At 44.0% G+C, this 230686-nt stretch carries 218 protein-coding genes, 1 tRNA gene and 1 riboswitch (2 of these 220 cut by a window edge); of the genes, 95 read left to right on the top strand and 124 right to left on the bottom strand.

Annotated elements, in window-relative coordinates; all coding sequences use genetic code 11:
- The 9 genes from MJ612_RS14085 to MJ612_RS14045 form a co-directional block, all read left to right on the top strand.
- Positions 1 to 735 carry the 3' portion of a putative LPS assembly protein LptD gene (locus MJ612_RS14085; RefSeq protein ID WP_187031140.1) on the top strand. Its footprint begins 1920 nt before the window's first position, so 735 of the gene's 2655 nt are visible here — the last part of the coding sequence; its start codon lies beyond the left edge, outside the window; it ends in the stop codon at positions 733 to 735.
- 75 nt (positions 736 to 810) lie between these two features.
- Positions 811 to 1632: a 3-methyl-2-oxobutanoate hydroxymethyltransferase gene (panB, locus tag MJ612_RS14080; RefSeq protein ID WP_187031141.1), complete on the top strand. Its 822-nt coding sequence runs from the start codon at positions 811 to 813 to the stop codon at positions 1630 to 1632.
- 19 nt (positions 1633 to 1651) lie between these two features.
- Entirely contained in the window at positions 1652 to 2344 is a 693-nt protein-coding gene (locus MJ612_RS14075; RefSeq protein ID WP_222619647.1) for an RluA family pseudouridine synthase, read from the top strand.
- Between the two features lie 158 nt (positions 2345 to 2502).
- Entirely contained in the window at positions 2503 to 3243 is a 741-nt protein-coding gene (locus MJ612_RS14070; RefSeq protein WP_187031143.1) for an acyl-CoA desaturase, read from the top strand.
- Positions 3244 to 3609: 366 nt separating this feature from the next.
- Entirely contained in the window at positions 3610 to 4155 is a 546-nt protein-coding gene (locus MJ612_RS14065; protein ID WP_187031145.1) for a 30S ribosomal protein S16, read from the top strand.
- Positions 4156 to 4166: 11 nt separating this feature from the next.
- The gene (gene rimM, locus MJ612_RS14060) at positions 4167 to 4736 is read left to right on the top strand and encodes a ribosome maturation factor RimM (protein ID WP_187031147.1); all 570 of its coding nucleotides are present in this window, start codon (positions 4167 to 4169) and stop codon (positions 4734 to 4736) included.
- Positions 4736 to 5413 (top strand): tRNA (guanosine(37)-N1)-methyltransferase TrmD, encoded by a 678-nt coding sequence (gene trmD / locus MJ612_RS14055; RefSeq protein ID WP_187031149.1) that lies wholly within the window; start codon positions 4736 to 4738, stop codon positions 5411 to 5413. The genes rimM and trmD overlap by 1 nt, the downstream gene beginning before the upstream one ends.
- 153 nt (positions 5414 to 5566) lie before the next feature.
- On the top strand, positions 5567 to 5920 hold the full coding sequence (rplS, locus tag MJ612_RS14050; RefSeq protein WP_187031151.1) for a 50S ribosomal protein L19: 354 nt from the start codon (positions 5567 to 5569) through the stop codon (positions 5918 to 5920).
- A gap of 148 nt (positions 5921 to 6068) precedes the next feature.
- Complete coding sequence (locus MJ612_RS14045; RefSeq protein WP_187031152.1) at positions 6069 to 6659, top strand: inorganic diphosphatase; 591 nt, start codon at positions 6069 to 6071, stop codon at positions 6657 to 6659.
- 645 nt (positions 6660 to 7304) lie between these two features.
- Here the strand turns inward: MJ612_RS14045 and MJ612_RS14040 are convergent.
- Positions 7305 to 8015: a DNA repair ATPase gene (locus MJ612_RS14040; protein WP_187031154.1), complete on the bottom strand. Its 711-nt coding sequence runs from the start codon at positions 8013 to 8015 to the stop codon at positions 7305 to 7307.
- Between the two features lie 220 nt (positions 8016 to 8235).
- Here MJ612_RS14040 and MJ612_RS14035 point away from each other — a divergent pair, with 220 nt between their 5' ends.
- The 3 genes from MJ612_RS14035 to MJ612_RS14025 all read left to right on the top strand — a co-directional run bounded on the left by MJ612_RS14035 (position 8236) and on the right by MJ612_RS14025 (position 10323).
- Entirely contained in the window at positions 8236 to 8643 is a 408-nt protein-coding gene (locus tag MJ612_RS14035; RefSeq protein ID WP_187031156.1) for a 6-pyruvoyl trahydropterin synthase family protein, read from the top strand.
- The gene (folE, locus tag MJ612_RS14030; protein ID WP_187031158.1) at positions 8606 to 9301 is read left to right on the top strand and encodes a GTP cyclohydrolase I FolE; all 696 of its coding nucleotides are present in this window, start codon (positions 8606 to 8608) and stop codon (positions 9299 to 9301) included. Before MJ612_RS14035 ends, folE begins: the two co-directional genes overlap by 38 nt.
- Positions 9302 to 9405: 104 nt before the next feature.
- On the top strand, positions 9406 to 10323 hold the full coding sequence (locus tag MJ612_RS14025) for a TIGR01777 family oxidoreductase (protein ID WP_187031160.1): 918 nt from the start codon (positions 9406 to 9408) through the stop codon (positions 10321 to 10323).
- 70 nt (positions 10324 to 10393) lie between these two features.
- Here the strand turns inward: MJ612_RS14025 and MJ612_RS14020 are convergent, their stop codons facing one another.
- Positions 10394 to 12751 carry a penicillin-binding protein 1A gene (locus tag MJ612_RS14020; protein WP_187031162.1) on the bottom strand — a complete coding sequence of 786 codons (2358 nt, stop codon included), beginning with the start codon at positions 12749 to 12751 and terminating at the stop codon, positions 10394 to 10396.
- Between the two features lie 198 nt (positions 12752 to 12949).
- Between MJ612_RS14020 and MJ612_RS14015 the strand changes: the two genes are divergently transcribed.
- The 4 genes from MJ612_RS14015 to MJ612_RS14000 all read left to right on the top strand — a co-directional run bounded on the left by MJ612_RS14015 (position 12950) and on the right by MJ612_RS14000 (position 15791).
- Positions 12950 to 13444 carry a hypothetical protein gene (locus MJ612_RS14015; protein ID WP_187031164.1) on the top strand — a complete coding sequence of 165 codons (495 nt, stop codon included), beginning with the start codon at positions 12950 to 12952 and terminating at the stop codon, positions 13442 to 13444.
- 43 nt (positions 13445 to 13487) lie between these two features.
- Complete coding sequence (locus tag MJ612_RS14010; RefSeq protein ID WP_187031166.1) at positions 13488 to 14270, top strand: class I SAM-dependent methyltransferase; 783 nt, start codon at positions 13488 to 13490, stop codon at positions 14268 to 14270.
- Between the two features lie 94 nt (positions 14271 to 14364).
- Positions 14365 to 15237: a UbiA family prenyltransferase gene (locus tag MJ612_RS14005; protein ID WP_187031168.1), complete on the top strand. Its 873-nt coding sequence runs from the start codon at positions 14365 to 14367 to the stop codon at positions 15235 to 15237.
- Positions 15238 to 15317: 80 nt separating this feature from the next.
- Positions 15318 to 15791 carry a hypothetical protein gene (locus MJ612_RS14000; RefSeq protein WP_187031170.1) on the top strand — a complete coding sequence of 158 codons (474 nt, stop codon included), beginning with the start codon at positions 15318 to 15320 and terminating at the stop codon, positions 15789 to 15791.
- 105 nt (positions 15792 to 15896) lie between these two features.
- Here the strand turns inward: MJ612_RS14000 and rho are convergent, their stop codons facing one another.
- The gene (gene rho, locus MJ612_RS13995; protein ID WP_187031172.1) at positions 15897 to 17720 is read right to left on the bottom strand and encodes a transcription termination factor Rho; all 1824 of its coding nucleotides are present in this window, start codon (positions 17718 to 17720) and stop codon (positions 15897 to 15899) included.
- A 284-nt stretch (positions 17721 to 18004) separates the two neighbouring features.
- Here rho and serS point away from each other — a divergent pair, with 284 nt between their 5' ends.
- Positions 18005 to 19279: a serine--tRNA ligase gene (gene serS, locus MJ612_RS13990; protein ID WP_187031174.1), complete on the top strand. Its 1275-nt coding sequence runs from the start codon at positions 18005 to 18007 to the stop codon at positions 19277 to 19279.
- Positions 19280 to 19542: 263 nt separating this feature from the next.
- Here the strand turns inward: serS and MJ612_RS13985 are convergent, their stop codons facing one another.
- Entirely contained in the window at positions 19543 to 19950 is a 408-nt protein-coding gene (locus MJ612_RS13985) for a hypothetical protein (RefSeq protein WP_187031176.1), read from the bottom strand.
- A gap of 135 nt (positions 19951 to 20085) precedes the next feature.
- Between MJ612_RS13985 and MJ612_RS13980 the strand changes: the two genes are divergently transcribed.
- On the top strand, positions 20086 to 20457 hold the full coding sequence (locus tag MJ612_RS13980; RefSeq protein ID WP_187031178.1) for a hypothetical protein: 372 nt from the start codon (positions 20086 to 20088) through the stop codon (positions 20455 to 20457).
- Between the two features lie 32 nt (positions 20458 to 20489).
- Here MJ612_RS13980 and MJ612_RS13975 read toward each other — a convergent pair whose 3' ends face one another.
- From MJ612_RS13975 to polX, 3 genes are all read right to left on the bottom strand, one after another.
- Positions 20490 to 21476 (bottom strand): glycosyltransferase family 9 protein, encoded by a 987-nt coding sequence (locus tag MJ612_RS13975; RefSeq protein WP_187031180.1) that lies wholly within the window; start codon positions 21474 to 21476, stop codon positions 20490 to 20492.
- Positions 21477 to 21503: 27 nt separating this feature from the next.
- Positions 21504 to 22136, bottom strand: coding sequence for a hypothetical protein (locus MJ612_RS13970; RefSeq protein ID WP_187031182.1), 633 nt, complete (start codon positions 22134 to 22136; stop codon positions 21504 to 21506).
- 180 nt (positions 22137 to 22316) lie between these two features.
- Positions 22317 to 24026 (bottom strand): DNA polymerase/3'-5' exonuclease PolX, encoded by a 1710-nt coding sequence (gene polX / locus MJ612_RS13965; RefSeq protein ID WP_187031184.1) that lies wholly within the window; start codon positions 24024 to 24026, stop codon positions 22317 to 22319.
- Positions 24027 to 24159: 133 nt separating this feature from the next.
- Here polX and MJ612_RS13960 point away from each other — a divergent pair, with 133 nt between their 5' ends.
- From MJ612_RS13960 to MJ612_RS13925, 8 genes are all read left to right on the top strand, one after another.
- On the top strand, positions 24160 to 24573 hold the full coding sequence (locus tag MJ612_RS13960; protein WP_187031185.1) for a hypothetical protein: 414 nt from the start codon (positions 24160 to 24162) through the stop codon (positions 24571 to 24573).
- Between the two features lies 1 nt (position 24574).
- Complete coding sequence (locus MJ612_RS13955) at positions 24575 to 24769, top strand: hypothetical protein (protein ID WP_187031187.1); 195 nt, start codon at positions 24575 to 24577, stop codon at positions 24767 to 24769.
- The gene (locus tag MJ612_RS13950) at positions 24766 to 25359 is read left to right on the top strand and encodes a hypothetical protein (RefSeq protein ID WP_187031189.1); all 594 of its coding nucleotides are present in this window, start codon (positions 24766 to 24768) and stop codon (positions 25357 to 25359) included. The genes MJ612_RS13955 and MJ612_RS13950 overlap by 4 nt, the downstream gene beginning before the upstream one ends.
- Positions 25360 to 25395: 36 nt before the next feature.
- On the top strand, positions 25396 to 25800 hold the full coding sequence (locus MJ612_RS13945) for an EVE domain-containing protein (RefSeq protein ID WP_187031191.1): 405 nt from the start codon (positions 25396 to 25398) through the stop codon (positions 25798 to 25800).
- Positions 25801 to 25920: 120 nt separating this feature from the next.
- Positions 25921 to 27402 carry a hypothetical protein gene (locus tag MJ612_RS13940; RefSeq protein ID WP_187031193.1) on the top strand — a complete coding sequence of 494 codons (1482 nt, stop codon included), beginning with the start codon at positions 25921 to 25923 and terminating at the stop codon, positions 27400 to 27402.
- Between the two features lie 240 nt (positions 27403 to 27642).
- Positions 27643 to 28191 carry a bifunctional pyr operon transcriptional regulator/uracil phosphoribosyltransferase PyrR gene (pyrR, locus tag MJ612_RS13935; RefSeq protein ID WP_187031195.1) on the top strand — a complete coding sequence of 183 codons (549 nt, stop codon included), beginning with the start codon at positions 27643 to 27645 and terminating at the stop codon, positions 28189 to 28191.
- A 9-nt stretch (positions 28192 to 28200) separates the two neighbouring features.
- On the top strand, positions 28201 to 29127 hold the full coding sequence (locus MJ612_RS13930) for an aspartate carbamoyltransferase catalytic subunit (RefSeq protein WP_187031197.1): 927 nt from the start codon (positions 28201 to 28203) through the stop codon (positions 29125 to 29127).
- 630 nt (positions 29128 to 29757) lie between these two features.
- Positions 29758 to 30294 (top strand): RBBP9/YdeN family alpha/beta hydrolase, encoded by a 537-nt coding sequence (locus MJ612_RS13925; RefSeq protein ID WP_187031199.1) that lies wholly within the window; start codon positions 29758 to 29760, stop codon positions 30292 to 30294.
- Between the two features lie 83 nt (positions 30295 to 30377).
- Here MJ612_RS13925 and MJ612_RS13920 read toward each other — a convergent pair whose 3' ends face one another.
- The 3 genes from MJ612_RS13920 to MJ612_RS13910 all read right to left on the bottom strand — a co-directional run bounded on the left by MJ612_RS13920 (position 30378) and on the right by MJ612_RS13910 (position 34715).
- Entirely contained in the window at positions 30378 to 31838 is a 1461-nt protein-coding gene (locus MJ612_RS13920; RefSeq protein WP_187031201.1) for an OmpA family protein, read from the bottom strand.
- A 378-nt stretch (positions 31839 to 32216) separates the two neighbouring features.
- Complete coding sequence (locus tag MJ612_RS13915; protein ID WP_187031203.1) at positions 32217 to 33506, bottom strand: aminopeptidase P family protein; 1290 nt, start codon at positions 33504 to 33506, stop codon at positions 32217 to 32219.
- Between the two features lie 195 nt (positions 33507 to 33701).
- On the bottom strand, positions 33702 to 34715 hold the full coding sequence (locus tag MJ612_RS13910; protein WP_187031205.1) for a glycosyltransferase family 9 protein: 1014 nt from the start codon (positions 34713 to 34715) through the stop codon (positions 33702 to 33704).
- Positions 34716 to 34964: 249 nt separating this feature from the next.
- Between MJ612_RS13910 and MJ612_RS13905 the strand changes: the two genes are divergently transcribed.
- The 4 genes from MJ612_RS13905 (at position 34965) to MJ612_RS13890 (ending at position 41012) form a co-directional block, all read left to right on the top strand.
- On the top strand, positions 34965 to 35714 hold the full coding sequence (locus MJ612_RS13905; RefSeq protein WP_187031207.1) for a hypothetical protein: 750 nt from the start codon (positions 34965 to 34967) through the stop codon (positions 35712 to 35714).
- A gap of 719 nt (positions 35715 to 36433) precedes the next feature.
- Positions 36434 to 37666 carry a M16 family metallopeptidase gene (locus tag MJ612_RS13900; protein WP_187031208.1) on the top strand — a complete coding sequence of 411 codons (1233 nt, stop codon included), beginning with the start codon at positions 36434 to 36436 and terminating at the stop codon, positions 37664 to 37666.
- Positions 37667 to 37744: 78 nt separating this feature from the next.
- Positions 37745 to 38389, top strand: a complete 645-nt coding sequence (locus MJ612_RS13895) for an O-methyltransferase (RefSeq protein WP_187031210.1) — start codon at positions 37745 to 37747, stop codon at positions 38387 to 38389.
- 277 nt (positions 38390 to 38666) lie between these two features.
- Positions 38667 to 41012, top strand: a complete 2346-nt coding sequence (locus tag MJ612_RS13890; protein ID WP_187031213.1) for a LysM peptidoglycan-binding domain-containing protein — start codon at positions 38667 to 38669, stop codon at positions 41010 to 41012.
- 154 nt (positions 41013 to 41166) lie between these two features.
- Here MJ612_RS13890 and MJ612_RS13885 read toward each other — a convergent pair whose 3' ends face one another.
- Positions 41167 to 42510 carry an MFS transporter gene (locus MJ612_RS13885; RefSeq protein ID WP_250419193.1) on the bottom strand — a complete coding sequence of 448 codons (1344 nt, stop codon included), beginning with the start codon at positions 42508 to 42510 and terminating at the stop codon, positions 41167 to 41169.
- Between the two features lie 193 nt (positions 42511 to 42703).
- Here MJ612_RS13885 and MJ612_RS13880 point away from each other — a divergent pair, with 193 nt between their 5' ends.
- The 3 genes from MJ612_RS13880 to trxA all read left to right on the top strand — a co-directional run bounded on the left by MJ612_RS13880 (position 42704) and on the right by trxA (position 48265).
- Positions 42704 to 43792 carry a mechanosensitive ion channel family protein gene (locus MJ612_RS13880; RefSeq protein ID WP_187031215.1) on the top strand — a complete coding sequence of 363 codons (1089 nt, stop codon included), beginning with the start codon at positions 42704 to 42706 and terminating at the stop codon, positions 43790 to 43792.
- Positions 43793 to 44018: 226 nt separating this feature from the next.
- Entirely contained in the window at positions 44019 to 47642 is a 3624-nt protein-coding gene (dnaE, locus tag MJ612_RS13875) for a DNA polymerase III subunit alpha (RefSeq protein WP_187031217.1), read from the top strand.
- Positions 47643 to 47902: 260 nt separating this feature from the next.
- Positions 47903 to 48265 carry a thioredoxin gene (gene trxA / locus MJ612_RS13870; RefSeq protein ID WP_350410446.1) on the top strand — a complete coding sequence of 121 codons (363 nt, stop codon included), beginning with the start codon at positions 47903 to 47905 and terminating at the stop codon, positions 48263 to 48265.
- Positions 48266 to 48321: 56 nt separating this feature from the next.
- On the opposite strand, the gene MJ612_RS13865 is transcribed toward trxA, so the two are convergent.
- Together MJ612_RS13865 and MJ612_RS13860 are read right to left on the bottom strand one after the other, a co-directional pair.
- Complete coding sequence (locus MJ612_RS13865; RefSeq protein ID WP_250419192.1) at positions 48322 to 48843, bottom strand: DUF421 domain-containing protein; 522 nt, start codon at positions 48841 to 48843, stop codon at positions 48322 to 48324.
- A 42-nt stretch (positions 48844 to 48885) separates the two neighbouring features.
- Positions 48886 to 50808: a hypothetical protein gene (locus MJ612_RS13860; protein WP_187031219.1), complete on the bottom strand. Its 1923-nt coding sequence runs from the start codon at positions 50806 to 50808 to the stop codon at positions 48886 to 48888.
- A gap of 160 nt (positions 50809 to 50968) precedes the next feature.
- Between MJ612_RS13860 and MJ612_RS13855 the strand changes: the two genes are divergently transcribed.
- The 3 genes from MJ612_RS13855 to MJ612_RS13845 all read left to right on the top strand — a co-directional run bounded on the left by MJ612_RS13855 (position 50969) and on the right by MJ612_RS13845 (position 52810).
- Positions 50969 to 51370 carry a DUF5329 family protein gene (locus MJ612_RS13855; RefSeq protein WP_222619648.1) on the top strand — a complete coding sequence of 134 codons (402 nt, stop codon included), beginning with the start codon at positions 50969 to 50971 and terminating at the stop codon, positions 51368 to 51370.
- Positions 51371 to 51462: 92 nt separating this feature from the next.
- Positions 51463 to 51828, top strand: a complete 366-nt coding sequence (locus MJ612_RS13850) for a SpoIIAA family protein (RefSeq protein WP_187031221.1) — start codon at positions 51463 to 51465, stop codon at positions 51826 to 51828.
- Between the two features lie 259 nt (positions 51829 to 52087).
- Positions 52088 to 52810 (top strand): OmpA/MotB family protein, encoded by a 723-nt coding sequence (locus tag MJ612_RS13845; RefSeq protein WP_187031223.1) that lies wholly within the window; start codon positions 52088 to 52090, stop codon positions 52808 to 52810.
- 161 nt (positions 52811 to 52971) lie between these two features.
- Here MJ612_RS13845 and MJ612_RS13840 read toward each other — a convergent pair whose 3' ends face one another.
- Both MJ612_RS13840 and MJ612_RS13835 read right to left on the bottom strand, forming a co-directional pair.
- Positions 52972 to 53475: a hypothetical protein gene (locus MJ612_RS13840; RefSeq protein WP_187031225.1), complete on the bottom strand. Its 504-nt coding sequence runs from the start codon at positions 53473 to 53475 to the stop codon at positions 52972 to 52974.
- A gap of 400 nt (positions 53476 to 53875) precedes the next feature.
- Entirely contained in the window at positions 53876 to 55015 is a 1140-nt protein-coding gene (locus MJ612_RS13835) for a cystathionine gamma-synthase (RefSeq protein ID WP_187031227.1), read from the bottom strand.
- A gap of 171 nt (positions 55016 to 55186) precedes the next feature.
- Here MJ612_RS13835 and MJ612_RS13830 point away from each other — a divergent pair, with 171 nt between their 5' ends.
- The 3 genes from MJ612_RS13830 to MJ612_RS13820 all read left to right on the top strand — a co-directional run bounded on the left by MJ612_RS13830 (position 55187) and on the right by MJ612_RS13820 (position 56572).
- Positions 55187 to 55906 (top strand): TVP38/TMEM64 family protein, encoded by a 720-nt coding sequence (locus MJ612_RS13830; RefSeq protein ID WP_187031229.1) that lies wholly within the window; start codon positions 55187 to 55189, stop codon positions 55904 to 55906.
- A 69-nt stretch (positions 55907 to 55975) separates the two neighbouring features.
- A tRNA-Arg gene (locus tag MJ612_RS13825) sits at positions 55976 to 56049 on the top strand.
- A gap of 106 nt (positions 56050 to 56155) precedes the next feature.
- Positions 56156 to 56572 (top strand): hypothetical protein, encoded by a 417-nt coding sequence (locus MJ612_RS13820; protein ID WP_187031231.1) that lies wholly within the window; start codon positions 56156 to 56158, stop codon positions 56570 to 56572.
- A 142-nt stretch (positions 56573 to 56714) separates the two neighbouring features.
- Here the strand turns inward: MJ612_RS13820 and MJ612_RS13815 are convergent, their stop codons facing one another.
- On the bottom strand, positions 56715 to 57977 hold the full coding sequence (locus MJ612_RS13815; protein WP_187031233.1) for a Y-family DNA polymerase: 1263 nt from the start codon (positions 57975 to 57977) through the stop codon (positions 56715 to 56717).
- 3 nt (positions 57978 to 57980) lie between these two features.
- The gene (locus MJ612_RS13810; protein ID WP_187031235.1) at positions 57981 to 58436 is read right to left on the bottom strand and encodes a LexA family protein; all 456 of its coding nucleotides are present in this window, start codon (positions 58434 to 58436) and stop codon (positions 57981 to 57983) included.
- Positions 58437 to 58847: 411 nt separating this feature from the next.
- Here MJ612_RS13810 and MJ612_RS13805 point away from each other — a divergent pair, with 411 nt between their 5' ends.
- Positions 58848 to 59063 (top strand): hypothetical protein, encoded by a 216-nt coding sequence (locus MJ612_RS13805; RefSeq protein ID WP_187031237.1) that lies wholly within the window; start codon positions 58848 to 58850, stop codon positions 59061 to 59063.
- A 92-nt stretch (positions 59064 to 59155) separates the two neighbouring features.
- On the opposite strand, the gene MJ612_RS13800 is transcribed toward MJ612_RS13805, so the two are convergent.
- Both MJ612_RS13800 and MJ612_RS13795 read right to left on the bottom strand, forming a co-directional pair.
- Complete coding sequence (locus MJ612_RS13800; protein ID WP_187031239.1) at positions 59156 to 59563, bottom strand: hypothetical protein; 408 nt, start codon at positions 59561 to 59563, stop codon at positions 59156 to 59158.
- 122 nt (positions 59564 to 59685) lie between these two features.
- The gene (locus MJ612_RS13795; RefSeq protein WP_187031240.1) at positions 59686 to 60030 is read right to left on the bottom strand and encodes a hypothetical protein; all 345 of its coding nucleotides are present in this window, start codon (positions 60028 to 60030) and stop codon (positions 59686 to 59688) included.
- Positions 60031 to 60335: 305 nt separating this feature from the next.
- Here MJ612_RS13795 and MJ612_RS13790 point away from each other — a divergent pair, with 305 nt between their 5' ends.
- Positions 60336 to 60752, top strand: a complete 417-nt coding sequence (locus tag MJ612_RS13790) for a BrxA/BrxB family bacilliredoxin (protein WP_317233056.1) — start codon at positions 60336 to 60338, stop codon at positions 60750 to 60752.
- A 78-nt stretch (positions 60753 to 60830) separates the two neighbouring features.
- Here MJ612_RS13790 and purD read toward each other — a convergent pair whose 3' ends face one another.
- On the bottom strand, positions 60831 to 62120 hold the full coding sequence (purD, locus tag MJ612_RS13785; protein WP_187031244.1) for a phosphoribosylamine--glycine ligase: 1290 nt from the start codon (positions 62118 to 62120) through the stop codon (positions 60831 to 60833).
- 176 nt (positions 62121 to 62296) lie between these two features.
- Positions 62297 to 64474 (bottom strand): DNA helicase RecQ, encoded by a 2178-nt coding sequence (gene recQ / locus MJ612_RS13780; protein ID WP_187031246.1) that lies wholly within the window; start codon positions 64472 to 64474, stop codon positions 62297 to 62299.
- Positions 64475 to 64541: 67 nt separating this feature from the next.
- Here recQ and MJ612_RS13775 point away from each other — a divergent pair, with 67 nt between their 5' ends.
- A complete protein-coding gene (locus tag MJ612_RS13775; RefSeq protein WP_187031248.1) occupies positions 64542 to 65513 on the top strand; it encodes a KpsF/GutQ family sugar-phosphate isomerase in 972 nt (323 codons plus the stop codon).
- A gap of 10 nt (positions 65514 to 65523) precedes the next feature.
- A complete protein-coding gene (locus tag MJ612_RS13770; RefSeq protein WP_187031250.1) occupies positions 65524 to 66600 on the top strand; it encodes a mannose-1-phosphate guanylyltransferase in 1077 nt (358 codons plus the stop codon).
- A gap of 175 nt (positions 66601 to 66775) precedes the next feature.
- Here the strand turns inward: MJ612_RS13770 and rlmB are convergent, their stop codons facing one another.
- From rlmB to MJ612_RS13750, 4 genes are all read right to left on the bottom strand, one after another.
- Positions 66776 to 67600 (bottom strand): 23S rRNA (guanosine(2251)-2'-O)-methyltransferase RlmB, encoded by an 825-nt coding sequence (gene rlmB, locus MJ612_RS13765; protein WP_187031252.1) that lies wholly within the window; start codon positions 67598 to 67600, stop codon positions 66776 to 66778.
- Positions 67573 to 68808, bottom strand: a complete 1236-nt coding sequence (locus tag MJ612_RS13760) for a GWxTD domain-containing protein (protein ID WP_250419191.1) — start codon at positions 68806 to 68808, stop codon at positions 67573 to 67575. The genes rlmB and MJ612_RS13760 overlap by 28 nt, the downstream gene beginning before the upstream one ends.
- Positions 68809 to 68891: 83 nt before the next feature.
- Positions 68892 to 71846, bottom strand: coding sequence for a glycosyltransferase family 117 protein (locus MJ612_RS13755; protein ID WP_187031254.1), 2955 nt, complete (start codon positions 71844 to 71846; stop codon positions 68892 to 68894).
- A 125-nt stretch (positions 71847 to 71971) separates the two neighbouring features.
- Positions 71972 to 72583, bottom strand: coding sequence for a T9SS type A sorting domain-containing protein (locus tag MJ612_RS13750; RefSeq protein WP_250419190.1), 612 nt, complete (start codon positions 72581 to 72583; stop codon positions 71972 to 71974).
- Positions 72584 to 73063: 480 nt separating this feature from the next.
- On the opposite strand from MJ612_RS13750, the gene MJ612_RS13745 reads away from it, so the two are divergent.
- Entirely contained in the window at positions 73064 to 74572 is a 1509-nt protein-coding gene (locus MJ612_RS13745) for a T9SS type A sorting domain-containing protein (RefSeq protein ID WP_187031256.1), read from the top strand.
- A gap of 77 nt (positions 74573 to 74649) precedes the next feature.
- On the opposite strand, the gene MJ612_RS13740 is transcribed toward MJ612_RS13745, so the two are convergent.
- Entirely contained in the window at positions 74650 to 75399 is a 750-nt protein-coding gene (locus tag MJ612_RS13740; protein WP_187031257.1) for a biotin--[acetyl-CoA-carboxylase] ligase, read from the bottom strand.
- A 49-nt stretch (positions 75400 to 75448) separates the two neighbouring features.
- Here MJ612_RS13740 and rsfS point away from each other — a divergent pair, with 49 nt between their 5' ends.
- From rsfS to MJ612_RS13715, 5 genes are all read left to right on the top strand, one after another.
- On the top strand, positions 75449 to 75823 hold the full coding sequence (gene rsfS, locus MJ612_RS13735; protein WP_187031259.1) for a ribosome silencing factor: 375 nt from the start codon (positions 75449 to 75451) through the stop codon (positions 75821 to 75823).
- Between the two features lie 65 nt (positions 75824 to 75888).
- Entirely contained in the window at positions 75889 to 78024 is a 2136-nt protein-coding gene (ftsH, locus tag MJ612_RS13730) for an ATP-dependent zinc metalloprotease FtsH (RefSeq protein ID WP_187031261.1), read from the top strand.
- Positions 78025 to 78035: 11 nt separating this feature from the next.
- Positions 78036 to 78686 (top strand): LutC/YkgG family protein, encoded by a 651-nt coding sequence (locus tag MJ612_RS13725; RefSeq protein WP_187031263.1) that lies wholly within the window; start codon positions 78036 to 78038, stop codon positions 78684 to 78686.
- The gene (locus tag MJ612_RS13720) at positions 78670 to 79440 is read left to right on the top strand and encodes a UDP-2,3-diacylglucosamine diphosphatase (RefSeq protein WP_187031265.1); all 771 of its coding nucleotides are present in this window, start codon (positions 78670 to 78672) and stop codon (positions 79438 to 79440) included. Before MJ612_RS13725 ends, MJ612_RS13720 begins: the two co-directional genes overlap by 17 nt.
- Positions 79430 to 80242 carry a hypothetical protein gene (locus MJ612_RS13715; protein ID WP_250419189.1) on the top strand — a complete coding sequence of 271 codons (813 nt, stop codon included), beginning with the start codon at positions 79430 to 79432 and terminating at the stop codon, positions 80240 to 80242. Before MJ612_RS13720 ends, MJ612_RS13715 begins: the two co-directional genes overlap by 11 nt.
- A gap of 1 nt (position 80243) precedes the next feature.
- Here MJ612_RS13715 and MJ612_RS13710 read toward each other — a convergent pair whose 3' ends face one another.
- From MJ612_RS13710 to MJ612_RS13700, 3 genes are read right to left on the bottom strand one after another with little or no spacing between them, the layout of a single operon-like run.
- The gene (locus MJ612_RS13710; RefSeq protein ID WP_187031267.1) at positions 80244 to 80570 is read right to left on the bottom strand and encodes a DMT family transporter; all 327 of its coding nucleotides are present in this window, start codon (positions 80568 to 80570) and stop codon (positions 80244 to 80246) included.
- A 52-nt stretch (positions 80571 to 80622) separates the two neighbouring features.
- On the bottom strand, positions 80623 to 81501 hold the full coding sequence (locus tag MJ612_RS13705) for a GNAT family N-acetyltransferase (RefSeq protein WP_187031270.1): 879 nt from the start codon (positions 81499 to 81501) through the stop codon (positions 80623 to 80625).
- A gap of 26 nt (positions 81502 to 81527) precedes the next feature.
- Positions 81528 to 82970 carry a lipopolysaccharide biosynthesis protein gene (locus MJ612_RS13700; RefSeq protein ID WP_187031272.1) on the bottom strand — a complete coding sequence of 481 codons (1443 nt, stop codon included), beginning with the start codon at positions 82968 to 82970 and terminating at the stop codon, positions 81528 to 81530.
- A gap of 192 nt (positions 82971 to 83162) precedes the next feature.
- Here MJ612_RS13700 and ricT point away from each other — a divergent pair, with 192 nt between their 5' ends.
- From ricT to MJ612_RS13685, 3 genes are all read left to right on the top strand, one after another.
- Positions 83163 to 84713, top strand: a complete 1551-nt coding sequence (ricT, locus tag MJ612_RS13695; protein WP_317233055.1) for a PSP1 domain-containing protein — start codon at positions 83163 to 83165, stop codon at positions 84711 to 84713.
- Positions 84706 to 85176, top strand: a complete 471-nt coding sequence (locus MJ612_RS13690; protein WP_187031275.1) for a gliding motility lipoprotein GldH — start codon at positions 84706 to 84708, stop codon at positions 85174 to 85176. The genes ricT and MJ612_RS13690 overlap by 8 nt, the downstream gene beginning before the upstream one ends.
- A gap of 171 nt (positions 85177 to 85347) precedes the next feature.
- Positions 85348 to 86436 carry an endonuclease/exonuclease/phosphatase family protein gene (locus MJ612_RS13685; RefSeq protein WP_187031277.1) on the top strand — a complete coding sequence of 363 codons (1089 nt, stop codon included), beginning with the start codon at positions 85348 to 85350 and terminating at the stop codon, positions 86434 to 86436.
- Between the two features lie 70 nt (positions 86437 to 86506).
- Here the strand turns inward: MJ612_RS13685 and MJ612_RS13680 are convergent, their stop codons facing one another.
- Entirely contained in the window at positions 86507 to 86698 is a 192-nt protein-coding gene (locus tag MJ612_RS13680; RefSeq protein ID WP_187031279.1) for a cold-shock protein, read from the bottom strand.
- Positions 86699 to 87051: 353 nt separating this feature from the next.
- Between MJ612_RS13680 and MJ612_RS13675 the strand changes: the two genes are divergently transcribed.
- Positions 87052 to 89058, top strand: a complete 2007-nt coding sequence (locus MJ612_RS13675; protein WP_187031281.1) for a hypothetical protein — start codon at positions 87052 to 87054, stop codon at positions 89056 to 89058.
- A 72-nt stretch (positions 89059 to 89130) separates the two neighbouring features.
- On the opposite strand, the gene MJ612_RS13670 is transcribed toward MJ612_RS13675, so the two are convergent.
- The 3 genes from MJ612_RS13670 to MJ612_RS13660 form a co-directional block, all read right to left on the bottom strand.
- Entirely contained in the window at positions 89131 to 90003 is an 873-nt protein-coding gene (locus MJ612_RS13670; protein WP_187031283.1) for an SDR family oxidoreductase, read from the bottom strand.
- 84 nt (positions 90004 to 90087) lie between these two features.
- Positions 90088 to 90957 carry a hypothetical protein gene (locus tag MJ612_RS13665; protein WP_187031285.1) on the bottom strand — a complete coding sequence of 290 codons (870 nt, stop codon included), beginning with the start codon at positions 90955 to 90957 and terminating at the stop codon, positions 90088 to 90090.
- A 53-nt stretch (positions 90958 to 91010) separates the two neighbouring features.
- On the bottom strand, positions 91011 to 94937 hold the full coding sequence (locus MJ612_RS13660; RefSeq protein WP_187031287.1) for an AAA domain-containing protein: 3927 nt from the start codon (positions 94935 to 94937) through the stop codon (positions 91011 to 91013).
- A 222-nt stretch (positions 94938 to 95159) separates the two neighbouring features.
- Between MJ612_RS13660 and MJ612_RS13655 the strand changes: the two genes are divergently transcribed.
- From MJ612_RS13655 to MJ612_RS13625, 7 genes are all read left to right on the top strand, one after another.
- Positions 95160 to 96254: an alpha/beta hydrolase family protein gene (locus MJ612_RS13655; protein WP_250419188.1), complete on the top strand. Its 1095-nt coding sequence runs from the start codon at positions 95160 to 95162 to the stop codon at positions 96252 to 96254.
- Positions 96255 to 96256: 2 nt separating this feature from the next.
- Positions 96257 to 96721 carry an NUDIX hydrolase gene (locus tag MJ612_RS13650; protein ID WP_250419187.1) on the top strand — a complete coding sequence of 155 codons (465 nt, stop codon included), beginning with the start codon at positions 96257 to 96259 and terminating at the stop codon, positions 96719 to 96721.
- A gap of 212 nt (positions 96722 to 96933) precedes the next feature.
- Complete coding sequence (locus MJ612_RS13645) at positions 96934 to 97848, top strand: hypothetical protein (RefSeq protein ID WP_187031289.1); 915 nt, start codon at positions 96934 to 96936, stop codon at positions 97846 to 97848.
- A gap of 74 nt (positions 97849 to 97922) precedes the next feature.
- Positions 97923 to 98780, top strand: coding sequence for a hypothetical protein (locus MJ612_RS13640; protein WP_187031291.1), 858 nt, complete (start codon positions 97923 to 97925; stop codon positions 98778 to 98780).
- 24 nt (positions 98781 to 98804) lie between these two features.
- Entirely contained in the window at positions 98805 to 99479 is a 675-nt protein-coding gene (locus MJ612_RS13635) for a response regulator transcription factor (protein ID WP_187031293.1), read from the top strand.
- A gap of 1 nt (position 99480) precedes the next feature.
- Complete coding sequence (locus MJ612_RS13630; protein ID WP_187031295.1) at positions 99481 to 100797, top strand: sensor histidine kinase; 1317 nt, start codon at positions 99481 to 99483, stop codon at positions 100795 to 100797.
- 629 nt (positions 100798 to 101426) lie between these two features.
- Complete coding sequence (locus tag MJ612_RS13625) at positions 101427 to 102266, top strand: class I SAM-dependent methyltransferase (RefSeq protein WP_187031296.1); 840 nt, start codon at positions 101427 to 101429, stop codon at positions 102264 to 102266.
- Positions 102267 to 102273: 7 nt separating this feature from the next.
- On the opposite strand, the gene MJ612_RS13620 is transcribed toward MJ612_RS13625, so the two are convergent.
- From MJ612_RS13620 to MJ612_RS13575, 10 genes are all read right to left on the bottom strand, one after another.
- Positions 102274 to 103218 (bottom strand): ComEA family DNA-binding protein, encoded by a 945-nt coding sequence (locus MJ612_RS13620; protein WP_187031298.1) that lies wholly within the window; start codon positions 103216 to 103218, stop codon positions 102274 to 102276.
- 5 nt (positions 103219 to 103223) lie between these two features.
- On the bottom strand, positions 103224 to 103388 hold the full coding sequence (locus tag MJ612_RS13615) for a hypothetical protein (protein WP_187031300.1): 165 nt from the start codon (positions 103386 to 103388) through the stop codon (positions 103224 to 103226).
- Positions 103389 to 103394: 6 nt separating this feature from the next.
- Positions 103395 to 105047, bottom strand: coding sequence for a sodium-dependent transporter (locus MJ612_RS13610; RefSeq protein ID WP_187031307.1), 1653 nt, complete (start codon positions 105045 to 105047; stop codon positions 103395 to 103397).
- Between the two features lie 160 nt (positions 105048 to 105207).
- Positions 105208 to 106113, bottom strand: coding sequence for an SDR family oxidoreductase (locus MJ612_RS13605; RefSeq protein ID WP_187031309.1), 906 nt, complete (start codon positions 106111 to 106113; stop codon positions 105208 to 105210).
- A gap of 2 nt (positions 106114 to 106115) precedes the next feature.
- Positions 106116 to 106763, bottom strand: a complete 648-nt coding sequence (locus MJ612_RS13600) for a peptidylprolyl isomerase (RefSeq protein WP_187031311.1) — start codon at positions 106761 to 106763, stop codon at positions 106116 to 106118.
- A gap of 258 nt (positions 106764 to 107021) precedes the next feature.
- A complete protein-coding gene (gene hemC, locus MJ612_RS13595; RefSeq protein ID WP_187031313.1) occupies positions 107022 to 107975 on the bottom strand; it encodes a hydroxymethylbilane synthase in 954 nt (317 codons plus the stop codon).
- A gap of 9 nt (positions 107976 to 107984) precedes the next feature.
- Positions 107985 to 109115: a DNA polymerase III subunit gene (locus MJ612_RS13590; protein WP_187031314.1), complete on the bottom strand. Its 1131-nt coding sequence runs from the start codon at positions 109113 to 109115 to the stop codon at positions 107985 to 107987.
- Positions 109116 to 109169: 54 nt separating this feature from the next.
- The gene (locus MJ612_RS13585) at positions 109170 to 109589 is read right to left on the bottom strand and encodes a hypothetical protein (RefSeq protein WP_187031316.1); all 420 of its coding nucleotides are present in this window, start codon (positions 109587 to 109589) and stop codon (positions 109170 to 109172) included.
- A 29-nt stretch (positions 109590 to 109618) separates the two neighbouring features.
- On the bottom strand, positions 109619 to 110833 hold the full coding sequence (locus tag MJ612_RS13580; RefSeq protein WP_187031318.1) for a GlmU family protein: 1215 nt from the start codon (positions 110831 to 110833) through the stop codon (positions 109619 to 109621).
- A 75-nt stretch (positions 110834 to 110908) separates the two neighbouring features.
- Entirely contained in the window at positions 110909 to 111154 is a 246-nt protein-coding gene (locus MJ612_RS13575; protein ID WP_162347718.1) for a type B 50S ribosomal protein L31, read from the bottom strand.
- Between the two features lie 174 nt (positions 111155 to 111328).
- On the opposite strand from MJ612_RS13575, the gene MJ612_RS13570 reads away from it, so the two are divergent.
- The 6 genes from MJ612_RS13570 to secDF all read left to right on the top strand — a co-directional run bounded on the left by MJ612_RS13570 (position 111329) and on the right by secDF (position 117816).
- On the top strand, positions 111329 to 111835 hold the full coding sequence (locus MJ612_RS13570; protein WP_187031320.1) for a phosphoribosyltransferase family protein: 507 nt from the start codon (positions 111329 to 111331) through the stop codon (positions 111833 to 111835).
- A gap of 424 nt (positions 111836 to 112259) precedes the next feature.
- Complete coding sequence (locus tag MJ612_RS13565; RefSeq protein ID WP_187031322.1) at positions 112260 to 112838, top strand: non-canonical purine NTP diphosphatase; 579 nt, start codon at positions 112260 to 112262, stop codon at positions 112836 to 112838.
- Positions 112839 to 112917: 79 nt separating this feature from the next.
- Positions 112918 to 113535, top strand: a complete 618-nt coding sequence (udk, locus tag MJ612_RS13560) for a uridine kinase (RefSeq protein ID WP_187031324.1) — start codon at positions 112918 to 112920, stop codon at positions 113533 to 113535.
- Positions 113536 to 113537: 2 nt separating this feature from the next.
- The gene (locus MJ612_RS13555) at positions 113538 to 114230 is read left to right on the top strand and encodes a potassium channel family protein (protein WP_187031326.1); all 693 of its coding nucleotides are present in this window, start codon (positions 113538 to 113540) and stop codon (positions 114228 to 114230) included.
- A gap of 43 nt (positions 114231 to 114273) precedes the next feature.
- On the top strand, positions 114274 to 114645 hold the full coding sequence (locus MJ612_RS13550) for an RNA methyltransferase (protein WP_250419186.1): 372 nt from the start codon (positions 114274 to 114276) through the stop codon (positions 114643 to 114645).
- 162 nt (positions 114646 to 114807) lie between these two features.
- The gene (gene secDF / locus MJ612_RS13545) at positions 114808 to 117816 is read left to right on the top strand and encodes a protein translocase subunit SecDF (RefSeq protein WP_187031328.1); all 3009 of its coding nucleotides are present in this window, start codon (positions 114808 to 114810) and stop codon (positions 117814 to 117816) included.
- Positions 117817 to 118016: 200 nt separating this feature from the next.
- Here secDF and MJ612_RS13540 read toward each other — a convergent pair whose 3' ends face one another.
- Positions 118017 to 118628, bottom strand: coding sequence for a NifU family protein (locus tag MJ612_RS13540; protein ID WP_187031330.1), 612 nt, complete (start codon positions 118626 to 118628; stop codon positions 118017 to 118019).
- Positions 118629 to 118848: 220 nt separating this feature from the next.
- Here MJ612_RS13540 and MJ612_RS13535 point away from each other — a divergent pair, with 220 nt between their 5' ends.
- The 3 genes from MJ612_RS13535 (at position 118849) to MJ612_RS13525 (ending at position 121325) form a co-directional block, all read left to right on the top strand.
- Positions 118849 to 120234 carry a sodium:proton antiporter gene (locus MJ612_RS13535; RefSeq protein ID WP_187031332.1) on the top strand — a complete coding sequence of 462 codons (1386 nt, stop codon included), beginning with the start codon at positions 118849 to 118851 and terminating at the stop codon, positions 120232 to 120234.
- A 103-nt stretch (positions 120235 to 120337) separates the two neighbouring features.
- Positions 120338 to 120655 (top strand): hypothetical protein, encoded by a 318-nt coding sequence (locus MJ612_RS13530; RefSeq protein ID WP_187031334.1) that lies wholly within the window; start codon positions 120338 to 120340, stop codon positions 120653 to 120655.
- Complete coding sequence (locus tag MJ612_RS13525; protein WP_187031336.1) at positions 120648 to 121325, top strand: ATP-binding cassette domain-containing protein; 678 nt, start codon at positions 120648 to 120650, stop codon at positions 121323 to 121325. Before MJ612_RS13530 ends, MJ612_RS13525 begins: the two co-directional genes overlap by 8 nt.
- A gap of 1 nt (position 121326) precedes the next feature.
- Here the strand turns inward: MJ612_RS13525 and aroC are convergent, their stop codons facing one another.
- The 3 genes from aroC to queG all read right to left on the bottom strand — a co-directional run bounded on the left by aroC (position 121327) and on the right by queG (position 125200).
- Positions 121327 to 122406: a chorismate synthase gene (gene aroC, locus MJ612_RS13520; RefSeq protein ID WP_187031339.1), complete on the bottom strand. Its 1080-nt coding sequence runs from the start codon at positions 122404 to 122406 to the stop codon at positions 121327 to 121329.
- On the bottom strand, positions 122403 to 123854 hold the full coding sequence (locus MJ612_RS13515) for a BatD family protein (protein ID WP_187031340.1): 1452 nt from the start codon (positions 123852 to 123854) through the stop codon (positions 122403 to 122405). The genes aroC and MJ612_RS13515 overlap by 4 nt, the downstream gene beginning before the upstream one ends.
- Before the next feature lie 368 nt (positions 123855 to 124222).
- Positions 124223 to 125200, bottom strand: coding sequence for a tRNA epoxyqueuosine(34) reductase QueG (gene queG, locus MJ612_RS13505; RefSeq protein ID WP_187031342.1), 978 nt, complete (start codon positions 125198 to 125200; stop codon positions 124223 to 124225).
- 151 nt (positions 125201 to 125351) lie between these two features.
- On the opposite strand from queG, the gene MJ612_RS13500 reads away from it, so the two are divergent.
- Positions 125352 to 125789, top strand: coding sequence for a RidA family protein (locus MJ612_RS13500; protein ID WP_187031343.1), 438 nt, complete (start codon positions 125352 to 125354; stop codon positions 125787 to 125789).
- Between the two features lie 52 nt (positions 125790 to 125841).
- Here the strand turns inward: MJ612_RS13500 and ruvB are convergent, their stop codons facing one another.
- Positions 125842 to 126885 (bottom strand): Holliday junction branch migration DNA helicase RuvB, encoded by a 1044-nt coding sequence (gene ruvB / locus MJ612_RS13495; protein ID WP_187031346.1) that lies wholly within the window; start codon positions 126883 to 126885, stop codon positions 125842 to 125844.
- Positions 126886 to 127094: 209 nt separating this feature from the next.
- Between ruvB and MJ612_RS13490 the strand changes: the two genes are divergently transcribed.
- Positions 127095 to 127583 (top strand): phospholipase D-like domain-containing protein, encoded by a 489-nt coding sequence (locus MJ612_RS13490; protein ID WP_187031348.1) that lies wholly within the window; start codon positions 127095 to 127097, stop codon positions 127581 to 127583.
- A gap of 285 nt (positions 127584 to 127868) precedes the next feature.
- On the opposite strand, the gene MJ612_RS13485 is transcribed toward MJ612_RS13490, so the two are convergent.
- Positions 127869 to 129047 (bottom strand): acyl-CoA dehydrogenase family protein, encoded by a 1179-nt coding sequence (locus MJ612_RS13485; RefSeq protein WP_187031350.1) that lies wholly within the window; start codon positions 129045 to 129047, stop codon positions 127869 to 127871.
- A 132-nt stretch (positions 129048 to 129179) separates the two neighbouring features.
- Entirely contained in the window at positions 129180 to 131651 is a 2472-nt protein-coding gene (locus MJ612_RS13480; RefSeq protein ID WP_187031352.1) for a TonB-dependent receptor, read from the bottom strand.
- 60 nt (positions 131652 to 131711) lie between these two features.
- Positions 131712 to 131808, bottom strand: a riboswitch (TPP riboswitch).
- Positions 131809 to 132033: 225 nt separating this feature from the next.
- Here MJ612_RS13480 and MJ612_RS13475 point away from each other — a divergent pair.
- The gene (locus MJ612_RS13475; RefSeq protein ID WP_187031354.1) at positions 132034 to 132282 is read left to right on the top strand and encodes a hypothetical protein; all 249 of its coding nucleotides are present in this window, start codon (positions 132034 to 132036) and stop codon (positions 132280 to 132282) included.
- A gap of 66 nt (positions 132283 to 132348) precedes the next feature.
- On the opposite strand, the gene MJ612_RS13470 is transcribed toward MJ612_RS13475, so the two are convergent.
- The 8 genes from MJ612_RS13470 to pnuC form a co-directional block, all read right to left on the bottom strand.
- A complete protein-coding gene (locus MJ612_RS13470; protein WP_187031356.1) occupies positions 132349 to 133224 on the bottom strand; it encodes an aldose 1-epimerase family protein in 876 nt (291 codons plus the stop codon).
- 9 nt (positions 133225 to 133233) lie between these two features.
- Entirely contained in the window at positions 133234 to 133758 is a 525-nt protein-coding gene (locus MJ612_RS13465) for an AAA family ATPase (protein ID WP_187031358.1), read from the bottom strand.
- Between the two features lie 112 nt (positions 133759 to 133870).
- A complete protein-coding gene (locus MJ612_RS13460) occupies positions 133871 to 137356 on the bottom strand; it encodes a T9SS type A sorting domain-containing protein (protein WP_187031360.1) in 3486 nt (1161 codons plus the stop codon).
- 762 nt (positions 137357 to 138118) lie between these two features.
- On the bottom strand, positions 138119 to 141214 hold the full coding sequence (locus MJ612_RS13455) for an Ig-like domain-containing protein (RefSeq protein ID WP_222619649.1): 3096 nt from the start codon (positions 141212 to 141214) through the stop codon (positions 138119 to 138121).
- 677 nt (positions 141215 to 141891) lie between these two features.
- Positions 141892 to 143358, bottom strand: coding sequence for a T9SS type A sorting domain-containing protein (locus MJ612_RS13450; RefSeq protein WP_187031361.1), 1467 nt, complete (start codon positions 143356 to 143358; stop codon positions 141892 to 141894).
- Between the two features lie 747 nt (positions 143359 to 144105).
- Positions 144106 to 146232, bottom strand: a complete 2127-nt coding sequence (locus MJ612_RS13445; RefSeq protein ID WP_187031363.1) for an Ig-like domain-containing protein — start codon at positions 146230 to 146232, stop codon at positions 144106 to 144108.
- A 578-nt stretch (positions 146233 to 146810) separates the two neighbouring features.
- Positions 146811 to 146987: a hypothetical protein gene (locus MJ612_RS13440; protein ID WP_185196758.1), complete on the bottom strand. Its 177-nt coding sequence runs from the start codon at positions 146985 to 146987 to the stop codon at positions 146811 to 146813.
- 163 nt (positions 146988 to 147150) lie between these two features.
- Positions 147151 to 147846 carry a nicotinamide riboside transporter PnuC gene (pnuC, locus tag MJ612_RS13435; protein ID WP_187031364.1) on the bottom strand — a complete coding sequence of 232 codons (696 nt, stop codon included), beginning with the start codon at positions 147844 to 147846 and terminating at the stop codon, positions 147151 to 147153.
- 107 nt (positions 147847 to 147953) lie between these two features.
- Here pnuC and MJ612_RS13430 point away from each other — a divergent pair, with 107 nt between their 5' ends.
- The 9 genes from MJ612_RS13430 (at position 147954) to MJ612_RS13390 (ending at position 158461) form a co-directional block, all read left to right on the top strand.
- Positions 147954 to 148271 carry a rhodanese-like domain-containing protein gene (locus MJ612_RS13430; protein WP_187031366.1) on the top strand — a complete coding sequence of 106 codons (318 nt, stop codon included), beginning with the start codon at positions 147954 to 147956 and terminating at the stop codon, positions 148269 to 148271.
- 137 nt (positions 148272 to 148408) lie between these two features.
- Positions 148409 to 149878, top strand: a complete 1470-nt coding sequence (gene guaB, locus MJ612_RS13425) for an IMP dehydrogenase (protein WP_187031368.1) — start codon at positions 148409 to 148411, stop codon at positions 149876 to 149878.
- A gap of 210 nt (positions 149879 to 150088) precedes the next feature.
- Positions 150089 to 152152, top strand: a complete 2064-nt coding sequence (locus MJ612_RS13420; RefSeq protein ID WP_187031370.1) for a GAF domain-containing SpoIIE family protein phosphatase — start codon at positions 150089 to 150091, stop codon at positions 152150 to 152152.
- 19 nt (positions 152153 to 152171) lie between these two features.
- Complete coding sequence (locus MJ612_RS13415) at positions 152172 to 152510, top strand: STAS domain-containing protein (protein WP_187031372.1); 339 nt, start codon at positions 152172 to 152174, stop codon at positions 152508 to 152510.
- Positions 152503 to 152913: an ATP-binding protein gene (locus MJ612_RS13410; protein WP_187031373.1), complete on the top strand. Its 411-nt coding sequence runs from the start codon at positions 152503 to 152505 to the stop codon at positions 152911 to 152913. Before MJ612_RS13415 ends, MJ612_RS13410 begins: the two co-directional genes overlap by 8 nt.
- A 159-nt stretch (positions 152914 to 153072) precedes the next feature.
- Positions 153073 to 155379 (top strand): peptidylprolyl isomerase, encoded by a 2307-nt coding sequence (locus tag MJ612_RS13405; protein WP_187031375.1) that lies wholly within the window; start codon positions 153073 to 153075, stop codon positions 155377 to 155379.
- 181 nt (positions 155380 to 155560) lie between these two features.
- Positions 155561 to 156934, top strand: a complete 1374-nt coding sequence (locus tag MJ612_RS13400; RefSeq protein ID WP_187031377.1) for a peptidylprolyl isomerase — start codon at positions 155561 to 155563, stop codon at positions 156932 to 156934.
- A gap of 6 nt (positions 156935 to 156940) precedes the next feature.
- Positions 156941 to 157909, top strand: coding sequence for an AAA family ATPase (locus MJ612_RS13395; RefSeq protein ID WP_187031379.1), 969 nt, complete (start codon positions 156941 to 156943; stop codon positions 157907 to 157909).
- Between the two features lie 123 nt (positions 157910 to 158032).
- A complete protein-coding gene (locus tag MJ612_RS13390) occupies positions 158033 to 158461 on the top strand; it encodes a hypothetical protein (RefSeq protein ID WP_187031381.1) in 429 nt (142 codons plus the stop codon).
- Between the two features lie 74 nt (positions 158462 to 158535).
- Here the strand turns inward: MJ612_RS13390 and MJ612_RS13385 are convergent, their stop codons facing one another.
- On the bottom strand, positions 158536 to 159399 hold the full coding sequence (locus MJ612_RS13385; protein ID WP_187031383.1) for an SDR family NAD(P)-dependent oxidoreductase: 864 nt from the start codon (positions 159397 to 159399) through the stop codon (positions 158536 to 158538).
- A 162-nt stretch (positions 159400 to 159561) separates the two neighbouring features.
- On the opposite strand from MJ612_RS13385, the gene MJ612_RS13380 reads away from it, so the two are divergent.
- The 6 genes from MJ612_RS13380 (at position 159562) to MJ612_RS13355 (ending at position 165528) form a co-directional block, all read left to right on the top strand.
- Positions 159562 to 160182, top strand: coding sequence for a GNAT family N-acetyltransferase (locus MJ612_RS13380; protein WP_187031385.1), 621 nt, complete (start codon positions 159562 to 159564; stop codon positions 160180 to 160182).
- Positions 160183 to 160581: 399 nt separating this feature from the next.
- On the top strand, positions 160582 to 161631 hold the full coding sequence (recA, locus tag MJ612_RS13375) for a recombinase RecA (protein ID WP_187031387.1): 1050 nt from the start codon (positions 160582 to 160584) through the stop codon (positions 161629 to 161631).
- A 276-nt stretch (positions 161632 to 161907) separates the two neighbouring features.
- The gene (locus MJ612_RS13370) at positions 161908 to 162714 is read left to right on the top strand and encodes a DUF3108 domain-containing protein (protein ID WP_187031389.1); all 807 of its coding nucleotides are present in this window, start codon (positions 161908 to 161910) and stop codon (positions 162712 to 162714) included.
- Positions 162715 to 162887: 173 nt separating this feature from the next.
- Entirely contained in the window at positions 162888 to 163577 is a 690-nt protein-coding gene (locus tag MJ612_RS13365; RefSeq protein WP_187031391.1) for a response regulator transcription factor, read from the top strand.
- A 5-nt stretch (positions 163578 to 163582) separates the two neighbouring features.
- A complete protein-coding gene (locus MJ612_RS13360; RefSeq protein WP_187031393.1) occupies positions 163583 to 164617 on the top strand; it encodes a sensor histidine kinase in 1035 nt (344 codons plus the stop codon).
- A gap of 200 nt (positions 164618 to 164817) precedes the next feature.
- Positions 164818 to 165528 carry an RluA family pseudouridine synthase gene (locus tag MJ612_RS13355; protein WP_187031394.1) on the top strand — a complete coding sequence of 237 codons (711 nt, stop codon included), beginning with the start codon at positions 164818 to 164820 and terminating at the stop codon, positions 165526 to 165528.
- Between the two features lie 149 nt (positions 165529 to 165677).
- On the opposite strand, the gene MJ612_RS13350 is transcribed toward MJ612_RS13355, so the two are convergent.
- The 3 genes from MJ612_RS13350 to MJ612_RS13340 form a co-directional block, all read right to left on the bottom strand.
- Positions 165678 to 166664, bottom strand: a complete 987-nt coding sequence (locus MJ612_RS13350; RefSeq protein ID WP_187031395.1) for an NAD(P)H-quinone oxidoreductase — start codon at positions 166662 to 166664, stop codon at positions 165678 to 165680.
- Positions 166665 to 166733: 69 nt separating this feature from the next.
- Positions 166734 to 167957, bottom strand: coding sequence for an ABC transporter permease (locus MJ612_RS13345; protein WP_187031398.1), 1224 nt, complete (start codon positions 167955 to 167957; stop codon positions 166734 to 166736).
- Positions 167958 to 168114: 157 nt separating this feature from the next.
- Positions 168115 to 168639 (bottom strand): hypothetical protein, encoded by a 525-nt coding sequence (locus MJ612_RS13340; RefSeq protein ID WP_187031400.1) that lies wholly within the window; start codon positions 168637 to 168639, stop codon positions 168115 to 168117.
- A 256-nt stretch (positions 168640 to 168895) separates the two neighbouring features.
- Here MJ612_RS13340 and rplM point away from each other — a divergent pair, with 256 nt between their 5' ends.
- From rplM to tsf, 4 genes are all read left to right on the top strand, one after another.
- A complete protein-coding gene (gene rplM, locus MJ612_RS13335) occupies positions 168896 to 169345 on the top strand; it encodes a 50S ribosomal protein L13 (protein WP_162347384.1) in 450 nt (149 codons plus the stop codon).
- Between the two features lie 6 nt (positions 169346 to 169351).
- On the top strand, positions 169352 to 169738 hold the full coding sequence (gene rpsI, locus MJ612_RS13330) for a 30S ribosomal protein S9 (protein ID WP_162427663.1): 387 nt from the start codon (positions 169352 to 169354) through the stop codon (positions 169736 to 169738).
- Positions 169739 to 169759: 21 nt separating this feature from the next.
- On the top strand, positions 169760 to 170500 hold the full coding sequence (gene rpsB, locus MJ612_RS13325) for a 30S ribosomal protein S2 (protein WP_250419184.1): 741 nt from the start codon (positions 169760 to 169762) through the stop codon (positions 170498 to 170500).
- Positions 170501 to 170703: 203 nt separating this feature from the next.
- Positions 170704 to 171540 carry a translation elongation factor Ts gene (gene tsf, locus MJ612_RS13320; RefSeq protein WP_187031403.1) on the top strand — a complete coding sequence of 279 codons (837 nt, stop codon included), beginning with the start codon at positions 170704 to 170706 and terminating at the stop codon, positions 171538 to 171540.
- A 498-nt stretch (positions 171541 to 172038) separates the two neighbouring features.
- Here tsf and MJ612_RS13315 read toward each other — a convergent pair whose 3' ends face one another.
- The 18 genes from MJ612_RS13315 to dapF form a co-directional block, all read right to left on the bottom strand.
- Positions 172039 to 172281 carry a hypothetical protein gene (locus MJ612_RS13315; protein ID WP_187031405.1) on the bottom strand — a complete coding sequence of 81 codons (243 nt, stop codon included), beginning with the start codon at positions 172279 to 172281 and terminating at the stop codon, positions 172039 to 172041.
- A 104-nt stretch (positions 172282 to 172385) separates the two neighbouring features.
- Entirely contained in the window at positions 172386 to 174194 is a 1809-nt protein-coding gene (locus tag MJ612_RS13310) for a MutS-related protein (protein WP_187031407.1), read from the bottom strand.
- A gap of 3 nt (positions 174195 to 174197) precedes the next feature.
- A complete protein-coding gene (locus tag MJ612_RS13305) occupies positions 174198 to 174620 on the bottom strand; it encodes a RidA family protein (RefSeq protein ID WP_187031409.1) in 423 nt (140 codons plus the stop codon).
- 104 nt (positions 174621 to 174724) lie between these two features.
- Entirely contained in the window at positions 174725 to 175789 is a 1065-nt protein-coding gene (locus MJ612_RS13300; RefSeq protein WP_250419183.1) for a DUF4097 family beta strand repeat-containing protein, read from the bottom strand.
- A complete protein-coding gene (locus MJ612_RS13295; RefSeq protein ID WP_187031411.1) occupies positions 175782 to 176414 on the bottom strand; it encodes a hypothetical protein in 633 nt (210 codons plus the stop codon). The genes MJ612_RS13300 and MJ612_RS13295 overlap by 8 nt, the downstream gene beginning before the upstream one ends.
- A gap of 23 nt (positions 176415 to 176437) precedes the next feature.
- Complete coding sequence (locus tag MJ612_RS13290; protein WP_187031413.1) at positions 176438 to 176998, bottom strand: RNA polymerase sigma factor; 561 nt, start codon at positions 176996 to 176998, stop codon at positions 176438 to 176440.
- Positions 176999 to 177271: 273 nt separating this feature from the next.
- A complete protein-coding gene (amaB, locus tag MJ612_RS13285) occupies positions 177272 to 178849 on the bottom strand; it encodes an L-piperidine-6-carboxylate dehydrogenase (RefSeq protein WP_187031415.1) in 1578 nt (525 codons plus the stop codon).
- A gap of 161 nt (positions 178850 to 179010) precedes the next feature.
- Entirely contained in the window at positions 179011 to 180525 is a 1515-nt protein-coding gene (locus MJ612_RS13280; RefSeq protein ID WP_187031417.1) for a Do family serine endopeptidase, read from the bottom strand.
- A 168-nt stretch (positions 180526 to 180693) separates the two neighbouring features.
- The gene (locus MJ612_RS13275) at positions 180694 to 181209 is read right to left on the bottom strand and encodes an Hsp20/alpha crystallin family protein (RefSeq protein WP_187032523.1); all 516 of its coding nucleotides are present in this window, start codon (positions 181207 to 181209) and stop codon (positions 180694 to 180696) included.
- A 154-nt stretch (positions 181210 to 181363) separates the two neighbouring features.
- Positions 181364 to 182158: a hypothetical protein gene (locus MJ612_RS13270; RefSeq protein ID WP_187031419.1), complete on the bottom strand. Its 795-nt coding sequence runs from the start codon at positions 182156 to 182158 to the stop codon at positions 181364 to 181366.
- Positions 182159 to 182183: 25 nt separating this feature from the next.
- Positions 182184 to 183371 carry a M20 metallopeptidase family protein gene (locus MJ612_RS13265; RefSeq protein WP_187031421.1) on the bottom strand — a complete coding sequence of 396 codons (1188 nt, stop codon included), beginning with the start codon at positions 183369 to 183371 and terminating at the stop codon, positions 182184 to 182186.
- Between the two features lie 28 nt (positions 183372 to 183399).
- On the bottom strand, positions 183400 to 184035 hold the full coding sequence (locus MJ612_RS13260) for a hypothetical protein (protein ID WP_187031423.1): 636 nt from the start codon (positions 184033 to 184035) through the stop codon (positions 183400 to 183402).
- A gap of 83 nt (positions 184036 to 184118) precedes the next feature.
- Positions 184119 to 184622 (bottom strand): sporulation protein, encoded by a 504-nt coding sequence (locus MJ612_RS13255; protein WP_187031426.1) that lies wholly within the window; start codon positions 184620 to 184622, stop codon positions 184119 to 184121.
- Positions 184606 to 185271, bottom strand: coding sequence for a deoxyribose-phosphate aldolase (gene deoC, locus MJ612_RS13250; RefSeq protein WP_187031428.1), 666 nt, complete (start codon positions 185269 to 185271; stop codon positions 184606 to 184608). The genes MJ612_RS13255 and deoC overlap by 17 nt, the downstream gene beginning before the upstream one ends.
- A gap of 111 nt (positions 185272 to 185382) precedes the next feature.
- On the bottom strand, positions 185383 to 188754 hold the full coding sequence (secA, locus tag MJ612_RS13245; protein WP_187031430.1) for a preprotein translocase subunit SecA: 3372 nt from the start codon (positions 188752 to 188754) through the stop codon (positions 185383 to 185385).
- A gap of 217 nt (positions 188755 to 188971) precedes the next feature.
- On the bottom strand, positions 188972 to 189436 hold the full coding sequence (locus tag MJ612_RS13240) for a GNAT family N-acetyltransferase (protein WP_187031432.1): 465 nt from the start codon (positions 189434 to 189436) through the stop codon (positions 188972 to 188974).
- A gap of 10 nt (positions 189437 to 189446) precedes the next feature.
- Positions 189447 to 189971 (bottom strand): GNAT family N-acetyltransferase, encoded by a 525-nt coding sequence (locus MJ612_RS13235; protein ID WP_187031434.1) that lies wholly within the window; start codon positions 189969 to 189971, stop codon positions 189447 to 189449.
- 101 nt (positions 189972 to 190072) lie between these two features.
- Positions 190073 to 190849, bottom strand: a complete 777-nt coding sequence (dapF, locus tag MJ612_RS13230) for a diaminopimelate epimerase (protein ID WP_187031436.1) — start codon at positions 190847 to 190849, stop codon at positions 190073 to 190075.
- Between the two features lie 108 nt (positions 190850 to 190957).
- On the opposite strand from dapF, the gene MJ612_RS13225 reads away from it, so the two are divergent.
- The 3 genes from MJ612_RS13225 to MJ612_RS13215 all read left to right on the top strand — a co-directional run bounded on the left by MJ612_RS13225 (position 190958) and on the right by MJ612_RS13215 (position 193620).
- Positions 190958 to 191851: a class I SAM-dependent methyltransferase gene (locus MJ612_RS13225; RefSeq protein WP_187031438.1), complete on the top strand. Its 894-nt coding sequence runs from the start codon at positions 190958 to 190960 to the stop codon at positions 191849 to 191851.
- 137 nt (positions 191852 to 191988) lie between these two features.
- Positions 191989 to 192528 (top strand): hypothetical protein, encoded by a 540-nt coding sequence (locus MJ612_RS13220; RefSeq protein WP_187031440.1) that lies wholly within the window; start codon positions 191989 to 191991, stop codon positions 192526 to 192528.
- A gap of 150 nt (positions 192529 to 192678) precedes the next feature.
- Positions 192679 to 193620 (top strand): Ppx/GppA phosphatase family protein, encoded by a 942-nt coding sequence (locus MJ612_RS13215; RefSeq protein ID WP_187031442.1) that lies wholly within the window; start codon positions 192679 to 192681, stop codon positions 193618 to 193620.
- Positions 193621 to 194003: 383 nt separating this feature from the next.
- Here the strand turns inward: MJ612_RS13215 and MJ612_RS13210 are convergent, their stop codons facing one another.
- A complete protein-coding gene (locus MJ612_RS13210) occupies positions 194004 to 196388 on the bottom strand; it encodes a hypothetical protein (RefSeq protein ID WP_250419182.1) in 2385 nt (794 codons plus the stop codon).
- A 205-nt stretch (positions 196389 to 196593) separates the two neighbouring features.
- Between MJ612_RS13210 and MJ612_RS13205 the strand changes: the two genes are divergently transcribed.
- A complete protein-coding gene (locus MJ612_RS13205) occupies positions 196594 to 197661 on the top strand; it encodes an Ldh family oxidoreductase (protein ID WP_187031444.1) in 1068 nt (355 codons plus the stop codon).
- A 142-nt stretch (positions 197662 to 197803) separates the two neighbouring features.
- Here the strand turns inward: MJ612_RS13205 and hscA are convergent, their stop codons facing one another.
- From hscA to rplA, 43 genes are all read right to left on the bottom strand, one after another.
- Positions 197804 to 199666, bottom strand: a complete 1863-nt coding sequence (gene hscA / locus MJ612_RS13200) for a Fe-S protein assembly chaperone HscA (RefSeq protein WP_187031446.1) — start codon at positions 199664 to 199666, stop codon at positions 197804 to 197806.
- Between the two features lie 214 nt (positions 199667 to 199880).
- Positions 199881 to 200180 (bottom strand): FtsB family cell division protein, encoded by a 300-nt coding sequence (locus MJ612_RS13195; protein ID WP_187031448.1) that lies wholly within the window; start codon positions 200178 to 200180, stop codon positions 199881 to 199883.
- A 90-nt stretch (positions 200181 to 200270) separates the two neighbouring features.
- A complete protein-coding gene (eno, locus tag MJ612_RS13190; RefSeq protein WP_187031450.1) occupies positions 200271 to 201548 on the bottom strand; it encodes a phosphopyruvate hydratase in 1278 nt (425 codons plus the stop codon).
- 14 nt (positions 201549 to 201562) lie between these two features.
- The gene (gene carA, locus MJ612_RS13185) at positions 201563 to 202684 is read right to left on the bottom strand and encodes a glutamine-hydrolyzing carbamoyl-phosphate synthase small subunit (RefSeq protein ID WP_187031452.1); all 1122 of its coding nucleotides are present in this window, start codon (positions 202682 to 202684) and stop codon (positions 201563 to 201565) included.
- 74 nt (positions 202685 to 202758) lie between these two features.
- Positions 202759 to 203271, bottom strand: a complete 513-nt coding sequence (gene rplQ / locus MJ612_RS13180; RefSeq protein WP_187031454.1) for a 50S ribosomal protein L17 — start codon at positions 203269 to 203271, stop codon at positions 202759 to 202761.
- Positions 203272 to 203339: 68 nt separating this feature from the next.
- Positions 203340 to 204329, bottom strand: a complete 990-nt coding sequence (locus MJ612_RS13175; protein ID WP_187031456.1) for a DNA-directed RNA polymerase subunit alpha — start codon at positions 204327 to 204329, stop codon at positions 203340 to 203342.
- Between the two features lie 37 nt (positions 204330 to 204366).
- Entirely contained in the window at positions 204367 to 204972 is a 606-nt protein-coding gene (gene rpsD, locus MJ612_RS13170; protein ID WP_162346231.1) for a 30S ribosomal protein S4, read from the bottom strand.
- Positions 204973 to 204994: 22 nt separating this feature from the next.
- The gene (gene rpsK / locus MJ612_RS13165; protein ID WP_137759957.1) at positions 204995 to 205387 is read right to left on the bottom strand and encodes a 30S ribosomal protein S11; all 393 of its coding nucleotides are present in this window, start codon (positions 205385 to 205387) and stop codon (positions 204995 to 204997) included.
- 10 nt (positions 205388 to 205397) lie between these two features.
- Positions 205398 to 205775, bottom strand: a complete 378-nt coding sequence (gene rpsM / locus MJ612_RS13160) for a 30S ribosomal protein S13 (RefSeq protein WP_187031458.1) — start codon at positions 205773 to 205775, stop codon at positions 205398 to 205400.
- A 10-nt stretch (positions 205776 to 205785) separates the two neighbouring features.
- Positions 205786 to 205902 carry a 50S ribosomal protein L36 gene (gene rpmJ / locus MJ612_RS13155; RefSeq protein WP_007654264.1) on the bottom strand — a complete coding sequence of 39 codons (117 nt, stop codon included), beginning with the start codon at positions 205900 to 205902 and terminating at the stop codon, positions 205786 to 205788.
- A 5-nt stretch (positions 205903 to 205907) separates the two neighbouring features.
- Positions 205908 to 206126: a translation initiation factor IF-1 gene (infA, locus tag MJ612_RS13150; protein ID WP_159585173.1), complete on the bottom strand. Its 219-nt coding sequence runs from the start codon at positions 206124 to 206126 to the stop codon at positions 205908 to 205910.
- The gene (gene map / locus MJ612_RS13145; RefSeq protein WP_187031460.1) at positions 206127 to 206900 is read right to left on the bottom strand and encodes a type I methionyl aminopeptidase; all 774 of its coding nucleotides are present in this window, start codon (positions 206898 to 206900) and stop codon (positions 206127 to 206129) included. It abuts the gene before it with no gap.
- Between the two features lie 3 nt (positions 206901 to 206903).
- Positions 206904 to 208220, bottom strand: a complete 1317-nt coding sequence (gene secY / locus MJ612_RS13140; RefSeq protein WP_187031462.1) for a preprotein translocase subunit SecY — start codon at positions 208218 to 208220, stop codon at positions 206904 to 206906.
- 5 nt (positions 208221 to 208225) lie between these two features.
- Positions 208226 to 208672, bottom strand: coding sequence for a 50S ribosomal protein L15 (rplO, locus tag MJ612_RS13135; RefSeq protein ID WP_187031464.1), 447 nt, complete (start codon positions 208670 to 208672; stop codon positions 208226 to 208228).
- Between the two features lies 1 nt (position 208673).
- Positions 208674 to 208853: a 50S ribosomal protein L30 gene (gene rpmD / locus MJ612_RS13130; RefSeq protein WP_187031466.1), complete on the bottom strand. Its 180-nt coding sequence runs from the start codon at positions 208851 to 208853 to the stop codon at positions 208674 to 208676.
- A gap of 4 nt (positions 208854 to 208857) precedes the next feature.
- A complete protein-coding gene (gene rpsE, locus MJ612_RS13125) occupies positions 208858 to 209376 on the bottom strand; it encodes a 30S ribosomal protein S5 (RefSeq protein WP_162346224.1) in 519 nt (172 codons plus the stop codon).
- A gap of 6 nt (positions 209377 to 209382) precedes the next feature.
- Entirely contained in the window at positions 209383 to 209733 is a 351-nt protein-coding gene (gene rplR / locus MJ612_RS13120) for a 50S ribosomal protein L18 (protein WP_187031468.1), read from the bottom strand.
- Between the two features lie 8 nt (positions 209734 to 209741).
- Positions 209742 to 210296, bottom strand: a complete 555-nt coding sequence (gene rplF / locus MJ612_RS13115; RefSeq protein WP_187031470.1) for a 50S ribosomal protein L6 — start codon at positions 210294 to 210296, stop codon at positions 209742 to 209744.
- A gap of 15 nt (positions 210297 to 210311) precedes the next feature.
- Entirely contained in the window at positions 210312 to 210710 is a 399-nt protein-coding gene (gene rpsH, locus MJ612_RS13110; protein ID WP_187031472.1) for a 30S ribosomal protein S8, read from the bottom strand.
- Between the two features lie 88 nt (positions 210711 to 210798).
- Positions 210799 to 211068, bottom strand: coding sequence for a 30S ribosomal protein S14 (gene rpsN, locus MJ612_RS13105; RefSeq protein ID WP_187031474.1), 270 nt, complete (start codon positions 211066 to 211068; stop codon positions 210799 to 210801).
- A 5-nt stretch (positions 211069 to 211073) separates the two neighbouring features.
- Positions 211074 to 211628 (bottom strand): 50S ribosomal protein L5, encoded by a 555-nt coding sequence (rplE, locus tag MJ612_RS13100; protein ID WP_187031477.1) that lies wholly within the window; start codon positions 211626 to 211628, stop codon positions 211074 to 211076.
- A 1-nt stretch (position 211629) separates the two neighbouring features.
- Entirely contained in the window at positions 211630 to 211953 is a 324-nt protein-coding gene (gene rplX, locus MJ612_RS13095; RefSeq protein ID WP_187031479.1) for a 50S ribosomal protein L24, read from the bottom strand.
- 19 nt (positions 211954 to 211972) lie between these two features.
- Entirely contained in the window at positions 211973 to 212341 is a 369-nt protein-coding gene (rplN, locus tag MJ612_RS13090; protein ID WP_018476849.1) for a 50S ribosomal protein L14, read from the bottom strand.
- 1 nt (position 212342) lies between these two features.
- Positions 212343 to 212600 carry a 30S ribosomal protein S17 gene (gene rpsQ, locus MJ612_RS13085; protein WP_187031481.1) on the bottom strand — a complete coding sequence of 86 codons (258 nt, stop codon included), beginning with the start codon at positions 212598 to 212600 and terminating at the stop codon, positions 212343 to 212345.
- A 12-nt stretch (positions 212601 to 212612) separates the two neighbouring features.
- Entirely contained in the window at positions 212613 to 212813 is a 201-nt protein-coding gene (gene rpmC / locus MJ612_RS13080) for a 50S ribosomal protein L29 (RefSeq protein ID WP_163912472.1), read from the bottom strand.
- A 4-nt stretch (positions 212814 to 212817) separates the two neighbouring features.
- Positions 212818 to 213240: a 50S ribosomal protein L16 gene (gene rplP, locus MJ612_RS13075; RefSeq protein ID WP_187031483.1), complete on the bottom strand. Its 423-nt coding sequence runs from the start codon at positions 213238 to 213240 to the stop codon at positions 212818 to 212820.
- Between the two features lie 30 nt (positions 213241 to 213270).
- Positions 213271 to 214041, bottom strand: a complete 771-nt coding sequence (gene rpsC / locus MJ612_RS13070) for a 30S ribosomal protein S3 (protein WP_187031485.1) — start codon at positions 214039 to 214041, stop codon at positions 213271 to 213273.
- Between the two features lie 4 nt (positions 214042 to 214045).
- A complete protein-coding gene (gene rplV, locus MJ612_RS13065) occupies positions 214046 to 214438 on the bottom strand; it encodes a 50S ribosomal protein L22 (protein ID WP_187031487.1) in 393 nt (130 codons plus the stop codon).
- Between the two features lie 2 nt (positions 214439 to 214440).
- Positions 214441 to 214719, bottom strand: coding sequence for a 30S ribosomal protein S19 (rpsS, locus tag MJ612_RS13060; RefSeq protein ID WP_187031489.1), 279 nt, complete (start codon positions 214717 to 214719; stop codon positions 214441 to 214443).
- A 3-nt stretch (positions 214720 to 214722) separates the two neighbouring features.
- A complete protein-coding gene (gene rplB / locus MJ612_RS13055; RefSeq protein ID WP_187031491.1) occupies positions 214723 to 215547 on the bottom strand; it encodes a 50S ribosomal protein L2 in 825 nt (274 codons plus the stop codon).
- 10 nt (positions 215548 to 215557) lie between these two features.
- On the bottom strand, positions 215558 to 215845 hold the full coding sequence (rplW, locus tag MJ612_RS13050; protein ID WP_187031493.1) for a 50S ribosomal protein L23: 288 nt from the start codon (positions 215843 to 215845) through the stop codon (positions 215558 to 215560).
- On the bottom strand, positions 215845 to 216474 hold the full coding sequence (rplD, locus tag MJ612_RS13045; protein WP_187031495.1) for a 50S ribosomal protein L4: 630 nt from the start codon (positions 216472 to 216474) through the stop codon (positions 215845 to 215847). Before rplD ends, rplW begins: the two co-directional genes overlap by 1 nt.
- A 1-nt stretch (position 216475) precedes the next feature.
- Entirely contained in the window at positions 216476 to 217093 is a 618-nt protein-coding gene (gene rplC, locus MJ612_RS13040) for a 50S ribosomal protein L3 (protein WP_187031497.1), read from the bottom strand.
- A 177-nt stretch (positions 217094 to 217270) separates the two neighbouring features.
- Entirely contained in the window at positions 217271 to 217576 is a 306-nt protein-coding gene (gene rpsJ / locus MJ612_RS13035; RefSeq protein WP_007654312.1) for a 30S ribosomal protein S10, read from the bottom strand.
- 11 nt (positions 217577 to 217587) lie between these two features.
- Entirely contained in the window at positions 217588 to 219690 is a 2103-nt protein-coding gene (fusA, locus tag MJ612_RS13030) for an elongation factor G (RefSeq protein WP_187031499.1), read from the bottom strand.
- A 2-nt stretch (positions 219691 to 219692) separates the two neighbouring features.
- Positions 219693 to 220160 carry a 30S ribosomal protein S7 gene (gene rpsG / locus MJ612_RS13025; RefSeq protein WP_162346206.1) on the bottom strand — a complete coding sequence of 156 codons (468 nt, stop codon included), beginning with the start codon at positions 220158 to 220160 and terminating at the stop codon, positions 219693 to 219695.
- Positions 220161 to 220178: 18 nt separating this feature from the next.
- Positions 220179 to 220592, bottom strand: a complete 414-nt coding sequence (rpsL, locus tag MJ612_RS13020) for a 30S ribosomal protein S12 (protein ID WP_187031501.1) — start codon at positions 220590 to 220592, stop codon at positions 220179 to 220181.
- A gap of 104 nt (positions 220593 to 220696) precedes the next feature.
- Positions 220697 to 221014 (bottom strand): DUF3467 domain-containing protein, encoded by a 318-nt coding sequence (locus MJ612_RS13015; RefSeq protein ID WP_187031503.1) that lies wholly within the window; start codon positions 221012 to 221014, stop codon positions 220697 to 220699.
- 5 nt (positions 221015 to 221019) lie between these two features.
- Positions 221020 to 225336 (bottom strand): DNA-directed RNA polymerase subunit beta', encoded by a 4317-nt coding sequence (gene rpoC, locus MJ612_RS13010; RefSeq protein ID WP_187031505.1) that lies wholly within the window; start codon positions 225334 to 225336, stop codon positions 221020 to 221022.
- A 110-nt stretch (positions 225337 to 225446) separates the two neighbouring features.
- A complete protein-coding gene (gene rpoB / locus MJ612_RS13005) occupies positions 225447 to 229325 on the bottom strand; it encodes a DNA-directed RNA polymerase subunit beta (RefSeq protein WP_187031508.1) in 3879 nt (1292 codons plus the stop codon).
- Positions 229326 to 229477: 152 nt separating this feature from the next.
- Positions 229478 to 229858, bottom strand: coding sequence for a 50S ribosomal protein L7/L12 (gene rplL, locus MJ612_RS13000; RefSeq protein WP_187031510.1), 381 nt, complete (start codon positions 229856 to 229858; stop codon positions 229478 to 229480).
- Positions 229859 to 229903: 45 nt separating this feature from the next.
- Positions 229904 to 230428 (bottom strand): 50S ribosomal protein L10, encoded by a 525-nt coding sequence (gene rplJ / locus MJ612_RS12995; protein ID WP_187031512.1) that lies wholly within the window; start codon positions 230426 to 230428, stop codon positions 229904 to 229906.
- Between the two features lie 4 nt (positions 230429 to 230432).
- Positions 230433 to 230686: the end of a 50S ribosomal protein L1 gene (gene rplA / locus MJ612_RS12990; protein ID WP_187031514.1), read on the bottom strand. Its footprint extends 439 nt past the window's final position; 254 of the gene's 693 nt are visible here — the last part of the coding sequence; the start codon falls outside the window, past its right edge; it ends in the stop codon at positions 230433 to 230435.

Below are 230686 nucleotides of genomic sequence, written 5' to 3'. Positions count from 1 at the left end.
ATGAAAGTTAAATCGAAAGCAGATACGACAGGTAAGAAATTTGAGAAAGTAAGCATCATCGACAACTTTGGTATTCGCGGGGGCTACAACTTTGCAGCAGACTCTTTAAAGCTGAGCCAGATATCGATGAACATGAACACTCGCCTGTTTAAAGTGGTGAGTATTAACTTCAACTCATCGTTTAACCCATACGAAACCGACTCTCTGGGCCGGAACATTGACCGTTACCTGCTAAGCGGACCTGGATTTAAACCGGCTCGTTTAACCAATGCCAGCCTTAACCTGAGTGCTAACCTCAACCCACAGGCCCGGCGCACCCAGACATCTACCCCGGATAACCTGCCTGTACTGGAGCAGAACCTGAACCCGTTTGAGCCAAACTATGTGGATTTTAAAATTCCGTGGTCGTTAAGCTTTGACTATACCTTGAACTTTAACAGAGGCATTGGGAACCAGCCAAATACTATAAACAATACTGTAGGCTTAGATGGCGATGTAAACCTGACTGATAAATGGAAAGTAGGCTACTATGCCAGCTACGACATCATGGATCAGAAAATATCGAGTGCCCGACTGGATATTTACCGCGACCTGCACTGCTGGGAAATGAGCGTAAGCTGGATCCCGTTTGGTTTTCAGCGGGGGTATAACATTACAATTAATGCCAGATCATCCCTGCTGCGCGACCTCCGACTCACAAAGAGATCTTATACTTCAGGTATAAACTTCAGATAAAACTTAACAGCTACCCCCGGGTGGCTGTTATTGTTTAGGAAGTTTTATAGTTTTACAAAAAATACCGGTTTGCTTATGTCTGTTCAGAAAAAAAGCGATGTAAAAGTGATCACCACGCACCAGTTGCAAAACATGAAGGAGCGCGGCGAAAAAATATCCATGCTCACAGCCTACGATTTTTCAATGGCTTCTATCCTGGATGCGGCAGGTGTAGATGTGCTGCTGGTTGGTGATTCGGCATCAAATGTAATGGCAGGGCATGAAACCACCCTACCAATTACACTGGACCAGATGATATATCATGCACAATCGGTGGTTAGGGCAGTAAAGCGGGCTTTCGTAGTGGTTGATATGCCGTTTGGTTCTTACCAAGGCAATTCTTCAGAGGCGCTTCGCTCTGCTATTCGTATCATGAAGGAGTCTGGCGGACATGGTGTAAAGCTGGAAGGCGGCGCCGAGATAAAAGAATCTATTACCCGCATTCTGAGTGCAGGCGTACCAGTAATGGGCCACCTAGGATTAACACCACAGTCTATCTATAAATTTGGCACCTATACAGTACGTGCTAAAGAAGAGGCCGAAGCACAAAAACTGATAGAAGACGCGCAGTTGCTACAGGAGCTGGGTTGCTTTGCTATTGTGCTGGAGAAGATTCCTTCTGAGCTGGCTAAGCGTGTTGCCGAAACCTTACACATCCCGATTATTGGTATTGGTGCTGGCCCGCATGTAGATGGCCAGGTACTGGTAGTTCATGATATGTTGGGCATTACAAAAGAGTTTAAGCCACGTTTCCTGCGCCGCTACGCTGACCTGCACAGTATAATGACCGATGCTGTTCAGAACTATGTGAAGGATGTAAAAAACCGGGATTTCCCTTCCGAAGAAGAAGCGTACTAGAGTTTAGGAGTTAGAGAGTTTGGGAGTTAAAGAATTAGAAATCCTGTTTGAGGATAACCATGTGCTGGTGGTAAATAAACCTGCGGGCTTGCTGGTACACGGCGACGAAACAGGCGACATTACCTTGGCAGACCTGGCAAAAGATTATATTAAACAGAAGTATAACAAGCCAGGCAATGTGTTTATAGGTGTGGTACACCGCCTCGACAGGCCTGTTAGCGGAGTAGTGCTGTTGGCTAAAACGTCTAAGGCCCTAACCCGACTCAACGAACTTTTCAGGAGCAAGAAAACCAGAAAAATTTATTGGGCTGTTGTGCTTAACCGACCACCACAGGAAAGCAATACACTGGTGCACTGGCTTGTAAAAGATGCATCTAAAAACGTAACAAAAGCCTATGCTAAAGAAAACCAGGCAGGCGCACGTTCAGAGTTAAACTATAAATTACTGGGAACACAGCAAGGCAAATACTTACTGGAGGTAAACCCGATCACTGGTCGCCCGCACCAGATACGCGTACAACTGGCCAGCATGCGTTGCCCTATTGCCGGTGACCTGAAATATGGCGCACCCCAGCCACTGCCCGATAAAAGTATAGCGCTGCACGCCCGTCAGTTACAGTTCGAGCATCCTACTCTGAAAACAACTATAACTGTGAGTGCTCCTTTACCGAACACTGCCATCTGGGCACCTTTTGCCAAGTATAAATTATAATTACACTTCCCTATAAGGATGATTCTTATCACCTTTCTGAACTTTTATACCGCTTTGGCTATTTTGATAGAAATTCCTGTCGTAATTTTGCAGGCAAGTGGCAGAACTATATTTTATACTTGCCCAACAACTAATTAAATACCAATTCAACCGCTTTAATGGCTATCCTGATTTTCTTTTTAGTACATTGGTACTTGTCACTATTTGTGCAGACATTTTTCCTGCATCGCTATGCTGCACATAAAATGTTTACCATGAACCCATTTTGGGAGAAAGCATTTTACCTGCTTACTTACATTGCACAAGGCTCTTCTTTCCTGTCGCCGCGCGCCTATGCTATTTTGCACCGCATGCACCACGCCTTCTCAGATACAGAACGTGACCCGCACTCGCCGCATTATTCTAATAATGCGTTTACCATGATGTGGAAGACCAAAAATATCTACAACGATGTACTGAATAACCGTGTGGAGCCGGAGCGACGTTTTGACGGCAACTATCCGGTATGGAATTTTATTGAAAAAGTAGGTGATTCATACTTCTCCAGAATTGGCTGGGGTGTGTTGTATGTATTGTTCTATATCCAGTTTGCGGAGTTCTGGTGGATGTACCTGTTGTTGCCAATCCACTTCTTAATGGGCCCCGTACATGGTGCTATTGTAAACTGGAGCGGCCACAAGTATGGTTACCAGAACTTTGATAACAACGACAAGTCAAGAAACTCCTTGTTCTTCGACTTTTTAACTGGCGGAGAACTTTTCCAGAACAACCATCATAAACTGCCTAACCGTGTTAACTTTGGCGTAAAATGGTGGGAGTTTGATCCAACCTGGCCAATGATCTGGACGCTGGATAAGCTGAGAATTATAAAACTGAAGCCTGTAAAGGTGAAAGCATAAAAAAAGCCCTTCGGAAACGGAGGGCTTTTTTTATTTTAACCCTGACCTAAAAACGTAGAAAGGGGATTTTGAAACAAGATGTCCGAAAACGAGGCCCCACGGCCATGAGCGCACCAATGCAAAAGATGAAACTATAGGTAAGTAGAGCTCTCAGGAATAGAGGAGGCTATGGAAGTATAGCTTACATGCAGAAAGTATTAACCTCTCTTATTTTCAAACAAAACCAACTATAAATCTGACGCTTACAGACTCTGATATCTCAAAACATACACCTTAACTATAGTTTGAAATCACAGAAACTATACTTACCTTTGCGGTTCTAAAAAACTGGCGGACGGGTTCCGCCGACTTTAAAATTTATAAAAAATGGCTGTTAAAATCAGACTGGCCCGCAGAGGCCGCAAAAAAGCCGCTATCTACGATATCGTAGTAGCTGACGCTCGTGCACCACGTGATGGTAAATTCATCGAGAAACTGGGTACTTACAACCCTAACACTAACCCTGCTTCTATCGATTTCAGCGATGAGAAGGCATTCCAGTGGTTGATGAACGGAGCGCAACCAACTGATACTGTAAAAGCAATGCTTTCTTACAGAGGTATCCTTTTCAAAAAACACCTGCAAATTGGTGTAAACAAAGGTGCTATCACTCAGGAAACTGCTGATGCTCGTTTCGAAGAGTGGAAGAACGCAAAAGATGCTAAGATTGCAGGTAAAGTTGAATCTTTAGGCTCTGCTAAAGAAGCTGCTCGTAAAGCTGCTCTTGAGGCTGAAACTAAGAAGAAAGAAGCTCGTGCAGAAGCTATCCGTCAGCGTGATGCTGAGAAGGCTGCTGCTAACGCACCTGCTACTGAAGAAGAAGCTCCTGAAGCACCAGCTGCTGAAGGCGAATCTACTGAAGAGCAAGCATAAATTACTGTGCCATGAATATTGATGCTTGTTTTCAGCTTGGATACATCGTTAAGACGCATGGCATAAAGGGGCAGGTTGTCGCGTTTTTTGACGTGGACTACCCTGAGGATTATGAAGATCTGGAATCAGTCTTTCTCGACCAAGGAGGAAGGCTGGTTCCATTTTTTATTGATGCCATGGAGCCGCAGCAAAAAGGCCGCTTCATTATCAAGTTTGAAGACATCAAAACCCTGGAGCAGGCTGAAAAGCTTCGCAATACTGCTTTATACTTACCACTGGATGAATTACCTGAGCTTGAAGAAGACCAGTTCTACTTTCATGAAGTGATAGGCTATACCGTAGTAGATGAAAACCACGGGGAGCTGGGCATTGTAAAGGAATTTTACGACCTGCCGCAACAGCAGCTGATGTCCATGGAGTACCAGAACCAGGAAATGCTTATACCTGTTATAGATGAGATCTTCCTGCATGCCGACCATGAAGCTAAAAAGCTGCATATAAACTTGCCGGAGGGATTACTTGAAGTTTATACTCAACCCAGCACTCCGGATGATGCCGATGACGCAGATGAGGAAAAGTAATGCGTATTGATATTATCAGCTGCCAGCCAGACCTGCTGGAAAGCCCCTTTAGCCATTCTATACTTAAACGTGCGCAGCAAAAAGGCCTTGTAGAAGTACATGTGCACGACCTGCGTAAGTATGCCATAAACAAGTATGGCCAAATAGATGATTATGCTTTTGGTGGCGGGGCCGGCATGGTGATGATGATCGAACCGATTGACAAATGCATTTCTGAGTTACAAGCTGACCGCACGTACGATGCCATTATTTATATGACACCTGATGGGCAGACACTGAACCAGAATATAGTGAACAAGTTCTCGCTGCTGCACAACATTATTATACTTTGCGGACACTATAAAGGCGTAGATGAGCGCGTGCGTCAGCGGTTTATAACGCATGAGATCAGCATCGGGGATTATGTATTATCGGGCGGGGAACTTGGCGCTGCTGTATTGGCTGATGCCATTATCCGGATTATACCTGGCGTTCTGAACGATGAATCATCAGCACTGACAGATTCTTTCCAGGATGGATTGCTTGCGCCTCCGGTGTTTACCAGGCCTGCAGAATATAAAGGCATGAAGGTTCCTGATATACTTTTATCTGGTGATGGGCCTAAGATTGAGCAGTGGCGTTTTGAGCAAGCCATAGAACGCACCAGGCAGCGAAGGCCAGACCTGCTTAATGACTAAAATTTATATTTTGCAACTGTAGCAGCAGGAGTTGCTAACAGTTTATAACACAACAAAAATAATTTTTCGGGCAAGTATTCCTATGTAAAAAATAATTACATATCTTTGCAGTCCGAATTTTGAAGAAGACACTTTAGCTTTAACAACATAGCCATGAGCGAATTAATTAAATTAATAGAGCAGGAATCTACTGACATACGTGCAGCTTTCCCTGCTTTCCAGGCGGGTGATACTATAAACATCCACGTTAAAATCCGTGAAGGTAACAAAGAGCGTATTCAGCAGTTCCAAGGCGTTGTTATTCAGCGTAAGAACGTTAATACAAACGGCGAAACTTTCACTGTAAGAAAAATATCTAACCAAATTGGTTTAGAGCGTATTTTCCCGCTTCTTTCTCCTTCTATTGAGAAAATTGAGCTTGTTAGAAAAGGTAAAGTAAGAAGAGCTAGATTGTACTATCTGAGAGGCTTGTCTGGTAAGGCAGCAAGAATCAAGGAGAAAAGATAATACCTGTTTTCACAAATTTTCCATAGTTAAAAAGGAGCCGTTAAACCAACGGCTCCTTTTTTATTTGTCCCTGTTTACTAAAAGAGCTGTATTGGATAGACCTCCATCTGTTATTATATTTGGATTAGCCTCAACGCAGCTTATACATATGAATACATACCGTTATACTTTATTTCTGCTCCTTTTAACACTATGCCTGTACAGCTGCCAGACAGACTACGCAGCATTGCCTACTTATTCAGGAGCCAGGCAATTACAGGCTGTGGTAGAAACTCCGGCTGGTTCCAGCCATACTATGAAGTATAACCCTCAGCTAAAAGAATTTGAAAATGATAAAGAGGCAGGAAAAGACAGAGTCATAAACTCTTTGCCTTATCCGGGTAATTATGGGTTTATACCATCTACTGAAGTAGGGTCTAATGGCAGAGGACTTAGCACGTTTATAATTGCTGATCGCACAGAAACAGGCACCGTAATGGAAGTTATACCTATTGCAACCTTAATGTTAGAAAAGGCAAACGGTGACCTATATCCAGTTATCATTTCCGTACCATCTCGCCCAAGCGAACGCCTTATCACAGCCACCGATTACGCTAGTTTAAGTAAAGAATACACGTCAGTTAAAAGCATACTACAGCAGTGGTTTGTAAGTGATGCAAAGCCAAGCCGGCACAAGTTTATTAGCTGGAAAGATGAGCAGTTTGCAGAAAAGGAAATACAGCGCTGGATGAAGTTATAGTTAAATCAATCGGTAAGGTACAGCCTAAAGTATAGTTTTATAGTTTTCGTTTATCCAACCACCCCCAACCCCTCCTTTAAGGTGGGGAGCTTTTCTGCTGCTGCTATAATTGAAGACATTGTCTTATAGTTGCTGTTTCAACACCCCTGTAGTCCCCTCAAGGGGACAGTTCTGCTATTGCTATAGCATAAGCAGTAGTTCTATAGTTACAGATCAAGAAAGGACAGGTCGCGACTTGTCCCTACGGAGTTACAACCACGAAAAGGCTATACAACTATAACCGATCAATTAGCTACACCATCAGCTATCGAACTAATCACAGTCTTTGGGTGGAGCGCCTCGAGAGGTTCTGGTGCCGCCAGGCATTGCGAGGCACGAGCAAAGGAAGCGAAAGCAGCGCGATGCCCGAAGACGGGGCCTCCCGGCCGTAAGGGCACCAAAGTAAACTATAAGACTGTAGGCTAGTAAAGCTCCCAGGATGAAAAGTAGCTATGAAAGTATAGCTTGGTTCGAGTTAGAAAACACTTCAACTATGAGCCGGGATAGATTTCTCGCTCAGGCTCGAAATGACAAAGAAACGAGTACTATAAAAGCAAAAAGCCAGTTGCATCGCTGCAACTGGCTTTCAAAACCATGTATAAACTGCTACTTCACTTGCAATAATTTTGCACGAACAGCTTCAACAGCTTTCTCCATTTCCTGTACTTGCAGCTTACTAGCTTCCTGTTGTTTTAAGTTATTCTGCACATTCTGCTCCAGTTGCTTTAGCTCATCGGCATTCTTTACCAGTTCAGCTTCCAGTTGCTGTTTGCGCATTTTGTTTTTCTCTATACCAGCCTGTATATCGTTTGCCTGCTTCACCACGCGGTCCTGCTCCAGTTTCGTAGCTTTCAGAACATCTTCTGCCTGATTAATTTGTCTGAAGATATCTTCGCGGTATGCTTTGCGAGCAAAAGCCATCATAAAGCCTTCTGCCGCCGCATACTCTTTAGGCGTGGCATTCTTGTCTACATAGGCTACACCCATATCCAGCGACCACCACACCTGGCTCCCTTCAGGCCCGCTTGCTACTGTGGAAATAATACGCATCGGGGTGCTTGCAATTGTATCCAGCACTACACCATCCAAAGAGTAAACACCTTTGGTATACTTTACTTTCACTTTGCCGGCTTTTTCTGTTAGCTGGTTTTTCCAGAGCTTCTCCACAAACGCAGGATCTAACTGCACAGTCAGCTGCTGGCCTCGTCTGTTCATACCGTTCACGGTTTGCTCACTCTCTTCTACCTTACCCGATTGGGCATTACACAAACCAGCTGCCATACACAGCAGCCCCAGTAGTAAAGCTTTCAGTTTCATAAATCTGGAATTGGAATAATAAATTGGATGATTACGAAATGTAACGTTACGAAAATAAGTAAATCAAATGAAAAACATCCTGTTCAGTCAGACTAATTTAGCCAAAAAATTGCTTACCCTTTCCGCAGGACTGGCTACCTTTGCAAACTTAAAGTAATGGATAATAAATCTGTATATTTATAAGTATAACATTTGTGTATCAAGGGTTGTTGGTGATACTATGACAGTAACTGTTTGCCGAAAAGAACATTTTAACGCAGCGCATCGCTTGTACAACGCCAGTTGGAGCGACGAACAGAACGCAGCTGTATTTGACAAATGCAGCAATCCGAACTACCACGGCCACAACTATGAACTAATTGTGAAGCTGACCGGGCCTGTAAATGCAGAGACCGGCTATGTATATGATCTGAAACAGCTAAGCGAACTTCTGAAGCAGGAAGTGATAGCACGTTTTGATCATAAGAACCTGAACCTGGATACCGAAGAATTTAAAGACTTAAACCCTACCGCTGAAAATATAGCTATTGTGATCTGGAACATACTCCGGCCACAGATTAGCGAGAACTATGCGTTAGGTATTACGCTATATGAAACCGAAAGAAACTTTGTTGAATATAATGGATAACCAGGACCTGGAGAACGACAAAGAAGCCATGGACGATCACGTGATGAGCTCGTTGGAGACACCACTCCGACCTGATGCTTTTAACCTGACAGATCAGGAGAAGATAACTATCATTGAAGAGCATTTTAGAGAGATCATGCACACGTTAGGCCTGGACCTGACCGATGATAGCCTGAAAGGTACACCACGCCGTGTAGCGAAAATGTATGTAAAAGAGATTTTCCACGGCTTAAACCCAGACAATAAACCGGATATCCGTAGGTTCGAGAATAAATACAAGTACAACCGCATGCTGGTTGAGCGCGACATTACACTTTATTCTTCCTGCGAACACCACTTTGTACCTATTATTGGCAAAGCGCATGTGGCCTACATACCCGGTGAGCATGTTATCGGCCTATCTAAACTGAACCGAATTGTGCAGTACTATGCCCGTCGCCCGCAGGTGCAGGAGCGTATGACAATGCAGATAGCTAACGAACTGAAACAGGCTTTGCAAACAGAAGACGTAGCTGTACTGATTGAAGCTGACCACCTTTGTGTAATGAGCCGTGGAGTAAATGATGTTACCAGCAGCACAATTACAGCAGAGTATAGTGGCCTGTTTCAGGAAGAACAGTTTCGCAGTGAGTTTCTCTCCCACATCCGTAAAAAGTAAACATCAGCTGTTAAAAACTGTTATTCACTAAGTTAGCACAACGAAAATATACGTTAATTACGTATAGGCTACCTTCTATATATAGCTATTTCTAATAACGACTTATGCCCGAAAAAATACTTATTACTGGTGGCTCCGGCTTGATTGGCACACGCCTTTCTGAGATGCTCATCGATCAGGGCTATGAAGTGGCGCACTTAAGCAGAAACTCAAGCAAATTCTCGAAGTATAAAACCTTCCGCTGGGATATCAAAGAAGGATACATTGATGATAATGCTATCACTTATGCTGACTATATCATTCATTTGGCAGGAGCTGGCGTAGCCGATGAAAAATGGACCGAAGAGCGCAAACGTGAGATACTGAAAAGCCGTGTTGATAGCGCCAACCTGTTGTACGCCTGCCTCCAGAAAACAGAGCATCATGTTAAAGGGCTTATCTCTGCATCTGCTATTGGTATTTATGGCGACACAGGCGACCACTTGGTGTCTGAAGAGAGTATTTTAGGAGATGATTTTCTGGCTGAAGTATGTAAAGCCTGGGAAGCATCTGCGTGGCAGGTAAAGAATGCCGGCCTCAGAACGGTGATACTGCGCTTAGGTATTGTACTGAGCGATAAAGGAGGTGCACTACCACAACTGGCCAGGCCGATAAAAATGATGGCTGGTGCTCCGCTGGGTACTGGCAATCAGTACATGTCCTGGATACATATTGACGATGCCTGTCGGCTTTTTATAAGAGCTGTAGAAGACTACCAGTTTGAAGGTGTTTATAATGCTGTGGCGCCGCATCCGGTTACCAATAAAGAGTTTACCAAAGAGTTGGCAGAAGTAATGCACAAGCCGCTTGTTTTGCCTAAGGTGCCGGAGTTTGCGCTGAACCTTGTATTGGGTCAGAAGAGCGAAGTTATACTTGCCAGCCAGCGCGTGAGTGCAAATAAAGTGATCCAGACGGGCTTTACCTTTGAGTACAATTACCTCGATGAAGCTCTTGACTCTTTTTACGACAAGGAATTAAAGTAATTTATACTTACATAAAACAGAAAAGCCGGCTATACTTGTAGCCGGCCTTTCTGTTTTATAAGTTTTATACTTACTGCGATGTATCACCAGTACCGGAATTCAGCTGCTCCAGTATATCGAATAGCTCCAGGTCAGCATCAAGCGCGGTAGAGTCTGGTTCTACTTTGCGCGGCAATACGGTGGTACAGCTATACTTCTTGTTGATCTTAACTGTAGGCCCCGGGAAGCGGCCCATGGTATAGCCTAAATCTTTATCCTGGTAGATCTTCTCCATGTATAAACCAAACACCGGGAGCGCTGTTTTAGAGCCTTCGCCATAACTGGATGTACGGAAGTGGATGCTTCGGTCCTCACCACCAACCCAGACACCTGTCACCAAGTCTTTGGTAACACCCATAAACCAGCCGTCAGAGTGGTTTGAGGTAGTTCCTGTTTTACCGCCAATTTCGTTTCCTCTCCAGAGGTCGTATTCCCAAAGCGCCTGCGATGTTCCGCCTGGCTCTTCGATACCGCCTTTCAGCATGTGCATCATCAGGAAGGCAGTTTCTTCGCTAAGCACCTTTTTCTGCTTCGGTACAAACTGGTGTATCAGGTTACCGTTGCGGTCTTCGATGCGGGTAATAAACATAGGCTTGGTATGGAAACCATTGTTCGGGAAGGTACTGTAAGCGCCTACCATCTCGTAAATCGATACATCACTTGGACCAAGACCAATAGAAGGCACAGATTCCAACGGACTAGTTATACCTAAACGGTGTGCATACTTTACTACCGTTTCCCAGCCAATTTTTTCAGTAAGCTGCGCGGTAACTGAGTTTACAGATTTACCCATCGCACGTCGTAAAGTCATTGGGGCACCGGTATATTGCCAGTCGGCATTCGTCGGCGACCAGTCTTTCTTCTGCCCTTTCTCTACGTAGTTTATAGTGATGCGCTGATCCACAATTTTATCGCACGGCGAATACCCATTATCGATAGCAGCTACATACACAAATGGTTTAAACGTGGAGCCAGGCTGACGACGCGCCTGTTTCACGTGGTCATACTTAAAGTATTTAAAGTTGATACCCCCTACCCAGGCTTTGATGTGGCCTGTAAACGGGTCCATCGTCATCATACCGCCATGCAGGAAACGCTTATAGTAAGCCAGCGAATCCAGCGGTGTCATGGTCACCTTCTTCTCCAGTGAATCATTTTCCCAGGTAAACACCATCATTTCGCGCGGCGTGTTCAGTTCACGGTTTATAGCGGCTACATCGTTGCCATACTTCTTTTTCAGGCGCTGGTAATAGTCGGTGCGTTTTATAGTTTCTTCTATAAAGCCCGGTATTTCATTGTTCTGCTCATCCACCCACGGGTTTTTACCCTGCCAGTGGCTGTTAAAGCGGCGCTGTAAGGTACGCATGTGCTTCTCCATGGCTTCCTCGGCATGTTTCTGCATCCGCGAATCTATAGTTGTATAGATCTTAAGTCCATCGCGGTACAGGTCGTAGCCGTTCTGCTTACACCATTCTTTCAGGTAATCGGCGACAGCACCCCTGAAATAAGTAGCCGGACCATCGTAGTGGTTTTCTACACTATAATCCAGCACAAGCGGAATCTTGCTTAATGAGTCGGCAGCAGCTTTTGAGATGTAGTTATACTTAGCCATCTGCTCCAGCACCGTGTTACGGCGGCGGGTGGCATTTTCTGGATTAAACTTAGGGCTATAGTATGTCGGGGCTTTTAACAACCCAACCAGCACAGCGGCCTGCTCTGTTTTCAGACTATCCGCCGAAACATTAAAGAATGTTTTGGAAGCTACCTTTATACCGAAGGAGTTACTACCAAAATCAACTGTGTTCAGGTACATAGCCAGAATCTCTTCTTTAGTGTAGCGCTGCTCCAGTTTTATAGCGGTAAGCCACTCCTTGGTTTTGGCAATTACTACATTAAGACCCGGAATGTGGCCCAATACACCTTTCGAGTCGTCGGTACGGGTTTTATACAGGTTTTTGGCAAGCTGCTGGGTAATGGTACTGGCACCACGGGCATCGCCGGTAAAGCTGCCATATGCCGCAGAAAGTATAGCTTGTGGGTCTATACCTGAGTGCTCGTAAAAGCGCACATCTTCAGTAGCGATCAAGGCCTTCAGCAGCATTGGCGACATTTTCTCGTACCCGATCGGGCTGCGGTTCTCCTTAAAGTACTTTCCTATCAGTTGCCCGTCAGAAGTATAAAGCTCAGAGGCCTGGTCGCTGCGTGGGTTCTCCAGCCTGTCGAGGCTTGGCGATGAACCGAACAGGAACAGCAGGTTAAACTCTACACTCAGCAGGTAAATAACCAGTACTCCAAAGCCTATAATAAAGCTTTTCCAGGTAAACCGGATAACACGGCCGTACACCGAAACTGGTTTTGATTCTTTGATTTCTTCTTGCTCTTTCAGCATTGTATGCAAACAGGGTACAGGCCCTAAAAATTCCAGATGGCATTTCTTTCGAAACTGGTGCAAATATACTTTAAGTGGATAACAAACCTGTTAAATAAAGACAAAACTTAGTAAAGTGACTTTTATACACTATTTAATAGCAAAGCACTGCCTATCTTTGCCTTAATTCTCTATTCCCGGAAACTATACTTTTAGAGTATGTCTATACAAGAGGCTTTAGCTAAAACAATTAACCTGCCGCTTACCAAAACTACCCGCTCTGAGGTGGTACAATATTTCCACTTCGGTAAAACACATTATACTACCCCGCAAGGCCTTATTCTGGATGTAGGTGCTGTTACACTTGCCATAAATTGCCCGTGGCAGTTGCTGTTACCTAATGGCGAAAGTATAAAGCACAACGAAGTTTTTATGCGCAGGCGTGAAGCTGGTATGCCTGTTATTAAATTTGACTGGAAAGTACCGGGTGCTAACCTCCGTGACCAGCGCCTGATGGAGCTTATAAATGCAGGCAGTCCGTTAACGCCACAACGTTTTGAGCCTACCGAGAACAACGGGTTTATACTTTACTTCGATTATGGCGTGCAGCTTATAGTTGCCCCTGATACTACAAAAGAGCAGGATGTTTACTGGCAGGTCTTCAGCAATACCGGCGATGGCTATAGTTTCAGCACTGGCTCAGACAATATCTAAAAACTAAATAGGCGGATGTGCAGTATGCGGAAGAAAAAAGCAGTTGAACATCCGCCTCCAACTTTTTGAACTGGAAGACCAGCATTGGTTTCCGCATGTGATCCGGCAAGGTATGCTGGATTTTTTGCGTTTTATGATAACCAAACTGGATGCTTACGAAGCCGCTATACCCCTGCTGCAGGAATTGCTTACCCGAACCAACCAACACCACATTACAGACCTTTGCTCCGGAGCCGGGGGCGGAATAGAAAGTATACAACAAGCTCTGAGCCAACAGATGGGCCAAACTATAACTGTTACCCTCTCCGATCTTTACCCCAACATTTCTGCTTACCAATACCTGCAACACCAATCCGGAGGAAGTATAAATTTTATACCTGCTCCAGTAGATGCCACTGCTGTACCTGAAAGTATAACCGGCGTACGTACAATCTTCTCATCGTTCCATCATTTTCCGCCAACTATAGCGCAACGCATTTTGCAGGATGCCACCGAAAAACGTGCAGCCATCGGCATATTTGAAGGAGCACGGAAAAGCTGGCTGGAGATGCTGTTGCTATGGTTAGTCTTCCCGGTAATTATACTTGCAGTTACTCCTTTTATCCGGCCGTTCAAGCTCAGCAGGTTATTCTTTACATACCTTTTTCCGCTTATACCTTTAGGCATTATCTGGGATGGCTCAGTATCCTTGCTGCGTATTTATACTCCTGAGCACCTGCAGCGTATCCTACAAAAGGTTAATGCCCCAAACTATACCTGGCACACCGGCCGAGCAGGTAATAAACCCGGCAAGCACGTTATCTACCTGATCGGATATCCGAATTAATTTTGAATAACTGAATTTTGAATGAGTAAATTAAAGTCACCTTACTAACTTATAATTCTTAACTGTTTACTGATAACTGCTTACTGTTAACTAAATGACTGCCTACCGCGATGCCATAACCCTAATGCGAATACCTTTTTCGGTGTACCTGATGCCGGTATTCTGGTTTGCGCTGAGCGTGTTGGAGCAGGTAAGTATAAGCCGGGCTATAGTTGTTTTCCTGATACTGCATTTGCTTGTATACCCGGCCAGCAACGGCTACAACTCTTATTACGACCGCGACGAAGGAAGTATAGGTGGTCTCAAAAATCCACCAAAAGTAAACAGGCAACTGATGCACCTGGTGCTGCTCTTTGACGTGACGGCTGTGCTGCTGGCCATACTTGTAGCGCCATTATTTGGTGCATTAGTGGCTTTATACCTGCTCATCTCCAAGGCTTACAGTTATGAAGGCATCCGGCTAAAAAAATACCCGATCATTAGTACCATTATAGTTACCTTTTTTCAGGGGGCATTCACATTTGCTATGGTACAGGTTGGCGTTGGACTGCAAGTGCAGGAAGTGCTGCAATTTCCGAATCTAGGGTTTGCTATAGTTAGTACATTATTTCTGTGTGGCTCCTACCCTCTTACACAAATCTATCAGCATGATGAAGACAGTCGTCGCGGGGATAGAACACTAAGTCTTATACTTGGCATTACCGGCACCTATGTTTTTGCGGCTATCAGTTTATTTATCGGAACAGCTGTATTGCTTTGGTTATACTTCACATCAAGGCAATATCAGAACATCATCATCTTTATAGTAGCGACAGCGCCAATTGTATACTTCTTTACCAGTTGGGTTATAAATGCATCTAAAAACAAAGCTGCCGTAAATTATGAGAATACTATGTGGATGAACAAGATTTCTTCTGTCTGTATCAGCCTGGCATTTGTTTGTATACTTATCTATAAATCTATGTAACGCGTGTGCAAGTATACTTTATGTTACAAGCCAAACTATATAATGCAGATGCGTATAACGACTAAAATTAGAAAGATTACGTGAAACTAGTTTACACAATATTGGCAGGGCTTGCCGGCACCGCCGTAATGAATTTGGTACTATACCTGCTCACCAGAGTAACAAACCGGGTAATGCAAGCACCACTAATACTGGGCACTATGCTACTCGGTAAAACACACCCTGACGGTGGCATTTCCAGGTCTGTTAGTGCAAAAGTAGTAGGTACAGTAGCTCACTACCTGGTAGGTATTTTATATGCAATCGGTTACCTGGCACTATGGGAATCCGGGGTTGGCACCGTAACCCTCTCCTGGAGCTTGCTTATGGGGTTTGCAAACGGTATTTTTGCCATGATCATCTGGTATTTCTTTTTTATGATACATCCGAAACCTCCTTTGGTTGAACTAAACAAATACCTGATCGCTCTGATCTTCGGACATATTATTTTTGGACTGGTATTAACGTACGTGTTTTACCAGCTCTCTCACCTGGAGTATTCTTTCTGGCAATGATTTATAGTTTAGGAGTTAGCGAAGAATCCTGATTCAGACAAAAACGAAACCGCCTGCTACACAAAGTATAGCAGGCGGTTTTTATAGTTGGTACTAAGTTTATACTTAGCCGTTCATCGAGATCAGGAATTCCTCGTTGCTCTTTGTTCCTACCATTCTGTCTTTCAGGAACTCCATCGCTTCTACAGAGTTCATATCTGACATAAACTTGCGCAGGATCCAGACGCGGTTCAGTTCGTCTCTGTCCATCAGCAGGTCTTCGCGACGTGTACCAGATGCAGGAACATCAATAGCCGGATAGATACGCTTGTTAGCCAGTTTACGATCCAGCTGAAGCTCCATGTTACCAGTACCTTTAAATTCTTCGAAGATAACTTCGTCCATTTTAGAACCGGTATCGATCAGGGCAGTAGCGATGATGGTAAGTGAACCACCATTCTCCACGTTACGGGCAGCACCAAAGAAGCGCTTCGGCTTGTGCAGCGCGTTTGCATCCACACCACCCGATAAGATCTTACCAGATGACGGAACAACGGTGTTATAAGCACGGGCCAGACGCGTAATAGAGTCCAGAAGTATAACCACATCGTGGCCGCACTCTACCATACGTTTCGCCTTATCCAGTACAATGCTTGATACCTTTACGTGGCGCTCTGCTGTTTCATCAAACGTTGATGCAATAACCTCAGCTTTTACGCTACGAGCCATATCTGTCACCTCTTCCGGACGTTCGTCAATCAGAAGGATCATCAGGTATACTTCCGGGTGATTTTCAGAAATAGCGTTGGCTATCTCTTTCAGTAACACGGTTTTACCTGTTTTTGGCTGAGCCACGATCATACCACGCTGGCCTTTACCGATTGGGGCAAATAGGTCAAGTATACGGGTAGAAAGCTGGCTTGGCTTGGTAGTTAGTTTAAGGCGCTCTTCAGGGAAAAGCGGCGTAAGGTGCTGGAACGGAATACGGTCACGAATTTCTTCGGTTGTACGGCCGTTTACAGAATCTACTTTAAGTAGTGCAAAATACTTTTCGCCTTCTTTCGGCGGACGGATCTGGCCTTTTACAGTATCACCCGTTTTCAGTCCAAATAATTTGATTTGCGACGGCGATACATAAATATCATCCGGAGATGCTAAGTAATTATAGTGCGTAGAACGCAGGAAACCATACCCATCCTGCATTAATTCCAGCACACCTTCGTTTAGGATAATACCGTCGAACTCTTTAAAGTTGCTGCTAGATGCATTAACCTGCTGCTGTTGCGGGTTGTTACGGCGTTGGTTATCGTAGCGGTTATCTGGTCTGTTTGTCTGCTGGTCGCTACGCTGCTCACGGTTGTCCTGGCGCGGTTCACGCTCCGGACGTTGCTCACGGTTATCGTTACGGTTTTCCTGACGTGGTTCGCGGTTATCGTTGCGCTCAAAGCGTTGTTCACGAACCTGAGCTTCAGCGCGCTCCGGTCTTGCTTCACGAGGCTGATTATCTACACGTTCCGGTCTTGGTTCACGGTTATCAATGCGCTGCTCGTTACCTTGTTCCCTGTTATCGCGACGTGGTTGCATACGCTCGCGGTGTTGCTGCGGACCATGATCTTTGGCAGGTGCTGCGGCAGGTCTTGGTGCGCGCTCAGGCTGGTTGGTACGAACTATAGGTCTTCTTTCTTCTAAGGCAGGTGCTTCAGATACTACAGGTATTTCAGCTACTTCAGTTGTAATTTCCGGGGTCGATTCGTTTACTGGGGCAGCAATGCTGGCAGCTGATTTGATCTTTTTTGGTAATTTTTCAGGAGGGGTGATGGCTTGTTGATCTAGGATCTTGTAGATGATGTCCTGTTTGCTCAGTTTTTTAAAGTTCTGAACGCCCAGATGCTCTGCAATTTCCTTGAGTTCTGAAAGAAGCCTATCTTTCAATTCTTCAATATTATACATAAATGTGGTATGGTGTTAATGTAATGCCGGAACCGTGTTGATACGCGAACGCAGCGAGAGTCTAAAATTATAAATCAGGAAACAGAATAGATAGCGTAGAAATAGTGAGGCTCAGGAAAGGGCCTTCTTAATAAATGCACTGCAATGTTATTGCAATAGCACCTAATTAACAAATATTACGCGTGATTTTATTGAAAATGTTTCAGAAAACAGTTAAAAGATTTCGGAATTGCCACGTACTACGCAAAAAAGTATATTTTTGCACCTATACACAACACTAAATTATGCTACAGCTATCCGTTTTAAGAGAGCAGACTGACCTGGTAGTGGCAGGCTTGACCAAGAAAAACTACAAAAATGCAGCCGAAGAAGTTGCCGCGTTGCTGGACTTAGATCAGCGCCGCAGACAAGTACAAAGCGAGCACGATGAGTTACAGGCCCGGTCAAACAGCATCTCTAAAGAGATCGGAATTCTGATGAAAAACGGCGAACGTGAGAAAGCCGAATCCTATAAAGCACAAACTACAGAGTTAAAACAGCAGGCTAAAACGCTTGCCGACCAGCTAGCTACCCTGGAAGATGAATTGCAGGCTGCTTTGTACAAGCTGCCTAACCTTCCGCACGAGAGTGTTCCTGTTGGTAGAACAGCAGAAGACAACGAAGTAGTTCTACAACATGGTGAAATTCCTGAACTGCATGCCGGCGCACAACCGCATTGGGAGCTAATCCAGAAGTATGACATTATTGATTTTGACCTGGGCAATAAAATAACCGGTGCTGGTTTCCCGGTTTATAAAAAGCAGGGCGCCCGTTTGCAGCGTGCGCTTATTAACTTCTTTTTAGACGAAGCCATAAAAGCTGGTTATGTAGAAGTACAGCCGCCTATATTGGTAAATGAAGCATCAGGCTACGGAACCGGCCAGCTACCGGATAAGGATGGCCAGATGTACCATGCCACCGAAGATAATTATTACCTGATACCAACTGCGGAGGTGCCAATTACAAACATTTACCGCGATGTAATTGTACCAGTTGAGCAGCTTCCTATTAAAAACGCAGGACATACACCGTGTTTCAGAAGAGAGGCTGGCTCGTGGGGCGCTGATGTACGCGGATTGAACCGTTTGCACCAGTTTGATAAGGTAGAAATTGTACAGATATCGCTGCCTGAGAAGTCTTACGACGTGCTGGAAGAAATGAGCAGCTACATTCAGAGCCTGTTGCAGAAACTAGAATTGCCATACCGTGTGCTGCGCCTTTGCGGTGGTGACATGAGCTTTACCTCTGCCCTTACTTATGATATGGAAGTATACTCTGCTGCACAGGGTCGCTGGCTGGAAGTAAGTTCTGCCTCCAACTTCGAAACATACCAAGCCAACCGTCTGAAACTGCGTTACAAAACAGAATCTGGTAAAACCCAGCTACTGCATACACTTAATGGTAGCGCTCTTGCCCTGCCACGTATAGTTGCTGCTATACTGGAGAACAACCAGACACCAGAAGGTATAAACATGCCAAAAGTACTACATTCATACTTAGGCTTTGAGAAGATTTCTTAAAATTTGGAGATTTGAAGATGTGGAGATTTCTCCGCTGAAGCACAAAAGCCGCTGATGATCTCAGCGGCTTTTGTTTTATAGGGGACTGAGACGCTCACTGGTCTGGAAGACGCTGTGAGGTCAGTGCTGCTCTTTCGGACTTCCTTATCCGAAAGTTCTCTGCTGGGGACATCCTTATCCCCGTATTACAAACAACACGGACGTGGACGTCCGCAGCAGATGAGTTTCGGACACAGATGTCCGAAACAGCACAAAAATCTAAATCAACCAAACTGCTCCTGGTACTGCTTGTAATAATTTTTGAGTTTATACTTCTTCAACTCCACATCTTTAGCAGTCTTTATACTTTCTTCAGTTATAGTTTGCTGTTGCAGCAGGTTCATCAGAAGATTGCCATTCTCAGTCAGACCTTCCTGCAAGGTCAGGGCTTCGTATTTCTGCAGGAATTCCGGATTAAGACCAATTTTATTCTTAGCTATAGTTACCACGTTAGCCGCTACAAGCTTTATCAGGGCTTCTTCCACTTCTTTTAGCTCAAAAACGGTTCCGTCTACAGCATCAGCCATTAATAGCACTTCCTGTAACAGTGCGCCACCTTCCCCGCTAGTGGCTAAAAGTATAGCTTCTAAAAATTGGGTATCGGTTTGCTGCCAGTTGTTCTTTTTAGACATATTAATTATATGAGTCTATAAAATTACAAACACTTTCTGTCTTATATATTTTTACTATTTTATATCTTAAAATTATATATTTATTAATACCTTCATCCCAACGTGCTATTTTAGTCATCCTTTAGGGTTTAATCTGTGAAATCGATAAACTTATTAATCTTCATTTTATCAGGCTTATTGCTTCTTAGCTGTAAGAAGAATGATGAGTCACCATTGATGATTAAAACTATAAATATTGCCTACGATAATGATGGGGCTATTGTAACAGGAGAAATACTGAATCCTGAAAAAGACCCTATTGTAGAATATGGATTTGTATGTCTCCCAAGAGCAAATGGTAACCGTAACGCAATAAAGTTTATTATTGTCGGTACTACTGCTAAACTAGGAACTTTTCAAGGAAGGCTTTCAAACGAATTATTAAATGGTAATTATTGGGCGGCCTCAGCATATTATAGAACCGAAAACAATATTATTTTTGGTAATGAAATTACAATACAAGAATAAAAGTAAGTATAAAAAATAAGGACGTTACCTTATTATACTTCTCTGTTCACAAAATCTACAATAGCTTTCTCGTCTATATCGCGCATGCATTTAAAGTGGCCAAGCGGGCACTCTGATCTTCCGAATTTAGTACACGGGCGGCATGGTAACTCTACTCCTGCTTCGTAGTGTTTGGTAACCTGGTAAGGCTGTACGCCCAGTAGTTCTGGCACGGTACTCCCCCAGATGGTAACCAGTTCTTTGTTAAAAGCTTCGGAAATGTGCGTTAGTCCGGTATCAAAACCAATTACTTTTGCAGCTTGTTTTACCACGTACACCGATTCGTTCATATTCAGTTTACCGCAGGCATTGTATACTTTCTCGCCGGCAACTTGCGCTATAATTGCACCGTTTTCTTCTACATCTTTTCCGCCCAGCAACACAACAGGCTTATCTAAGGACTGGCAAATGCTAACTACCTGCTCGTTTGGCATACGCTTGGTAAAATGCGTCGCACCAATAATAAAAGCTACATAGTCCTGCTGGTGCGTTTCCGGTAGAAGTATACTAAGATCATAGTCGCCGGGCAGGAAATAATCAACCGGTTTCTGGTCGTTTACTACGCCTAAGAACTTTACTGTTTCGAGGTAGCGGTCTACTAAATGCGTTGGCTTTACTGTATTCAGCTTAAACTTGAGAGCCAGTATTTTCCGGATGCGCTGCTTTTTGAACGTAGAGGATTTAACACCAAGTTTATACTTTACCAGCACCGAGCGCAGGCTGTTGTGCAGGTCAATCACATAATCAAACTTCTCTGCTTTTAGCTCCTGTATCGTATCGTTCAGGTGGTTCTGCAGCAGGTGCAGTTTATCAACATACGGGTTGTTTTCAAGTATAAACCTGAAACCGGGCTTGGTCAGGAAATGGATCTCCACGCCCGGCACCTGCTGCTTCAGGCAACGGACTACCGGTGTAGTATAAATTATATCCCCGATCGAACTGAACCGGATAATCAATATTTTAAGCTTCTCTTTTTGCAATGGAGATGTTTGGTTAAGTAATAATCGTTACTGACTATCACCATGATAAAACACTTCTTCTTTCATAAATCTTTCCAATGTCGGCAGATTATTACTTAAAGGCTTATGGTTCTTGTTAAACCACGCATTGATTTTCTGAACTTCTTTGTTCTCAGGTCCCTGATTAATCATATGCTGCACCAGAAAATATGCATCATCAGTTATACCATTTTCATATCGTAACTTAGCAAGTAGAAAAATAGCAGCAAGATTAGTTGAATCCATATTTACACTTCCTCTCAAAAGCATATCATATACTCCATCATATGCTCTGTATTTATTTTCTAAGAAGACTGCTAAAGCCATGTTAGAATATGACGTAGTATAATCAACTATAAACTCTCCTGCATAACCTAAATAAGGTTCATAGCCAGGGCCTTCGTTCATGTAAGGAGATACATCAATCTTAAACATGTCCGGATACAGCTTTTCTGCTTCCATATAGTTATTATCAAGAATATAGTTGACAAAAACTATAGCTGAATCCTTTTCAGTTTTTGGTGCTCCTGTTATAGTTTTATAGTTCTTAAAGTTGAACAGGTTTGGTTCTTTTTTCTGAGCATTACTGGTACAGCTAAAGCATATCATTAGCAGTGCGAACAGGGTGAGCTTGACTTTCATAAGAGGGTTTAGTTTTATAGTTATAGTTGTCTCTCCCTTCACACAAGATTCTTCCAGAATGACAGAAGCGAATTTAGTGTATAAACTTTGTCACCTCGAACTAAGTGAGAGATCTATCTGGAATTCTACTTAGATTTCTCGCTACACTCGAAATGACATCTTACTAATAACTAATAACTATCAACCACCAACTATACCCGCCTTCCGCTTGTTAAAATAAGCTTCCACTTCTTCTATCGGCTTGGCATTAAAGGTCATTTCTTTGGTAAGCCTGCCCTTTCGGCCAACTAATACGCCATATTTCATGTCGTCGTAGCCGCTGGTGTGGTGTGCGTCGGGGTTTATGCTTAGCATTACACCGCGTTCCAAGGCATATTGTACGTGGCGCCAGTCCAGGTCTAGGCGCCAGGGGTTAGCGTTTATTTCGATGATGACGTTGTTGGCAGCGCAGGCGTCTATCACCATTTTATGGTTTATCGGGTAACCTTCGCGGCGCAACAACAGCCTGCCGGTCGGGTGGCCAAGCATGGTAGTGTATGGGTTTTCTATAGCTGTGATCAGGCGTTGTGTGGCCTTTTTCTCATCCATGTTCAGCACACTGTGGATGCTGGCAACTATAAAATCGAAGGTTTTCAGGATGTCTTCCTCATAATCTAAGGAGCCATCAGTCAGAATATCCGATTCAATGCCTTTGAAAATTTTGAACGGAGCCAGTTTCTGGTTCAGCTCATCTATCTCTTTTTGCTGGCGCAGCACATCACCTTCGCGCAAACCACCTGCATACGATGCCGTTTTACTGTGATCCGAAATACCTAAATATTGGTAACCCATGTCGCGGCAAAAAGTGGCCATATGCTCTAAAGTATGAGCGCCATCAGAATAAGTGCTATGGTTATGAAGTATACCTTTCAGGTCGGAGAGTTCGAGCAGTTTAGGCAGTTTATTGTCCATGGCCAGTTGCAGCTCGTTGGTTCCTTCACGCAGTTCCGGAACTACGTAGGCCATACCTGCTGCATGGTACACATCCTCTTCGGTTTTGTGGTTCTCTTCGCGCAACACATTCAGCATAGTTTTACCGGCAGCAAAAACCTGAGTTAAGTGTGCTTCTAAAGCAGACCGTAACACCACTTCATTGGCAAAGCAGGCATCATCAACCAATCTTATTTCAACAGCCAGGCCATTTAAACTATAGTTGCCGCGCCAGATGCGTGGACCAGAGTTACGCACATCCTGTTCCAGCACATCAATCTTGCTAAGCTTTTCACAGGCATCTTTATACTTATCAGTAGCCACTACAAACTGCAGGCTTTCCACAATTTCCATGCGGCGGCGCACGTCCCCTACTACTTCTACTTTGGCATCTGGCAGGGCTTGTTTTATAGTTTGCAGCAGTTCTTCAGCGCTTGGTTCAGCTTCGGCATACAGTAGTTTGCCACGATTTTGCTGGGTAAAGAGCAGCGCCTGTTTTATGTTTTCCTGGGTTTTGGTGCCAAAGCCTTTCAGTTTGCTCAGTTTGTCTTGCTCGCAGGCATCCAGCAATTCTTCCACGGTTTCGGTGCCCAGTTCTTTCCAAATGGTGCGCACTTTTTTAGGACCGATGCCTTTAATGCGCAGCATCTCTACAACGCCCGGAGGTGTGGCAGCCAGCATTTGATCCAGTTCAGCAAAAGAACCTGTCTGGTTTATCTCAATTATTTTGGCGGCAATGCCTTTGCCCACACCCTGTATACTTTCCAACGTGGCCTGGCTCATGCCTGCCAGTGGTTCTTCAACTAATTCCAAAGTGGCGGCGCCATTCACGTAAGAGCGTATCTTAAACGGGTTCTCGTCGTGCAGCTCCATTAGCTCGGCAGCCAGCTTAAACAGTCGTATGATTTTTTTATTTTCCACGGCCTATATCGTATAGTTACAAAGATAGGAAAACCACTTGAACCATACTTTATATTAAGGTGCTTCTATATAAGTGCAGAAATCCCTATCTTGGCTTACAAAATATGCTGCAATTAGCAGCTAACTTATACTTATGAGATACGCATCGTTGCTTTGCCTGGTGTGCCTGCTGCTGCTGGCCAATACCTGTAAGAAAACCAATAAACTGGAAACTCAACTAATTGGCAAAACTTGGCTACATGCTTTTGAGGAAGACCAGGGAGATATAACCACATACCGCCCTAACACCTACGACTTTGCTCCGTCGCGTGGCAGAACCGGCTTTATGCTGGAGAAAGGCGGCATTCTAAAGAACTACTCCATTGCCCCTGCCGATGGCCTGGAAGAACAACCGGGCACCTGGCAGTTTTTAGACGACGACAAGATACTGGTAACTATTAAACCGGAAGGTCAGCCGCAGCAGCGTTACCAGATAGAAATTGTATCTCTGGAAAATGAGGTGCTTAAAGTGAAACGTGAAGAAGTAACCGGAGACCCTCTTAAATAACATGTTCAGTTACCGAAAACTTAGCGCCCGAACCCGTACCATTATTTTGTTCTCACTACTGGCAGTGCTGGCTATACTTATAGTTGCCGAACCTAAAGGCGATTTCTTCAATTTCCTGCGGGGCTTCCTGAATGGTATACTTATCGTGATGTTCCTGGGCGAAGTAGGTTTATACTTTATGAACCGGAAGAAGTGAGAAAATGCAGGGCTATACTTTTTGCATTTAGCTTTGTTGCTTTATTTGCCTGCGATAAGAAAGAGTCTGAATTTTACTGGCAGGTTATAAGAACTGATCTTCAGGAAGTATCTTATATACCATTAGAGATCGAAAAACACGAAACGGATAGTGCAATTGTTATAAAATACTTCAGCCCATTCGACTCTCTTAACTATTTTTTTGATCCTAAAGCTCCTGATCAAGCCAATAATATATTCCCATATGTTGGTCATAAAGGAGTATTTAAGTTTGTTAAAAAGCATTCAATAAAAGTTGATGACAAAGCATACTCTATATACCAGTATTCAACTAAAGATGGGACTATAGATGCTGGAAGTGAACATTACTGGACTAAAGAACTTGGTTTCTTTTTCATACGAGCTACATATTGGTACAATTATCATATTCTACAATCTACTGACGAAGAGAAAAGTCAGAAAATCTGGAGAATTATTAAAGAAGTACATCCTGAAATTAAAGAAAGTTTTAATCTACTTAAATTCGAGGAAGGAAAAGAACATATCATTCAAAAGCATCATAGGGTAATTCCTAAAGACTATAAACTATAATTCAATCAACCATACTTTTATACTTACAAAAATCAAATGCATTACTGGTTAGTAAAATCGGAGCCTGAAACGTATTCGTGGGCAGACTTAGTGAGAGACGGGCGCATCTGTTGGGATGGCGTTAGGAATTACCAAGCACGTAACAACCTGCAGCAAATGCAACCCGGCGAAATGGTTTTGTTCTACCACAGTGTATCTGAGAAGGCTATAGTTGGCATTGCCAAAGTAGACAAAGCCGCTTACCCTGACCCAACTTCTGACGACCCACGCTGGATGGCTGTGGACCTGGTTCCGTTCCGCGATTTTAAAGACCCGGTTACTTTAGAGCAGATAAAAAAAGACAAGCGCTTAGAGAATATTGCCCTGTTGCGCCAGTCGCGCCTGTCAGTTATGCCGCTTACCGCCGAAGAATTTGATGTGCTACTAGCATTAGGCAACTAATTCAGTGGCAATACTTTAAATTTACGGGCAGCAGAACAACGATTGGCGGCTAAAACAAGTACAAAGCTTTAGCCGCCAATTTATACTATCCCTGTACTAATCTATATTATACTTAGCGATATGTACAAAGTATGCTTACTGCCCTTATTTATACTTGTGCTTGCTGTTACGCCCCTGCTTGCACAAGAACCTGCCCAGCCTGCCCGCATAGAACTGGACCTCGACTTCTATAAAACCAATGTGGAAGTAATGGCCACACCCGACAGCAGCCTTTTGGTACTTACCAGAACAGAGGGTAACTGGTCCACTCCTCCTACTTACGAATTCACGAAGTATAACCCGCAGCTCCAGTCAGTGTGGAGTAAAAAAGTTGAGCTTTACCAGCTCAGCAAGTATATGAATCATTATTATACTTCGCCATTTACTTATGTTGCGCTTAGCGGCGAAACCGACGATGATTTCCAGTTTGTGAAACTAGACATGAACACTGGAGCTGTTACAAAACATGAATACAACATCAGTACCATCGATTCCATTTATGTTTTTAAGGTAATCGGTGATAACTATTTTATGGTTTGCCGCTCAAAAAAAGACAGCACACCTATACTGCTGCACCTCAACGAGCAATCAGGAGAAGTAAAACCATTGCCTGCCACTTATGGAGCTGAGTCTTCTTTTTCTGATATTCTTGCCCATGCTCCGCAGCAGCAATTAAGTGTGGTCATGTCAGAGTCTAACGGCAGAGTTTCGCGGATACAGACAAAGTTCTTCGATGCTGATGGGAAGCTCCTTAAAAATTACTTTATACATGCAAGGTCGGATAAAAGGCCATTAGCAGCAGAGATAACACCAGGCAACACGGAATCCGGGTTACTGATTGGCAACTACGCCAACCGGAACCTGCGCTATGCCACAGGCTTTTTTACTGCTCCAGTTTCTGCTGAGCCTGACGACATGCGCTACTATAGTTTTCTGCAGCTCAAGAACTTTTTCAGGTACATGAAACCGAAGCGGGAAGAACGGACCCGGGAACGGGAAAAAACCCGTCTTGAATTAGGTAAAGAACCAGGCATACAGTATCGCGTATTGCTGCACGATATTTACCCGACAAACAATGGCTACATTCTGAGCGCCGAAATATACTTTTCCGAATCTCAGAATGGTGGCTTTACCCGCACTTATGGTTCAAATGGCTACTTAAACCATAATGTTAAAACGTACCGTCGTACACAAGCCATTGCACTAGGATTCGACAAAAACGGAATATTACTCTGGGATAATAGTTTTCCGCTAAAAGACATGGAGAGCTATGAGCTAAAGCCAACCGTAGAAGTTGCGTATGACCCGAAAGGCAAAGTTGTGATTGCTTATCCTGATGACGATGAAATTCATTACAAAATAATGAATGAGGACACCTACATCGACAAAGAAACCGAGTTGAAGTTACTACCTAAAAATACAGATGATAAGATTTTATCGACAAGTGTATCTGGGGTAATAAGCTGGTATAATTTAAACTTTGCAGCTTTCGGGTGGCATCAGGTAAAGAGCAGCAGCTCCGGAAGCCGCACGGTTTTCTATATCAATAAGGTTTCGTTTTGATGGTTGAATGGCTAAATGGTTAAATTGTTGAAGGCTTAATTGTTAAACTATAGTTGATTTCCTTCATTGATCAGATAATTGGTGTGTTTATAGATTTAACAGAGTCATAATTAACTGTATCATATAACAATCAAGCCATTTAACCACTCAACAATTAACAACCATCAATCAACAATTAAACTCTCCAACCATTTAGCAATTAACTATAACTCTTCTATATTTGCAGCTATACTTCCGGTTATGCAGAAAAGACTCATTGTAAACCAACAGTTGCTCGATATTATGGTGATGCGCCTGTGCCATCAGCTGATCGAGAACCACGGCGACTTTTCTGATTCTGTTATACTTGGGCTGCAGCCACGCGGCAAGTACGTAGCAGAGCGCATACAGCAAACACTGGCCACTATACTTGGCAAACAAGTACCGACCGGCTACCTCGACACAACGTTCCACCGCGACGACTTCCGCAGACGCGAAACACCATTAACTGCCAACGCCACTAAGATCGATTTCCTGATTGAAGGCAAAAAAGTAATTCTGGTTGATGATGTGCTGTATACGGGTCGTTCAGTAAGGGCTGCCATGGATGCCATGATCGCTTATGGTCGTCCGGCAAACGTGGAACTGCTGGTGCTGATAGACCGCCTCTACACCCGCCATTTACCAATTGAGGCAACTTATGTAGGCCGACAGGTAAATTCGCTGCAAAGCCAACGGGTACTGGTTGAGTGGAAAGCGCAGCAAGCCCCGGAAGACAATATCTGGCTGATCACTAAAACCGAAGACTAATTTCTTACCATGCAAGAGCTCAGCGTCCGGCACCTGTTAGGCATCAAAGACATCACCCCGCAAGATATTCAGCTCATTTTTGAGACCGCGGATAATTTTAAAGATGTACTGAACAGGCCGATCAAGAAAGTACCTTCGCTGCGCGACATTACCATTGCCAACGTCTTCTTCGAGAACTCAACCCGTACCCGTCTTTCGTTTGAACTGGCTGAGAAACGTCTTTCTGCGGATGTAATCAACTTCAGCAGCAGCAGTAGCTCCGTTAAAAAAGGCGAGACGTTACTGGATACGGTAAACAACATCCTGGCCATGAAAGTGGATATGATCGTAATGCGCCACAGCAGCCCGGGAGCCCCACATTTTCTGAGCCGCCACATAAATGCCAATATCGTAAACGCAGGCGACGGTACCCACGAGCACCCAACCCAAGCCTTACTTGACTCCTTTTCTATCCGTGAGAAGTATGGCGAAGTAGCTGGTAAAAGAATAGTCATCATCGGTGACATCCTGCATTCACGTGTAGCCTTATCCAACATCTTTGCCTTGCAGAAATTAGGGGCTGAAGTAATGGTTTGTGGCCCGATAACGCTGCTGCCAAAATATATAAAAGAGTTAGGCGTGAAAGTAGAACTGGATGTACGGAAAGCTTTGGAGTGGTGCGATGTAGCCAATGTGCTTCGTATTCAGTTAGAGCGCCAACAAATGAAGTATTTCCCATCACTTCGGGAGTATACGTTATACTATGGCATCGACAAAAAAATGCTCGACAGCCTGGATAAAGAGATCACGCTCATGCACCCTGGCCCGATAAACCGTGGTGTAGAACTAAGCTCCGATGCTGCCGATTCCCATCATTCAATAATCCTAAATCAGGTTGAAAATGGTGTTGCGATTAGAATGGCAGTGTTATACTTGCTTGCCTCTAAAACAGCGTAGATCTTAATTACTTTCTTTTTCTTGTTATACAGAGCATTAGCCGAGGGATCTTAATTGTCCTATAGTTGAAGCTTATATTTTTCAAACCAAATTTATCCTTCCATAGCTTCTCCCAACCCTGGGAGCTTTACTTATCTACAGTTATCATAGTTAGCTTTGGTGCCCTCAAGGCCGGGAGGCTTCGTCTTCGGGCATCGCGCGGTGTACATTTCCTTTGCTCGTGCCTCGCAATGCCTTTCGGCACCGGAAATCTACAAGGCGCTCAACCCGAAGACTGTGATCAGTATGATAGTAGCTGCCTTAGTTAATAGAGAAGTAGAAGCTTTTAGTTTTTCCTTCAATGTAGATCCGTAGGGACAGGTCGCAACCTGTCCGCTCATGGTCTGTACCTATAGTACTATAGCTTCTAATAACTCTGTATAAGATAGGGGGATTGTTCCCTTGAGGAGACTACAGGGGTGTTGAAACGGCAACAATAGAGCTATAATTTAAGAACTATAACTTATAGATAGAGCTAAAGGCAGCAATTCCCTCTTAAGAGGGGCTGGGGCGGGTAAACACCAACTATAAAAACCATACTTCCACCATTCTAAATTATTCTTACTTTGCATCGCAAACTATAAAATATACATGGCAGAAGTGCAGATAATACATATACCGGGCTTAGGCAACTCTGGGCCGGAACACTGGCAAACTTATTGGCAGGAAAAAGACCCTGAAAGTATACGGGTGCAACAAGCCGACTGGGATAACCCGGTTTGTAAGGATTGGGTGGAAGAACTACAGAAAGTAATATCAGAAGTACAGGGTAAAGAGATTGTGCTGGTGGCACATAGCCTGGGTTGCATGACTGTAGCACACTGGGCTCAGAAGTATAAGGCTAATATAAAAGCTGCTTTCTTGGTGGCTCCGCCCGAAGTAGAAGTTGATGTAGAGTTAATGGAAGTGCTGGACTTTGCACCTTTCCCAAAAACCAAATTGCCTTTTAGATCTATGCTAGTGGCAAGCTCCGATGATGAGTACCTGACAATTGAAAGGGCAGAATATTTGGCAAACCTGTGGGGAAGCGAATTTGTGAACGTTGGTGCCAAAGGCCACATCAACTCTTACTCCAACATTGGCGATTGGCCGGAAGGACAGGAACTACTGGCTAGATTGTTACTTTGATCTAAAGTATAGATCTATACCTGAAACATAAAAAAAGCGCCCCGAAGCGGGGCGCTTTTGAATTGACGCTAATCTATTCTAATTTATTCCATGTCAAGTTTCATGTCCGGCGTATTGAGTTCGAAGCCTACCCTTCTGTTTTTAGCTCTTGCGCTTTCAGTTCTGCGTTTAGACAGTCGCTCATTTACTTTTACAAGTGGCTGAGTTTCGCCGTAACCACGGGTTACTAATCTGTCTGGGTTCTGAACACCACGCTCTACTAAGTAATCCTTAACAGCTTGTGCTCTGCGCTCAGATAATGCCTGGTTGTATTCTGCAGAACCAATGTGGTCAGCATGACCTTTGATCAACAATACATGGTCAGGATATTTCTCAAGTGTAGTTACAATGCTATCCAGTAGTTGTTTGTAACCTTCCTGTACACGAGCCTGATCAAATTCGAAGCGAACTTTTTCTTCCATCAGTTTCAATGTAGCAGCATCCAGTTCAGGGCAACCACCTTTTTCAGCAGGGCCGGCAGAATTAGGGCAAATGTCTTTGTCATCAGCAACACCGTCGCCATCTGAGTCAGTAGCACAACCATCCGGACCTACTTGCTGGCCAGCTGGAGTGTCAGGGCATTTGTCGTCTTTGTCAGCTACGCCATCACCGTCAGCATCAGGGCAACCTTGTGTAGCAGTAGTACCTGCTTCGTCTGGGCACTGGTCATCTTTGTCAGCTACGCCATCACCGTCTTTATCAGGGCAACCTTGCAGGTTCTGTACGCCAGCTTCTGTAGGACACTGATCCTGGTAGTCAGCTACGCCGTCACCATCAGAGTCAATAGGGCAACCTTCTTTGTCAACCTGTACGCCGGTTGGAGTATCAGGGCATTTATCACGTCTGTCACCAACACCGTCTGCATCAGTATCTACAGCTTTACCTAAGTTAAAGCCAAGACCAAAATTGTGTTGCATAAAGCGATCGTTATCGCCGTCGTCTTCAGTACCATCAAAACCATCGTTACCGGTTAGCATATAACCAGACTGCACAAAAGCACTTACACCATCGCTAAAACGGATACGAATACCTGCACCACCTAATAAAGCAGTTGTTGTAAAGTTATCGTCGTAAGCGCTACCATCGGCTAATGAACCATCGGCTGAGGCAAATGCGGCACCACCTGCAACTGTCAGGTATGGTCCAATCAGGGCATCTTCTTTAAGAATATTGCCATACATTTTCAGACGAAGACCAAGCATAGCTGTACCAATGTTAGCATCCATTTTTGCTAATCCATTTGTGGCATCAGCGCCGCCATAAGTGAGGTGTAAGCCTGCATCAAAAGATGGGCTCAAATAACGGTTAAGCGAGATTCCCCCGCCCCACTCCATATCTTTTTCAAAAATCTGGTTTGCTAACTCCCCTTTGTATTGAAGAGCACTACCATATATCTGGAGGTTTGTCCGTCTGTCAGCATTTTGTGCAAATAAGGCTGTATTGGCTGATAACAGAAATACAAGCACAAAAGCTATTGTACTTAATTTTGTTAATTGTGTTCGCATAGTTTTATTAAGTATATGTTGATATGTCAATACGTACATATTTACAGCAGGTTTATACGTACGCCAATAATTAATTGTACAGCAGAAATAAAGATTCTTTATTACGGAGAGAGGATTATTCAGATTGTAAAGTTTATTCATAAGCAAAAGGTTTAAGGTCAAACTTTTATCACGTTTTAAACAAGCTTTGGCAACTATAGTGCATTTTCCTTGGGCTTAGAATTGTATCCTATTAATCAAACTCATACTACAGTACAAGGTTTTGTTTTTCGCTATATATTTAAGGTATACGTATTTTTAGCGGGTAAAAGACAGTAAAAAAGGCTGCCGATACTTGACCGGCAGCCTTTAAAAAGTTGGCTATATCTCTATAGTTTATTATCGTTTCATTAAGCGTTCAATGTCGTCGGCTTCCAGCGGAATGTCCTTCATCAGGTCTATAGGTCCGTTTTTGGTTACCAGTATATCGTTCTCTAAACGTACGCCTATACCTTCATCCCAGATGTAAATGCCCGGCTCGCAGGTAAACACCATGCCCTCTTCAAACGGGCGGTATTTGTTACCTACATCGTGCACATCCAATCCAAGGAAGTGCGACGTTCCGTGCATAAAATATTTCTTGTAAAGTGGTGCAGCAGGATCCTGGTTACGCACATCGTTCTCGTTCAGCAGGCCAAGTCGGATCAGCTCGTTTTCCATAACGGTACCTACGAATGCATGATACTGATCCAGTGTATTGCCCGGCACCAGCATGGCAGTGGCAGCTTTCATTACACGCAACACAGCTTCATAAACATCGCGTTGGCGAGACGTAAACGTACCATTTACTGGTATGGTACGGCTCAGGTCAGAGGCATAATTGGCGTACTCGGCACCAAAGTCCATCAGCAACATGTCGCCATTTTTACACTCCTGGTTGTTATCTACATAATGCAGGATGCAGGCATTTGCCCCCGATGCAATAATAGAACCATAGGCTGGTCCGCGCGAACGGTTGCGTAAAAACTCGTGGTATAGTTCTGCTTCAATCTCATACTCCATTACGCCCGGCTTAATAAAGTTCAATAGTCTTCTAAAGCCTAGTTCGGTAATGTGGCAGGCCTTGCGGATAAGGGCTATTTCGTGCTCTGATTTAATGGCACGCAGATAATGCATAATTGGTGTGCTGCGCTCATACTTGTGCAGTGGGTAGCGCTCTTTCACCCATTTAATGAAACGGGCATCACGGGTTTCTACTTCCACTACGGCACGCAGGTGCTCGTTGCTGTTCAGGTACACGTGCTCTGCTTCGGCCATCAGCGTGTTCAGCACCGATTTAAACTCGTGCGTCCAAAGTATAGTTTTGATGCCCGATACTTCCTGTGCCTGCTGCTTGGTTAGTTTGTAGCCTTCCCAAGTTAGAATGTGGTCGTTGGTTTCGCGCACAAACAGTACTTCTTTCATGCGCTGGTCCTTCGCATCCGGGAAAATTAAAAGTATACTTTCTTCCTGGTCCACACCCGACAGATAGAACAGGTCGTTGTTCTGACGGAACGGCATGCTGCCATCCGCGTTAGTTGGCATTACATCATTGGAGTTGAAGATGGCGATGGAAGATGGTTTCAGCTCTTTTACAAAGTTGCGGCGGTTATGCACAAACAATTCGTTGCTGATCGGCAGGTATCTCATAGTTCAGTTTATCTGGTTTTATGAAAGCACAGGAGTATATCCTGTAGTCTTGATGTACGAAGTTAAAACTTATCTCTAAAAGATGAAGTGATAGGCTGTATTTTATAGTTCGTGTGTCGTGTTTGGTGTTTCGTATTCCGATTTTAAATGTACATTTTTACCCGGTTAAAGATTTTCGAAACACGAAAAACTACATTATACTTTTGCCAATTCAAGCACATGCAGCAATTGCTCATTACGGATATCGTGGGCGCATTTAAAATGGCCTTCGGGACAAGCTTTGTAACCATGTAGACCACATGGGCGGCAGTAAAGCGGCTCTTCTTTCTCTACTATCTTTGCAAAATCAGCCAGCGGCCCATAACCAAAACGCGGAACTGTAGAGCAATATATGGCGCAGGTTGGCGCGTTAACTGAAGTGGCCAGATGCATCGGCCCGGAGTCGTTTACATAGTTAAGCACGGCATTACGCATCAACGCCGCCGATTGCAGCAAGTTTAGCTGTCCGCACAGGTTTTCCATATTTGGGTGCAGTGCTTTTTGCATTATCTGTTCAGCGTGGACTTTATCTGCAGGAGAGCCCAGCAAGTATACTTTATAGTTAGTCGGCAGGCTATTCAGCAAATCAACCCATTTCTCGGCTGGGTACTGCTTCGTGAACCACACCGATGTTGGCGCTATACATATATAAGGTATGGTTTTGTGCGGCTGTACTTTCTCGTAATCCTGCTCCGACGGGTAAAGCTTTGGTTTGGCTGCCGGGCCTGTAGTTATACTGCTAATAAGTAACTGGTTACGCTCTACTTCATGGGCGCCACTTTCCATATCGTGGGAGTAACGGCGGGTAAAGAAACGTGAGAATGGATTTTTATCGAAGCCAAAAGTCCGTTCAGCTCCTGAGAAAGCGGTTAGCATGCCGGTAGCGCCATAACGCTGCACATTCACTACCACATCATACTTTTCGGAGCGGATCTGGCGCAACAGTTTCCAGAGGCTTTTATACTTGCCTTCCAGCTTGTTCCAGATCAGTACCTGGTGCAGCAGCGGGTGGTCTTTCAGCAGTCCTTCGTTTCCTTTTCTTAATAAGAAATCAAGCTGCGCATTTGGGTAAGTAGCATGTAGCTTCTCAATTAATGCGGTAGCCAGCACCACATCTCCCAGAAAAGCGGTTTGGATGACAAGTATTTTTTTAATCTCGGATGGCTGCATTTGGCAAAGCTACGGCTTAATGCCAATACTTGAAAACCGCTTAAGTATACTTTAACCGGGATGAACTATAACTCCGGTTTCCGTTCACTAAATTTCTTAAAAATGAAGTATAGCTATACTTAATATTTTGTAAAATGCATCGTTGTGTGTCTTAACTCCGGCGCTGCAACGTATAGTGCTACGCTTTGCTCTGGCAGGGAAATTAATTTAAAGAAGGACAAGCGGGACGATACCTGCTAATACAAGTACATGAAAAAATCTATACTACTCTTAAGTTTCGGAATTGCTTTTTTGTTATCCGGTTGTGTATCAACATATATGCCCAACGTGCCAAACGTGCCCATGTTTACCGAGAAAGGTGAGTTGAGTGCCGGCGGGCATGTTACCCCCAAAGGAAATATTACTTTTAATACAGCCTATGCCGTTTCTGATCACTTTGCTGTAGTGCTCAACGGTTCCATGCTAAACAGCGAGCGCCGCAAGCGCGATTTCAGGCATAACCTATTGGAAGCCGGCGGCGGTTACTTTACTACTTTCGGACCTGAAGGCAGACGCATACTTGAAGTTTATGGAGGCATTGGCACTGGCTCCAGCGACCGTACCGAAAAAGATGAAGATGATGAAACCGGCGAAATGATTTACACCCGCCACGAGGCCAACTTCAGCAAATACTTTGTACAGGTAAATTTCACTTCTAAAAAGAAGAAGTCGTTGCGCCTGCTCAGCCGCGAGTTCCCACTGAACTATGGCACTGCCCTGCGCGCCAGCTACGTAAACATGCACAACTATAAACTTAATGGTGTAGCTGGTAAAGAGGAAGATAACATTTTCCTGGAGCCAATCTTCTATACCCGCCTTACCCTGAACCCTTCGGTGCAATTGCAATACACCAGCGGCAGTAACTTCGGCCTGAAGAACCGTAAAACGCTCACAGCCGGCTATTCTGTTTTCTCGCTCGGGTTTGTAATTAATGTTGGTGGCAGGAATTTGGGGAGATAGGGATAAGGAGTTCTGAGTTTAGTCCAGAGATAAAATTCTGTTGCTGCTATAGTTGACTTTATTGTTTTATAGTTACTGTGATCCAACCACCCCTTTATCCCCTCCTTGTCTAAGGCGGGGAGCTTTTGTGCTACTGCTATAGTTTCGGTTATAGTTTCATAGCTGCTGCTTTAACACCCTGTAGTCCCCTCAAGGGGACAGTGCTGACACTGCTATAGTTTGCAGTTATTGTTTTATAGCTATAGACCACGAGTGGACAGGTCGCGACCTGTCCCTACAGAACTACAACCACGAGAAAAGTCGAAGCTTATCTGTCCAACTATAGCTCAGGCAGTAACTATCGAAACTATATCAGTCTTTGGGTTGAGCGCCTTGTGAATATCTGGTGCCGCAGGCATTGCGACCGCAGGAGCAAAAGAGATTCGCGCAGCGCGATGCCCGAAGACGGGGCCTCCCGGCCGTGAGGGCACCAAAGTATAAAATGAAACGATAGGCTTGTTGAGCTCCCAGGGTTGGAAGCAGCTATGGAAGTATAGCTTCGGTTCAGGTTAGGTAAAGCTTCAACTATAGAACATATAAGATTTCTCCTGCTAGTCGAAATGAGAGTTAGAAACTATACTATACACTACAAACATTACTCCTGATAGTCAAAACAATAGAAATTGCAATTTTCAACTAACCTCACTTTCCCGTACCTTTGCAGGCTAATTCAGAACTGAATGCTTGATTACCATCTTCATACATTACCAAACGGCATCCGCATCATCCATAAGCAGGTAAGCCACACCAAGATAGCCCACAGCGGGTTTATCATGGATATTGGCAGCCGCGACGAGCTTCCGCAGGAACAAGGGCTGGCCCACTTCTGGGAGCATATGGCTTTTAAAGGAACTGCCAAACGTAAATCTTTTCACATCATTAACAGTCTGGAATCGGTAGGTGGCGAACTGAACGCTTATACTACTAAGGAAAAGATCTGTTTTTATAGTTCGGTGCTGGATAAACACTTTGAGCGCTCTTTTGAGCTGCTGACCGATATTACTTTCCAGTCCATTTTCCCAGAGAAAGAGATAGAGAAAGAGCGTGGCGTAATACTGGAAGAAATGGCCATGTACCTCGATACGCCCGAAGAAGCTATAGTTGATGAGTTTGACAATGTGATATTTAGCGGTCACCCGCTGGGTAATAATATCCTTGGCTCTAAAGAAAGCGTTTCCGGTTTCCAGAAGCAGGATTTCCTAAACTTTATAGAACGTAACCTGAGTACCAACACATTGGCTTTCTGCTCGGTTAGTAACTGGCCATTCGAAAAAGTGGTGAAGCTGGCAGAAAAATACCTGAGCAACATACCAACTATAACCAAGCAACTTAAGCGTAGCCCGTTCCTGAAGTATGAGCCCAAGGCAATAACGCTGGAAAAATCGATTTCGCAGGCCCATTGTGTAATTGGCTGCCCGGCCTATGCCTTGGCTGATGACCGCCGTATTCCGTTCTTTATGCTGGTAAATATTTTGGGTGGCCCGGGGATGAACTCACGCCTGAACCTGGCCGTGCGCGAAAAACATGGACTGGTTTATACCATCGATGCCAATTACTCCACATACATCGACACTGGTCTGTTCTCAATATACTTTGGCACAGAAAAGAAGCAGCTGAAACGCACCACTTCGCTGGTACTGAAGGAGATGAAAAAGCTGCGCGAAAAGCCACTGGGTTCTTTGCAGTTGCACACGGCTAAGGAGCAGCTGATGGGCCAGTTAGCTATGGCTGAGGAAAGCAACATGGGCCTGATGATGATGATGGGCAAAAGTATACTCGACCAGAACAAAGTCGAACCCCTGAACGAGATCTTCGACAAGATCAAAAGTATAAAAGCTGGCGATCTGGTTGACATTGCCAATGACGTGCTCCGCGAAGACCAACTCAGCTTCCTGAACTACGTGCCTAATTAATGGCTGCATTGCTAAATGGTTAAATTGTTAATTCCAAAACCAACAATTTAACCATCCAACCATTTAACAATTAAACAGATGGAATTCATTGACGAAGAACTACAGCAATACGCCGAAGAACATACATCGCCGGAGAGTGAGCTGCTGCGCAAGGTAAACCGGCAGACCCACCTGAGCGTAATGAAGCCGCGCATGCTTTCGGGGCACTTGCAGGGGCGTTTGCTGGCTATGTTCTCGCAGATGATCCAGCCAAAGCAGATTCTGGAAATCGGTACTTACACTGGTTATTCGGCACTTTGCCTGGCAGAAGGCCTGCAACCCGGCGGCACATTGCATACTATTGATATTAACGAAGAACTGGAAGACCGGGTGCGCGGCTATTTTGAAGAAGCCGGCTTGACGCAAAGTATAAAATATTACATTGGAAACGCCCTCGACATCATCCCAACGATAGATGCCACCCTCGACCTGGTTTTTATAGATGCCGATAAAATTAACAACGCTGCTTACTACGACCTGGTAATTGACAAAGTACGGCCGGGTGGTTACATTATTGCTGACAATGTGCTCTGGAGCGGTAAGGTACTGGCAAAGTATAGAAAGAAGCTTGACGAAGACACCGCTGCTTTACTGGCCTTCAACAAAAAGGTGCACGACGATGAACGTGTGGAAAATATCCTGCTGCCGGTGCGGGATGGGTTATTGATTGCCCGGAAGAAGTAAAGCCCAGCACGTAGCAGATTATATCTGGAAATGGTCAGGGAAGTGACAGCTTTTCTGACCATTTCTGCTTTTCAATAGGTTCAATCCAAAATATTATACTTAGCAATTATTTTATATTAAAAACTTAGTCTACAGTTTCATAATGCCAGCCTTTTTGCGTTATTTTTGCAAATGGGTATTTCTATATAGAACAAACTATAACTTAGCCTATTACTCCCGGTTGCCTCAACAGCAACTATAGCCCGAATACCATTAGCCAAAGTATAATTACCTTTTTATGAGACAAATCTCTACCCTTCTTATTTTATTGTTTTTGCCCCTGCTTGTTTGGGCACAGCAAACTGTAACAGTGCCTAAAAATGTATACTTCGCAGATATACATTTAACCATCTCGGATGGCGCCCAACAGGAACTACAGAAAAAAGTAGATGCCCTGCACAAGCACCCGGCCTATTTTCAGGCAAAAGTGGAATTAGCTGATGCTTATTTTCCGCTGATAGACCAGATCTTTAAAGAAGAAGGCGTACCTGTTGACCTGAAATTCCTGTCGTTGCAGGAAAGCGGTTTAATAGGCGATGCTGTTTCGACTTCTAATGCTGTGGGTTACTGGCAGTTTAAGCGCGAAGCCGCTTCTGATTTTAACCTGCGCGTGGATAATGTAATTGATGAGCGCAAGCATATTATGGAAGCCAGCCGTGGCGCCGCCAAGTATTTTAAGCGTAGCAACAACTATTACAATAACTGGTTTAACTCTATACTTTCATATTACCTGGGCTATAGTGGTGCCAAAGCGGAGACAAAAACTTCCGATATCGGTGCTAAAAAAATGGAAATCACAGAGAAGACACATCCTTACCTGCTGACTTTTCTGGCACATAAAATTGCTTATGAAAACTTTGTAGGTAAAACCACCAAACCAGCTATTGCGCTGCGTCCGTTACGCGCTACTCCGGGTCAGAGCCTTGCCGAGATTGCTCTTGATCATAAAGCAGATTTTACGGAGCTTGAGAAGTATAACAGATGGCTATTGGGCAGCACCATTCCTTCGGATAAGGATTATTATGTAATGCTTCCGGTACGTGGCGAAGAGCGCGTGCTGATCGCTTCAAACGAAAATACATCGAAACTACCTGCTACAACCAGCAAGCAAAATTCGAGCAATGCGGCAGCCGTAATGGTAACACGTAATGGCCTTAATGCATTGGTTGCCCGCGCTGGCGATACTAAAGATAAGCTGGCATTACAGGCTGGTATCTCCACCCGTAAATTCCTGAAGTATAACGACCTGCGCAGCTTCGATAACATTGAGGCAGGAGCAGCTTATTACACCGAGAAAAAGCACACAAGTGCTACTGCTGAGTTCCACGTGGTGCAGCCTGGCGAAACGATGCAGATGATCTCACAGCATTATGGTATACAGCTTAAGCAACTGGTATTTAAAAACCGCATGAGCCGTAACGAAGTGCCGGTACCGGGTCGTGTGCTATGGCTACAGAAGCGTCGTCCGTTTACCAAAGAGGTAGAAGTGCGCTCTCTTGACAAACAAACCGCCGCCAAGCAGGAAATGGCCGCCAACGAAGTAAAACCGGTTAGTAAAACCACTGCTGCCAGCCAGAAGTCGAACGAAAACTTCTTTGCCCGTTTCATCAACAGCTTCAAGAAAAATAAAAAGCAGCCTGCGCCAGTTAAAACTGAAACACCTGCTGCAGAAGAAGAACTGATTAAAGTTGATGTAGTGGAAGCTGTGCAAGACATTGAGCCTGTTACCGAAACAGCTGTAGTTGAAGAGCAGCTAGCCCAGCCAGTAGCCCGTGAGGCTATTTACCCGGGTCGTAGAACACCTGCAAAACCTGCTGCAACTACACCTAACCAGGAAACCGCTCCTTCTAAAGAAACTGTTCCGGTTAAGTCTACGCCTGCAGCTACGCCAAAACCACAGGCTACACCTGCTAAAACAGAGACCGTAAAAGAAGTACCGGTTAAGAATGTACCTCAGGAAGAACCTGTTAGCACTACTGAAGCAGCAGCCCCGGCTACAAAATCTGCAAAGCACGTGGTTGCCAAAGGCGAGACACTTTATAGTATCTCTAAAACTTATAATGTAACAGTTGCTGAGCTTACTAAATGGAACAAGTTAACAGAAGGACCACTGAAACTTGGCCAGGAACTGATCATTGCAGAGCCATTAACAGCTACCGAAATACAGGAAGTTGATGTTACTGCAGTTGAAGTTGAAGAAGTACAGGAAGCGAAAGTTGAGTTCCATACGGTAGCAGCTGGCGAAACTCTTTACCAGATCTCCAAGAAGTATAATGTAACGCTCGATGAACTGAAGCAGTGGAACAACCTTAACGAAGGAGTACTTTCTATAGGCCAGCAATTACGTGTAGCAGCTCCTAAAGGCGAACCAGCAGACACAACCAAAGAAACTGCACCGGTTACTGAAGAAGCTCCAACTCAAACATTAACTGCTGATACCTATCACACCGTAGCTGCCGGCGAAAGTATGTACCAGATCTCCCGCAAGTATGGTGTAACTATAAAAGACATCATGGAGTGGAACAAGAAATCTGACTTCAACGTGAAGCCGGGTGAGAAACTCCTGATCAAGAAGAAGAACTAGTAATTCGTTGTTTGTTACTCGTTATCCGGTTCAACAAGCAAGTATATAGTAACTATAAAAGCCAGCGCTATTGCTGGCTTTTATAGTTTATAGGGCTTATATCTGTAGCTTCTGTTCACGCTATTAATGAGTAACGACAGCCATTAACGAGTTTCTATCTCTCTTCAGGCGGCGCTGTTAAGTTTGAGGCCGTTTGCAGGCCGGTAGCTATAGTTGGCACAATACCCAGGCGCTGGTAAATGGGTTCTACCATTTGCCGTAAGCGGCTTAGGTTCAAGGCAAACGGAATTATACTTATGGCGCAAAGCAATCCGCAGCCTGCCAAGGTATAGCTCACCCCAATGATCTCGGCAACTGCACCGGCCAGCATACTTCCGATGGGTGCCATTCCCATAAACGCTGTCGCGTATAGGCTCATCACGCGGCCCCGTTTGTCGTCTTCCACTATAGTTTGCAGCAGCGTATTGCACGAAGCCATCGTCACGATCATCCCGAACCCAGTAAGTAACATCAATAACAACGAAACAACCAGCACTTTAGAGAAAGAGAAGGCAATCAGCGCAAAACCAAAAAGCAGCATAGTAAACACGATCACTTTGCCCAAGCCTACAACTGACTTGCGTTGCGCCAGGAACAAGGCGCCGGCTAATGCACCTACTCCCGAAGCTCCCATCAGGAAACCCAGCGTATTAGCACCACCATGCAGAATATCGCGCGCAAAAACAGGCAGCAGCACACTAAACGGCATCCCAAATAAACTGATCAAACCCACGATAAGTATAAGCGCCTTAATCGGGGCGAAATTGTAACTATAAGCAAAACCTTCCTGCAACGACTGCCATACTTTGTGTTCTTTCTGTTCCCGCACAAAAGGTTTTAGCTGCATCAGCAACAGCGAGGCGATAACAGCAATATAGCTTACCGCATTGATCAGAATACAGACCCCTTCCCCAACGGCCGCAATCAGCAAACCGGCAACGGATGGCCCGACAAGCCGCGCCATATTAAACATAGAGGAATTGAGCGCAATGGCATTGCTGATGTCTTCGCGTTGGTCCACCATCTGTACTACAAAAGCCTGCCGGGTAGCAATATCAAACGCATTTATAGTTCCGAGCAGCGCGCTCAGCGTAAGCACATGCCAGATTTGTATCGTATCGGTAAGCACCAGGGCAGCCAGTGTAGAGGCCTGCAACATTGATAGCGCCTGCGTTACGACCAGCACCTTGCGCCGCTCAAACTTATCGGCAATAACACCGGCAAAAGGTCCAAGTATAAATGAAGGAATCTGGCTGGAGAAGGTAACAGCACCCAACAGGAAGACAGAATCAGTGAGGCGGTACACGAGCCAGCTCAGCGCGATCTGCTGCATCCAGGTACCGATAAGCGAAATACCCTGCCCCACAAAAAAGAGCCTGTAGTTACGGTACCGCAACGCCCTGAACATGCCACCCAAGTTTTTAGATTTATTCTCTGCTCCCATTCTTGTCTGCTGCACCACTTACATATGAACTTAAGCTTACGCGCTCTAGCCTGTCCTGAGTTATAAAATTGTACAATGCGGTTTTATCTATTTTTTACCTGATCAAAATTACACCTAGTAATTTTCGTTAAGAGAAAGTACCATTCAATAATGGTAACCCATACTTTTTAAGCAGGTATAATGTACAGCAAATGAAAATGTATACTTCATGAATGAATTCTTAAATCGCATATACTTTAACAACACTGTTGAAAACTACCTTATTTCTCTTGGAATCATCCTGATAGGGTCTTTAATCATTACTGTTTTTAGGAAATCCGTTCTGTCCAGGATTAAGCGATGGACTGAAAATACCCACACCAAGTTCGACAACTTTGTAGTCAGCAGCTTTGCCCGTTTTGGCATTCCTGTTCTGCATTTTATAGTTATCTACCTCGGGATCAATTACCTGAAGCTTACACCCAGTGCTACAAGGATCGTTACGATAGCCGCAACTGTAGCCATCACGTTCATGATCATCCGGTTCGTAACGTCTACACTGGTGCTGCTGATCCGGTCATACTTTAAAAGGAAGTACCAGGACAAGAGCCACCTGAACGAAATGGGGGCAATAAGCCTCATCATTAACATTGTGGTTTGGGGACTTGGGCTTGGCTTTCTGTTTGATAACATGGGCTATGACCTGACCGCCATCATTGCAGGGTTGGGTATTGGTGGTATAGCCGTGGCACTGGCAGCCCAAAACATCCTAGGTGACCTTTTCAACTACTTTGTTATCTTCCTGGACCGTCCTTTTGAAGTAGGCGATTCCATTGCAGTAGGCGATAAAAACGGTACCATCGAGCACATTGGAGTAAAAACAACGCGCCTCAGAAGCCTTACCGGAGAGCAGCTTATTATCTCAAACAGTGATTTGACAGGGTCCCGTATTCATAACTACAAGCGTCTGGAACAACGCCGGGTAGAGTTTACCCTTGGTGTAGCTTACGAGACTTCAGTGGATAATTTGAAAGCTATTCCGGACCTGCTGAAAAAGATTATAACAGAGCAGAAACAGGTGGCGTTTGATCGTGCTCACTTTTCTACCTACGGCGATTCTTCCCTTGATTTTGTGGTGGTTTACAACGCGCTTACATCGGACTACAACACCCACATGGACATAAAGCAAACAATCAATCTGCGCATTTTCCAGGAGTTTCAGCAGAGGGGCATTGAGTTTGCCTACCCTACCCGCAAGCTTTTTGTGGTAAACGAACAGGTTGATGAGGAAGAAAAAGAAGCCCAGCGGTATAGATAAACCTAGGTTATACTTCAAAACTATTCAGGAGCAGCGGGACTATTTTCGCTGCTTTTTTGTTGGTAAGTGTGTTGGTAAATGAACTGCTTATAGTTTGGGTTGCCACCCGATTTTGCGTAATTTTAACATCCCAAAATGACTCACGAAACAGTTTATACTTTCTTCAAGGAGTCATTCATAATTCTTAATTCATAATTCTTAATTCATAATTCGTAATTCCTCATAAATGCCTGTTTTTTCGCATTTACACACCCATACACAGTACTCGCTGCTCGACGGCCAGGCAAGCATCAGCGCGCTCATGAAAAAAGCGCAGGCCGATGGCATGCCCGCCGTAGCCATGACCGACCACGGAAACATGTTTGCTGCTTTCAACTTCGTGAACGAGGCCAACAAGTATAACGTGAAGCCTATTGTGGGTTGCGAGTTTTACCTGGTAAAAGACCGCCACCTGAAAACTTTTACCAAAGAGCAGAAAGATGTGCGCCACCACCAGTTGCTGCTGGCTAAAGACCAGGAAGGTTACCAGAACCTGGCCAAGCTTTGCTCGCTGTCTTACATTGAGGGTGTATACAGTAAGTGGCCGCGCATTGATAAAGAGTTGCTCTTAAAGTATAGCAAAGGCCTTATTGCGACCAGCTGCTGCATTGGTGCCGAGGTACCGCAGGCTATACTTTGGAAAAGCGAGGAAGAAGCAGAAGAAATATTTAAGTGGTGGCTCGACGTTTTCGGTGAAGACTACTACATCGAAATACAGCGCCACGGCTTGCAGAACATAGACGGTACCGGCAAAAGCCAGGAAGACATTAACCAGGTATTGCTGAAATGGGCGAAGAAGTATAACGTAAAGGTAATCTGCACCAACGATTCTCATTACGTAGACCAGGACGACTGGAATGCACACGACATCCTGCTTTGCGTGAATACCGGTGAGGACCAAAGCACCCCGGTTGGTGACTTCCAGACACGCTACTACCGTTTCCTGACGGATGACCAAAAGGTGATCTATGATACGGTAGATAACGTACGCAATAAGTATAGCAGCAGTGCCAACATCCGCCAGATGCTGCAGCGCATTGACGAGGCTGGCCCGAAAACCCGTTTCGGTTTCCCGAACGACCAGTTCTACTTCAAGACGCAGGCTGAGATGAACGAGCTGTTCAAGGATGTGCCGCAGGCGGTAGATAATACCAACGAGATTGTAGACAAGATAACGCCTCCGGTGCTGAAGCGCGATATCCTGCTGCCAAACTTCCCGATTCCGCCGCAGCACGCCGACGCCGATGATTTTCTGCGCCACCTGACTTACGAGGGAGCTGCTAAACGCTATTCTGAGATAACAGCAGAAGTAACCGAACGCTTGGATTTTGAGCTGCACGTGATCAAGACGATGGGATTTGCCGGTTACTTCCTTATCGTGCAGGACTTCATTAACAAAGGCCGTGATATGGGCGTGTTCGTGGGGCCTGGTCGTGGATCAGCGGCTGGCTCGGCGGTGGCTTATTGCGTCGGCATCACCAACATCGACCCGATAAAGTATAACCTGCTGTTCGAGCGATTCCTGAATCCGGAGCGTGTGTCCATGCCCGATATTGATATTGACTTCGACGACGTCAACCGTCAGCGCGTGATCGACTACGTGGTGGACAAGTATGGTAAAACACAGGTAGCGCAGATCATTACCTTCGGTACCATGGCTGCTAAATCGTCTATTAAAGATGTGGCCCGTTCTACCTCTCTGCCGCTGGCCGAAGCCAACGAACTGGCGAAAATGGTACCTGAAACTCCAGGCACGACATTGGCGAAAGCCTTTATGGAAAACCTGGAGCTGGCTGCCATAAGAGAAGGAAATGATGCCCGTGCTGCCGTACTTAAACTGGCTGAAAAGCTGGAGGGTTCGGTTCGTAACACAGGTATCCACGCGGCCGGTGTGATCATTGCTCCGGACGATATCACCAATTATATCCCCGTCTCGACTTCCAAAGACTCTGACCTGCTGGTAACGCAGTTTGATGGCAAGGTGATTGAGAGTGCGGGCATGCTGAAGATGGACTTCCTTGGTCTGAAGACCTTAACCATCATTAAAGATGCCCTCGAACTCATCAAGAAAAACCACGGTGTAGAAATTAACATAGACACTATTCCGATAGACGACGAAAAGACCTACCAGCTGTACCAGCGCGGTGATACCATTGGTACGTTCCAGTTCGAGTCGGAAGGTATGCGCATGTACTTAAAAGACCTGCAGCCTACCAACATTGAAGATTTGATCGCCATGAACGCCCTTTACCGTCCGGGTCCGATGCAGTTCATCCCGAACTTCATTAACCGTAAGCATGGCAAAGAGGAAGTAGAATACCCGCACGAGCTACTGGAGCCGATCCTGAATTACTCCTACGGGATCATGGTGTACCAGGAGCAGATCATGCAGACGGCCCAGATCCTGGCCGGCTACTCACTGGGTGGTGCCGACTTGCTGCGCCGCGCCATGGGTAAAAAAGACATGAAAAAGATGGCCGAGGAGCGCGAGAAGTTCATTGCCGGAGCTGCAGAAATGCATAAAATCCCGGCAAAGAAGGCTTCGGAGGTTTTCGACGTAATGGAGAAGTTCGCCCAATACGGCTTTAACCGCTCTCACTCCGCTGCTTACTCTGTGGTTGCTTACCAGACAGGTTACCTCAAAGCCCACTACCCTGCCGAGTACATGGCGGCAGTGCTTACCAACAACATGAACGACATCAAAAAGGTGACGTTCTTTATCGAGGAAGCCCGCAAACAGGGTGTACCGGTATTAGGTCCGGACGTGAACGAATCGCTTTTGAAGTTTAACGTGAACGAGCAGGGCCACATTCGTTTTGGTCTGGCTGCCATAAAAGGAACCGGTGAAGCCGCGGTTGATGCCATCATCTCAGAGCGTGAGAAAAACGGCATGTACCAGGATATCTTCGATTTCTCGAAGCGCGTGAACCTGCGCGCGGTGAATAAAAAGACGTTTGAAAGTATGGCTTTGGCCGGAGCTTTCGATTCGTTTGGTTTATACCACCGCGCCCAGTTAATGGATATACCGGAAGGTGAAAACATTAGCTTGCTGGAAAAGGCTGTTCGTTACGGTAACAACTACCAGGCAGAGTTACAGGCTGCACAGCAATCGCTGTTTGGTGGTAGTGCGGCCGTAGCCGCTCCTATGCCGAAGATTCCGGAAGTACAGCAATGGACACAGGCCGAAATGCTGCGCCGCGAGAAAGAAGTAGTAGGTTTCTACATCTCAGGTCACCCATTAGACCAGTTTAAACTGGAAATAGATTCTTACTGTACTTCGGCTTTAGCTGACATTGCCAACCACAAGAACAAGGATATTAACGTGGCCGGCATGGTATCTGAAGTGGTAATTCGTACAGCCAAGAACGGCAACCCGTTTGCGCTGTTCTCTATCGAAGATTATGATTCTACGATGCAGATGGCGCTGTTCGGGGAAGATTACGTGAAGTTCTCGCCTTACCTGAAGACCGGTTTATACTTGTTCATCCGAGGTAAAGTGCAGCTGCGTTACAAAACTGAAGATCAGTGGGAATTGAAACCGATTAACATTCAGCTGCTGGGCGATGTGATGGATAAAATGGCACAGGGTGTTCAGGTAAACATTAATTTGCAACACTTTACACCTAATGTTGCTGAAGCCCTGGAAGAAGCTATAGTTGCCAGCGCCGGCCAAAAACGACTGGAGATTACTTTGCATGTGCCGGATGAAAAACTGGCCCTGCCAACTTATTCCCGCAAGTATAGAATCGATCCGAAGCTGTTCCTGACATCAATTAAGGATCTGGGATTGGGTGAATGTAAGCTGATCTAGTATATTTGAAAATTTGAAGATGAGGAGATTTGAAGAAAATCTTCTCCTCTAAAAGTATAAAAGAAGTATGCTACTGCGGTGGCGTGCTTCTTTTTGTTTCAAGGTCAAAACAATTTCACTACTCGCCTGTTATGGCTTACAATTTATACTTTTAGGCTCTATAGCCGTAGGTATAAGCTGAAAAGTAGAAAACGCGACACCTTGTCAGGCAGGTATAGTTTGGGTTGATATTTGCCGAAGCTATAATTGTTACTATATTTATAACACAGAATTTAACCAACAAAAACGCTAAAGTTATGGCTAACAAAGCAATAGAAATCACAGACGCGAACTTTAATGAGATAATCAATTCAGATAAGCCGGTGCTGGTAGACTTTTGGGCAGAGTGGTGCGGACCGTGCCGCATGGTAGGCCCGATCGTAGAAGAACTGGCCGGCGATTACGAAGGTAAAGCTGTTATCGGTAAAGTAGACGTAGATGCAAACCCACAGACTTCTGCTAAATTCGGTATCCGCAGTATTCCTACGCTTCTGGTTTTCAAGAACGGTGAAGTTGTAGACAAGCAGGTTGGCGCTGTTCCGAAAAACGTACTGGCTCAGAAGCTGGATGCGCAAATGGCGTAAACTAAATGTATAAAGTATAAAAAAAGCCCCTCCTGAAGATTCAGGAGGGGCTTTTTTTATGTGTTCTGCGTATTTTTAGGAACAATACTGATCGCTCCACTACGTTCTAAACATGCCGTCTCGACAGATTTCACATCTGTAACTCCACCTTTTATCCGCATCGCTTCCAACAGGTCGTTTTCGGTAATGCTGTATTTCTGAAGCGCTTTCTTCTGCATCTCTCCATCCTTAATCAGCATAATTGGCTGGCCTTTTATGAGGTTACTTATTGTGCCTGATGAATGATAAGCTAAGGTTGCCAGTCCGCGGTGCAGCAATACCAGAACCAGGGCGGCTATCAGTGTAGGCCAGAAGGGCGCATTACCAGTTATGGCCCGGCTCATAACAGAGCCATAGATAATACCCAGTGCGATATCAAAAATTGAGTGGTTGCCGAATACCCGCTGATTTCCAAGCCGGATGATCAGCAGCGATGCAAAAAAGACCACAATCGCTCTCACCGACATCTGCCACCAAGTGAGTGTTTGCATTAGTGGCTCTGCCTCTATACCTAAAATATGATTAATATACTCTTCCATGTGCTACTGCCAAACGCAACGCACAAGTATAAAGTTATGCTCTTACTGGCATTCGCAAAGTTTCGCATCAATGCTGCAGAGGGTGGTATAATTCAGCTTCGCTTCCTCCATAAGGCGCTGTAGCTGTTTGGTATAATCCTGTACTTTTTGCAGCTGCACCATTTCGGGTTCCTGTTTGGTATGAGCATCCAGTGCTTTTATTGAAGCAGCAAAGGCATCGCTTTTCTCAGCTATACGGGCATAATAACTATCCATACCATTTTCAGAAGTAGCAACCGCCGTGGCTTGCAGGTTATTCTCGAAGCACAGTTGCCAGCGCAAATAGGTAAATACTTGTTGTTCGGCATCGTTGCGCAACATTGTCATGGCATGCACGGCTTCGCGTAACTTATAGCTTTCGTAGCGTTTATTGTAGGCTGTTACGGCATCACGTACTTTATCGCGGCAGCTGAGGCAGTTGCTGGCATTTGCTTTATCCTGCAGGCCATTGCGTACTGCCAGTGTTTCATCTGAAGCCGGTGTGTCGTTCAGCTTCTTAATTTCTTTTTCAAATACTGCAGTATACTGCTGCTCTTCCAGTTTTGCCTTCAGCCGAACTATAGCTTCCCCTTCTACTGACGCTGATAGCAGGTCCGGGCGCGGCAGTTCTACGGCATAAAGTTTAGCTAAAGCAGTTTCGCGTTTTTCAGGAGTATTATAGTTTGTAGGATCATTCTCAAGATCGCGCAATGTGTTTACCAGCAGTTTTCCGCTCTTCAGGTTATGGTCTGCTTCTAAATAAAGATCTGCGTTGGTAAGTATAGACAGGTATTCCTGCTTAAAGATGTTCTTATAAGTACTGTTTGTTTTAAATTCCTGCTCACGGGAATCCAGTGTAGTTTTCAGGCGCTTATACTCCTGTATAATGGCAAACAGGTTTTTGGCATTAATTTCGGGGCTGTTGTTGCGATAGTTTAACCTGTAAATGTTCAGGTGCTGCTTCATTTCGGCAAACACTCTTAAAAATTCTACAAACAGTTTTTCCTGGCGGTAGGTCTCGTCGTTTACAAGTTGCTGCTCGTAGGCTGTCTGTATTTTTTGCTTGCGCTTCTCTATCAGGTCCAGAGTTACTTCGTCGCCGGTCAGCACATCCATTTTGTACAACGACTTATAGTTGGCCACTACCATATAAGGATAGTCCTTATAGTTGGTCATCTCCTCCAGCATACGACGCTCCAGCTTGTTCGGGTTTTTTGCCAGGTAATCTGCTAACCGGGCAGACTTTATAGTTACCGTTTTAATTTCGCCGGGCACAAACACATATACTTTAACGGAGTGCAGGCGCGTGTCAAAATCCTGGCCTTCGTACAATCTTATAGTTGAACTGAAGCGGTATTCACGTTTACGCGTGCGTGTGCTGAGCAAATTACCAAACTCCCCTACCAGTGAAAGCACTGCCCCCGTTGGCGTTGTAATCTTAGATAAGTTAACCAGTTGATTAGCCACTAAATTAAATACCTGGTCGCCCTCATCGTTGGTTATGGCTTTGGCATTTATGGTGGCGTCAATGTTATGCTGGGTAGAAGACAACGGCATTTTATCGATGATGCGCACTACTTCTAGGTTGTCGCTTACCTGCGTTTTATAGTTGTCTTTTTCCTGGTCTACATAAAAATTATAAAGCGGGTATACGATCTCGTCGTTACCGAAGAGCTTCATGTTCTTCAGCTGCGCCGTTATAAAAAGGTACTCCAGTTTATTGCGGTAACGCTTCTTCGGTTTTTTTACGCCACTTTCCAGCTCATTTAGCACACGCGTAAACTTGCTGCCGTTAAACAAATAAATGTCAGTAGAGAGATATTGCCACTCATCCGAGAACTCAAATTTATCGGTGTAACTATAGCCCAGCCTGGTTTCGATGTTCTTCTGTGCAAACACCGGTACACTCAGCAACAATAAAAAAAAGGCAAGTATAAAATTTCTCATGTATCAGTACTTATCTGTGGCAGGGTTTGCGTATACACCCCTGTAAGCACATAGCATAAAGTATAGCCAACATAACGCTTACACCTATACTATAGTGCTTTAAAATTGCTAATAAAATCTTAAGCATCACAGACCAAAGCTGTAAAACAAACTACAAAATATGATGAAAACATTAACACTAATTGCATTATTTATACTTTGCCTTGTAGCAGTACAACCCGTCTTGGCACAACAGGACAGCCTATCTAAAAATACTGTTGCTGCTACTACCAAAACCTATTCCGAATCCGAAAAGATAACTTACCTGATCCAGTGTATCCGTACCATGAAGGGAGCCACATTTATCAGGAACGGGAGTGAACACTCCTGCCAGGAAGCAGCCGACCACCTGAAAGCAAAATGGGAGAAGCATGCCAGCAAAATTAAATCAGCCGAAGACTTTATTACACATCTGGCCAGCAAGTCATCATCAAGTGGTGAGGCTTATAAAATCCGCTACCCGGACGGCCGCGAAGAACCAACCGCTGAGGTACTGTATCAGGCGCTCGAACAATTAAAGTAAAAACATCGCGTTAATCTCATATAAGATTAGATTAATATTTACTAACGTGTACCTGTTGGTTGCGTAAACTGCTTTATATAATGTCAACTTCCATGCTACAACTCTTAGAAGAATCTAAAGGTGATCTGGTGGCTTTCCGGATATCTGGCCATGTAGATAAAAACGATTACGATGTAATGCTGCCAATTCTTGAAGAAAAGATAAAACAGTACGGCAAAATAAATGTGTACGCCGAAATGCAGGAAGTGGAAGATTTTACTTTACAGGCGCTGTGGGAGGATTTGAAATTCGATTTCAGACATGCGGCAGACTTTCATAAAGCCGCCTTGGTAGGCGAACAAAAGTGGCTGGATTGGCTAACTATTGCAGCATCGCCGTTTACTACTGCCAAAGTAAAGCACTTTACGCTAGAGCAACGCCAGCAGGCCCTTGACTGGATACAGACTCCTGAAGCTTAGCTTTAACTTATACTTTAAAAGCAGCGGGGCTATACTTACACAAGTATAGCCCCGCTGCTTTTATTCATGATAGTTTGGCTTATACTTAACTACCAAACAATTACATTTAATATCCAATTGTCACAATATTACACCAGATTTATATTTAAAATCAGGTGTTTAGTTAATTTACCTTTGGTTTAGAACCTGTTTTTTACATCTTTGCAGGTATACAGTTTTATTTTTTTACGATCTATAAACCATAATTAAAGTAAAACCCATGAAATTTAACTTTGTAAAAGCATCCTTCTCAGTATTGGTTTGCACTACTATGCTGGCATCTTGTGTATCTTCCAAGAAGTACGAAGACCTGAAAGCAAGCAATGAAGCATTACAAGCTGAACAGGCTGCCTCTAAACAAAAAGTAGATGAACTTACTGCCAGCCTGAAAGAGCGTGAGCAAAAGCTTGCTGATATGGAGCGTTCTATGAACGAGCAGCAGAAGACATTAGATAACCTGAAAAATGAAGTAAACACTGCGCTTCAGGGCTTTAACCAGGGCGACCTGAGCGTTGATGTAAGAGACGGTAAAGTATACGTTTCTATGTCTGATAAACTGCTTTTTGCAACCGGTAGTACTAAAGTAAACGCTGGTGGCCAGAAAGCACTTGACCAACTGGTATCTGTTCTGAAGAAGAATAATGAAGTTGGTGTAATGGTAGAAGGCCACACAGATGATGTTGAAGTTCTGCCAGGCACTAAAAAAATAGCTGACAACTGGGATCTAAGCGTGCTGCGTGCAACTGAGATTACGCGTCTGTTAACGCAGAAAGGCTTGTCTCCTGACAGAGTAACTCCTGCCGGCCGTGCTTACTACCAGCCAGCTGATACAGGACGTACTGCTACTGCTAAAGCAAAGAACCGTCGTACTGAGATCATCTTAACTCCTGACCTGACTGAAGTTTATAAGGTGCTGGGTATTGATGCACAGGCTAAAAAGTAGACATTAGATATTAGTAGTCAGATATTAGTCTACAGATAATAAAGAAGCTGCCAGCTTTATAGTTGGCAGCCTTTTTTATGGGCCAGTGATTAAAGGAATTTTTAGGATTACATAGCTATCTATACTTATAGTTCAGACAATTAACATCCGTGCATCAACAATCAAGCTTTCTGATGTTTAGCTATAGTTATGGCATCAAATAATTCATCGGCCTGCTGTGAGCCAATAAGCAATGGCTTTTTGTTGTAGAAGTATAGCTTCACCCCTTTGTTGCCATACACATTGTAGGCCTTTCCGTTAAATGTCCACCGGATTCCCCAGCCACCATACTCCATGATCGGGTTATAAGTAACTTTTTTATAATCCCGGAGCTCGTGCAGTTTTATAGTTACCGGTTTTAAATGGAATGGCCAGAAATGTATCCGCAGTTCTCCCGGTACCACCTCCGTCGTCAGCGACATTCTGTAAAAGAAGAACGGCAACCCCACTCCTATTAAGCCTGCCAATATAGCCAGTTGTATATCTGATGCTGGCCTGTTTCCAAACTCTCCTCCAAGTATAACCTGGTATATAAATCCTGCCCAGAACATACCAGCTACTCCAAGTATAACTACCCACAGCCATACCTGCCTGAACCGTTGCCGCTCCCTGAAAAGGACTTCCATAGTTTATGAGTTTAGGAGTTTGTGAGTTTAAGAGTTAATGAAAGATAAGGAATTTAGAGTTATAGTTCCAGTTAGACCTGGCAGTGTGCGCAGCTCCTGCTAGCGTCCGACTGGAACGCTGAACAACAGCTATAAAAACTACAACCGCAATTGTAGTAAAGCTCCAAAAACTCCCCGCCTTAGACAAGGAGGGGTTGGGGGTGGTTGGAAGCGGTAACTATAAAACAATAAGTCAGACACTAGCAGGAGCTGCGCACACTGCCAGGTCTAAAATCCTGTTCATCCACTAAACCTGAAAATCCTGATTCAGACAAATAAAAAAGCCGTCAACTATAAAGCTGACGGCTCTTGTAACTATAAATAAGTCTAGCGTCTAAAATCTAATATCTAACGCCTAAACTTATCCTATCGCCTGCTCCAGGTCCGCAATCAGGTCTTCAGCATCTTCTACGCCAACGCTTAGTCTGATCAGTGAGTCGCTAAGGCCGGCTTTCATGCGCTCTTCTCTTGGTATACTGGCGTGGGTCATCGTAGCCGGGTGGCCGCAAAGCGATTCCACACCGCCCAGCGATTCTGCCAAAGCAAAGAATTTAAAACGCTCCAGTACGCGGGTAGCATCTTCTACCTTATCGCCTTTCAGCACAAACGAGATCATACCACCAAAGTCATTCATCTGCTCTTTAGCTACGTTGTGGTTGTTATGGTCTTCAAAGCCAGGCCAGAAAACTTTCTCTACTTTCGGGTGATTCTTCAGGTATTCGGCAATTTTACGGCCGTTCTGGCAATGGCGCTCCATGCGCAGGTGCAGCGTTTTTAAGCCGCGTAGCAGCAGGAAGCAGTCCTGCGGGCCCGGTGTGCCGCCACAGGCATTCTGTATAAACGCCAGACGTTCATGCAGCTCATCATTTTTAACTATAAGCGCGCCCATTACTACATCCGAGTGGCCGCCCATATACTTGGTAAGCGAGTGCATCACAATGTCAGCGCCTAAATCCAGTGGGGTTTGCAGGTATGGCGTGGCAAAAGTGTTATCAGCAACCAGTAGCAGGTTATGCTTCTTTGCAATTTCAGCACAGCCTTTAATATCAATAATGTTCAGCAGCGGGTTAGTTGGTGTCTCAACCCAGATCATTTTTGTGTTCTCATTTACCAGCGCCTCTACCTTGCTCAGGTCCGCCATGTTGGTAAAGTGGAACTTGATGCCATAGTTCTGGAAGATCTTCGTAAAAATGCGGTAGCTGCCACCGTACAAATCATTCGTCGAGATCACCTCATCGCCGGGAGATAATAGTTTTATAACCGCATCAATAGCAGCCATACCTGAAGCAAAGCACAAACCATGTTTACCGTTCTCTAAGGCTGCTAATGCGTTCTGTAGTTGCGTGCGGGTTGGGTTATGCGTACGTGAGTACTCGTAGCCTTTGTGGTCGCCGGGCGAGCGCTGCACGTAGGTTGATGTCTGGTAAATGGGCGTCATGATGGCGCCTGTGGTTGGGTCTGGTTCTACACCAGCATGTATAGCTTTTGTTCCGAATTTCATGTGTTATAGTTTAAAGTATAAACGATACGGTGCAAGTTAGTAAAATAAGCAGGATTGATAAAAGCAGTGCCGGGCTATAGTTGTTTAGGTGGGGTTATACTTTGTTGTTAGCTAAAATCTTTTCTCCTTTGTCATTCGTCTAATGCTAATATTACCAAACCCCGTAAGCTGATGAAGCTGATACCACTGCTGAAAAACCTTGTCCGCGAAAATGCATCTACGTTCGTATCGATGCTGTTGTTGGTGGTGGTGCCTGTTACGGTAAGCTCTACGGTGGCGGTTTACCTGTACCAGTACCAGGACATTTTCCGGGACCTTACGCTCTGGCAGCTGCTTTTATACTTTGTAGTGATTTCGGTAACGATGGCTCTGGCCCTTACTCCTACTACTTTTGTGGCACTGGTAAGCGGGTTTTACCTTGGCTGGCAGGGATTTCCGGGGGTGGTAGTGGCGTATGGCATCGCGGCGTTGGTAGGTTATAGTTTGGCCCGGCTCATAGACCATGGTAAGATGATGAGCTTTCTGAACCGTTTTGAGAAAGCCCGTAACCTGATGCAGGAGCTGCGCAACCAAAGCTGGAGCCTCATCTTCCTGACACGTATTTCGCCGGTGCTGCCTTTTGCTCTGATGAATTTTGTACTGTCGTTGTTGCAGGTGAGCCGCACCCGTTTTTTTGTGGCAAGTATAGTTGGGATGCTTCCTCGCACGCTTTTCTTTTATTGGATAGGCACCCAAGCCCGCGATATCATTTCTTTATTACAAAACCCCGACAGTGGCCGTACCGGTCAGTTGCTCATGATAGGCCTGATAATCATTTCGATAGGTGGTTTATACTTTGTTTTTGACCGCGCTCTGAAGAAAGCTTTGAAGAACGCAAGCGTTAAAAATTAAAAAAATGTGCGAATAGGGGTTGCGTTGTAAGAAAAATTGGCGTTACTTTGCATCACCATAACGGAAAATGGTCACGTAGCTCAACTGGATAGAGCATCTGACTACGAATCAGAAGGTTAGGGGTTCGACTCCCTTCGCGACCACCGAAAAAAGCCTGTTTACAAAAGTAGACAGGCTTTTTTGTTATTTACGAACAATAGGTAGAATTAACTATATTAAGAACTATTCTTATAATTTGTTAAAAGTGCTATGAAGCAATTAATCCTACTTTGTCTTTTTATAGTTAGTATTCTGCTAGTGGCCTGCGATAAAAAAGACTCATTGCCACCACTAACAGATAAAGAAATGCTTGTCGGCCATTGGGAGCGAGACTATTTCAGATGGGAAGTATATGATAAGAATGGAGCATTTAGCTACGAAGGAGGCCCCTTTGATACCGAGTTCACTATGATATATACAGAAGGTGAGTACACTTTAAGTAGCCTAGGACATATTGAAAGAGGTACATATGATTTTATAGTTGATCAAGACACCCGTTACTTACAATTAGAAGCAGTAACAGATATTTTGAGCAGGACATATTATATTGATAGTATTTCACGGTCAAACCTTGATATTCATTATCGAATAGATAAATATATATGGGACTGGAGAACCTATTTATGATGAGTATACTATGTACTATGAGTTTTATAAGAAGCGAAGATAAATAGGCCCTATGTCTATTGGTGAATTGATAGCTGTTGGTTTATACTAAATCCATCAAAGACTAATAATCTGAACAATACAACTAAGAGCAATAAACTTTCTACCCTACTCGCAGCACTTTCTCCACATCCGTAGTATAGCACGCCGAGATATGCTCTTCTTTTAGCTGCCATTTTTTGCCGGTGCCCTGCACACCATACTTTACGAACTTGTTGCCATATTTTTCGCGCAGGTCGTCGAGCACGTGCATTAGTTTGGTGTCGCGTTCAGTGTTGTGGCTGCTTAGCAACGAGAGTTGCACCTGGTTGGCCGGCACTATGTCGGAAACTATAACGCCTGCTTTTTTATACTGCAGGCCGGGGCGGTACATTTGTTTCAGGGCTTTGGTGGCGTGGTGGAGCAGTTCCAGTTCGCTGCTGGTGGGGCTGTCGAGTTTTACAGTTCGGCTATAGTAGTAATGCTGCTCGGTAAAGCGGTTCGTCATCAAAAACACGTTCATCACGCCGGCACATGATTTCTGTTTGCGCAGTTTCATAGCACAGCGCACCGTATGGGTGGAGAGGGCTTCTTCCAGGTCGGTGAGTTCAGTTAATGTTTCGCCAAAGCTGCGGGAGGTGCAGATGTTCTGCTTGGCAGGCGGCATGTGCTCCAGTTCCATACACGATTCGCCACGCAGTTCTTTTACCGTGCGCAGGCCTACTATAGTCAGGTGCTTTTTAGCGAAGGCATTGGTTACGTTGCGTAGGTCCCAGGCGGTGTGTATGCCTAAGGTAGCCAGTTTGTTGGCATAGCGCCGGCCAATGCCCCACACATCGCCAGCTTCGGTTCGTTTTAAGGCAGCTTCAATATGCCGCTCATCCGTAAGCACTAGCACGCCATTTGCCTTTGAAGATTTTTTAGAAATGCGGTTTGCTACTTTTGCCAGAGTTTTGGTAGTGGCCACGCCCACGGCAACGGGTATGCCTGTCCATTGCTTCACGGTCTCTTTTATGGTTCGGGCGTAACTTTGCAGGTCTACTTTATAAAAATCACCCAGGTCCAGGAAGCTTTCATCTATAGAGTATACTTCCAGGTTCGGGGTAAACTGCTGCAACGTCTCCACTACTCTCCGCGACATATCGCCATATAGCTCGTAGTTAGAACTGAACACGGCTACGCCATCCTGCTCGAGCTGCGGACGCGCCTGGAAATATGGCGTACCCATTTTTATACCTAAGGCTTTGGCTTCGTTGCTGAGCGCTATAATGCAGCCGTCGTTGTTCGAGAGCACTACTACCGGCTTACCTTCCAGGGCAGGATTAAACACGCGCTCGCAGCTCGCATAAAAGTTGTTACAGTCCACTATAGCAAACAGCGACGTCATAGCTTACTTAAACTTTTTGATCACACCTACCACTACACCCCAAATCTGTCCGCCATCGGGTCTGTCTATTTTTATGGTTTTATAGTTGAGGTTTTCGGCCTGCAGGTAAGCACCCTCTTTGCTGAGCAACAGTCGCTTAATCGTAAACTCCCCGTCTACAAAGGCCAGTACAATTTTGCCACTGGTTGCCTTCATAGATCGGTCTATCACGGCCAGGTCGCCGGGCTCTATGTGCGCTCCTATCATCGAGTCGCCTTCTACACGTGCCAGAAAAGTAGCGGTTGGGTTTTCGGCAATGTACCTGTTCAGATCTATCGGGTCGGCAGAGTAGTCGGCCGCCGGACTCGGGAAACCTGCCCGCACGGTAGCTCCAAACAATAGTAATTTTTCATCAGTCTCTTCTGCGATGCTGTACAGCCCCGGCTGCCACTGGCTTATAGGTATAACTTTAGCTTCCATATGCTTCTACTTTACGAACAAAATTAGCAAAAGCTATATATAAAGCTAAAATATTTAGCATTATTAATAAGATTGTGTTACTAAGCGTGTAGTTGTAAGGTGGTTATAATTCTATAGTCACTGTTATCTCCCCAGCTCCTGCTTGTCTAAGGTGAGGAGTCTTCTGACTTTGCTATAGTTGCAGCTATAGTTCTATAGTTGCCGTTTTAACACCCCTGTGACCTGCGGTCGCAAGTTTCGAACTCCCGTTCTCACTTGTCCTCAAGGGGACAGTTCTGCTATTACCAATTCAAGAGCTAAAGTTCTATAGTTACAGACCCTAATCGGACAGGTCGCGACCTGTCCCTACGGAAATACAACCACGAGAGAAGCTATGCAACTATAGATTCCAGAGCAGGCAGAACTATAGCTATGGAAAGATCACAGTCTTTGGGTGGAGCGCCTCGAGAGGTTCTGGTGCCGCAGGCATTGCGAGGTACGAGCAAAGGAAGCGAAAGCAGCGCGAAACCCAAAGACGGGGCCCCGCTAAAAGAGGGCCCCTACCCCCGCCGTGAGCGCACCAAAGGAAACTATGATAACTGTGGGCAAGTAGAGCTCCCAGAATTAGAAACAGCTATGAAAGGATAACTTTGGGTTGAGTAAGTATAGCCTCAACTATAGGACAAATAAAATTTCTCGGCTAGCGCTCGAAATGGCAGGAGAAGCAAAGCAACTATAACCTATACAGGTATCTCCCCTACCCAATCGGCGGCTTCTTTGTAGGTTGTGAACTGCCTTACCTGTATGTTACCTATATAAATAGGATCAGCGCGTTTTACAAATTGTTCAAATTTAGCATGGCTGCCTGTATCTTCTCCGCCTATACGTGCCAACTTTAGCAGGTTAGTATTTGCCAGCTTAGGTACAAGTTCCTTAAGTGTCCACTTCTCATCTTCCTTGGATATATCTCCTAATTTAGATGAATCTGCAATCCAATTCTCTACTTCTTTCTCGCGCAATTGCTGTAGCAGTATCTTATTTCCTTCTTTGTATTCTTCGCTGGTTACCGGGCGCAGCCAATCACTGTACATTAAATGAATAGTTTTATCTACCCACAGAAGGAGGTAATTATTTTCGAATTCAAACATGCAGTGGCCGGTTATTTAAGGCCTAATATAGCAATAATACTATTATAGTAAAGCCCTATTATGCAATACGAAAACAAGTATACAAAGTACAGTGCCGGGTGCAGGTAAAATAAGGCAAGAATTTATGCTACTGCGAAATGTTCCTGCAGCGGCTTACCATCCTGAGCAAGCAGGAGCATAAGCATAGTGGCAGGATCTACATTATATTTTCGGTGATCTGCTTCCAGATCAGACCAGGAGGTAAAAATGCGCCAGGTAGGTTCTTCCCCAAAGCGCCTGGCTTCGGCAGCTGTAAGGCTACGCTGAAAAAACGCATGCAATTCTATATCTTCTTCTGGTATCGGGATGTGGATGGTGTCGGTAGAGCTGTTGAGCACAACTATCACTTCAGCTGACTTGTCGTTTAGCGGAGGCAGGTAAAAATAGCATACCTGTTGCTGACTTGGGTTAGGGTGATGTTGTGGCATAGTCAGGAGTATAAGTGGCACATATAATTCAAGGCTTCCGGAACAGGAAATTCTTACACTTTTAGTTAAAAAACCTGCAGTCGGCCCGGGACGTTAGCTCCATCGTACCATATACTTACATCTCTAAAAAGGGTTTTACATTCTGTTAAACTTCCAAAAACAATGCAATTTTATACAATTAGCGTAATACTATATTTCAGGTTATAGTAAATGCAAACTGGTGATATACATCATCTTCGCCTTCTGCTAATTATTTTGTAAATTTGCAGTTCAAGTTTTACTCTTAATTAAGAACGATTATGGGAATGTATCCTGAATATATGGTTGCCCCTATCCGCGAGGATCTTACTTCTGTGGGTTTTGAGCAACTAATGACTCCTGAGGAAGTAGAGCAAGTATTATCTTCTAAAGAAGGAACAGTATTAGTAGCTGTAAACTCTGTATGCGGATGCGCGGCATCTAAGGCACGCCCTGCCCTTAAAATGGCTGTAGCAGCTTCTGACCAGAAGCCTGATAAAATGATCACGGTATTTGCAGGTATGGAAACTGAAGCGGTTGCCAAAGCTCGTGAGTACATGCTGCCTTATCCTCCATCATCACCATCTATTGCTTTGTTTAAGAACGGTGAGCTGGTGCACATGATAGAGCGTTACCACATTGAGGGCAACGAGCTTAACCGCATCGTGGATAACCTGAAAGGTGCTTTTGAGGCTTACTGCTAAGTATAAATGCTTCTTAAAAATAGAAAAGGCCGGTTACATAACCGGCCTTTTCTATTTTATACTTCTAAGCTATAGTTGCTATACAGTTTCCTGGCGCAGGTCAAAACCGATATCGTGGCGGTAGTAGCGGTCCTGCCAGGTTATAGTTTCGGCGGCGGCGTTTGCTTTTGCCAGTGCTTCATCCATCGTATCACCAAGGGCAGTTACAGCTATTACGCGTCCACCGCTATTCACTAATTTCTCATTTACCAGTTTGGTACCTGCATGGAACACCAGCACATCCGGGCTTACTTTATCCAAGCCAAAAATTTCTTTTCCTTTCTCAAAGCCTTCCGGATACCCACCTGATACTAAGAAAACCGTAGCTGCCGTACGCGGATCTACTTCCAGTTTATAACTACCTAAGGTATGGTCGTGTAGTGCTTTAAACAGCTCAAACAGGTCTGATTTAATGCGCGGAAGTATAGCTTCGGTTTCAGGGTCGCCAAGGCGTACATTGTACTCAATTACAAAGGGCTCATTGTTAACTTTTATCAGGCCAATAAACAGGAAACCGGTGTATTCTATACCTTCCTGCTGCAGGCCTTTTATAGTTGGCTCAATTACGCGTTCCTTTACCTTTTGCATAAATACTTCGTCGGCAAATGGTACCGGTGAGATTGCTCCCATACCGCCGGTGTTCAGGCCGGCATCTCCCTCACCTATGCGCTTATAATCTTTGGCTTCGGGTAGCAGCACATATTCTTTGCCATCGGTAAGTATAAACACCGACACTTCTATACCTTCCAGAAACTCCTCGATCACTACCTTGGTACCAGCTTTACCAAAACGCTTGTTACGAAGCATTCCTTCCAGGGCATCCAGGGCATGCTCAAAATCAGGAGAAATGATAACACCTTTACCGGCAGCCAAGCCATCGGCTTTTAACACTACCGGGTAGCTATGGGTACGCAAATATTCTACAGCATCACGGTAATTATCTTCTGTGAAAGTCTGGTAACGGGCAGTCGGGATGTTATACTTCTGCAGGAAAGCTTTACAAAAGTCTTTACTGCCTTCCAGCATAGCACCAACCTTTTTAGGACCAATAACCAGGATGTGGCGCAGGTATTCTTTCTCCTGAAAATAGTCGTGTATACCTTCTACCAGCGAGTTCTCCTGGCCTACTATCAGCATCATAATATTAAAGTCAGTGGCAAATTTGGCTACTTCTTCAAAATTATGGATATCTACAGTGGCGTGGGTTCCAAATTTCATTGTTCCGGCGTTGCCAGGGGCCACAAAAACTTTATCACAATACTCGCTCTGGCTCAGTTTCCAGGCAATAGTGTGCTCGCGGGCTCCGGATCCAATTATCAGTACATTCATAGTTCGGTTGCTAATTGCTGATTGTTAATTATTACTGCCAGCGTTGTAAAAGCGCTGCTGCGAAGTTATAAATTTATACTTGGCTATACTGTGCAAACTATAGTTTATACTTAGCAAGTATAGCTATAAAACAAAAGAGACTGGCACATATTGCCAGTCTCTTTTATACTTATTCGTTAGTTCGCGTATTCCGACAGGAACTTGATACGCATCAGGCGCAGGTCTTCTTCTGTGTAATCATCTGTACCTAGTTCTTTTAGCGCCACACCAATGTTATCGGTACTGGCTTGCATAAAATAATCGTAGATCTCTTCCTGTCGCTCATCATCTAAAACACTGTTGATGTAGTAGTTCAGGTTAAGCTTGGTACCAGAGTAGCAGATGTGCTCTATCTCCTCGATCAGTTCCTGCATGGTCAGGTCTTTAGACGCTGCTATCTCTTCCAGGTCTACTTTTTTATCTATCTGCTGGATGATGTAAATCTTGATCTTGGATTTGTTGACAGTTGTTTTCACCACCACATCGGCAGCTGTTACAATGTCGTTCTCTTCCACATACTTCGTGATCATATCCAGGAACGGCTTGCCGAACTTTTGTACCTTACCCATACCTACACCGGCAATATGCGCCAGGTCTTCTTTGGTAGTAGGGTAAACAGTAGCCATTTCTTTCAGCGACGGGTCCTGGAACAATACGTATGGAGGCAGGCCTTTTTCTTTTGCCAGTTTCTTACGCAGGTTCTTCAGTAAGTCGAAAAGCACTTCATCATGGCCAGCTTGTGCCTGCGTTTCTTCCTTCTCTTCGTCTTCTTTTACTTCCTGCTCATAGTTATGGTCTTTGGTTAGCTCGATCGGGTGCGGGTTCGCTATAAAGCTTTTGCCCTTATCTGTAAGCTTCACTACACCAAAGTTCTCAATATCCTTCTCCAGGTACTCAGACAGCAACACCTGGCGTAGTACCGAACTCCAGAACTGTACATCCTGCTCTTTGCCTGCCCCAAACACTTCCAATTTATCGTGGTCGTAGCTGGTAGTGTATTGGTTACGCAAACCGGTAAGTACAGCCGTAATATGATCTATACCAAAACGCTCGCCTGTTTGCTGCACAGCCTGCAACGCCAGCTTAACCTCTTCCTGTGCCTGGTAACGCTCTTTCGGGTGCAGACAGTTATCGCAGAAACCACAGTCTTTCTCATAAGCTTCACCAAAATAATGCAGTAGCTGCTTACGGCGGCACACAGCAGAATCGGCATAAGCGGCCATTTCCTGCAGCAACAGCTTCGAGTTGTCGCGCTCGGTTACCGGCTTGTCTTTATTAAATTTCTCCAGCTTAATAATATCATCGTAGCTGTAGAACATCAGGCAGTTACCTTCCAGCCCATCACGACCGGCACGACCTGTTTCCTGGTAATAGCCTTCTATTGATTTAGGTGTATCGTAATGGATCACAAAGCGTACATCCGGCTTATCGATACCCATACCAAAGGCTATAGTTGCCACAATTACGTCACAATCTTCGTTCAGGAAAGCATCCTGGTTAGCCATGCGCACATTAGCATCGAGGCCGGCATGGTAAGGCAATGCTTTTACATCGTTTACGCGCAGCAGTTCTGCTATCTCTTCTACTTTTTTGCGGCTCAGGCAGTATACCACACCGCTCTTGCCTTTATTTTTCTTTACGTACTGGATCAGCTGCTTCTTGGTCTTGTGCTTAGGGCGTACCTCGTAGTATAAGTTGGTACGGTTAAACGACGACTTGAAAACAGAAGCCTCATCCATTTGCAGGTTACGCTGAATATCCAGCTGTACTTTTGGTGTGGCTGTTGCTGTAAGGGCAATAATTGGTAAGTTCCCGATCTGGTCTATGATGCCACGGATGCGGCGATACTCTGGTCGGAAATCATGGCCCCACTCCGAAATACAGTGTGCTTCGTCGATAGCTACAAACGAAATATTGGAGCTACGCAGAAACTCAACTGTTTCTTCTTTGGTAAGCGACTCCGGCGCTACATACAACAGCTTTACCTCCCCGGCCAGTGTTTCTTTCTTTACCTTGTTTATCTCAGACTTCGAAAGTGTAGAGTTTAAGAACTGCGCATTTACACCAAATGCATTCAACTGATCTACCTGGTTTTTCATCAGGGCGATAAGCGGCGAGATAACAATGGCAGTACCCGGAAGCGATAAAGCAGGTAGTTGATAGCACAACGACTTGCCGGCGCCTGTAGGCATAATCACAAAGGTGTTCTTCCCGTTGATAATATTGTTAATTATCAGCTCCTGATTTCCTCTGAATTGACTATACCCAAAAACTTCCTTTAATTTGTTCTTGAGATTAACCTCTTTAATAGACATGTAATTCCTGCAAAAATTAGTAAGATTGTAACGTACTCAAATAAATGTACATTAACACAAATTTAACTTGAATCTACTTAATAATATAACTCAAATAGCAAAAAAAGTCTTACTATCTGAAGCGGAAGCTATCGCCAGGCTGGCAGATTTTATCGACGAAGACTTTCAGAATTGCGTCGAAGCTATTTTGAACATGAAAGGGCGCGTAGTGGTAACCGGTATCGGAAAGAGTGCAAACATCGCTTCTAAGATCGTAGCCACACTTAATTCTACGGGTACGCCTGCTATCTTTATGCATGCCGCCGATGCTATTCATGGCGACCTGGGCATGATCCAGCCCGAAGACTTTGTGATCTGCATCTCTAAAAGTGGTAATACTCCCGAGATAAAAGTGCTGGTTCCGTTGCTTAAGCGTAAAGGTTCTAAGCTTGCCGCCATGGTTTCGAGCACAGACTCTTACCTTGCCGAAAGTGCTGATTTTGTACTGAATGCTAATGTAGAACGCGAGGCCTGCCCTAACAACCTGGCTCCTACAACCAGTACTACAGCGGCCCTTGCTCTTGGCGATGCACTGGCTGTTTGCTTACTGGAAGCACGCGGGTTCAGCAGCGCTGATTTTGCGCGCCTGCATCCGGGCGGCTCGCTGGGTAAACGCTTATACTTGAAAGTAGAAGATATTTACAAGCAGAACCAGGCACCTAAGGTTACAGAGAACGCCACACTACGCCAGATTATTATTGAAATATCTTCTAAAAGACTGGGTGCTACGGCTGTAGTAAAAGAAAATTCAGATGAACTCGTTGGAATCATAACCGATGGCGACCTTCGCCGTATGTTGGACAAATATGAATCAACAGAAGGTATAATAGCTACAGATATTATGACCGCCTCCCCGCTAACTATAGAACCGGACCACTACGCCGCCGAAGCTATGGCCATTATGCAGGAGAAAAACATAACACAATTAATCGTAACCGACTCCGGAAAATTTGAAGGTTTTGTGCACCTGCACGACCTCCTGAAAGAAGGACTTGTATAAACAAACACCCATGAACAACAACACCTATGTGGTGATAATGGCTGGCGGTATTGGCAGCCGCTTCTGGCCATTCAGCCGTACTAATTACCCTAAGCAGTTCCATGATGTGCTGGGTATAGGCGAAACTATGCTTCAGATGACCATGAAGCGTTTTGAGCAGATCTGCCCTACTCAGAACATTTTTATAGTTACCAACAGAGACTATGAACACCTGGTAAAAGAACAGCTTCCTCAGCTAAGCGATAACCAGATACTACTCGAACCGATCGGCAGGAATACGGCACCGTGTATAGCTTATGCCTCTTATAAGATATCGCAGATCAACCCTGATGCCAATCTTATAGTTGCACCATCAGACCACGTAGTGCTGAAGCAGGAAGCATTTAATCAGGTTATAAACACAGCATTGCATGCTGCTGCTCAGGATGATGTACTGATTACCTTAGGCATCACACCTAGCCGCCCTGATACTGGATATGGTTATATCCAGTTTATTGCTGATGGCGATCAACCTATTAAAAAAGTAAAAACCTTTACTGAAAAGCCAAACCTGGAGCTTGCCCAGATGTTTCTGAACAGCGGCGACTTTGTCTGGAACTCCGGAATCTTTATCTGGAATGTGCAAAGTATACTTCGTGCTTTCCGCCAGTACCTGCCCGAGGTATCAGAAATATTTGAGGAAGGCAGCACCAAGTATAACACTGAAGAAGAACCAAACTTTATAGTTAAGGCCTACTCGCATTGCCGTAACATCTCCATTGACTATGGTATTATGGAGAAAGTTGATAATGTGTATGTGGTACTCAGCGATATTGGCTGGTCTGATCTGGGCACCTGGAACTCGCTTTACACGATAAGTGACAAGGATGAACAGGCTAACGTAGTAGACGGTGACGTAATGTTGTATGATACCAAAAACTGCATCATTAAAACGCCGAAGAACCGCCTGGTAGTGCTACAAGGTTTAGAAGGCTACATTGTTGCTGAACACGACAATGTACTGATGATCTGCAAGCTGGAAGAAGAACAGAAGGTAAAGGATTTTACTGCTGACGCAAAGTATAAAAAAGGCCAGAGCTATATTTAGAAGTATAGTTCTCGAAAGTATAAAAAGAGCTGAGGCAAGTATTGTTTCGACTCTTTTTGTTTTAGATGGTAGTCATGTATAGCTCTTTAAAAACGTAGTTGCGAAATCTTGATATACCCAAACAAAAAGGCTACTCTCTGGAGTAGCCTTTTTTATACTGTATGTAAAAGCTTTCTTATTTGGAACGGCCACTTTCACGGAAACGCTGACTCATGGCTTCATAAAGGATGATACCGGTAGCTACAGACACGTTTAAAGAGCCAATCTGGCCCATTAACGGAATGCGCAGTTTCACATCAGCACGCTTCAGGTACTCCGGCGAAATACCGTCTTCTTCGCTACCCATGATAATGGCAGTAGGTCCTGAAAAATCTACCGGGTAATCTGTTATGTTATCTTCTGTTTTCTCGGTACAGGCTACTATCTGCACACCGTAATCCTTCAGGTAGTTTATCGTATCTTTCAAATTTGGTTCGCGGCATACTGGTACCAGGTTTAGCGCGCCAGCCGATGTTTTCATGGCATCCGCATTGATCTGCGCACCACCACGGCTTGGAATTACAATAGCATCCACTCCCATACATTCTGCATTACGGGCGATAGAACCAAAGTTGCGCACATCGGTAATCCTGTCAAGTATAAGTAACAGCGGGCTTTTACCTTGTTCAAACAAAGACGTTACAATCTCATCCAGCGGCATATACCTGATCGGTGAAATAAAAGCAACAGCTCCCTGATGGTTTTTTCGTGTGAGGTTATTCAGTTTTTCGATAGGCACTGTTACCACAGGCACATCAAACTTTTTGGCCTCGGCCATTATTTCGTCTGTCGTCGGGTTTTTGGTGCCGCGCAGCAGGAATATCTTTTCCAGTGTTTTGCCGGCCAGCATGGCCTCTAATATCGGGCGGGAGCCGAATATCATTTCCAACTTATCTTCTTTCGGAGCTCTGGGCCTGCTATAGCTGCCACCGCTCACATATCTGTTATTCCTGCTCTCCATTTTGCAACTGCGCTGTACCAGCTTTCTTCGTACTCACGATGCCGTATCAGCTCATAATGATTTCCGGTAAAGTTATTCTGTTTTTTCGTAAAAACGAACTTGATGTAGGGATGCATTTCCGATTCACGATAAATCCAGGTTTCTGTGTCAGCTACCCGGCTAATGTCACTTGGTGGCCCATATACCAGGTAAATCATGCCACGATCGGTAGCCCAGCCAGGTTTGTGCGAAGTATAAAGTTTATTGGCATGCTCTACACGGCCATAATAAGTGCGTATCAGTTCCCGGGCCAAGTGCTTCTCTCCTGCTACCTGTATCCAAAATTCGTCTACAGCTTTTTTGGGATCCGTGGCTTTAAATAATCTTTCGCGCTCAGTAGATGTAGTTAAATAAATAAGTGGCTGCAACATCTCTTTTGCCATTGTAATCCGTGGGAAACTCCATTGCTCTACCAGCAAACCCGTTGAGAAACTTTTATCGGGCCATAGCAGGTATAGCCCATCCTGCGGCAAAGCAAATGTATTGTTCGGATCAATTGTAAGCGAATCTGATGGCTGTAGTGTACGGGCCGCAGCCTCCTTACGCTCAGACATAGGTGGTAACGCCGGGGTAAATTCTGATTTAAAATAATATACTAACATCGCAGCAGTGGTATCTGCGTTTTCTAAAAGCATAGAATCTGCGGTAGTAGTATAGGTTCGGATGAGCGGTATCTTTGATTTTGCCTGCACAAGCAGTCCCATTTTTTCCAGCATTCCAGGATCCAGCGCGATATTGAAAGCAGAGTGCATTCTGGCTTCGCCTGCAAACTTCTGCCATAACTTCAGGTTTACTGAATTGTCAGCTATTACTATTTCCCGCGGAATACTCATCTTAAAAATGACACCTTCCTCCTGCTCCGGAACATTTATTTCTGCCACCCGCACCGTATCCCTCAGAACTACAGCATTTTGAACTCCTGTTACGTCGTAAGACAGATTAATAACTGTGCGCTTAAGGTCCATTATGCGGCTTACATCAAAGAACAGCAGATGCAGATGCAAACTATCGGGAGAGGCATTCCAGGTATATTGCATGTTAACTTCCGGTTCGGCAACGTTTTCTGCAGGCCTTGATGCTACAGTTTGCTGGGTTAGTTCCGGCTTTTGGCTACACGATGTAGCTATACTTAACAAAAGCCAACTATAAACTACTACTATACGAGCCATACCTGATGCTTTAGAAGGTATAAATAAAAAGGCCGGACTGTGTATCAGCCCGGCCTTTTTTACTGTGTATTACAGTATTTTGTTTAACGACGCATGCCTTGTAAATACTGCGTAAACTGTTGCTCCAGTTCGGCTGCACGTTCCTGCATACCAAGGTTTTGAGCTGCCATTACCAGCTGTTGCATTACATACAGATTACTCTGGATTTCCATATCAAACAAAGCGCCTTTTGACAAGTAATAATTCAGTGCTTCGCGCGATTTATTGGTCATGCCATCCAGCAATTCTTTTGCTTTCTGCTCTTCGCCTAACGCAGCATAAATAGTAATGAACTGTGGCGTATGGAAATCATAAGGTACAGTTTCAAGCGGCATTACTTTAAAGCAGTAGTCTACCAGTTCTTTAGCACGGGCTTTATTACCCTCTGCCAGATAGGCCGCTGCCAGTTTGCCAAATTTATCGCGGGCGTTTGCAGTAAAGCGGTAGTAGTTCTCATCGTAGAAGATACTCGGATCATCGAAATTACGGAACTCAAACTCCTTCATCAGGTTGTTATACATCACCTCCTTGTTCAGGTAGCCAGGCATATCTGAGTTCTGTGTTTTAACCGGAACTATACGGTAAGCTAAACCATCCAGCTGAAAGTATTCTGATAACCCGATAAAATCTGCACTGTTAACAGTAGTAGAGAAATATACAGGTCTTTCCCAGTTGTTGGTAGCAAGCAGGTCTAGCATTACCAGGTGCTTTTTCTCCAGCATTCCTTTATTTACCACCCACTTCATCTGGTCCACAATCTCACCTTCCTTCTCGTCAGGTATAAAGTTCATTTGCTTTACCTTCTCCTTGTCTACATCCAGCACAAATGTTTTGGTCGGGAAAGTCATTAAAGTAGTACCTGCACCATATTGTACCTGTAGTGCCGGATGGTTTTGCTTTACCAGCGAAACGAATTGACGAAGATCTATACCTGCAGCTACTTGCGGTTTTTCATCATATGGCAGATAATCGTTCGTGCCCTGGCGGTAGTTCTCTATACCGAGTGTTAATGGCCAAGGTGCTGATTTGTATGCTGGACGCATCATTTGCTCTACATACCAGTCAGTGTTCAGGTAACTAAGTACAGCTACACGCACATCGGTACGGTACCCTTCCACTTCCTGTGCATACCACAGCGGGAATGTATCGTTATCACCGTTCGTGAAAAGTATACCATTCGGAGCAACTGAATCCAACAGGTTACGGGCAGAGTCTACTGACTGGTAACGCTTTGAACGGTCATGATCATCCCAGCCTTCAGCAGCCATAATACCCGGTACTAGCAAACAAACAAGGGTTGCGACTGCAGCACGGGCACGGTCGTTGCGAAGCACTTTTTCCAACAGCCCTGCTACAGCTATAACTCCAAGGCCTATCCAGATACTGAAGGCGTAGTAAGAACCTGCAAAAGTATAATCACGCTCACGTGGCTCAGTTGGTGGCTGGTTCAGGTACAGTGCAATAGCTAAGCCTGTAAAAACAAACAGCAACCCAACTACAAAGGCATTCTTTTCATCTTTACGCACCTGCCATATCAAACCAAGTATACCTATAATAAGCGGCAGTGCGAAGAAGTTGTTACGAGCTTTGCTGTTGACAACCTGTTGTGGCAGACCAGGCTCATCACCGGTAAACCATACAACACCTGCATTCTGTACATCGCTTTCGCGGCCCACAAAATTCCACAGGAAGTAGCGCCAGTACATATGCCCTAACTGGTAACGGAACATAAAGCTCAGGTTCTGCCCAAACGTAGGCATCTGGCCCTCACGCAGGTCTACCCATTTTTTATATTCGTCTATATGCTGCGGTGCATCGCTGTAAATACGTGGCAGCAGTGTCAGGTCTTTATCATCGTAAACAGGCTCAATCTTTCTACCGGCCTCTACATACTTATCTTTGCCTTTTACATAGCGCATAGCACCTTCTTCCTGGCCAACTGGCTGTGCATTATACTGTGGCCCGTAAAGCAAAGGTCGGTCGCCATATTGCTCACGCTTCAGGTAAGATACCACGCTCATAATATCATCCGGGTCGTTCTCGTCTATAGTTGGGTCATAAGAGGAGCGAATAGGGATGATCATGTAAGAAGAGTAACCAATCAGCACAAACACCAGGCTAAGCAAAGCAGTGTTCAACACACGCATGTTGCGTTTAATGGAGAACATAATGCCGTAGGCAATAGCACCCACTACCAGCAGCACGAAAATTACCAGCCCTGAGCCAAATGGTAAACCAAGTGAGTTAACAAAGAACACTTCCACGGCTCCAGCAATAGATGGCAGGCCAGGTATAATACCCCAAAGTATAGTTACAACTATAACCGCACTAATGGCAAAGGCAATAATCCCCCCCGTTAAGGTTGGTTTATACAAGCGATAGTAGTAGATAAATGCAAGCGCAGGTATAGTTACCAGGTTTAGCAAGTGAGCTCCTATTGAAAGGCCCACCAGGTACGCGATCAGCACAAGCCATTTATCAGAATGCGCTTCACCTACTTTAGCCTCCCAGCGAAGAATGGCCCAGAATACAATAGCCGTAAAGAAAGATGACATAGCGTATACTTCGGCTTCTACAGCTGAGAACCAGGCAGAATCAGAGAAAGTATAGGCTAAGGCACCTACCACGCCAGCACCCATTACCAGCAGAATATTGCCCGGAGTTGGAGCTTCGCCCTCTTTTATAAGGAGCTTTTTAGCGAATATGGTTATTGTCCAGAACAGGAACAGAACAGTAAAAGAACTACATAGGGCAGAAAGCAGGTTAACCCACCACGCCACCTGCGACGGATCGCCGGCAAACATAGAGAAGATGCGGCCAACCAACAAGTAAAACGGAGCTCCCGGAGGGTGCGGCACCAACAGTTTGTAAGAGCAGGCGATAAATTCACCGGCATCCCAGAAACTGGCTGTTGGCTCCAGGGTTAGCACATACACAACGGTCGCTATAAAGAATACGACCCAACCTACAAGGTTATTTATCTTTCGATAGTCTGTCATGGTAATTGTTAGGATTGCGCCCCGAAAATACTAAAATATGTGAAGCGAATATTTAAAAATATCTGGTATTACATATAAAAAGCCGACCATGGGTCGGCTTCGTATTAAATATTGCTACTTAGAGTTTATTTCTGAAGTACTAGTCGCTTGGTTTCTACAGTCTTATCATTTACCAGCAAACTATAAAAGTATACTCCTGACGGATATGGACTCATATCCAGCGTAATTTCTTTTGCTTCAGTGGCAGCCAGGTCTTTTGTAAAGATCACCCGCCCGATTGTATTCGATATCCTTATCTTATAGTTGTTATCGCCGCCAGATTGTGAAAGCGTTAAGCGGGTATACCCTCTCGATGGGTTCGGATAGGCATTGATCGTAGGTATAGTCTTTACATCACGGCCCGGCATAAACGACGCCAGAACAACAGATGCATAAAGACTTTTATCCGCTTTAGGCACTTCCACATGAAAAGATGGCGCTACGGCAGCCGCATAAATCTGCGAACAAGTATGATCTGCATCACTGGATACAAACACAGGGCGTGCATTATGAGCAGAAACAACTAATCCGCCTTGCTTTTCCTGCTTCATCTTCCAAAGCGTGGTACCACCTTTAGAGGTAGGCAAAACACCTTCAACAGCTTCACTCTTTACAGTATTCTCTGCCATGGCTGTTACGCCAAACAGATGTGAACCTATAAGTGTGGATATAAATAAAAGTTTAGTAAAAGTCTTCATAAGAGTGATATGGTTTAGTAAGCTATACTTCTACCAGAAATTCAAATATAATGTAAATGCCTGAATATATAAATTTTATATAAGAAAATTCTGGCAAGATTATCCGGAACCCGGCAAAACAGCGCTCCTATATCCTCTTTGGCAAAAACAATGCCTGTTCTATATACTTGATCTTCCATTAATAAAAAATCATTCTTTTCACTTGGCTTATTTAGTCAAAATAATATAACTATACCAAGACAAAAATTAAAACAAATAAAATAGACAATATTGCTAAAATACAAGCAATTACAACACAGGATAGCTAGTAAAATATAGTCATATATCTATACAATTCGATATCATCAAAAATAATTACATTTTATCAAGAATATGATTGCACTCCATCCATAACTATATAATATAGTGCAACTAGCAAAAAACAGCACCGTTATAGTAATTATTAAACTTATTTTATATTACCATATGCGATAGATCTACATGAAATCCTATATTATTATTTTGCTTATGATTTTCGTGGCGCTGCAAACAGCCGTAGCCCAGGGAAATCCGCAACCTGCCGGATGCAGCATCACAGACGGTTGCCTTACTTACAAACTCAACGGTGCCACACAACACGACGACGACACTTACATCTTATCTTATACAATTACAGTAAACTGCGCCACCCGATTAGAATACATTGCTTTTCAGTTGCCGGAAGGTGCTGATGCAGATGAACCCTCCAGCTATTTCGCCTCACAAAATGATTTTAATGTCCAGGATGGTAAAAAAGGAGGCGACAAGATAGAGACCAGTTACAATGCCATACAGTTTACTGCAAAGAACCAGACCAACATCAGCAATGGAGCAAGCTATACTTTCGAATACCCGATCTCAGTTACTAACTACAATGCTTTAAGCAACATACAGGTACAGGCCAAAGTGGAGGGTGCTTCGCCAAGCCAGATATCTTTTGACCACAAAACCTGCGCTCCTTTGGCTGCAACGCCAGGTCCGCGCCCTATGCCGGACTGTAGAGTAGACTTAGGCACTGCAGTTTTCGGGTTTTTAGAAGCTACTGAAAATGGTGACGGCACTACAACTGTCAGTTTTATGGTACAGAACAACATGGCTGAGGATGTAGAATCTTTTGCAATAGAAGTACCAGGTGCACCAGAAACAGTAACAGCCGTAACCGATAACAATGGCGGAGCTTATCACTTAAATTACAAGTTTAAAGCTACTTACGAGGCTGGCATCATGACTTTCTCAGCACAAAACACGAAAGACTATGCCGATGGCGCTATGGAAGTATTCATAATTAATATGCCATCAGATGCTTATGCAGCAAACCAGGACTTTACACTTTCTCTCGCTGCAGGTGGTACTACTGTTACAACGGGCTTAAATACAGTAACCTGCGAAGACGGCGGCATTACCCCACTGCCTGTAGAACTGTTATCATTTGAAGGAAAAGCAACTCAAAGCGGTATTGAACTGGAGTGGGAAACAGCTTCTGAAAGCAACAACGACCATTTTGAGATTGAACGCAGCTCTGATGGCAAAAACTTTGCAAGTATAGGTATAGTAGATGGTGCAGGCAATTCTAACACAAAACGCAGCTACAACTACCTGGATGATGTAAACTACAATGGCATGTATTATTACCGCCTTCGTCAGGTTGATTTTGACGGGGAGAAAACCTTCAGCAATGTAATAGCTGTTCAGTTAAAAGCGACACCAGACAGTGGTCAGATGGCAGTTTATCCTAACCCGGCTCCGGGCAATATAATTACTGTTTCGGTTTCAGGTACAGGAGCAGACATTAATGGTGGCACGCTGCAAATAGTAGATATGAGCGGAAAAGTAAGGCATGCGTACCAGGTAGCTGCCGGCAGCCGCAAGGTAGAGGTATCGCTTCCGGAGCTCCGTTTGCAAAAAGGTATGTACTTTGTTAATTTATTGCAGGGCAACAGCAAACAAACTCAGAAACTTATAGTACAATAACCGCAAATACTTTAGTCATAGAATCAGAAAAGGGAAGTAACCAATATACTTCCCTTTTTTATGGTTCAAAGTATAAATCAAATAATATAAGTAATCTCTTTAAAGCTAAAAAACCGTAATTCACCCGCTATGTCCACACCTAATCTTCCATCTTCGTCAATACCAATTATATTTCCTGATATGCGTTTGCCATCAACTATAAACTGGTGTTGTTCCTGATAACGGTAGAGCGCCTGCAGGTACTCGTATTTTAGCTTTGCAAGCTTGCCGTTACGTAGCTCAAGATAACGTTTTTCCAGTAGCTCCAGCAATCGGGCAGTTACATGCTCCAGGTTAAGTTCTGTGCCTGTAACAAAAGCTAAGGAAGTAGCGGTATCTATCCCGAAACCCAATTGATTTATATTTAAACCAATCCCTACGATACTGTGTTGTAAAGAATGACTGTTTATGGTATTTTCGATTAAAATCCCGCCAAGCTTTTTATCTTTAACATACAGGTCGTTAGGCCATTTAACCTGAGCTTCGGCAGCACCTTGTTCGCGCAGTAAGTCAAGCACCGCCAGCGATATGGCCATATTCAGGTAAAACTGCTGCCTGACAGGAAGGAAAACAGGTGACAGAATAACAGAGAGCGTAACGTTTTTACCGGGTTCAGCTTCCCAATTATTGCCCCGCTGCCCGCGTCCTTTTGTTTGTTCTGATGTTAGTACCGTACACCCTTCTGTGGCTTTATTTTTGTTAAGAAGCTGTTGGGCCTCTGAGTTAGTAGATTCACAAACCGGCAGATAGTGTAGCTGCTGGCCTATAAACAGCGTATTAGGCAACATAATTTTGGCAAAATTTAATATTTTTGTATTTCAAATTTAACAAGCACAAATGAAAGATAGTAAGATTGAGGCTAATTCAGACATATTGGCAGAACTTGTAGTAAAAGGTATGCAGGAGAAAAAGGCTACCGATATTGTCGTAATGAACCTTAAATCACTTAAGAACGCCGTTTCAGACTACTTTATCATAGCATCCGCAAACTCTGATACACAACTAGACGCTATTGCCAATGCAATAGAAGAGGAGGTATTTAAAGCAACAAAACAAAATCCGTGGCAGAGCGAAGGCCGAACAAATAAAGAGTGGGTACTGCTTGACTACGTAGATGTAGTTGCACACATTTTCCTGAAAGATAAGCGCGAGTTCTACGCGTTGGAAGAACTATGGGGTGATGCCCGTATTCAGCATGTAGAATCAGTTTAACTAACTCCGGTCTGGTAAAACAATTTGCACAGGTCGGTGTTCTTCAAACATCTGATAATTAAATCATGGCAGAAAAAAATAATAAAGGCAATAATAACAAAAAGAAGAAGCCTCTGATCCCTACTACACCGCCGCGCCCTACCATGCAATTGTGGATGCTGGCCGTGCTGATTCTGGTGATCTTCGGGCTAACCTACCTTAACAGAAGCAATTCCTCGGTAGAGACCTCACAGCAGGACTTTGAAGAAATGGTTCTAAGTGGCGATGTTAGTAAAGTAACCATCGTTAACAACAAAACAGTAGAAGTATACCTTAAAGATGAGGCCCTGCAGAACGACAAGTATAAGCAGGAGCTTTCTGACCGTGGTTCTTTAACTATAGACAAAGGACCGCAGTACCACTTCCAGATCATTTCAACTGAAATATTTGACGAAGACCTGGATGAGTTACAGAAGGATATACCACGTGAGCAGCAAATTCCGGTTTATCCTGAAGAGCGTACCGGCTTCATGGACTTTTTTGCTACATGGGGCTTCCTGATCCTGTTACTTTTCGGTTTCTGGTTCCTGATGCGCCGTGTTACAGCAGGCGGCTCAGGCGGACAGATATTTAATATCGGTAAATCTAAAGCAGCGCTGTTTGATGCAGAGAACAAGGTAAAGATCACATTTAAAGATGTGGCTGGCCTTGAAGAAGCGAAAGAAGAAGTACAGGAGATCGTTGAATTCCTGAAGAACCCTTCTAAGTTTACTGTATTAGGTGGTAAGATACCAAAAGGTGCATTGCTGGTTGGCCCTCCGGGTACTGGTAAAACTTTATTAGCAAAAGCCGTTGCCGGCGAAGCTGATGTTCCGTTCTTCTCTCTGTCTGGTTCTGACTTTGTGGAGATGTTCGTGGGTGTGGGTGCTGCCCGTGTGCGTGACCTTTTCAAACAAGCTAAAGCAAAAGCGCCTTGTATCATCTTTATAGATGAAATTGATGCGATTGGCCGTCACCGTAGCCGTGGACAGGTGCCTGGTGGTAACGATGAGCGCGAGAATACGCTGAACTCCCTGCTTGTGGAGATGGATGGTTTCGCAACTGACTCAGGTGTAATTATACTTGCAGCAACCAACCGACCTGATACACTAGATTCTGCCCTGCTTCGTCCGGGCCGTTTCGACCGCCAGATAAGTATAGACAAGCCGGATATAGTTGGCCGTACCGAAATATTTAAAGTACACCTTGGCCCACTTACCCTGGCACCAGATGTGGATGCTAAGAAACTGGCAGCCCAGACACCAGGCTTTGCTGGTGCCGAGATAGCTAACGTATGTAACGAAGCTGCCCTGATAGCTGCTCGCCGTAACAAAAAGGCTGTAGATCAGCAGGATTTTAACGACGCTGTAGACCGTGTGATTGGTGGTCTGGAGAAGAAAAACAAGATCATCTCTCCAGAAGAGAAGAAAATTGTAGCTTACCACGAGGCTGGTCACGCTATCGCAGGCTGGTTCCTGGAGCACGCCGATCCGTTGGTAAAAGTAAGTATAGTTCCGCGTGGTGTGGCTGCGCTGGGTTATGCACAATACTTACCAAAAGAGCAGTTCCTGTATACTACTGAGCAGTTGATCGACGAGATGTGCATGGCACTTGGTGGCCGTGCTGCTGAAGAGATCGTGTTTGGCAAAATTTCTACAGGCGCGCTAAGTGACCTGGAGCGTATTACTAAAATGGCGTACAGCATTGTAACCATGTATGGCATGAACGCTAAAATCGGTAATGTTTCGTTCTACGATTCAAAGCAGTCTGATATGGCATTTAACAAACCTTATTCAGAAGCTACCGCCGAAACCATAGATAACGAAGTACGCGCTATTATCGAATCAGCTTACCAGCGCACGATACAATTGCTGACGGAGAAGAGAGACAAGCTTGAAATAATAGCCCAGGAGCTTCTGGAGAAAGAGATTCTTTTCCAAAGCGATCTGGAACGTTTAGTTGGACCTCGTCCGTTTGAAGCACTTACTACGTATCAGGCACATACAGCAGGTACAGACAGAAGCCAGACCAAAAGCGAAGTTGAGCAAACACATCCGGTTGAATTTGGAAACACTGAGCATCCTGAACAGCAGGAAGGACAGGTACCAGGCACTCCGTTAGAAAATGGAAATGGCCATTCTACTGCTGAACAAGAAGATAATATCAATACAAGAACAGCTTGACACTAGCAGGCATGTACGAAGCAAAAACAAAAGAAATAGTTTTAAGAAAAGTAAGAGAGGCGCTGGCTAAGCCAGCGCCTTTTCTGCCTCCTACCCCTGATTTCACATCACCGCTCCACCACGCAAATACCGATGATATGTCGGTACTGTTTGTAGAGAGCTTCCTGAAGAACAGCGGCGTCTTTTTTTACTGCGAAAAAGAAGAAGATTTCTTCGATCAGCTTTACACGTTTAAGCAGGAGCAAAACATACAGCATCTATATGTATGGGAGGCTAACCTGCAAAAAGCGCTGTACCATGCAGGTATAGAGTATACTGATTCGGAGCAGGATTTTATACGTAACGCTGAAGCCAGCTTAACTACCTGCGAAGCTCTTATAACCCGAACAGGCAGTATGTTAGTAAGCTCGGCTAATGCCGGAGGCAGGCGACTAAGCGTTTATCCGGAAATACATATGGTAGTGGCGAAGGCCAGTCAGTTGGTACCGGATATCAAAGACGGTTTGCAACACGTGCGCAACAAGTATAAAGAAAACTTCCCGTCGATGGTGAGTTTGGTAAGTGGGCCGAGCCGTACTGCCGATATTGAAAAAACACTGGTAATGGGTGCTCATGGTCCTAAACAGCTCGTACTTTTCCTGATAGATGACCTTCCGCATTGATCAATTAGCACCGGGTAAGAAAGTATACTTTGCGTCTGATTTCCATTTGGGTGTGCCCGATGCAGCTACCAGCAAAGCACGTGAGCATAAAATCGTGCGCTGGCTCGACCAGGTAAAACACGATGCTGCAGCTATACTTCTGTTAGGCGATATTTTTGATTTCTGGTTTGAGTATCGCCATACGATTCCCAAAGGTTTTATCAGGTTACAGGGCAAACTGGCTGAAATAACCGATGCCGGTATACCTGTGCTGTTTTTCACGGGGAATCATGATATGTGGATGTTCGATTACTTTCCGACAGAACTGAACATACCTGTACTGCGCGACCCTATCTCGACAACTATAAATGGCCAGACTTTTTATATTGGTCATGGAGATGGCTTAGGCCCCGGCGACCATACCTACAAAATCATCAAGAAGGTGTTTGCAAATAAAGCCTGCCAATGGGCTTTTGCACGTATCCACCCGAACTTAGGTATAGGTATAGCCAATATGTGGTCACGAAAGAGCCGCATCAGCAATGTTAAAAAAGATGAGAAGTTCTTAGGCGAAGACGAGTGGCTGGTGCAGTATTGCCGTGAGGTAGAAAAAGAACAGCATCATGATTATTATATCTTCGGGCACCGACACCTGCCTTTAGATCTGCATATCGGCGACCGCAGCCGTTATGTAAATCTTGGAGAATGGGTCAATTTTTGCTCTTATGGTGTTTACGATGGCCAGAATCTAACTTTAGAGCATTTTGAAGCTTAACAAAACTATAGCTATATTTTGCCTGCTGATGCTTTCAGTAGTAACTGTGTTTGCGCAGCAGCAACCGCAGTTTATGCAAACTATAGCTGTAAGCTCACCAACTGCCATTTCTACGGACCGCAACAACGCTGTTTACCTGCTAAACCCAAGGCGCAACCTGGTACAACTCGATTCTCTGGGACGCTTAATCACGGTTTACTCTCCTGCTACAAATAACAGGGCAACATTTATAGATGCCTGGAACCCAATGAAGGTACTGGCCTTTTATGCCGACCAACAAGAGATACTTTTACTGGATAGATTTTTAGCTCCGCTTACGAGCGTGCACCTCTCTGATTTTGATATCAATAACACCGTAAAAGCCGCAGCACTCGCTTCTGATGACGGTCTCTGGCTTTTTGATGAAACTGATTTTAAGCTAAGCAAATTGGATCTGAACCAGCGCAGGGTAACTATAGAAACTCCGCTTAACCTTGTACTGGACAGAGCAAAGTTCGACATCCGTATGCTGCGGGAGTATCAGAACCTGATTTACCTGCTGGATTACAACAGTGGTATTTATGTATTTGATAACCTGGGTAACTATAAACAGAAGCTGCCTGTAACCGGTGTTTCTTATATCGGGTTTCTGAATAATGAGCTATACTTTGTAAAAGAAGGCAATCTGCATTTTCTGAACATCTATAAGCAACAGGAGCGTACTATACCTTTCCCAAAAGATAAAAATTATACTACTGCGCTTGCCACTCAAAACCGCTTATACCTGTTCACACGCAATGCGGCCGATGTTTATAGCTGGTAAATTATTTCGCCTCCCCTGAAAAAATCTTCAAGCCAACAACGCCTGCAATAATCATCAGGATACAGAGAATTCTGATCAGGTCGCGGGGCTCGTTCAGGAACACAATACCAAGTATAGCCGTGCCGGCTGCGCCAATTCCTGTCCAGATACCATAAGCAGTACCCAGCGGCAATTCTTTCATGGCCTGCGACAGCAGCACAAAACTCAGGATCATTACCACTACTGTTACTACGCTCACACCTATTTTGGTAAAGCCTTCGCTATACTTTAGCCCGAAAGCCCAGCCAATTTCACATATCCCTGCCAGAATAAGGTACACCCACGCCATAAGTTATATTTATAGTTTTAACAAAGGTACTAAATTAGTGTTGGCTGAAGGTTTATACTTGTACCAGCGGCATTATCATTTCATATTGCCCCAAAAATCTTGTGAAGTTTCGCCGCTTCAGGAAAGATGTAAAAGCTACAGCATCTGCATCAACATTTATCAGCATCAGTGCCGGAGCAGTAGTCTGGTTTAATACTTCTCTTAACAGGGCTTTACCTGTCCCCTGCCCTCTTTTGCCCGGCAGTACAGCTAACTGAGCAATGGCACCTGTCTTCGGGAAGAATGCAGCGAACCCCATTACCTCACCATCTTCAGCTCTTGCTTCCAAATAAATCTTATCATCAGGACTATGAGAAATGGCTGTAGCAGTATTCTGCCAGGTCGGCTCTGCATCACAGCAATGTTGGTAAACACTCCAGGTTGGCTTTGTTACAGTAGTAATGGTAACTCCTTCCGGCTCGTCGCCAGCTAACAGCAGCTCATTTTTCAACCCTCTGAAGCAGTCAAGTGACCGCGTTATTTCAAATCCGGTATCCTTATAAGATTTCAGAGCAGCGGCATTTTCCTGTATCACTTCCAGCACACATTGCTCAACCCCGCTTTCGCGCAACTTAGGTATAAGGTAAGTATACATTTCGCTGGTAAGATTGTGCCCTCGGTGGGCCGGCAGCACACCAGTACCTGCATTGTAAGCAGTTGGTATGCCTTTGTATTCGCCAAGGCCTGTAAGTATAAACCCTACCATCTTACTGCCAGCATAAGCTCCCACACAAAAACCAGGGTTTATACTTTCCCGCTTCAGCTTGGCTTGAAACTGTTGTTCCGTAAGTTGTATGGGTACAAAATAGTCGGCAAAAGCTTCCAGGAATACCTGGCGCAGTTCCGGCATTTCCTGTGCTGTAAGTAGAGAGAATCTATAGTTTCCAGTCATAACTTCTAAAGTACATCTTCTTAAACCTAGCTTATATTTTCTTTGCTATCTTGTACCTGCAGCCTTCTCTGGTAAACTATAGCTGCTACAATTCCCAGGGTACCTGCCACTGCTGTAAGTATAACCTTAACCATAATGGCAACAGCTGCTATGTTGTAAACTATAAACAACATCGAAACCGTAAGGCTAAGCCATAATACAGGGTAATACGAAACCTGCGTGGAAGCTTTAAACGCCTTCATGTAGAATCCGGCATAGCCCATGTACATAAGTGCGGCAAAAGTAGTATAAGCCGCTGCCTGGTAGCCAAAAATCGGCACAAGTATAAAATTAAGCAGTACGTTACCTGCACCTGCCGCTACCGATATACGCCAGAGTTTATTTGTGTGCTCCCGGTAGGTAAGGGTATTGTACACCACAGAATACATCGGCCTGAAGTTATACCCCATTAAAATAATTATGGCTAACGGGTAAGCCTGCTGCAGCGCTTCGTTTTTAATTAATAAGATAAATATCTCGCGCATCCAGAGGCATCCCAGTGAAGTAGCCAATAGGAAAAGTACCTGCAATGCGAAGGTCAGGCGCCGAACCTGCAACGCAGCCGCTTTGTCTTGCTGTTGTGCCAGGTACTTTAGGTAAAAAGGTGATGCCGCCTGCGAAATAGCCATAGACGTGATCAGGAAATAGGTACCAAAGCTGGCTGCAACATTGTACAAACCAATCTTCTGTACAGGCACACGCAGCACATCCAGCACCAGCCTGTCGGAGGTATCCAGCATAAAATTAGCCAGGTTGTGCGGCACTACCGGCAACGACACACCAAGCGAATGTTTAATGCGATGCCATTTAAAATTAAAAATCGGCCATAGTTGTTGCTGTATGTAGATACTATAACTGTTAAGTATAAACCCGACTGCAGCAGAGATAAAAGCAGCATAAAACCACCCCATATACCCAAGGCGCAGGTAAGCAATAGTATACACATTTAAACCAACACCCAACACACCCACTATAAACGACCTAATTGCTACAGGTAAAGGTTTTTGTTTTAGTTGATAATACAGATTGCACTGCATATCCGTCATCGCGAAAAGTATAATGGGGAGACCGTTCAGCAGCGTTATCTCCAAGCGATGTGCAGCACCTTCGGCGGGAACAAGAAAGTATAAGGCCAGCAACACCAGTAAACCATAAACCAGCGACCAGAGAGTTACAAAGCCATTGAGTTGGCGCCAGATCCAGGTATAACGTTGTGGTTGCCTGGCGTAACTGTTTACCAGCACTACCGACAACCCCAGACTTTGCAGCATGGCAAATACTGCCGCATAAGCTGTAATAATGCCTGCCACACCATAATCAGCGGGGGTTAAATACCGCGTTACGACCGGAAGCGCCAGTACGCCTGCTAAACGAGGGCCCTGGGCTGCCAAACCATAAATAGCCGCATGTGACAGTAATTTCCGAAGCATTGCTTAAAATTATAGTTTAAATTTCAGCATCGTGCATGTAGCCGGAATTTTTATAGCACGTATCAGGTTGCTGATAAGGCCGATGCCTGTACATTTAGAAAGGTGCTACAGCATTAGCACAAAAAATTAGTATATTTGTTAATTACCAGAATAGAAAACAAGGATTCACATAGCTATATAAGGAGATTAAAAGTGGGTTGTAATTCATGTTCCAGTGGCGGATGCGGCACCAGCGATAAACCGGGTGGCTGCAAAAGCAACGGCGGCTGCAGCACAGGAGGCTGTAACCGTTTGAATGTGTTCGACTGGCTCAGCGATATGGAAATTCCCGTTTCGTTTGAGGAGTTCGATATTGTAGAAGTAAGATTTAAAGGAGGCCGCAAGGACTTCTATCGCAATAATAACAGATTAGATTTAACAACCGGCGATGCCGTGGTAGTAGATGTTCCTAACGGACATCATATTGGCTTTGTATCATTGAAAGGTGAATTAGTGCGCCTGCAAATGATGAAGAAGAAAGTAGATAATAACGAGGAAATCCGAAGCATCTACCGCATTGCCACCGAGCAGGACATGGAGAAATTCAATGAAGTCCGTGACCTGGAAGGTGGAGCCATGTACCGCTCACGTGAGATCATACAGCAGCTGAGCCTGCGCATGAAGCTTTCGGATGTAGAGTACCAGGCTGATAAAAGCAAAGCCACGTTTTATTATTCTGCCGACGATCGCGTAGACTTTCGTGACCTGATCAAAAAGTTGGCGGAGGAGTTTAAGGTACGCATTGAAATGCGCCAGATAAGCCTTCGCCATGAAGCCGGCCGCCTGGGTGGTATCGGCTCATGTGGTCGTGAGTTATGCTGCTCTACCTGGCTCACTGATTTTAAGAGTGTATCTACTACAGCGGCCCGTTACCAGAACCTTTCGCTTAACCCAAGTAAACTTTCCGGACAGTGTGGCCGCCTGAAGTGCTGCCTGAACTATGAGCTGGAAACATACATGGAAGCGCTTAAAGATATACCAACAGTAAACCGCCCGCTGCAGACACAGAACGGAGATGCGTTTCTGCAAAAAACTGACATCTTTAAAAAGATGATGTGGTTTGGCTTTAAGGGCGACAATAACTGGTATCCTGTGCCGGTAGAGCGTGTACAGGAAATACTGGAGCTGAACAGCAAAGGTATAGCCGTAGATTCTTTACTGAAAGAAGCTCCGGAAGAGCCGAAGCAGAACGAATTTGTAGCGCAGGTAGAAGGTAACCTGGAACGTCTTGATGACAAGTATAAGGCCAAGAAGAAAAAGAAGAAGAAAAAGAAAAAGCCACAGGATGGTGAAATAGCTGTAGCTGAAGCCGCGCCTGCTCAGGTAAAGGAAAGAAGGTCGGAAACGGAACCACGTGAAGGCGAGCAACGCCGAAATCGTAGCCCAAGACCTGATAACAGAAACCGTAACCGCGAAGGTGGCCAGGAAAATCGTGAGTCGCGTGGCGAACGTGATAATCGTGGCAACAGAGAGCAACGGGAAGGTGGACGACCTGAACAGGAGAACCGAGGCAATCGGGAGCGCAGAGAACGTGAGGGTGGCCGTGGCGAACGCGAGAACCGTGAGCGTGGTAACCGTGAGCCTAGAGCACAGGCACAGCCCGCCACAGATGGCCAGCAGGCACAACAACCTAAAAAGCAAAAGTCGAGAAAACCGTTCCGAAACAAAAAGCCGGATCAGAATAAACCGAATACAAATGTATAAGACTCTTGTATGCTGGGCAGCTGCCTTATTGTTGCTGCTTTCATCCTGCGACCCGGCTCGTGTTTACGAACAGAACATAGATTTGCCGGAGAACAGCTGGGCTATAGATAACGCACCTGTTTTTGAGCTTGAGATAAAGGATCAGGCACAGAAGCATGCGGTTTTCGTGAACGTGCGGTATAACCTGGAGTACGATTTTTATAACCTGTACCTGCAGCACGAACTTATAGGGCCAGACGGAAAACAGGTATCCAAAAAGCTGCATGAAGTGTTGCTGATGGATTCTAAAACAGGTAAGCCGCTTGGCAAAGGTTCTTCTGATACTTTTGACCTGCAACAGCTTATCTTAGATGATGTTACGTTCCCTAAGGCAGGCAAGTATAAGCTTAAAATCACGCAGTACATGCGTCGCGATCCATTGCCACACATTCAGGCTATAGGTATCAGAATAGCGACTAAATAGCCGTATTTACACTACATAAAGGAGCCCCTGCACAGAAGTAAACTGTACAGGGGCTTTTATTTTTATCACTTAATCGAAATTATAACGGCTGCGTAGTATAGGTAATTTATATGTTTAGCTTAAATGAGCCTGAATTACCTATAAAGAAATAGAAAAAGCCTGCAAAGCAACATGGAGCTTACCCTTATTATACTTGGATTTACATTCACCCTATTTTCTTTTCTGCCTTTCCTGAAAGTTCCGTGGTGGTGGGTAAGAGTACTGGACTTCCCGAGACTGCATGTGGCAGTTATACTTGCCGCTATTCTACTGGCTTATAGTACACGCTATGCCCAATGGTCTGCCTCCGAGATTGGGATGCTGGCGTTATGGGCAATTGCTATACTCAACGAAATAAGATATGTCTACCATTTTACCCCACTGGCACGCGTAGAGGCACTTCGGTCAGTAAAACCAAAGCCGGCTAATGCCTTTACCATGATGATCGCCAATGTGCGCATGGTAAACAAAAAGCATAAAAAATTTCTGAAGCTTGTTTTAAAGGAGCACCCGGATATTCTGGTAATGAACGAGCCGGATGAGGCCTGGCACGAGAGCGTGAGACATGAACTGGATAAGCGGTATCCTTATAGTATAAAAAAGCCATTGGATAACACGTATGGTATGATGCTCTTTAGCAAGCTTAAGTTATCGAACAGCGAAATACGTTTTTTGGTAGAAGATGAGATTCCCTCGTTTTATACTGTGGTAGAGTTGCCAAGCGGAGAAAAATTTGATCTGTACACGGTGCATCCACAACCTCCGCGCCTGATGAAAGATACTGAGACCCGGGAGGCCGAGCTACTGTTGGTTGCTAAAATGGTCAAGAAAACTCGTATTCCTTCGGTAGTTGCCGGCGACCTGAACGATGTGGCCTGGTCCAGAACTACAAAGTTGTTTAAGCAGATAAGCGGTCTGCTTGACCCACGTGTGGGCCGGGGCTTCTTTAATACCTACAATGCACATATCCCCTTGTTCCGTTACCCCTTAGACCATGTGTTCTATGATCCTGCTTTCAGGTTGCTGCGCCTGCACCGCCTGGATAAATTTGGCTCTGACCACTTTCCTATCAGTATAACGCTTAACTATGAGCCGGAGCGGGAAGAAGAGCAGGACGTACCGGTAGCTAAACCTGAAGATCACCAGGAGGCCAACGAACTGATACAGGAAGGGCTAGAGAAGGGCGAAGAGTTGAACCACGAAAAAAAGAGCGGGAAATAAAAAACCCGCTCAGTTTCCTGAGCGGGTTAAAATAGATGAATGAGCCCGAAGGCTTATTATATTTTTTAACTTAGATTCTCTCTACGTTAATAGCATTCAATCCTTTTTTTCCGTCTTTAACTTCATAAGACACACGGTCGTTCTCACGGATCTCGTGAGTAAGGCCTGTCTGATGAACGAAGATCTCCTGGTTTGTATCGTCAGAAATGATGAATCCGAAACCTTTAGATACGTTAAAGAATTTTACTTTACCTGTTTGCATGATAATGAATTTAATTAATTGGCGTAAAGGTAACAAACACTGGCAAATACACGCACTTTAGCATTCATTTATTTTTAAAAAAGTTTCATAGTTGCCGTTTCTCATTTCCGTAAATACCTCTCCGGCTCCTGTTCCAGGGCATATTTTTTAAGGCTGCATTCCCATATAGCAATAACCATGTTTCACTAGGTTCGTATAGCTAAAACGTTCTGTTACACTAAAATGAGTAGTTAAGGCAACTTATTTTAAGGTAAATAACACAACAAAAGCTGATGCTGGTATATCACCATTTACCCTGCATCTGCTTACATCGCTCTTATTTTTTAACTATATAAATCCAGGAGATTTTAACTATGAAAGACAACGAGAAAAACCAAAGCTCCGGCAGCATGTCGGGTAGCACATCAGGATCTCAGAGCTCATCCTCATCGATGGGTAGCAATACAGGAATGAGCGGCAGCTCCGGAACAAGCTCAAAATCAGGTTCAGGCACATCAGGCTCTAACCTTCCGGCTGCAACATCATCTACAACAACAGGCAAAAGCAATAAATCATCAACAACCGGCACCGGTTCCACATCTGCTAAAGCAAAAGGAAGCACAATTGGCACAAAAGCCAAAACTTCTACTTCATCTAAATCAGGAAAAAGCGCAACTTCAGGTTCAACTTCCGGCATGGGTCAAACATCCGGCGGCGAATCTGGTATGGGTGGCTATGGCTCTATGAGCACTGGCAGCTCACAGCAACAGCAGGGTAACTATGGATCAATGTCACAAGGTGGCCAGAGCAACTATGGCTACGAAGGCGATTTCGGATCTTCTCAGGGAGGCCAAGATAGCTATGGATCACAAGGTGGTCAGCAGAGTGGTTATGGTTCACAGGGAGGTTATGGCTATGGTTCGCAGCACAGCAGCTACGGTGGCCAGAGCGGCTATGGTTATCAGGGGGACTATGGTTCATCACAGCGTGGCAGTAGTTCACAGCAGGGTGGTTATGGCTCATCTCAGGGTGGCTATGGCGGTCAGAGCAGCTACGGTGGCCAGGGTTCTTCCGGCATGAGCGGCCAGGGCGGTTATGGTTCTTCTCAGAGCGGTCAGGGTTCTTCAGGTAGTGACTGGGGTAGCCAGGGTGGTTATAACTATGGTAACCAGGGTGGCATGGAAGGTAACCGCGTTCGCAGCCAGGACAGCTATAACCAAGGCACATATGGTAGCTATGGTGGTATGCAGGGCGGCTACGCTGATAGAGAAGGCGACGAGCAAGGTAGCTATGGCGTAATGAACGACCAGGGCGGTATGGGAAGATATAATCAGACCAGTGGTGAGAGCCGTTCCAGCTATGGCTCATCTCAGGGTGGTTATGGTTCTTCTTCTCAAGGACGTAGTGGCGGATATGGTTCCTCTCAGGGTGGCTATGGCGGTCAGAGCAGCTACGGTGGCCAGGGTTCTTCCGGCATGAGTGGCCAGGGCGGTTATGGCTCTTCTCAGAGCAGAGGCAGCCAGGGCTATGGTTCATCTCAGAGCGGTTACGGATCACAAGGCGGATCAGGATATGGTTCACAAAGTGGTTCTGGTTATGGCAGTGGCCAGCAAGGCTATGGTTCCAGCATGACAGGTTCAGGTTCGACCAGAACAGGTATGCAAGGTGGCTATGGCTCATCATCTCAGGGAGGTTATGGCAGTCAGGGCCGCGACTCAGATCGCTATGGTTCTATGGGCTATGGCTCATCCAGAGGTATGAGCGAGTATGACCGCGATGACTATGGTTCATCAAGAGGTTATAGTTCACAAGGCTCTATGCAAGGTGGCTATGGCAGCCAGGGTGGTTACGGCTCAAGAGGCGGTTCTTATAACGATGAGTATCGTTCATCCCGTTATGGTTCTCAGGGCAGCGACTATGGTCAGGGTGGCTATGGCTCTTCACGTGGTGGCTCTTATGGCAGCGATTACGGTTCACAGGGTGGTCATGGTTCATCACGCGGTGGCAGCTCACAAGGCAGCTATGGTAGCCAGGGTGGTTACGGCGACAGCAACTATAGCCGGGGCATGAGCGGTGGTTATGGCTATGGTTCAGGCAGCTCAAGCCAGGGAGGATATGGTTCTTCTCAGGGCAGAGGCAGCCAGGGCGGTTACAGCCAGGGTGGCTATGAGCAAGGAGGCCGTGGCGGCGATCAGAGCCGTTATGGATCTATGGATAGCAGCACTTCGTACTACAGCGACAACCGTGGCTCTAATTCGCGCGAGAACTTTAGCGGGTATGGCAGCAGTGGTCAGCAAGGTAGCCGTAGCCAGGATCAAGACAGCGATCGTTACCAGACACACCGTAGCGAGCGTTACCGTCATCCGGAAAGTGATTATTAATAGAACTCACTTATTATAAAAAAGCCACTCCTACTCGGAGTGGCTTTTTTATTTTCCAGCTTTAGTTTGTCTCTACACAAAGCATTCTTTATAGTCCTGCAGAAACTGCCTGAAGGTATGTGGTTTCCTGCCTGTTATTTCTTCTACTCTGGAGGTAACGCCACTTGAGTAACCAGCACGATGCACACTGTATAACTCTAACAGGGAGTTTGCCATCCAGTCAGGTACATGTTGCTGTTGCATGGCCTGCCGGGCTGCATCTTCGGGCACATTTACAAAATCTACCTGATTGCCGGTTACATAGCTTATGGTCTCTGCAACCTCATCCACCGACATAGCCTCAGGCCCTGTAAGGTCGTATATCTGCCCTTCATGTCCCTCTCCTGTCAATACAGCAACAGCTACAGCAGCAATATCACGGGCATCTACATAAGATACTTTCCCATCGCCTGTAGGCATGTATATCTTACCTTCCTGTTTAATGGTAGCAGCATTATAGTTCTCGAAGTTCTGCATAAAGCTGGCGGGCCGCAAGAAGGTATAAGGTATACCACTTTCTTCTATGTAACGCTCTATCTCGCGATGCCAGCGGCCTAATTGTATGCCTGGTTCTGCGCCTGCACCGAGTGCCGAAAGTTTTACAATATGCTTTACGCCGCATCTTTTGGCCTCGTCAACCAGCTTTTTCGCCATTTCTACCTGTTCATTCGCAAGCGGTGTTACCAGAAAAACTTTATCGGCATGTGTAAAAGCTGCGTGCAGGGATTCCGGATCATTGAACTCCATTTCTACTACTTCCACATCGGGCAATCGTCTGAGGTTCTCCCCTTTAATTAAAGAGTGTACTCCTGCCCTAACCCTAATGCCATCCAGCATAGAAAGTTGCTTTACCACTTCTCTGCCTACTGTACCTGTAGCTCCGGTAACTAGTATTGTCTGCTGCATAATAATCTGCTTTTAGTCTGTAGCTATAGGTACGGCATAGCAGCCTTTCAGGATGAAAAGAACAGTAGTGCATAGTAGTTACAACTACCTGGCTCCAGATTTTTTAGGCATGATAGTTACCTGGTATAGTTTGCCTTTCTCGTTGGTTATGAGCAGTTGTTGGGGCGACAGGAAAAGTATAGCCTCGGCCTGCCCGGTTCTTCCTAATGGTAAGCAGTAGCGTTTGCCATTAAAGCTGATCGTGCTTCCGCTGGGCTGGAACAAGTATAAACGGCCATACCCCAGCAATACAAACATATCCGAATCTGGAGCAATATCAGCAGCCGTTACAGGAGATTTAACTCGAAGCTTTTCAGCCGGAACTATCGCTTTATCTGTCCCGGAGACAGGCAATTTATATAGCTGCGTAATGCTCTTAAAGGCCCTGCTTTTGGTGAACAGGTATAATGAATCGTTTTGATAAAAAAAGGCTTCCAGGTCGTAATGCTGCCGGCTGCGGGGCGGCGGAAATTCTTCTTGGTCTGCAAAGCTGAACGCAATTGTATCAGTTAGCTGCATATTCTCTCCATTTACCTTATAAACTTTCAGATCACGGCGCTGATTGCCATTGTTTCCGAAGGCACCAATGTACAGATGCTCCGCTTTATCCTGGGCCAGGTCTTCCCAGTCGGTGTTATTAGGCACAGGTAGTGGTTGCGTATGTAGCAAATCGCCTTTTAAATTAAACAAGTATAAATCAGGTGCACCGCTATCCGCATGCGTCCAGAAAGTGGAGTCGGTAGCACGGGCAAGTCCGGAGCTTTCTTGTATACCTTTATCCAGTTTCCCAACCTTATCTATAGTTACAGTATAGTCTTTCCGGAGCCGCTCAAAATTGCTGTTCCGTTTATCTGGTCCGCAGCCACACAGCGCAGTTTGCAGGTAAACGTAAAGGGTAAAGAGTTTAATAAGCATTCCGGATCAGGAGTTATAAGATTGGCAGATGGTGTATTGAGTTATACTTCCGGTTACAGTTTTTGCAGCTTGGTTATCACCTTTTCTTTTTCAGCCCAATATTGCCTGCTGTATACTTTGCGATAAGGCCAGTGGCGTTGCTTCAATAGCTCTGGCACATCAGCATGCGAATGCCTTACCGATAGATGACTATAGTATAAATCGTCGTCGGTGAGGATGGCGGCTTTATAGGTATGATTATCTGTTAACGTAAGGTCCGCGAATGGCACTTGTGGCTGTAGTGCAGAGATTTGCTTTGCCAGGTGTTCTTTAAGCAGCGGGATATGAGTTGGCATTGGCTGTAGTTTTGGCTGATACCTGAAGTTGCCATTGCTTACCTGCTGCGCATATTGCAGATAAGATTTCAAGCGCTTCGGCCCATTATGCTGTGTATTTTCGACGTGCAGTTGTTCCGGATTTATACTTGCTACCACTATAATTTTACGCTTGGCACGAGTAACAGCTACATTCAATCTGTTCTCGCCGCCTGCCTGGTTCAAGCTACCAAACTGCATCGCAAATTTCCCTTTTTCATCCGGCGCGTACCCCACCGAAAGTATAATCACGTCTTTTTCATCGCCCTGCATGTTTTCAATATTTTTCACCAGAACGGTTGCAGGTATAACTATAGCCTGCTGTTGTGCACGTTCTTCCAGCAAATCCTGCACTACCATCTGCTGGTTATAGTTAAACGTGATAACGCCCACCTCCTGCTGCCCTTGATTTAGCAGATCAATTACCAACTCCACTACTTTTTCAGCTTCGGGCAGGTTGCTGTTATCCTGCCACAAACCATTTACATGCAGATATTCGATGGCAGCTCTGGATGTGTTTATTTCCTGCAGATTAGGTATAAGCTCGAGTTTGCTGTGGTAAAAGTGCTGGTTTGAGAATTCTATCAATTCCGGGAAATGGCTGCGGTAATGCTGCATGAGCATGGTTTGTGGCAAGTATAAACTACACAGTTGCAGCAGCGATTCGGCTGATAATTCTTCTATCTCTTCGTCGGTGGCATCGCTCCAGCGGGCACGGTACAGATCCGACGGTTTCAGCTGCTGCTCATCACCGGCCACTACCACCTGTGTCCCGCGCAGCATAGCAGGTATGCCTGTTTCAGCAAAGCATTGAGAGGCTTCATCAAAGATCACAACATCAAAACAACGTTCCAGCGGCAGCACCGCCGATACCGTTTCAGGAGAAGCCAGCCAGCACGGCACCAGGTTTAGAATCTCATCAGAGAACAAAGAAAACAACTTCCTGATCGGGTAAAGGCTACGTTTTTTACTGACCTGCGCCTGCAGCCTGCGGTAGGTTACAACATTTCCCAAACGGTTAAATTCCATATCAGCATAGGTCTGCTCCCGCAACTTCGACAGCACAATTTCCTGGCTCAGGCGCTGCTTTTCAGATAGAGATTGCTGCAGTTCCTGTTCCAGGTTTTCCAGGACACCGCTCGATGCCATACGCAGTTCCGGGTACTGATTTTCCAGCTCATGAAGCCAGGCCAGGTATAAACTGTTCAGAAAAAATTGTTCCCCTTCGGCAGCTGAGGTTATACTTTGCGACAGGAGTTGCTGGGTTACTTCTATTTCAGCATCGGTAAAAGAAGCGATAAGTAAATCGTGCGCTACCAACTGCTCAAAATTTTCTGACAGGTCTTTTAGTAAAGCAGTTTTACAGTTCTTGTTTGTGAGTAGTTGCTTTACCTGAGCTTCGGTTAGCCAATGCAGCCAATGGCTATAGTTTGCCTGTAGCTCAGTGGTAGCCTGCGTTAGCGTTTGCAGGTGCTGTGGCAGGTTTATAGTTGAGACCAGCTTCTCGTGTAGTACTTTTTCGCGGTGCAGTTTTTTCAGGAGCTTATGTACCTGCAATGCTTTTTCTATAGTTGTTACCTGCTGTAAAACCTGGTTCGGGTAAGCTTCAATTCTCAGGTTACCGTTTATCGTTTTATTGATGATCTGCATCAGACGCTCGGACTGTTCACGCAGCTCGACTCTACGTTGCAACTCGCTTACACCCACTTCGCTCAAGTCTAACCTATACTTCGCCAGCGCCTGCTTCAGTATTTTTTTATCTGATGAGAAAGCCCAGCCAATGCCTTTGAATAAGTTGTTCTTCTGTTGTTCAAAAGAAAGTATAGCTTGTTTTAGAGTGGGTAGTTCGCTGGCAGGTATAGCGGCGTCCGGAGCCGGACAAACCAGGTATAGCTCTTTTAATTGCTGTAACTGGTTTGCCAATTCTTTGCTATCACATTTTAGAAGTTGTTGAAGCGTTTCCGGCACATCTTCCTGCTCCAGCAATACCTGTATTTCCGTAATACCAGGCAGCACCAGCTTATACTTTTCCAGTTCATTCAGCTCAAAAGTAAAGCCGCTCAGGTTACTTATATTTTGCTGAAGTTGCGTGTACAGCTCCGGTAACTGATTTATAGTTTTCTCAAGCTCCTGGCGTTGCGGCCATCCATAATCCTTAAAGCTGTGCCGTTCTTTCCACGTGAAATCAGGTTGTGTATAAACGGCAGCTTGCTGCAGATACTGGCGCAGGCGCGGCAAAAACTCGGCAACTATAGTTGCAGTAAAGTTTTTATAGTTGGATGAAAGGGAAATGTGTGGCTCCTGCAGGTTACTGCGCAGGTATAATTCTTTGGCTGTCCACCCACATATAGTATCGTCAAAAAGAGCAGACTTAAATTGCTCCAGTTTCTCAATACAACGGTTTATGCCACGGCTTACTTCCAGAAAAGTACGGTCGGTGTAGATGCTGTTCAGCGCCAGGTTCTGCTTTTTATACTCCGGCAGTTGTTCTATCTGTGATTGCAGCTGCTGAAAAACGCTTTTTCGATCTGCGTTAATATCGTGCACTAATGCTGCAAAAGCGCCCAACCCAGCTTCAGATAAACGCTTATGCACCACATCTAAAGCGGCGCGTTTCTGGCTAACAACCAATACCTTCTTACCACGGGCCGTAAAATCTGAGACCAGGTTACATATGAGCTGCGATTTACCTGTTCCCGGCGGACCTTGTACAACTATAGATCTGCCTTGCTTAACCTGCTGCAAAGCTGCTTCCTGCGAGGCATCCATCTTAAAAACTGTGAACGTATGCTGTGCCTGTACTGCCTGTGTAGTTGTATCAGGAGTTGCAAACAAGTCTTCCATAGTCTGCAGGTCGTCGCGCTCCAACAGTGCATCGTAATCGGCTAACAGATAAGAGGCTGCTTGTGGGTAAATGCCCAGCACCGCTTCCTGCTCCAGATATAGTTGCCCGGGCTTAAGGTCAGCTTCATAGTCAGCTTTTTTATAGTCACGAAAAGGTCTGAGTTTGTCCCCAAAAAAGTCTCGGCCAGCATACAGTGCCAATTGCTCCTGTTTCAGCAATTCATAAACCTGCGTACGAAATTCCAGGGCATGTGCTGGAAGTGTACTTACATCCAACTCCAGTAAATTTTCGGCTAAGGGTGTACCAGTATAGTGGGCGTAGGCAAGCAAAAAGCTCTGATTAAACCGTGGTGGCTGATTTATACTTGGCTCTACTTCCCATTCCTGCGCAGCATTTACCTGCAACTGCACCGGGTATAAAAATAACGGGCATCGCACTACCGTACCATCAGCAAACATGCCATGCACAAAAGGCCAGCCAATGTACAGTTCTTCACTGCCGCGCTCTTCCAGTAACATATCGGTACGGCGTTTTATGTAGCGCAGGCGCTTACTGATAGGTGCTATAGGAGCATACCGGCTATCAGCGACCGGGCATAAGCTAATGCGTTTAGCTCCCGATATCAGCTTCTCAACTATAGAAAAAGCGGACGCACCAAGTATAAAATCCAGCGACTCAACATCCAGGTGCAACTCCTTTTGCAGGCGCAGCAACAGCAGGGCTTTGTTGCCGGTGCTCAGGTTCAAAAGCCTGCGTCGGTAGTTCTTCAGGATGTTTTTCATCAATGGTAAATACTATAGTTGTGGGCTAAGGTTCAGGAGCAAGTTAGCAGCTTTTAACTTTACTTGGAAGCAGAGTTCTTTTAGCTTATGCCTCAGAAAATCGGAATTAAGAAAAGGAAGTATAGCTTTGCAGAAGATTTGAGACTTGCTTTCGTTTTGATGCAACAAATCATCACAAAATCAGTTTTAAATTAATCTCTTTATATAGTTACTGCCTGATTAATGCACACCCTGTTTTTACAAAAAATTATTTTACGGAAAGGCCTGTATGGTTTACTGATACTGCTTTTGGTAACCGCCTGCCATAATTCCGACGGCCAGAAAAAATACGTACCGGGTGAGCGCCTTGAAGCATTTACTACCACCAAACAATATCCTGGCAAGGTAGCTGACGAAAGTATAAAAGACTGGAAAAAGAAAATACCTGAAATAGAACAGGTTAACATTACCTCAACTGTTGATGGTAAAATGCAGCCCGCCTTATTTTATACTTCCAACTCAGCTAAAAAGAAGCCCTTGCTGGTAGTTTTGCATAGCTGGAGCAGCGAGTACCTGCAGGTGGTAAGTATACCGTATGCACTCTGGGCTAAATTAAACGATTGGGTTTTTATACAGCCTAACTACCGCGGCGCCTTTAAAACCCCCGAAGCCATGGCCTCCGACCTTGCGATACAGGACATAATGGATGCTGTAAACTATGCGAAAGGTAGCGCCGACATCGATCCCTCACGCATTTATATTGTAGGTTCGTCGGGTGGCGCCATGACTGCCCTGGTTACAGCCAGCAAGCACCCTGATGTTTGGGCTGGTGTGGTGGCCTGGGTGCCGGTTTTCGATTTAGTAGATTGGTACAAGTTCAGCCAGAATTACCCGCACCGCGACTATAACCGCCATATTGTGGCAGCCTGTGGTGGCGAGCCTATACCCGGCACAGCCGCCGCCGAAGAATGCAAACGCCGCAGCCCAAGCACATACCTACAGAACTTAAAAGGAGTGCCGGTATTTTTAGCACATGGCACCATCGACGTACTCGTTCCTCCAGACCATTCTATCCGGGCTTATAATATGCTGGTTGATTCTGCAGCGCAGATACCACAGTGGCAAATGGACTCCTTAGTGATAAACCAGGAAGTACCGAAAGAAATGGTTAGCGATGGCCCCAGTAAATATTTCGGACCGAAAGACCCGAAAGTGCTTTACACCAAGAAATCCGGGGTAGTAGACCTGTTCTTATACTATGGTGTGCACGACATGGCCTACAACCCAAGCCTGCAGTGGCTAAGCGAGCAGCAAAAAAGTTTAACCAGTAAGCTATAGTTGTGGAAGAAGAGAAGCCCGCAAAACCCAAATTACCAGTCGTAGACCAGGTATCTTCGGGTGGGGTGGCTTTTCGTAAATCAGGCACAACTATAGAAGTGGCTTTGATAGCAGTGGGTAAAGATAACCGCTGGCAATTGCCAAAAGGTATTGTAGACCCCGGCGAAACTCCTGAAGTAACTGCTGTGCGCGAAGTACGGGAAGAAGCCGGCCTACAAACAGAACTGCTGGAGCAGCTCGATAAGATAGAATATTGGTACGTGGGCAACAAAGGTAGCCAGCGCGTGCGCTTTCATAAGTTTGTATACTTCTACCTGCTCCGTTATACTTCCGGCAACATACAAGACCACGACTGGGAAGTGAACGAAGCCCGCTGGGTGGAGATAAAAGAGGCACAGAAACTGCTCGCTTTTAAATCTGAAAAATTGGTGGTAGCCAAAGCCGCCGAAAAAATTTCTCAACTATAATTTACTTTCCTACTTTTAATTTTGTGGTCATCAACTATAAAAGAATGGCCCTTACAGCTATATTTCGGAATGTTTATGCCCAGATTTTGTTAGGGATTGAGCCAGTTCAAAAAAATATTTGAAAATTTTTTCAAAAAAAGTATTTCTTCATTTTGTCTTCATCTTGACATTATAGTTTTGACACATAATCTAATTAAAACGACAAAACGAAAATGAAAAAACTAACACTAGTAGCTATAGCTGTCCTAAGCGCAGCAACTACATTCGCCCAGACTTCTTCTTCAACTGATGTTAAATCTGCTACAAAAGCTAACGGTAAAGTAAAAGCCGATACGCACGGTGCTACTGTAAGCGGAACAGCAACTTCTGCTACAACTGCTGAGTCAACTACTAAAGGTGCTCTTGTAAGCGATGTGGCCACTAAAGCAGATGCCACTGCAAAAGCAGAAGCGAAAGCCGAAGCCAAGGCAAAGAAAGACTTGAAGAAAGCTGAGCGCGAAGCCAAGAAAGAAGCAAAAGAGAAAAAGGCCAAAGCAAAAGCGAAAGGTGAAGCAACTGTAGAAACCACTGTTGAAGCAGGCGCCGAAGCTAAAACCAAAACTGAAAACCACGGCCAGGCTGTATCAGAATTTGCTCAGACAGTAGTTGCAGGTGGTAAAGCAAAAGGCGAAGCCATCAGCGAAGTAGCAGCAGCCAACGCAAAAGCAACAACCGAAACATCTGTAGATGCCGCTGTTGAAACAGAAGCAAATGTTGCCACTACCGTAGACGCACAAACGGAGCAGGGCGACAAAAAAGCAAAGCAGACAAAAGAGAAAGCTGCCAAAGAAGTTAAAACTAAAAAAGAAACTCATGGCAGAACAGTATCTGAAACTGCTAAAGGTGTAGATGCAACAGTAACAACTACAGGCGAGGTAGTAAAAGAAGTAGCTACTGCCAAGCGCCAAGAAAAGCCAACTAAAGTAGAAGCTGGTTCTGAAGTTAAAGGTGCAGCACGTGTAACTGCTGGTCGCCCGACAAGCGCTGGCCGCCCTGTGAAAGTGCTTAAAAAAGGTGGTGTAGCTGCCCCTGTAAAAGTTAGCACTGGTGCTAAAGTTGGTGCCGGCCTTAAAGTAGGTAAAAACTAAAAAATACTGATCTCAAAGCAGGGCTTCCGGTTGTGCCGGGAGTCCTGCTTTTATACTTAACCCTCTACCCTCTCATGAAAAACCAACTATACTTGTGGATAATGCTGGCGTGGGCGCTTGTTGGTTCTGCTCATGCCCAGACAACAGAAGATTCTGTTACCCGCAAAGCCTCCTGGAGTGTTGCACTCGAAGCTGCCAATAATTCATCCTTTTATGGACGTAACACTGTTACTAAGTACCCTTATGCAGCTGCAACCTTAACCTATGCACACAATTCCGGTTTTTGGGCCTCTACTACAACTTACCAGCTCTTTGAAACTGTAGATTACATTGATGAGACTGATGTTTCAGTTGGCTATAGTTTCCCGATAAGCAAGCGCCTGAGTGCTAACCTGAGCTATTCTCATTTCTTTTTCAGCGAGAATGCACCGATGGTAAAATCTGTTACAGAAAATGCTGTAACGGCAAGCACCACCCTCGACTGGAAATACCTATATACTTCCCTGAACACCAGCTACTTTTTTGGAGAAAGCAGCGACGTAATTGTGCAGTTCGAAAACTCTCGCTACATTGGTCTTAACCCGATCTGGAACGGCAGGAATCCTGTTGGTCTTGATCCTAAAATTGGTGTAACAGGCGGTACCCAGGAGTTTTCTGAAACTTATACTGTAGAGCGTAAAAAGGAGCTTGACGATTGGTTTGAAGATGTACTTAAGCCAGGAAAGGACAAAGAACCAGAAACAACTACCACTACTACAACCAAACATAAATTCCAGGTGCTGAGCTACGATTTTTATGTGCCACTTGTGGTAATGTTAGGTAACTTTGAACTGGAGCCGACCTACCGTTATTCGGTACCGGTAAATAAGCTGGAAGGCGATGAATCGAAAGCGCAGTCTTTCTTCTCGGTTAAAGCGAGTTATACTTTCTAAAACTGTATCTTAAACTTATAGATCATGCATGTACTGGTTGTAGAAGATGAAGCCGGCCTTGCCGCTGAGTTAGTGCACTTCCTGAAGCAGGAACACTATAAGTGCGACTGGGCCTGCAACGGCGAAGATGCCTCGGAGCGCATTGCTGTAAATCGTTATGATTTTATTTTGCTGGACCTTGGCCTGCCTGATTACGATGGACTGGACCTGTTGCAGGAAGCCCGCGAAACCGACTACGAACCAGCTGTAATTATACTTACTGCCCGCGGTGAACTGGAAGACCGTGTAAAAGGCTTAGGTCTAGGAGCCGATGATTACCTGCCAAAACCTTTCTCGCTACTGGAACTGAAGGCACGTATGCAGGCGGTATCACGCCGTAAATTCAATGTAAAGTCGTCGGTGCACGAGTTTCATGGTTTTGAGCTCGATAGCACCGCTCGCACCGTAAGTTACAACGGGCAGAACATCTCGCTTACCAAAAAGGAGTTCGACCTGCTGCACTACATGCTGTTGCACAAAAACCGTATTCTTACCCGCTTGCAGCTTACAGAGCATATCTGGGGCAACATCCTGGAGGACGATTACGACTCCAACTACATAGACGTTCATATTAAAAACCTGCGCAAAAAGCTCTCGGCCCACGCCCCTACCGACTGGATTGAAACAGTTCGTGGTGTTGGCTACAGGCTAACTTTATAGTATGCGGCTACAATCCAAGCTTACCCTTTTTAGTGCTATTTCCAAGATCGTGGTGGTATTGCTGCTCATAGCTATACTTCCACCGCTCATTCACCGTGTAGCTATACTTAACACAGATAAGCGCCTGAACGAGAAAAAGGACAATGTACTGGAAATTATAAGTGAGCAGGGCATTGAGAATTTTATTGCCGAAGGCGATGAAGGAGCCTACGGTAGCTATAACCTGCTGAAGGAAGAATTTATATCTATGGAGCAGATTGCAGAGCCTGTAGCCATTGACACTGTAGAAAATTCGCTGCGAAAAGTAGATGAAGAAATTGTAGAGTACCGCGTACTCAGCCTGACCTTTGAAGTGGACGGCAAATACTACCTGCTGGAGATAGGGCGAAGTATAGATACCATCCTGGAAAGTATAGACACCATGCAAAAGTATGCTTTATACTTCCTGGCTGCTGTTATTTTGCTTACCGTTTTTATAGATCTGGCCTTTAGTAAAATACTGCTGCAACCATTGCTGGTTATAGTTAAGCGCCTGAAACGGATCGGCCACCCCAGCACCTTCACACCTAAAACTATAAATACCACCACTTCCGATTTCCTGTACCTGAACAATGCCATTAATGATATGATGGGTCAGATTCAGGATGCTTTCCTGAAGGAGAAGGAATTTATCGGCAATGTGTCGCATGAGCTGTTAACACCAATCTCTATACTTCAGACGCGAACGGAGAACCTGCTAACCGACCCTGAAGTGCCTGAGCATCTGCTGGTGAAGTTAGTCGACAATCAGAAAACCCTGCACCGGTTAAAAAGTATCATTCAGGCGTTGTTGCTTATCTCGCGCATCGAGAACGAGCAATACCTGAAGAATGAAGAAGTAAGTTTAACCATACTGGCCAACGAGGTAGCCGAAGAAATTGCCGACCGCGCCGAAGTAAAAGATATAAAACTGAACGTTAAACTGGAAGATGACTGGACACTGCCACAGGCCAATTACTCTTTGCTGTTTACGATGCTATTTAACGTGGTTAGCAATGCCATTAAGTATAATAAACCAAACGGAAGCATAACTATAAGCGGTGCTCCTAAAGGCAAAGGCTACGAACTCTGCGTTACTGATACCGGCGTAGGTATAGCCGAAGAGCATATCCCCAATATCTTTAACCGCTTTAAGCGCCTGCACGGCCCGGATAACGAAAGTCATGGCCTGGGCCTGCCAATTGTGCAGACAGTAGCCCGCTTCCATAATATCAAGCTAACAGTAAATTCTACTGTAGATGTTGGTACTACCTTCTGCTTTAAATTCAGTAAGAGCTAAGCTATAATTTTATAGCTGCTGTTTATCATCCCCCTGCCCCCTTCAAAGGGAGACTTTCTGCAATTACTATAGTTAATAAGTATAGTTCTATTGTTACAGCCTGTGAGCGGACAGGTCAAGACCTGTCCCTACGGAACTATAACTACGTTAATGCAATGCGACTAAAACATCTCCTCTAACTATAAGTTAGCTATCGAAAGATATCAGTCTTCGGGTTGAGCGCCTTGTAAATATCTGGTGCCGTTAAGGCATTGCGAGGCACGAGCAAAAGAGATTTGCACCGCGCGATGCCCGAAGCCGGGGCCTCCCGGCCGTGAGGGCACCAAAGCTGGAAATGAAACGATAGGCAAGTAGAGCTCCCAGGATAACAGGTAATCTGAAAGGATAGCTTAACTAACTTAAACCTCAACTTTAGGACGTATAAGATCCCTCGACTATCGCTCGGGATGACAAATAGGAGAAAGACATTCATAGGAGCTACACACACTACGAGGTCTTCACCAATCTTTGGCATTCCAGATAGTAATTGTAACTCTTACTTGTCTTTAGGCATTCAGCAACTATAGTTTTACCCGTAAGTATACTTTTAAAGTATAAATTAGCAGCACACTTCAAATACCAATAAAACTATGACTGAAAAACTGCACGAGCCATCCGAAGAAAAATACCTGCACGGCTACTCCTCCGAAGAACAGACGCGCCTCTACAAGCAGGCTCGCTTTATGGAGAACAAAATCTATTCAGACTTAGACTTTTCTACAGTAACCAATTTACTCGAAGTAGGCTGCGGTGTTGGTGCACAATCCGAGATTTTGCTACGCCGTTTCCCGAATATTTTCCTGACTGGTATAGACTACTCTGATAAGCAGATAGAACAGGCTCAGAAGTTCCTGTCGTCGGTGCCATATGCTACCAATCGTTTTAAGATGATGCAGGAAAATGCTATGGACATGAGCTTTACGTCGCAGGCTGATTTTGATGGAGCCTTTCTTTGTTGGGTTTTAGAGCACATTCCTGATCCGGCACGTGTTTTATCAGAGGTGCGCCGTGTGCTGAAACCAGGTAGCCCTATCGTGATAACTGAAGTGCTTAACTCCAGCTTTTTCGTAGAGCCTTATTCGCCAAGTGTGCTGCAATACTGGATGCGGTTTAATGACCTGCAATACGATATGAGCGGCGATCCCTTTGTAGGTGCCAAGCTAGGTAACCTGTTGCAATCGGTAGGCTATCAGCGTATCACAACAGAACCTAAAACCTTCCATTTAGATAGTCGCAACCCTGCAAAGCGCGCCGAAATGATTGCCTACTGGACCGAACTATTATTAAGCGGACTACCACAACTTTTAGAAGCAGGCTATGTAGATGCTGACCTGGCTGAAAAGGTAAAAGAAGAAATGCACATAGTTGCCAAAAGCCCGAATGCGGTATTCTTTTATACTTTTATTCAGGCAAAAGCATTTACGGCATAGGTTATACTTATAGATCAAGGTAAGGCCTTAGCTTCTCGTACTGCTCAGGCTTTACTATTTTTATCTTCTTCAGTTCCTCCACAGTTTCAAAACGACCGTGCTGCTCGCGGTAAGCAACTATAGCTCTTGCTAAATTGGATGTCATGTAAGGGTGCGTGCGCAACTCTTCAACGGTAGCCATATTCAGGTTAATTTGCTTGGGAGTATGTGCTTTAGCCACAAACGTATACTTCTCAAGGCTATCAACTACCTCAGGTTGCAGGCCATAAACTTCCTTAACCTGGTTCATACTATAAAAGCCGCCTAACCTGTCTCTATACTTTACAATCCGTGCGGATAACTTACTACCAATGCCCCGAATCTGTTTAAGTTGTGTGGTATCGGCGGTGTTAATGTTAAATGGTGCAAGTATAAAGCGCTCACGTGGTCTGGTTTCCCAGTCTGGTTTAGGGTAGGTCCGGTTGCTGGCTATTTTATTATTACGATTATACTTGTCAGGTCTTGTCTCAGGCAGATCAATATAGGGGTATAAACGCTGAAATACAGAATCCGGTAAGCCGTAGATCTTCCCCAGTTCTGCTTTATAGGTAAAATCACCTACCTTGTTCCGATAGTTGATAATTCGTTGTGAGAGGTACTTCGGCAACCCAAAAGCCTGCCATTGCTCCAGCGTTAAATTGTTGGGGTTGAAGGTGCGCAGCGGAACAAGCGGCACTGTGTTACGCTCACGTTTATACTTGTCAGGTACCAACTCCAGTTGTGCCACCAGGCTATCGAGCAGTTGCTGATCTGCTAAAGTGCGGGAAGTATCAGAACTGGGTGTATAAATCTTACTAAAAAGAAATGGTGCTACCGTAAGCAGCACCATTATACTTATCAACCACATAAAACCGTTTACCTCACCTTGCGAAAAGCCAAAGTAGTTACGGATCCAGTGCTTTAGTTTATTCATTCCTATCAGGTATGGTTCGGTTCAATACGTTCAGGGTCGTCGTCGTTGAACAGATACGAATCCGGCTCAGGTTTTGGTGGTGTTCTAAGCACCAGTGAGAAAAAATATATTGTTATGCCTGTTACCGAAAAAAGGGTTATCAGCATTATAATTAAAGCAGATGTATTCATGGTTTCTTAAATTCTCCCTTCTCTAACTCTTTTTTTGTAAGCAATGTACACCAGCAATGCAATGCCGATAAATACTGTAACTAATAATATACGTGATGCATTTACGAAGAACAATGTTTCTTCGAGGTGTGCTATCTGAGCAGGATCTGTAGCTGCAGCTAGTTGTTCTTTCAGGCTGGTGTTCATTATTTTATTAATGATAGAGCTGTTATCCAGTACCCATTCGCCACTAAATGCTTTACCCCAGTCACCACCTTTTGGTGTTACCAGCGAGCCTATAAATACCCATAGCAACAACAACGGTGTAATAAATTTGATGATGAACTTATAGATGCCGGGTACTTTGATATCTGCCCCTGCTGTGATCTCTCTCCAGCCTTTGTCCATCCCAAATACCCATGCAAAAAGTATAGATTCCATTAAGGCAAATACTACCAACGATATTGTTCCGGCCCAGTAGTCGTACTCATCAAATACGCCATAGTTAAAGAACAATACTGTAGGCATACCAAGTAAAAATACGATCAGACCGAATGACCATGCAGCAGATTTACGGCGCCAGTTAAACTCATCCTGCAGGAAGCCCATCCAAGGTGTACCCATTGCCAGCGACGACGTGATACCTGCAAAGAACAACAGGCCAAACCACATAACACCTGCAACTGCACCCAACACATCTCCCCATTGGTAGAACAGGTATGGCAATGTACGGAAACCTAGTCCCAGACCACCACTCTGAACCAGTTCGGTCACACGATCTATACCTAAATATCCAATTGAGATTGGGATAAGAATAGCACCACCCAGTACAACTTCCACAAACTCGTTCATCCAGCCAGCTGACATGGCGTTTAGTGCTATATCATCTTTAGAGCGAACATAAGAAGCATAACATTGCACCGTACCCATACCTACCGATAAGGTAAAGAAGATCTGGCCGGCAGCTGCCAACCATACACTCGGCGACCAAAGCTGGTCGTATCTTGGAGTCCACAAAAAGTTAAGACCAACAGAGCTATCGTTAATAGCGCCATTCTCGCCGGCAGTAATAGTAAAGCCTTTGTAAGCCAGGAAAGCACCAAACAGAATCAATAAAGGCATACCAATCTTGGCCACGCGCTCCACACCAGAGGCTAATCCTTGCGATAAGATCCAGGTATTAAGCAGCAAACAGATCACAAAGAATACGATTGGCTCGTAAGGGATACCGGTTGTAGAAGTGCTCAGGCTAACATAATCGTTAAAGAAGTTAGAGATAGCATTCTGGTCCATGCCGCTGAACGAACCGATGATAGAGTGGTACATGTAAGAGAGCGTCCAGGACTCCAGGTAGCAGTAGTAAGCCGCTACTGCTATATTTGTCCAGATACCAAACACACCGATATATTTCCAGAAACGTCTTTTATCCATCGAGTCCAGGATAAATGGCGTAGAGTGGTGACCAAATTTACCACCGAATCGACCCATAGACCACTCGATCCATAGAAGGGGAATACCCATTACCAGGAAACATACTATATAAGGGATGATAAACGCGCCACCGCCATTCTGCACGGCCTGAACCGGAAACCTCAGGAAGTTACCAAGACCAACTGCATTACCGGCCATAGCCAGAATGAGACCCACACGTGAGCCCCACGATTCTTTGTTAGCACTCATAAAAAAGGTAGAAGTTGATTAGTTTAGTTAGGTTGTAATAGGTACTGTATTATGTGTTTAAGCTTACAATTTAGGAATTGAAGCTGAGAGCACCATATTAAATTCCATATTTCTAATATTTTTCCGACCAACTCCATCATTATTTAGACTAAAAGAATGCTTATTGTGCGGCTTGTTCAGCTACAATCCGTATTCCTTCAGCAAAAGTGTGGGGTATGTAGCCTAGTTCTTTTTCTGCTTTTGAGATATTAAACCCGGTTTTAGGTGGGCGTTTGGCAGGCTGTGTAAAGGTGCTGCCATCAGCTTTATCAATCAATGATTTGTCGAGGTGAAAGTAATCGGCTACCTGCAGGGCCATGTCATAGGGCGTCAGCATTTCGGAACCGGAGATGTGGTAGATACCTTCGGCATCGTGCTTGGCAGCAAGCCAGCAACCCTGGGCAAGGTCTTCTGCTAACGTCGGGGTCCTGAATTGATCTTCCACAACTTTAATTACTTTGCCAGCCTGCAGGTTATCGCGTACCCAAAGCACAATGTTGGTACGGCCATAATCATGCGCCACACCATAAACCAGCACCGTCCGAAGTATAGCCCAATTGCATTTGGCATCTTTCACGATCTCTTCGGCCAGGCGTTTGGTTTCGCCATAAAAGTTTACCGGGTTGGCTTCGGCATCTTCGCTATACGGTCCGTCTTCTCCGTCAAATATAAAATCTGTGGACACATGGATCAGATGCACGTTATACTTCTCACAGACATCTACCAGGTATTGTACAGCATCGCGGTTTAAAAGCAGCGCACCTTCGCGGTCGGTTTCGCACTGGTCTACGTTGGTCATGGCAGCTGTATGGATGATGTGCGTTGGCAGGAACTGGCTTACCACTTCTTCTACCTGCGCTTTATCGGTTACGTCCATTGAGGCAAAAGGCACCTGCGGAAGTATAGCTGCAAGTTTATTTTCACCGCGGCTGGTGGCCAGTATTTCTACATCAGGTTGGGTTAGCAACAGCTCTGCCAGTTTTTGCCCTAAAAGTCCGTTAGAGCCTGTAATCAGTATTTTCTTCATAGTCATTTGCCGACCATATTGGTGTTATAGTTGTAGTTATACTTCTTGGCGATCTTCTTTTTCTTCACGCTCTCTACGGTCACTTTCATTTTAATATCTGTAAGCGGACGGTTGCGCGGGTTAGTTGGTTGTTCGGCAATTTTATCGATCACATCCAACCCATCAATTACCTGACCAAAAACTGTATAAGCTTCATCCAGCATCGGGGTGCCATCATGGTTCTCTACAATATAAAACTGCGATCCACTGGATTCCTTCATTGGATTTACCTGGTCGCCAAGGCGGGCAGCTGCTACTGCGCCACGCACATGCTTATACTTCGGCAGTATCTCAGCAGGCAATGTGTAGCCAGGGTTACCAGATCCGTCGTTGTTAGGGTTATCATCTTTGCTGTTCGGGTCGCCGCCCTGTATCATAAAGCCATCCATTACTCTATGGAACGTGGTACCATCGTAAAAGCCTTCTTTCGCCAGCTTCAGGAAGTTCTCTTTGTGTTTCGGCGTGTCATCAAAAAGCACCAGCTTTATCTCACCTTGGGGCGTGCTTATAGTTACAAGTTGGTCCTTGCCTTTTAACTTCTGAGCAGATGCAGCAAGTGGTGTTAAAAACAGCAGCGCTATTACAGCACAAAAGATATTTCGCAGTTTCATAGTTGGTATAGTTTTTCCGAAGCCTGAAGTTTCCCATTTTTTAGCTGTAATCCAAATCAGGACCAGTGATTAAACGCGATTACGGGGATTTAACAGGATTTTTAGCCTGAACTAAGGTTAAGAGAGATTAGATGGATTGGTAGGATTTATACTTTGTAACCATACTATGGCGCGAGCGTCATAAATAAAAAGAGACGCAATTTCTTACGTCTCTTTAAATCTTATTAATTTATTAAATCCTATTAATCCGGGTTCAGACTATTCCCCTCTCTCGGCTCTTATCTCTTTCAAAATTTCTATACCACCCTGGCCAAGTATAGTTTCAGCAAGTTTTACACCTATAGTTTCTGCTTCTGAAATGGGGGCCTCAAAGGTTTCTACTAAATGTTTCTGTCCGTCCAGGCTTACCAAGCCGCCCTGAATTTGCAGGATGTTTTCATTTTTAAGCGTAGCCAGCGCAAAGGACGGGATGCTGCAACCACCTTCCATGGTTCTCAGGAAAGCACGCTCAGCCAAAAGGCAATGATGCGTTTGCTCGTGGTCTAACGCCGCTCTTATACCTTCTTTTAAGTCAGCATCCATGTTACGCGCACACTCTACGGCCACACTTCCCTGCCCTGCTGCGGGTATAAATTCATCTGCCGGGAAAGTATGTACAATTAGGTTATCATAACCCATACGGTACACACCAGCATAAGCCAGCATCAGCGCATCAAACTGCCCGTCTTCCAGTTTCTTCAGGCGTGTCTGCAGGTTACCTCTCGATTCGGCAGTTGTAACATTTGGATAGTATTTCTTCAAAAGCGCTTTGCGACGAGTTGATGATGTGCCGATCATTACCTTGCTGTCACGCTCCAGTTTAAAATCCGGGTTAAAGCTCAGAATCACATCATTTACCACTTCACGTTCCATAAAAGCGATCAGCTCCAAGTCGGCAGGTATAGTTGATTGCACATCTTTGGCACTGTGCACGGCAATATCTATACTTCCGTCACGCAGCTGGTCTTCCAGTTCTTCGGTAAACACCCCTTTAGAGCCGATCTTATCCAGCGAGCGATCCAGCACCTGGTCGCCTTTAGTACTGATGATGACGATTTCCGTAGCAAAACCGGCACCCTGCAACTTATCGGCTACGGCATTTGCCTGCCACAAAGCCAGTTTGCTGCCACGCGTACCAATGTTTATAGTTTTTATATCTGTAGCTGTCTGCATGATTCTTCTTTAGTAGTTGCCACGCAAATAATGCGCGATCTGTATAGAGCTGTCTACGAAAACAATTTTAGGGTTGGCGTTCCGCTCGATGTGGTAATGTGCCTGGTTCAGTTCTTCGGCCATGCGCGTACCGTTATCTGCGTTCATCAGTTTCGAGAAATCCTGCACGAATTTCATCTCATCGGCTGGCAGGTAAGTTATCAGACTGGCATCTACACCATAAAGCATCACTTTCCGGAACAGGTTAAGCGCATACAGCAAAAAGTTCTTCTGGTTCTCGCGGCCCAGCTTCTGAAAATCTTCGCTCATATCAATCAACTCCCCGAACTTATAGCCAAAGCAGCTACGCATCCAACTTAAAAAAAAGCTAAAATAATCTGAGCTAACTTCTGATAACAGGTTTGATGCGGCATTTAGATTACCTTCTGCCAGTTGTGCTACCTGGTAAGCAGTGGTTTGGTCAGTGTTATACTTTTGCTGGAGCCAGGTTATTACTTCTTCTTCGGTAAAGTTACGCACCTGCACTATCTGCGTACGCGAGGTTATAGTTGCCAGCAGTTTCTCCGCCGACTGTGATACCAGCAGGAACAATGTTTTGGCAGGCGGTTCTTCCAGTAACTTAAGTAGCGCGTTGGCCGCAAAAGGGTGCATTAGTTCCGGCAGCCAGATCAGCACGATTTTATAGTCGCCTTCGAATGCTTTTAATGACACTAGTTTTACCAGTTGCCGGCTTTCTTCTTTCGAGATGGCGCCTTGTTTGTTTTCAGCGCCGATGTGCTGCATCCACTCGTTCAGGCCCTGGTAGGGGCTGGCAAGTATAAACTCACGCCACTGCGTCAGGAAATTCTGGCTCAGCACATCTTTACCGGTTATACTTTTGGTGGCTGTAACCGGCATCACGAAATTAAAGTCCGGGTGCACCAGCTTGTTCATTTTGGTACAGCTGCTACATGTTCCACATGAATCATCGGCCTGCTTATTTTCGCAGTTGATGTACGTGGCATAAGCCAGCGCAAGTGCCAGGTTCGCACTTCCCTCCTTGCCCAGAAACAGCTGCGCATGCGCCACATGGTTGCGTTGCACAGAGTTTACAAGCATCTGCTTCGTTTCCTGATGTCCTAAAATCTGAGAGAATTGCACTGGGTTGAATTACGAATTAAGAATTATGAATTATGAATGAGGTTTTATTTAAAGTTAGGCATCTATCTTATCTATTTTGAAAACCTCAATGATTAGCATTAAAACTACTGCACAAAAAGCCACAACTGCTACCGTTGAAAAAATAAGAAAACCAACTATCAGGTTTTCTGAATAAAACATTTGCAAAAGCTTAAATGATAGAAAAAGACTAATACCTAATAGCCCAATTGATAAAAACCGAAGTATAGTCTTAAGTGTCGTTAAATCACTTTTTAGCTTCGGAAAAATGATTAAAGCGGCAATCGTAATTATAAAATAAATTGGTAGTAAGAAATCCTTTATAGTAAACTCATACTTATGGCCGCTTGCCCCAATTAACATAAGAGAAAAGAGCATGTAAAATATTAGCATAAAGCTGAATATTACTAAGCCAGCCACATATTTCTTACTCATTTGCCCTTTATCTTTTGTCAAGTATTCCTTTTAGCCCTTAGTCTCAAAAGTTACGCTTTTGCGTCCCACACCCGGTATTGCTGGGTTTGATTGAAGACTTCGGTAAGGATTGCTTTTTCGGTGTCGTCTAAAGCTTTGTGACGGCGCTCCATTACCTTTTCGGCTACTTCGTATACTTTGCGCAACTGGAAAGTCTCGAAGCCCTGAGCACCACCCCAACTGAATGAAGGTATAAAGTTACGCGGGAAGCCTGTTCCAAAAACGTTGGCACTTACACCTACCACCGTACCAGTATTAAACATGGTATTGATGCCGCACTTGCTGTGGTCGCCCATAATCAAGCCGCAAAACTGCTGCCCGGTATTTTTAAAGCCGCCACGCGCATAGTTCCAAAGTTTAACCTGCGCATAGTTGTTCTTCAGATTAGATGTATTGGTATCGGCGCCTAAATTACACCACTCGCCCAGCACAGAATTACCCAGGAAACCATCATGGCCTTTGTTTGAATAACCAAGTATAACCGAAGCACTGATCTCGCCGCCAACTTTTGACTGTGGGCCAACCGTTACATCGCCGCGCATTTTAGCGCCCATGTTCACGTGGCTTCCTTCGCAAAGCGCAAATGGTCCTTTTATCAGCGCGCCTTCCTGCACCTGCGTGTTTTTGCCTATGTAGATCGGGCCATCTTCAGCATTCAGAACGGCTGCTCTTATTTTGGCCCCTTCTTCTATAAATATGTTCTCTTCACCATAAACAGCTGTAAACTTATCGTTCACAGGCTGGCTTTTGCGGTCTTTGGTAAGCAGTTTAAAGTCGCTTCTGATCTCTCGGCCGTTATGCACAAAAATCTCCCATACTTCGCGTAGTATCAGCACTTCGCCTTCAAAATTCAGCTTTTTGCTCTGCTGCGCTTTCTCCAGTAACTCCTCTAAACTATCTGTCTGTTCTCCACCTCCGTGGTAAGCCAGCAACGTATCGCCCTGCCAGTACGACTCGCCGTAGTTCATACTTTTCAGCTGCTCAATCATCTCCACGGTAGGTATAACCGCACCGTTTATGTAGCAGTTATGCGAGCTGTCAAAGTAGGGCATAAACTTGGCTTTCAGGTAGTCCTGGGTAAGCGAAGAAACAACCTGCCTGGTAAGCTCCTGCCATTTTTCGGCTATAGTTAATATACCAGTTCGGATTTCTGCTACCGGGCGCGTAAATGTAAGCGGTAACAGGTTCTGCCGGATAACCGGATCGTCGAAGAGAATGATGTTCATAGGACAAAAATAAAAAAGTCTTCCCGAATTTTACGGAAAGACTCTTTAAGAAACGTTTTAACCGGGTAGAACCGCTTATTTTTTCTTGTAACGCGTGTTGAATTTCTCCACACGACCAGCAGTATCCACGAAAATGTTTTTACCAGTGTAGAAAGGGTGTGATGCAGAAGAAACTTCCACTTTAACTACTGGATATGTTTTACCGTCTTCCATAGTGACAGTCTCATCAGAGTTCATTGTAGAACGCGTGATGAATTTGAAATCACTAGTCATATCGTGGAAAACAACCTCTCTGTATTCTGGGTGAATGCCTTTTTTCATTATTATAAACGTTAATTAACCTTAATTTCTCAATCGGGACTGCAAATTTAACAACAATTTCTAAATTTAAAACGCAACTAACCAAATTATTTTGAACCTAGCCTAATTTATTATGCTACTGTAATTTATCTTATAACTTTGCCTTAGCCACAGTGCAACCTACAACTATAAACTATGACACATCCGCACCAACACCTGATTCTGGACAAAGCGCAGATTGAGCAGAAAATTAAGCGCATGGCCTTTGAGATTTACGAGCACAATTTTGAAGAGCAGGAACTGGTACTGGCCGGCATCTACGAGAAAGGAACTATACTTGCCGACATGCTGGCAACACAACTACGCAGCATCTCGCCGATAAACGTGCAGCTGCTAACGGTTAAGCTCAACAAGGTAAGCCCTCTGGAAGCACCTGTAAAGCTAGAGCCTGAAAGTATAAGCATAGCAGACAAGGTTGTGATTATAGTTGATGATGTACTGAACACCGGCAAAACACTGGCTTATACGTTGAATTCTTTCCTGCCCCAAAACCCTAAAAAGGTGGAAATCGCCACACTCGTAAACCGCCATCATACTTTATACCCGGTTGCCTCAACTTATACCGGCTTCTCGCTGGCTACTACCCTGCGCGAGCATGTAGAAGTTGTGCTGCAGGACGAAGTAGCGGCATATTTGCATTAAGGCGTACTATTCTGATTAATACTTTTTTGCCCTGTTCTATTTTGTCTTAACTATAAAACCCTATCAACCATATGACTTTAAATAAGGAAGAAGAACGGTTTGTCCAGAGATGGTCGAAGCATGAGAAGAGGGGCAAATATTTTTACATTATCGCTTTTGGACTTATTTGGGGAACGGCTGTAGCAGTTGGCTCCAAAATAATCAGCTCATATGGAGAACAGGATTTCTGGACATCCTTCCAGTCATCAGGTTTCCTTTTAAAGCTGCTTATTTATAATATAATAGGTATGGGAATTTATACTTATCACTGGTATTTATTCAAAGTCCAAAAGGTATAAGCAGTTAAAAAACATTCAGGATAAAAATCTGAGCGTACAGGCATAATCAACGAACTATAAATTCTACCAACCATAAAACCTGAACTATGAAAGAGCTTTGCTTTGCCACCAACAACCGGAACAAAATTGCAGAAGTTAGCCAGATGCTGGAAGGCAAGTATAAGCTGCTGAGCCTGGAAGATATTGGCTGCCACGAAGAATTGGCCGAAGATCAGGATACACTGGAAGGAAATTCGCGCCAGAAAGCGCAATTCGTGTGGGAAAAGTATAACGTAAACTGCTTTGCCGACGACACCGGCCTGGAAGTTGATGCCATTTGCGGCGAGCCCGGTGTTTACTCTGCCCGCTATGCCGGCCCGCAACGTTCCGATTCCGACAACATAAACAAACTGCTTCATGTGTTGGATGGCCAGGATAACCGAAAAGCCCGCTTCCGCACAAGTATAACTTTATACTTAGACAATAAGGAGTACCAGTTTGAAGGCATCGTGAACGGAAAAATAGCCACTGAACGGAAAGGAGATAAAGGCTTTGGCTACGACCCGGTTTTTATACCTGAAGGCCACGAGCAGACCTTTGCAGAGATGAACCCCGCCGAGAAAAATGCGATCAGTCACCGCGGCAGGGCCATGCAAAAGCTCATACAATTTCTGCAGGCACAATAGAAACTATAAATTTATTGGTGCAGTTATGGTCTTGTGCCTTTTATTCTCTTAATTTTGTATTCTGAAACCATAGCTTCCAATGCAAAAGCCATTTATCGTCGGGATTACAGGAGGTAGTGCTTCAGGAAAAACAACTTTTTTGAACAAACTACTTACTTCGTTCTCACCGGAAAATATCTGCCTGATCTCTCAGGATAATTATTACAAATCACGCGAGCACCAGACCTGTGACGCGAACGGAGTAACCAATTTCGACCTTCCTTCCTGCATAGATCACGTTGCTTACGCACACGACGTACTAAAAGTGAGCCAGGGCGAAACCGTTTACCGCACCGAGTATACATTTAACAACCCTACTATAGTACCAAAGCAACTGGAGTTTAGGCCAGCCCCGATTGTGGTTGTAGAAGGCATTTTTGTGTTTTACTTTGAGGAGATTGCCAAACTGCTGGACCTGAAAGTATACATCGATGCAAAGGAGTATATTAAACTGCAGCGCCGTATAGTTCGTGATAAGGTAGAGCGCGGCTACGACCTGGATGATGTGCTTTACCGTTACACACACCATGTAGCGCCAACCTACGAAAAGTATATCAAGCCTTACAAAAACGATGCAGACATCATCATCCCGAACAACCAAAACTTTGAAAAAGGGCTGAATGTGTTGACCACTTTCCTTAACGCTAAGATACAATAAGCATGACGCACAGGTTCGCAGTTATAGGACTAGGTATTTTCGGAAACTCTATTGCCAGAACACTGGCAGAGCGTGGTGCCGAAGTACTTGCCATCGATAATGATGAAGACCATGTGGAAGACATCAAAGATGATGTAGCCTATGCTGTGGCCCTTGATGCAACCGACATCCGTGCCCTGGAATCACAAAACATCCAGGACATGGAAGCGGTAATTGTAGCCATCGGCGAAGATTTCGAGGCTTTGCTTATCACCACCGCCAACCTGCAGGAACTGAACGTGAAGCGCGTAATTACACGTGCATCCAACAAACAACAGCGCCGCATTCTCGAGAAAATGGGAGTGCAGGAAATTCTGTCGCCGGAGGGTGAAGTTGGTAAAACAGTAGCTGAGCGCTTGTTGCAGCCAAGTATACGTACTTTCCTTCCTTTACCCGATAATTACGAGATTGTGGAGATCAACACGCCGCGTGGTATTGCCAACAAAAGTTTGTCTAAAATATCGCTCCGCGAGAAGTATAACCTTAATATGATCACGATAAAGCGGTTTTTTGAGGAGATACAGGATGGAAAGCCAACACAGGTAGAGCATATCATTGGTGTACCGAAAGCTGATACCATCATTTACCCTTCCGATATCCTGATCCTGATCGGGAAAAAGCACGATGTAAAGCGATTTATAGAAGTAAACCGCTAACGATTTTATTTTTACAGGAAAGCAGTTACATTTGTAACTACACATGCCGAAAATTAAACCGATAGCACAACACTTCAGGCATCTTTTGATGTCGGTAACCCTGCTTTGGGCACTTATGCTCAATGGCCAGGAAGTGGTGGCATATAGTTTACCGGCCGATCATGCTGCACAGCAGGCAACTTCTAAAGTAGCTGATGCGCCAGCTGAGAAAAAAACAGTTGTAAAACAGAAGGTATCGTTAGAGGCTACTACCTCTTTTGTAACCTTAAACCTGCAGCAGGCTACCCTGCCTGCACCGCTACCTGCTTTTGCAGCACCTACTGATGAAATACTTCCAGCCCATACTGCCTTACCTATAGGCAATGGCTTTGTGGCACAACTCTTCCCGACAACCATACAGCCCAACGCTCCTTAGGCTGTACATACTCCCTCTTTTCTTTTAAAAAGAACTGTGCTCCCAAGGGTTTACCCCTGAACGGAACCCGTTGCACATGCACTCAGTTATTTAATCATACTGGTATGCAGGCATTTATACTTAAGTAATCTAACAATCTATTCCATAATTTTTATTTAACCAATGCGTAACAAATCGTTAATTATCGCGCTGACAGTTATAGTATCGGCTTTGTGCCTTTTCTTCCTGTCATTCACGTTTATTGCCAATAATGTGCAGAAGGATGCAGAAGCATTTGCTACTGATGCACAAGGCAACGTAGATCTTGCGAAAAAGCAGACCTACCTGGACTCTATCTGGAAAGAGCCTGTATTTATGGGCTTCACTTACCAGGAAATTAAAGAAAAAGAGCTTGGCCTTGGCCTTGACCTTAAAGGTGGTATGCACGTGGTACTGGAAGTATCGCCTGTAGAGATCATCAAGTCAATGTCTGGTAACAGCAAAGACCCGAAATTCCTGCAAGCACTTGCGCGTGCACAGGAGCTACAAAAAACAAGTCAGGCGAGCTTTACCAACCTGTTTGCTGAAGCTTACCGGGAAGTAGAGCCTAATGGTCGCCTAAGCCGTATTTTCTCTAACACTGCTAACCGTGGCAGGATCAGCTACGAATCTACTAACGAGCAGGTAATTGATGTGATTGACCAGGAAGTGGAAGATGCAATTGACCGTTCTTTTAACATCCTGCGCACCCGTATCGATAAATTTGGTGTAAACCAGCCTAACATCCAGCGCCTGAAAGGTACTGGCCGAATCCAGATTGAGCTACCAGGTATAGATAATCCTGAGCGTGTACGTAAACTGTTATCAGGTATGGCTAACCTGGAGTTCTGGGAAGTATGGACTCCGCAGGAATTCAGCCCATACTTTATGCAGCTGAACGAATACCTGACACAGCAGGAAAAAGCAGGTAAGTTTAACCTGAAAGAAACTGAAACCAAAAAGGATGCTTTAGCATCTGCTGCTGCTAAAACTGACACTGCTGCCGAAGGCGATGTATTAGCACAGGCTGCTGCATCTGACTCAAACGCAGTTGCTGCTACAAAAACTGATACTACTAAGAAAGATTCTGCTGCCGCTGCTCTAGCTGCTGCCGACTCACTTGCTAACCAGGCTGGCCCACTGGCTCGTCTGTTTACACAGTTACCTAACGGCCTTGGTGCTAACGTTCGCGATACAGCCAAGATAAACGACATCTTTGCAAGACCTGAAGTTCGTGCTATCTTCCCTCCTAACATGAAGTTTTTATGGGATGTGAAGCCAATTGCCGGTGACAACCGCCAGGAGTTTGTTGAGCTTTATGCCGTTAAAAAAGGTCGTGATGGCAAAGCGCCACTTGCAGGTGATGCTATCAACGATGCCCGCCAGGACTTCGATCAGCAGGGTCAGCCGGAAATCAACATGTCTATGAACCCAACAGGTGCCAAGAAATGGGCTCGCCTGACAGGTAACAACGTTGGTCGCCAGATCGCAATCGTACTTGATAATTATGTATACTCTGCACCAGTTGTACAAGGTGAGATCACAGGTGGTAGCTCTTCTATCTCTGGTAACTTCACAATCGAAGAAGCACAGGACTTAGCTAACATCCTGAAAGCCGGTAAAATGCCTGCTCCAACCCGTATCGTGGAAGAAGCTATCGTAGGTCCGTCACTTGGTCAGGAAGCTATCAACCAGGGATTGCTGTCTACACTGGCAGGTCTTGTGATTGTGGTTGTGTTCATGATCGCTTACTACAGCCGTGGTGGTTTTATTGCTGACTTAGCACTTATCTTCAACGTATTCTTTATACTTGGTATACTTGCCCAGTTCAGCGCTGCACTTACATTGCCTGGTATTGCCGGTATCGTACTTACCCTGGGTATGGCCGTGGATGCGAACGTACTGATTTTTGAGCGTATGCGTGAAGAAGCCCGCAAAGGCCTGAGCATGCGCGAAGTGATCAACAAAGGATACGACAAAGCGTTCATGACCATTATGGATGCCAACGTAACTACCTTCCTGGCTGGTTTTATACTTTACTTCTTCGGTTCTGGCCCGGTTAAAGGGTTCGCTATCACCCTGATGCTGGGTATCGCAACGTCATTCTTTACATCGGTATATATTTCTCGCCTGTTCATCGAGGCTTCTTTCCAGAAAGCTGGTAAACTATCATTCTCTAATGCATTTGCTGAGAGATTATTCCAGAACGTGAAGTTTGATGTAATGAAGTGGAAAAAGCCTGCTTACGCTTTCTCGCTTGGCCTGATCATCTTCGGTTTTGTAGCGATGGCTATTAAAGGACCAAACCTGGGTGTAGACTTTAAAGGAGGCCGTTCTTATGTAGTAGAATTTGATCAGGCAGTGCCTGCTTCAGATGTACGTGCTGCTTTATCTGATGACTTCCAGGAGGCCGGTACTGAAGTAAAAACATTTGGTGCTTCTAATCGTGTGAAAGTAATTACCAGCTGGTTAGCTGATGACGAAAGTATACAGGCAGATGAGCAGGTAAAAACAGCGCTGGATGCAGGTCTGAAAGAGTACAGCCAGCTAAACCCTAAAGTACTTAGCTCATCAAAAGTAGGCGCAACCATGGCTGATGATATTCAGAACACGGCTATTATTGCCCTTGTGCTGTCATTGATCGGTATCTTTATCTACGTAATGTTCCGCTTCAGCAAGTGGCAGTTCTCACTGGGTGGTGTGGTTGCATTGCTTCACGATGCCCTGATGATCATTGCTATCTTCGCTATACTTGACCTGTTCGGTATTTCTTATGAAATGGACCAGGTATTTATTGCAGCGGTACTTACCATTATTGGTTTCTCTATTAACGATACCGTAGTAATCTTTGACCGTGTACGTGAGTATATGGTGGATAACCCACGCTCTCATATCAGAGACATCGTAAACCCTGCCCTAATCAACACATTCAGCCGTACCATCATTACTTCGGCTACGGTGTTTATGGTGGTGTTGGTACTGTTTATTTTTGGTGGCGAAGTACTGCGTGGCTTCTCGCTTGCCATGATGATCGGTATCCTGTTCGGTGTTTACTCATCACTTTTCATTGCAGCCCCAATTGTGGTAGATACCATGAAGGATGAGAAAAAACCAACTCCGGCTCCACAGCCAGTTGCAAAAAAAGTTAGCTAATTATAGTTAGCATATAAACAAAAAAGCCCGGTGCAAATGCGCCGGGCTTTTTTGTTTACTATTTATACTGCTAAAGAGAATCTTCCTGTATCAGGTAAGCAACTTTATACCTGAGCCTAGGAGATAGCTTCTTAATTCAGGTAAACAAAAAAGCCGGTTGCTTTCACAACCGGCCTTTTTTATACTCTATACTTCAGGTATTAGATAGATACGCCGTCAGCAACTACTTCTTTTACTTCAGGCACCATACGCTTCAGCAGGTTCTCAATACCAGCCTTTAAGGTTACCGTAGCAGACGGGCAGCCACTGCAAGACCCCTGCAAGTATACAGTTACCACACCATCGTTATAAGATTTGAATGTAATGTTACCACCATCCTGCTCTACAGCCGGACGCACATAATTATCCAGCAAGTCAATCACTTTTTTAACTATAGCCGCATCACCTTCTGATGTTTCGCCGTTAGCAGCAGCTTCGGTTTTAGGTGCAGCCGAGAAGCCTTCGTTAAAGATCGGGCCACCAGCCTCTACATAAGACTTCAGGAACGTGCGCAGCTCAGGTATAAGCTTCACCCACTCCAGGCTCGAATTTTTAGTTACAGTTACAAAATTGCTTGCAATAAATACACGGCCTACATAATCAAAATTAAATAGCTCCTGTGCCAACGGCGATTCTACTGCACTCTCCAGATCCGGGTAATCCACGCTCTGGCCATCAGGCAGCAACTGCACGTTCATCACAAACTTCATTGATTCAGGGTTCGGGTTTGCCTCAGCATATACCGACACCATCTTTTCTTTATTTTCTGTCATGGAAATCTATGTTTTAAGTAAAACTTTGGACCAAGCCTTAAAGTTTCCAAAATTAGGCATTATTTCTTAGAAGTAAAGAGGTATAAGCTGGCTCTGGAACGAGACATAACTAACAATAGGTTATAAAAATTAAACTTGAAATAGCATATAAGTTCAGATGCTCTATCTTTGCCCTGCAACCAAATACATCAGCACTGTCTGATAAATTCACTAAACAACTATGCTAACCAATTTTATCCTGCTTGCCCAAAATATGCATTCGCCGCCAGGCTTTCTGATTATCCCGTTTTTATTGCTGATAGGTATGATTGCAGCTGGCCCTATCTTCTTTGGCCATTTCTGGGAACACAATTATAAAAAAGTAGCCGTAGTGCTAGGTTTAACAGTACTAGGGTACTACCTGTTTGCCCTGCAGGATGTGCACATGCCGATCCATACTTTTTTTGAATACGCTTCTTTTGCTATACTTTTAAGCTCGTTGTACATTGCAGCAGGTGGTATCTATATAAACATTAATGCCAACGCTACACCGGCTATGAACGTAGCCTTGGTAGCCATAGGTGCAGTATTGGCCAATATAGTTGGTACCACTGGTGCATCGCTATTGCTTATCCGTCCGTTCATCCGCCTGAATGTACACCGCATAAAGCCTTACCAGATCGTATTCTTTATTTTTATAGTTAGTAATGCTGGTGGCTTGCTTACGCCGCTAGGTGACCCTCCGCTGTTCATCGGTTTCCTGAAAGGTGTTCCGTTCTTCTGGACACTGCAGCACTTGTTTATGCCATGGATACTGGCAATAGCTATACTTTGCTTTGTATTTTACCTGGTAGACAGACGTAACAAAGTAGCCTATACACCACGCCCTGAAATAGTAGCCAAAAACGAGGAACGTACCGAATTCTATATTAGTGGTAAGCGAAACCTGTTCTGGCTGGCCATTATCATTGGCGCTATCTTTCTTGACCCGAATGTGATAGAAGGGCTGCCACACATAGCTTACGATGGCAACAAATTTTCTTTCCTGCGCGAAATCATTCAACTAACTGCAGCTTTCTTCTGCTTCCGTTTCTCAAGCAAGACAGCTTTGGCCGGTAACCAGTTTAACTTTCACCCAATTCTGGAAGTAATATTCCTGTTTTTTGGTATCTTCTTTACCATGATGCCTGCCCTGCAGCTTTCCGCAGAAATCGCTTCGGCTCCGCAATACGCAAAGTATATTACACCTAACTTCCTGTACTGGGCTACCGGCTCACTTTCCGGTTTTTTGGATAACGCACCAACTTATGCCAATTTCCTTTCTTTAGGTATGGCAAAGTATGATATGGCACAAAACAGTGTGGTAGAGGTACGCCAGTTTGCTACAGGCACAGGCACTGACCCAATTACACTTATACTTTTAGAGGCGATCTCGCTTGCTTCCGTGTTATTTGGTGCATTCACCTATATTGGTAATGGTCCTAACTTTATGGTGAAAGCAATTGCAGAAAGCGCCGGTATTAAAATGCCATCATTCTTTGGCTATGTAATTCGTTACTCTATACCGTTCCTGTTACCGGTTCTTATCCTGATCTGGTTCCTGGTTGTGCAGCTGAGGTTGTTCTAATACAACTGGTATATAAATACAAAAGCGCCGCTTCTGAGATTCAGGAGCGGCGCTTTTGTTTATAATCATTTCTGACTATATTCCATAAAACAAGTTATTACTAATGCACCGCTACAAGCCTTACCTGATATATTACAGAAGCCTGATGAGCTTTGCCCTGCCATTTTCGCTGCTGTCAGGTATAGTTAGCCTGGCTTTTAGTGCAAATAAGCTAATCGGCTTTATCAATGCATTTAGTGTAAGTATTCTGACGGGCAGCTTTTTGCTTGCATTGTTCTTTTATGAACAGCGTTATCAGAACCAGTATTATTTTTACCATAACTTAGGCATCAGCAAAGTTGGGCTTATAGTTGGCTCTTGCTTGCTTAATATAACTATAGTGGTCTTACTGTTCATCCTGAAACTATACTTGTATGCCTGAGAACAAATTGGAAGCGGACAGCATATTTTGCAGCTTCGGACACAGGCAATTGCTTACTGACATATATGTTAGCTGTAAAACCGGCGAGATTGTAGGATTACTGGGCAGGAACGGATGCGGAAAAACAACATTGCTAAAGATTATTTTCGGGACATTGTCTACACACAACAAGCACATCCGGATAAATGGCAAAGTATATCATGAGCCTTATAAAAGTCCTGATTTACTCGCTTATTTGCCACAACACGACTTTTTACCTGTAAATACCAAACTGCACCGAATAATAGATCTGTATCATACAGATCCGGAGAAAAGAGAAGCTATAAAACTGGACGGACGTATACAAAAGCACCTCACAAAATATGCCGATGAGCTCTCGAAAGGAGAACTGCGGTATTTTGAGTTACAACTCTTACTTCAGAAAGATGTAAAGTTCCTGTTATTGGATGAACCCTTTTCAGGAATTGAACCGCTTTATGTAGAATATATTGAAGAACTGCTGCGGTCGCATTTAGGTGATAAAGGCTTTATTATAACCGATCATGATTATCAGTCTGTACTACGCGTGAGCAACAGAATTATATTGCTTTCGGAAGGTTATTGCAGACCCATTACTTACATGAAAGAACTTTACCAATGGGGTTATATTCCAGCAAACGCCCTAAATTAACCTATACTTTATTCGCTTTCTGCCGAAGTATAAAATCAGCTAACACCAATGCGGCCATGGCATCTACAATAGGCACAGCACGTGGCAATACGCATGGGTCGTGGCGGCCTTTGCCTTGTAGCGTTACTTCTTCGCCGGCATCGTTTATAGTTATTTGAGGCTGAAGTATAGTGGCTACCGGTTTAAAAGCGACATTAAAATATATATCCTGCCCGTTACTGATGCCGCCCTGTATACCTCCCGAGTGGTTGGTACGGGTTTTCACATTGCCCTGCGCATCGGTATAAAACTCATCGTTATGTTGTGATCCACGCAGTTTCACGCCTTCAAAACCGCTGCCATACTCAAAGCCTTTTACCGCATTTATACTTAGCATAGCTTTGCCTAACTCAGCATGCAGCTTATCGAAAACAGGTTCGCCCAAACCCGCAGGCACGCCCTGCACTACACAAGTTACAACACCACCAATGGTATCCAAACTGTTACGCGCATCTTCAATCAGGCCAATCATGCGGGCAGCGATAGCTCCATCCGGGCAGCGCACTTTGTTCGAATCTATCTTTCCAAAATCAAGCTTAGAATAATGTTTGCGCAATTTTATACTTCCTACCTGCGACACATAGCCGTTTATAGTGATCCCGTATTGCTGTAACAACTTGGCTGCCAGCGCTCCGGCTGCTACCCGAGCCACGGTTTCGCGGGCGGAACTTCGGCCACCGCCACGGTAATCGCGGGTGCCATACTTGGCGGTATAAGTATAATCTGCATGAGACGGACGGAACGCATGCTCAATATGGCTGTAATCGTGGCTATGCTGATCTTTGTTGTTTACTACCAGCGCAATAGGTGTACCAGTAGTTCTGCCTTCAAAAATCCCTGAAAGTATAGTTACTTTATCTTCTTCCTTGCGGGGCGTTGTAATATCTGATTGGCCGGGACGACGGCGATCCAAAGCAGCCTGAATCTCATCTATACTTATCTCCAGGCCTGCAGGGCAACCATCAATTACAACGCCAACTGCCGGACCATGCGACTCGCCAAAAGTGGTTATCCGGAAAAGCGTACCATAGGTATTGCTCATAGTTTTCTTTTCTTAATAAAAATAAAGCCCGACACTACCAATAGCACCACCAAGATAATGTTGGTATACCGCCTGATATCATCGAACTGGTGCAGACTCACCAGCGTATCGTCTTCGTTGCCGATAATTCTGTAAAAAGGCCCCAGATCGCGTGAGAGTACCAGTGCATCTGTATCGCGGGTACCGGTTATACTTACCGTAAGTTTTGGCCGAAGTGTATCGTAGCGGGCAGTAATGGGATCGAAATAGATCCACTGCATCACATCCTGTAACTTATACTTACCTGGCTCGCGTGGCAGCACGGTGTAGGTAAAGCTTTTGGAACCCAGCACACGACCAGCACGGCGAGTAACATCCTGGCGCACATCAGGGGGGTAAAAGTCTAACCCGGAAGGCGCTTCGGGTACAGGCGGCATAATAGCTGCCAGGTTTCCTTCTCCTTCCACCTGAAACAGGTATGTCAGGCTCTTGTTTACCTGTCCTTTTTGTTGGGATAATTGCTCGCGTAATCTGTAATTACCTACCGGCACAGCATCGCGCAGCGGGTGCGGCGGCAACTGTTTTACTTTTATTTCCCGCTCACGGGCAAAGTATGTCTTATAACCTTCCTGCCTTTCATTATTCAACAGGTTCGGTTTTTTTGCTACTTTATACTTCAGCATTTTAAGCGAGAGCTGCGGAAAACGTATCGGCTGAAGGTTTATAGGGTACAGAACAGATTCGTATAGTTTAAAACGCAGGTAAGGCTTGCCTTCCACCAGCACATTTTCCGGGGTGATCTCTGTAACTTCAAACGCCTCTTCCCAAACGTTTGGCTGCTTCAGTTGTCGAAGTATACCTGTGATCTGGTTCGTGAAATCATAGAACTCCAGCAATTGCTGGTCTTCAGCGGCCAGGTAAAAGTATAACGCTGCTGTAAATCCTTCGCCCACATATACTTCGTTCTTGTTAGTATATAACGTCAGGAAAGCATTATCGTCTTTTTCAATATATTCCGGCTGCGCATCTATGGTTGTTTCAGGCTCCTCCTCTGGTGCGATCAGGTCTGGAACATTGGTACCCGGCGTTACAGTTGCAGTCATTGGTTTTACCACGATAGTAGTACCCGGCGACTGAACTGTCTGGCCGTTTACTTTCATGCTAAAAGGCTTCAGCACAAATTCACCTTCTGCAAGTGGCGCGTAGTTCTGGTAGATCGTCAGAATTTTGGTGGTAGAACCGCCGGTAATTATTGTTTCGGTAGATGAATACTTGGTGCTTTTCTTGAAACCTTCTATTTCGGGGAAGGGGCTGTACTCTTTAAGTGCCTGATCCTGTAGCTTTATGCCGATAGTATAGTACTGGTTAAGCGGCAGCGGGCTTTTTCCTAACGCAATACTGATCTGCTGCGCCAGCAAAGCGCCGGGCAATAAAAGCAGGAACAATAAGGTTAAGAAGATATAACGCATATAAATTAAGTAGAGCGGGGTAACGCTTAATAGCAAATTTAGTAATTTCTGGCAGCACTGTTTCTCAACATTCCAGTCATTTTGCCTTTCCCTACTAAAATGAATTAGTTTACCAAGGATTGCCACTTTTACAACACCTTTATGCAGTGTCTGCGTACTTGTGAAAAGAACGTGATTCTATTACTTTACTGACATGTTGGAATATGTAAAAACCATTTTGCTGAAGGTTAGCTTCGACAAAATGCTGTTTGAAAAGGAACTCAGAAAAGCCTTTAAATTTCTTGTCGCAGACGAGTTGCTGCAATTAAAACAGTGGTGCTACGACCAATTTTCGAGCAGGTACCTGCTAATTATAAACCGCGTTTTCGCTAAGCTTCAGCCATAGGATCAGGCCATTGTTGCTCGCTTTCCTGAACAAATTTAATGTTGCGCAACAACCCGTTGTAGCCGGTGCGCTTCACAGCTGATTTTTTGAACAGCTGTGCAAACACTTCCTGTGTAATCTCCTGCCAGTCGGAAGTTTTCAGGTCCTTTAGCTGCGGATGCGGCGCAAAGGCCGGCTCGTTATGCGGTTTGCTGAAACGGTTCCAAGGGCACACGTCCTGGCAGATATCGCAGCCGAAGATCCAGTTACCGAACTTACCATTCATTTCCTGTGGCAGCTGGTCTTTCAGCTCAATGGTAAAGTAGGAAATGCATTTGCTGCCGTCGACCACGTAAGGCGCAACTATAGCATCTGTCGGGCAGGCATCCAGGCATTTGGTGCAGGAACCGCAATAATCTTTTATAGGTCCGTCATAGTCCAGCTCCAGGTCGATGATGAGTTCGGCAATAAAGTAAAAGCTGCCTACCTGCGGCGTGATCAGATTTGAGTTTTTGCCCACCCAGCCGAGTCCGCTTTTTTTTGCCCAGGCTTTATCGAGTACCGGCGCAGAATCTACGAAGCAACGGCCGCCCACTTCACCTATACTTTCATTTATAAAATCGAGCAGCGTTTTCAGCTTATCCTTTATTACGAAATGGTAATCGGTGCCGTACGCGTACTTCGATATCTTGTAAGTATCCTCGTCAGGTTGTTTTTCTTCGGGATAATAATTGAGAAGCAGCGACACCACAGATTTGGCGCCATCAACCAGCAGGCGTGGGTCCAGGCGCTTATCAAAGTGGTTTTCCATGTAATGCATCTGTCCGTGCATGTTCTGCTTCAGCCAATTCTCCAGACGTGGCGCTTCCTCTTCCAGGAAATCCGCTTTAGAGATACCGCAATACATAAAGCCCAGCTCCTGCGCCTTTTGCTTAATAAGATATGTGTGCTGTGCTTTATTCAATTTTATAATTGCCACCATTTAAACTTTGGTAGCTATACTTCGCAACAAAATTACATCAAAATAAATCCGCATTAAAGTATAGTTCTTCGCAACCCTGCTTAGCTAAAGTATATAGCTGATTGTAAGACTTTTATTAACTTTCGACATCAAACCAAATAATCCTATAACTATGAAAGAATTATTCCCACTATTCATCTTCCTATTACTAGGATGTAGCGCTTTTGCGCAGGGCGTAATGGAGAAAAATGGCAAAGTTTTCCATCTGCACCCCGGCGAAAAAGAGTGGAATTATGCACAGGCTTACTGTAGCGGCAACATGCTTTATATTTCGGGCACAGTTGGCAACGGCGACATGGACAAAGCCATGGAACGTGTTTACAAAACGTTGGAACTGACGCTAAAAAAGTATAACCTGGATTTTACACACGTGGTAAAGGAAAACCTGTATGCGAAAGATATGGAAGCAGTAAAGAAAAACCAGGCTATCCGAAAGAAATATTACGGAACTCATAATCCGGCTGCCACCTGGGTAGAAATCTCCCGGCTTTTTGATGCTGAATCGGTACTGGAAGTAGAATTGATAGCAGAGATCAAGAAAACAGAATAAACAAAAAGAGCAGGCTCATCACCTGCTCTTCTGCTATACTATAATTTATACTTTATTCCTGGTCAAACAAACCACCTGAGGCTTGTGCATGCTGTGGCGGAATTTTACCTAAGTGCCTGTAAGCTGCTTCGGTAGCTTCGCGGCCACGGGCAGTACGTTTAATGTAACCTTCCTGGATCAGGAACGGCTCGTACACTTCCTCAATGGTTTCTGCTTCTTCGCCGCAGGCAGTTGCTATAGTTGAGATACCAACCGGGCCACCTTTATACTTGTCAATAATGCAGGAAAGAATACGTTTGTCCATGTCATCCAACCCGTTATGATCCACATCCAGGGCGTTCAGGGCGAAACGTGCAATCTCTACATCAATGGTACCGTTACTCTTTACCTGGGCAAAGTCGCGGGTACGGCGCAGCAGGTTGTTGGCAATACGCGGTGTACCACGGCTACGGCGGGCAATCTCGAAAGCTGCATCCTCATGTATTGGCGCACCCAGCAAGGCAGATGAACGCTTTACGATAGAAGTCAGCAACTCCGCATCGTAATACTCCAGTCGGCTGTTAATACTGAAACGGGCACGCAACGGCGCAGTAAGCAAACCGGAACGTGTGGTAGCACCAATCAGCGTGAACGGGTTCAGGCTGATCTGTACAGATCGCGCATTCGGACCAGAATCGAGCATGATGTCGATCTTATAGTCTTCCATGGCCGAGTACAGGTACTCTTCCACGATCGGGTTCAGACGGTGGATCTCATCGATAAAAAGTACATCGTTCGGGTCGAGGTTGGTAAGCAAACCAGCTAAGTCGCTTGGCTTGTCCAGTACCGGCCCGGAAGTCATTTTTATGCCTGAATCCAGCTCTGAGGCAATTATATGTGATAAGGTCGTTTTACCAAGTCCCGGAGGTCCGTGCAGTAACACGTGGTCCAGGGCTTCGCCACGGCGACGAGCTGCCATCACAAATATTTTCAGGTTCTCCACCACCTTTGCCTGCCCGGTAAAATCCGAGAAACTAAGCGGACGGAGTGCCTTGTCAATATCGCGTTCGGCTGGCGTCATGTGCTCTTTTTCGCCAGTGAGATAATCTTCTCTCATTCTTTTATTCTCTACTTTACAATCAGCTTTTGCTATACCTAAAGGTAACAGTTCAGGCGTTGCTTTCGCTCCATTTACACCTACGAATTTACGAAATTTTGCTAATTATTTTATAGTATTTTACCATAAATCTAATCTCATTAGCATTACCTGGTTTCTATATCTAAACTAAAGCTGCAAACGTACCTTTCGCTGACTAATTTAACTTTATGCAGCCAAGCATCCAACATATTACCAGCCACGCTTTCTTCAGTCCCGGAGAAGATTGCCTGAACGCCATTATCAGCGCCATAGACGCAGCAACCAGAACAATGAAAATCTGTGTGTTTACAATTAGTGATGACCGGATTACAGAGGCCATAATGCGTGCACACCAGCGCGGGATAAGTATAAAGATTATTACAGATAACGATAAACTACACGACCTGGGATCGGATGTTATTGAAATGGCTGCTCAGGGACTGGAGATCTGGGTGGATAAAACGCGTAACCACATGCACCACAAGTTCGCTATTTTTGATGAACAGCGGGTGCTAACCGGCAGCTACAACTGGACACGCAGCGCCGCTCTTTACAACCACGAGAACATACTTATAACAGACAACGCAAGTATAGTTCAGGACTACAGCCGCGAGTTCGATAAGCTTTGGGATGACATGGTAAAGTATGATCCTGAGGGCGAAAGTAAATTAGTCTGAATCAGGATTTACAGGATTTTAGGATGAGCAGGATTTATACTTGTTGACTGCTCATGGCGCGAGCGTCCTCGCTCATGACTTGCTATAGTTGGGCCTCCGGCCAAGTTGAGTTACAAACTCAACATCATTGAAAGGCACGAGTTACAAACTCGCGCCAGCATTTAAAAAGCTAATAGGCAATAATAATCCTGTCCATCCAAATCAATCCTGCAAATCCTGATTCAGACAAACAAAAAAGGCAGCTACTTTCGCAGCTGCCTTTTATACTTTATACTTCTAGAATCACTATTTAAACGCCTGAATACCGGTAATATCAGCGCCGGTTATTAGCAGATGAATGTCGTGGGTTCCTTCGTAAGTGATCACTGACTCCAGGTTCATCATGTGGCGCATGATCGGGTACTCGCCTGTAATACCCATACCACCATGTATCTGGCGTGCCTCACGGGCAATATGCAGGGCCATGTCCACGCTATTACGCTTCGCCATCGATATCTGCTGGGTAGTTGCCTTGCCTTCGTTCATCAAAGTACCTAAACGCCAAACCATCAGCTGTGCTTTCGTAATTTCAGTCAGCATTTCAGCTAGTTTTTTCTGTGTCAGCTGGAAACCGCCGATCGGCTTATCGAACTGGATACGCTCTTTGCTATACTTTAATGCCGACTCGTAGCAATCGATAGCCGCTCCAATAGCTCCCCACGAAATACCGTAACGCGCAGAATCTAGGCAACCCAACGGGCCACGCAGACCATCAACATTTGGCAACAGATTTTCTTTCGGCACTTTCACGTTATCGAATACCAATTCGCCGGTACAGCTGGCGCGTAAGCTCCATTTGTTATGGATCTCCGGCGTCGTAAAGCCTTCCATGCCACGCTCTACAATCAGACCTTTAATGCGGCCTTCTTCGTTCTTTGCCCAAACTACTGCAACCTGGCACTCCGGAGAATTCGATATCCACATCTTAGAACCGTTAAGCAGGTAATGATCGCCCATGTCTTTGATGTTGGTTACCATGCCGCCCGGGTTAGAACCGAAATCCGGCTCTGTTAAGCCAAAGCAACCCAGCCACTCGCCGCTTGCTAGCTTTGGCAGGTATTTTTTGCGTTGTTCTTCAGACCCATATTTATAGATCGGGTACATTACCAAAGAACCTTGCACCGAAGCCGTAGAACGCATACCAGAATCGCCCCGCTCAATTTCCTGCATAATAATGCCGTAGCTGATATAATCGAGGCCGCCACCGCCATACTCGGTTGGTATAGTCGGGCCGAAAGCACCTACATCACCAAACTTCTTCACGATCTCTGAAGGAAAATGCGCATCCTGAGCCCACCTCTCGATGTTCGGAGATATCTCGCGCTTCACAAAGTCGCGCATCGTCTGGCGGATTAATATATGTTCTTCTGTAAGTAGATCGTCTATGTTAAAGTAGTCAGGTGCTCCTGCTGGTTCGTAAGCCATAGTTTTGGTTTAAAAGGGTTTGAGAAAGGGTAATACGCAAAGTTAAAATTTTAAGTATAACCTGCATGATTTGCACAAACAAAAAAGCCCTGCCAAATGACAGGGCTCCTTTAGCAAAGTATAAACTTTCGTTTAAAATTTCAGGCCAACAGATAACAGGAAGTTGCGCGTAGCTTGCGGGTAATAAAAGTTCTCGGTTACCTGGCTGCCATAAATGTAGCTGTAGGTATAGCCGTTGGCTGCGTATTTCTCATTAAATACATTGTTTACCAACAGCCCAAGCTCCAGCTCTTTCAGCAGGTTTTTGAAACCAACATTGTACCGGAAACGCAGATCTCCAACCCGGTAAGCAGGTATAATGCGGCTCTCATTTTGGGTGTTATCCAGGTATTGTTTGCTTACGGTTTTATAGATAAAGGCAGCCTTTAAACCTTTCAGCACCTCCACCTCCAGCTGGCTGCTCGAGATAAAATCAGGAGAAAAAGCGATTGTTGACTCGGCGTAATAATTCTCATATTGATCGCCTGTATCATAATTATCAATGTACTCCTTAAAGTCATTGATCTTGTTTTCGCTGTAAGTCAAATTTGAACTTAACGTAGCTATACTTCCCAGGCGCAGGCTTCCCGATAATTCGGCACCCTGACGGTAGCTGTCTTTGATATTGGTACGAGTATAAGCTCCCACATCGTTTATCTGCCCGGTTACTACCAACTGATTTTTATAATCCATAAAGAAATAATTCAGCTCCAAGTCAGCAGCAAGCGCTTTATCAGCTATAGTACCCAAACTTAGCTGGCCACGGTAGCCGGCTTCCAGGTTACGTAATGTTTCGTGTTTCGGGCGGCTGTCTGGGGTAGATTCGGTGAAGTCGTCGCGTACAGGCTCGCGGTTGGCAACTGCTACTGAGGCATACAACTGGTGTTCCGGTTCCAGGTTATAAGCTATACCTGCTTTCGGGTTCAGGAAAGTATAATCCACGTCCTGTTCTATACTTTCGAGGTCGTTATCGTAGCCGGTAAATTTATAGTTTATAGTTCGCACCTGCATATCACCAAACACGCTCAGTTTGTCTGTAACGCCGTAAGTGGCTTTGGCAAACATATTGAAGTCGGTTTTCTGCGCATCGTTCTCATAATACCTATCTCGGATGTTGGAAGTAGAAGCATATCGTGCCCAGATAACTTCACCGAAGTGGCGGCCATCGTACCTGTTCCAGGCTCCGCCCAATGTGGCATTCAGCCTAGAATTCGGGTTATACTGCAGCGCATAGGTAGCGCCATAAAAATCGTTATCCAGCCAGCGGCGACGGATGATATCGGAAGTAGTTATCGTTTCATCACCGATCTCTACGTTTGGTAAGCCATAATCTGCCAGGTCGTCTTCAGCCTTAAATTGCTCGTAGTAGCCACGACCATTGGTATAATGCAGTGCTCCAGAAAAAATCAGGCCAGGCATCAGGTCATGCGACAGGTGTAACTGGTAATGGTCCTGCTGGTAGTTATCGGTTTCGTTGTCGTAAGTATAATAGTTATAGGTTCTGCCGGATCTCAGCAAATTTTCCTTGTCTGCACCTTCTATCCAGTTACGGTCAATATAGTCCTGCAGGTCCTGAGCATTGCCGTAAACCAGCGCCTCGGGGGTACCATACCATGCCTGGTAGGTTTGCTCTTTACCAGAAAAAGTAACGAATTTAACGGTAGTTTTATCGCCGTAGTAGCCTCCCGAAAAGTATAGCGACTTCAGGTCAGAAAAAGCACGGTCGATATAGCCATCCGACTTAATGCGTGACAAACGTCCATCAAAAGCGAGTTTTCCATTTATCAAACCAGTACCGAAGCGTACGTTGTTCTTCCAGGTGTCGAAAGAGCCATAGCTGTTATCGGTTTCGGCGTAGGCTTCGCGGCGCACCTGCTGGGTTTGTATGTTTATACTTGCTCCAAAAGCACCGGCTCCGTTCGTTGATGTACCCACACCGCGCTGCACCTGAATATCCTCTACAGATGAGGCAAAATCCGGCATGTTCACGAAAAAGGTACCGTGGCTTTCGGAGTCGTTTATCGGGATGCCGTTTACAGTCACATTTATGCGGGTAATATCAGAGCCACGGATACGGATACCGGTATAACCCACACCCGCACCGGCATCAGAGTTTACTACTACCGATGGCACCTGCTCCAGCAGGTATGGCATGTCCTGACCAAAGTTGCGCTCGGCTATCTGCTCGTGGGTTACGTTAGTAAAAGTGGTTCCTGTTCTTTCGTCGGCGCGGGTAGCCTGAACTATAACTTCGCCAGATTGAAATGTCTGGGCACGTAAAGACAATGTTACATACTCATTTTGCTGCAGGTTTATAGTTGCCTTCTTCTGCTCAAAGCCCAGGAAGCTTACTTTTAAAGTATAGGTACCGACAGGCAAGTTTGTAAACTCAAAGACTCCGTCAGGCCCTGTAGTTGTACCTGTATTGGTGTTATCAAGTACCACACTGGCGCCAGGCAAGGCATTACCGGTGGCACCATCGGTTACGCGCCCGCTCAGATTAAACTGCGCAAGCAATTGCAGTGGCAATAAACACACCGCCAGTGCAAAAAAGAAATTCTTCATTAATAGTTAAAAAGATAAAGTGACACATACAGGTATGCCAGGGGTTAGCATCCTGCTTAATTGTGTTTCCCTTTTGTTTCCCTACGACGGCATTACCCGTACAGGTTCAATGGGTATGATCTCAGCCCGTTATTATAAGGCACCCCTACTACCGGCAAATTTATGGCTTTATTCGGTATTTAAAAAGCCAGTTCTACTCTATCAGAATATATTTATATAATAAAATTCAGATTTATAGGAATTTTTTTAGCCAATAGACAAACCCTTGCAATAAAAGTACGTTTTAAAAGGAACAGGCACATTTTCCTGCAGCTGCTCTTAACTATAGCCAAATCAAGAAGATATGCCAGCTGAACTGATAAATAATTAAGTCGAAAACGTGATGATGATCAGCTTACTGTATACTCTAGCATTGCTTACAATACTGGCATACTATGCTTTTTCGCCTCGCACTAAGTTTAATCACCCGCCATCACAGGACAACGACGATGACGGTGGCGAACCACTTGGCGACGGCTTGCCAGATCTGGATCTCCCACCCGGTATTTCACTTCCGATAAATGATTTTGAACCAAGATATGATTTCAGAACCATAAAATTACCGAAGCTACCGGAACCGTCTTTGCATTAGAATTTAATAGAAAAGCCCCTGCTAAACAAAATTAGCAGGGGCTTTTTGTATAGTTATACTTGTATGTTAAAGTATGGTGATGCTGAAGGTGCGCTCAAAAGCTTGTTTAGGCGCCAGTTCGTGAATACCTTCTTTATCCTGCAACTCTCCTGACTCCCCTACCCGGCTGGCTATACCACACCAGGGCTCAATACACACATACTTTGAGGGACCTGGTTTAGCCCATATACCCAGGTAAGGAAAGCCTTTAAATTCTATTTCTACCGATCGTGGGTTTGTGGTGCTGGATAGCGTTACTTTCTCAGAATTAAGATTTTTGAACACCAGTGCGTCTTTCTCGAAATAGGAATGGTTTAAATGCAAAACACGCTCCTGTTGCAGCACGCGTTCAGTATCGCCGTTTTGCAGGCCTTGTCCGTTCAGCAGGTGGCGGCTTAACGTTTCTTCCTGCTCAAACTCAAGAAAGTAATTCGTGTATTGTTCGTTAGGATAAAAAGGTACATTAAATCCCGGATGCCCGCCTACAGAAAAATACATGGTATGATCATCTTCGCTACGCACCAGGTATGTTACCGACAGCTTGTTCCACTCCAGTTTATATGCAATTAACAGCGTAAATTTAAACGGATATTGCTCCAGTGTTTCGTAGTCGTGGGTTAGCTCAAACACCAGTTTATCATGATGCTTATCTACCAGTTTAAATTCCTTATGACGTGCAAAGCCATGGCGCTTCATGTGGTAGGTCTTACCCTGAAAAGTATACTGAAAATCTGGCACCTCGCCAATGATCGGAAATAAATTAGGAGCATGGCTGGCCCATACATTAGGGTCTGCCTGCCAGATAAACTCCAACTGCTCATCCAGTTTAATAAAATGCTGCAGTTCAGCACCCCGGCTCTCGACACCAACTTTATAGTTTTCGTTCTGTAAGAAGTATAGCATGTTTTAGGTTTATAGTTTGTACTGCCGTAACAAGGCATCAATGTGCTCTACTGCATTTTTAAAACGCTCGTGCTGCTGTCCTGATATCTCGGCAAAAGGAACATTGAGCGCTGCCAGCTCCCGCTTATACCAATCGTAAAAGAACTGGCGAAGGTGCGGATGCTCGCGTTGCGGATCAGGTTCCCAGGGCAAATCAACGCCCATCAGCAGGTAAAGGTTGTAGTCCTGTTGCTGTAAATTTTCAAGTATAAATTCAGGGCAATGGCCAAAGGCGTGTTCGCTCCAGATCTTAAGCACCAGCAGGTCGGTATCAGACACCAGTATTGTACTTGCGTTGGTCTGTGCCTGCTGTTCCAGCTCCAGTTGCCCGCGTGCTATGGCTTCAATATCTTCTAACGTATAATCGCGGTTCAGGCTGCCAATGTAAGTACGGGCGTATTCGGGCACCCACACCGTCTGGTAATGCGTTGCTAACTGCTCTGATAATGTAGATTTACCTGTAGACTCAGGCCCTGTGATTGCGATCTTCAGCATATAACAAAGTACGCTAAAAAATTGCAGCTGCTTATACCTATGCAGGTATAAAAAAACTGCCCTGCAGCTAATAGCAGCAGGGCAGTTTAAGTATAAAACCACTATGGCTTATCTATTTCCGGTTTATCAGTTTAACTGTTTTCTTGATTCCGGCTTTACCTATAATGTGAGCCATGTACATACCGTTTGGCAGATTTGTACCATCTACATCTATAGTAATTACTTCCCCGGCTCTTACAGTACCTGCTTTCAGCTCTCTTAGCATGCGACCTCTGGAGTCGAACAGCTGCACTACATATTCCTGTGTTTCGTTTGATGTAAATTCTACTGTTGTTCTGTCAGAGAAGGGCATCGGGAAGGCAGTTGCTTTAATTTCTGTTTGTACCGGCTTGGTGCACGGATCTTCTGTTGCTTCTTCCACACAGAACTTAATTCCATCAATGGCACCAGAACCTGCCAGCATACCAGCCGAATTAAAGCCATCCATCACCACTTTCATCTTCATCACACCTTTGGTATTGCCCAGATCAATCTCCTGCTTGCTGTTGTTGCCCATGCTATGAATCTGCACTTTATACAGCTCATTGCCAGCCCCGTCGTACAGGTATACCCACGAATTGTCTTCGTACACATCAAAGTCTAAGGCCTTCAGTGAGGTCATCTTTACTGGTCCGAAAGCAGAGAAGTCTAATGTCATTTCACCGCCCCACGGGTTATCGTTTGGCTCTGGGTTCAGATCTTGGTTGATGATAAGCACATGTCCCCAGTCTTCGGTATACAAGTCTGAATCATCTCCTGTAGGCATCAGCGTGTTGAAGATAGCAGCATGGTTCTCGGTTTCATAAGTACCATCCACATTGCGTTTTCTGTTAAAGATATTTACCACACCTGCACCTGTGGTTGTAGATGTTACAAATCCGGTATTGTTGTTCTCGAAATTAATTTCATAACATGTTACCACCGGCTCCGGAACTACAGGCTGCGGATGTACAGTTACCGTCATCATTGTGTGGCAACCATTTCCTCCATCAGTTACCGTTAGAGTATATTCACCGGCCAAGGTTACAGTAGGATTTTGCTCGCTGGAAGTATAACCCATTGGGCCTGACCAGCTATAAGCAACACCTTCGGTAGTAGACGATCCCATCAGCTGCAGTGTGCCTGTATTGCAATCTAAAGTACCGCCTTGTGCCATGATGTGTGGTAACTCTTTATCCTCCGTCACTACAACTGTATCAGTTACACCTCCACAGCCAAATTCAATATCAAGGCCTCTTAATATATAAGTACCTGGCTTATCTACAACTATGTTCCTAGTAAAACGGCTAGAAACTATATGGCCATCTTCTGTAGTCCATTCATAATTAAGTGTATTAACTGAGCCTTCTAATGTTACTGTTGTGTTAGTACAGGTTAATACTTTATCAGGGCCAGCATTTGCTACATAATCCGGATAAAATTCTGAAACTACTGTAGTAGCAGTTGCACTACAACCATTTTCAGGATTTGTAACTGTTAAAGTATAAGTACCAGGAACTGTAGCATAAACAGGTCCAATATTAGCAGTAAACCCATTTGGTCCAGTCCATAGGAAAATTCCTCCTTCTATATTAGTGGCAGAATAAAGAACTACTGCTTTAATGTTACACGTTAAGAAAGGAGTATAAGGATCTTTATTAATTGAAACCTCAGGTAGTGTTTCATCCTTAGTTACCTCAACCATGTCAGAAGCAGCGCAGCCTGTAGCCGAATTTGTAACCGTCAAAGTATAAGTACCTGCTGCATTTACTGTTGGTGTAGCACTATTAGAAGTATAGCCATTTGGTCCGTTCCATGAGTAAGTAACACCTTCAGTAGTTGAAGAACCTGAAAGCATAACTTCGGTTGTTATACAGGTAAGTTGCATGTCAGGGCCAGCGCTAACGTTTGGTGTAGTATTATCTACTGTCACCAGGGCAACATCAGTATTTGTACAGCCAGTAGCGGTGGTTGTAACTGTTAATGTATATGTACCGGCTGCATCTACCAATGGAGTTGCTGAATCTGCACCAGATACAATATTTCCGCCATCGCTAGCCACCCAGGTATAGGTTACACCTTCTGTAGCTGATGAACCACTTAAATTTATACTTGTTGTGGTACAGGTCAGTACTTTGTCTGCTCCGGCTTTTGCATCCGGCAATGGATTTTCTGTTACGTTCACTGGTATAGTCTGGCTTTGGCAGTTGCTAGGCTCTGCTCCGGTAGCCACAACGTAATAACCTGTGCCAGCGGCAATACCAGTCCAGATCAAAGGTTCGCCGGTTCCTGATTTCGCAACCTGCACGTTGGCGTTTGTAGCATCTTTTAATTGATAACTTACCCCTGTTTCAGAATTGCTGAGTGTAAGACTTCCGAGAGCAGCATCACCAGCACAATAACTTGTGCTGCTTAAAGTATAAACCTCAGGTATGGCATTAACAACAACAGTTACACTACAACTCTGATCGCCATAACCTTGCTTACTGATTACGACTGATAAAGTATAAGTGCCTGCTCCGCCAGCTACCACATCTACACCGGTAGATAATTCCCCCTGTGCTGCGGTTGTTGTTTTTGTAGTTCCGCCACCAACAAAAGTTGTACCGGTGCTGGAGCCTGAAATTGTCCAGGTATAGGTTGCTGCATCTACATCGCTGGTAGCAGTGTGGGCAGTGGTTGCTCCGGCACACACAGGCCCGGCCGCGGCTAAAACACAATCAGGAAACTGAATCTGATCTACATTTTTGAAAGGCACCGTTTGATTTCCAACACTGATGTTATCCTCTTCGGGATCAATCACCAAACCGGCTGTTATCGCACCCTGTAAGTTTCCCGTCGGGCTGCTGCCTGGGTCACAAGCAATCAGGACATCCATACGCACTATAACAGTTTCGCCGGCCTCCAGGTCTGTTACTGTTACTGTACCAACCAGGTCGTTACCATTATAAAGGGTACCGTCACCGGTAATGTGTTCATTAGTAAGCGTTGCTACACTTCCACCATCGTCACTTATTCCTGAATCTGTGTTACCAGGACCATCTCCGCCTGATACAGCCCCGTAGTTTACTTTTACTGTAAGAATATCGGAAAGAGCTACACCTGGCTGGCCCGTTGCATCTGCCAGAAAAGAATAATCCAGATCTATAGTTTGTGCACCTGTTGCGCCGGCATCAACTTTTATCTCTGTTAAAAAGGTTACTATATCACCGCAGGTAAAGTCTCCGCCTTCCAGAGATTCTACAATATCAGTGTTTGTTGTTGCATCATCGAACGCTCCGCCACCAGTAGTATGGTCGTAAGAATCAGGGGCAGAAGCAACAAAGTTCAGGCTGAAGTCGCCACCACCATACATCGCTTTACCAGCTTCGTTAGTGGCTGTTGATAAACCCATTGCGTTCCATAATGTAGCACGCATACTGGCCTGAGTAGTAATAATTTTGTTAGCCTGTTTTGCTATACTTACTATACTTACATAATTAGCTTGTATAGTTAGTGGCAGGGCCATTATTACCAGAACGAGCCAGAGTTTTTGCAGCATATGCTTCGAGCTGCGCTTGTTATTGTCAAAGTGTTTCATAAATAATTATTTCTCATAGTTTTTAAAATGCAATAGCAGGACCTCACGCTATAAAAGAGTGCAGTGGAAGAGTAGAGGGAAGTATAAACCAGCACCTTTTACATGGTTTCAGGCTATTGAGCTTATACTTTAGGGTGGCTGTAAAATGGAGGCAATAAGATACCTGCCTCCCTTTTTGAGGAGGAATTTTATCATATCAGTTCTTGTATAATGATTAGCTAAAAGACAAACAGCGACTATACATAAATAGCTACCAGCTACTTATGGCCCCTGCCGAAGAACGAAATGCCACATGAATACATTAAAAAGAAAGGAAACCCTATAGTAGAACTTCATCATCTTGTTATCATTAAACAATTAAGTTTTACCCGATACAGTTCTGCATCGGTGCCTATCAGGGTTTAGGAGTAGAGGGAAAGGGCGCGGGTTCTGGTTCAGTTTCTACAGTAATACTTTACCATATAGCTTTACCAGAGACTGTTAATATAGTGTTTATTTAAGCAATACCTTTATACGCAATTTATATAATTAAATTTATATTAATCTGGATAGCCTATCATTTGGAGTATCTATATATAGTTAATGCATATATAGTGCTAGTAAACAGCATAATAATCTGAGTATAAGTCAGAAGTTACATAAAAGAAAATAGTTGCACGAAGGTTAAAAGCCAACTACTAAAGGTGTAACTATAGCTGCAATAAAAAACAGGGACCAAGAAATTAATCCCGGCCCCTGTTTTTATAATAGCCTCCTTACTGCTTATTCTTTCTTAAGTAACAATTTCACAGATCTTGCATCAGAGTCACTGATCATTCGGGCAATGTATAAGCCTTCAGACAGATCAGTACCATCTACTTCAACGCGTTGCAACTCTCCTGCTTTGGCTGTACCGGCTTTCAGCTGTTTTACCAAACCACCTTTCATGTCGTACAGGTTCACCACAAAGTTTTCGTCCTTGCTTATCGTAAACTCTATAGTTGCCTTGTCAGAGAACGGTGTTGGGTAAGCCGAAATACGATCAGATAAAGCCCCTTCCAGTTTACTAGTAGTGGATGATGTAAGTGTAGCTCTTCCGAGTGGACAACCCATTTCGTTGGCTGCTGCCAGGTTGTTATGAGCTGAGGTAGGATTACCTGAAGTAAACGCAGCCTGAACCATAGTTTTAATCTGGGCTGTGGTATACTTGTAATCAACATCAACTCCACTGCAGGCATTCAAGATTGCCGCTGCTGCATGACGGGCCAGCGCATAGTATTTACCACCATTCAGGTTAAGCGCCTGAAGTAATGTCAGGTTAGTAGGCAAGCCTCTTAGCGTCATTTGGGCAGAAGTTAAACCTAGTGCAGTAGAGAACAATGTGGCATTATTACCTGTCGGAATATAACCGCAACTCCAGTTACCAAAGTGCTGCGACTGCTTCCAGTAACCAGGAGTACAGCCTTCAAGATTACAAACCTGGAATGTTACTATGGCTATATCACTTACTGCCCCGCAAGGTCCGGTTGGGTCATTGGTTATAAATGTTAAGTTTACAGGAGTACCGGCAGCAAGAGCTTCTGCACTAGGAGTATAAACATTACCAGTAACACTACCCTTACCAGCAGGTACAATCCAGGTTCCGCTGGTAGCGCCGCCACCAAATATGCTGCTTAATGTTACTGTTCTTGGAGTGGTACAGGTAACAACGTAAGGGCCGCCGGCATCAACAGTAGCAGCAGGGTAAATAGTTACTGTTCTGGTATCTTCCATGGCTCCGCAAGGTCCGGTTGGGTCTGCACTTGTCAGTTTCAAGGTAATTGTACCTGTATAACCTGCAGCCACTGTAAGGCTTCCGCTGGCATATGTATTATTGCTTAGTACGTTACCTGCATTAGCCGGACTTGAAGAAACAATCTGCCAGGTACCACTATTTGTTCCCCCTGTTATACTTGCACCGGTCAGGGCAATGGCTTGCATAGTTGCAGACTGGCAACGAGTATCAGGTCCGCCGGCATCAACTACAACAGCTTTGTAAATTGTTATTGTCATGGCGTCGTTAGCAGCCGCACAAGGGCCAGCCGGATCATCTGACTGCAGTGTCAGGGTAACTGTACCGGCAGAAATTTCTGCTGCGGATGGCGTATAAACTGCATTTAAAGTTTGTCTGTTCGGGTTAAATGTACCTGTACCACCAACCCAATCGCCAGTGCTTATACCTCCCGAAATAGAACCTGCCAACGTTACAGCCGGGCTGGAAGAACATATACTTGCATTAGAACCGGCATTAACAGAAACTTCATCATTTATGGTTATAGTCATGGCATCACTCACTGCAGGACATGGTCCATCAGGGTTTGCTGATAACAAAGTAAGTGTTACTGTACCTGCACTTATCTCGGCAGCAGAAGGTGTATAAGTCGGGTTAAGCACATTTCTGCTTGGGTTAAAAGTACCTGTACCACCTGTCCAGCTTCCGGTAGTAGCTCCGCCAGTAACAGAGCCATTTAACTGCACAGGGTTAGCTGCGCAAGATGTAACATTTATACCTGCATTAACTGTAACCGGCGTAAATATGATAGCTTTAAACTCTGATCGGGTACTTTCACAACCGTTAGCACCTGTAGCAGTTACCCAGAAGGAAGTAGTCTGGGTAAGTGAGCCGGTGGTATACGATGGACCTGTGAATAGTAAAGTACCGTTTGTTGCAGCACTATACCATTTATAGGTTACTCCACCAAGTGGGTTTGCTACTGCCAGCGTTACCGTGCCAGTACCACATCTTTCTACATCCGGACCACCGGGTGCTCCTAACGGTGCAATATCTACATCTACTGTAATCTGATCTGTATCTGTACAGCCAGTTACTTTATTAGTTTTGGTTACAGTATAGGTGGTGGTACCAGTTGGGTTGGCAATCGGGTTACTTATGTTGGTAGCACTCAGGCCTGCTGAAGGTACCCACGAATACGTAAAAGCTGCATCCGAAGCCTCACCTATTTGTTTACCATCAGGATTGGTAACACACGTTTTTGTAAAGTCTTCTCCGGCATAAGCAGTTACAGCGGCATTGTTAACAGTTACAGTTACCTGATCTGTATCTGTACAGCCCGACTCTGTATTGGTTTTAGTAACAGTATAAGTAGTGGTTTGAGTTGGGTTAGCAACAGGATTGGCAATGTTAGTTGCACTTAAGCCCGCAGCAGGAGACCATGAATAAGTATGACCGGCCTGTGGAGTTTCACCTATCTGTTTACCATTCGGGTTAAGTATACAGGTAATGGTAAAATCTTCTCCGGCATTAACTACTACCGGCGTTGTAATTGGCAACACCGGTATCACATCGCATTTAGGATTGATAGTAGAAGGATCCAGTGGGCAAACTCTATTGTCATTGTCAGATGCATCTGTCCAGGCTCCGTAAAAATTGATAACTTCTACGCGGTCTCCACAATTATAATTGATAACTGTTTCTTCAACTATAGTTCTGGTTTCCCCGCCCGGGAAGCCCTGGCTATTACAGCCATCGATTTTAATTGGAGTCCCTTTTATATTACCCTGAGCGTCTTTTATAACTACTGTTCCCCAGTAAGCATAGGAGGTACGAAGGGATTGTGTAGTGTTCTCAATAGTAAATGTGATTGTGGAAGATAGTGGCTCACCAAACTCACAGGAAACGCAACCTGTGCCTGTTAATGTAGCGCCTATTACTTGCAGGTCTTCAGAAGTACATCTTTCCGCAGGCGGAAGGTCCTGCGCAAAGGTATTAGCTGAAAAAGCAAAAGCAGCTACCAGTACCATAGCACATCGCCATAACAACTGCAGCTGCTTTGGTAGAACGGAGCCCGTTCTCCAAGTGTAATCATTAAGTTTTTTCATAAGTGTATGTAATAAACTTTCATAGTGTTGAATTTTAATTGCATATCAATATGACACTCTGCTTTACCAGAGCCTTTGGCAAAGGCGGGTTTGTATGATCAGAGAGTCTGTTAAAAATGTGCTGCTTTGGTCGCAGCGTATCCGGCTGGATCAGGGAGGTACTCTTAAAATTTTGGCAAAAGAGTAACTGTTACCCTTTTGGTAGAGGTAGAGTGATTTCATAGAAGAACTAAGGTAAAGTCGGTTAAGACCTTTAATGGCTTCTCAGGAAGCAGATTTATCAGCTCTGTTATTTCGTAAAATGGTGTAAATCTCAACTCACGGAATCAGCCATAACAAAAGCATGTAAAGGAGGGTGACTGCTTTTATTAAAGCCCTACAAAGTATAATAGCTATACCAGCAGTATAAGGTGCCAGGTAGAGGTAGCACCGGGTAAGAATATATAAATAACTCTAATCTATTTCTCCAATTGCTTTAACGCAGCCTAAAATTGTTTGTATTATATAAGTAAATATTTAAAGTAAACAGACTATTTATGATGGGGTAAATGCATAAATAATAAGCAAATAAAAATACACAAAGTACAATAATCTCATATATTAATAGGGTTAAGTCTAAAACAGAAAGGGGCCGGAAATAGCTTTCCGGCCCCTTTCTGTTTTATAACCTCTTACTACTATTCTTTTTTCAGCAACTTAACTGTACGTGAGCCTGCATTATCAACAACTCTTATAAAGTACATACCATCTGGCAGACTTCTGCCATCTACTTCTATACTTTGTAACTGACCAGATTTTGACTTACCAGCCTTTAATTCTTTAATAAGTTTTCCTTTACTATCATACAGGTTAATAGTATAGTTACCACTGCGTTCCGCTTTGAACTCGACATTTACTCTGTCCCGGAATGGAACCGGGTAGGCAGTTAATGTATTTCTGTCAGCATCCCTTATAGATTTTATTGAGCTGGTTGTTCTGGACGGAGACAAAGATTGTATAGAGCTTGATGAAGATTTCTGTAAACTTGCAGCAGCTGCAGCTGTACATTCCTCCTCTGTAGCTATATCATCACAGTCAGCAATTTCTGAATTACATTCACCCAGTGTAGCATATATTTCAAAATCTTTTCCTGCTACCAAACCTCCAATAACTAACGCTCCTGATACATAAGCAGCAGTTGTAATTGTATCCTCATCTGGTTGCACAACGGTGTAGACAGCATCCACAATTGGGTTACAAACAGTTATAGTTGGTGTAGAAGGTCCTTCGCATAAAGTAGCGGCCTGTACTGTAATAATTGGTGTTGCTACTGGATCTGGGGCTTCCAATGTTACACTTAGTGTATCTGTACAATCAGCGTCATCAGTTACAAGCAAACTATAAGTTCCAGGCCCTAGGCCGGTAAGATCCTGATCATCAGCCTGACCAGTAGGAATTACCCCACCATTACTTGCTGTCCACTCATAAGTATATGGAGGTGCACCTCCTGTAACAGAAACGTCGATAGCTCCATCATTACCTTCACAAGAAATTTGTGTTATCTCATCTACTTCAGCATTTAAACCTGTTGCAACTTCAATTTCAGGTAGGGTACCACATTTAGGTGCTATTTTGGCTGGATTTAATGGACAAACCCTATTTGTATTATCGGCAGCATCTGTCCAAGCTAGGAATAGGCCTGTTAGTTTTAAAGTCTGACCGCACTCTATCACGATTTGACCTGAATTATTGATGTAGTCTGAAGGTTCATCGGTCTCTATTACAGAGAAAGGTAATGTCGTTATAGTATCTGCAACAATAGGACCATTACAACCTGTTAGAGAAACGCTTTCATCAAGTTCACCATCACTATTATATACTTCTAATGTGCCCCAAAAAGCAAATGAAGTTCTTGTTGACCCAGTCTTATTATCAATAGATAAGTTTAAACTCTGTGGATCTAATAGTTCACCTTCCTCACAAGCAACGCATTCATCGCTACCTGATAAAAACGCTTCAACAAGCTCTAGGTCTTTTGATGTACACCTTTCCGCTGGTGGTAAATTAACCTGAGCATAGGTATTAGTAGTAGCTATTAATGTAAGTAGTAAAATAGTAGCCGTATAACATAGCTTCTTGGTCAGATAATTGTTAATACTTTTCATGTATAAATACTTTCATAGTGTTTGGTGTTATAGGTCAATTCAGAATATAATCTGCAATCGCAGTCCGCAGTTTATTTAATAAGTTTGAGCAGTCGCTAAACCCATATTGTTCAGATTAGTCTGATTATATTATGGTGGCTGAGCTAATGATTGGGCAATAGTATAGCTATTGCCTATTTGGAGTAGGCAGTTCTTTTTCATAGATAATATGTTTTGTTATTGCTTGTTGCTGCTCTGGAAGGGGGGCCTGTAAAGAGCAGGATGATATCAAAGTATATTTACTTCTATAATTGGTTATAATCTGTTTTAGTAATTATTTATTCCAATGCAGAACAGCCTGGAGAGGGAAAAGCTGTGTAATAAACCGACCAGCTTAAGGTCTATCGATGGTGTAAAACACAAAATGATGCAGCGCTTTTATCTAAGGAGTATTTGTTACTATCTATGTTGCTGCTGCAAATTAAAAAGCTAGTTAAGTAAAAGTACGTATCCTTGATTAAGTTGAACTTTATTTTCAAGCACAACCTAGTGAGGTTATAAAATTCTATGGGGAAAAGTAGTTAACATTGGGTTAATTAACATACATAGATTTATATTACTCTCAACTTTTTATGATAATTATCTTATATCCTGCTCCAAATACTTTTGTTTTTTATAATTCAAACTGTTTTGGTATCTACTAAATAAAGTCAGGCCGGCAACAACCTATATTTACTGCCGGCCTGACTAGATCTTATTATTTTATGTTTACCTTCTCTTTAAAAGTTTAACAGTTTTAGAGCCAGAATCGCTTACGATACGAGCCAGGTACATTCCTTCAGCAAGGTCTTTACCATCCACTTCTATACTTTTAGTTTCACCAGCTTTAACAGTTCCGGATTTCAGTTCACGTACCAGCTTGCCTTTCATATCATACAGGTTGATCACATACTTACCACTTCTCTCTGATTTAAAGTCTATAGTTGTTTTGTCATAGAAAGGTATTGGGTAAACGGTAACCTGATCTTCAGCAAGCTTTTCTGCTTTTTCAATTGTATTCATAGATTTTGTTGATACTCCGGTTATTGCAGTTTCGCCCTCACAGCTTGCGGCCCCAGACACACAAGTCGGATCACTTATTCTTCTGGCAGTAATACTATAGCCTTCTCCAGCTTTAATGGTAAATTCGTTAGATGTCTGCCAACTACCATTGCCATTTTTAAACTCATATTCTGCTAATGGAGTAGGTCCGGTAACCTCTAAAATAATGCTTGACGAAGAACAACTGGCATTCTGTTTTACACCAACCGTTGGAGCTGCCGGTGCACTTGGCACTGCATTTATTGTTGCTGACGCACTTGCTGCTGATGTACAATTACCCAGTGTAGCAGTTACAGTATAGTTACCTGGTGCCAGGCCGGTAAATATGCCGGTATTGTTAGGATCCTTTGTTGTTGGACCGGATAAGGCGTAAGTATAATTAGAATTAGGACTACTTACAGCTATTGATCCGGTCGGAACTCCGCAGGTTGGCTGTTGTGTAGCTGTAATTGCAGGGGCTGAAGGTGTTAAATTTATAGTTAGCGTTACAGCTGTACGGGTAAGGCTATAACACAGCGTCGTGTTATTTTGCGAGGCTGCATAGTAAGTAACAGTACCAACTGAGCTTAGCGTAGGGCTTGATACAACACTACCATTGGTAGCTGCACTATACCACACCACGCTAGAGCCGGCTGGTGCAGTAGCCGTGGCCGTAAGCGTCTGAACCGGATTTGTCGAACAAACAGTCTGATCGCCACCACTTGTAGGGGCGTTAGGCGCACCGTTTATGGTTAATACAACTGCAGTTCTGGTCAGGCTATAACATTGGGTTGTAGTATTTTGTGAGGCTGCATAATAGGTAATTGTTCCTACCGAGTTTAATGTTGGGCTCGAAACTACATTACCACCACTTGATGCATCATACCATACTACACTTGAGCCATTTGGCGCAGTAGCTGTTGCTGTCAGAGTTTGGATCGGACTCTGCTGGCAGGCTGTTTGATTACCACCACTGGTTGGGGCAGCCGGAGCTCCGTTTATAGTTAAAGTTACCGGGGTTCGGGTTGTACTGCGGCACGCACCATTAACTGCCTCGGCATAGTAAGTAACAGTACCAACTGTACTTAATGTAGGGTTTGATACTTCACTACCATTGGTAGCTGCACTATACCACACCACGCTTGAGCCAGCTGGCGCAGTAGCTGTGGCAGTTAAAGTTTGTATTGGGCTCTGCTGGCAAGCGGTTTGGTTACCACCGCTGGTTGGCGCATTTGGTACTGCACATGTTACAACTACAAAAGGATCAGGATAGTAAAAACACTTTGGAGTTACTGCAGTACAGTTTATATCGCCTGTACCAGCATTATAGTAAGTACAGACTGTGGTATTAGGGGTTTGATGACTCCAGGCTGTAAAGGTATCCCGCAGTTCAAGGGATGAACCACAAGTATAGGTATAAGGTATAAAAAATGAACCTTCTCCTTTAGGCAGGTCCTGTGTAAGGCAGGCGGATATTTGTTTGGTCACACCACCTTCAACCGCAGTAGCTGTTATCAGGAAGCCATAGCGGGTCTGGGATTCAACTTTATAGTATACCTTCAACTGAGCAGCAACTGTTGTAGATCCGACCGGGCATGCTTCTAATAAGTTTAGCGGATTACCATTTAAATCCACCAGTTCAACACGTTGTACTTTTATATCTTTAGAAGTACAGTTCGCTCCAGGGCAAGGGCTTTGTGCCAATGCGATGTTTGAAATCGAAAAAAGCCCGACAGAGCAGATAAAAAGAAACAGCCTTATAAGCCAAGGATTTTTACAGGCATGTGTATTCGTATTAAAGTTAAAGTTTTTCATAAGTAAATACTTTCATAGTGTTGTGTGTGAAATAGATTCAGGAAATTCCCTATGCGCAATCAGAGCTACTGAGTTTAAAACATTATAAACTGCTATAATGCAGGTAATACACTGCTTAAGAGCAAGTGCATCTAATCAAATATGTCATGGAGGTTTTCTAAAAAAATGGACACAGCAGTAACTGTTGCCCTTTTGGTAGAGGCAGAGAATGGTCATACAGGATATGTTTAGTTTTTTAAATTCTCTAATTGGGCTCTTTAGAGAACAGGAATTAAAAGGGAGCGGTATCTTATCTGCAATAAATTAATGCACATACCTGAGCTAAAGCAAGTAGAGGTAGGATGCTGCTTTTGCTATACATGAACAGTTATACTTCCTATGCTAACACTCGAAATACTTGGCAAAGGAAGCACAAGAAATTTACTATATGCACAAAAAAATATTGTAGCTGTCATATGGTTAACGACAACTACAATATTTTGTACTATTGTAATAAAAAATTAAAGTAAAAGAAGCTATTTAGAATGTTAACACAACTTAATAAAGGGCAAAATAAAATTAAAATTATACAAGGGTTTTTAACATTCTGAAAAGCTGTACCCGTAGAAGTTATATACTTCTAATTGTTTTGGTTTTTTATCGCCGTACTGTCTGTAATAAATATACTTTGGACTTTCATCCGGGGATTCATATCCCCATTTTAACCTGTTTTTATACTTTAGTTCTTCCGGCAATTCTAGTTTACGTTGTTTCATGTTGCTGCACTTTTAGTGATTAAACATTACTTACTAAACCGGTCTTACATTTATATAAAACAGCCAGTTACCTGCATGTACGTATCCACCTGCTACTCGGATGGTACAAAACAAGTATAAAATGATGATGTAATAATTAAGTTTACAAAACCGACTACATAGCTTAGGCTGGAACTATAGCCTTATATTTGGCTAGCTTGGCTCTGCGCTTCCATTCGGCCAAACCCCAAAAAGCCATTAGTAACAGTACAAAATAGAAAACAGAAGTAAATACAAGCCCTTTTACAAAGTATAAAGGTATAGAGGCCACATTGGTTGCAATCCACCAGTACCAGCTTTCTACTTTTTTGCGGGCCATCAGCCACATACCGGTATAGGCTGTAGCACTGGCGAATGCATCTCCCCAGGGTATAACTCCCGGGTAAAAGGCGCTTTGCAGGTACACCAGGCAGAAATAGATTATCACATAAAGTCCTGCGAAAAAAACCAGCTGCCAGCCCCACATTTTTGGTGTAGAGAAAGTTATATGCAAAATATGCTCATGCTGATTGTTTCTGAGTGCCCACAAATACCAGCCATAGATACTGAGTATAGAATAATATAAGTTTACACTTGCCTCCCCGATTAGATGGTATTTAAAGCTCAGGTATACATAGATAACAGTACTGATCAGACCGGTTGGGTAAACCCAAATGTTTTCTTTTCGGGAGAACCACACACTTACAATACCAGCTATTACAGCAACATATTCCAGCGGCGATGTTTGTTTCATGCCCGTTAAAAACTGTGCCCATACTTCATATAAGTCTATTTGAGCAGCTATACTTAAAATCAAGGGCAGATTATTTATAGTTTCCATACAGTTTTTTCCGGCCAATAGTAGCTTTCTGGTGCAATTGGTTGCTAAGTTTGCAAAATCAGAACTAAATAGCCAACCAAACGCTAAAACAAAATAAAGCTTTACCTATGGATGAAATAACTGCCCCAGAATTAAAAAAGCGACTCGCACACGGTCATAAGTTACAGTTGCTGGACGTGCGTGAGCCTTCGGAGTACGCCATCTGTAACCTGGGCGGTGAACTAATTCCGTTAGGCGAATTACCAAAACAAACCGACCGTATACGCCGCGATGTGCCTGTTGTGGTAATTTGCCACCATGGCTTTAGAAGTGCACAAGCTATTAACTTCCTGAGCCAGCGTTATGGTTTTGAGAACCTGCTTAACCTGAAAGGCGGCATCCACGCCTGGGCAATAGAGGTTGATCCTGAAATGGCTGTTTATTAACAAAGATAATGTTAATCAAAGCTGTTGTTCTCGCGCTTTAACTACGGGTTAATAAAATATTATAAAGCAGTTGCAAATTAATCCGGGAAATTTTTCGTAGTTTTACGCGGCAAATAAGGACCCCTAAATTATTTGCCATGCTCTCTGATCAGAACAAGATTGCCTTCGAAGCACTAACCTACGACGATGTGCTTCTGCTCCCGGCCTACTCCGAGGTGCTACCAAATAACACAGATACTTCTTCCTGGCTTACACGGAACATACGCATTAACGTGCCGCTTATTTCTGCCGCCATGGATACTGTTACCGAGGCTGACCTGGCTATTGCGATGGCACAGGAAGGCGGTATCGGCTTTATCCACAAAAACATGTCGATAAAGAAACAGGCGGAGCAGGTACGCAAAGTAAAGCGCTCTGAAAGCGGCATGATTCTGGACCCGATCACGCTACAGGAAACAGCCACACTAGGCGATGCTGTACAAATTATGACCGATCATAAAATTGGTGGCATCCCGATTATAAATTCAGAAGGAAAACTTACGGGCATCATTACCAACCGCGACCTTCGTTTCGAGAAAGACCTGACACAGTCTGTAATGTCGGTGATGACCAGCAAAAACCTGATCACAGCAGCGCGTGGCACAGACCTTTCAAAAGCTGAAGACATCCTGCAACAGTATAAAATCGAAAAGCTACCTGTAGTGGATGAAGAAGGTAAGCTGGTAGGTCTGATTACTTATAAAGACATCCTGAAGAAAAAAGACCGGCCTTATGCCTGTAAAGATGAATATGGCCGCCTTCGTGTAGGTGCTGCCGTTGGTGTAACTCCGGATGTGCTGGATCGTGTAAAGGCGCTGGTAGAAGCTGGCGTAGATGTAATCAGTATAGATACAGCACACGGCCACTCCAAAGGAGTACTTGATGAAGTTAGAAAGATAAAACAGCAGTTCCCGAACGTAGACCTTATAGCTGGCAACATTGCTACTGCCGAAGGCGCCAGAGCGCTGGCTGATGCTGGTGCCGATGCTGTAAAAGTAGGTGTTGGTCCGGGCAGTATCTGTACCACGCGTGTAATTGCAGGTATAGGTGTACCACAGTTAACAGCCGTAATGGAAGCAGCCAGAGGCCTAGAAGGTACAGGAGTTCCTGTAGTTGCCGATGGTGGTATCAAGTTTTCCGGTGATATTGTAAAAGCGTTGGGTGGTGGTGCAAGCACTGTAATGATCGGTTCGTTGCTGGCCGGTACTGAAGAAGCTCCCGGCGAAATGGTTATTTACGAAGGCCGTAAGTTTAAAACATACCGTGGTATGGGCTCTATAGAAGCAATGGAAGAAGGCTCAAAAGACCGTTATTTCCAGGGCAACGAAAAAGACTCACGTAAACTGGTACCGGAAGGTATAGTGGGCCGGGTGCCGTACAAAGGTTTGGTAAGCGAAGTAATTTATCAGCTGGTGGGTGGTATCAGGGCAGGTATGGGTTATTGCGGTACGCCAACTATACCCGACCTGCAAAAAGCCCGTATGGTAAAAATAACAGGTGCCGGCTTAAGAGAGAGCCATCCGCACGATGTACAGATTACGAGCGAAGCACCAAACTATAGCCGCTAAGGTGTGGACACTGCTTTATAGTTGGTTGGTTTTATAGGAAGTAAAATAAGGCCAACCAACTATATATTTTATACGTTATGCAAGGTGTTTTTCTAAACACGACAAAACACCTTGTTTAAAGAGAGAAATTTTTTATTACCTTTCACTAAAGAAAACACGATTCACAGCCAGAAAAAGTCGCTGCCAAAACTTAGCACGGTTTTCCGTTTTATGCTATACAAGACTAACGTAAAATCTTTGTTGGTTACTTCTGCTATAGTTAGCTGGGCACTGCTTTTAGGTAATGTACTGCTAATGGCGGAAAGCGCACGGCAGCCCGGTGCTATTAAACTGGCACTTCCCTACATTAACAACCTGCTGATCATTGTTTTTATACTTTCCGTTTTCTTTTTTCAGCGGTTAAGTGCCAACAATTTAAAAGGGATAGATTTCAGCAGTTACTTATGGAATCTGTTTTCCAAAGCGGCAATTGCAGCTTATCTCAGCATTGCTTTATACTTTGCCTACAAGCTTTCCACGGGGTATGCACGGCTTCAATCGCCGCTGCTGCTGCATATTGTGTACCAGGTAAACTTTGGGTTGCTGGTATACTTCCTTGCTAAAGCATTTTACATATGGCGGCAGTTGTTATTATATCACAAAAACAAATTTCTGCAGGTAGCCTGGGAGTGGTTTGAGTTGTTACTGTTCAGTACACTTATACTTACACTGCTTAACTTTAACTATACCAACTACATTTTCTTGCCGTTACTGGGGCTATTCGGGTGCTATATCCTGTTCCTGTGCACCAACCTGAAGTGGGTAGCTTATCTTTCCTTCAATAAAAAGAGCCGGTCGCTGGTACTGTTAGGAGCTATACTTGTCAGCTGTTATATTTTCACAAAGTTTTTCCAGGAGTTTGCCGATAGCCCGGAGTTGGTAATTGACTACTCTGATGTAGGTTTCCTGTTGCTGGCAATGCTTTTTGTAGGATGCTATACTTTAGCTGCTTTTCTTGTTTCACTTTTCAGCTTACCTACATCCAGTGTATTTGAACAGAAAAGCGAGGACCTTCTTAATTTCCAGCGTTTAAGCCAGTCTATACAGCAGGGGCAGACCGAAACACAGGTATATGATACTTTGTTTGAGAGTACCATTAAGGCATCGGATGCTACAGCGGCATGGTTCGAAATGGTGCGTGGCAGCAACCTTCATATTTCTCACCTGCTCAACATTAATAACGAGCAGATAGAGCGTATCCGTCACCTGCTGATGGCCTACAACATTCAAAACATCGATTACATCAACAATAATCTGGACCGCAACACCGGTTTCCGAGATCTGGCATTACCATGGAAGTCCCTGATCATACTCCCTATAAAGTCTAAAAAGCATGTGTTTGGCACGTTATACTTGCTGCGCGATATTGAACAGGGATTTGACCGTGAAACTGTAAATGTGTTGCGCACCTTTACCAGCCAGACCATTCTGACTATCGAGAACCTGCGCCTTGTTGCCGAATCGTTGCAGAATGAACGTTATAAAGAAGAGCTTAAAATTGCGACGCAGGTACAGGAAAGCCTTATACCAAAAACCTTCCCAACGGATAGTTGGTTTGAAATAGCAACGCACGCCGTGGCGGCCAAAGAAGTAGGTGGTGACTTTTACGATTTCCTGCAGCTTAGTGAATCCAGAATAGCGATTATTATTGGCGACGTATCGGGTAAAGGTATTTCGGCTGCGTTCCATATGGCCCAAATGAAAGGTATTTTCCATGGGCTGATGCAGCAGGACATGCCACCAAGCGAGTTTATGAAACAGGCAAATAGTGCCCTTAGCCGATGCCTTGAGAAAACTTCTTTCATTACTTCTTCGCTATATATTATCGATTACCGTATGCAAGGCTTTATGTTTGCGCGCGCCGGGCACTGCCACACGCTCTACTATAACGCCATGATGGAAGATGTTTTCTACTTCCAGACAGATGGTTTAGGGCTAGGAATTGTGCGCGACAAGAGCTACAACAACCACGTGCGCGAGATGTATTATGACTATAACCCTGGCGACGTAATGGTAATATATACAGATGGTATAGTAGAAGCACGTAATGCAAACCAGGATGAATATGGTGAAGACAGGCTGAAGTTTATGCTTACCCAAACCTACCACCTGGAAGCGGAAGATATTAAATGTGCTATTATAAATGATCTGGAAGATTTTACAGGTCCTGGCAATCTGTACGACGACCAGACATTGCTTGTGATTAAGTTTAAACCCGTTCAACCTAAGACATAAATATAACGTAAAGTAGCCGATGAAAATAACTCAAGATATCAAAGACTCTACCATCATCATGACCCTTGATGGTGAACTCGATGCAAGCTCATCCGTGATACTGGACGAGGAACTATCGGACCCGGAAATAATGAAGTATAACAAAATACTTGTAGACTGCAGAAACCTGAATTATATTTCTTCTGCCGGTCTTGGGGTATTTATATCTCATTTGCAGCGTTTTGAAGATGCGCAGATAAAGCTCATTTTCTTTAACATGCAGGACAAAGTGCGCAATGTATTTGAAATACTTGGCCTTGACCTCCTGATGACCATCGTAACTAATTACGAGGAAGCCATTACCATTGCAGATGAATAATTCCATCCGGGTAAACTGTACTAAAAAGAACCTTAAGCTAATACGGGATTTCGTTACGCAGTATCTGCAGGAGCTTTCGCTCTCAGATGTGCTGATGAATCAGATGGTATTGGCCGTGGATGAGATATGCGCAAACCTCATCATACACGCCAATAACGAAGACCCGACCAAATATATTTACCTCACCATTACCGAGCCTAAAAACGCTGTTCAGTTTGAGATAAACGATAATGGCGTTGCCTTCCAACACCACAACTACAAAGAGCCGGATATCCTGGAGCACGTCAGGATCGGAAAAAAAGGTGGTGTAGGAATAGCGCTCGTAAAACGAATAATGGATAAAGTAGAGTTTACCACCAGAAACGGATCAAACGCCTGCCTGCTTTACAAAAAGATTAAATAAGCCTGAAGCACACACTTTTACCAACCTTTGTCCGTTATCCGGAACAAAAACCCATGCAATAGGATTATAGTTATGTTTTTTGGCTTATCTGTCAGAAAAAATAATTAAAATTGCATATCCTGATACTAATCAGCAAAACAAGTTTTGTTTAATCAACTTATGCGCAGCAATCACCTACTTGTTGCGGTAGCCGCCTTGGCTCTTGCCGGATGCACAGCATCCAAAAAGAACGACAGCAAAGAACCGGCTATCGCTACGCTTGGCTCCGAGCCGCTTTCTACCACAGAGTTTAAATACGTGTATGAGAAAAACAACGGGGGTAACCAGGACGCCTATACCCAACAGAGCGTTACCGATTACCTGGAGCTATACACTAACTTTAAACTAAAGGTACTGGAAGCCGAAAGCCGCGGTTTGGATACAACTACCGCCTTTAAACGTGAACTGGAAGGCTACAAAGAACAACTGGCCCTGCCTTACCTTACTGAGAATAGTGTAACAGACCAGCTGGTGCGCGAAGCCTATGATCGCCTGAAACAGGAGGTAAATGCTTCCCATATCCTTATTACCTTAGACCCGGATGCAGCTCCGCAGGATACGCTGGCTGCTTACAACCGTGTAATGGAATTACGCAAGCGTGCACAGGCAGGTGAAGACTTTGCAAAACTGGCCAAAGAACATTCACAGGACCCTTCTGCAGCAGAAAATGGCGGTAATTTAGGTTACTTCACTGCCATGCAGATGGTGTACCCGTTCGAGAACGCTGCTTACAAAACAGAACCTGGTCAGCTCTCGATGCCGGTGCGTACCCGTTTCGGATACCACCTGATAAAAGTTCATGATAAGCGTAATGCACGTGGTGAAGTTAAAGTAGCACACATTATGGTTCGTGCCACACCAGGTATGCCTAAAGCAGACTCATTGGCTGCTAAACAACGTGTTGATGCTATTTATAAACGTGTGCAGCGTAACGAGAACTGGGATAAACTAACCGCAGAATTCTCAGAAGACGATAATACAGCCAGCAATGGCGGTGAATTGCCTTGGTTCGGTACCGGCCGTATGATCCCTTCTTTTGAGGAAGCTGCTTTTGCCCTGCAAAAAGAAGGCGAAACAGCTAAGCCTGTACTTACACCATATGGCTGGCACATAATCAAGTTACTCGAAAAGCGTGGACTTCCTCCGTATGAAGACATGGAGCAGAATCTGCGCAACAAAGTAGCCAAAGACTCCCGCTCTGAGCTAAACAAGACTTTATTCCTTAAGCGCATTCGCCAGGAAAATAACTTTGCTGAAGTTACTGCAGCTAAAACAACTGCTTTCAGCAAAGCAACTGATGAGCTACTGAAAGGCACCTGGACTTATAACGAAAATGATAAGGCCTTAAAAACTACTCTGTTTACCATACAGGGCAAGCCTTATACCATAGCTGACTTTTATACTTACGCCAAAGAAAACCAGCGCCCACGCACCACCGGCACAGCTGAATATGCGATGACGTTGCTTTACGATAACTTTGTAAATAAAAGCCTGCTGGATTACGAACGTGCCAACCTGGAGAACAAGCACGCCGACTACCGCATGCTGGTGCGCGAGTACCACGATGGTATTCTGCTGTTCCAGTTAATGGATGAGAAAGTATGGTCTAAAGCTGTAGAAGACAGCGTTGGGCTTAAAGCTTACTTCGAGGCAAACAAAGAGAAATATAAGTGGGGCGAGCGTGCCGATGCCATAGTGATCAGTGCGGCAAACAAGGATTTGCTGAAGGCAGCGCAGGAGCAGCTGGAAAAGCGCCGTTACCCTGTAAAAACGGCTAAGATACCAGATGTGATGTTTGAGAATGGCAAAGCTACGCTTACAAAAGATGGAATAGCCCAGCTTAACGAACTGGCAGAACTACTGAACGAGATGCCAAACACCAGCCTTGATATTAATGGTCATGCTGATGCACGCGAAGATGCAGCATCTAAGGAGTTAGCTCAAAAACGTGCTCAGGCAGTAGCTGCTTACCTGCAGCAGGAAGGTATCTCTGAAGATCAGCTAAAGATTAACAGCTTAGGCAAAACCAAACAAGCTGGCCCTGATAAAACAGAAACCGGCCGCCGACGCAACCGTCGTGTATCATTTACGCTTTACTCTTCGGATTTGAGCACCCTTGCTGATAACCTGAATGCCGGCAACCCACTGGCAGTACAGATCTCTGAAAAGAAATTCCAGAAAGGTGAGAACAAGGCTGTAGATGCTGTAGAATGGAAAATCGGAACATACACCACACAACTGAACGGCCGCGAATATCTTGTAATCATAAACAAAGTGCTGCAGCCGGGTTATAAACAACTGAACGAAGTGCGTGGCGTTGCCATCTCTGATTACCAGAACTATCTGGAAGAGCAATGGGTAAAGCAGCTTCGTGAAAAATACCCTGTAACTGTTAACAAAGAAGAAGTAGAGAGGCTGATAAAATAAAAGCTTCTGCAAAAAAAGCTGCACTTTTATAGTGGAGCTTTTTTTGCTAAAAAAATCTTTGGAGATTGCAGGTTGCAAACTTAAAGAAACGGTTTCAGCAAAGTATAATTACCCGAACAACAAGGCTTCGGTACAACATTAGCAAGTATAGCGCCACAACAGCAAGAGCGCAAACATCATTATGCATAACCAACCGATAACAACAACCCGAGTATTTTCTGTGGTAGCAGCCATTATAGTAAGTATAATGTCGGCTTTCCAGGCTACAGCGCAGGCACCCGTGCAGCGCCAGGTAGATGGCATTATTGCCAAAATAGATAACCAGATCGTGCTCAAATCAGAGCTGGAGTTCAGCTACCTGCAGTACCTGGCCCAGTCGAAACAGCAGCCAAGCGCTGATCTTAAATGCCAGGTGTTCAAGTCGCTTGTTCAGGATAAACTTTTACTGGCCCGTGCAGAGATAGACTCTGTAACAGTGGAAGAAGATCGTGTAACAGGTGAACTTAACAGAAGAATTGATTACTTATCTGCACAGGTAGGTGGTGTAGAGCGCCTGGAGCAATACTATAACAAAAGCATCCGTCAGCTGAAAGATGATCTTCGCAAAACCATACAGGACCAGTTGGTGATGCAGAAAATGCAGGAAGAAATTGCCGGCAAAGTTCGTGTTACACCAAAAGAAGTAGCCGCTTATTTCAGCCGTATTCCTGCAGACAGCCTCCCATACTTCTCAAGCGAAGTAGAATTAGGCCAGATTGTAAAGTATGCAGAAGTAAGCAAGCAGCAGAAGCAGGAAGCGCGTCAGCAATTAGAAGAACTACGCAAGCGTATACTTGCCGGCGAGGACTTTGCTACACTGGCTAAACAATACTCACAAGATCCTGGATCGGCAGCTGCTGGTGGTGAACTGGGCTTCTTTAAGAAGAAAGAACTGGTACCGGAATACGAAGCAGCGGCATTGCGCCTGGAGCCAGGTGGCATTTCAGGTATAGTAGAATCCCAATTTGGTTTCCACCTGATTCAGCTGATTGAGCGTAAAGGCCAGGAGTTTAATACACGTCACATCCTGATTAAGCCTGCTACCGCTACTGTGAATATCGAGGAATCGATAGCTGAACTGGATAGCATCCGTACGCTGATCCAGAACGACAGCATCTCTTTTGCGAAAGCTGCTAAAGATTTTTCTGATGACTTTGCCACAAAAGATAACGGTGGTATGATGACCAGCCGCAACGGCTCTACTTACATCCCGATGGACCAGGTTGATCCAAATATCTTCTTCGTGATCGATACAATGCAGGTAGGCGAAATATCAGAGCCAATTCCGTTCCGTACCGAAGATGGCAAAGAAGCCGTGCGCATCATTCAGTTAAAAGGTAAGTCTACTCCACACCAGGCAAACCTACAAGACGATTATCCGAAAATTGCTGCAGCGGCACTCAACGATAAAAAGAGCAAAGCCGTAGATGAGTGGTTCAGGAAGAATATTGACTCTGTATATATAGAGATCGATCCGGAATACCAGGACTGTAAAGCACTACAACTCACGCAATAAAACTATATGGTACAACAGTATACCTCTGACAAAGAAGCAGCCGACGCGCTACACCACGCCTACCGCAACCTGACCAACGAAATTTCGAAGGTAATTGTGGGGCAGGACGAAGTGGTAAGATTAGTACTAACGGCGGTTTTTTGTCAGGGGCACTGTTTGTTGGTAGGCGTACCGGGCCTTGCCAAAACGCTGCTTATTCAAACTATAGCCTCTGCACTGGACATGTCGTTCAATAGGGTGCAGTTCACCCCGGACCTGATGCCATCGGATATTGTGGGTGCCGAAACGCTGGACAAGGACAGAAACTTTAAATTTATTACCGGCCCGATCTTCGCCAACATTGTACTGGCAGATGAGATAAACCGAACCCCACCTAAAACACAGGCAGCCCTGCTGGAAGCTATGCAGGAACACGCTGTAACGGTAGCAGGCAAACGCTACAGATTACCAGAGCCTTTCTTTGTACTGGCTACGCAAAACCCGATAGAGCAGGAAGGTACTTATCCCCTACCCGAAGCACAGCTCGACCGCTTCATGTTCAACATTACACTGGGCTACCCAAGCTACGAATCGGAACTACAGATTGTAAAGAATACTACGGGAGCTTTTACCCAGCAACTTAACAAGATACTGCATGCCGATGACATACTGGCTTTTCAGCAGTTGGTACGCCGTGTGCCGGTAGTTGATAACGTGGTGGAGTATGCGGTGCAGTTGGTGCATAAAACCCGGCCAGGCTCGTCTATGGCCTCTAAAGCAGCAGATAACTACCTGGAGTGGGGAGCAGGCCCGCGTGCTTCGCAGCACCTTATAGTTGGTGCCAAATGCAATGCCATCCTGAATGGCAAGTATAGCCCTGACATTGAAGATGTACAAGCTGTAGCCTTACCTATACTTCGCCACCGCATCGTGCGCAACTTTAAAGCAGAAGCCGAAGGCATTACCGAAGAGAAGCTAATCCTGGATCTGCTTTAATTGTCAATTGCTGATTGTTAATTGTTGGATCCTGATTTAACAATTTAACCATTAAACAATGTAGCAATCGAATCAAATTCGTGTAATTTTGCGGCGGATTTATACTTACTAATACTTATACCTATGGAGGCGGCTGCTTTATACTTTCGCTTTAAAGAGAACCTGGCAACTATAGTTGGTGCACTTAACAGCAGACTGGAAGTGCGCACCATGCCATATAACGTGTCTATTCCACTGGAAATAGATCTGCTGAGCGATATTCTTCGCATTTATGGCCTTAACTTTACTTCGGCAACTACAGGCGCTGCCAGGATTTTTGATTTCCAGCAATGGTACCTGCAGAACGAAGAAGCAGTAAATGATGTAATGCACCGTGTATTAGAAGATAAACGTGCGTACATGAAAACAGCTACCGGCGTAGTGTTACAGAAAGAAATGCTGTACAGAAGGCTGGAGTACTTTAAAGAGACTGCTCATACCCTAGAAGTGATGATGATACAGCAGAACCTGGGTAGCCCGAAACACCACAACTACCCTTTCCTGAATCAGTAACGGAGACGATACGAAAAAGTAAAGGCCGGCAACGCGAAAGTTGCTGGCCTTTATAGTTTAAATCAGCTTATAGTTTACTTACGGATAGAAGTATGGCCTTCTTTGGAGTGCTCCAGTTCCAGTTCTCCTTTCGGCTCTTTCTTCATTTCTGAATCTGCCTGACTGCCTACCCCACCTTTGGCGATAGTTATACCTCCATCAACCATATAAGTAGCACCAGTAACATAAGAAGCCTCGTCCGATGCCAGGAACAGGTATACATTAGCCACTTCCTCAGGGGTACCACGCCGCCCCATAGGCGTAGCTTCTTTTATCATCTTCACCATCTTGCTGTCCATAGGGCCAGTACTTTCGTGCGTCCAGGCGGTATCTATAGGTCCGGGTCCAACTATATTGCAACGCACGCCAAACTGCGCCTGCTCTACGGCCAAACCACGCATAAAGGCATGTATAAACCCTTTAGTGCCGCCATAAGGTGTATTTTGTGCTATACCCAACACGCCAGCCTCAGAGCCCGCAGACACAATGTTTCCTTTGGTTTTATGCAATTCCGGAAGCGCCGCCTTGCTCATCACAAATGCTGTTTTCACATTGTTCTTCAGCATGTATTCAAACGCTTCTTCAGAGTAGTCCTGCAACATGTTTACCTCCGGAAATACGCCAGCATTGTTAACTAAAATATCCAGCTTACCATATTGGCTCACGGCCGTCTCAACACAACGTTTAGCATTAGCTTCTGTAGAAAGATCAGCAGTAAATGGCAAGGCTGTACCTCCTTCTTTCTGAATTTCTTTCACTACTTCTTCTACAGGGTCTTCCGGGAAGCCTGCCACCACGACACTGGCACCTTCGCGGGCAAACTTTTTACATATTGCTTCGCCTATACCTGACCCGCCACCTGTTACAATAGCTACTTTACCTTTAAGTCTGTCTCCCATAGTTTATAACTTATAGATTATTTAATATAACATGTTCAGTAATAACGGATTGAAGCCTTGGTAGTTTAAAGATTTATACTTTCGGAATTGCTATACTAATTCAACTTTAAAGCGTAAGAAGATACAAGCATCTACTTAAACCCTACATTTAGTGCAATTTACATGAGTCTATTATTTAATATTTTACCCGATTCTCTGGATGAAAAGCTGGAGACAGATCACCTTATACTCAGACCTTACCAGGAGGGAGATGAAAATGATTTTATGCGGGTGCTGCAGGAAAACTCCCATACTTTATACCCGGCTTTTAGTGGCCGTATAGCGCGCGTAAAGGCGCTGGAAGATGCCCGTATACAAATGCAGCAACTCAGAACCGATTGGGATAACCGCAAAACCTTTGACTTTGGTGTATGGGCCAAAGCAGACAATAATTACTTAGGTGACATTGCCTTAAAGAATGTAGATCATAAAATACCAAAAGCAGAAATCGGTCTATACTTTAGCGGCTGGCCTGAAACCAAAGAACTGGTACAGGAAGCGCTGCAAAGTATCATCAGGTTTGCTTTTGATGCGCTGCACCTGAACAAAGTATACATCCGGTGTACAACTAATAATAAGTTTTATGGGGAATTGGCGCTGGAGAACGGTTTTGTAGAAGAGGGTACGTTACGTAGCGATTTCAGAGGGTTGGATTCTAATGAACTACATGACTTAACCTACTTTGGCATGACCCGCAAAGATTTTGAAAGTATACGCCAACAACACTCTACAGAACTTGTGTAGGTAATGAAGACACTAGTCCAGATTAAGATGACGCTGGAAGTATAGCTGCCAGAAGTATAAATTCCAGCAGCTATAATTCAGTTCAAGCTTTTTATCTAAGCCGAACACACATTCCAATATTTTTAGCAATTTAGCTTTAAAGCTTCTCAAACAACTGCTGCTATTTGCTAAAACACCTGAATATTAACCTGCTGCGGAATAGGATAGTTACCTTAAAAAAACTTTATAAAAATAGTAGAAAAAAGCAGCAAAAATGGCACAAAAGCAGTGCGGCAGATGTTAAGAAAAGACAGCAGTAATCAGCTAAAATAATTAGCAAAATATAGGTTAACTTTTTTGCATATTGGATCTGAATGTTGTAATTTCACAATCAAATTAAGCTAAACAAGAAAAGAACACATGAGTGTAAGCAACGAAAAACTTAAAGCCCTGCAGCTGACTATCGACAAGCTCGACAAGACTTACGGTAAAGGCACTGTAATGAAGCTTAGCGACAACAAGGTAGAAGACATTCCTGCTATTTCTACAGGGTCTCTTGGGTTGGACATAGCTTTGGGTATTGGCGGTTTGCCACGTGGCCGTGTCATTGAGATCTACGGTCCTGAATCTTCTGGTAAAACCACGCTTACCATGCATGCTATCGCCGAAGCACAGCGCAATGGTGGCCTAGCTGCATTTATCGACGCAGAGCACGCTTTTGATAAAGTATATGCCGAGAAATTAGGTATCGATACAGAAAACTTACTTATCTCTCAGCCAGACAATGGTGAGCAGGCACTTGAGATCGCTGATCACCTGATCCGTTCAGGCGCTATCGATATTATAGTTATTGACTCAGTTGCTGCTCTTGTACCGAAAGGCGAACTGGAAGGCGACATGGGTGACAGCAAAATGGGTCTTCAGGCTCGTTTGATGTCTCAGGCACTTCGTAAGTTAACAGGTACGATCAACAAAACAGGATGCTGCTGTATCTTCATCAACCAGCTTCGTGAGAAGATTGGTGTGATGTTCGGTAACCCTGAAACTACAACCGGTGGTAATGCCCTTAAATTCTACGCATCCGTACGTCTGGATATCCGTCGTATTGGCCAGATCAAAGAAGGTGCTGATAACATTACCGGTAACCGTACCCGCGTTAAAGTTGTGAAGAACAAAGTAGCGCCTCCGTTCAAAGTAGTTGAGTTCGACATCATGTACGGTGAGGGTATCTCTAAAGTAGGTGAGATCCTTGACCTGGGCGTAGAACTGAACATTGTACAAAAATCAGGTTCATGGTTCTCTTACGATGGCAACAAGCTAGGCCAGGGCCGCGATGGTGTAAAACAGATCCTGCTGGATAACCCGGAACTGATGGATGAGATCGAGCAGAAGATCAGAGCTATTGTAAAAGGCGAACCGGAAAAAGTAGCTGAAGTATTGGAAGATAAATCAGCTGATAGAGGTGAGTGAACATTATTCTCTGAACTAAAATAACAAAAAAGGTGCTATAGCAATGGCACCTTTTTTTATTTAAGGCCGTCTGCTAAAAAATGCGATAAAGTGCTAACTTGCAATTAATAACAAAGTATAAATTACTATAAACAAGCTTATACTTGTGGGTATAAGCATAAAATATAACTGGTAAGTGCGTTGCCACAGCAGCTTAAAATCCGTATCGCCCGGATGGAGTTGGTATGATAGTTGAATAAAACCTACTATTAACACTGACACTTATTGATGAAGAATATGAAGAAGTTTACTCCCATCATCCTTCTACTCGTGATTATACTCTCTGCCTTTGCAACCAAAGACAGAATGCGAACCATACGTAACGAAAGTTTTTCGACTGGCGAGATACTGAAGTATAAAATACACTATGGCCCTATTACAGCAGCCGAAGCAACTATAGATATATCTAATCAGCTGTACACTATAAACGGACGGCCAAACTACCGCGCTACTGTATATGGCCGCACAAGCAGCTCTTTCGACCTCTTTATAAAAATACGTGATACCTGGCAATCTTATATTGATACGGCTGCTATAGTACCACATCGTTTTTACCGCAGTATAGAGGAAGGTAGCTACCGCAAAAAAGAAACAATAGACTTTAATCATTACAGCAATACGGCTGCGGTTAAATCTAAAAAGAAAAAAGACCCAGAAAAGACCAGCACCCATAAAGTATCTGATAACGTGCAGGATATTGTAAGTGGGTTTTACTATTTGCGTACCCTGAACTATGATAATATGCGCAAGGGAGACAAATTCAATATCAAAGGCTTCTTTGATGAAGAAAACTTCGATATGGAGATTACTTACAAAGGTAGAGAAACAGTAAGCACCAAATCAGGTAAGATAAAAGCTATAAAACTGGTACCTAAAATGCCGAAGAACGAGATGTTTAAAGGCGAAAATGCCATCATAGTATATTTATCTGATGACGATAACAAGATACCGGTACTGATTGAAGCTGAAATGTTTGTAGGATCGCTGAAGGTAGACCTTTACGAGTTTAAGAACCTAAAGCACAAGCTCATCGCCAAAAAGTAAGACAGAAAGCCAGCTGAACAGCTGGCTTTTTTGTTATATCATAGCCCACGCACCTATGTTAAGAATATATTATCATTTAGTAGTAACTGAGCAGATTACCTAAATCATACTACCTTTACAATAGCTAAAGAAAACAGCTTGGTAGCAATCAGTTAACCTAACCCGTTACACTCGTGCAAACTACACCTAAATACAAGATACTGATCGTGGACGATGAGCCCGATATTGTGGAACTGCTGCACTACAACCTTACCCGTGAAGGATACGAAGTGGCGCAGGCCGATAATGGTAAAAGAGCTATTGAAGTAGCGAAGGCTTTTAAACCGGATGTTATCCTGATGGATGTAATGATGCCGGTACTGGATGGTATTGCTGCCTGCCGCCAGTTACGCGAAACAAACGACTTTAAACAAACGCATATTATCTTCCTGACTGCCCGTGCCGAAGAATTCTCTGAAGTAGCTGCTTTTGATGCCGGAGCCGATGACTTTATAACCAAACCTATAAAGCCCCGCGCACTGCTAAGCCGACTGGCAGCCTTTGCCCGTCGCGATGCCCAGCAGGACGAACAGGAACAGGTAATAGACATAGCAGGTCTTAAAATTGACCGCACCAGCTTTGCCGTTTATAAAGGAGAGCAAAAAATTATACTTCCGAAAAAAGAATTTGAACTGCTGGCTTTCCTGGCATCAACACCTAACAAAGTGTTTACCCGCGAAGAACTACTGAACAGCATCTGGGGCAGCGACGTGTATGTAATTCCAAGAACCGTAGATGTACACATCCGGAAGGTGCGTGAAAAAGTTGGTGAAGACCATATTCGTACTATAAAAGGAGTCGGTTATAAGTTTAATACCGACTGAATTGTATGAATTTAAATTCCCGAACGCTTACTATACTTATCTCGCTGGCGGTGGCTTTGGTGCTTACCGCCTTTCTTGCATTAGCGACTTACTTCTCTTCTAAGGGGCTTATAGTTGCGCTGGTGGTGGTGTTTATCAGTTGCTTTTTACTAGTATACTTCTCTTACGAGGCCTTAATACTACGCGAAATAAAGAATGTATATTCCAGCCTGGAGCGCATTAAACGCCAGGACAGCAGAAAAGCTGAAGGTAGATCTTTTTTTACTGCCGACCCTCTACTCAAAATCAAGAATGAAATTTATGAGATAGCGGCCAAAAAGCAGTTAGAAATTGATGAACTGAAGCGACTGCAAACCATGCGGAGTGAATTTCTGGCGGATGTATCACATGAGTTGAAGACACCTATTTTTGCGGCTCAGGGCTTTATACATACCTTACTGGATGGAGCTGTAGATGATGTAGCTGTTCGGGATAAATTCCTGCAGAAAGCAGCCAACAGCCTGGACGGATTGGATACCCTGGTACAGGACCTGATCAGTATTTCGCAGCTGGAGAAGGGTGTTATTAAAATGCAGAAGCGGAACTTTGATGTAGTACCACTGGTAAAAGAAGTTTTTGAGCAACTGGAGCAGAAAGCAGCTGAACGCCACATTACACTTCATTTAGAGGCCCAGCCAGGTGAACACGTAAACTTACATGCCGACCCGAATCGCATACGTCAGGTATTCATCAACCTGATTGATAACGCGATCAAGTATGGCCGGAATGGGGGCAACATCTGGGTATCTTTTAACGAGGGCAAAAAGAAGTTTACAATAACCGTAGCTGATGATGGCAAAGGAATAGCAGAAGAGCACATTAACCGCATTTTTGAGCGCTTTTACAGAATAGATAAGAGCCGCGCCCGCACCGAAGGCGGCTCCGGTTTAGGACTTGCCATTTCCAAGCACATCATTGAAGCACACCGCTCTTTTATAGCTATAAGCAGTGTAGTTGGCAAAGGCTCTACACTCAGGTTTAAATTACCAAAAGCCAAATAATAGCTGATTACTGATTGCAAGTTGGTGTCCACAAACGGTTATATTTTAGCTAACTATAAACATCTGCCAAATACCTGCTAAGGTAGCAAGCAATTAACCCTCACAACAATCAACAATAAACAATCAGCAATTATTATCAGTATCTTTGCAGGATGCGCAGCTTAAAGTTTAGCTATGCCTGATAAAGTATAAGCACACACATGAAGTACCCGGTTTTTAAGGACCTGATCATATTTGAGAACGAAGACTATATAGTAGTTAACAAACCACCTTTTCTGGCTACGCTGGAAGATAGAACACCTAATACCACCAACCTGCTTAAAATTGCCCGTCAGTATAACCCGAACCTGCAGGCCTGCCACCGCTTAGATAAAGACACATCGGGGTGCCTGATATTTGCTAAAAACCCGGAAGCTTACCGTAATGTGGCGATACAGTTCGAGCACCGCGAAGTATATAAGGTTTACCATGCCGTAGTTTGGGGTATCCATAAGTTCGAAGACCAATTAGTAAACAAAGCTATACTTCCAAGTGCCAAAGGTGTGGCTAAGCTAACACCACAGGGTAAGTCTGCTGAAACGTTCTTTACGACGCTGGAAAACTATAACCGCCATACTTTGGTAGAGTGTTTACCTGTAACGGGTCGTTTGCACCAGATACGCGTGCACCTGGCATCGCTGAAGGCACCTATTGTGGGCGATGAACTATATGGAGGCGAGAATTTATACCTGAGCAGCCTGAAGCGCGGCTACAACCTGAAAAAGCTAACAGAAGAACAGCCACTAATTAAGCGATTTGCGCTACACTCGCATACCATCGGTTTCAGGTTAATGGACGGAGAGCCGGTAAAAATTGAAGCTCCATACCCGAAGGATTTTGCTGTGCTTGTTAAGCAACTGAGAGCGCAGTAAGCTTTTACCAGACAAAGGATATTTTGAAAAAGGACAGAAGAGATTTTATACTTTCTTCTGTCCTTTCTGTTTTTATAGTTGGCCAATTTATGTCGCAAGGTTAACGGCTTGTATTTACTGTTTCTTTTGCCAATACCTACTTTTTCAGGCTAACTTACCCGCAGTACAATCTTCCCGATGTTCTTATTGCTTTCTATGTAATGGTGCGCCTCGGCTACGTCTTCCCAATCATATACGGAATCAACCACAGGTTTTAGCTTACCTTCTTTAAAAAGAGGCAAGGCAAACCGGCTTAGGTCTTCGGTAAGCTTTATCTGGTATTCTTTGGTACGGGAGCGCAGCGTGGAGCCTATTACCTGCAGTCGCTTCGTCAGAATTTTTCGCAGATCCACATTATCTACTTTTCCACCACCTAAACTGGCAAGTATAACCAGCCTTCCATCCAGGCGCAGGCAATCGAGGTTCTGGTTAAAGTATGGGCCTGCTATAAAATCTATGATCACATCCACACCTTCGTTATTGGTATAGGCCAGCACTTCATCTTCAAAAGGCACATCAGGATCCTGGTAGTTTATCAGTTTATGCGCACCCAGTTCTTTACAGGCATGCAGTTTTCCTTCTGAGGCTGTAACCAGTACTTCGGCTTTCAGGGTGCGGGCCAGTTGTATGGCAGCCGTACCTACGCCACTGGCCCCGGCATGTATTAGTACACGTTCGCCGGCCTGCAATTTACCTAACCATACAAGTGCCTGCCATGCCGTTAAAAAAACTTCAGGTATAGCAGCAGCCTCTTCAAAACTTAAGTTGTCAGGTATAGGCATGGCCATTTCTTCATGTATCAAAGCATACTCGGCATAACCACCACCGGGCAGCAATCCAAAAACCTTATCGCCTTTTTTATACTTGGTGCAGTTTATACCTGCTTCTTCAACCACACCGGCAATCTCTAAACCAAGTATAGGGCTGGCACCTTTAGGAGGCGGGTACTTGCCCTGGCGCTGCAGTGTGTCGGCGCGGTTAAGGGCGGTGGCGTGCACTTTTACCAGCAATTCATAAGGTCCGGGCAAAGGCTGTTCGTATTCTCCAAGTATAAGTTGTTCGGGTCCACCGGGCTGTTTTACAAGTATGGCTTTCATAGTTCTGATGGCAGGTATAGTTTACAAATAAAATATAAACTTAGATACTAAAGTTACAGACAGCTTGTTCTACTCTCTTCGGATGGCATCTACGGGGTTAAGCCTGGCGGCACGTGTAGCAGGGTAAGTACCAAATACAATACCTACCACGATAGCGATGATGGTAATAACTATAAGCGTATTTAGTGTAAATGCGGCCTGAAAAGGCACATCTGCAAATGCTTTGATAACCGGAACCGCTCCCATCGCAAATAATACTCCCAGCACCAAACCAAGTAAGCTGCCAAACAACGATACCGTTACCGACTCGGCAAGGAACTGTAGCAGGATGTCGTGCTTTTTAGCTCCCATAGCTTTGCGCACACCAATTTCCACGGTTCGTTCAGTTACCGAAATCAGCAGCACGTTCATTACGCCTATGCCACCTACTACCACCGAAAGTCCCACGATCATGCCCATCACGATCCGGAACAGTAAGAAACCTTTAGCTGCCTGCTCTAACCTGCCTTCGTTGGTAATTACCCTAAAATCTGTAGTGTCCTTGGCTACATTAGTTTTCAGCCACTGCTCTGCATCTTTCTTAAAAGTCTGCACCTGCTCTACATCATCCACTTCAAATACTACTCCTGGAGGGTCAGCTTTCAGTTCAGTTTCAGTAAACAAACTAATGGGCAAGTATAGCTGTGGTCTTTCGTGCTTTGTGGGTTTAAGGATGCCAATTACTTTTACCGGTTTGTTATGGTAGGTTACCGTTTGCCCAAGTATAGTTTGAACAGAATCTTTGCCAGCTACCTGTTTTGCAAAACTATAATTTGCAAAGGCAACAGGAGCTTTAGCTGTTAGTTCTTTAGATGTAAATAACCGGCCAGCTTTCAGGTTTATAGTTTTAGGGTGTAGCGTATTTACACCGTGCACACTTGCCCCGACCCTACTGCTATCCGCTAATAATATTTCGCTGTTTTTCTTAAACTCGATGTAGCCGGTAGCAGGTATAGCCATCTTTTCTGAGAATTTCTCAAACCGCTCGAAGTTCAAGTAACCATAGTCTTCTTTCTGCAGACTAACATCATTTACACGTTTATAGGTGTTGGTTTCTATCATTACAGCCTTCAGCGATGTAGTAGTAGTTATCTGCTCTTTAGCAAACTTCTCCAAGCCATCTATCAGCGAGAGCACCGTTACCAACGCCCCTACCCCAATCACAATACCAAGTATAGACAGCAAGGTATGGAACAACCTGGTGCGGATGTTATGCAGGGCCAGCGCGAAAGAGTTGAGTAGTTTTTTGAGCATCGATTTAATACAGTGTATAGTTCTCAGGGCTTATTTACAGTGGGAGGCGTGTAATTTACTGTTTTTCTTATAGGTGGAGGCGGTGACATAGGCGCTGGTGGAGGACCGAATACAATATCATTTCCTTTTACAATAGGCACAATAATACTATCTGACTTTACAAAGTAGTTACAGGTCTTACTTTTGGGCTTAAATAAGAATTCATGAACATATCTACAGCCTGCCTAAACCTTCTGTCCAGGTTATGATGTGTGTAGAACTGATATTTTACCTTGTCTCCATCTTTATACCTGCTATAATAATAGTAACTACAGTATAGTGTCAACTCAGGTATCTTGGTATCCGCGATGAATCCATTTGGCATTTCTCTGCTAACATTAATAAAGTCTTGTAATTTATTATCTTCTGAAATACCTTTTATAGTTCCTGTCCAGGCAAGTGTTTCAGGGGCTTCAATCGGGTTTATTTTCTTTTGGATAAATACTGAGTCATTATCAAGATTTAAGTAGAAATAATAAGCTACTCCAAAGCCCTTGTTCTCTTCTGTAGGGTTCTCTGCAAATCCAAAAGCAACTAATTCTATGGTATGTTTATCAGAATCAAGCACGTTGCTTACAACATCTTCACTGCACGATGAGAGGCAGAAACAAATCATCAACAAGTAAATTACAGATCGGTGCATAGTTAGGCAGGAGTAGTTAGGTAGATAAGGTACAGATTTTTCTGATATAAACACAGTTACTAATTTATAGTTAGAAGTATATCTGAATCATCCCAACCTTCATTTTAAGGTATGAGTCTACTGCTATTACACTGATTTCCGGGAATTTATAAAACTGTATTGCATATAAAATAAAGACTCGCTATCTTTGTGACCATTTTCGAAGAACCGAAAGAAAAATAGTTAACATTAAATAAATCGCTTACTACCACCAAAAATGGATCATTTAAGTTATAAGACCCTAAATGTCAGCAAGAAGACAGCCAACAAAGGCTGGGTGATTGTTGATGCAGGGCAAGGAAACTTGGGTCGCGTGGCGTCTGAAATCGCCAAGATCCTGAAAGGCAAGAACAAGCCTTCGTACACGCCAAACGCTGACTGCGGTGACAACGTGATCGTTATCAACTCTGATAATGTACGTTTCTCAGGTCGCAAGTGGGATCAGAAGTACTACCTGACACACACTGGTTACCCAGGTGGTCAGAAGAGAACTTCTCCACGTGAGCTAAAGGCTAAATCATCAACGCTGCTCGTAGAGCGCGCAGTTCGTGGCATGTTGCCTAAAGGCCCACTAGGTCGCGAGCTATTCCGTAATCTTCATGTTTTTGCAGGAAGCGAGCATCCATTTGCAGCTCAGCAGCCTAAAGAATTAACCTTCAACTTATAATAATTAATGGAAGTTATCAATACATCCGGTAGAAGAAAAACCTCGGTGGCACGTATCTATATGACGGCCGGGCAAGGGAATATCACTATTAACGGTAAAGATATCAAGGCATACTTCCCTAACGAAGTATTGCAGACTATAGTAAATCAGCCGTTTCAAACCTTAGATCTGATTGGCAAGTACGATGTTACTGCTAATTTAAAAGGTGGTGGTGTAAGCGGCCAGGCTGAGGCACTAAGACTTGCTATCTCTAAAGCCCTGGTAGTTGAGAACGCCGAGACTAAATCAGTTCTTCGTAAAGAAGGTTTCGTTACACGTGACCCTCGTATGGTAGAGCGTAAGAAGTTCGGTAAGCGTAAAGCGCGTCGTTCATTCCAGTTCAGCAAACGTTAATATTAAAGGTGTATCAACAACATGGCAAGTACTAATTATAAAGAATTACTGGAAGCTGGTGTACACTTTGGCCACCTTACCAGAAAGTGGGATCCGAAAATGGCTCCATACATCTTCATGGAGAAGAACGGTATCCACATCATTGACTTAAATAAGACACTGGTTGCGCTTGATGAGGCTACTTCAGCTATCAAGAACATCGCTAAGTCTGGCCGTAAGATCATGTTCGTAGCTACTAAAAAGCAAGCTCAGGACATCGTTGCGGAAGAAGCGAAGCGTCTTAAAATGCCTTACGTTACCGATCGTTGGTTAGGCGGTATGCTTACTAACTTCGCTACTGTGCGTAAGTCTCTTAAGAAAATGTCTACCATCGATAAAATGATGAAAGATAACACTGCTTATGCAGCTATCGCGAAGCGTGAGAAACTGGAGCGTGTACTTGGTGGTATCGCAGATCTTTCAAGACTGCCTGCAGCCCTTTTCATCGTTGACGTGAAGCGTGAGCACATTGCAGTTAAAGAAGCACACAAGCTTAACCTGCCTGTTTTCGCTATCTGCGATACTAACTCGAACCCTGAGCTGGTTGACTTCCCAATCCCTGCGAATGACGATGCTTCTAAATCTATTTCCCTGATCGTTTCTATCATGGGTAAAGCGATTGAAGAAGGTCTGTCTGAGCGTAAGGTTGACAAAGAAGAAACTGAGCGTAAGCGTTCTGAAGAGGAAGGCATCAAGGCTAAACAAGAAGCTGACGAGCAATAAGAACTTGTTCATATTGCAACATATCAAACTGAACATTGGGCAAGCTGCTTCAATGTTCAGTTTGTTTTAGGGGCTTTTTAAAGATGCAAGAATTTAGACGTTAGACTATAGACTCTCTGCTAACTATAAAGTCATCTTTAATCAAAACCCTTACCAATACAGAATTCATAATTTATAATTCATAATTCTTAATTATAAAGATCATGGCTATTACAGCACAAGACGTTAACAGACTTCGCCAGGAAACTGGTGCAGGTATGATGGACTGCAAAAAAGCGCTTACTGAAGCAAACGGCGACTTTGAAGCGGCTAAAGATATTCTGCGTAAGCAGGGACAGAAGATTGCGAGCAAGCGTGCTGAAAACGTAACTTCAGAAGGTATTGTATTAACGCAGGTTACTGCTGATGGCTCAACTGGTAAAGTTGTTGCTATCGCTTGTGAAACTGAGCCGGTATCTAAAGTTGAAGACTTCAGAAACCTTGCACAGGCAGTATTGAACGCAGCTGTTACTACTAACGCTGCTACTAAAGAAGAATTACTTGCTACGCCTCAGGCTGATGGCCGTTCGCTACAGGATCATATCACTGACCTGATGGGTAAAATTGGTGAGAAGATCGATGTAGTATCTTACGAAACTGTTACTGCTGATAAAGTTGTAGCTTACAACCACTCTAATGGTAAATTAGGTGTACTTGTTGGCCTTAACAACACAAACGGTACTGATGTAACTGAAGTTGGTAAAGATATCGCGATGCAGATCGCGGCTATGAAGCCAATCGCTCTTGATAAAGACGGCGTTGATGCAGCTACTATCGAGCGTGAGATCGAGATCGGTAAGGAGCAGGCTCGTGCTGAAGGTAAGCCAGAGAACATGCTGGAGAAAATTGCTCAGGGTAAACTGAACAAGTTCTACAAAGAAAGCACTCTGTTAAACCAGGAGTTCGTTAAAGATTCTTCTTTAACTATCTCTCAGCTTCTTGAGAAGACAAGCAAAGGCTTAACAGTAACTGATTTCAAGCGTGTAGCTATCGGTGCTTAATTAGTCTTAAGCTTACAAAGTAAAAAAAGCCCGCTGATGAAGCGGGCTTTTTTATGTTTATTGCTTTTAGCGGTTAGGCTAAATTACTGCAAGGCCGTCGGCCGAAAACAGACGTTTATGTGAAGTTGGACTCTGTTGTTTTCCACTACTTGTTTATGTTTTCTGATTTGTATTTACTCAAAACAAACAGCAAACTAACTTAGAACAGGCGTTCCCTATTTCTTCTACTTCTTAAAAATCTTAATTATACCGCTAATTGTCAAAATAGCTCCAATTATCCCTATTATAAAGGTATTTTGAAAATATCCTCTTACTCTAATATTTTCACTTAATTCAGTCGGATTACTAAGTAAAGTATAAATAAAGATAAAAGTTAAGATTGGTCCAATAACATAAAGTGTAAGGATAGTTATAAGGCTGCCTTCGTATTTTCTAAAGAATTTTATCATCAATTATTTTTATTCAATAGCGTACAAAACTGTTCTAAAGTGAGAAACCTTACCCATTCCTCCTAATTGTACTTACAAAAGCATCGCGCATATCAACAAAACGATTTACTACGGCTTCAATAAACTCTTCGTCCAGTAAAGCAATAGCACCTTCATCACCGTTCACTTCTGTTTCTTCAATTTTATAGATCTGCTCCAAGTTGGCTTTCTCCAGTTTCAGGATATACTTGCCGTTATAGGAATGCAGGGTAATTTTAACATGTGGATTTGGTATGTCTGCTACAACTCTCATAGTTTATAGTTTAATGTTTAGTTTGTTAATATTTATCAGGTGAAGTATAAACTCACCCTTACCCCTCCGAGGAGGAGAATTAAATATTGTCCATTGTCTAATATTTACTCCTCAATGGCGATACCCATCAGCTGCATGAGCTTGCTGGCGTTAAAGCTACCGCAAATGCCACGCTGTAACTTGTAATCAAACAGGATCCTATCGCCTTCTATGGTACTGTTAAAACTATAGTTCTCAACGCTGCCAGCCAGTTCTTCTTCCATTGCGCCCAGTTCCAGGTCGTGTGTAGATATCATGCCAGAACTATAACGCTGGTGCAGCTGCCTGATCAACGCCATAGCTCCTAAATGCCTGTCGCGGGAGTTGGTACCTTTCAGTATCTCATCGAGTAAATAGAACACCGGCTCGCCATGTTCTGTCATATTCAGCAGTATACGCAGGCGTTTCAGTTCGGCATAAAAAGACGAAGTGCTTTCGGCAAGGTTATCTACGGTGCGCATGGCAGTGTATACCTGCACCGGGGCAACGCGCAGCTTACGGGCACAAACAGGCGCACCAGCAAAGGCCAGCACCATATTTATACCCACCGTACGCAGGAAAGTAGTTTTACCCGACATGTTTGAGCCGGTAACTATAATGGTATGCCCCACGCCCTGCATTGAAAAATCGTTGGCAATGCGTTCCGAAGCAAAAATAAGCGGGTGGGCCAGTTGCTCAGCACTAAACTCAAACGGTACATCACTTATTTCCGGAACAGTATGAGCAGGATTGGCAAACTGGTGCGCAGCTATACTTGCTATACTTTCGAAACTGGCCAGCACATCTAAAGAACCTTTCACCTGGTCCAGATATTTTTCGCGCCACTTTTCCAGACGATATACCCAAATAAAATCCCACATCAGTATCGTGTTCAGGAAAAAGGCCATCAACGTACTCAGCCGGTAAGAGAAGAAATCAATAATGAGTGCCAGCTTACCCAGCGCTACAGATGCCTTTACATTTCCTGCGTGCAGTTTATGTTGCAGTTCTTTCAGGTAATATGCCTTAAACTGATGTTGCTCTATATGTTGTAATTGCCGGGTATAACTTTGCATAGACTCATAAATGCCTATACTGTTCTCATAAAACTCATCCCGCTCTACCCTGAAGCGGTAAGAGAGCAGCGATTGCACCACCAATAACCCAACAGCTGGGTAACCCGAGTAGCCATAAAACCAGGCAACTATAGCAGCAAGCGTACCAACAGGAAGTATAAAAATAAGTGGCTGCAGGTAAGTATGCTTGCTGAAAAAGTGATTCTCCTGTAGCCACACAAAGAAATCTGTTTTAGAATCTTCTGTATGCTTGTAGTGCCTTGGTGTTGCCAGCAAGTTCTGAAGCCATTCTATAGCATTTTTATTGCCTAGCTCAGCTACTGCTTCCTGGCGGTGTAGTACCTCGTGTTTGGCGGCTCTGTGTTGTAACCAACCTGCCAGTTTTGCTTTTCCTATACTTGTAACCGACCGGTTAATTAACTGAAAAAGAGAATTAGGCCCAAAAATATCGAGGTCGGAAGTATAGGGATGATGGTCGTCTGTAAACTGATGTCCGCTATCTAGTTTGCTGATGTTGCCTTTTAGCCGATCAAGCTCTTCCAGGTTAAGTTCGTGCAACAGCTTTAAATGTTGGCGCTGGTATTCCAGTCGGGTATGCCATCGCATTACAAGTATAAACAAAGTATAGCCTATACCTATCGTTAGTGCGCCCCAGACACTGTTACCAGTGTTAAAGAAATGGTAAGCCGCCGCTACGCCTGCCACAAAAATAAACACGCGCAACCACGACACACGCGATGCTTTACCTGCTGCTAATTGCTCCTGTTGCTTAAAAGTTGTCGCCCTGGAAGTATAAATCTCCGTTGGATTATGCTGCATGAGTTAGATGGTAGCGATGCACTTTAATTCGATAGCAATAGGTGTAGGCAAGCTATTTATTTCTACCGTGGTGCGGCAAGGCTGGTTATCTTTAAAGTACTCTGCATATATGCGGTTATAGGTTGCAAAGTCAGCTTTCATGTTCGTCAGGAACACGGTTACATCTACCAGTTTATCCCAGCTCGATCCGGCATCTTCTAAAACATACTTCACATTCTGGAACACAGACCTGCACTGAGTTTCAATATCATAAGAAGTAATATTGCCAGCTTCATCCAGTTCTACACCAGGTATTTTCTTAGTGCCTCGCTCACGGGGCCCAACCCCAGATAAAAACAACAGATTGCCAACTTTGCGGGCATGCGGGTATAGCCCAACCGGCTCGGGGGCTTTAGAAGAATTAAGAATCTCGTTTTGATTTGCCATAGTCAAATATAAGCAATGCGCCATAATAAACCCTAGTAAATGCAAAGAGCCGGCACCAGGCCGGCTCTAAACTATAACAAAACAACTTACAACACAGGATCGGTTTATTGTGTGAACCTTACGTCGCCATACTTAGAGGTAATAGATACCGCAGCTTTTGATGATGCAGACCCAAACTTACCTTTATAGTCAGCAGAAGTATAATCTTTTTCGATGGAGGTAATATTTACCAGGTCCTTGTTCACTTTAAAATCGCCATACTGCACATTTACATTAAAATTGAAGGCAGAATTATCGGCAAAATTAAGAGAGATCGGAATGTAGGTACTGGCCAGCCTGATATTACGGACGTTGTTACTGATGTTATTTATCCTGAAAGAACCGTATTTCATATCCATGCTCAGTTCCTCGTTCAGCTTGCCTATGGTTAACTCGCTATACTTACTAAAGCCTTTCAGTTCCTGTGCCTCAGCTACATTCATGTCAAAATAAGCGATCTGCACATTACCACCATTGATGTAACCACAGCTACCGGAGCCATAAGTAAGCTTTAGGTTATTATCTGAGTTGCTTAAACGATCGCATTTCAGGTTACCATACTTCAGAGATAAATCTGCTTTGCCTTTCCGGGCAGCCAGGTAAACATCGCCGTAGGTGTTCTTTATAGTAACAGCATTTGCCTCTGGCATGTAAACCGTATAGTTGATCTCAGAAGAGCTTACACCCGACATGCGCGAAGGTTCATATACCGTTCTTAACGATATTGTTTTGTCTTCCCTGCTCTCCGCAATGCTCATTCTGTTCAGCATATCGCTTGCCTTACCTTCAGAACCGGCTCTGGCTATCATGTCTACCTTTACTTTAATCTCGTTCTTGTTCCAGGTATTTACATGCACTCTACCATACCGGTTCTCAATATTAAGTATATCAGCGCTGGTAACTTTATAAGTTTTCTCAAAGGTTTTGCGCTTTTCAGCATCGTAAACAGCCGCCGACGGTTGCTTTTTATAGTTCCAGTTACCATGCGGGTCTACGCTGGCAACAGCTGTATTAGGGCAGGGTGCAGGTTGTGGTGTAGGTTGGGATGGTCCGTCAGCCGCTTGGCGACCGAAGACCATAGCAGGTGCCATCACAAGTATAATGGCCAAGTAGCGTAAAGATCTATACATTGGTTTCATTGCTTAAGGATTCTTCTGTTGTTTGTTTCTGGAGTTTCTCTATTTTCTGAAGTACTTCCAATTGGCGATTTAGCACTTCGATCCGTATCTGCAGGTTCTGGATCATGGCATTCATCACTTTTTCGGTATTAGGGGCAGTTAGTAATTGTTTCTTAAGTTGGATGTAGCTGCTGTCCAGCCGGGCTATTTCACTGTCGATTTCTCTCTTTTCGTCCAGTCCAAGCACCTTCAGGTCGTATTCGCTCAGCTGTTCTTTTTTATCTTTAAGCTGGCTGGTATAGTATGCTTCTACTTCTACCAGTTCAGGAGCTATTTTTTGTATAGCCGGTTGGCTAACAGCAGCCATCGTATAGTTACCATCTGCAGCATTCTGCTTGGTTAGCCATAAAGTAAGGCCACAACCTAAAAGCAGTATAACAGCTGCAGCTACGCGCATAAAGAGCATATCGCCACTAAAACTGAAGCTATCCCCGAAGCTGAACTTAATTACTTTGGTAGTTTCTTTAGGCTCGGCCGACAACTCCTGACAGATCTCCTGCCAAAGCTCTGGCCGCGGCTCGTACACATCGAAATCATCCCGATGCTCGCTTACAAAATCTTTCAGTCTATCTTTCATGTCTGTTGTTGTTTGTTTGATTCTCAGGCCGCAAAATGTGGCTCTTTCATTATGTCCAGAAGCTTTTTCCGGGCCCTGCTGTACTGCGATTTAGAAGTAGACTCCGATACTCCCAGTATCTCTCCTATTTCGGCGTGGTCGTAACCTTCCAGCAAGTATAAGCTAAGCACTACCCGGTAGCCATCTGGCAATTTTTGTATAGCGCGGCGGATATTTTCCACCTGCCATTCCGTATCATTATCGTCAGTTACTTCGTCTGCTACTTCGGTGGCAACCCGCTCATCCATCGGCACCAGTTCAGAGCGCCGCTTCCGGATTGCGTTTATTGCTGCATTTACCACAATCTTTTTGAGCCAGCTGCCAAAAGAAGCTTCAGACTTATAGTTGTGTAGATTTTTGAATGCGCTGATGAAAGCCTCCTGCAGTACATCTTCTGCTTCGGCATAATCGTTGGTGATGCGCATGCTCACGTTAAACATGGCCTTGGAGTATAGCTTGTATAGTTCATACTGTGCCCGGTTGTCGCCACCCTTGCACCGTTCCACTACATGCTGGTTTACGTCCTGATAAGTAGATGTCTCCAAGTTACTCCAGTTTAGCAATTACGTTTCTGTTACTTCACCACCGGCTTTGCCGTTTTCTCTTTTTCATCGCTCTCCTCCCTACTTCCACACTAAAGACAAGAGCGATCATGCAAGGTTGCATCAAGTTGCAAAATTTTTCCTGATTTTTTCTGTGGCTACCTGCCAGTAGCTGCTCTTCCCCATCGGCTAGCTATAGTTCACAAAAAAAGCCAGCCTTTATACAAGACTGGCTAAATTTTTAAAGCCTGAAATTCGTTACCAAAACTCCAGAGATTAATCCATTATATCAAACTTGATGCCTTGGGCCAGAGGTAGCTCACGGCTATAGTTGATCGTGTTGGTCTGGCGGCGCATGTAAATCTTCCAGGCATCGGACCCTGATTCGCGGCCACCCCCTGTTTCTTTTTCACCACCAAAAGCACCACCAATCTCAGCACCGGATGTACCAATGTTTACGTTAGCTATACCACAGTCAGAACCATAATGGCTTAGGAATGCCTCTGTTTCCAGCAGGTTAGTTGAGAAAATAGCAGAAGACAATCCCTGTTTTACCCCATTCTGTATATCAATAGCATTTTCGATATCACCGCTATACTTGATCAGGTATAAAATTGGGGCAAAGGTTTCTTCCTGTACCATTTCGTAATGGTTCTCAGCCTCTACTATGGCCGGCTTCACATAGGTTCCGGTCTCATAGCCATCACCAGATAATATCTCACCGCCTGTTAGTATATTTCCACCTTCCTGCCGCACATGTTCCAGCGCATTTGTGAAAGCAGTTACAGCATCTTTATCAATCAGTGGCCCTACCAGCGTAGTGCTATCGAGTGGATGACCGATAGGCAGGCTTGGGTATACTTTAAGCAGGCGCTCTTTTACCTGTTCGTAAATATTTTCATGGATGATCAGGCGGCGCGTGGAAGTACATCGTTGCCCGCAGGTTCCAACCGCCCCGAATACAATCGCGATCAGCGCCATATCCAGATCAGCGTTTTCGGTAAGTATAATTGCGTTATTACCGCCTAGCTCCAGTAAGGATTTACCTAAACGGGCACCAACCGCTTCACCAACCTTTTTACCCATACGCGTAGAGCCGGTTGCAGAAATCAAAGGAACTCGGGTATCATTTGCCATCAGGCTACCGATCTCTGCATCTCCGATGATTACGTTAAAAATACCTTCCGGCAGCTCGTTATCTGCTAACACATCTCTTATAATGTGCTGGCACGCTATTGCCGTTAATGGTGTCTTTTCTGATGGCTTCCAGATAATCACGTCGCCGCATACACCGGCCAGCATGGCATTCCAGCTCCAGACCGCCACCGGGAAGTTAAATGCAGAGATTACTCCAACAATGCCTAATGGATGATATTGCTCATACATGCGGTGCTGCGGGCGCTCTGAGTGCATAGTTAAGCCATGCAACTGGCGCGACAGCCCTACTGCGAAATCGCAGATATCGATCATTTCCTGTACTTCACCAAGGCCTTCCTGCAGAATTTTGCCCATTTCATAGCTAACCAGTTTACCCAGTGCCTCTTTATGCTGACGCAGCTTGTCGCCTATCTGGCGCACAATTTCGCCGCGCTTAGGGGATGGCATTTTACGCCATTCTTTAAAAGCTTCCTGGGCAGTTGCCACTACCTGGTCGTAATCTTCAGCAGTAGCCATGTTCACTGTAGCAATCAGGTTGCCATCAGCAGGCGAATGAATCTTGCGGGTTGCTCTGCCAGACTGCCCGCCCCAGTTAAGGCCGGTACTGTAAGAAGGATTAGTATCTTTTATACCTAGCTGCTTTAACACATTGTTTATATCCTGTATCAATGGCAGTTCATCTATGGTCTGTTTCATGAGTTTTATACTTTATGGTGTGAGCCCTGCAGTAGCAGCACGATTCGCGATATTGCCATTACAAGGGTTATAGTTATACTTTCGGATGTTTTACAAATCTAAAAAATAAAAAAGCTTCTGCAAGGCTGCAGAAGCTTTCTGTATGTATTGTTTATAGTTGATTAGCTTTTACCAATTGGATAATATGCTTTCAGTCCATCAGGGTAAACACCTTCGATGTAAACTACGCCACCTTCAAATCCTTTCAGGTGCTTCTGAACATCGGCTGGCTCATTAACGGAGTATTTATCTATTCTGGTTATGATAAAACCGTCTTTTATACCTGTTTCCCGGAATTTACTGTTACGAACTCCAGATATCTTGGCACCGCCATCTATACCTAGTTTATTCATTTCCTGTTTACTTACCGGCTCAAAAGTAGCCCCATCAAATGTTATTGCTTTCGCTACGGCACGTTTGGTTATCTCGGTGCTATAGTTGGTATTCTTCAGTGTTACATTAGCTGTTTTATCTTTACCACCTCGCAGGTATTCTACTTTAACCTTATCGCCTGGGCGGTAACGGGCAATCTGCTCCAGCAACTGCGATGATTTGTTTACAGATACACCATTGATCGCTGTAATAACATCACCTTCCTGTAAACCAGCCTCTTTAGCACCACTGTTCTCTGTAACACGGGCAATGTAAACACCATTCAGGCTTTTCAGGCCTTTCTCTTTTGCAAGCGCTGCATCAATTTCCTGGATGTTAGCACCAAGCAATGCGCGCTGCACTTCGCCATACTTCAGCAGGTCATCAACTACTTTACTAACTATAGCAGATGGCACAGCAAAAGAATAACCTGCAAATGAACCGGTCTGAGAAGCAATTGCAGTGTTTATACCTACCAGGTCACCATTTAAGTTTACCAGTGCACCACCGGAGTTACCAGGGTTTACAGCAGCATCTGTCTGGATAAATGATTCGATGGTCATATCACCTACCTGACCATTGCTACGCTGGCTTGCACTAAGTATGTTAATGTTACGTCCTTTGGCACTTACAATACCGGCAGTAACGGTAGAAGTCAGATTCATAGGGTTACCTACGGCAAGCACCCACTCACCTACCTGCAGCTCATCGGAGTTACCGTAACGGATAACAGGTAATTTATCGGCATTTATTTTAAGCAGGGCCAGGTCTGTATTCGGGTCTTTACCTACCAGGGTAGCTTCAAACTTGCGCTTGTCATCCAGCACAACTTCTATTTTATCTGCCCTGTCTATAACGTGGTTATTTGTTACAATATAGCCATTAGATGCAATGATCACACCTGAACCGGACCCCATTTGCGGGCCACGCGGTACACGCTCTCCAAAGCCATCGCCAAAGAACTCACGCAAAAACGGATCCATCGGGCTGTTGTACTGATCCGAGGAACGGATGCTATACTCTGTCATGACGTGTACTACGGCTGGCGTAGATACCTGCGCTGCTTTAACAAAGTTCAGTCCTTCGGGTACTGCGGTTGTGCTGCTACGCATATCACTGGTGTAGCGCACCGTCGGATACTGTTCCTGTTCCTGTGTGGATGTTTCCTGATTGTCGTTTTCCAGCAGCTTATAGCTACCTACCGCAACACCGCCACCCAATAAGGCTGAAAGCGTGAGGCCAACGATAAACTGTTTAGTCTTCATGTATAGAATAAGGTTATTAAGTTAATATATTATAAAGGCTATATTTAGAAGTATAACGCTATTATGTATACGTTAGTATGCTGCACATGGCGGAGCAACTAACCTAAGATATAAACAAACAAAAAAGAGGCCAAAATTTTTCAGCCTCTTTTTTGTTTGTTGCTTGCTTTAGGCCTCTACAATTTTGCCGTCTTCAGAAGCTTTTTCCTTTTTAGTTTTAACTGCTTTATTTTCTTTTGACTCTTCTTCAGACGATATGCTGATCTGGCGCTTCATGGTTTTCTGCTCATCTTTTGGTACTGTTACCAGCAGCATACCATTTTCCATTCTGGCCTTGATCTTATCAGGATTTACATTGTCAGGAAGATAGAAGGTGCGGTTAAAAGAACCATATTGTGTTTCCAGCATCTGGTAGCGTCTGCCGTCGCCTTCACGCTTCTCAAACTTACGCTCTCCTGAAATAGACAATCTGCCTTCCTGGAAATCAATAGAAACATCTTCTTTTCTAATACCTGGTAAAGCTACTTCAATTTCATAGCCGTTTTGCGTTTCGCAGGCATCTACATAAGGTGTAAAGCTGCTTAAGCCTTTGGTATTAACAGACTCATTAAAAAATCTGTCTAACATAGAACTGAACGATTGTGGCATGTTACCTTCCATGCCTGAATATCTGCTAAGTGCCATAGTTACCTCCTTTTTATAGTTCTGAAATCTGTTCACAACTATACTTCTGTAAAAACTATGCCACCCAAATTATCCTTATATTTCCTGAAATATTGTCATTAAGTATTAGTAGTATACTTCCTAAAGGACTGACGCTTTTGCAGTTGCAATAACATCAATAAGTAATACTGGCAGTTTCAGGTGTTCGGCCAAAGCTATACTTCAGTTCAAGGCCTATAACAGGAGTAATGCGGTTGCGCTTAGTAGTATAACCTTCTTTCAGTAACTGCCCGTCCTCATTGTACTCAGGTGGGATTAACACATAGTACCGGTCAGTCTGGCGCATAAAATATGGGGTAATGCGTAAGCTTTCGGTGAGTTCATATGTCAGGTTAAGACGCAGGCGGGTTAGGTCTACAACACGTTTTTCCTGGTTCTCATCTTCGTCTTTACCAAATTCAGATAAAAGCATGGCCTCGTAACTTATACCCGGTGTAATAAATTTGTTCTTTACTGGTAACCGTTTACCTAACTCCGCTGACAGGTTATAGCGACCAAAGTTTTCCCGACCTTCCTGCACTACATAATCAAAAAGCAGTTGCTTGTTAAAGTATAAGCCCGCCAGGTTACCATTGTGGCGCACAAACGGCGAAACGAAAAAGGACTTTGGGTAATCTTCTGCTGCAAAGCGTGTGATAAGCCCCCCTCGCCAGTGCTCCGAAAATGTATGCTCGTAGCCTAAACTTACTTCTATGCGCTCGAAACTGCTCAGTATGCCGGATTTCTTCAGGTCGTTGAAGCGGCTGTCGGTGTTAATGCGGTACTGGTTCTGTATAAACAATATACCTTCACCACTTAAATTGGCACTTAGTTGTAGCTCTGGCCATATAGCTGTTGGCGCCGATAGTTTACTTTGCGCCAATGCACATAGCGGTGAAATCAGCAACAGCAGGAAGTATAGTTTCTTCATAATAGATTAAAGTGTACCGGTATATTTAAGAATTCACTTCCTGCAAAGCGATAAAAGCCATCAGTCCTATACTTGTTTCCAGTGCTGTTTCGTCAATATCAAACGTAGGGGTATGTACTCCTGATGTGATGCCTCGTGCTTCATTTCTTGTACCTAAACGGTAAAAGCAAGCCGGAACTTCCTGAGAGTAATAAGCAAAGTCCTCAGCACCCATCCACAGGTCCAGGTCTACAACATTTTCTGCGCCTAAGTATAGCTCAGCTGCTGCGCGGGCCCTTCCGGTTAATTCAGGGTCGTTTTGCAGGAATGGATAACCATTTTTGATATCGATGTCGCAGCTACCACCCATACTTTCACAAAGGCCTTCAGCAAGCTTTTTAATTTTCTGGTGGGCTTCCCGACGCCATACTTCATTCATTGTCCGGAAAGTACCCTCGATCTTTACCTCGTTCGGGATAACATTGGTAGCGCCTTTGGCCTCTATCTTACCAAACGATAAAACAGTCGGAATTTTAGGGCTGGCATGGCGGCTCACGATTTGTTGTAAGGCAACTATAAGATGCGCAGAAATAAGCACCGGGTCGATGTTCATCTCAGGTAATGCCGCATGACCACCCTTTCCTTTTACCGTAATGTAGATCTCATCGGCACTGGCCATATACATACCTGTCTTAAAACCTACTTTACCTGCCGACAACAACGGGAACACATGCTGGCCAATTATACCTTCCGGAGCCGGATTCTGTAACACACCTTCTTTTATCATAATAGAAGCGCCACCCGGAAACTTCTCCTCGCCCGGCTGAAACACCAGTTTTATAGTTCCTTCAAACTTATCGCGCATTTCCTGAAGTATGCGGGCAGCTCCCAGCAATGAAGCTGTATGCACATCGTGCCCACAGGCATGCATCACACCCTGGTTCTTCGATCTATATTCTACTTCATTGGCCTCAACTATAGGCAAAGCATCCAGGTCGGCGCGTAGGGCTATAGTTTTCTTCTCCGGGTTACGGCCTTTTATCAATGCTACCAAACCAGTTTCGGCCATACTTTCCGAAGCAATACCGTACTGCTCCAGCGTCTGCTTTACATAGGCTGCTGTGTTATATTCTTCGAAGCTTAGCTCGGGATTTGCATGTATGTGGCGGCGCACCTGCACTGTTTCAGGAGCATATGCTTTCGCCAGCTCTTTTATTTTATCTGTTGTGTTCAAAATTTTAAGTAATTCAGAAGTATAGCGACTACTTCTCCGTTTTAATATTTCTACTTGTTATGTATGCTTGCAAGCTATAAAACCCAATGTTATCACTTCTCACTTCTTGCTGACATTTCTTTACTGTAATATCAACATCATTTTCGTCTACCATTTTGTGAGTGCTGTCAATCAAGGTATGATTAGTGTTATATAGCTTAACAATAATTTCCCTACTAACACCTTCTATAAGTACACCATCAGGACAATAAGTATTAAATGCGCTTACTATTCTTTCGTTGGCGTATGCATTCCCGTTGTTATCGAAGTAATAACTATAAACTATATCCCAATCTCCACTTTCGCTATAAGGTGATTCTGAAATTCTGATTATACTTCCTGATGCGTCTTTCAGAATATTATAAGTCACTTCAACTTCCTCAGGCCACTCCTCATTAACTACTTCTATTAACTTGTCATCTCCAGGTATCTTAACCAACACCAATATATCTTCAATCTTATTTTTGAATAGCGTATCGGTTTCCGCTTTCTGCTGATAAAGTTTCTTCTTTAACTCTTTATTATCCAGGCTAAGGTTAATTTCTTTAATCTGAACTTCGTTTACTTTCTGAGCACACGAAAAGACAGCAAGCGATAAAACCGTAAGTAGTAGTAGTGACTTCATAAGAAACTAAAGGTAGCAAAAATAAAAAACGTTGCGAACCAATGTGGCTGCAACGTTTAATTTATACTTTGCTATGGAATCTCTTACTTAATGTTGATCTGGTCCTGCACGATCTGGGCATTGGGGATCAGGTCAGAGATCTGGTTTAGTACCTGTTGTGCTTCTACCCTGTTAAAGAAATCTCCTACCTTTAACCTGAAATTTGGCTGATTGTATGTCAGGTAATCTTTTACTTCAGGAACGCGTCTCGCTATTGATTTGCGTAGGTTCATAACGGTCTGCCTCTCGGAGCCATTATATGCTAAAATACGGTAGCCCTGCGCATACTTGATGTTCTTGTTTACGCTGGCAACCGTATCCATTAGCACCGCTACTTTTCGGTTTACATGGTTTGTGGGCTCTATACGGGCAGCAGCGGCAGCTTCTTCTGTAGTGTTATACTTCGGGCGATAAACGCTCAGGTCCTCCACCACTTTATCTTTACCACCTGACTTAACAGTTTTATCTGTAGTACTAGCCGTTGACGAAGCACACGCCGAAGACAAAAGTATAACCAGCGAAAGTATAAGATTAATGATTCTGTTCATGGGTAACAATTTGAATACTAGCTGAGCAACCTAACCTGTCGGCGCCCGCCTTGATTAACGCCTGCGCATCTTCGAATGTTCGGATGCCGCCGGCAGCTTTAATTTTGATATGGGATGGCAATACGCGGCGCATCAGTTCCACATGCTCCACGGTAGCACCTTTAGCCGCAAATCCTGTTGAGGTTTTAACGTAATCCACACCGGCATTTGCACACAGTTCGCAGGCTTTTACAATTTCTTCTTCAGTAAGCCGGGCTGTCTCGATGATCACCTTAAGCTCGGCCTCTTTTAAATGGCAAAACTTAGCCAGATCACTCAGCTCGTTTTCTACGTCGCTATACTTCCCGGATTTAAAAGCGGAGATATTAATAACAACATCTATCTCTGTTGCGCCATCGGCAATGGCCTGGTGCGTTTCCAGGAACTTAACTTTGTGGTGCTGGTAACCCAACGGAAAACCAACTACGGTAGCCACTTTTACGCCAGTATCTGCTAAGCGCTCTTTTGAAAGCTGCACATAGCAGGGGGGTATACAAACGGCTGCAAAGTTATACTCACGGGCTTCATCGCACAGTTGCAATACCTGCGTTTCAGTGACGTCAGGCTTTAATATAGTGTGGTCTATGTAAGAAGCAAGGTTGCCTGCCATAGTTATTTAAAACAAAAGATGAAGGACATAAGATCAAAGACTTCATTTACGCCCATCACAATATATTTAAACATAAAGCAGCCACTAAGTTTAGTTAGTGGCTGCTTTGTTTTATTCTTCAATCAGTACACAGCGGTTGTGCAGCAGGTCGTCTTCTACAGTTTTATACTTAACGTCCTTCACTACACGGCCATCCATATATTGTACACTAACACGGTCGTTACGGCCAGCTACTTTTTGGGAGTGTACCGGCATCAGTTTTTCCGGTTCTGGAGCCGGCGTCGAAGTATGTCCTGACTGGTTTTCCAGAGAAGAGTGTACTTCCTGCTTCTGCTCTTTAAGTACAGGCGCTTTTGGTGCCTGCTGTGGACGTGGCTCGCGCACCTGCTCTGGCGCCTGAACCGGTATAAACGCGTGGAAAAGAAAAGCGATAGTTTCTTCGTTTACCTTACCGATCATGCGCTTAAACAACTCAAACGACTCAAACTTGTAGATCAATAATGGGTCTTTCTGTTCGTACACTGCGTTCTGCACACTTTGCTTCAGGTCGTCCATCTGGCGCAGGTGGTCTGTCCAGGCCTGGTCTATAGTTCCCAGCGTAATGATCTTCTCCATGGCACGAAGCAATTCCATACCATGCGTTTCATACGTTTTGGTCAGGTTTGCTACAGCAGCCAGCTGGCGTTTGCCATCTGTAAATGGTACAGCCACATTCTCAATCATCGGTCCACGGTTAGCATGGATGTCAGCAATGATCGGGTAGGCATGATCTGCAATCTGTTTGTTACGGGTCAGGTAATGGTTCAGTGCTTCGTTATATAAACGCTCTACCAGTTGGTTAGCCGGAGCAGTTTTAAACTCATCAGCTGTGATAGAAGCCTCGATACCAAACACACGCAGCACGTGCAGCTGGAAGTTTTCGTAATCGCTGATGTTTTTGTAGCTCACGATTACATCTTCGCTGATATCATAGATCATATTCCAGATATCCAGCTCTAGTCGCTCACCATATAGTGCGTTTCTGCGGCGCTTGTACACCACTTCACGCTGTGCGTTCATCACGTCATCATACTCCAGCAAACGCTTACGCTGACCGAAGTTGTTCTCTTCAACTTTCTTCTGCGCACGCTCAATAGAGCTTGTGATCATCGAGTGCTGAATTACTTCGCCTTCTTCCAGACCCATACGGTCCATCAGGCGGGCAATTCTGTCAGAGCCGAATAATCGCATCAGGTTATCTTCAAGAGACACGAAGAACTGAGAAGAACCCGGGTCACCCTGACGACCTGAACGGCCACGCAACTGGCGGTCTACGCGGCGAGACTCGTGGCGCTCTGTACCGATAATGGCCAGACCACCGGCAGCCTTCGCTTCTGGTGTAAGCTTAATGTCGGTACCACGGCCAGCCATGTTGGTAGCTATAGTTACCGTACCTGGCTTACCAGCTTCCGCTACAATTTCAGCTTCTTTCTGGTGTAGTTTCGCATTCAGTACCTGGTGCTTTATCTTGCGCAGCGTCAGCATACGGCTCAGCAACTCCGATATCTCTACTGAAGTTGTACCAACTAGTACCGGACGACCAGCTTCTGTTAAGGCTACAATCTCGTCGGCAACGGCATTATACTTCTCACGAACGGTTTTGTATACTTTGTCGTGCTCGTCTTTTCTTGATATCGGGCGGTTGGTAGGTATAACTACCACATCCAGTTTGTAGATGTCCCAGAACTCGCCTGCTTCTGTTTCGGCAGTACCCGTCATACCAGACAGTTTGTGGTACATACGGAAGTAGTTCTGTAGCGTAACTGTAGCGTAAGTTTGTGTGGCATCTTCTACCTTCACGTTCTCTTTCGCTTCAATGGCCTGGTGCAAACCGTCAGAGTAACGACGACCTTCCATTACACGGCCTGTCTGCTCATCTACAATCTTCACCTTGTTATCTGGGGTAACGATATACTCTGTATCCTTCTCGAACAAAGTATAAGCCTTCAGTAACTGGTTTATAGTATGGATACGCTTTGATTTCTCCTGGAAGTCTGCGATCAGGCGCTCTTTGGCATGCAGCAGGTCTTCGTGAGAAAGGGATTTATCGTTTTCCAGGTTAGCGATCTCAGTACCGATATCCGGCATGATGAAGAAGTTTGGATCTTCGCCCTGGCCTGTTATCAGGTCAATACCTTGTTCGGTCAGCTCAATCTGGTTGTGCTTTTCATCAATGGTAAAGTATAGCGGAGCATCAGCTTCCGGCATCTGGCGTGAGTTATCCTGCAGGTAGAAATTCTCTACTTTCTGCATGATGGCACGATTACCCGTCTCACTCAGGAACTTGATCAGGGGCTTGCTCTTAGGCAGACCACGGTAAGCACGGAACAAGGCTAAACCACCTTCTTTCTCGTTTCCTTCTTTAATGAGGCGTTTTGCTTCTGTGAGGAAGTTAGAAACCACTTTACGCTGAGCATCTACCAGCATCGAGATACGCGGCTTCAGGATATGGAATTCGTGCTCATCGCCGCGCGGTACCGGACCAGATATGATAAGTGGTGTACGGGCATCATCGATCAATACGGAGTCAACCTCATCCACCATCGCATAGTGGTGCTTGCGCTGTACTAAATCCTGTGGCTCGCGGCTCATGTTGTCGCGCAGGTAATCGAAGCCGAATTCGTTGTTTGTACCGTAAGTGATGTCTGCTTTGTAGGCGTTGCGACGCGATTCAGAGTTTGGCTGGTGCTTGTCGATACAATCGATTGTGATGCCATGGAATTCGAACAACGGTGCCATCCACTCAGAGTCACGGCGGGCAAGGTAGTCGTTAACGGTTACCACGTGCACACCACGCCCCGAAAGCGCATTCAGGTAAGCTGGCAGTGTTGCTACCAATGTTTTACCTTCACCTGTGGCCATTTCGGCAATTTTCCCTTGGTGCAGCACAATACCACCAATCAACTGCACATCATAATGCAGCATTTCCCAGGTTATTTCGTTGCCGGCTGCTTCCCATTTGTTCGCCCAAATGGCTTTATCGCCATCCAGTTGTACGTTTGGTTTGCGTGCAGCTAAGGCGCGGTCCATGTCGGTAGCGGTTACTACTAACTGGCCGATCTCTTTCCAGCGGCGGGCAGTTTCTTTAACTATAGCAAAACCAACAGGCAGTACTTCCATCAGCACTACTTCCAGGTCTTTGTTACGCTGCTTTTCTAACTCATCAATCTCAGAGAAGATGGCTTCTTTCTGCACAATGTTAAGCTCTGGCTCGTCGGCCACACGCTTGTGCAAGGCTGCAATCTTTTCATCAATAGACTTCAGGCGCTCATTAATAACACCTTTTATCTCTTCAGTCTTCTGGCGAAGCTGATCATCTGAAAGGCCTTTAAGTTTTGCGTACTCTTCGTTTATTTTGGATACGTAAGGAAGTACCTCTTTTATATCTCTGTCGGACTTGGTTCCGAATAATTTCGCAACGGTTTTACCGAAAAAATCAAACATCTGTGTCTGTTATGCTAAAATGAAATCTTCTGTTTGCAATATCGTCAAAAATAGGGGTTTTTCCGATATTTCTAATGTTCTGTACTAAAACAATACCATTTTAATTGCCACATAGGTTATCTGCCATATTTACCGATAAAGTATAGCGGTTTCTCTATTTATAGTTAAAAAGGCTAAATATCTCTGACAGAACAGGTAAGTTTTGTTTGTTGGATTGTTAAATTGATGATTGTTGTGATACTGAAGTTTTGGTTCTATACTTTCTGCGTTCCATTTCAAATCGGACCTCACCACTCTGTGTTATACCTGTTTGCTGCCAGCCTGCTTTGCGATAAAATGTTTCTGCTCTGGTTCCGGCTTCTGTTGATAGCCATAGTTTGTCAATGTTCTGATCAAAGCTCCAGTTCAGCATCAGGTCGTGCAGTTTTCTGCCTATGCCTTTTTTGTCATGATCAGGATCTACAAACAGCGCCCAGATATTGGCATCTGTAAGATCAACTATAGCAAAACCAACTATAATCCCGTCTAGTTCGCAAACCCAGCCAGCCCCATTTTCTTCCAGCATTTCACGGTAATCTTCAAGGGTAACCCGGTCAGGATTAGACAATACATTTTCTTTTACAGCCATCCGCACCCGCGACATGCCAGCAATATCGGCTATACTTGCCTGACGAAATACCATGTTATATTTTCTATTTATTGTTTAATAGCTGCTGCATTTCAACCACATCTTCCCAGCCATCCGAAGTTAAAAACCATTCTTTGCGCACTCCTACTTGTGTAAAGCCAGCCTTTATGAACAGATGTATACTTGGCAGATTGGTAGCGGTAACAGAACAATAAACCTGGTGCAGTTTCAGCGTATTCTGGCAGTAGTTCAGCAGTAATTCCAGCGCATCAGAGGCGTGGCCATTTCCACGGTGATCGGCTGTAATAACGATGCCTATACCTGCCCGGCGGTGCAAGGGGTCAAAATCATAAAGGTCGATGGCGCCGATCGGCTGACTTTTGCTGTTGCAGATAATAAGGCGCAGTTGCTTTACAGTATAAATATCGAGTGCGGCGTTCTCCAGGTACTGTTCCAGCACAAATTTAGAGTACGGCGTAAGCGTGTTCCCCACATGCCATACTGATGTATCATTTTCCAATGAATAAAGGAAATCTAAGTCAGCAGGCTCTAGGGCGCGCAGGTAGGTTTGATCTGTTTTCAGGAACACAGGTTTATAGGTTGTTATATAGTACAAGCTACATAAAAAAGAAAAGACTCCCAACATTTTATACTTGCTGAGAGTCTTGTTCTATAGTTGCGTTATGTTTTTTATACTGTTACTGCACCTGTAAATACCTGCTTTGCCGGACCGTTAAGGTAAATATACTTAAAGGTATCTTCGCCGGAGCGCTGGAAGGCAACTTCTAAGTTACCACCTAACACTTTTACTTTTACTGGACTTTGCATGCCTTCCATACCTGCTACCAGCGCCGCAGCCGTTACACCTGTTCCGCACGAAAGGGTTTCGTCTTCCACGCCGCGCTCGTAGGTGCGTACAAAAATTTCGTTCTCGCCTATCTTTTGCACAAAGTTTACGTTGGTACCTACTGCTGCAAAACGCTCGTTGTAACGGATTGCGCGGCCCTCTTTATAAACATCTATACGTTGCACGTCATCTACAAAACGGATATAATGCGGGGAGCCGGTATTAAGGTAGTAATCATCGCCGATTTTTTCTACACCCTGCACGTCGTTCATTTTCAGCTGTATCAGGTCGCGTTCTATACTTGCCTGGTGCTCGCCGTCAGCTGCAAGAAAGCAGGCTACGTCTTCTATCACGCCCAATTGTTTGGCAAAACGCACCGTGCAGCGCCCGCCGTTTCCGCACATAGAGCCTAAGCGGCCGTCGGCATTAAAATATACCATCTCAAAATCGTAGTCCGGGTGATCCTGCAGAAGTATAAGCCCGTCGGCGCCAATACCCACGCGGCGGTCGCAAAGGTGTTTTACCAACGCTTCATTCTCGGCAGGGAACGTCAGCTTCCGGTTATCGATCATTACGAAATCGTTGCCGGTGCCCTGGTATTTATAAAAACTGATTGCCATGTTTCTGAAACAATTAAAACAGCAGGTTCGTGCACTTTTTAAGGTGTGGCATATAATGCGTAATTTTACTCCCTTATAGGCACTGCGCCTGAAATAAACGACAAAGATATGTATTCCTTTCTTACAACAGAAAACTGGGCCGATTACGAATTAGTGGATAGTGGCAATTTTGAGAAGCTGGAGCGTTTTGGCCAGTATTATGTAGCCCGACCTGAGCCTCAGGCCATCTGGGACAAGCACCTGCCCGAGCAGGAATGGCAGCGTATGGCCAATGCCGTGTTTACCCGCGACAAAGGCAGCCAGGAAAAAGGCCAGTGGAAACTGAAGAAAGGAATGCCGGAGCAGTGGTTCATCAACTATAAGTATAACGACCTGAAGCTGCGTTTCCGGTTGGGGTTATCATCGTTTAAGCACGTGGGCTTGTTTCCGGAGCAGGACGCTAACTGGAAGTTTATTTACGATACTACCCGCAAACTTAAAACGCCACAGCCAAAAGTACTGAACATGTTTGCCTACACTGGTGCTGCCACATTGGCCGCCAAAGCTGCCGGCGCCGACGTAACCCACCTCGACTCGATAAAGCAGGTTAACTTCTGGGCCCGCGACAACATGGAAGCCAGCAACCTGGACAACGTGCGCTGGATCGTGGAAGACGCCATGAAGTACGCCCGCCGAGAAGTAAAACGTGGCAACAAGTATAATGGCATCATCCTGGACCCACCAAGCTACGGCCGCGGCCCGAACGGCGAAAAATGGCAACTGGAAGACGAGCTGAACGAAATGATAAAGCTTTGCCGCGAAATGCTGGACGGCACCGATTATTTCCTGCTGATAAACCTGTACTCGATGGGCTTCTCGGCGATGGTACTCGACAACCTGATGCGCGGCACGTTTGGTGACATGGTGAAGAACGAAGAGCTCGGCGAACTATACTTGCTGGATGGTGGTGACAGAAAACTGCCGTTGGGTACTTTCTTCAGGTTTACTTCGGTGGGGAGGTAGAATAACTTCTTTTTAAAGTAAAACTCCACATCTTTGGTATATTTATATTTTTCTATATATGAAATTTTGGAAAATTTAATTATACTTCTTTCTCAAAAGCTGTTTTGAATAATAGAAAACTAACTTAATTCACAATTATGATTAAATTTTACTCTTTTCTCTTTGCTGCATTACTGCTGTTTACTATTAGCGCTAATGCTCAGTTATATCCTGCCTCACTTGAATTCTTCAATGGAGAAATCAAGCAAGGTTATATTGAGATGCCAACTCCAACTAGTAAGAAAATTGAATACAGTACTTCACCTGATGGTCCTGTAATTAAGATAAAAACCGAACTTGTGAGTGCCATTACAGTTAAAAAAGGTGAAGCATTAATAGAAATAGACAATATTCAAACATATGGGACAAACTATAGCTTATTGATGGCAAAACTGGTGAAAGGGAAAGTTAATGTATATGCTTTTGAACGTACAGGACAGCTTGCCGGACTCGTAATATATCATGTAAAGAGAGCAAATGAGGAAAAGGCCACCAGATTTAGATCTCTTAAATACAAAGAAGACATGATTAAATATTTCGAAGATGACCCCGTATTAGTAAAATATATCCAAGAAAACAGTGCAATGACTGTAGCTACGGAATTATTGGATATAGTCCGCACTTACAATTCAAGATAAAGTTGATATCTTAACAGTCTCCAACTTCTTTTTAGCCTTCAAGACTACATAAGTTTTTTTACTTTAAAAGTTTTGGAGGCTTCCTTTTTCATAACAATTCAATAATCACTTAAGCAACAGTTTCGTTGTCTAATATTAATATTCCAAACAATGACCAACCGCCTTGCACTAATAGATATGGGTACGAATACATTTCACTTGCTGGTAACGGAAGTGAATGAGCAGGGGCAGTTGCGCGACCTGTATAAAACCAAAGTACCGGTGCGTTTGGGACAAGGCGGCATCAGCAACGGCAACATTGCACCCGAAGCCTACGAGCGTGCGCTGAAAACGCTGCGCGACTTCCGAAAGGTGATTGATGAGCATGGCGCTGAAACGGTTAGGGCCATGGCTACCAGCATGGTGCGCAACGCAGCCAACGGCGACGATTTTGTGAAGGACATTTACAAGCAAACCGACATACAGGTAGAAGTAATAGACGGAGCCCGCGAAGCCGAACTCATCTACTACGGCGTGCGCTTTGCCGGTGTGCTGGACGAGCAGACAGCCCTAATCATGGACATTGGCGGTGGCAGCGTGGAGTTTATACTTTGCAACAACCAGGAAATCTTCTGGAAACGCAGCTTCGAGATCGGAGCCCAGCGCCTGATGGACCAGTTCTTTACCGCAGACCCGATGCCAACTGAAAGTATAGCCGCCGAAAAAACTTACCTGGCCGAAAAACTACAACCCCTCACCGAAGCTGTAACTCAGTACAAACCAACTATACTCGTAGGCTCTTCCGGCACTTTCGATACGCTTTGTGATATTGATGCACTAAGCAAAGGCGACACATCACGCCAGCAAACTATACCGCCGGCATCAACTATAAGCATTGCAGATTATTATGCTATACACGAAGAGCTACTTCGCAAAACCCACGATGAGCGTTTAGCCATACCCGGCATGCTGGAAATGCGTGTGGATATGATCGTGCTGGCAAGTATAGCTGTAGACTTTGTACTGGAGAAGTATAACCTGCAGGAGATTCGTGTATCGTCGTATGCTTTGAAAGAAGGCGTTTTGCAGCAGATGCTGGAAGGCAATTTATAGTTTCAGCTAGCGCGAGTCTCCGGACTCAACTGGTCTGAAAGGACAGATACGGCTAAAGCTTTGGGTATAGTGGTCCAACCACCCCCAACCCCTCCTTGTCTAAGGAGGGGAGCTTTTTCGGCTACTACTTATTTTGTCATTTCGACCAGCGGGAGAAATCTGGGTTCTATAGTTGGATTTTTAACACCCCTATGAGCTTCGCTTGCAAGTTTCGAACTCCCGTTCTCACTAGTCCTCAAGGGAACACTTCTTTTATTGCTATAGTTGAAAGTATAGCTTTGTTCAGGTAAGTATAAACTTCAACTAAAAGCTAAATTAGATTTCTCGTTACACTAGAAATGACATTCATAAAAAAAGGCAGGTTATACACCTGCCTTTTCCCTTTATCCTTTTGCTAAACGTTTTCTTTCCTTCTCATAAGCCTTCTTCAGCTTTTCCAGATCGCGGTTATTGTTGGTATGTTTCATGGCTAAAGCTTCTACATCTTCTTTTAAGCCTAACTGCACGTCCTGCGATGCTAGTTGCTTGCCCAGTTGCTCCTGCACTTTCTTGGTCTTACGGTTTTTGTAATCCTTCTGTAAAAGTATAGTTAACAGATTAATAGCAACTTCTTCTTCACCCTGGCTGGCATAGTATTGTACTACTTCGGCAGTGAATGGCAGCTTTGTTGTTTCTTTAGCATAGTTGTATAAGGAAATGTAATCCAGTCCGAAGCGGTTTACTTCGTAGGCTTTGTAATGCTTTTCAGCCTGGTTGTAAGTTTGCAAAGCTTCGGTGTAGCGGCTGCTGGCAACAAAGCGGTTTATATCTTCGAGCATCTGCTGGTAACGAACTGCCGGAAGTATAGCTTCACGTCCGTCTTTAGCAGTAAAGTCCGCTAACTGGCAAACAGTGTTATCGCCGGCAACTTTAAGCGCAGCAGTATACGCTTTATCGGCAGCTAAGAATTGCTTGTTACGCGCCAGTTCTTTTGCTTGCTGCAGGTGGTCATCGTAAGCGTTTTGTGCATTCTGGCATTCCTGTGTTACAATGCGGTCACGGAGCAGGTTATACTTGCCAACCACTTCTTTATCCTGAGCCAGCCCATAACGCCCCTGCATGGCAATTGCTTTAGAAGCCAGCGCGCGGGCATCGGTTAACTGGTTATTCATGGCTTGCTGGTAACCGGTCTGCAATTCAGCCAGCAAAACAGGCTTGGCAGCTTTCTGCACAAGTGTACCAAGTTCATTCACCTTTTTAAAAGTATACTTTTCCTGCAGGTCCAGTGCAGCATCGAACTGACTGAGGGCTGCACTATAGTTCTTGCTGTTCAGGTAGCTTTTGCCTTTATCAATATGCTCTACATAATAGGTATACTTTACCTGGTTCTGTAGCTCAATGGCTTCGGTTGGCTGCGGCAATACATCGCGGTAATCACTCTGGAAGCGTAGGGCTTCTTCAGCTAATTTATCGGCCTGTGCTATATTATTACGACTAAACTCGCGCTTACCTTCTGCTACTATGTTATGATACATACCGGTTGCAGCACGACCTTCACCTTCGCGCAAAGCTGGCATGTTGCAACCTAATCCACCAACTTTATCGCATAGTTCGCGGGCAGTGCCAAAGGCCTGAAGCGCAGCGTTATAGTCTCTGTTGTTAACCAAACTATGGCCACGGTTGATATGTGAGGTATAGATATCATGTGCCAGTACCTGCGCCATCTGGCGGGTTTCAGGGTCAATGCGCATGCCAGTCAACACATCCAGGGTGCGGGCGGTAGCTTCGTTCAGGTAACCATTCACAAAATCAAGGCGGGCAAGCTGCAGGTGCGACGGCGCAAACTTCGGGTTAACTTCCAGCGACTTTATAAAATAGCTCTGTGCTACGTTACCCTGACCAGAGGTTACAAGGCTCATTCCTTTGTTAAAGAACTGCAGATCCATGGTGCTCAGGGCGTAATCTACAGCACGGCGGCGTTCCTTCATCAGGCGGTTCAGGTCGGCCATTTTCTGAGTCAGGTGCTGCGGGTCGTACTGGCGCAGGTTCAGTTTATCTTTATAGTTCTCATCCTTAATGCGCTCATACATATCTTCCATCTGCTCCAGGTTGCGGTCGTGCAGACTAATACGGTCCACATCTTCCGGCTGAATACGGTTGATATCCTGTAAGGCACGACTTATAGTTGCTTCGGCAGTATAATAATTCTGTACCAGCTCCTGGTGTCTTTTAAAGCGGTTTACACTTTCCGAAGTATAGATCAGCTCTTTCGGCTCTACCACCAAACTATAGTTCTGGTTAGCTGTCGTAGTATCAGGCATCGTTACATCCAGAACTACCACACCTTCTTTATTAAAAGAGATATTGGTCAGGTTAAAGGCGTTCAATTCTTTCTTCTTGCCATCCAGCAGCTTAACCTCCGCATTCAGTTTTTCAGGCAGCAACACATCCTCCACACCAAAGCCTTTGTAGGTAACATCGCTCTCAACCCCGATTTTGCTGAGCTTTACTGTTAACTGCAGCGCATTTCCTGTATCGGCAATACGGGCCTGCTGCTCCATTTTAACTGTAAATTGCGGAGTACGCGCAGGTCGCCCGCCCCGCTTACCTACATCGCCTTCACGCAACAGGTTAAGTATGGTATTAATGTGCTGTTGGCTGGAGTTACCCGTAGTGCTATACTTTATGAGGTAAGCTTCCGGGGTTGTTTCATCAAAAACAAGTTGGGTTTGTGCCTGCACTGCCAGGGTAACCAGCAACATAAATGCAGAAAGTATAGCTCGTATCATAGTAAAAATATAAATAGCCTAAGTTGCCGAAGACAAAATCTGTTCCACAATCTTTAGCAGGCTCTAAAGTATAGAAAAAAATACATATTTACAGCGATTTACAGAACTATAGCTTTTGATAAGGCAAGTATAAAGCGGGTATTAATGAAGGGTTTAGTAACAGAATTTATTAATTTGCCGCCCTTAATACCGCAATTCAGAATACATGTATATTTACCGACACTTATTTGATTTTACCCAGGAAATATTCTTAGCTATTGGCTGTCCACCCAAAGATGCCAAGTTAGCCGCCGAAGTTTTACTGGAAGCCGACCTGCGTGGAGTAGACTCTCATGGCGTAGCACGACTGAGCGGCTATGTGCGCCTCTGGGAAGCCGGAAGAATTAACTCAACTCCCAACATGCGCATTGTGCACGAAACACCGAGCACGGCAACTGTGGATGGTGATGGTGGTTTGGGATTGGTGATTGCCCCCAAAGCCATGGATATTGCCATTGAGAAAGCTGAGAAAGTTGGTACAGGATGGGTTTCGGTGCGTAACTCTAACCACTTCGGTATTGCGGGTTACCATGCCATGGAAGCGTTGAGTTCGGATATGATCGGGATGGCCATGACCAATGCCAGCCCTTTGGTTGCCCCAACCCACTCGGTAGAGCGTATGCTAGGTACCAATCCGATTGCTGTAGCCGTACCAACTAAAAAACAGCCACCGTTCGTAGCCGATTTTGCCACAGCTTCGGCGGCTAACGGTAAACTGGAGATACTGCAGCGTAAAAACAAAAAAGCCCCGGTTGGCTGGATCCAAACTGCCGAAGGCGATGATACCGATAATGCCAACGAACTGAAAGATGGAGGAGCCCTGCTCCCGCTTGGCAGCGACCTAACACATGGTAGCCACAAAGGTTATGCGCTGGCAGCTATAGTTGATATTTTCTCGGCTGTACTTTCAGGTGCTAACTATGGCCCGTGGGTTCCGCCGTTTGTTAGTTTCTTAAATCCGCCTGCCGATCCGGTTGGGAAAGGGATCGGCCACTTTTTAGGGGCAATGCGAATAGATGCCTTCCGTCCGGCTGACGAGTTTAAAGAGCATATGGACCGCTGGATAGAAACTTTCAGAGCAGCCAAAACCAAAAAAGGCGAAAAAGCTGTACTCATCCCCGGCGACCCAGAACGCGAAATGACTGACATTCGCCTAAAAGAAGGTATCCCTTTACTAGACCCTGTGGCTGAAGACCTGGAGAAATTAGGTAAGAAGTTCGGGATCAAATTCTAAACACTACTTATAAACTATAAAAAAGGCCGGGAGTTTATACTTCCCGGCCTTTTTTATTGATTCCTGCTACTGGGCCAGAGGACCAACTATAGTTAGTCACGAGCGTGAACGCTCGCGCCATTGCTATAGTTATACTTTATACTTACTCTATCTTTTTACCTGCCATGGCTTGTTTGATGGAAATCTGCATCACGCGCTCCGCAAAAGGGCTTGTCTGTTCTTCCAAGATATCTACGGCTTTCAGTATAGCATCTTTATCTCCTGTTGGCAGTACGTTTTTCAGGTTCTGCACATTGGTTTTGGTTAGCTCAATTTCTTCAGTTGTCAGGTGCTCGCTGTTTTTCTCCACAAAGCGCTCAACCTGGTAGATCATCTGCTCAGCAGTAGTGCGGGCTTCAATCACCATTCGGGTTGCCACGTCTTCGCGGGCGTGGGTAATCGAATCCATCAGCATCTGCTCTACCTGCTGGTCTGTTAAACCATACTGTGGCTTTACCTCTACTTCCTGGCGTACACCCGAACGTAGCTCAATAGCTTCCACTTTCAGAATACCATCGGCGTTAAGTATAAAGTTCACATCTACTTTCGGGAAGCCAGCCGGCATAGCGGGTATACCTTTCAGATCGAACTCTGCCAGTTTTCGGTTCTCTTTCACTAAATCTCGTTCGCCCTGGTACACTGAGATCTTCATGTTCACCTGCCCGTCTACCGACGTGGTGTACTGGCGCCCTGCTTTGGTTGGTATCTTAGAGTTTCTTGGAATGATAGAGTCCATCAAGCCACCCATAGTTTCTATACCTAAGGTTAGCGGCGTTACATCCAGCAGCAGAATGTCTTTGCGGTTACCGGCTAAAATATCAGCCTGGATGGCAGCACCAAGGGCCACAACTTCATCCGGGTTTAGCGAGTTGTTAGCTGGCTTACCGAAGAACTCTGAAACAGCATCATATACCATCGGCACGCGCGTAGAGCCACCAACCATAATCACGGCATCAATCTGCTCGGGCTGTAGTTTGGCGTCGCTCATGGCCTGGCGGCAGCTTTCAATGGTTCTGGCAACTATAGGCGCGATCAGCGTTTCAAAAGTATGGCGCTCCAGGTGGCAGTCTATCGTTCCATTCAAGGTTCCGGTGTAAACTGGCTGAGAGCTGAGGGTTCTCTTGGCCTCTTCGGCACGTAGGCGTAGTTCCTGCTGCAGGTTCTTGTTCTCGTTTATAGTATCGGCCAGCAACTGGTTTTCCTGAATCCAGTGGTTGATGATAGCGCGGTCAAAGTCATCGCCACCTAGGTAGGTATCGCCGTTGGTAGAAAGCACTTCAAAAATGCCCTGATGGATGCTCAATATTGAGATATCAAACGTACCGCCACCCAGATCGTAAACGGCTACTGTTTTCTCTTCGTTAGGGTCAATGCCGATACCATAAGCCAGCGCCGCAGCAGTTGGCTCGTTAACTATTCGCAGTACTTCCAGGCCAGCCAGCTTACCGGCATCACGCGTAGCCTGGCGCTGCGAGTCGTTAAAATAAGCTGGTACAGTAATTACAGCACGGTTTACAGGTGTTTTAAGAGAATGTTCAGCGCGGGTACGCAATTCTTTCAGTATCTCCGCCGACAGCTCGATAGGTGAATAGAACTTATCTCCTACTCTGATCTTTACCAGCCCTTCGCTGTCATCATCAATTATCTTGTAACCAAAATAATCTTTGTGCTCCCCAACATCTTTATAAGACTTGCCCAGTAGGCGCTTAACAGAGTAAATGGTATTAGCCGGGTCGGTGGTCAGGTAGTCTTTTGCTTCAGTTCCAACTATTGTTTCGCCGGTTTGAGTAAAATGCACCACCGACGGCACAATGGTTCCGCGGCCCTGGTCATTTATCGCTATTGGTTTTTTATCTTCAGGATGGATGTAGGCTACTAAACTATTTGTAGTACCCAGATCTATACCTACTATAACTTCTTCCTGCTGAATGGAGCCAGTAGAAAGATTTATTGCAACTTTTGCCATAGTATCTATACTTAGGTGAGGCCGCCACTTTATAGTTGCAGCTCAATGGCGCAAAGTTACGAATTATTTAGGCAGGTATTAAGGGATAAGTTGAATTGGAAGCAGACGAGCGAAAGTTGGCAAGAGCTATACTTCACTATTGATAAAAAAAGCTGCCCCAAAGAACAGCTTAAGATTATGCCTTAACTCGAGACTCAGTACTCGCAACTATAGCCTACTCCTCTTCCTTCGGCACAATAATAAATACGTCCTCATTCGGGCGCTTCATCAGGTATTTTTCGCGGGCATATTTCTCCAGCAGATCGGGGTTACCCATCAGGGCTTTACGGTCCTTTACCACTTCGTCCATTTTCTGCACGTAATCTTCTCGCACATCTTCCAGGTCGCTGAGCTGCTTGCTCATCTGGTATTGGGTAATAAAATCATTGGCATCGAAAAAGAGCATCCATACCACAAACAGGGCTGTTGTGATAAAATAAAAGCTGCGGAAGAATTTTGGAATGCGCTTGATCATAGGAAACTTGGTATCGGTACTTACACAAAAATAAGGCTGTGGATCATATAACCCACAGCCTTAGCCATAAATATTTTCTGATATTAGATTTTAGAACTTACGTCCCGGATAATAAGCAATTTCACCAAGCTCCTCCTCAATACGAAGCAGCTGGTTATACTTAGCCATACGGTCAGAGCGCGATGCCGAACCAGTCTTGATCTGGCCTGTGTTTAGGGCCACTGCTAGGTCAGCAATTGTGTTATCCTCTGTCTCGCCGGAACGGTGGCTCATCACGCTCTTATAACCATGGCGTAAGCCTAAGTTAATAGCGTTTATAGTTTCCGTAAGCGTACCAATCTGGTTTACTTTAATCAGGATAGAGTTAGCTACACCCTGGTCTATACCTTGCTGCAGGCGCTTCACATTTGTTACAAACAGGTCATCGCCTACCAGCTGTACATTCTTACCAATTTTCTCAGTAAGCTCTTTCCAGCCAGCCCAGTCATCCTCTGCCATACCATCTTCAATCGAGATGATCGGATACTTCTCTGTCCACTCTTTCCAGTAGCTTACCATGTCAGAAGACGTCAGCTTATCACCAGTAGATTTCTTGAAAGTATAAAGACCTGTTGAGGCATCGTAGAATTCAGAACTGGCAGCATCCATAGCAATCATCATGTCGTCGCCTGGCTTGTAACCAGCTGCTTCAATTGCCTGAAGTACCACTTCAATAGCTTCCACGTTAGACGCGATGTTCGGTGCAAAACCACCTTCATCACCTACGTTTGTAGAAAGACCTTTTTTCTTCAGTACATTCTTCAGGTGGTGGAATACTTCAGAGCCCATACGCAATGCTTCAGAGAACGAAGGAGCACCAACCGGCATGATCATAAATTCCTGGAAGTCGATCGCATTATCAGCATGGCTACCACCATTCAGGATGTTCATCATTGGTACCGGCAATGTATTGGCATTAACACCACCAACATAGCGGTAAAGTGGCATGTTCAGCTCTTGGGCAGCAGCACGGGCAATTGCCAGCGATACGCCAAGTATAGCATTAGCACCTAGGTTGCCTTTGTTATCAGAACCATCCAGCTCAATCATGATCTTATCCAGCAGGTTCTGATCGAACACCGGAAAGCCAACCAGTTCTTCAGCAATTTTACCATTAACGTTTTCAACTGCCTGCAGCACACCTTTACCCATGTACTTGCTCTTGTCTCCATCACGAAGCTCAACAGCTTCATGTATACCTGTAGAAGCACCGGACGGTACAGCAGCGCGACCCATAATGCCGTTTTCAGTTATAACATCTACCTCAACAGTAGGATTGCCTCTCGAATCGAAGATCTGTCTGGCTTTAATATCTGTGATTAAGCTCATTGGTTTGTTTTAATCTATAGTTTTACTTGGTTTTTACTCTTTTCTAAAAGCGCCACAAAGTCATCAAACAGATATTCTGAGTCATGTGGCCCCGGCGATGACTCCGGGTGATACTGCACTGAGAATGCCGGTTTGTTCTTCATGCGCATACCTTCAATAGTATTATCATTCAGGTTGATATGCGTAACCTCTACTTCCGGATGATTCCTTACCTGCTCAGCATCCACTACAAAGCCATGATTCTGACTTGTGATCTCACTTCTGCCTGTGATCAGGTTTTTAACCGGGTGGTTTAAGCCTCGGTGGCCATTGTGCATTTTATAAGTAGCAATGCCATTAGCCTGCGCCAGTATCTGGTGTCCCATGCAAATGCCAAACATCGGCTTCTCTTTTTCGAGTATCTGCTTCACACTATTTACAGCATCTCTGGTTGCAGCAGGATCCCCAGGCCCGTTAGAGATAAAATAGCCATCAGGGTTCCACTTCTCCATCTCCTCAAAAGGCGTATTATACGGAAACACTTTAACCTCACATCCGCGCTGCATAAAATTGTGAAGGCTGTTACGTTTAACACCAAGGTCAAGAACAGCCACTCTATACTTCACTTCTTCTGGTTTCAGGTCATACGTCTGTGGTGTACTTACTCTTGATGATAGTTCAAGTCCAGCCATCGAAGGTACTTCAGCAAGTCTCTTACGTAGCTCTTCAATATCCGTTATCTCTGAAGACACAATAGCATTCATGGCACCTTTGTCACGGATATGACGCACAAGTGCTCTGGTATCGATCTCACAAATTCCTACTATACCAGCCTTCTCAAAATATTCTTGCAGTGAGCCTTCTGCTGTTTTCCTGGAATAATGATGAGAGAAATCTTTACAAACCAGTGCACTTATTTGTACTCTGTCAGACTCTACTTCTTCATGCTGCACACCGTAATTACCAACATGTGATACAGTATTAACTACTACCTGCCCGTAATAAGATGGATCAGTGAATATTTCCTGATATCCAGTCATACCGGTATTAAAGCATAGCTCTCCACCGGATGTACCAATTCTACCCAGGCTCTTTCCTTTATAAATTGTACCATCCTCCAATAGAAGGATAGCTTCTGTAGCGGTATGTTTTTTCATTTCTTGGTTTTTACAAAAATAAAAAAGGGACACGACTTACGTCATGTCCCTTTAAAATATTTCAAAGAATACGCTTATTCAGCATCTTTTGAATCTTCTGCAGTTGCATCAGTTTCAGCTGCTTTAGGAGCCTCAGCAGCACCTTCAGCTTTCTTCTTAGCACCACCAGCACCACGACGACGAGTTTTCTTCGCGCCAGCTGCTGCACCAGTAGTTGCAAGCATATCCTCGTTGTAGTCTACAAGTTCGATAACACACATTTCTGCGTTATCCCCTAAACGAAGACCAGTCTTAAGAATACGAGTATAACCACCAGGTCTGTTGGCAATCTTTGCAGATACTTCATCAAAAAGCTCTTTAACAGCTTCCTTCTCCTGAAGGTAAGCAAATACAGTTCTTCTTGAGTGGGTAGTATCGTTTTTAGATTTTGTAAGAAGTGGCTCAACATACTTACGAAGAGCTTTAGCCTTAGCTACTGTAGTAGAAAGACGCTTGTGCAGGATAAGGGAAGCAGCCATGTTTGACAGCATCGCCTTACGGTGAGCAGCAGTTCTTCCTAAGTGATTAATTTTTTTACCGTGTCTCATTATTTTGAATTGTGCACGGGCATACCGTCGATCAACCTACGCGGGATCGGGAATTATGCCGTAAGTTATTATTCTTCTTCTAATTTATATTTTGAAAGGTCCATACCAAAGGTTAAACCTTTCTCCTGTACTAAGTTCTCTAACTCAGTCAACGATTTCTTACCGAAGTTACGGAACTTCATCATGTCAGAAATATCCAACTGTACCAGGTCACCAAGAGTTTTGATGTCCGCAGCTTTTAAGCAGTTGTAAGCTCTAACAGATAAATCCATATCCTGAAGTGGAGTCTTCAGAACTTTGCGCATATGCAGTAGTTCTTCATCAACAACCTCTTCTTCTTCTGGCTTAGCCGTTTCAAAAGTCATTGTGTTGTCAGAGAAAAGCATAAAGTGCTGTATAAGAATATTAGCAGCGCCTTTTAGAGCTTCTTCTGGGTGTATAGATCCGTCTGTTTGTATTTCAAGCAGAAGTTTTTCGTAGTCAGTCTTTTGCTCTACACGTGTGTTTTCAACACTAAACTTCACATTCTTTATTGGTGTAAAGATAGAGTCTATAGAAATAAGACCGAATACTTGATCAGCAGCTTTGTTCTCTTCAGCAGGAACATAACCACGGCCTTTCTGAATTGTTAATTCAACTTCTAAAGAAAGGTTTTTATCAAGATTGCAGATCACCAACTCAGGGTTCAGAACTTCAAAGCTTGAAGTGAACTTGCTGATATCACCGGCATAGAACGTATCTGTACCGCTGATTGTAACAGTGATCTTATCATCAATAACTTCGCTGATTTTCTTAAAGCGAACCATTTTAAGGTTCAGGATGATATCTGATACATCCTGTACCACACCTTCAACTGATGAGAACTCGTGCAGTACACCAGGCATGCGAACGCTAGTAATTGCATATCCTTCTAATGAAGAAAGCAAAATTCTTCGCAAAGCATTACCGATGGTTACACCGTAACCTTTTTCAAGCGGCTTGAATTCAAATAAACCATGAAAGTCGTCGGCTTTTTCCATTACAACTTTCTCTGGCATCTGAAATGCTAATATTGACATACTTGCAGTGTTAAAGGTTAAAAATTGATTATGCTGCTTACTTAGAGTAAAGTTCAACGATTAACTGCTCCTGGATCTTCTCAGGAATCAGGTCACGCTGAGGCGCAGAGATAAACTTACCAGCCATTTCAGTTGCATCCCACTCTAACCAGCTAAACTGTCTTGCATTACGTACAGATAAGCTTGTAGTAATCGCTTCAAGAGATTTCGACTTCTCTCTAACAGCTATAACATCACCAACTTTTAAGCTATAAGAAGGTATATTTACAATACCACCATTTACAGTTATGTGCTTGTGTAATACAAGCTGACGCGCTGCTCTACGAGTTGGAGCAATACCTAAACGGTAAACTGTGTTATCTAATCTTGACTCAAGAAGGATCAAAAGGTTTTCACCAGTGATACCTCCTTTTCTGTGAGCCTTATCAAATAAGTTAGCAAATTGCTTTTCTAATACACCATAGATGTATTTAGCTTTCTGCTTCTCAGCAAGCTGAACTGCGTATTCAGACTGCTTTTTACGACGGCCACGGCCGTGCATCCCTGGAGGATATGCTTTCTTTTTTAATGCTTTGCTTGGGCCGAAAATCTCTTCATTGAATTTTCTCGAGATTTTGCTTTTTGGACCAGTATATCTTGCCATTTTATTTAATCTACTTTAAAAATTAAACTCTTCTGCGTTTAGGAGGACGACATCCGTTGTGAGGTAATGGAGTAACGTCTTTGATAGTTGTTACTTCGATACCTGAATTCTGTACAGTACGGATGGCGGACTCTCTACCTGCACCAGGGCCTTTTACAAAAACTTCAGCTTTACGCATACCTAGGTCATAAGCAACCTTAGCGCAATCTGAAGCTGCCATTTGTGCAGCGTAAGGAGTGTTCTTTTTAGAACCTTTAAAACCCATTTTACCAGCAGAAGCCCAAGATATTACTTGACCTGCATTGTTGGTTACTGAGATAATAATATTGTTGAAAGAAGCCTTGATGTGTACCTGGCCAGTTGCTTCAACAACTACTACACGCTTCTTAGCTTTATCTTTTCTTTTCTGAGCCATGATCAATTAATTATTTAGAAGCTTTCTTCTTGTTTGCAACTGTCTTACGCTTACCTTTTCTCGTGCGCGAGTTATTTTTTGTGCGCTGTCCACGAACTGGCAGACCTTTACGGTGTCTTAAACCACGGTAGCAACCGATGTCAAGAAGACGCTTAATATGCAACTGAACTTCAGATCTAAGAACACCTTCAGTCTTATGCTCAGAGGCAATAATATTTCTGATCTCATTGGACTCATCTTCAGTCCAGTCTTTCACCTTTTTGTCAAGATCCACCCCGGCCTTAGATAAAATAGATTTAGAAAGATTACGACCTATACCGAAGATATAAGTTAATGCGATCTCACCTCTTTTGTTATCCGGAATATCTACTCCTGCTATTCTAGCCATACTTATTTAATTATCCTTGTCTTTGTTTATATCTTGGATTCTTTTTGTTGATAACATAAAGCTTCCCCTTACGGCGGATAACTTTACACTCAGCACTTCTCTTTTTTACTGATGCTTTAACTTTCATTGTATTTATTTATATCGATAAACAATCCGACCTTTTGTTAAATCATAAGGAGACATCTCTAATTTAACCTTATCACCTGGTAAGATTTTTATATAATTCATTCTCATCTTACCAGAGATGTGAGCAATTAATTGATGCCCATTTTCAAGTTCTACACGAAACATAGCATTTGATAATGCTTCCACAATTGTCCCGTCCTGTTCTATAGATGACTGCTTGGCCATTTATAAGTTTTTAGCTTTTTCTATATAATCAAAAGTAGTTAATACTTCTGCTTTTCCTTTTCTTATTACTACCGTATGCTCAAAATGGGCAGAAGGCTTTTTATCTCTTGTTCTTATAGTCCAACCATCATCTTCCTGAACAACATTTTTTGTTCCAAGATTAATCATCGGTTCTATAGCTAGAACTAATCCTTCCTGTAGTTTTATTCCTTGGCCTCTTTTACCATAGTTAGGCACTTCTGGTGCTTCATGTAAATTCCGGCCTATTCCATGCCCTACCAACTCTCTAACTACACTAAAGCCGTTTGCTTCAGCATGCTGTTGTATAGTGTTACTGACATCTCCAAGTCGATTACCAACAACAGCTTTTTCAATCCCTTTATTTAAGCTTTCCTTAGTTACTTCTAAAAGCTTATTAACTTCTTCAGTAACTTTCCCTATCGGGTGTGTATAAGCTGAATCACTATGAAAACCTTTGTAAAAGACACCGCAATCTACAGATATTATATCGCCTTCTTTTAGCTGATATTTCCCTGGAAATCCATGAACAACAACAGCATTAGGGGAAATACATAAACTATAAGGAAATCCATTATAGTTCAAGAACGAAGGTTGAGCACCGTGATCTTTGATAAATTCTTCAGCTCTTTTATCAAGCTCAGCAGTTGTGATACCTTCTTTTATAAGCGAAGCTATTTCGCCATGGGCTTTGCCTAATATCAAAGCACCCTGGCGAATTAGCTCAATTTCTTCTTCAGTTTTATAGAATATCATTTATTAAGATACCATGGCTATATTCTCTGTTCTTCCTCTTAGCTTACCTGATTTCATCATGCCATCATAATGACGCATTAATAGGTAACTTTCAATTTGCTGCAGAGTATCCAGTACAACACCGACCATGATGATCAAAGATGTACCTCCAAAGAACTGAGAGAATTCCCTTGTGATTCCTAACAACATTGCAATTGCAGGGAAGATTGCCACAAGAGCAAGGAAAATAGCTCCTGGTAATGTAATTCGAGTTAATATAGCATCGATATATTCTGAAGTAGCTCTGCCTGGCTTTACACCAGGTATAAATCCTCCACTTCTTTTTAAATCATCTGCTATTCTGTTAGGATCTACACTGATTGCAGTATAGAAATAAGTGAATACTAATATCAACAGACCAAACACCAGGTTATACTGCCATGAAGTAAAGTCTGAGAAAGTAGATCCAATATAATTCGCTGTTTCACTTGTATCAGCCCATAAACCTGCAATCATAGAAGGCAAAAACATTAAGGACTGAGCAAAGATAATAGGCATAACACCAGCAGCATTTACCTTTAATGGTATAAACTGGCGTTGACCACTATATAGTGAGCTTCCACCTACCTGTTTAGCATATTGAACTGGAATTCTTCTTACTGCTTGTGTTAGCATGATTACCGCCATCACAACAAAGAACAAAGCTACCAATTCAAATAAGAATATTAAGGCTCCATCTAACTGCTTAGAAGCACCTTCTGCAAGTATAGCTCCAGGAAATCTTGAAACTATACCTATCATAATAAGCATAGATATACCATTACCTATACCTTTATCAGTAATCTTTTCACCTAGCCACATACAGAAAATAGTACCCGCGGTAAGTACAATCATGGATGTGATAGTGAACATTGTTTGATTGATAGCTATCGCTTCGCTATTAATTGTAGCAATAAATCCTACAGCCTGGGCTAGCGTGATAACTATAGTAAGAACTCGGGTGATCTGGTTGATTTTCTTTCTACCTGATTCACCCTCCTTCTGCATCTTTTGAAAATAAGGGACAGCAATAGTAAGTAGCTGAAGTACGATTGAAGCTGAAATGTATGGCATGATACCTAACGCGAAGATGGATGCATTACTAAATGCACCACCTAGGAAAGTATCTAATAAACCAAATAGACCAGTAGTATTAGCCTTTAATTGGTTAGGATCAACACCAGGAAGAACAACATAAGAACCCAGTCTAAATATTGCTATAAAACCGATAGTATTGAGTATTCTAACTCGTAGATCATCAATAGCAAATATGTTCTTTATTGTTGTTAAAAACTTCTTCATACAGATTAGATAGCTACTGTTTTACCGCCTGCTTTTTCGATTGTTGAAGTAGCTGATTGAGAAAAAGCATGAGCATGTACTTCTACTGCTTTATTTAACTCACCTCTACCTAATACTTTTACTTTATCGTTCTTAGAAACTAGTCCATGAGCTTTGAAGAATTCAAAGTTAAGAACCGTTTCACCAGTGCTCTCTGCAAGAGACTGAAGAACATCTAAGTTGATACCTTTATACTCAACTCTGTTTATGTTCTTAAAGCCATACTTAGGAACACGTCTTTGAAGTGGCATTTGACCACCTTCAAATCCTGATTTCTGAGAATAACCTGAACGTGACTTAGCACCCTTGTGACCTCTTGTAGAAGTACCACCTCTACCAGATCCGGTACCACGGCCAAGTCTTTTTCTAGACTTAACTGCTCCTTCAGCAGGTTGTAATGAATGTAAATACATTTTATTGTTCTTTTACTTCGATCAAATTCTGAACTTTATTAACCATACCAGCTATCTGTGGAGTATACTCTACAGTTACTGATTTATTGATTTTCCCTAAGCCTAAAGCTTGTATTGTTAGCTTCTGGTTCTTAGGTCTGTCAATAATGCTTTTAACTTGTGTTATAGTTACTTTAGCCATGACATTAACCATTAAATACTTTCTGTAAATTTACACCTCTTTGCTGAGCTACAGCTAACGGATCACGCATTTTTGCAAGTGCATCAAAAGTTGCTTTTACCACGTTATGTGGATTTGAAGATCCTTTTGATTTACAAAGTACGTCTTTTATACCCGCACTTTCAAGTACCGCACGCATTGCACCACCTGCAATTACTCCAGTACCTGCAGCCGCTGGCTTAACAAGTACATAACCTCCAGAGTATTTTCCTTCCATCGGATGTGGAACAGTGTGGTGATACAAAGGAACCTTTACAAGATTCTTCTTTGCATCATCAATACCTTTAGCGATAGCATCAGTTACTTCATTAGCTTTACCTAATCCGTAACCTACAACGCCATTACCGTCACCAACAACAACTATAGCAGCGAAGCTAAATCTTCTACCACCTTTAACTACCTTGGCAACTCTGTTTATAGCTACTACTCTCTCTTTTAACTCGATTTCGCTAGCCTTTACACTACGTATATTGTTCTTCAACATAATATTTTAGAATTTAAGGCCAGCTTCTCTAGCTCCTTCAGCCAATGATTTAACTTTACCATGATAAAGGTAACCTGATCTGTCAAATACTACTTGTGTAATACCTTTCTCCAGGGCCTTAGAAGCTATCTCTTTACCTACTTTAGAAGCAGTTTCAACATTAGCTTTTGCAGCATCATCTAATTTTGCTGAGGAAGCAGCCGCAAGTGTAACACCTGCTACATCATCTATAATCTGTGCATAAATTACACGATTACTTCTGAAAACTGATAATCTAGGTCTTTCTGAGGTACCAGCTATCTTTCTTCTGATGCTTTTCTTAATTCTTGATCTTCTTTGTACTTTGTTAGCAGACATGATGATGATTATTTAGATGCTGTCTTACCAGCTTTTCTTCTTACAACTTCACCAACAAATCGGATACCTTTTCCTTTATAAGGTTCAACCTTACGAAGTGATCTGATCTTTGCAGCAACCTGACCTAAAAGCTGCTTGTCATTGCTCTCTAGAGTAACAACTGGTGCTTTACCTTTTTCAGTCACAGCGTTTGCAGCTATCTCAGCTGGTAGTGCTACGAATATGTTGTGTGAATAACCTAATGAAAGCTCAAGTACCTGACCTTGAATAGATGCTTTATAACCAACACCTACAAGCTCAAGCTGCTCTTTATAACCTTCACTTACTCCAATTACCATGTTATTGATAAGGGATCTGTAAAGACCATGCATTGCTTTATGACGCTTCTGTTCTGTTGGTCTCTCAACGATGATCTGGTTGTCTTCTTTTCTAACGGTGATATCAGCATCAACTAAAGTAGACAAAGAACCCTTTGGACCTTTTACAGTTACAACATTTTTATCGTCAACTGTTACTTCAGTATTGTTTGGCAGGTTGATTGGCAATTTTCCTATACGTGACATTGTCTCTCCTCCTAATTAATAAACATAACACAATACTTCGCCACCTATTTTCTGAGTACGTGCTTCCTTATCAGTCATCACGCCTTTAGAAGTAGAAACGATAGCTACGCCTAAACCATTCAATACACGAGGAAGCTCTTCGCTACCTGCATATTTTCTAAGCCCTGGCTTACTGATTCTTTCTAACTTAACAATCGCAGATTGTTTAGTTGAAGGATTATACTTCAGAGCTATTTTGATGGTACCCTGTACTGCAGAATCTTCAAATTTGTAGCTTTGAATATATCCTTTATCGTACAGTACTTTTGTTATTTCCTTTTTGATTTTGCTAGATGGTATTTCAACTATTCTGTGGTTTGCTTTTATAGCATTACGCACTCGAGTTAAATAATCTGCTATTGGATCTGAGTTCATTATGAATGACTTAAATAATGACGCTTTTTTATAAGCGAGCCGCAAAGATAATTATTTTTCTTTATCTATTCTATAGATATCAGAAAAATTACCAGCTCGACTTTGTAACACCTGGAATTTTACCCGCCAGTGCAAGTTCTCTGAAAGTCACACGTGAGATACCGAATTTTCTCATATAGCCACGTGGACGGCCAGTTAATTTACATCTGTTATGCAATCTGATAGGAGACGCATTTTTAGGCAATTTATCTAAGCCTTCATAATCTCCTTTAGCTTTTAGCTCAGCTCTTTTAGCAGCGAATTTCGCTACCGTTTTCTGTCTTTTAAGCTCTCTAGCTTTTACTGCTTCTCTAGCCATTGCTTTTACTTTTTAATGTTAGTGAAAGGCATACCAAAAGCTTTTAATAGCTCATAACTTTCTTCATCAGTGTTAGCTGTTGTTACGAAAGTGATGTCCATACCACTTATGGATTTAATTTTGTCAATGCTTATCTCTGGGAAAATGATTTGCTCCTTGATACCTAAAGTATAATTACCTCTACCATCGAAGCCTTTATCATTTACACCTCTGAAGTCACGAACACGTGGAAGAGCGATTGTAAGAAGTCTGTCTAGGAACTCATACATCTTCTGTCCTCTAAGTGTCACACGTGCACCAATAGGCATACCTTCACGAAGTTTAAAGTTTGATACAGATTTCTTAGCAATTGTTGCTACAGCTTTCTGACCAGTAATTGTCGTAAGCTCATCTACACCTATATCTACTAACTTTTTATCAGCAACAGCTGCGCCGATACCTCTGTTAATGGAGATCTTTGTGATCTTAGGCACCTGCATTATGTTCTTATACTGGAACTTTTCTTTCAGGGCAGGTACTACCTCTGTCTGATATTTTTCTTTTAATCTTGCAGTTGCCATCTTAGATTACTTCTCCTGTTTTTTTAGAGTAACGCTCAGTTTTACCTTCGCTATTTTTTCTCTTAGCAGTTTTTACTCTTTCACCTGTTTTAGCATCTACTAATGCCACATTACTAGCATGGATAGGAGCTTCAACTTTAGAGATACCACCTTGAGGATTTTTTGCACTAGGCTTCGTATGCTTCGTTACCAGGTTTAATCCTTCTACTACTACTTTATTTTTATCTGTTAAAACAGATGTTATGCGGCCTGTCTTACCGCGCTCATCACCAGCAATTACTTTAACCGTATCGCCAGTCTTAACATGAAGTTTTTTCTTATTCATCTTTACTGAGAATTAGGATTTATAGAACTTCAGGCGCTAGTGAAACGATTTTCATGAATTGTTTTTCACGAAGTTCACGAGCTACTGGACCAAAAATACGCGTACCGCGTGGTTCATTGTTCGCGTTAAGCAGAACAGCTGCGTTATCATCGAAACGAATATAAGAACCATCTTTTCTTCTGATTTCTTTTTTCGTTCTAACAATAACAGCTTTAGAAACTGTTCCCTTTTTAACATTACCAGAAGATAAGGCAGACTTTACAGTTACAACAATACGGTCACCGATAGATGCGTATTTTTTTCCTGTTCCACCAAGGACACGGATGCAAAGAACTTCTTTTGCACCACTATTGTCAGCTACAGTTAATCTTGATTCTTGCTGTATCATCTTACTTAGCTCTTTCTATAATTTCTACTAAACGCCAGTTCTTGTTCTTGCTAAGTGGACGAGTTTCCTGAATACGTACTATATCCCCGATATTGCACTCATTCTTTTCGTCGTGAGCCATGAACTTATTGGACTTACTTACAAACTTCCCGTAAATAGGGTGTTTCATTTTGCTTTCAACAAGCACAGTGATAGATTTGTCCATTTTGTTGCTAACAACCTTACCACTTCTTTCTTTTCTAAGATTTCTCTCTTCCATTGTATTTAAGTATTAAGAGTTAGCTTCAATTTCACGACGACGCAACTCTGTATTCAGACGTGCAATTGTTGCTTTGGTCTCACGAATTTTCATTGGGTTCTCCAATGGCGATATAGCATGAGCAAAACGAAGGTTCTGCATGTTGGTCTTCTCAGTATTAAGCTTCTCTTGTAGTTCCTCTAAAGACAAAGCTTTTATTTCTGAATTTTTCATATTACTACTTCTCAACGTAATCTCTACGTACTACAAACTTTGTTTTAACAGGTAACTTCTGTGCTGCCAGTCTTAATGATTCTTTAGCAACTTCAAGAGATACTCCATCTGATTCGAACATGATAGTACCTGGCTTAACCACGGCTACCCAATACTCAGGGGAACCTTTACCCTTACCCATACGAACCTCTGCAGGCTTCTTCGTAACTGGTTTATCAGGGAATATTCTGATCCATACCTGGCCTTCACGTTTCATTGCTCTTGTCATCGCGATACGAGCTGCTTCTATCTGACGGCTTGTGATCCAAGATGCTTCAAGAGATTTAATTGCAAATGATCCGAATGAAATGGTGCTTCCTCTATGAGCAAGTCCAGTCACACGACCTTTCTGCATTTTTCTATATTTAGTCCTTTTCGGCTGTAACATTTTCTAAAACTTAATAATGTTAACAATCAATTACTGACGACGCTTGTTATCTCTGCGCTTAGGAGCTCCACCGTCCGTTTTCTTACGGTTGCCACCACCTGCACTGCGTCTGTCACCTCCCTGAGAAGATCCAGGTCCTTTGCTTTCTAAACCAGCATTAGGAGTTAGATCTTTCTTTCCATAAACTTCACCTCTGAAGATCCATACTTTAATTCCAAGCTTACCGTAAACTGTTTGCGCTTCAGATAAAGCATAATCGATATCAGCACGAAGAGTATGTAGTGGAGTTCTACCTTCTTTGTAGTGTTCTGTACGTGCCATCTCAGCACCGCCTAAACGACCTGAAACCTGCACCTTGATACCTTCAGCACCCACACGTAAAGCAGAAGCAATTGCCTGCTTCATTGCGCGACGGAAAGAGATACGTGCTTGTAATTGCTGAGCAATAGACTCACCAACTAACTTAGCATCTAACTCAGGACGCTTAATTTCAAAAATGTTTATTTGAACATCTTTGTTAGTAAGCTTCTTTAGTTCTTCCTTAATCTTATCTACTTCCTGCCCACCTTTACCAATAACAACACCCGGACGGGCAGTGTTAATAGTGATGGTGATACGCTTAAGTGTTCTTTCAATTATAATTTTAGAGATACCACCTTTAGGGATACGAGCTAAAACATATTTTCTGATTTTCTCGTCTTCAACAAGTTTATCAGCGAAATCTTTGCCGCCATACCAGTTAGAATCCCAACCTTTGATAACTCCTAGGCGAAAACCGATCGGATTTACTTTCTGTCCCATATTCTTACTTATTGGCTTTTTTAGATTTCTTTGATTTTTGCTCCAGTTGCTCTTCAGTCATGCTATCAATAACCAGAGTAACATGGTTTGATCTCTTTCTGATGCGATATCCACGACCTTGTGGAGCCGGACGAAGACGCTTCAACATCTTACCTTCATCAACAAAGATTGATTTTACATATAGGTTTGCATCTTCAATCTGAGCATCTTCATTTTTTTGCTGCCAGTTAGATAAAGCTGATAACAGAAGTTTTTCTAATCTAGCTGCACCTGAATTTGGCTCAAACTTAAGTATACCTAAAGCTTTTGCTACGCTTTTACCGCGTACCAGGTCTGCCACTAATCTCATTTTGCGAGGAGATGTAGGCACATTATTTAATTTAGCTACTGCTTCCATGGTTATCGCTTACCTTTATCTTTTTTAGCTATGTGACCTCTAAAGTTTCTGGTTGGTGCAAATTCACCAAGCTTGTGACCTACCATGTTTTCAGTAACATAAACAGGTATAAATTTATTACCGTTATGTACAGCAAAGGTATGTCCAACGAAATCTGGAGAAATCATTGATCTGCGCGACCACGTTTTGATAACCGTTTTCTTACCGGTCTCGTTCATCGCTACTACTTTCTTCTCGAGCCTATAGTCAATATAAGGCCCTTTTTTTAATGATCTAGCCATTTATTATTTCTTTCCTCTATTAACTATTAACTTTTCTGAATGCTTGTTTGTGTTTCTGGTCTTCAGACCTTTTGCATATAAGCCTTTACGTGAGCGTGGGTGACCACCTGAAGATTTACCTTCACCACCACCCATTGGGTGATCTACTGGGTTCATCGCAACACCACGTACTCTTGGACGCTTACCTAACCATCTGTTACGACCAGCTTTACCGATCTTAACGTTCATATGGTCAGAGTTTGAAACTGTACCAATTGTTGCGTAGCAATTAACAAGCACCATTCTCAATTCGCCTGAAGGCAATTTGATTGTAGCATATCTTCCTTCACGAGCAACTAGCTGTGCATATGAACCCGCACTTCTTGCCAAGATTGCTCCTTGGCCTGGCTGTAGCTCAATGTTATGGATGATAGTACCTAGAGGAATGTCAGATAATGGAAGGCAATTACCGATTTCTGGAGCATTACCTGGACCAGAAACTATAACTGCACCTACTTGGATACCAGTTGGAGCAATAATATAGCTCTTTTCACCGTCAGCATAATATACCAATGCTATACGAGCTGTACGGTTTGGATCGTACTCTATTGACTTCACAGTAGCAGGAACTCCATGCTTTGTTCTTTTGAAGTCAATCATTCTGAACTTACGCTTATGACCACCGCCCATATAGCGCATAGTCATTTTACCTTGGTTGTTGCGTCCACCAGATTTTTTTAAAGGTGCCAACAAAGATTTCTCAGGAGCTGATGCCGTTACTTCGTCAAAAGCTGGCGCTACTCTGAATCTTTGACCTGGTGTTGTTGGTCTTAACTTTTTTAAAGCCATTTTTGATTAATTATATTCCGCTATAAAAATCGATCATTTCACCTTCTTTCAAGGTTACTATTGCTTTTTTGATCAAAGAAGTACGACCTGTAACAGCACCTGATTTGGTGTATTTGGTCTTTACTTTTCCGATTGATCTCATTGTTGCAACGTTTGTTACCGTTACACCATAAAGCTTTTCTACTGCCTTTTTGATTTCAACTTTATTGGCTTTTTTCTCAACCTCAAAAGCATACTTTCCTACTTCGTTCATGGCAGTATATTTTTCCGTCACAAGCGGTCTTTTAAGTACGTTCATTACTTATTGCTTAAGAGGTTTTCAATAATGTTTACTGACTCTTCAACCAAAACAACTCGCTCTGCATTTAGCAGATCATAAGTATTCAGGTCTGCAGCCGTTGCCACCTTTAATTTAGGTATGTTTCTTCCTGACAATACAATGTTCTGATCAGCAGATGGAATAACAAATAATGTTTTACCTGTTGATTTAATGTTATTAAGTATTGTTAAGAATTCTTTTGTTTTAGGAGCTTCTAATGAGAATGACTCTAATAGGGCTACTTTGTTATCTTTCGCTAAAAGAGAAAGAGCAGATACTCTAGCTACTGCTTTCAGTTTCTTATTTAACTTGAAGCTATAGTTTCTTGGCTTAGGACCGAACACTCTACCTCCTCCAACAAATAGAGGAGACTTTATGCTACCAGCTCTGGCACCACCTGTACCTTTTTGTTTTTTGATCTTTTTGGTAGATCCTGCTACTTCGTTTCTCTCCTTTGATTTGTGAGTTCCTTGTCTTTGATTAGCCAAGTACTGCTTTACGTCAAGATACATTGCATGCTGATTTGGCTCTGCACCAAACACAGCATCAGAAAGAGCGATCTTTCTACCTGTATCTTCACCTTTGATATTCAATACAGAAAGCTCCATTTTATTTCTCAATTAAAACGTAAGAGTTTTTGGCACCTGGTACAGAGCCACTAACTACTAATAGATTTCTATCAGCGATTACACGCATGATTGTCAGGTTTTGGATTGTAACTCTGTTACCACCTGTTCTACCTGCCATTCGCATTCCTTTGAATACTCTTGATGGCCAAGAACAAGCACCAATTGAACCTGGGTGTCTAGCTCTGTTATGCTGACCGTGCGTCTGACCACCAACACCAGCAAATCCGTGACGTTTAACAACGCCTTGGAAACCTTTACCTTTTGATGTTCCTACTACATCAACAAATTCCCCTTCAATGAAAAGGGAAGCATCAACTACATCTCCTGCGTTCAATGATGCACCTTCTGCTTCAAATTCTGCAACTTTTTTCTTAGGAGCCGTATTAGTTTTCTTGTAGTGACCGGCTTCAGCCTTAGTTACTCTTTTTAACTTCTTGTCACCGAAGCCAAGCTGTACTGCAGCATAGCCATCGTTTTCTACCGTCTTCACCTGAGTAACAACACACGGTCCTGCTTGAATAAGCGTTACTGGTATGTTTTTACCATCTGGTGTGAAGAGGCTTGTCATTCCGATTTTTTTACCGATAATTCCAGGCATTCAACTTGTTTTTTTAGATGGATATAATAATATTACCCTTCAGCGCTTGCTAAGGGAGTGCAAAGTTAAGAAAATTTAATCTTCCTTTACAACTCTTCTGTAAAATATTCTTAATCAGTCTATAAAAAAAGAGAACCATATTCCTATGGTTCTCTTTTTTATGGTTGTGTTAGCTTATCAAACTTTGATCTCTACATCAACACCACTTGGTAATTCAAGTTTCATTAATGCATCAACCGTTTTAGAGCTAGTAGAATAGATATCAACTAAGCGCTTGTAAGTACACAGCTGAAACTGCTCACGTGACTTCTTGTTTACGTGTGGTGATCTTAGAACTGTGAACTTATCCTTTTCTGTTGGAAGTGGAATTGGACCGCTTACAATAGCGCCAGTAGCTTTAACTGCTTTTACGATCTTCTCAGATGACTTATCAACTAGATTATGATCGTAAGATTTTAATTTAATTCTTATTTTCTGGTTCATTATTTTAACTACTATTTAGCTGCTGTTCCTTTTATTTTAGCAATGATGCCATCTGCTAAGTTCTGCGGTACTTGCTCATAATGAGCGAAAGTAAGAGAAGCAGTAGCTCTACCTGAAGTGATTGTACGAAGGTCAGTAACATATCCGAATAGTTCTGATAAAGGAACATCTGCTTTCACTACAGTTGATGTACCTTTTGTATCCATACCTTTCATGATACCTCTTCTTCTGTTCAAGTCACCTGTTACTGGTCCAGTGTATTCATCTGGTGTAACAACATCAACTGCCATGATTGGCTCAAGAAGTTTTGGTGCACATTGCTTACCTGCTTCTTTGAAACCTTGACGAGCTGCCAATTCAAATGATAAAGAATCAGAGTCAACATCGTGGAATGAACCATGGAACAGACGAACTTTCATTGAATCGATAGGGAAGCCCGCAAGAATACCGTTCTTCATTGCTTCTTCGAAGCCTTTCTGTACAGCTGGAATAAATTCTCTTGGAATCACACCACCTACGATTGCGTTTTCAAATTCCAGGCCTTGCTTACCATCTTCACGTGGTCCCATTGTGAACACGATATCGGCAAACTTACCACGACCACCCGACTGCTTCTTGAACACTTCTCTATGCTCAACTGTCTTAGTGATTGTTTCTTTGTAAGCTACCTGTGGTGCACCCTGGTTCAGTTCAACCTTGAATTCACGCTTCATACGATCGATGATGATCTCCAGGTGAAGCTCACCCATACCTCTTAGGATAGTCTGACCAGTTTCCTCATCAGTATTTACCTGTAAAGTTGGATCTTCTTCAACAAGTTTAGCGATTGCCATACCCATCTTATCAGAGTCCGCCTGAGTTTTAGGCTCAATTGCATATCCAATAACTGGTTCAGGGAACTCCATAGACTCCAGTACTATCTTACTGTTCTGATCGCATAGTGTATCTCCTGTTTTGATATCTTTGAAACCAACTACAGCCGCAATGTCACCTGCTTCCAGTCTTTCGATCTGGTTCTGCTTGTTTGCGTGCATTTGGAAAATACGTGAGATACGTTCTTTGTTATTTGAACGAGTGTTAAACACATAAGAACCTGACTCGAGCACACCTGAATACGCTCGAACGAAGCACAGACGTCCCACATAAGGGTCAGTTGCGATTTTGAAAGCCAAACCTGCAAATGGTTCACTTGCCGATGGTTTTCTTGCTACTTCTGCGTCTGTATCTGGATTTGTACCAATAATGCTTTCTTTATCTACTGGTGATGGAAGTAATGCCATCACGTAGTCAAGCATTGTCTGTACACCTTTGTTTTTGAAAGATGATCCGCAAAGCATTGGCACAATTGCCATGTCTATAGTTGCAGCACGAAGAGCAGCAATAATTTCGTCTTCAGTAATTGAGTTTGGATCTTCAAAATATTTCTCCATTAAAGACTCATCATACTCAGCTACAGCTTCCAGAAGCTTCTCTCTGTACTCTTCTGCTTCCTCTATCATATCATCCGGAATAGGAACCTCTGTAAAGGTCATACCTTTATCTGATTCATTCCAAACAATACCTCTGAAGTTTACAAGGTCTACTACACCTTTAAAGTTATCTTCAGAACCGATTGGTAACTGTAATGCTACAGCATTGCTACCCAGCATTTCTTTCACCTGCTTACATACAGCAAGGAAATCAGCACCTGAACGGTCCATTTTATTTACAAAACCTAAACGAGCAACTTTATAGTTGTCCGCAAGGCGCCAGTTAGTTTCTGACTGAGGCTCTACACCATCAACAGCAGAGAAAAGGAACACCAGACCATCTAGTACGCGAAGTGAACGATTCACTTCTACTGTAAAGTCAACGTGACCTGGAGTATCAATAATGTTGATATGGTAATCATTGCCTCTGTATGGCCAGTTTACTGTTACTGCAGCAGACGTAATTGTAATACCACGCTCCTGCTCCTGCTCCATCCAGTCAGTAGTTGCACCACCTTCGTGAACCTCACCTATTTTGTGTGATTTACCTGTATAATAAAGTATACGTTCAGTAGTAGTGGTTTTACCAGCATCAATGTGCGCAGCAATACCAATATTTCGTGTGTATTTTAAGTCTCTTGCCATTACTAGAATCTAAAGTGTGAGAATGCTTTGTTTGCTTCTGCCATTCTGTGCGTATCGTCTTTTTTCTTAACGGCAGCACCTTCACCTTTAGCAGCTGCAATAATTTCACCTGCTAATTTATCCTTCATTGTCTTCTCACCTCTCTTACGTGAGTAGGAAATCATCCATTTGATTCCTAGAGATACTCTGCGGTCCGGACGAACCTCAGTCGGCACTTGGAAAGTAGCTCCTCCTACACGACGGCTTTTAACTTCTACGCTAGGCATGATGTTGTTCAATGCCTTCTTCCAAGTTTCAAGACCGTTTTCTTTTGTTCTTTGCTCTACTAGATCTACAGCATCATAGAAGATACCATAAGCAACACTTTTCTTGCCATCTACCATAAGGTAGTTTACAAAACGTGTTACTAATGTTTCTTTATATTTTGGATCTGGAAGGAGAATTCTACTCTTCGGCTTTGCTTTTCTCATTGTATTATACTGTATTTATTATTTCTTTTTACCTTTTCCGGCAGCTGCTGGCGCTTGTCCTGGCTTTGGTCTCTTAGCTCCGTACTTAGAACGTGACTGAAGACGGCCACTAACACCTGCAGTATCAAGTGCACCACGAACGATGTGGTAACGAACACCTGGAAGGTCTTTTACTCTACCACCTCTGATAAGCACAATTGAGTGCTCCTGAAGGTTGTGACCTTCACCAGGGATATAGGCGTTAACCTCTTTACCGTTTGTTAATCTTACCCTTGCAACTTTACGCATTGCAGAGTTTGGTTTCTTAGGAGTTGTAGTATATACTCTTGTACACACTCCACGACGCTGTGGGCATGAATCTAAGGCTGGAGATTTTGACTTTGATGTCAGTTTTTCTCTGCCTTTTCTTACTAATTGCTGTATAGTAGGCATTTACAATCTGTTAATTATAGATTTTTCCACTTTAAATTTTGGACTGCAAAGGTATAAAAATCACTTTGCAATTTCAAAATTTTAATTATTTAATTATTAGCATCTTATGCTTCGCCAACAGTACCTCCGAAGTTCATTGGAAATGATGGCGTTTCATTTGCCTGCTTTATATCCCCAAAGCTTTGTTCGTATTTTTTGATGTTATCTGCCAGAGCAGCTAATAATCTCTTAGCATGCTCTGGTGTGATAACAACTCTTGATTTGACTTTCGCTTTTGGCAAACCTGGCATCAGACGGATAAAATCTATTACAAACTCACTGCTCGAATGCGCAATCATAGCAAGGTTAGCATACTGCCCTTCTGCTATTTCTTCCGATAGCTCGATGTTAATCTGATTTTGATTCTGCTGTTCTTCCGCCATTTTTATTATTTATTCTGAAGTGCCTGCTGTCTTGATTTAGCTGATGCCTTTTTAGACTCTGTTAAAGATTCGTATTCTTCCTGGCTTCCAACAATCAGTTTCTGGTACTCTTTTAATCCAGTACCAGCTGGTATTAGATGTCCGACAATTACGTTCTCTTTCAAGCCTAACAGTTCATCTGCCTTACCTTTGATTGCTGCTTCGCTAAGTACTTTCGTAGTTTCCTGGAACGAAGCTGCCGATATAAAGCTCTGAGTACCCAATGAAGCCTGTGTTATACCTTGTAACGTTGGACGAGAAACAGCAGGTGAAGCATCACGAACTGTCACTAGTCTTAAGTCACGGCGTTTCAAGCTAGAGTTCTCATCACGCAGACGACGAGCAGTTACAATCTGACCTGGTTTCAGGTTAGCAGAATCTCCTGCTTCTTCCACCACTTTCATATCGATAATGCGGTCGTTCTCTTCCATGAAGTTGATTTTATCAACAACCTGGTGCTCCAAGAAGCTTGTATCACCTGGATCGATGATCACTACTTTCTGCATCATTTGGCGAACTACTACTTCAATGTGCTTATCATTGATCTTCACACCCTGCAGACGGTATACTTCCTGAATCTCATTTACCAGGTACTCTTGTACAGCACCAGGTCCTTGTATATTCAGAATATCTGTTGGCGTAATTGCACCATCTGATAATGGCATACCTGCACGAACGAAGTCATTATCCTGAACCAGAATGTGCTTAGAAAGTGGAACCATGTATTTCTTCTTCACGCCATCTTTCGATTCAATGAAGATTTCACGGTTACCACGCTTCACGCTACCATACGTAACTACACCATCAATTTCAGACACTACTGCCGGGTTAGATGGGTTACGTGCTTCGAACAATTCTGTAACTCGTGGAAGACCACCTGTAATATCTCTTGTTTTACCGATTGCGCGAGGAATCTTAACAAGTATCTGCCCTGCTTTGATTTTCTCACCATCTTCTACCACAATGTGTGCACCTACCGGAATGTTATAACCTTTTGGCTCACCATTCTTAGGATTTACAATTATAGCTGGGTTCTGTGTCTTATCTTTTGTATCGATAATCACTTTCTCACGGTAACCAGTCTGTTCATCAGACTCTTCACGGTAAGTGATACCTTCAATAATTGATTCGTAGGTTACTGTACCATCGAATTCTGAAAGTATAACTGCATTGTATGGATCCCAGCTACAGATGTTGTCACCTTTTTCAATGATCTGACCATCTGTTACTGTCAGGAATGAACCGTAAGGCACGTGGTTGGAAATAAACAGTTTTCCTGTGTTTGGATCAACTATCTTCACTTCACCCGAACGTCCCATTACTACTTTCACTGGCTCACCCTCGTTGTTGATCGTGTCGATTGTACGCACATCTTCATATTCGATTTTACCAGCAAACTTTGCTTTTATAGTTGCTTCTACCGCAATGTTAGATGCCGTACCACCAACGTGGAACGTACGAAGTGTCAGCTGTGTACCAGGCTCACCAATTGATTGTGCTGCAATAACACCAACTGCCTCACCTTTCTGCACCATAAATCCTGTTGCCAGGTTACGGCCGTAGCACTTAGCGCAAATACCACGCTTAGACTCACAAGTAAGTACTGAACGGATCTCTACTGCTTCAATCGCTGTGTTCTCAATGTCACGGGCTATATCTTCCGTAATTTCAGAACCAGACTCAACTATAAGCTCATTTGTAATTGGGTCATATACATCGTGTACAGTTACACGACCAAGTATACGCTCTGACAGAGACTCCACGATATCTTCATTATCTTTCAGCGCACTTACTTCCAGACCACGTAGTGTACCGCAATCTTCTTCGTTCACAATTACGTCCTGAGATACGTCTACCAGACGACGAGTCAGGTAACCAGCATCCGCAGTTTTAAGCGCTGTATCGGCAAGACCTTTACGAGCACCGTGTGTAGAGATGAAGTACTCGATTACATCCAGACCTTCCTTAAAGTTAGATAAGATTGGGTTCTCGATAATCTCACCTACTGAACCTTGCAATGATTTCTGAGGCTTAGCCATCAGACCACGCATACCACCTAACTGACGGATCTGCTCTCTTGAACCACGGGCACCAGAGTGCATCATCATGAAGATTGAGTTGAAGCCCTGATCCTCATTTTCCAGACGGCGCATCAGCGTTTCAGTAATCTGATTGTTGATACGTGTCCAAATATCAATTACCTGGTTGTAACGCTCGTTATCAGTGATCAGACCCATTGAGTAGTTCTGCCATACAGCATCTACATCTTTCTTAGCCTGCTCTACCAGTACCTCTTTCTCTGCCGGGATATTGATATCACCAAGACCCATTGACAGACCACCTTTATAAGCAGACTGGAATCCAAGTGTTTTGATATCATCCAGGAAGTGAGCCGTACGAGCCATACCTGTTTCTTTGAACACACGAGATATAACCTGCTGAAGCTTTTTCTTGGTCAACAGTTCATCAATGTATCCAACTTCCTCAGGAACAAACTGGTTGAATAATACACGACCAGCTACGGTTTCTGTTAATCTGTTTTCGATCTCACCTTTTTCGTTCTTCACGTTTACACGCACTTTAATATGTGCATGCTTAGAAAGGCGACCTTCGTTTATAGCAATAATAACTTCTTCAGGAGAATAGAAGCTCATGCCTTCTCCTTTGATAGTTTCTGTTTCTGTGCTACGCTTACCTTTAGTTACATAATATAAACCAAGAACCATGTCCTGAGATGGTACTGCAATTGGAGCACCGTTAGCAGGGTTCAGGATGTTATGTGAAGCAAGCATCAACATTGAGGCTTCCAGGATTGCAGCAGGTCCCAGTGGAACGTGCACCGCCATCTGGTCACCGTCAAAGTCGGCGTTGAACGCAGTACACACAAGTGGGTGTAACTGGATTGCCTTACCTTCGATCAGTTTTGGCTGGAATGCCTGTATACCTAATCTGTGTAGTGTAGGAGCACGGTTAAGGAGTACCGGGTGCCCTTTCAGCACATTCTCCAGGATATCCCAAACTACAGGGTCCTTACGGTCTACTATTTTCTTAGCTGACTTTACAGTCTTAACTATACCTCTTTCGATCAGCTTGCGGATAATGAACGGCTTGAAGAGTTCAGCTGCCATATTCTTAGGCAGACCGCACTCATGCAGCTTCAGTTCAGGACCAACCACAATTACCGAACGGCCAGAGTAGTCAACACGCTTACCAAGTAAGTTCTGACGGAAACGTCCCTGCTTACCTTTCAGCATATCAGAGAGCGACTTCAGCGCACGGTTACCTTCTGCACGAACAGCGTTCACTTTACGTGAGTTGTCGAACAGCGAATCTACCGCTTCTTGCAGCATACGCTTCTCGTTACGAAGTATAACTTCAGGAGCTTTGATCTCGATCAGACGCTTCAGACGGTTGTTACGGATGATAACTCGACGATATAAGTCATTCAAATCCGAAGTCGCAAAACGTCCACCATCCAACGGAACAAGCGGACGAAGCTCTGGCGGAATAACAGGCACCATGCGGATGATCATCCACTCTGGTCTGTTTTCTATTCTTGTTGCAGCATCACGGAATGCTTCTACAACACGAAGACGCTTTAACGCCTCAGCTTTACGCTGCTGTGAAGTCTCGTGAGCGGCAGCGTGACGAAGCTCGTATGATAAATCATCCAGGTTCGTACGCTCCAATAGCATCTGTAATGCTTCAGCACCCATTTTCGCGATGAACTTGTTTGGATCGTTGTTATCCAATATCTGATTCTCGCGTGGAAGCTTATCTACCATATCCAGGTATTCATCTTCTGTTAAGAAGTCCAGTGTATTTACACCGTCTTCTGCCAGAATACCCGGCTGGATTACTACATATCTTTCGTAGTAGATAATCTGGTCAAGCTTCTTTGTTGGTAAGCCTAACAGATAACCTATTTTGTTAGGAAGAGATTTAAAGTACCAGATATGTGCTACAGGAACTACCAGTTCGATGTGGCCCATGCGCTCACGACGCACTTTTTTCTCAGTCACCTCTACACCGCAACGGTCGCAGATGATGCCTTTGTATCTGATTCTTTTATACTTTCCGCAGTGGCATTCCCAGTCTTTAACAGGTCCGAATATTCTTTCGCAGAATAAACCACCCATCTCAGGCTTATAGGTTCTATAATTTATGGTCTCAGGCTTAACTACCTCTCCGTTGGAACGTTCCAGAATCGACTCTGGAGAAGCCAAGCTTATCGTTACTTTAGAGAAGTCCTGAGTTAGCTTTTTGGTTTTTGCAAATGCCATATTATTCTAATAATGTCGATACAACTAATTTGCTTTACAGCTGATCTGTAAAAGTATAAAGTATAAGCTAAGCGCTACGGATTGCTCCGTAGCGCTTAGCTTATACTTTACTATTCCAGTGTGATCTCTAGAGCTAGGCCTCTTAACTCATGAATCAATACATTGAATGATTCAGGGATATTTGGCTTCGGCAATACATCACCTTTTACAATCGCTTCATAAGCTTTTGCACGGCCGATCACGTCGTCAGACTTCACTGTTAATATTTCCTGCAGTACGTTAGAAGCACCAAATGCTTCCAGTGCCCACACCTCCATCTCACCGAAACGCTGACCACCAAACTGGGCTTTACCACCCAAAGGCTGTTGCGTAATCAATGAGTATGGTCCGATTGAACGTGCGTGCATCTTATCATCCACTAAGTGACCTAGTTTCAGCATGTAGATTACACCAACTGTTACTGGCTGATCAAATCTATCTCCAGACAGACCATCATACAGGTACGTTCTACCAAAACGAGGAACACCTGCCTCAGCCAGTTCTGCAGACACCTGCTCTTCAGAAGCACCGTCGAAGATAGGAGTCGCATATTTACGACCTAATCTTAAACCAGCCCATCCAAGTACAGTTTCATAGATCTGGCCAATGTTCATCCTTGAAGGTACACCAAGAGGGTTAAGCACGATGTCCATCGGAGTACCATCTTCCAAGAATGGCATATCTTCATCGCGTACGATACGGGCAACTATACCTTTGTTACCGTGACGACCGGCCATCTTATCACCCACTTTCAGCTTACGCTTCTTCGCGATGTATACTTTAGCTAATTGCACGATACCTGCTGGCAACTCATCTCCTACTTCCAGTGTGAATCTTTCACGCTTAAAATGTGCAGAGATAATATTGCGACGCTTCGTATAGTTCTTCACCAACTCCACAAGCATGTTGTTGGTTTTCTCGTCACTTGTCCAGTTCTCAAGGATCAGGTCCTTGAACATGTTCACTTCTTCCGGAACGGCATAGTTGCTCTCATCCTTGTAAGGGTTCTTCTCAGGGAAGAGGGCTTCTATGATATTCTTTCTGCTGAACTTAGCACCTTTCGTCAGGATCTCATCACCGAACTTATGCTTGATGCCCTGAGTAGTTTTACCTTCCAGTAGTTCTACCAGTTTATCAACCATTATATTCTTAATAGCGATAAGGTCTTTTGAATATTTAACTTTAAGTTCTTCTACTTCTTTCTTAGATTTTGCTCTAAGGTTTTTATCCTTCTTAGGACGAGAGAATAACTTAGTTTCGATAACAACACCATTTAATGATGGCGGTGCCTTAAGCGAAGCATCCTTCACATCGCCAGCTTTATCACCGAAGATGGCACGAAGTAGTTTCTCCTCAGGAGTAGGATCGGTTTCACCTTTAGGAGTGATCTTACCTATCAGGATATCTCCTTCTTTAACTTCAGCACCTATTCTGATGATACCATTCTCATCAAGGTTACGAACCGCTTCTTCGCTAACATTTGGAATCTCAGAAGTTAATTCTTCCTCACCACGTTTTGTTTCACGAACCTCCAGCTCAAACTCTTCAATGTGAATCGAAGTAAATACGTCATCACGTACTACTTTTTCAGAGATAACGATAGCATCCTCGAAGTTATAACCCTGCCATGGCATGAACGCAACCTGTAAGTTACGCCCCAGAGCAAGCTCTCCATCGTTCGTAGCATAACCTTCGCAAAGCGGCTGACCTTTAGTTACACGCTGACCAGTTCTCACTAAAGGAGTCAGGTTTATGCATGTATCCTGGTTCGTTCTGCGGAATTTGATCAATTTATAGGTTACATACTCTGCATCAAATGCAACTAATTTCTCTTCATCAGTAAGATCGTATTTAACAACAATCTTAGTTGAGTCAACGAAATCGATTACACCATTGCCTTCAGCTATAACCAGTGCTCTTGAGTCAATAGCTGCTCTGCCTTCCAGACCTGTACCAACTATAGGTGCCTGTGGTTTAAGAAGCGGAACTGCCTGACGTTGCATGTTCGAACCCATCAGGGCACGGTTAGCATCGTCATGCTCCAAGAAAGGAATCATGGAAGCCGCTACAGATACAATCTGGTTTGGTGCAATATCCATGTAAGTATAAGTTGATGGCTCTTCTACTGGGAAGTCACCTTCAAATCTACCTTTTACTCTATCATTGATGAAGTTACCTTTCTCATCGATCACAGCATTAGCCTGTGCAATGTGGTGTGTATCTTCTTCTTCAGCTGTTAAATATTCTACTTCACCAGCCACATTCACTACACCATCTACTACCTTACGATAAGGTGTTTCGATAAAGCCCATGTGGTTTACGCGTGCATGCACACACAGAGAAGATATCAGACCAATGTTTGGTCCTTCCGGTGTCTCGATAGTACATAGACGACCATAGTGTGTATAGTGAACGTCACGTACCTCGAAACCAGCACGCTCTCTTGAAAGACCACCTGGCCCCAGTGCAGATACACGACGTTTGTGCGTCACTTCTGCCAGTGGGTTAGTCTGGTCCATGAACTGAGAAAGCTGGTTTGTTCCGAAAAACGAGTTGATCACAGAAGATAGCGTTCTTGCGTTGATCAGGTCTACTGGCTTAAAGTCTTCATTGTCGCGTACGTTCATACGCTCTTTGATAGTACGAGCCATACGAGCCAGACCTACGCCAAACTGTGCATAAAGCTGCTCACCTACTGTTCTTACACGTCTGTTGCTCAAGTGGTCAATATCATCCACTACAGCTCTAGAGTTAATTAAGCCAATCAGGTATTTAACGATCAGAACAATATCATCATTCGTTAATACTTTAGCTTCCCAGTTCGTGTCTTTACCTAGTTTCTTGTTAATTCTATAACGACCAACTTCACCTAAGTCATATCGCTTATCAGAGAAGAACAGCTTTTGAATAATATCACGAGCTGTCTCTTCGTCTGGTGCTTCTGTATTTCTTAGCTGACGATAGATTTGCTCAACTGCTTCTTTCTCTGAGTTAGAGTTATCTTTCTGTAGTGTATTATAGATGATCGCATAATCAGCTATGTTTACATTCTCTCTGTGTAAGATGATTGATTTTACACCTGAGTCAAGTATAACATCTATATCATCCTGAGAAATTTCAGAATCACGCTCTAATAATACTTCATTACGATCAATAGATACTACTTCTCCAGTATCTTCGTCTACGAAGTCTTCGGTCCAAGTCTTAAGAACACGTGCAGCTAACTTACGACCAACTGAATTTTTCAGGTTAGCCTTATTTGCTGGTATCTCTTCTGATAAACCGAACAAGTCAAGTATATCCTTATCAGTACCGTAACCAATTGCACGTAGAAGTGTGGTAACAGGGAATTTTTTCTTACGGTCTATATAAGCATACATTACGTTGTTAACGTCTGTAGCAAACTCTACCCAAGAACCTTTGAAAGGGATAATTCTTGCTGAATATAATTTAGTACCATTTGTGTGCTTGCTTTGAGCAAAGAACACACCTGGTGATCTGTGTAACTGAGATACAATAACACGTTCAGCCCCATTGATAACAAAGGAGCCTTTCTCAGTCATATATGGTATGTTACCTAGGAAAACTTCCTGTTCAATTGTCTCAAAGTCTTCGTTGTCTTCATCATTACAGATCAGACGCAGTTTAGCTTTAAGCGGAACAGAATATGTTAATCCTCTGTCGATACTTTCATCTACAGAATATTTTGGTGGATCTACGTGATAGTCAATGAACTCCAGAACGAAGTTCTCACGTGAATCGGAGATTGGAAAGTTCTCTGCGAAAACTTTGAACAATCCTTCCTGTGCTCTATTTTCAGCTGCTGTTTCAAGCTGAAAGAAGTCACGGAACGACTGCAACTGAACATCCAAGAAGTCAGGGTAGTCGATTACCGGAGTGATAGAGGCAAAATTTATACGCTCTGTCGTTTTATTCTTAGCCAAAGCCATGGAAATTTAACGTTTACAATAAGTTCCGAGCCCCCAAGACTACGCTTAGCCTTGGGCAAAAAAAGGATTCAATTTTGAATCCGTATACAAACAGGAAAAGACCTGACTGATTCGCCAGGTCTACCTGTTCTCGATATGTTGATAAAGTGAGATTATTTGATCTCCACTTCAGCACCAGCTTCTTCCAAAGATTTTTTCAGTGATTCTGCTTCATCTTTAGCTACGCCTTCTTTAAGAGGCTTAGGAGCGCTGTCTACAACTTCTTTAGCTTCTTTCAGGCCAAGACCTGTAAGTTCTTTAACAAGTTTAACAACTGCTAGTTTAGATGCACCTGCTGACTTAAGAATTACGTCAAAAGAAGTTTTTTCTTCTGCAGCAGCTCCACCTTCAGCAGCACCACCACCAGCAACCATTACTGGAGCAGCAGCAGCTGGCTCGATACCGTATTCGTCCTTAAGGATTGTAGCTAGTTCGTTAACTTCTTTCACAGTTAAGTTTACTAACTGCTCAGCGAATGCTTTTAAATCTGCCATTTTTATTGAAATTAAAAGTTACTTATTGATTACGTTTTTTAAAAATTACTCTTTTTCAGATAGTGTTTTAAGAATTCCAGCAAGTTTATTACCACCACCCTGTAGGCCAGAGATAACATTCTTAGCAGGAGACTGAAGCAATGCAATCACATCCCCTATCAGCTCGAACTTAGACTTGATTGTTGCTAGAGTATCTAATTGGTTCTCACCAACATAAATACCGCTATCAATAAAGGCACCCTTTAAAAGTGGAAGCGTGTGTCCTTTTTTCCTAAAGTCTTTGATAAGCTTTGCAGGAGCATTACCTGTTTCAGGAGAGAATAAGATACCAGATGAACCTTTCAACACACCTTCCAGTGCAGTTGTGTCAGCTTCTAAAGTATCTAATGCTTTCTTGATTAATGTATTCTTGTAAACTTTGTATTCTAGGCCTCTATCGAATGCCATTCTTCTGAACTGGTTGATGCTAGCAACTGTCATAGTAGAAGCATCAGTGATATAGAAGTAGTTAGTATTAGCTAACTTCTCGCTCAGATCTTGTACGATTATCTCTTTTTCTTCCCTGGTCATTTTCTTAGATAGTTGCGTTCTTATCAACAATTACTCCCGGGCTCATTGTGCTAGACAATGTTATGCTCTTGATATAAGTACCCTTCGCTGAAGATGGCTTCAGGCGGTTAAGAGTAGCGATCACTTCTGCAGCGTTAGCAGCAATTTGCTCTGGTGTGAAAGAAACTTTACCTACACTTGTGTGGATAATACCAGTCTTGTCAACTTTAAAGTCGATTTTACCAGCTTTAACTTCTTTAACAGCTTTTGCTACATCTT

Source organism: Pontibacter deserti, from assembly GCF_023630255.1.
In the GTDB taxonomy this organism is placed as follows: Bacteria; Bacteroidota; Bacteroidia; order Cytophagales; family Hymenobacteraceae; genus Pontibacter; species Pontibacter deserti.
The sequence above is the reverse complement of the archived record's forward strand: the minus strand, read 5'-3'. Positions and strand labels throughout refer to the sequence as shown.

Bases quoted from the DNA above. Each gene is read 5' to 3' on its own strand.
- MJ612_RS13640 (WP_187031291.1), top strand. From the start codon at position 97,923: ATGAAAAACCAACTATACTTGTGGATAATGCTGGCGTGGGCGCTTGTT.
- MJ612_RS13270 (WP_187031419.1), bottom strand. From the start codon at position 182,158: ATGAAGAAACTATACTTCCTGCTGTTGCTGATTTCACCGCTATGTGCA.
- MJ612_RS14020 (WP_187031162.1), bottom strand. From the start codon at position 12,751: ATGCTGAAAGAGCAAGAAGAAATCAAAGAATCAAAACCAGTTTCGGTG.
- MJ612_RS13915 (WP_187031203.1), bottom strand. From the start codon at position 33,506: ATGAGATACCTGCCGATCAGCAACGAATTGTTTGTGCATAACCGCCGC.
- rpoC (WP_187031505.1), bottom strand. From the start codon at position 225,336: ATGGCATTTGCAAAAACCAAAAAGCTAACTCAGGACTTCTCTAAAGTA.
- MJ612_RS13720 (WP_187031265.1), top strand. From the start codon at position 78,670: ATGACCTTCCGCATTGATCAATTAGCACCGGGTAAGAAAGTATACTTT.
- MJ612_RS13240 (WP_187031432.1), bottom strand. From the start codon at position 189,436: ATGGTATTTCGTCAGGCAAGTATAGCCGATATTGCTGGCATGTCGCGG.
- pyrR (WP_187031195.1), top strand. From the start codon at position 27,643: ATGCAGAAAAGACTCATTGTAAACCAACAGTTGCTCGATATTATGGTG.
- rplJ (WP_187031512.1), bottom strand. From the start codon at position 230,428: ATGACCAGGGAAGAAAAAGAGATAATCGTACAAGATCTGAGCGAGAAG.
- aroC (WP_187031339.1), bottom strand. From the start codon at position 122,406: ATGAGCAATACCTATGGTACGCTTTTCCGGATAACCACTTTTGGCGAG.
- MJ612_RS13575 (WP_162347718.1), bottom strand. From the start codon at position 111,154: ATGAAAAAAGGCATTCACCCAGAATACAGAGAGGTTGTTTTCCACGAT.
- rho (WP_187031172.1), bottom strand. From the start codon at position 17,720: ATGTATAATATTGAAGAATTGAAAGATAGGCTTCTTTCAGAACTCAAG.
- MJ612_RS13400 (WP_187031377.1), top strand. From the start codon at position 155,561: ATGCATAACCAACCGATAACAACAACCCGAGTATTTTCTGTGGTAGCA.
- MJ612_RS13910 (WP_187031205.1), bottom strand. From the start codon at position 34,715: ATGCAGCCATCCGAGATTAAAAAAATACTTGTCATCCAAACCGCTTTT.
- secDF (WP_187031328.1), top strand. From the start codon at position 114,808: ATGCGTAACAAATCGTTAATTATCGCGCTGACAGTTATAGTATCGGCT.
- rpsM (WP_187031458.1), bottom strand. From the start codon at position 205,775: ATGGCTAGAATAGCAGGAGTAGATATTCCGGATAACAAAAGAGGTGAG.
- MJ612_RS13525 (WP_187031336.1), top strand. From the start codon at position 120,648: ATGCCTGAGAACAAATTGGAAGCGGACAGCATATTTTGCAGCTTCGGA.
- MJ612_RS13900 (WP_187031208.1), top strand. From the start codon at position 36,434: ATGCTTGATTACCATCTTCATACATTACCAAACGGCATCCGCATCATC.
- rpsC (WP_187031485.1), bottom strand. From the start codon at position 214,041: ATGGGACAGAAAGTAAATCCGATCGGTTTTCGCCTAGGAGTTATCAAA.
- rpsL (WP_187031501.1), bottom strand. From the start codon at position 220,592: ATGCCTACTATACAGCAATTAGTAAGAAAAGGCAGAGAAAAACTGACA.
- MJ612_RS13620 (WP_187031298.1), bottom strand. From the start codon at position 103,218: ATGAATAAACTAAAGCACTGGATCCGTAACTACTTTGGCTTTTCGCAA.
- rplD (WP_187031495.1), bottom strand. From the start codon at position 216,474: ATGGAGCTTTCTGTATTGAATATCAAAGGTGAAGATACAGGTAGAAAG.
- MJ612_RS13700 (WP_187031272.1), bottom strand. From the start codon at position 82,970: ATGCTTCGGAAATTACTGTCACATGCGGCTATTTATGGTTTGGCAGCC.
- rpsN (WP_187031474.1), bottom strand. From the start codon at position 211,068: ATGGCTAGAGAAGCAGTAAAAGCTAGAGAGCTTAAAAGACAGAAAACG.
- MJ612_RS13535 (WP_187031332.1), top strand. From the start codon at position 118,849: ATGCTAACCAATTTTATCCTGCTTGCCCAAAATATGCATTCGCCGCCA.
- dapF (WP_187031436.1), bottom strand. From the start codon at position 190,849: ATGGCAATCAGTTTTTATAAATACCAGGGCACCGGCAACGATTTCGTA.
- MJ612_RS13680 (WP_187031279.1), bottom strand. From the start codon at position 86,698: ATGCAAACAGGTAAAGTAAAATTCTTTAACGTATCTAAAGGTTTCGGA.
- rlmB (WP_187031252.1), bottom strand. From the start codon at position 67,600: ATGGAGAGCAGGAATAACAGATATGTGAGCGGTGGCAGCTATAGCAGG.
- MJ612_RS13455 (WP_222619649.1), bottom strand. From the start codon at position 141,214: ATGAAAAAACTTAATGATTACACTTGGAGAACGGGCTCCGTTCTACCA.
- MJ612_RS13210 (WP_250419182.1), bottom strand. From the start codon at position 196,388: ATGATACGAGCTATACTTTCTGCATTTATGTTGCTGGTTACCCTGGCA.
- rpsJ (WP_007654312.1), bottom strand. From the start codon at position 217,576: ATGAACCAGAAAATAAGAATTAAATTAAAATCTTACGATCATAATCTA.
- MJ612_RS13220 (WP_187031440.1), top strand. From the start codon at position 191,989: ATGATTAAATTTTACTCTTTTCTCTTTGCTGCATTACTGCTGTTTACT.
- rplS (WP_187031151.1), top strand. From the start codon at position 5,567: ATGAGCGAATTAATTAAATTAATAGAGCAGGAATCTACTGACATACGT.
- MJ612_RS14065 (WP_187031145.1), top strand. From the start codon at position 3,610: ATGGCTGTTAAAATCAGACTGGCCCGCAGAGGCCGCAAAAAAGCCGCT.
- MJ612_RS13790 (WP_317233056.1), top strand. From the start codon at position 60,336: ATGTATCCTGAATATATGGTTGCCCCTATCCGCGAGGATCTTACTTCT.
- MJ612_RS13800 (WP_187031239.1), bottom strand. From the start codon at position 59,563: ATGTTTGAATTCGAAAATAATTACCTCCTTCTGTGGGTAGATAAAACT.
- rplP (WP_187031483.1), bottom strand. From the start codon at position 213,240: ATGTTACAGCCGAAAAGGACTAAATATAGAAAAATGCAGAAAGGTCGT.
- MJ612_RS13760 (WP_250419191.1), bottom strand. From the start codon at position 68,808: ATGGCTCGTATAGTAGTAGTTTATAGTTGGCTTTTGTTAAGTATAGCT.
- infA (WP_159585173.1), bottom strand. From the start codon at position 206,126: ATGGCCAAGCAGTCATCTATAGAACAGGACGGGACAATTGTGGAAGCA.
- rplF (WP_187031470.1), bottom strand. From the start codon at position 210,296: ATGTCACGTATAGGAAAATTGCCAATCAACCTGCCAAACAATACTGAA.
- MJ612_RS13755 (WP_187031254.1), bottom strand. From the start codon at position 71,846: ATGACAGACTATCGAAAGATAAATAACCTTGTAGGTTGGGTCGTATTC.
- MJ612_RS13260 (WP_187031423.1), bottom strand. From the start codon at position 184,035: ATGAAGTCACTACTACTACTTACGGTTTTATCGCTTGCTGTCTTTTCG.
- eno (WP_187031450.1), bottom strand. From the start codon at position 201,548: ATGAGCTTAATCACAGATATTAAAGCCAGACAGATCTTCGATTCGAGA.
- rplE (WP_187031477.1), bottom strand. From the start codon at position 211,628: ATGGCAACTGCAAGATTAAAAGAAAAATATCAGACAGAGGTAGTACCT.
- dnaE (WP_187031217.1), top strand. From the start codon at position 44,019: ATGCCTGTTTTTTCGCATTTACACACCCATACACAGTACTCGCTGCTC.
- trmD (WP_187031149.1), top strand. From the start codon at position 4,736: ATGCGTATTGATATTATCAGCTGCCAGCCAGACCTGCTGGAAAGCCCC.
- rpsH (WP_187031472.1), bottom strand. From the start codon at position 210,710: ATGAACTCAGATCCAATAGCAGATTATTTAACTCGAGTGCGTAATGCT.
- MJ612_RS13805 (WP_187031237.1), top strand. From the start codon at position 58,848: ATGGAAAGATCACAGTCTTTGGGTGGAGCGCCTCGAGAGGTTCTGGTG.
- MJ612_RS13420 (WP_187031370.1), top strand. From the start codon at position 150,089: ATGCTATACAAGACTAACGTAAAATCTTTGTTGGTTACTTCTGCTATA.
- MJ612_RS13615 (WP_187031300.1), bottom strand. From the start codon at position 103,388: ATGAATACATCTGCTTTAATTATAATGCTGATAACCCTTTTTTCGGTA.
- MJ612_RS13530 (WP_187031334.1), top strand. From the start codon at position 120,338: ATGCACCGCTACAAGCCTTACCTGATATATTACAGAAGCCTGATGAGC.
- rplB (WP_187031491.1), bottom strand. From the start codon at position 215,547: ATGGCTTTAAAAAAGTTAAGACCAACAACACCAGGTCAAAGATTCAGA.
- MJ612_RS13385 (WP_187031383.1), bottom strand. From the start codon at position 159,399: ATGGGAGACAGACTTAAAGGTAAAGTAGCTATTGTAACAGGTGGCGGG.
- MJ612_RS13570 (WP_187031320.1), top strand. From the start codon at position 111,329: ATGACACATCCGCACCAACACCTGATTCTGGACAAAGCGCAGATTGAG.
- MJ612_RS13820 (WP_187031231.1), top strand. From the start codon at position 56,156: ATGAAGCAATTAATCCTACTTTGTCTTTTTATAGTTAGTATTCTGCTA.
- secY (WP_187031462.1), bottom strand. From the start codon at position 208,220: ATGAAGAAGTTTTTAACAACAATAAAGAACATATTTGCTATTGATGAT.
- purD (WP_187031244.1), bottom strand. From the start codon at position 62,120: ATGAATGTACTGATAATTGGATCCGGAGCCCGCGAGCACACTATTGCC.
- MJ612_RS13460 (WP_187031360.1), bottom strand. From the start codon at position 137,356: ATGAAACACTTTGACAATAACAAGCGCAGCTCGAAGCATATGCTGCAA.
- rplV (WP_187031487.1), bottom strand. From the start codon at position 214,438: ATGGAAGCAGTAGCTAAATTAAATAATGTGCCTACATCTCCTCGCAAA.
- MJ612_RS13635 (WP_187031293.1), top strand. From the start codon at position 98,805: ATGCATGTACTGGTTGTAGAAGATGAAGCCGGCCTTGCCGCTGAGTTA.
- MJ612_RS13430 (WP_187031366.1), top strand. From the start codon at position 147,954: ATGGATGAAATAACTGCCCCAGAATTAAAAAAGCGACTCGCACACGGT.
- MJ612_RS13600 (WP_187031311.1), bottom strand. From the start codon at position 106,763: ATGAAACTGCGAAATATCTTTTGTGCTGTAATAGCGCTGCTGTTTTTA.
- MJ612_RS13925 (WP_187031199.1), top strand. From the start codon at position 29,758: ATGGCAGAAGTGCAGATAATACATATACCGGGCTTAGGCAACTCTGGG.
- MJ612_RS13675 (WP_187031281.1), top strand. From the start codon at position 87,052: ATGAAAGACAACGAGAAAAACCAAAGCTCCGGCAGCATGTCGGGTAGC.
- MJ612_RS13890 (WP_187031213.1), top strand. From the start codon at position 38,667: ATGAGACAAATCTCTACCCTTCTTATTTTATTGTTTTTGCCCCTGCTT.
- rpsE (WP_162346224.1), bottom strand. From the start codon at position 209,376: ATGTTGAAGAACAATATACGTAGTGTAAAGGCTAGCGAAATCGAGTTA.
- rplC (WP_187031497.1), bottom strand. From the start codon at position 217,093: ATGCCTGGAATTATCGGTAAAAAAATCGGAATGACAAGCCTCTTCACA.
- MJ612_RS13865 (WP_250419192.1), bottom strand. From the start codon at position 48,843: ATGGAAGAGTATATTAATCATATTTTAGGTATAGAGGCAGAGCCACTA.
- MJ612_RS13745 (WP_187031256.1), top strand. From the start codon at position 73,064: ATGAAATCCTATATTATTATTTTGCTTATGATTTTCGTGGCGCTGCAA.
- MJ612_RS13985 (WP_187031176.1), bottom strand. From the start codon at position 19,950: ATGTCTAAAAAGAACAACTGGCAGCAAACCGATACCCAATTTTTAGAA.
- map (WP_187031460.1), bottom strand. From the start codon at position 206,900: ATGATATTCTATAAAACTGAAGAAGAAATTGAGCTAATTCGCCAGGGT.
- carA (WP_187031452.1), bottom strand. From the start codon at position 202,684: ATGAAAAAACATACCGCTACAGAAGCTATCCTTCTATTGGAGGATGGT.
- MJ612_RS13740 (WP_187031257.1), bottom strand. From the start codon at position 75,399: ATGTTGCCTAATACGCTGTTTATAGGCCAGCAGCTACACTATCTGCCG.
- MJ612_RS13710 (WP_187031267.1), bottom strand. From the start codon at position 80,570: ATGGCGTGGGTGTACCTTATTCTGGCAGGGATATGTGAAATTGGCTGG.
- MJ612_RS13880 (WP_187031215.1), top strand. From the start codon at position 42,704: ATGAATGAATTCTTAAATCGCATATACTTTAACAACACTGTTGAAAAC.
- MJ612_RS13970 (WP_187031182.1), bottom strand. From the start codon at position 22,136: ATGAAAGTCAAGCTCACCCTGTTCGCACTGCTAATGATATGCTTTAGC.
- MJ612_RS13360 (WP_187031393.1), top strand. From the start codon at position 163,583: ATGAATTTAAATTCCCGAACGCTTACTATACTTATCTCGCTGGCGGTG.
- rpsD (WP_162346231.1), bottom strand. From the start codon at position 204,972: ATGGCAAGATATACTGGTCCAAAAAGCAAAATCTCGAGAAAATTCAAT.
- rpoB (WP_187031508.1), bottom strand. From the start codon at position 229,325: ATGGCTTTGGCTAAGAATAAAACGACAGAGCGTATAAATTTTGCCTCT.
- MJ612_RS13195 (WP_187031448.1), bottom strand. From the start codon at position 200,180: ATGATCAAGCGCATTCCAAAATTCTTCCGCAGCTTTTATTTTATCACA.
- MJ612_RS13350 (WP_187031395.1), bottom strand. From the start codon at position 166,664: ATGAAAGCCATACTTGTAAAACAGCCCGGTGGACCCGAACAACTTATA.
- MJ612_RS13850 (WP_187031221.1), top strand. From the start codon at position 51,463: ATGCTACAACTCTTAGAAGAATCTAAAGGTGATCTGGTGGCTTTCCGG.
- MJ612_RS13205 (WP_187031444.1), top strand. From the start codon at position 196,594: ATGTATATTTACCGACACTTATTTGATTTTACCCAGGAAATATTCTTA.
- MJ612_RS13660 (WP_187031287.1), bottom strand. From the start codon at position 94,937: ATGAAAAACATCCTGAAGAACTACCGACGCAGGCTTTTGAACCTGAGC.
- MJ612_RS13630 (WP_187031295.1), top strand. From the start codon at position 99,481: ATGCGGCTACAATCCAAGCTTACCCTTTTTAGTGCTATTTCCAAGATC.
- rplO (WP_187031464.1), bottom strand. From the start codon at position 208,672: ATGTATTTACATTCATTACAACCTGCTGAAGGAGCAGTTAAGTCTAGA.
- MJ612_RS13295 (WP_187031411.1), bottom strand. From the start codon at position 176,414: ATGAAAGATAGACTGAAAGATTTTGTAAGCGAGCATCGGGATGATTTC.
- tsf (WP_187031403.1), top strand. From the start codon at position 170,704: ATGGCTATTACAGCACAAGACGTTAACAGACTTCGCCAGGAAACTGGT.
- MJ612_RS13845 (WP_187031223.1), top strand. From the start codon at position 52,088: ATGAAATTTAACTTTGTAAAAGCATCCTTCTCAGTATTGGTTTGCACT.
- MJ612_RS13300 (WP_250419183.1), bottom strand. From the start codon at position 175,789: ATGTATAGATCTTTACGCTACTTGGCCATTATACTTGTGATGGCACCT.
- rplN (WP_018476849.1), bottom strand. From the start codon at position 212,341: ATGATACAGCAAGAATCAAGATTAACTGTAGCTGACAATAGTGGTGCA.
- MJ612_RS13930 (WP_187031197.1), top strand. From the start codon at position 28,201: ATGCAAGAGCTCAGCGTCCGGCACCTGTTAGGCATCAAAGACATCACC.
- MJ612_RS14070 (WP_187031143.1), top strand. From the start codon at position 2,503: ATGGCTATCCTGATTTTCTTTTTAGTACATTGGTACTTGTCACTATTT.
- rpmC (WP_163912472.1), bottom strand. From the start codon at position 212,813: ATGAAAAATTCAGAAATAAAAGCTTTGTCTTTAGAGGAACTACAAGAG.
- MJ612_RS13895 (WP_187031210.1), top strand. From the start codon at position 37,745: ATGGAATTCATTGACGAAGAACTACAGCAATACGCCGAAGAACATACA.
- rplQ (WP_187031454.1), bottom strand. From the start codon at position 203,271: ATGAGACACGGTAAAAAAATTAATCACTTAGGAAGAACTGCTGCTCAC.
- MJ612_RS13485 (WP_187031350.1), bottom strand. From the start codon at position 129,047: ATGGCTTACGAACCAGCAGGAGCACCTGACTACTTTAACATAGACGAT.
- MJ612_RS13405 (WP_187031375.1), top strand. From the start codon at position 153,073: ATGCGCAGCAATCACCTACTTGTTGCGGTAGCCGCCTTGGCTCTTGCC.
- MJ612_RS13390 (WP_187031381.1), top strand. From the start codon at position 158,033: ATGGAGGCGGCTGCTTTATACTTTCGCTTTAAAGAGAACCTGGCAACT.
- MJ612_RS13855 (WP_222619648.1), top strand. From the start codon at position 50,969: ATGATGAAAACATTAACACTAATTGCATTATTTATACTTTGCCTTGTA.
- rplX (WP_187031479.1), bottom strand. From the start codon at position 211,953: ATGAATAAGAAAAAACTTCATGTTAAGACTGGCGATACGGTTAAAGTA.
- MJ612_RS13315 (WP_187031405.1), bottom strand. From the start codon at position 172,281: ATGAGAGTTGTAGCAGACATACCAAATCCACATGTTAAAATTACCCTG.
- MJ612_RS13475 (WP_187031354.1), top strand. From the start codon at position 132,034: ATGATGATCAGCTTACTGTATACTCTAGCATTGCTTACAATACTGGCA.
- MJ612_RS13500 (WP_187031343.1), top strand. From the start codon at position 125,352: ATGAAAGAATTATTCCCACTATTCATCTTCCTATTACTAGGATGTAGC.
- MJ612_RS13370 (WP_187031389.1), top strand. From the start codon at position 161,908: ATGAAGAAGTTTACTCCCATCATCCTTCTACTCGTGATTATACTCTCT.
- MJ612_RS14015 (WP_187031164.1), top strand. From the start codon at position 12,950: ATGTCTATACAAGAGGCTTTAGCTAAAACAATTAACCTGCCGCTTACC.
- MJ612_RS13225 (WP_187031438.1), top strand. From the start codon at position 190,958: ATGTATTCCTTTCTTACAACAGAAAACTGGGCCGATTACGAATTAGTG.
- MJ612_RS13920 (WP_187031201.1), bottom strand. From the start codon at position 31,838: ATGCGAACACAATTAACAAAATTAAGTACAATAGCTTTTGTGCTTGTA.
- MJ612_RS13605 (WP_187031309.1), bottom strand. From the start codon at position 106,113: ATGAAGAAAATACTGATTACAGGCTCTAACGGACTTTTAGGGCAAAAA.
- rsfS (WP_187031259.1), top strand. From the start codon at position 75,449: ATGAAAGATAGTAAGATTGAGGCTAATTCAGACATATTGGCAGAACTT.
- MJ612_RS13690 (WP_187031275.1), top strand. From the start codon at position 84,706: ATGTATAAGACTCTTGTATGCTGGGCAGCTGCCTTATTGTTGCTGCTT.
- MJ612_RS13280 (WP_187031417.1), bottom strand. From the start codon at position 180,525: ATGAAGACTAAACAGTTTATCGTTGGCCTCACGCTTTCAGCCTTATTG.
- MJ612_RS13555 (WP_187031326.1), top strand. From the start codon at position 113,538: ATGACGCACAGGTTCGCAGTTATAGGACTAGGTATTTTCGGAAACTCT.
- ftsH (WP_187031261.1), top strand. From the start codon at position 75,889: ATGGCAGAAAAAAATAATAAAGGCAATAATAACAAAAAGAAGAAGCCT.
- rplL (WP_187031510.1), bottom strand. From the start codon at position 229,858: ATGGCAGATTTAAAAGCATTCGCTGAGCAGTTAGTAAACTTAACTGTG.
- panB (WP_187031141.1), top strand. From the start codon at position 811: ATGTCTGTTCAGAAAAAAAGCGATGTAAAAGTGATCACCACGCACCAG.
- queG (WP_187031342.1), bottom strand. From the start codon at position 125,200: ATGGTGGCAATTATAAAATTGAATAAAGCACAGCACACATATCTTATT.
- MJ612_RS13175 (WP_187031456.1), bottom strand. From the start codon at position 204,329: ATGTCAATATTAGCATTTCAGATGCCAGAGAAAGTTGTAATGGAAAAA.
- MJ612_RS13215 (WP_187031442.1), top strand. From the start codon at position 192,679: ATGACCAACCGCCTTGCACTAATAGATATGGGTACGAATACATTTCAC.
- MJ612_RS13540 (WP_187031330.1), bottom strand. From the start codon at position 118,628: ATGACAGAAAATAAAGAAAAGATGGTGTCGGTATATGCTGAGGCAAAC.
- MJ612_RS13960 (WP_187031185.1), top strand. From the start codon at position 24,160: ATGAGATACGCATCGTTGCTTTGCCTGGTGTGCCTGCTGCTGCTGGCC.
- secA (WP_187031430.1), bottom strand. From the start codon at position 188,754: ATGTTTGATTTTTTCGGTAAAACCGTTGCGAAATTATTCGGAACCAAG.
- MJ612_RS13625 (WP_187031296.1), top strand. From the start codon at position 101,427: ATGACTGAAAAACTGCACGAGCCATCCGAAGAAAAATACCTGCACGGC.
- MJ612_RS13255 (WP_187031426.1), bottom strand. From the start codon at position 184,622: ATGAACAGAATCATTAATCTTATACTTTCGCTGGTTATACTTTTGTCT.
- MJ612_RS13750 (WP_250419190.1), bottom strand. From the start codon at position 72,583: ATGAAGACTTTTACTAAACTTTTATTTATATCCACACTTATAGGTTCA.
- MJ612_RS13665 (WP_187031285.1), bottom strand. From the start codon at position 90,957: ATGCTTATTAAACTCTTTACCCTTTACGTTTACCTGCAAACTGCGCTG.
- MJ612_RS13945 (WP_187031191.1), top strand. From the start codon at position 25,396: ATGCATTACTGGTTAGTAAAATCGGAGCCTGAAACGTATTCGTGGGCA.
- fusA (WP_187031499.1), bottom strand. From the start codon at position 219,690: ATGGCAAGAGACTTAAAATACACACGAAATATTGGTATTGCTGCGCAC.
- MJ612_RS13275 (WP_187032523.1), bottom strand. From the start codon at position 181,209: ATGGCACTTAGCAGATATTCAGGCATGGAAGGTAACATGCCACAATCG.
- folE (WP_187031158.1), top strand. From the start codon at position 8,606: ATGAAACCGAAAGAAACTTTGTTGAATATAATGGATAACCAGGACCTG.
- rplR (WP_187031468.1), bottom strand. From the start codon at position 209,733: ATGTCTGCTAACAAAGTACAAAGAAGATCAAGAATTAAGAAAAGCATC.
- pnuC (WP_187031364.1), bottom strand. From the start codon at position 147,846: ATGGAAACTATAAATAATCTGCCCTTGATTTTAAGTATAGCTGCTCAA.
- MJ612_RS13810 (WP_187031235.1), bottom strand. From the start codon at position 58,436: ATGGAAGCTAAAGTTATACCTATAAGCCAGTGGCAGCCGGGGCTGTAC.
- rplM (WP_162347384.1), top strand. From the start codon at position 168,896: ATGGATCATTTAAGTTATAAGACCCTAAATGTCAGCAAGAAGACAGCC.
- MJ612_RS13395 (WP_187031379.1), top strand. From the start codon at position 156,941: ATGGTACAACAGTATACCTCTGACAAAGAAGCAGCCGACGCGCTACAC.
- amaB (WP_187031415.1), bottom strand. From the start codon at position 178,849: ATGAAACAGACCATAGATGAACTGCCATTGATACAGGATATAAACAAT.
- serS (WP_187031174.1), top strand. From the start codon at position 18,005: ATGCTACAGCTATCCGTTTTAAGAGAGCAGACTGACCTGGTAGTGGCA.
- hemC (WP_187031313.1), bottom strand. From the start codon at position 107,975: ATGCAGACAGCTACAGATATAAAAACTATAAACATTGGTACGCGTGGC.
- MJ612_RS13905 (WP_187031207.1), top strand. From the start codon at position 34,965: ATGAAAAAATCTATACTACTCTTAAGTTTCGGAATTGCTTTTTTGTTA.
- MJ612_RS13480 (WP_187031352.1), bottom strand. From the start codon at position 131,651: ATGAAGAATTTCTTTTTTGCACTGGCGGTGTGTTTATTGCCACTGCAA.
- MJ612_RS13685 (WP_187031277.1), top strand. From the start codon at position 85,348: ATGGAGCTTACCCTTATTATACTTGGATTTACATTCACCCTATTTTCT.
- MJ612_RS13355 (WP_187031394.1), top strand. From the start codon at position 164,818: ATGAAGTACCCGGTTTTTAAGGACCTGATCATATTTGAGAACGAAGAC.
- MJ612_RS13015 (WP_187031503.1), bottom strand. From the start codon at position 221,014: ATGGCGGAAGAACAGCAGAATCAAAATCAGATTAACATCGAGCTATCG.
- MJ612_RS14040 (WP_187031154.1), bottom strand. From the start codon at position 8,015: ATGAAACTGAAAGCTTTACTACTGGGGCTGCTGTGTATGGCAGCTGGT.
- MJ612_RS13645 (WP_187031289.1), top strand. From the start codon at position 96,934: ATGAAAAAACTAACACTAGTAGCTATAGCTGTCCTAAGCGCAGCAACT.
- MJ612_RS13470 (WP_187031356.1), bottom strand. From the start codon at position 133,224: ATGCTATACTTCTTACAGAACGAAAACTATAAAGTTGGTGTCGAGAGC.
- MJ612_RS13830 (WP_187031229.1), top strand. From the start codon at position 55,187: ATGAAGCTGATACCACTGCTGAAAAACCTTGTCCGCGAAAATGCATCT.
- MJ612_RS13415 (WP_187031372.1), top strand. From the start codon at position 152,172: ATGAAAATAACTCAAGATATCAAAGACTCTACCATCATCATGACCCTT.
- MJ612_RS13670 (WP_187031283.1), bottom strand. From the start codon at position 90,003: ATGCAGCAGACAATACTAGTTACCGGAGCTACAGGTACAGTAGGCAGA.
- MJ612_RS13345 (WP_187031398.1), bottom strand. From the start codon at position 167,957: ATGCTCAAAAAACTACTCAACTCTTTCGCGCTGGCCCTGCATAACATC.
- rpsB (WP_250419184.1), top strand. From the start codon at position 169,760: ATGGCAAGTACTAATTATAAAGAATTACTGGAAGCTGGTGTACACTTT.
- recA (WP_187031387.1), top strand. From the start codon at position 160,582: ATGAGTGTAAGCAACGAAAAACTTAAAGCCCTGCAGCTGACTATCGAC.
- MJ612_RS13465 (WP_187031358.1), bottom strand. From the start codon at position 133,758: ATGCTGAAGATCGCAATCACAGGGCCTGAGTCTACAGGTAAATCTACA.
- MJ612_RS13550 (WP_250419186.1), top strand. From the start codon at position 114,274: ATGCCGAAAATTAAACCGATAGCACAACACTTCAGGCATCTTTTGATG.
- MJ612_RS14045 (WP_187031152.1), top strand. From the start codon at position 6,069: ATGAATACATACCGTTATACTTTATTTCTGCTCCTTTTAACACTATGC.
- MJ612_RS13580 (WP_187031318.1), bottom strand. From the start codon at position 110,833: ATGAACATCATTCTCTTCGACGATCCGGTTATCCGGCAGAACCTGTTA.
- rpmD (WP_187031466.1), bottom strand. From the start codon at position 208,853: ATGGCTAAAGTAACTATAACACAAGTTAAAAGCATTATTGACAGACCT.
- rpsS (WP_187031489.1), bottom strand. From the start codon at position 214,719: ATGGCTAGATCATTAAAAAAAGGGCCTTATATTGACTATAGGCTCGAG.
- MJ612_RS13410 (WP_187031373.1), top strand. From the start codon at position 152,503: ATGAATAATTCCATCCGGGTAAACTGTACTAAAAAGAACCTTAAGCTA.
- guaB (WP_187031368.1), top strand. From the start codon at position 148,409: ATGCTCTCTGATCAGAACAAGATTGCCTTCGAAGCACTAACCTACGAC.
- MJ612_RS14005 (WP_187031168.1), top strand. From the start codon at position 14,365: ATGACTGCCTACCGCGATGCCATAACCCTAATGCGAATACCTTTTTCG.
- MJ612_RS13940 (WP_187031193.1), top strand. From the start codon at position 25,921: ATGTACAAAGTATGCTTACTGCCCTTATTTATACTTGTGCTTGCTGTT.
- MJ612_RS13655 (WP_250419188.1), top strand. From the start codon at position 95,160: ATGCACACCCTGTTTTTACAAAAAATTATTTTACGGAAAGGCCTGTAT.
- MJ612_RS13815 (WP_187031233.1), bottom strand. From the start codon at position 57,977: ATGACGTCGCTGTTTGCTATAGTGGACTGTAACAACTTTTATGCGAGC.
- MJ612_RS13770 (WP_187031250.1), top strand. From the start codon at position 65,524: ATGAACAACAACACCTATGTGGTGATAATGGCTGGCGGTATTGGCAGC.
- MJ612_RS13835 (WP_187031227.1), bottom strand. From the start codon at position 55,015: ATGAAATTCGGAACAAAAGCTATACATGCTGGTGTAGAACCAGACCCA.
- rpsK (WP_137759957.1), bottom strand. From the start codon at position 205,387: ATGGCTCAGAAAAGAAAAGATAAAGCTAAGAAGCGTGTAGTAGTTGTT.
- rpmJ (WP_007654264.1), bottom strand. From the start codon at position 205,902: ATGAAAGTTAAAGCATCAGTAAAAAAGAGAAGTGCTGAGTGTAAAGTT.
- recQ (WP_187031246.1), bottom strand. From the start codon at position 64,474: ATGTCTATTAAAGAGGTTAATCTCAAGAACAAATTAAAGGAAGTTTTT.
- deoC (WP_187031428.1), bottom strand. From the start codon at position 185,271: ATGGCAGGCAACCTTGCTTCTTACATAGACCACACTATATTAAAGCCT.
- MJ612_RS13440 (WP_185196758.1), bottom strand. From the start codon at position 146,987: ATGAAACAACGTAAACTAGAATTGCCGGAAGAACTAAAGTATAAAAAC.
- MJ612_RS13705 (WP_187031270.1), bottom strand. From the start codon at position 81,501: ATGACTGGAAACTATAGATTCTCTCTACTTACAGCACAGGAAATGCCG.
- MJ612_RS13490 (WP_187031348.1), top strand. From the start codon at position 127,095: ATGCAGCCAAGCATCCAACATATTACCAGCCACGCTTTCTTCAGTCCC.
- hscA (WP_187031446.1), bottom strand. From the start codon at position 199,666: ATGGCAAAAGTTGCAATAAATCTTTCTACTGGCTCCATTCAGCAGGAA.
- MJ612_RS13565 (WP_187031322.1), top strand. From the start codon at position 112,260: ATGAAAGAGCTTTGCTTTGCCACCAACAACCGGAACAAAATTGCAGAA.
- MJ612_RS13445 (WP_187031363.1), bottom strand. From the start codon at position 146,232: ATGAAAAACTTTAACTTTAATACGAATACACATGCCTGTAAAAATCCT.
- rimM (WP_187031147.1), top strand. From the start codon at position 4,167: ATGAATATTGATGCTTGTTTTCAGCTTGGATACATCGTTAAGACGCAT.
- ruvB (WP_187031346.1), bottom strand. From the start codon at position 126,885: ATGAGAGAAGATTATCTCACTGGCGAAAAAGAGCACATGACGCCAGCC.
- rpsI (WP_162427663.1), top strand. From the start codon at position 169,352: ATGGAAGTTATCAATACATCCGGTAGAAGAAAAACCTCGGTGGCACGT.
- rplW (WP_187031493.1), bottom strand. From the start codon at position 215,845: ATGAACGTACTTAAAAGACCGCTTGTGACGGAAAAATATACTGCCATG.
- MJ612_RS13860 (WP_187031219.1), bottom strand. From the start codon at position 50,808: ATGAGAAATTTTATACTTGCCTTTTTTTTATTGTTGCTGAGTGTACCG.
- rpsQ (WP_187031481.1), bottom strand. From the start codon at position 212,600: ATGGAAGAGAGAAATCTTAGAAAAGAAAGAAGTGGTAAGGTTGTTAGC.
- MJ612_RS13840 (WP_187031225.1), bottom strand. From the start codon at position 53,475: ATGGAAGTCCTTTTCAGGGAGCGGCAACGGTTCAGGCAGGTATGGCTG.
- MJ612_RS13955 (WP_187031187.1), top strand. From the start codon at position 24,575: ATGTTCAGTTACCGAAAACTTAGCGCCCGAACCCGTACCATTATTTTG.
- rpsG (WP_162346206.1), bottom strand. From the start codon at position 220,160: ATGAGAAAAGCAAAGCCGAAGAGTAGAATTCTCCTTCCAGATCCAAAA.
- MJ612_RS13795 (WP_187031240.1), bottom strand. From the start codon at position 60,030: ATGCCACAACATCACCCTAACCCAAGTCAGCAACAGGTATGCTATTTT.
- MJ612_RS13515 (WP_187031340.1), bottom strand. From the start codon at position 123,854: ATGCGTTATATCTTCTTAACCTTATTGTTCCTGCTTTTATTGCCCGGC.
- MJ612_RS13310 (WP_187031407.1), bottom strand. From the start codon at position 174,194: ATGCAGCATAATCCAACGGAGATTTATACTTCCAGGGCGACAACTTTT.
- MJ612_RS13725 (WP_187031263.1), top strand. From the start codon at position 78,036: ATGTACGAAGCAAAAACAAAAGAAATAGTTTTAAGAAAAGTAAGAGAG.
- MJ612_RS13610 (WP_187031307.1), bottom strand. From the start codon at position 105,047: ATGAGTGCTAACAAAGAATCGTGGGGCTCACGTGTGGGTCTCATTCTG.
- MJ612_RS13340 (WP_187031400.1), bottom strand. From the start codon at position 168,639: ATGCACCGATCTGTAATTTACTTGTTGATGATTTGTTTCTGCCTCTCA.
- MJ612_RS14025 (WP_187031160.1), top strand. From the start codon at position 9,406: ATGCCCGAAAAAATACTTATTACTGGTGGCTCCGGCTTGATTGGCACA.
- udk (WP_187031324.1), top strand. From the start codon at position 112,918: ATGCAAAAGCCATTTATCGTCGGGATTACAGGAGGTAGTGCTTCAGGA.
- MJ612_RS13450 (WP_187031361.1), bottom strand. From the start codon at position 143,358: ATGAAAAGTATTAACAATTATCTGACCAAGAAGCTATGTTATACGGCT.
- MJ612_RS14035 (WP_187031156.1), top strand. From the start codon at position 8,236: ATGACAGTAACTGTTTGCCGAAAAGAACATTTTAACGCAGCGCATCGC.
- MJ612_RS13380 (WP_187031385.1), top strand. From the start codon at position 159,562: ATGAGTCTATTATTTAATATTTTACCCGATTCTCTGGATGAAAAGCTG.
- MJ612_RS13305 (WP_187031409.1), bottom strand. From the start codon at position 174,620: ATGGCAAATCAAAACGAGATTCTTAATTCTTCTAAAGCCCCCGAGCCG.